Annotated in this window: 197 protein-coding genes, 6 tRNA genes, 1 other RNA gene, 4 pseudogenes and 1 riboswitch (1 of these 209 cut by a window edge); of the genes and pseudogenes, 95 read left to right on the plus strand and 113 right to left on the minus strand. The window is 63.5% G+C overall.

The features are described 5' to 3' along the window. Window positions 1–73: 73 nt before the first annotated feature. The gene (locus ACX5I4_RS12025) at window positions 74–853 is read right to left on the minus strand and encodes a trans-aconitate 2-methyltransferase (RefSeq protein WP_461836862.1); all 780 of its coding nucleotides are present in this window, start codon (window positions 851–853) and stop codon (window positions 74–76) included. A gap of 58 nt (window positions 854–911) precedes the next feature. Here ACX5I4_RS12025 and ACX5I4_RS12030 point away from each other — a divergent pair, with 58 nt between their 5' ends. From ACX5I4_RS12030 to ACX5I4_RS12040, 3 genes are read left to right on the plus strand one after another with little or no spacing between them, the layout of a single operon-like run. Then, window positions 912–3,458, plus strand: coding sequence for a DEAD/DEAH box helicase (locus tag ACX5I4_RS12030; RefSeq protein ID WP_461836863.1), 2,547 nt, complete (start codon window positions 912–914; stop codon window positions 3,456–3,458). Window positions 3,459–3,478: 20 nt separating this feature from the next. Further along, a complete protein-coding gene (locus ACX5I4_RS12035; RefSeq protein ID WP_461836864.1) occupies window positions 3,479–3,979 on the plus strand; it encodes a GNAT family N-acetyltransferase in 501 nt (166 codons plus the stop codon). Further along, complete coding sequence (locus tag ACX5I4_RS12040; protein WP_461836865.1) at window positions 3,972–5,318, plus strand: alpha/beta fold hydrolase; 1,347 nt, start codon at window positions 3,972–3,974, stop codon at window positions 5,316–5,318. The genes ACX5I4_RS12035 and ACX5I4_RS12040 overlap by 8 nt, the downstream gene beginning before the upstream one ends. A gap of 3 nt (window positions 5,319–5,321) precedes the next feature. On the opposite strand, the gene ACX5I4_RS12045 is transcribed toward ACX5I4_RS12040, so the two are convergent. The 4 genes from ACX5I4_RS12045 to coaE all read right to left on the minus strand — a co-directional run bounded on the left by ACX5I4_RS12045 (window position 5,322) and on the right by coaE (window position 11,344). After that, window positions 5,322–6,677, minus strand: coding sequence for an MFS transporter (locus ACX5I4_RS12045; RefSeq protein ID WP_461836866.1), 1,356 nt, complete (start codon window positions 6,675–6,677; stop codon window positions 5,322–5,324). A gap of 101 nt (window positions 6,678–6,778) precedes the next feature. Then, complete coding sequence (locus tag ACX5I4_RS12050; protein WP_461836867.1) at window positions 6,779–7,813, minus strand: TerC family protein; 1,035 nt, start codon at window positions 7,811–7,813, stop codon at window positions 6,779–6,781. 177 nt (window positions 7,814–7,990) lie between these two features. Next, window positions 7,991–10,078 (minus strand): excinuclease ABC subunit UvrB, encoded by a 2,088-nt coding sequence (gene uvrB, locus ACX5I4_RS12055; protein ID WP_461836868.1) that lies wholly within the window; start codon window positions 10,076–10,078, stop codon window positions 7,991–7,993. Between the two features lie 45 nt (window positions 10,079–10,123). Next, window positions 10,124–11,344 carry a dephospho-CoA kinase gene (gene coaE, locus ACX5I4_RS12060; RefSeq protein WP_461836869.1) on the minus strand — a complete coding sequence of 407 codons (1,221 nt, stop codon included), beginning with the start codon at window positions 11,342–11,344 and terminating at the stop codon, window positions 10,124–10,126. A gap of 22 nt (window positions 11,345–11,366) precedes the next feature. Here coaE and ACX5I4_RS12065 point away from each other — a divergent pair, with 22 nt between their 5' ends. Further along, complete coding sequence (locus tag ACX5I4_RS12065; RefSeq protein WP_461836870.1) at window positions 11,367–12,056, plus strand: IMPACT family protein; 690 nt, start codon at window positions 11,367–11,369, stop codon at window positions 12,054–12,056. Window positions 12,057–12,132: 76 nt separating this feature from the next. Here the strand turns inward: ACX5I4_RS12065 and rpsA are convergent, their stop codons facing one another. The 4 genes from rpsA to polA all read right to left on the minus strand — a co-directional run bounded on the left by rpsA (window position 12,133) and on the right by polA (window position 18,785). Then, entirely contained in the window at window positions 12,133–13,608 is a 1,476-nt protein-coding gene (gene rpsA / locus ACX5I4_RS12070; protein ID WP_461836871.1) for a 30S ribosomal protein S1, read from the minus strand. A 167-nt stretch (window positions 13,609–13,775) separates the two neighbouring features. Continuing rightward, window positions 13,776–14,696 (minus strand): polysaccharide deacetylase family protein, encoded by a 921-nt coding sequence (locus ACX5I4_RS12075; RefSeq protein ID WP_461836872.1) that lies wholly within the window; start codon window positions 14,694–14,696, stop codon window positions 13,776–13,778. A gap of 42 nt (window positions 14,697–14,738) precedes the next feature. Continuing rightward, complete coding sequence (locus ACX5I4_RS12080) at window positions 14,739–16,055, minus strand: GNAT family N-acetyltransferase (protein ID WP_461836873.1); 1,317 nt, start codon at window positions 16,053–16,055, stop codon at window positions 14,739–14,741. 87 nt (window positions 16,056–16,142) lie between these two features. Beyond that, window positions 16,143–18,785: a DNA polymerase I gene (polA, locus tag ACX5I4_RS12085; RefSeq protein ID WP_461838708.1), complete on the minus strand. Its 2,643-nt coding sequence runs from the start codon at window positions 18,783–18,785 to the stop codon at window positions 16,143–16,145. A 169-nt stretch (window positions 18,786–18,954) separates the two neighbouring features. Here polA and ACX5I4_RS12090 point away from each other — a divergent pair, with 169 nt between their 5' ends. After that, window positions 18,955–19,422 (plus strand): hotdog fold thioesterase, encoded by a 468-nt coding sequence (locus ACX5I4_RS12090; RefSeq protein ID WP_461836874.1) that lies wholly within the window; start codon window positions 18,955–18,957, stop codon window positions 19,420–19,422. A gap of 38 nt (window positions 19,423–19,460) precedes the next feature. Here ACX5I4_RS12090 and ACX5I4_RS12095 read toward each other — a convergent pair whose 3' ends face one another. From ACX5I4_RS12095 to ACX5I4_RS12120, 6 genes are all read right to left on the minus strand, one after another. Continuing rightward, a complete protein-coding gene (locus ACX5I4_RS12095) occupies window positions 19,461–20,006 on the minus strand; it encodes a dihydrofolate reductase family protein (RefSeq protein ID WP_461836875.1) in 546 nt (181 codons plus the stop codon). A gap of 13 nt (window positions 20,007–20,019) precedes the next feature. Beyond that, window positions 20,020–20,925, minus strand: a complete 906-nt coding sequence (locus ACX5I4_RS12100) for a hypothetical protein (protein WP_461836876.1) — start codon at window positions 20,923–20,925, stop codon at window positions 20,020–20,022. Next, complete coding sequence (locus ACX5I4_RS12105) at window positions 20,922–21,281, minus strand: hypothetical protein (RefSeq protein WP_461836877.1); 360 nt, start codon at window positions 21,279–21,281, stop codon at window positions 20,922–20,924. The genes ACX5I4_RS12100 and ACX5I4_RS12105 overlap by 4 nt, the downstream gene beginning before the upstream one ends. A 723-nt stretch (window positions 21,282–22,004) precedes the next feature. Further along, window positions 22,005–22,226 carry a hypothetical protein gene (locus ACX5I4_RS12110; RefSeq protein WP_461836878.1) on the minus strand — a complete coding sequence of 74 codons (222 nt, stop codon included), beginning with the start codon at window positions 22,224–22,226 and terminating at the stop codon, window positions 22,005–22,007. Continuing rightward, window positions 22,223–23,437 carry an inorganic phosphate transporter gene (locus ACX5I4_RS12115; protein WP_461836879.1) on the minus strand — a complete coding sequence of 405 codons (1,215 nt, stop codon included), beginning with the start codon at window positions 23,435–23,437 and terminating at the stop codon, window positions 22,223–22,225. Before ACX5I4_RS12115 ends, ACX5I4_RS12110 begins: the two co-directional genes overlap by 4 nt. A 168-nt stretch (window positions 23,438–23,605) precedes the next feature. Further along, complete coding sequence (locus tag ACX5I4_RS12120) at window positions 23,606–24,103, minus strand: HAD domain-containing protein (RefSeq protein ID WP_461836880.1); 498 nt, start codon at window positions 24,101–24,103, stop codon at window positions 23,606–23,608. 132 nt (window positions 24,104–24,235) lie between these two features. On the opposite strand from ACX5I4_RS12120, the gene kynA reads away from it, so the two are divergent. The 8 genes from kynA (at window position 24,236) to ACX5I4_RS12160 (ending at window position 31,594) form a co-directional block, all read left to right on the plus strand. Further along, the gene (kynA, locus tag ACX5I4_RS12125) at window positions 24,236–25,120 is read left to right on the plus strand and encodes a tryptophan 2,3-dioxygenase (protein ID WP_461836881.1); all 885 of its coding nucleotides are present in this window, start codon (window positions 24,236–24,238) and stop codon (window positions 25,118–25,120) included. 60 nt (window positions 25,121–25,180) lie between these two features. Further along, window positions 25,181–26,419 carry a kynureninase gene (gene kynU / locus ACX5I4_RS12130; RefSeq protein WP_461836882.1) on the plus strand — a complete coding sequence of 413 codons (1,239 nt, stop codon included), beginning with the start codon at window positions 25,181–25,183 and terminating at the stop codon, window positions 26,417–26,419. Window positions 26,420–26,436: 17 nt separating this feature from the next. Continuing rightward, entirely contained in the window at window positions 26,437–27,270 is an 834-nt protein-coding gene (locus ACX5I4_RS12135) for a PaaX family transcriptional regulator (protein WP_461836883.1), read from the plus strand. Window positions 27,271–27,329: 59 nt separating this feature from the next. After that, window positions 27,330–28,418, plus strand: a complete 1,089-nt coding sequence (locus ACX5I4_RS12140) for a LolA family protein (protein WP_461836884.1) — start codon at window positions 27,330–27,332, stop codon at window positions 28,416–28,418. Further along, window positions 28,415–29,401 (plus strand): ABC transporter ATP-binding protein, encoded by a 987-nt coding sequence (locus ACX5I4_RS12145; protein WP_461836885.1) that lies wholly within the window; start codon window positions 28,415–28,417, stop codon window positions 29,399–29,401. Before ACX5I4_RS12140 ends, ACX5I4_RS12145 begins: the two co-directional genes overlap by 4 nt. A 76-nt stretch (window positions 29,402–29,477) precedes the next feature. Further along, window positions 29,478–30,278 carry an ABC transporter permease gene (locus tag ACX5I4_RS12150; protein WP_461838709.1) on the plus strand — a complete coding sequence of 267 codons (801 nt, stop codon included), beginning with the start codon at window positions 29,478–29,480 and terminating at the stop codon, window positions 30,276–30,278. 27 nt (window positions 30,279–30,305) lie between these two features. Next, window positions 30,306–30,926, plus strand: coding sequence for an L-threonylcarbamoyladenylate synthase (locus tag ACX5I4_RS12155; RefSeq protein WP_461836886.1), 621 nt, complete (start codon window positions 30,306–30,308; stop codon window positions 30,924–30,926). A gap of 2 nt (window positions 30,927–30,928) precedes the next feature. After that, window positions 30,929–31,594 (plus strand): alpha/beta hydrolase family protein, encoded by a 666-nt coding sequence (locus ACX5I4_RS12160; protein ID WP_461836887.1) that lies wholly within the window; start codon window positions 30,929–30,931, stop codon window positions 31,592–31,594. A 23-nt stretch (window positions 31,595–31,617) separates the two neighbouring features. On the opposite strand, the gene ACX5I4_RS12165 is transcribed toward ACX5I4_RS12160, so the two are convergent. From ACX5I4_RS12165 to hrpB, 3 genes are all read right to left on the minus strand, one after another. Then, a complete protein-coding gene (locus ACX5I4_RS12165; RefSeq protein ID WP_461836888.1) occupies window positions 31,618–33,795 on the minus strand; it encodes an elongation factor G-like protein EF-G2 in 2,178 nt (725 codons plus the stop codon). Between the two features lie 122 nt (window positions 33,796–33,917). Beyond that, a complete protein-coding gene (locus ACX5I4_RS12170) occupies window positions 33,918–34,670 on the minus strand; it encodes a M50 family metallopeptidase (RefSeq protein ID WP_461836889.1) in 753 nt (250 codons plus the stop codon). 70 nt (window positions 34,671–34,740) lie between these two features. Next, window positions 34,741–37,446 (minus strand): ATP-dependent helicase HrpB, encoded by a 2,706-nt coding sequence (hrpB, locus tag ACX5I4_RS12175; protein ID WP_461836890.1) that lies wholly within the window; start codon window positions 37,444–37,446, stop codon window positions 34,741–34,743. Window positions 37,447–37,544: 98 nt separating this feature from the next. On the opposite strand from hrpB, the gene ACX5I4_RS12180 reads away from it, so the two are divergent. The 4 genes from ACX5I4_RS12180 to ACX5I4_RS12195 all read left to right on the plus strand — a co-directional run bounded on the left by ACX5I4_RS12180 (window position 37,545) and on the right by ACX5I4_RS12195 (window position 39,971). Next, entirely contained in the window at window positions 37,545–37,730 is a 186-nt protein-coding gene (locus ACX5I4_RS12180) for a hypothetical protein (RefSeq protein ID WP_461836891.1), read from the plus strand. A gap of 141 nt (window positions 37,731–37,871) precedes the next feature. After that, window positions 37,872–38,735 carry a slipin family protein gene (locus ACX5I4_RS12185; protein WP_461838710.1) on the plus strand — a complete coding sequence of 288 codons (864 nt, stop codon included), beginning with the start codon at window positions 37,872–37,874 and terminating at the stop codon, window positions 38,733–38,735. A 33-nt stretch (window positions 38,736–38,768) separates the two neighbouring features. Further along, window positions 38,769–39,230 (plus strand): hypothetical protein, encoded by a 462-nt coding sequence (locus tag ACX5I4_RS12190; RefSeq protein ID WP_461836892.1) that lies wholly within the window; start codon window positions 38,769–38,771, stop codon window positions 39,228–39,230. A gap of 135 nt (window positions 39,231–39,365) precedes the next feature. After that, on the plus strand, window positions 39,366–39,971 hold the full coding sequence (locus ACX5I4_RS12195; protein WP_461836893.1) for a DUF305 domain-containing protein: 606 nt from the start codon (window positions 39,366–39,368) through the stop codon (window positions 39,969–39,971). A gap of 75 nt (window positions 39,972–40,046) precedes the next feature. Here the strand turns inward: ACX5I4_RS12195 and ACX5I4_RS12200 are convergent, their stop codons facing one another. The 6 genes from ACX5I4_RS12200 to ACX5I4_RS12225 form a co-directional block, all read right to left on the minus strand. Next, on the minus strand, window positions 40,047–40,289 hold the full coding sequence (locus tag ACX5I4_RS12200; protein ID WP_461836894.1) for a hypothetical protein: 243 nt from the start codon (window positions 40,287–40,289) through the stop codon (window positions 40,047–40,049). A 256-nt stretch (window positions 40,290–40,545) separates the two neighbouring features. Then, complete coding sequence (locus tag ACX5I4_RS12205; RefSeq protein WP_461836895.1) at window positions 40,546–41,742, minus strand: anhydro-N-acetylmuramic acid kinase; 1,197 nt, start codon at window positions 41,740–41,742, stop codon at window positions 40,546–40,548. Between the two features lie 27 nt (window positions 41,743–41,769). Then, window positions 41,770–43,092, minus strand: a complete 1,323-nt coding sequence (locus ACX5I4_RS12210; protein WP_461836896.1) for an MFS transporter — start codon at window positions 43,090–43,092, stop codon at window positions 41,770–41,772. A 65-nt stretch (window positions 43,093–43,157) separates the two neighbouring features. Further along, window positions 43,158–43,940 (minus strand): glucosamine-6-phosphate deaminase, encoded by a 783-nt coding sequence (nagB, locus tag ACX5I4_RS12215; RefSeq protein ID WP_461836897.1) that lies wholly within the window; start codon window positions 43,938–43,940, stop codon window positions 43,158–43,160. After that, entirely contained in the window at window positions 43,940–46,786 is a 2,847-nt protein-coding gene (locus ACX5I4_RS12220; protein WP_461836898.1) for an FAD-binding and (Fe-S)-binding domain-containing protein, read from the minus strand. Before ACX5I4_RS12220 ends, nagB begins: the two co-directional genes overlap by 1 nt. Continuing rightward, window positions 46,783–47,712, minus strand: a complete 930-nt coding sequence (locus ACX5I4_RS12225; protein WP_461836899.1) for an N-acetylmuramic acid 6-phosphate etherase — start codon at window positions 47,710–47,712, stop codon at window positions 46,783–46,785. Before ACX5I4_RS12225 ends, ACX5I4_RS12220 begins: the two co-directional genes overlap by 4 nt. Before the next feature lie 173 nt (window positions 47,713–47,885). On the opposite strand from ACX5I4_RS12225, the gene ACX5I4_RS12230 reads away from it, so the two are divergent. The 4 genes from ACX5I4_RS12230 (at window position 47,886) to ACX5I4_RS12245 (ending at window position 51,532) form a co-directional block, all read left to right on the plus strand. After that, the gene (locus ACX5I4_RS12230) at window positions 47,886–48,788 is read left to right on the plus strand and encodes a MurR/RpiR family transcriptional regulator (RefSeq protein WP_461836900.1); all 903 of its coding nucleotides are present in this window, start codon (window positions 47,886–47,888) and stop codon (window positions 48,786–48,788) included. Window positions 48,789–48,969: 181 nt separating this feature from the next. Continuing rightward, the gene (locus ACX5I4_RS12235) at window positions 48,970–50,022 is read left to right on the plus strand and encodes an NAD(P)-dependent alcohol dehydrogenase (protein WP_461836901.1); all 1,053 of its coding nucleotides are present in this window, start codon (window positions 48,970–48,972) and stop codon (window positions 50,020–50,022) included. A gap of 250 nt (window positions 50,023–50,272) precedes the next feature. Next, entirely contained in the window at window positions 50,273–50,830 is a 558-nt protein-coding gene (locus ACX5I4_RS12240) for a GNAT family N-acetyltransferase (protein ID WP_461836902.1), read from the plus strand. Window positions 50,831–50,944: 114 nt separating this feature from the next. Next, window positions 50,945–51,532, plus strand: a complete 588-nt coding sequence (locus ACX5I4_RS12245) for a TMEM175 family protein (protein ID WP_461836903.1) — start codon at window positions 50,945–50,947, stop codon at window positions 51,530–51,532. 38 nt (window positions 51,533–51,570) lie between these two features. Here ACX5I4_RS12245 and ACX5I4_RS12250 read toward each other — a convergent pair whose 3' ends face one another. Next, window positions 51,571–52,329: a DeoR/GlpR family DNA-binding transcription regulator gene (locus ACX5I4_RS12250; protein ID WP_461836904.1), complete on the minus strand. Its 759-nt coding sequence runs from the start codon at window positions 52,327–52,329 to the stop codon at window positions 51,571–51,573. A 46-nt stretch (window positions 52,330–52,375) separates the two neighbouring features. On the opposite strand from ACX5I4_RS12250, the gene ACX5I4_RS12255 reads away from it, so the two are divergent. Beyond that, window positions 52,376–53,068: an NUDIX domain-containing protein gene (locus tag ACX5I4_RS12255; protein WP_461836905.1), complete on the plus strand. Its 693-nt coding sequence runs from the start codon at window positions 52,376–52,378 to the stop codon at window positions 53,066–53,068. Window positions 53,069–53,106: 38 nt separating this feature from the next. Here ACX5I4_RS12255 and ACX5I4_RS12260 read toward each other — a convergent pair whose 3' ends face one another. Then, window positions 53,107–53,625, minus strand: a complete 519-nt coding sequence (locus ACX5I4_RS12260; RefSeq protein WP_461836906.1) for a GNAT family N-acetyltransferase — start codon at window positions 53,623–53,625, stop codon at window positions 53,107–53,109. Between the two features lie 65 nt (window positions 53,626–53,690). Between ACX5I4_RS12260 and trxB the strand changes: the two genes are divergently transcribed. The 8 genes and pseudogenes from trxB (at window position 53,691) to ACX5I4_RS12300 (ending at window position 60,772) form a co-directional block, all read left to right on the plus strand. Continuing rightward, window positions 53,691–54,668, plus strand: coding sequence for a thioredoxin-disulfide reductase (gene trxB / locus ACX5I4_RS12265; protein ID WP_461836907.1), 978 nt, complete (start codon window positions 53,691–53,693; stop codon window positions 54,666–54,668). 98 nt (window positions 54,669–54,766) lie between these two features. Further along, a complete protein-coding gene (locus ACX5I4_RS12270) occupies window positions 54,767–56,017 on the plus strand; it encodes an Nramp family divalent metal transporter (RefSeq protein WP_461836908.1) in 1,251 nt (416 codons plus the stop codon). Window positions 56,018–56,102: 85 nt separating this feature from the next. Continuing rightward, window positions 56,103–57,349, plus strand: a pseudogene (locus tag ACX5I4_RS12275) (APC family permease). Between the two features lie 201 nt (window positions 57,350–57,550). Further along, window positions 57,551–57,940 carry a hypothetical protein gene (locus ACX5I4_RS12280; RefSeq protein ID WP_461836909.1) on the plus strand — a complete coding sequence of 130 codons (390 nt, stop codon included), beginning with the start codon at window positions 57,551–57,553 and terminating at the stop codon, window positions 57,938–57,940. 19 nt (window positions 57,941–57,959) lie between these two features. Further along, window positions 57,960–58,382 carry a VOC family protein gene (locus ACX5I4_RS12285; protein ID WP_461836910.1) on the plus strand — a complete coding sequence of 141 codons (423 nt, stop codon included), beginning with the start codon at window positions 57,960–57,962 and terminating at the stop codon, window positions 58,380–58,382. Between the two features lie 134 nt (window positions 58,383–58,516). Further along, on the plus strand, window positions 58,517–58,774 hold the full coding sequence (locus ACX5I4_RS12290) for a mycoredoxin (RefSeq protein WP_059389319.1): 258 nt from the start codon (window positions 58,517–58,519) through the stop codon (window positions 58,772–58,774). A 241-nt stretch (window positions 58,775–59,015) separates the two neighbouring features. Continuing rightward, window positions 59,016–60,101 (plus strand): S-(hydroxymethyl)mycothiol dehydrogenase, encoded by a 1,086-nt coding sequence (locus tag ACX5I4_RS12295; RefSeq protein WP_461836911.1) that lies wholly within the window; start codon window positions 59,016–59,018, stop codon window positions 60,099–60,101. After that, window positions 60,098–60,772 carry an MBL fold metallo-hydrolase gene (locus ACX5I4_RS12300; RefSeq protein ID WP_461836912.1) on the plus strand — a complete coding sequence of 225 codons (675 nt, stop codon included), beginning with the start codon at window positions 60,098–60,100 and terminating at the stop codon, window positions 60,770–60,772. The genes ACX5I4_RS12295 and ACX5I4_RS12300 overlap by 4 nt, the downstream gene beginning before the upstream one ends. A 20-nt stretch (window positions 60,773–60,792) precedes the next feature. Here ACX5I4_RS12300 and ACX5I4_RS12305 read toward each other — a convergent pair whose 3' ends face one another. The 5 genes from ACX5I4_RS12305 to ACX5I4_RS12325 all read right to left on the minus strand — a co-directional run bounded on the left by ACX5I4_RS12305 (window position 60,793) and on the right by ACX5I4_RS12325 (window position 65,582). Then, window positions 60,793–63,111, minus strand: coding sequence for an FdhF/YdeP family oxidoreductase (locus tag ACX5I4_RS12305; protein WP_461836913.1), 2,319 nt, complete (start codon window positions 63,109–63,111; stop codon window positions 60,793–60,795). Window positions 63,112–63,214: 103 nt separating this feature from the next. Next, window positions 63,215–63,991, minus strand: a complete 777-nt coding sequence (locus ACX5I4_RS12310) for a lipoate--protein ligase family protein (protein WP_461836914.1) — start codon at window positions 63,989–63,991, stop codon at window positions 63,215–63,217. After that, the gene (locus tag ACX5I4_RS12315) at window positions 63,991–64,794 is read right to left on the minus strand and encodes a thioesterase family protein (RefSeq protein WP_461836915.1); all 804 of its coding nucleotides are present in this window, start codon (window positions 64,792–64,794) and stop codon (window positions 63,991–63,993) included. The genes ACX5I4_RS12310 and ACX5I4_RS12315 overlap by 1 nt, the downstream gene beginning before the upstream one ends. Before the next feature lie 31 nt (window positions 64,795–64,825). Continuing rightward, window positions 64,826–65,314 carry a DedA family protein gene (locus ACX5I4_RS12320; protein ID WP_461836916.1) on the minus strand — a complete coding sequence of 163 codons (489 nt, stop codon included), beginning with the start codon at window positions 65,312–65,314 and terminating at the stop codon, window positions 64,826–64,828. Window positions 65,315–65,387: 73 nt separating this feature from the next. After that, window positions 65,388–65,582: a DUF1918 domain-containing protein gene (locus tag ACX5I4_RS12325; RefSeq protein ID WP_461836917.1), complete on the minus strand. Its 195-nt coding sequence runs from the start codon at window positions 65,580–65,582 to the stop codon at window positions 65,388–65,390. A gap of 188 nt (window positions 65,583–65,770) precedes the next feature. Here ACX5I4_RS12325 and ACX5I4_RS12330 point away from each other — a divergent pair, with 188 nt between their 5' ends. The 3 genes and pseudogenes from ACX5I4_RS12330 to ACX5I4_RS12340 all read left to right on the plus strand — a co-directional run bounded on the left by ACX5I4_RS12330 (window position 65,771) and on the right by ACX5I4_RS12340 (window position 68,491). Next, a complete protein-coding gene (locus ACX5I4_RS12330) occupies window positions 65,771–66,922 on the plus strand; it encodes a PDDEXK nuclease domain-containing protein (protein WP_461836918.1) in 1,152 nt (383 codons plus the stop codon). A 96-nt stretch (window positions 66,923–67,018) separates the two neighbouring features. Beyond that, window positions 67,019–67,528 (plus strand): annotated as a pseudogene (locus ACX5I4_RS12335) (polysaccharide deacetylase family protein); the annotation flags it as partial. Window positions 67,529–67,768: 240 nt separating this feature from the next. Next, window positions 67,769–68,491 (plus strand): S-layer homology domain-containing protein, encoded by a 723-nt coding sequence (locus tag ACX5I4_RS12340; protein ID WP_461838711.1) that lies wholly within the window; start codon window positions 67,769–67,771, stop codon window positions 68,489–68,491. Here the strand turns inward: ACX5I4_RS12340 and ACX5I4_RS12345 are convergent. Both ACX5I4_RS12345 and ACX5I4_RS12350 read right to left on the minus strand, forming a co-directional pair. Further along, window positions 68,488–69,162 carry a DNA alkylation repair protein gene (locus ACX5I4_RS12345; protein ID WP_461836919.1) on the minus strand — a complete coding sequence of 225 codons (675 nt, stop codon included), beginning with the start codon at window positions 69,160–69,162 and terminating at the stop codon, window positions 68,488–68,490. The genes ACX5I4_RS12340 and ACX5I4_RS12345 overlap by 4 nt on opposite strands. A gap of 28 nt (window positions 69,163–69,190) precedes the next feature. Then, window positions 69,191–70,180, minus strand: a complete 990-nt coding sequence (locus ACX5I4_RS12350; protein ID WP_461836920.1) for a dienelactone hydrolase family protein — start codon at window positions 70,178–70,180, stop codon at window positions 69,191–69,193. A gap of 115 nt (window positions 70,181–70,295) precedes the next feature. Between ACX5I4_RS12350 and ACX5I4_RS12355 the strand changes: the two genes are divergently transcribed. The 7 genes from ACX5I4_RS12355 to ACX5I4_RS12385 all read left to right on the plus strand — a co-directional run bounded on the left by ACX5I4_RS12355 (window position 70,296) and on the right by ACX5I4_RS12385 (window position 84,688). Next, window positions 70,296–71,186, plus strand: a complete 891-nt coding sequence (locus tag ACX5I4_RS12355; RefSeq protein WP_461836921.1) for a ribonuclease Z — start codon at window positions 70,296–70,298, stop codon at window positions 71,184–71,186. A 174-nt stretch (window positions 71,187–71,360) separates the two neighbouring features. Next, window positions 71,361–74,474, plus strand: a complete 3,114-nt coding sequence (locus tag ACX5I4_RS12360; RefSeq protein WP_461836922.1) for a PAS domain S-box protein — start codon at window positions 71,361–71,363, stop codon at window positions 74,472–74,474. 545 nt (window positions 74,475–75,019) lie between these two features. Further along, a complete protein-coding gene (locus ACX5I4_RS12365; protein WP_461836923.1) occupies window positions 75,020–75,838 on the plus strand; it encodes a hypothetical protein in 819 nt (272 codons plus the stop codon). Window positions 75,839–76,107: 269 nt separating this feature from the next. After that, window positions 76,108–79,293: an efflux RND transporter permease subunit gene (locus tag ACX5I4_RS12370; protein ID WP_461838712.1), complete on the plus strand. Its 3,186-nt coding sequence runs from the start codon at window positions 76,108–76,110 to the stop codon at window positions 79,291–79,293. Beyond that, a complete protein-coding gene (locus tag ACX5I4_RS12375) occupies window positions 79,290–79,754 on the plus strand; it encodes a hypothetical protein (protein WP_461836924.1) in 465 nt (154 codons plus the stop codon). Before ACX5I4_RS12370 ends, ACX5I4_RS12375 begins: the two co-directional genes overlap by 4 nt. Window position 79,755: 1 nt before the next feature. Next, window positions 79,756–82,944 carry an efflux RND transporter permease subunit gene (locus tag ACX5I4_RS12380; RefSeq protein WP_461836925.1) on the plus strand — a complete coding sequence of 1,063 codons (3,189 nt, stop codon included), beginning with the start codon at window positions 79,756–79,758 and terminating at the stop codon, window positions 82,942–82,944. 97 nt (window positions 82,945–83,041) lie between these two features. Beyond that, window positions 83,042–84,688, plus strand: a complete 1,647-nt coding sequence (locus tag ACX5I4_RS12385; RefSeq protein ID WP_461836926.1) for an HNH endonuclease signature motif containing protein — start codon at window positions 83,042–83,044, stop codon at window positions 84,686–84,688. Window positions 84,689–84,732: 44 nt separating this feature from the next. Here the strand turns inward: ACX5I4_RS12385 and ACX5I4_RS12390 are convergent, their stop codons facing one another. The 3 genes from ACX5I4_RS12390 to ACX5I4_RS12400 form a co-directional block, all read right to left on the minus strand. After that, window positions 84,733–86,538 carry an alpha/beta hydrolase family protein gene (locus ACX5I4_RS12390; protein WP_461836927.1) on the minus strand — a complete coding sequence of 602 codons (1,806 nt, stop codon included), beginning with the start codon at window positions 86,536–86,538 and terminating at the stop codon, window positions 84,733–84,735. Between the two features lie 156 nt (window positions 86,539–86,694). After that, a complete protein-coding gene (locus tag ACX5I4_RS12395; RefSeq protein ID WP_461836928.1) occupies window positions 86,695–87,324 on the minus strand; it encodes a DUF4352 domain-containing protein in 630 nt (209 codons plus the stop codon). A gap of 46 nt (window positions 87,325–87,370) precedes the next feature. Then, a complete protein-coding gene (locus ACX5I4_RS12400; RefSeq protein ID WP_461836929.1) occupies window positions 87,371–88,051 on the minus strand; it encodes a hypothetical protein in 681 nt (226 codons plus the stop codon). Between the two features lie 246 nt (window positions 88,052–88,297). On the opposite strand from ACX5I4_RS12400, the gene ACX5I4_RS12405 reads away from it, so the two are divergent. From ACX5I4_RS12405 to ACX5I4_RS12430, 6 genes are all read left to right on the plus strand, one after another. Then, a complete protein-coding gene (locus tag ACX5I4_RS12405; protein ID WP_461836930.1) occupies window positions 88,298–90,355 on the plus strand; it encodes a helix-turn-helix transcriptional regulator in 2,058 nt (685 codons plus the stop codon). Further along, a complete protein-coding gene (locus ACX5I4_RS12410; RefSeq protein WP_461836931.1) occupies window positions 90,355–91,983 on the plus strand; it encodes a class I SAM-dependent DNA methyltransferase in 1,629 nt (542 codons plus the stop codon). The genes ACX5I4_RS12405 and ACX5I4_RS12410 overlap by 1 nt, the downstream gene beginning before the upstream one ends. Beyond that, complete coding sequence (locus tag ACX5I4_RS12415; protein ID WP_461836932.1) at window positions 91,980–93,173, plus strand: restriction endonuclease subunit S; 1,194 nt, start codon at window positions 91,980–91,982, stop codon at window positions 93,171–93,173. The genes ACX5I4_RS12410 and ACX5I4_RS12415 overlap by 4 nt, the downstream gene beginning before the upstream one ends. Before the next feature lie 93 nt (window positions 93,174–93,266). Next, window positions 93,267–96,461: a type I restriction endonuclease subunit R gene (locus ACX5I4_RS12420; RefSeq protein WP_461836933.1), complete on the plus strand. Its 3,195-nt coding sequence runs from the start codon at window positions 93,267–93,269 to the stop codon at window positions 96,459–96,461. A gap of 54 nt (window positions 96,462–96,515) precedes the next feature. After that, window positions 96,516–97,016 carry a hypothetical protein gene (locus ACX5I4_RS12425; RefSeq protein ID WP_461836934.1) on the plus strand — a complete coding sequence of 167 codons (501 nt, stop codon included), beginning with the start codon at window positions 96,516–96,518 and terminating at the stop codon, window positions 97,014–97,016. Then, window positions 97,013–97,627 carry a DUF4230 domain-containing protein gene (locus ACX5I4_RS12430; protein WP_461836935.1) on the plus strand — a complete coding sequence of 205 codons (615 nt, stop codon included), beginning with the start codon at window positions 97,013–97,015 and terminating at the stop codon, window positions 97,625–97,627. The genes ACX5I4_RS12425 and ACX5I4_RS12430 overlap by 4 nt, the downstream gene beginning before the upstream one ends. A 178-nt stretch (window positions 97,628–97,805) precedes the next feature. On the opposite strand, the gene nrdF is transcribed toward ACX5I4_RS12430, so the two are convergent. From nrdF to nrdH, 4 genes are all read right to left on the minus strand, one after another. Then, window positions 97,806–98,780 (minus strand): class 1b ribonucleoside-diphosphate reductase subunit beta, encoded by a 975-nt coding sequence (gene nrdF / locus ACX5I4_RS12435; protein ID WP_059389329.1) that lies wholly within the window; start codon window positions 98,778–98,780, stop codon window positions 97,806–97,808. Window positions 98,781–98,897: 117 nt separating this feature from the next. Beyond that, entirely contained in the window at window positions 98,898–101,045 is a 2,148-nt protein-coding gene (gene nrdE, locus ACX5I4_RS12440) for a class 1b ribonucleoside-diphosphate reductase subunit alpha (protein WP_461838713.1), read from the minus strand. A gap of 11 nt (window positions 101,046–101,056) precedes the next feature. Continuing rightward, window positions 101,057–101,527, minus strand: a complete 471-nt coding sequence (nrdI, locus tag ACX5I4_RS12445) for a class Ib ribonucleoside-diphosphate reductase assembly flavoprotein NrdI (RefSeq protein ID WP_461836936.1) — start codon at window positions 101,525–101,527, stop codon at window positions 101,057–101,059. A 56-nt stretch (window positions 101,528–101,583) separates the two neighbouring features. Then, a complete protein-coding gene (nrdH, locus tag ACX5I4_RS12450) occupies window positions 101,584–101,826 on the minus strand; it encodes a glutaredoxin-like protein NrdH (protein WP_461836937.1) in 243 nt (80 codons plus the stop codon). A 498-nt stretch (window positions 101,827–102,324) separates the two neighbouring features. On the opposite strand from nrdH, the gene ACX5I4_RS12455 reads away from it, so the two are divergent. Next, the gene (locus tag ACX5I4_RS12455; RefSeq protein WP_461836938.1) at window positions 102,325–103,302 is read left to right on the plus strand and encodes a LysR family transcriptional regulator; all 978 of its coding nucleotides are present in this window, start codon (window positions 102,325–102,327) and stop codon (window positions 103,300–103,302) included. A 51-nt stretch (window positions 103,303–103,353) separates the two neighbouring features. Further along, window positions 103,354–103,860, plus strand: coding sequence for a DUF2004 domain-containing protein (locus tag ACX5I4_RS12460; RefSeq protein ID WP_461836939.1), 507 nt, complete (start codon window positions 103,354–103,356; stop codon window positions 103,858–103,860). Window positions 103,861–103,964: 104 nt separating this feature from the next. On the opposite strand, the gene metE is transcribed toward ACX5I4_RS12460, so the two are convergent. Then, entirely contained in the window at window positions 103,965–106,301 is a 2,337-nt protein-coding gene (metE, locus tag ACX5I4_RS12465) for a 5-methyltetrahydropteroyltriglutamate--homocysteine S-methyltransferase (protein WP_461836940.1), read from the minus strand. Window positions 106,302–106,367: 66 nt separating this feature from the next. Continuing rightward, complete coding sequence (locus tag ACX5I4_RS12470) at window positions 106,368–107,336, minus strand: methylenetetrahydrofolate reductase (protein WP_269997849.1); 969 nt, start codon at window positions 107,334–107,336, stop codon at window positions 106,368–106,370. Window positions 107,337–107,789: 453 nt separating this feature from the next. Here ACX5I4_RS12470 and ACX5I4_RS12475 point away from each other — a divergent pair, with 453 nt between their 5' ends. Then, the gene (locus tag ACX5I4_RS12475) at window positions 107,790–107,993 is read left to right on the plus strand and encodes a hypothetical protein (RefSeq protein WP_265981384.1); all 204 of its coding nucleotides are present in this window, start codon (window positions 107,790–107,792) and stop codon (window positions 107,991–107,993) included. Window positions 107,994–108,066: 73 nt separating this feature from the next. Here ACX5I4_RS12475 and ACX5I4_RS12480 read toward each other — a convergent pair whose 3' ends face one another. The 4 genes from ACX5I4_RS12480 to ACX5I4_RS12495 all read right to left on the minus strand — a co-directional run bounded on the left by ACX5I4_RS12480 (window position 108,067) and on the right by ACX5I4_RS12495 (window position 112,558). Beyond that, a complete protein-coding gene (locus ACX5I4_RS12480; RefSeq protein WP_461838714.1) occupies window positions 108,067–108,936 on the minus strand; it encodes a carbohydrate ABC transporter permease in 870 nt (289 codons plus the stop codon). 5 nt (window positions 108,937–108,941) lie between these two features. Then, entirely contained in the window at window positions 108,942–109,838 is an 897-nt protein-coding gene (locus ACX5I4_RS12485) for a carbohydrate ABC transporter permease (RefSeq protein ID WP_461836941.1), read from the minus strand. A gap of 3 nt (window positions 109,839–109,841) precedes the next feature. Then, window positions 109,842–111,197, minus strand: a complete 1,356-nt coding sequence (locus ACX5I4_RS12490; RefSeq protein WP_461836942.1) for an extracellular solute-binding protein — start codon at window positions 111,195–111,197, stop codon at window positions 109,842–109,844. A gap of 107 nt (window positions 111,198–111,304) precedes the next feature. Continuing rightward, entirely contained in the window at window positions 111,305–112,558 is a 1,254-nt protein-coding gene (locus ACX5I4_RS12495) for an ROK family protein (protein WP_461836943.1), read from the minus strand. A gap of 128 nt (window positions 112,559–112,686) precedes the next feature. On the opposite strand from ACX5I4_RS12495, the gene ACX5I4_RS12500 reads away from it, so the two are divergent. After that, window positions 112,687–113,577 carry an aminoglycoside phosphotransferase family protein gene (locus tag ACX5I4_RS12500; protein WP_461836944.1) on the plus strand — a complete coding sequence of 297 codons (891 nt, stop codon included), beginning with the start codon at window positions 112,687–112,689 and terminating at the stop codon, window positions 113,575–113,577. 4 nt (window positions 113,578–113,581) lie between these two features. Here ACX5I4_RS12500 and ACX5I4_RS12505 read toward each other — a convergent pair whose 3' ends face one another. Beyond that, on the minus strand, window positions 113,582–114,721 hold the full coding sequence (locus tag ACX5I4_RS12505) for a class I SAM-dependent methyltransferase (RefSeq protein WP_461838715.1): 1,140 nt from the start codon (window positions 114,719–114,721) through the stop codon (window positions 113,582–113,584). Between the two features lie 210 nt (window positions 114,722–114,931). Between ACX5I4_RS12505 and ACX5I4_RS12510 the strand changes: the two genes are divergently transcribed. Next, window positions 114,932–115,309 (plus strand): cupin domain-containing protein, encoded by a 378-nt coding sequence (locus ACX5I4_RS12510; RefSeq protein ID WP_461836945.1) that lies wholly within the window; start codon window positions 114,932–114,934, stop codon window positions 115,307–115,309. Between the two features lie 172 nt (window positions 115,310–115,481). Here the strand turns inward: ACX5I4_RS12510 and ACX5I4_RS12515 are convergent. Beyond that, a tRNA-Ala gene (locus ACX5I4_RS12515) sits at window positions 115,482–115,557 on the minus strand. Window positions 115,558–115,789: 232 nt separating this feature from the next. After that, window positions 115,790–116,740, minus strand: a complete 951-nt coding sequence (locus ACX5I4_RS12520; RefSeq protein WP_461836946.1) for an NAD-dependent epimerase/dehydratase family protein — start codon at window positions 116,738–116,740, stop codon at window positions 115,790–115,792. Between the two features lie 84 nt (window positions 116,741–116,824). On the opposite strand from ACX5I4_RS12520, the gene ACX5I4_RS12525 reads away from it, so the two are divergent. Beyond that, a complete protein-coding gene (locus tag ACX5I4_RS12525; protein WP_461836947.1) occupies window positions 116,825–117,430 on the plus strand; it encodes a ScbR family autoregulator-binding transcription factor in 606 nt (201 codons plus the stop codon). Window position 117,431: 1 nt separating this feature from the next. On the opposite strand, the gene ACX5I4_RS12530 is transcribed toward ACX5I4_RS12525, so the two are convergent. Further along, window positions 117,432–118,331, minus strand: coding sequence for a ScbA/BarX family gamma-butyrolactone biosynthesis protein (locus ACX5I4_RS12530; RefSeq protein WP_461836948.1), 900 nt, complete (start codon window positions 118,329–118,331; stop codon window positions 117,432–117,434). A gap of 152 nt (window positions 118,332–118,483) precedes the next feature. Between ACX5I4_RS12530 and ACX5I4_RS12535 the strand changes: the two genes are divergently transcribed. Continuing rightward, window positions 118,484–119,098, plus strand: coding sequence for a TetR family transcriptional regulator (locus ACX5I4_RS12535; protein ID WP_461836949.1), 615 nt, complete (start codon window positions 118,484–118,486; stop codon window positions 119,096–119,098). A gap of 76 nt (window positions 119,099–119,174) precedes the next feature. After that, window positions 119,175–119,954: an SDR family NAD(P)-dependent oxidoreductase gene (locus ACX5I4_RS12540; protein ID WP_461836950.1), complete on the plus strand. Its 780-nt coding sequence runs from the start codon at window positions 119,175–119,177 to the stop codon at window positions 119,952–119,954. Window positions 119,955–120,170: 216 nt separating this feature from the next. Here the strand turns inward: ACX5I4_RS12540 and ACX5I4_RS12545 are convergent, their stop codons facing one another. Further along, window positions 120,171–120,956, minus strand: coding sequence for a GntR family transcriptional regulator (locus tag ACX5I4_RS12545; RefSeq protein ID WP_461836951.1), 786 nt, complete (start codon window positions 120,954–120,956; stop codon window positions 120,171–120,173). Window positions 120,957–121,114: 158 nt separating this feature from the next. Between ACX5I4_RS12545 and ACX5I4_RS12550 the strand changes: the two genes are divergently transcribed. The 4 genes from ACX5I4_RS12550 to ACX5I4_RS12565 are packed head-to-tail and all read left to right on the plus strand — an operon-like array spanning window position 121,115 to window position 124,986. Further along, entirely contained in the window at window positions 121,115–122,548 is a 1,434-nt protein-coding gene (locus ACX5I4_RS12550; protein WP_461836952.1) for an MFS transporter, read from the plus strand. Window positions 122,549–122,585: 37 nt separating this feature from the next. After that, window positions 122,586–123,563, plus strand: coding sequence for a nucleoside hydrolase (locus ACX5I4_RS12555; RefSeq protein WP_461836953.1), 978 nt, complete (start codon window positions 122,586–122,588; stop codon window positions 123,561–123,563). Window positions 123,564–123,573: 10 nt separating this feature from the next. Continuing rightward, entirely contained in the window at window positions 123,574–124,083 is a 510-nt protein-coding gene (locus tag ACX5I4_RS12560) for a nucleoside deaminase (protein ID WP_461836954.1), read from the plus strand. A 45-nt stretch (window positions 124,084–124,128) separates the two neighbouring features. Then, a complete protein-coding gene (locus ACX5I4_RS12565) occupies window positions 124,129–124,986 on the plus strand; it encodes a ribokinase (protein ID WP_461836955.1) in 858 nt (285 codons plus the stop codon). A gap of 39 nt (window positions 124,987–125,025) precedes the next feature. Here ACX5I4_RS12565 and ACX5I4_RS12570 read toward each other — a convergent pair whose 3' ends face one another. The 3 genes from ACX5I4_RS12570 to ACX5I4_RS12580 are packed head-to-tail and all read right to left on the minus strand — an operon-like array spanning window position 125,026 to window position 128,380. Then, entirely contained in the window at window positions 125,026–126,630 is a 1,605-nt protein-coding gene (locus tag ACX5I4_RS12570) for an amidohydrolase (protein WP_461836956.1), read from the minus strand. Window positions 126,631–126,671: 41 nt separating this feature from the next. Beyond that, the gene (locus ACX5I4_RS12575; RefSeq protein ID WP_461836957.1) at window positions 126,672–128,168 is read right to left on the minus strand and encodes a sodium:solute symporter family protein; all 1,497 of its coding nucleotides are present in this window, start codon (window positions 128,166–128,168) and stop codon (window positions 126,672–126,674) included. Beyond that, entirely contained in the window at window positions 128,165–128,380 is a 216-nt protein-coding gene (locus tag ACX5I4_RS12580; RefSeq protein ID WP_461836958.1) for a hypothetical protein, read from the minus strand. The genes ACX5I4_RS12575 and ACX5I4_RS12580 overlap by 4 nt, the downstream gene beginning before the upstream one ends. A gap of 148 nt (window positions 128,381–128,528) precedes the next feature. Between ACX5I4_RS12580 and ACX5I4_RS12585 the strand changes: the two genes are divergently transcribed. Next, complete coding sequence (locus tag ACX5I4_RS12585) at window positions 128,529–129,515, plus strand: LacI family DNA-binding transcriptional regulator (protein WP_461836959.1); 987 nt, start codon at window positions 128,529–128,531, stop codon at window positions 129,513–129,515. 9 nt (window positions 129,516–129,524) lie between these two features. Here ACX5I4_RS12585 and ACX5I4_RS12590 read toward each other — a convergent pair whose 3' ends face one another. Continuing rightward, entirely contained in the window at window positions 129,525–130,160 is a 636-nt protein-coding gene (locus ACX5I4_RS12590) for a TetR/AcrR family transcriptional regulator (protein ID WP_461836960.1), read from the minus strand. Between the two features lie 133 nt (window positions 130,161–130,293). Between ACX5I4_RS12590 and ACX5I4_RS12595 the strand changes: the two genes are divergently transcribed. Both ACX5I4_RS12595 and ACX5I4_RS12600 read left to right on the plus strand, forming a co-directional pair. Next, complete coding sequence (locus tag ACX5I4_RS12595; protein WP_461836961.1) at window positions 130,294–131,340, plus strand: agmatine deiminase family protein; 1,047 nt, start codon at window positions 130,294–130,296, stop codon at window positions 131,338–131,340. Further along, entirely contained in the window at window positions 131,337–133,058 is a 1,722-nt protein-coding gene (locus tag ACX5I4_RS12600; RefSeq protein WP_461836962.1) for an amidase, read from the plus strand. The genes ACX5I4_RS12595 and ACX5I4_RS12600 overlap by 4 nt, the downstream gene beginning before the upstream one ends. A gap of 4 nt (window positions 133,059–133,062) precedes the next feature. On the opposite strand, the gene ACX5I4_RS12605 is transcribed toward ACX5I4_RS12600, so the two are convergent. Further along, window positions 133,063–133,434 carry a sec-independent translocase gene (locus ACX5I4_RS12605; RefSeq protein WP_461836963.1) on the minus strand — a complete coding sequence of 124 codons (372 nt, stop codon included), beginning with the start codon at window positions 133,432–133,434 and terminating at the stop codon, window positions 133,063–133,065. A gap of 189 nt (window positions 133,435–133,623) precedes the next feature. On the opposite strand from ACX5I4_RS12605, the gene ACX5I4_RS12610 reads away from it, so the two are divergent. Next, window positions 133,624–134,499 (plus strand): caspase family protein, encoded by an 876-nt coding sequence (locus ACX5I4_RS12610; protein ID WP_461836964.1) that lies wholly within the window; start codon window positions 133,624–133,626, stop codon window positions 134,497–134,499. A gap of 7 nt (window positions 134,500–134,506) precedes the next feature. Here ACX5I4_RS12610 and ACX5I4_RS12615 read toward each other — a convergent pair whose 3' ends face one another. Next, entirely contained in the window at window positions 134,507–135,061 is a 555-nt protein-coding gene (locus ACX5I4_RS12615; protein WP_461836965.1) for a hypothetical protein, read from the minus strand. Between the two features lie 139 nt (window positions 135,062–135,200). Between ACX5I4_RS12615 and ACX5I4_RS12620 the strand changes: the two genes are divergently transcribed. Then, window positions 135,201–136,046, plus strand: a complete 846-nt coding sequence (locus tag ACX5I4_RS12620) for a phosphotransferase (protein WP_461836966.1) — start codon at window positions 135,201–135,203, stop codon at window positions 136,044–136,046. Between the two features lie 37 nt (window positions 136,047–136,083). Here ACX5I4_RS12620 and ACX5I4_RS12625 read toward each other — a convergent pair whose 3' ends face one another. Together ACX5I4_RS12625 and ACX5I4_RS12630 are read right to left on the minus strand one after the other, a co-directional pair. Continuing rightward, complete coding sequence (locus ACX5I4_RS12625) at window positions 136,084–136,338, minus strand: alpha/beta fold hydrolase (RefSeq protein ID WP_461836967.1); 255 nt, start codon at window positions 136,336–136,338, stop codon at window positions 136,084–136,086. Beyond that, complete coding sequence (locus ACX5I4_RS12630) at window positions 136,310–136,657, minus strand: alpha/beta fold hydrolase (protein ID WP_461836968.1); 348 nt, start codon at window positions 136,655–136,657, stop codon at window positions 136,310–136,312. The genes ACX5I4_RS12625 and ACX5I4_RS12630 overlap by 29 nt, the downstream gene beginning before the upstream one ends. Before the next feature lie 136 nt (window positions 136,658–136,793). Here ACX5I4_RS12630 and ACX5I4_RS12635 point away from each other — a divergent pair, with 136 nt between their 5' ends. The 9 genes from ACX5I4_RS12635 (at window position 136,794) to ACX5I4_RS12675 (ending at window position 149,008) form a co-directional block, all read left to right on the plus strand. Further along, on the plus strand, window positions 136,794–137,576 hold the full coding sequence (locus ACX5I4_RS12635; RefSeq protein ID WP_461836969.1) for an ATP-binding cassette domain-containing protein: 783 nt from the start codon (window positions 136,794–136,796) through the stop codon (window positions 137,574–137,576). Next, window positions 137,573–138,367 (plus strand): ABC transporter ATP-binding protein, encoded by a 795-nt coding sequence (locus ACX5I4_RS12640; RefSeq protein WP_461836970.1) that lies wholly within the window; start codon window positions 137,573–137,575, stop codon window positions 138,365–138,367. Before ACX5I4_RS12635 ends, ACX5I4_RS12640 begins: the two co-directional genes overlap by 4 nt. Before the next feature lie 80 nt (window positions 138,368–138,447). After that, complete coding sequence (locus ACX5I4_RS12645) at window positions 138,448–139,974, plus strand: ABC transporter substrate-binding protein (RefSeq protein ID WP_461836971.1); 1,527 nt, start codon at window positions 138,448–138,450, stop codon at window positions 139,972–139,974. Beyond that, window positions 139,974–141,728 carry an ABC transporter permease subunit gene (locus tag ACX5I4_RS12650; protein ID WP_461836972.1) on the plus strand — a complete coding sequence of 585 codons (1,755 nt, stop codon included), beginning with the start codon at window positions 139,974–139,976 and terminating at the stop codon, window positions 141,726–141,728. Before ACX5I4_RS12645 ends, ACX5I4_RS12650 begins: the two co-directional genes overlap by 1 nt. Window positions 141,729–141,759: 31 nt before the next feature. Continuing rightward, the gene (locus tag ACX5I4_RS12655; RefSeq protein WP_461836973.1) at window positions 141,760–142,416 is read left to right on the plus strand and encodes a hypothetical protein; all 657 of its coding nucleotides are present in this window, start codon (window positions 141,760–141,762) and stop codon (window positions 142,414–142,416) included. Next, entirely contained in the window at window positions 142,413–142,943 is a 531-nt protein-coding gene (locus tag ACX5I4_RS12660) for a Y-family DNA polymerase (protein ID WP_461836974.1), read from the plus strand. Before ACX5I4_RS12655 ends, ACX5I4_RS12660 begins: the two co-directional genes overlap by 4 nt. 44 nt (window positions 142,944–142,987) lie before the next feature. Continuing rightward, the gene (locus ACX5I4_RS12665; RefSeq protein WP_461836975.1) at window positions 142,988–144,016 is read left to right on the plus strand and encodes a hypothetical protein; all 1,029 of its coding nucleotides are present in this window, start codon (window positions 142,988–142,990) and stop codon (window positions 144,014–144,016) included. Window positions 144,017–144,058: 42 nt separating this feature from the next. Then, complete coding sequence (locus ACX5I4_RS12670) at window positions 144,059–147,508, plus strand: error-prone DNA polymerase (protein WP_461836976.1); 3,450 nt, start codon at window positions 144,059–144,061, stop codon at window positions 147,506–147,508. A gap of 135 nt (window positions 147,509–147,643) precedes the next feature. Beyond that, window positions 147,644–149,008, plus strand: a complete 1,365-nt coding sequence (locus ACX5I4_RS12675) for a cation:dicarboxylate symporter family transporter (protein ID WP_461836977.1) — start codon at window positions 147,644–147,646, stop codon at window positions 149,006–149,008. A 15-nt stretch (window positions 149,009–149,023) separates the two neighbouring features. Here ACX5I4_RS12675 and glgC read toward each other — a convergent pair whose 3' ends face one another. The 15 genes and pseudogenes from glgC to ACX5I4_RS12750 all read right to left on the minus strand — a co-directional run bounded on the left by glgC (window position 149,024) and on the right by ACX5I4_RS12750 (window position 168,098). Beyond that, window positions 149,024–150,349, minus strand: a complete 1,326-nt coding sequence (gene glgC, locus ACX5I4_RS12680) for a glucose-1-phosphate adenylyltransferase (RefSeq protein ID WP_461836978.1) — start codon at window positions 150,347–150,349, stop codon at window positions 149,024–149,026. Between the two features lie 134 nt (window positions 150,350–150,483). After that, on the minus strand, window positions 150,484–153,090 hold the full coding sequence (gene glgP / locus ACX5I4_RS12685) for an alpha-glucan family phosphorylase (protein ID WP_461836979.1): 2,607 nt from the start codon (window positions 153,088–153,090) through the stop codon (window positions 150,484–150,486). 623 nt (window positions 153,091–153,713) lie between these two features. Next, the gene (locus ACX5I4_RS12690; RefSeq protein ID WP_461836980.1) at window positions 153,714–154,730 is read right to left on the minus strand and encodes a LacI family DNA-binding transcriptional regulator; all 1,017 of its coding nucleotides are present in this window, start codon (window positions 154,728–154,730) and stop codon (window positions 153,714–153,716) included. Between the two features lie 291 nt (window positions 154,731–155,021). Then, a tRNA-Ala gene (locus ACX5I4_RS12695) sits at window positions 155,022–155,094 on the minus strand. 143 nt (window positions 155,095–155,237) lie between these two features. Beyond that, a complete protein-coding gene (gene rsfS / locus ACX5I4_RS12700; RefSeq protein ID WP_461836981.1) occupies window positions 155,238–155,636 on the minus strand; it encodes a ribosome silencing factor in 399 nt (132 codons plus the stop codon). Window positions 155,637–155,702: 66 nt separating this feature from the next. Next, the gene (locus tag ACX5I4_RS12705) at window positions 155,703–156,947 is read right to left on the minus strand and encodes a hypothetical protein (RefSeq protein ID WP_461836982.1); all 1,245 of its coding nucleotides are present in this window, start codon (window positions 156,945–156,947) and stop codon (window positions 155,703–155,705) included. 7 nt (window positions 156,948–156,954) lie between these two features. After that, window positions 156,955–157,584, minus strand: coding sequence for a nicotinate-nucleotide adenylyltransferase (gene nadD / locus ACX5I4_RS12710; RefSeq protein ID WP_461838716.1), 630 nt, complete (start codon window positions 157,582–157,584; stop codon window positions 156,955–156,957). 46 nt (window positions 157,585–157,630) lie between these two features. After that, the gene (locus ACX5I4_RS12715; protein WP_184741684.1) at window positions 157,631–157,870 is read right to left on the minus strand and encodes a hypothetical protein; all 240 of its coding nucleotides are present in this window, start codon (window positions 157,868–157,870) and stop codon (window positions 157,631–157,633) included. A gap of 79 nt (window positions 157,871–157,949) precedes the next feature. Beyond that, window positions 157,950–159,320 (minus strand): glutamate-5-semialdehyde dehydrogenase, encoded by a 1,371-nt coding sequence (locus ACX5I4_RS12720; RefSeq protein WP_461836983.1) that lies wholly within the window; start codon window positions 159,318–159,320, stop codon window positions 157,950–157,952. Then, a complete protein-coding gene (proB, locus tag ACX5I4_RS12725) occupies window positions 159,317–160,507 on the minus strand; it encodes a glutamate 5-kinase (RefSeq protein ID WP_461836984.1) in 1,191 nt (396 codons plus the stop codon). The genes ACX5I4_RS12720 and proB overlap by 4 nt, the downstream gene beginning before the upstream one ends. Beyond that, window positions 160,497–162,085, minus strand: a pseudogene (gene obgE, locus ACX5I4_RS12730) (GTPase ObgE). Before obgE ends, proB begins: the two are co-directional and overlap by 11 nt. A gap of 142 nt (window positions 162,086–162,227) precedes the next feature. Further along, window positions 162,228–162,491 (minus strand): 50S ribosomal protein L27, encoded by a 264-nt coding sequence (rpmA, locus tag ACX5I4_RS12735; RefSeq protein WP_003803426.1) that lies wholly within the window; start codon window positions 162,489–162,491, stop codon window positions 162,228–162,230. A 60-nt stretch (window positions 162,492–162,551) separates the two neighbouring features. After that, window positions 162,552–162,860, minus strand: coding sequence for a 50S ribosomal protein L21 (gene rplU / locus ACX5I4_RS12740; RefSeq protein ID WP_028267456.1), 309 nt, complete (start codon window positions 162,858–162,860; stop codon window positions 162,552–162,554). A gap of 387 nt (window positions 162,861–163,247) precedes the next feature. Beyond that, window positions 163,248–164,768 carry a bifunctional hydroxymethylpyrimidine kinase/phosphomethylpyrimidine kinase gene (thiD, locus tag ACX5I4_RS12745; RefSeq protein ID WP_461836985.1) on the minus strand — a complete coding sequence of 507 codons (1,521 nt, stop codon included), beginning with the start codon at window positions 164,766–164,768 and terminating at the stop codon, window positions 163,248–163,250. Next, window positions 164,760–164,856: riboswitch (TPP riboswitch) on the minus strand. (Overlaps the previous gene by 9 nt.) Before the next feature lie 107 nt (window positions 164,857–164,963). Next, window positions 164,964–168,098 (minus strand): Rne/Rng family ribonuclease, encoded by a 3,135-nt coding sequence (locus ACX5I4_RS12750; protein WP_461836986.1) that lies wholly within the window; start codon window positions 168,096–168,098, stop codon window positions 164,964–164,966. Window positions 168,099–168,565: 467 nt separating this feature from the next. Between ACX5I4_RS12750 and ACX5I4_RS12755 the strand changes: the two genes are divergently transcribed. After that, entirely contained in the window at window positions 168,566–169,279 is a 714-nt protein-coding gene (locus ACX5I4_RS12755) for a vitamin K epoxide reductase family protein (protein ID WP_461836987.1), read from the plus strand. 85 nt (window positions 169,280–169,364) lie between these two features. On the opposite strand, the gene ndk is transcribed toward ACX5I4_RS12755, so the two are convergent. The 6 genes and pseudogenes from ndk to ACX5I4_RS12785 all read right to left on the minus strand — a co-directional run bounded on the left by ndk (window position 169,365) and on the right by ACX5I4_RS12785 (window position 176,439). Beyond that, window positions 169,365–169,784 carry a nucleoside-diphosphate kinase gene (gene ndk / locus ACX5I4_RS12760; protein ID WP_184741677.1) on the minus strand — a complete coding sequence of 140 codons (420 nt, stop codon included), beginning with the start codon at window positions 169,782–169,784 and terminating at the stop codon, window positions 169,365–169,367. Window positions 169,785–169,838: 54 nt separating this feature from the next. Then, window positions 169,839–170,291, minus strand: a complete 453-nt coding sequence (locus ACX5I4_RS12765; RefSeq protein WP_461836988.1) for a DUF4233 domain-containing protein — start codon at window positions 170,289–170,291, stop codon at window positions 169,839–169,841. Window positions 170,292–170,293: 2 nt separating this feature from the next. Then, window positions 170,294–171,654: pseudogene (locus ACX5I4_RS12770) on the minus strand (bifunctional folylpolyglutamate synthase/dihydrofolate synthase). Window positions 171,655–171,657: 3 nt separating this feature from the next. Continuing rightward, a complete protein-coding gene (gene ileS, locus ACX5I4_RS12775; RefSeq protein WP_461836989.1) occupies window positions 171,658–174,963 on the minus strand; it encodes an isoleucine--tRNA ligase in 3,306 nt (1,101 codons plus the stop codon). 332 nt (window positions 174,964–175,295) lie between these two features. Continuing rightward, window positions 175,296–176,054, minus strand: a complete 759-nt coding sequence (locus ACX5I4_RS12780; RefSeq protein ID WP_461836990.1) for an SDR family oxidoreductase — start codon at window positions 176,052–176,054, stop codon at window positions 175,296–175,298. A 19-nt stretch (window positions 176,055–176,073) separates the two neighbouring features. Next, complete coding sequence (locus tag ACX5I4_RS12785; RefSeq protein ID WP_461836991.1) at window positions 176,074–176,439, minus strand: DUF488 domain-containing protein; 366 nt, start codon at window positions 176,437–176,439, stop codon at window positions 176,074–176,076. Between the two features lie 51 nt (window positions 176,440–176,490). On the opposite strand from ACX5I4_RS12785, the gene valS reads away from it, so the two are divergent. Both valS and ACX5I4_RS12795 read left to right on the plus strand, forming a co-directional pair. Then, entirely contained in the window at window positions 176,491–179,112 is a 2,622-nt protein-coding gene (gene valS / locus ACX5I4_RS12790) for a valine--tRNA ligase (protein ID WP_461836992.1), read from the plus strand. Window positions 179,113–179,516: 404 nt separating this feature from the next. Next, complete coding sequence (locus ACX5I4_RS12795; protein ID WP_461836993.1) at window positions 179,517–180,392, plus strand: Fpg/Nei family DNA glycosylase; 876 nt, start codon at window positions 179,517–179,519, stop codon at window positions 180,390–180,392. A gap of 56 nt (window positions 180,393–180,448) precedes the next feature. Here the strand turns inward: ACX5I4_RS12795 and ACX5I4_RS12800 are convergent, their stop codons facing one another. From ACX5I4_RS12800 to ACX5I4_RS12840, 9 genes are all read right to left on the minus strand, one after another. Continuing rightward, complete coding sequence (locus ACX5I4_RS12800; protein ID WP_461836994.1) at window positions 180,449–181,063, minus strand: mycothiol-dependent nitroreductase Rv2466c family protein; 615 nt, start codon at window positions 181,061–181,063, stop codon at window positions 180,449–180,451. A gap of 79 nt (window positions 181,064–181,142) precedes the next feature. Then, complete coding sequence (clpX, locus tag ACX5I4_RS12805; RefSeq protein ID WP_461836995.1) at window positions 181,143–182,429, minus strand: ATP-dependent Clp protease ATP-binding subunit ClpX; 1,287 nt, start codon at window positions 182,427–182,429, stop codon at window positions 181,143–181,145. A 184-nt stretch (window positions 182,430–182,613) separates the two neighbouring features. Next, window positions 182,614–183,273, minus strand: coding sequence for an ATP-dependent Clp protease proteolytic subunit (locus tag ACX5I4_RS12810; protein ID WP_018777832.1), 660 nt, complete (start codon window positions 183,271–183,273; stop codon window positions 182,614–182,616). A 36-nt stretch (window positions 183,274–183,309) separates the two neighbouring features. Then, window positions 183,310–183,921 (minus strand): ATP-dependent Clp protease proteolytic subunit, encoded by a 612-nt coding sequence (locus tag ACX5I4_RS12815; protein WP_184741695.1) that lies wholly within the window; start codon window positions 183,919–183,921, stop codon window positions 183,310–183,312. A 242-nt stretch (window positions 183,922–184,163) separates the two neighbouring features. Continuing rightward, window positions 184,164–185,534 (minus strand): trigger factor, encoded by a 1,371-nt coding sequence (tig, locus tag ACX5I4_RS12820; protein ID WP_461836996.1) that lies wholly within the window; start codon window positions 185,532–185,534, stop codon window positions 184,164–184,166. A gap of 68 nt (window positions 185,535–185,602) precedes the next feature. Then, window positions 185,603–185,677, minus strand: a tRNA-Pro gene (locus ACX5I4_RS12825). Between the two features lie 303 nt (window positions 185,678–185,980). Continuing rightward, a complete protein-coding gene (locus tag ACX5I4_RS12830; RefSeq protein WP_461836997.1) occupies window positions 185,981–186,889 on the minus strand; it encodes an Fpg/Nei family DNA glycosylase in 909 nt (302 codons plus the stop codon). Next, window positions 186,889–187,371: a ribose-5-phosphate isomerase gene (locus ACX5I4_RS12835; RefSeq protein ID WP_461836998.1), complete on the minus strand. Its 483-nt coding sequence runs from the start codon at window positions 187,369–187,371 to the stop codon at window positions 186,889–186,891. Before ACX5I4_RS12835 ends, ACX5I4_RS12830 begins: the two co-directional genes overlap by 1 nt. Window positions 187,372–187,508: 137 nt before the next feature. After that, a complete protein-coding gene (locus ACX5I4_RS12840) occupies window positions 187,509–188,510 on the minus strand; it encodes a hypothetical protein (RefSeq protein WP_461836999.1) in 1,002 nt (333 codons plus the stop codon). 139 nt (window positions 188,511–188,649) lie between these two features. Here ACX5I4_RS12840 and pepN point away from each other — a divergent pair, with 139 nt between their 5' ends. Together pepN and ACX5I4_RS12850 are read left to right on the plus strand one after the other, a co-directional pair. Beyond that, entirely contained in the window at window positions 188,650–191,211 is a 2,562-nt protein-coding gene (gene pepN / locus ACX5I4_RS12845; protein ID WP_461838717.1) for an aminopeptidase N, read from the plus strand. Window positions 191,212–191,311: 100 nt separating this feature from the next. Then, complete coding sequence (locus ACX5I4_RS12850; RefSeq protein ID WP_461837000.1) at window positions 191,312–191,791, plus strand: OsmC family protein; 480 nt, start codon at window positions 191,312–191,314, stop codon at window positions 191,789–191,791. Window positions 191,792–191,817: 26 nt separating this feature from the next. On the opposite strand, the gene ACX5I4_RS12855 is transcribed toward ACX5I4_RS12850, so the two are convergent. Beyond that, a complete protein-coding gene (locus ACX5I4_RS12855; RefSeq protein WP_461837001.1) occupies window positions 191,818–192,834 on the minus strand; it encodes an NAD-dependent epimerase/dehydratase family protein in 1,017 nt (338 codons plus the stop codon). A 104-nt stretch (window positions 192,835–192,938) separates the two neighbouring features. Between ACX5I4_RS12855 and ACX5I4_RS12860 the strand changes: the two genes are divergently transcribed. After that, a complete protein-coding gene (locus ACX5I4_RS12860) occupies window positions 192,939–193,667 on the plus strand; it encodes a mechanosensitive ion channel family protein (protein ID WP_461837002.1) in 729 nt (242 codons plus the stop codon). 1 nt (window position 193,668) lies between these two features. Further along, complete coding sequence (locus ACX5I4_RS12865) at window positions 193,669–194,142, plus strand: globin (RefSeq protein WP_461838718.1); 474 nt, start codon at window positions 193,669–193,671, stop codon at window positions 194,140–194,142. A 218-nt stretch (window positions 194,143–194,360) separates the two neighbouring features. Here the strand turns inward: ACX5I4_RS12865 and ACX5I4_RS12870 are convergent, their stop codons facing one another. Continuing rightward, window positions 194,361–195,035, minus strand: coding sequence for a hypothetical protein (locus ACX5I4_RS12870; protein ID WP_461837003.1), 675 nt, complete (start codon window positions 195,033–195,035; stop codon window positions 194,361–194,363). Window positions 195,036–195,098: 63 nt separating this feature from the next. Between ACX5I4_RS12870 and tesB the strand changes: the two genes are divergently transcribed. Continuing rightward, on the plus strand, window positions 195,099–196,007 hold the full coding sequence (tesB, locus tag ACX5I4_RS12875; RefSeq protein WP_461837004.1) for an acyl-CoA thioesterase II: 909 nt from the start codon (window positions 195,099–195,101) through the stop codon (window positions 196,005–196,007). 106 nt (window positions 196,008–196,113) lie between these two features. Here tesB and ettA read toward each other — a convergent pair whose 3' ends face one another. From ettA to ACX5I4_RS12890, 3 genes are all read right to left on the minus strand, one after another. After that, a complete protein-coding gene (ettA, locus tag ACX5I4_RS12880; RefSeq protein ID WP_461837005.1) occupies window positions 196,114–197,796 on the minus strand; it encodes an energy-dependent translational throttle protein EttA in 1,683 nt (560 codons plus the stop codon). Window positions 197,797–197,843: 47 nt separating this feature from the next. Then, the gene (locus ACX5I4_RS12885) at window positions 197,844–198,377 is read right to left on the minus strand and encodes a DUF6993 domain-containing protein (protein WP_461837006.1); all 534 of its coding nucleotides are present in this window, start codon (window positions 198,375–198,377) and stop codon (window positions 197,844–197,846) included. Window positions 198,378–198,454: 77 nt separating this feature from the next. Beyond that, window positions 198,455–199,021, minus strand: coding sequence for a single-stranded DNA-binding protein (locus ACX5I4_RS12890; RefSeq protein WP_461837007.1), 567 nt, complete (start codon window positions 199,019–199,021; stop codon window positions 198,455–198,457). 218 nt (window positions 199,022–199,239) lie between these two features. Between ACX5I4_RS12890 and ACX5I4_RS12895 the strand changes: the two genes are divergently transcribed. Together ACX5I4_RS12895 and ACX5I4_RS12900 are read left to right on the plus strand one after the other, a co-directional pair. After that, window positions 199,240–199,312 (plus strand) — tRNA-Arg (locus ACX5I4_RS12895). Window positions 199,313–199,635: 323 nt separating this feature from the next. Next, window positions 199,636–200,232 carry a GNAT family N-acetyltransferase gene (locus ACX5I4_RS12900; RefSeq protein ID WP_461837008.1) on the plus strand — a complete coding sequence of 199 codons (597 nt, stop codon included), beginning with the start codon at window positions 199,636–199,638 and terminating at the stop codon, window positions 200,230–200,232. 32 nt (window positions 200,233–200,264) lie between these two features. On the opposite strand, the gene map is transcribed toward ACX5I4_RS12900, so the two are convergent. Continuing rightward, entirely contained in the window at window positions 200,265–201,032 is a 768-nt protein-coding gene (gene map, locus ACX5I4_RS12905) for a type I methionyl aminopeptidase (protein WP_461837009.1), read from the minus strand. Window positions 201,033–201,189: 157 nt separating this feature from the next. On the opposite strand from map, the gene ACX5I4_RS12910 reads away from it, so the two are divergent. Beyond that, window positions 201,190–201,867: a DNA alkylation repair protein gene (locus tag ACX5I4_RS12910; protein ID WP_461837010.1), complete on the plus strand. Its 678-nt coding sequence runs from the start codon at window positions 201,190–201,192 to the stop codon at window positions 201,865–201,867. A 7-nt stretch (window positions 201,868–201,874) separates the two neighbouring features. Here ACX5I4_RS12910 and mptB (ACX5I4_RS12915) read toward each other — a convergent pair whose 3' ends face one another. Next, window positions 201,875–203,512: a polyprenol phosphomannose-dependent alpha 1,6 mannosyltransferase MptB gene (gene mptB, locus ACX5I4_RS12915; RefSeq protein WP_461837011.1), complete on the minus strand. Its 1,638-nt coding sequence runs from the start codon at window positions 203,510–203,512 to the stop codon at window positions 201,875–201,877. A 294-nt stretch (window positions 203,513–203,806) separates the two neighbouring features. Here mptB (ACX5I4_RS12915) and ACX5I4_RS12920 point away from each other — a divergent pair, with 294 nt between their 5' ends. After that, window positions 203,807–205,120 carry a glycosyltransferase family 87 protein gene (locus ACX5I4_RS12920; protein ID WP_461838719.1) on the plus strand — a complete coding sequence of 438 codons (1,314 nt, stop codon included), beginning with the start codon at window positions 203,807–203,809 and terminating at the stop codon, window positions 205,118–205,120. A 34-nt stretch (window positions 205,121–205,154) separates the two neighbouring features. After that, window positions 205,155–206,408, plus strand: a complete 1,254-nt coding sequence (locus ACX5I4_RS12925; protein WP_461837012.1) for a glycosyltransferase 87 family protein — start codon at window positions 205,155–205,157, stop codon at window positions 206,406–206,408. Here ACX5I4_RS12925 and mptB (ACX5I4_RS12930) read toward each other — a convergent pair. After that, window positions 206,392–207,954 (minus strand): polyprenol phosphomannose-dependent alpha 1,6 mannosyltransferase MptB, encoded by a 1,563-nt coding sequence (gene mptB, locus ACX5I4_RS12930; protein WP_461837013.1) that lies wholly within the window; start codon window positions 207,952–207,954, stop codon window positions 206,392–206,394. The genes ACX5I4_RS12925 and mptB (ACX5I4_RS12930) overlap by 17 nt on opposite strands. Before the next feature lie 214 nt (window positions 207,955–208,168). On the opposite strand from mptB (ACX5I4_RS12930), the gene orn reads away from it, so the two are divergent. The 4 genes from orn (at window position 208,169) to ACX5I4_RS12950 (ending at window position 210,570) form a co-directional block, all read left to right on the plus strand. Further along, entirely contained in the window at window positions 208,169–208,795 is a 627-nt protein-coding gene (orn, locus tag ACX5I4_RS12935) for an oligoribonuclease (protein WP_461837014.1), read from the plus strand. A gap of 131 nt (window positions 208,796–208,926) precedes the next feature. Further along, window positions 208,927–208,999, plus strand: a tRNA-His gene (locus ACX5I4_RS12940). A 131-nt stretch (window positions 209,000–209,130) separates the two neighbouring features. Then, a complete protein-coding gene (def, locus tag ACX5I4_RS12945) occupies window positions 209,131–209,703 on the plus strand; it encodes a peptide deformylase (RefSeq protein WP_461837015.1) in 573 nt (190 codons plus the stop codon). A gap of 3 nt (window positions 209,704–209,706) precedes the next feature. Next, complete coding sequence (locus ACX5I4_RS12950) at window positions 209,707–210,570, plus strand: acyltransferase domain-containing protein (RefSeq protein WP_461837016.1); 864 nt, start codon at window positions 209,707–209,709, stop codon at window positions 210,568–210,570. Here ACX5I4_RS12950 and ACX5I4_RS12955 read toward each other — a convergent pair. The 4 genes from ACX5I4_RS12955 to rnpB all read right to left on the minus strand — a co-directional run bounded on the left by ACX5I4_RS12955 (window position 210,557) and on the right by rnpB (window position 213,910). Next, complete coding sequence (locus tag ACX5I4_RS12955; RefSeq protein ID WP_461837017.1) at window positions 210,557–211,354, minus strand: HNH endonuclease family protein; 798 nt, start codon at window positions 211,352–211,354, stop codon at window positions 210,557–210,559. The genes ACX5I4_RS12950 and ACX5I4_RS12955 overlap by 14 nt on opposite strands. Before the next feature lie 124 nt (window positions 211,355–211,478). Beyond that, window positions 211,479–211,688 (minus strand): hypothetical protein, encoded by a 210-nt coding sequence (locus ACX5I4_RS12960; RefSeq protein WP_461837018.1) that lies wholly within the window; start codon window positions 211,686–211,688, stop codon window positions 211,479–211,481. 87 nt (window positions 211,689–211,775) lie between these two features. After that, window positions 211,776–213,272 (minus strand): glyceraldehyde-3-phosphate dehydrogenase, encoded by a 1,497-nt coding sequence (locus tag ACX5I4_RS12965; protein ID WP_461837019.1) that lies wholly within the window; start codon window positions 213,270–213,272, stop codon window positions 211,776–211,778. 246 nt (window positions 213,273–213,518) lie between these two features. Then, window positions 213,519–213,910: RNase P RNA component class A (gene rnpB, locus ACX5I4_RS12970), an RNA gene on the minus strand. A gap of 106 nt (window positions 213,911–214,016) precedes the next feature. Here rnpB and ACX5I4_RS12975 point away from each other — a divergent pair. Further along, a complete protein-coding gene (locus ACX5I4_RS12975; RefSeq protein WP_461837020.1) occupies window positions 214,017–214,781 on the plus strand; it encodes a YaaA family protein in 765 nt (254 codons plus the stop codon). Window positions 214,782–214,865: 84 nt separating this feature from the next. Here ACX5I4_RS12975 and ACX5I4_RS12980 read toward each other — a convergent pair whose 3' ends face one another. Both ACX5I4_RS12980 and ACX5I4_RS12985 read right to left on the minus strand, forming a co-directional pair. Next, a complete protein-coding gene (locus ACX5I4_RS12980; RefSeq protein ID WP_461837021.1) occupies window positions 214,866–215,603 on the minus strand; it encodes a zinc ribbon domain-containing protein in 738 nt (245 codons plus the stop codon). A 111-nt stretch (window positions 215,604–215,714) separates the two neighbouring features. Further along, window positions 215,715–216,632, minus strand: coding sequence for a Nif3-like dinuclear metal center hexameric protein (locus ACX5I4_RS12985; protein WP_461837022.1), 918 nt, complete (start codon window positions 216,630–216,632; stop codon window positions 215,715–215,717). Between the two features lie 145 nt (window positions 216,633–216,777). Here ACX5I4_RS12985 and msrA point away from each other — a divergent pair, with 145 nt between their 5' ends. The 3 genes from msrA to epsC all read left to right on the plus strand — a co-directional run bounded on the left by msrA (window position 216,778) and on the right by epsC (window position 218,947). Further along, complete coding sequence (gene msrA, locus ACX5I4_RS12990; protein ID WP_461837023.1) at window positions 216,778–217,302, plus strand: peptide-methionine (S)-S-oxide reductase MsrA; 525 nt, start codon at window positions 216,778–216,780, stop codon at window positions 217,300–217,302. Between the two features lie 75 nt (window positions 217,303–217,377). Continuing rightward, window positions 217,378–218,313: a cysteine synthase A gene (cysK, locus tag ACX5I4_RS12995; RefSeq protein ID WP_461837024.1), complete on the plus strand. Its 936-nt coding sequence runs from the start codon at window positions 217,378–217,380 to the stop codon at window positions 218,311–218,313. Between the two features lie 49 nt (window positions 218,314–218,362). Beyond that, window positions 218,363–218,947 (plus strand): serine O-acetyltransferase EpsC, encoded by a 585-nt coding sequence (epsC, locus tag ACX5I4_RS13000; protein ID WP_461837025.1) that lies wholly within the window; start codon window positions 218,363–218,365, stop codon window positions 218,945–218,947. On the opposite strand, the gene ACX5I4_RS13005 is transcribed toward epsC, so the two are convergent. Both ACX5I4_RS13005 and gndA read right to left on the minus strand, forming a co-directional pair. Beyond that, entirely contained in the window at window positions 218,944–219,777 is an 834-nt protein-coding gene (locus ACX5I4_RS13005) for an oxidoreductase (protein ID WP_461838720.1), read from the minus strand. The two genes, epsC and ACX5I4_RS13005, sit on opposite strands and share 4 nt — an antisense overlap. Window positions 219,778–219,966: 189 nt before the next feature. Then, a complete protein-coding gene (gndA, locus tag ACX5I4_RS13010) occupies window positions 219,967–221,403 on the minus strand; it encodes an NADP-dependent phosphogluconate dehydrogenase (protein WP_461837026.1) in 1,437 nt (478 codons plus the stop codon). Between the two features lie 233 nt (window positions 221,404–221,636). On the opposite strand from gndA, the gene ACX5I4_RS13015 reads away from it, so the two are divergent. Beyond that, complete coding sequence (locus tag ACX5I4_RS13015) at window positions 221,637–222,365, plus strand: FadR/GntR family transcriptional regulator (protein WP_461837027.1); 729 nt, start codon at window positions 221,637–221,639, stop codon at window positions 222,363–222,365. Window positions 222,366–222,405: 40 nt separating this feature from the next. On the opposite strand, the gene ACX5I4_RS13020 is transcribed toward ACX5I4_RS13015, so the two are convergent. From ACX5I4_RS13020 to ACX5I4_RS13030, 3 genes are read right to left on the minus strand one after another with little or no spacing between them, the layout of a single operon-like run. Further along, the gene (locus tag ACX5I4_RS13020; protein ID WP_461837028.1) at window positions 222,406–223,464 is read right to left on the minus strand and encodes an L-idonate 5-dehydrogenase; all 1,059 of its coding nucleotides are present in this window, start codon (window positions 223,462–223,464) and stop codon (window positions 222,406–222,408) included. Next, entirely contained in the window at window positions 223,464–224,234 is a 771-nt protein-coding gene (locus tag ACX5I4_RS13025; protein ID WP_461837029.1) for an SDR family oxidoreductase, read from the minus strand. The genes ACX5I4_RS13020 and ACX5I4_RS13025 overlap by 1 nt, the downstream gene beginning before the upstream one ends. A 14-nt stretch (window positions 224,235–224,248) precedes the next feature. Further along, window positions 224,249–225,160 carry an NAD(P)-dependent oxidoreductase gene (locus ACX5I4_RS13030; RefSeq protein ID WP_461837030.1) on the minus strand — a complete coding sequence of 304 codons (912 nt, stop codon included), beginning with the start codon at window positions 225,158–225,160 and terminating at the stop codon, window positions 224,249–224,251. 71 nt (window positions 225,161–225,231) lie between these two features. Here ACX5I4_RS13030 and ACX5I4_RS13035 point away from each other — a divergent pair, with 71 nt between their 5' ends. Beyond that, a complete protein-coding gene (locus ACX5I4_RS13035; RefSeq protein ID WP_461837031.1) occupies window positions 225,232–226,299 on the plus strand; it encodes a D-2-hydroxyacid dehydrogenase in 1,068 nt (355 codons plus the stop codon). Window positions 226,300–226,470: 171 nt separating this feature from the next. Here ACX5I4_RS13035 and ACX5I4_RS13040 read toward each other — a convergent pair whose 3' ends face one another. From ACX5I4_RS13040 to ACX5I4_RS13060, 5 genes are all read right to left on the minus strand, one after another. Continuing rightward, window positions 226,471–227,826 carry an MFS transporter gene (locus ACX5I4_RS13040; RefSeq protein ID WP_461837032.1) on the minus strand — a complete coding sequence of 452 codons (1,356 nt, stop codon included), beginning with the start codon at window positions 227,824–227,826 and terminating at the stop codon, window positions 226,471–226,473. A gap of 165 nt (window positions 227,827–227,991) precedes the next feature. After that, entirely contained in the window at window positions 227,992–228,789 is a 798-nt protein-coding gene (locus ACX5I4_RS13045; RefSeq protein WP_461837033.1) for an IclR family transcriptional regulator, read from the minus strand. 286 nt (window positions 228,790–229,075) lie between these two features. Further along, a complete protein-coding gene (locus ACX5I4_RS13050; protein ID WP_461837034.1) occupies window positions 229,076–229,600 on the minus strand; it encodes a methyltransferase family protein in 525 nt (174 codons plus the stop codon). A gap of 154 nt (window positions 229,601–229,754) precedes the next feature. Then, window positions 229,755–229,830 (minus strand) — tRNA-Val (locus ACX5I4_RS13055). Between the two features lie 56 nt (window positions 229,831–229,886). Continuing rightward, window positions 229,887–230,686, minus strand: partial view of an NAD-dependent protein deacetylase gene (locus tag ACX5I4_RS13060; RefSeq protein ID WP_461837035.1) — the 3' portion only. 157 nt of this gene lie beyond the right edge of the window; the window shows 800 of its 957 coding nt (coding positions 158–957); its start codon lies beyond the right edge, outside the window; the stop codon is at window positions 229,887–229,889.

Here is a 230,686-nt window from a genome sequence, read left to right on the forward strand (position 1 = left end):
TTGCCATTGTAGTTCAGATCACACTGTGATTCGGTGCAATTCCAGCACTTCCGGAGCCAAGAATCGTTCCTTCCTAGCCACGTTTTTGGGCCACGGCGAAAATCCTGCGGAAGGGAAACACGGTCCCGTGCCGGTCTGTCGGATAGGCCTCGCGCAGCATGGCTGCGTACTGGCTTTCGAAAACGGCCGCTTCGCCCTCGGGAAGGGCGGCGAGCACAGGACGGAGACCAGTGCCCCGCACCCAGTGCAGTACGGGGTCGGGTCCCGGCAGAAGTTGCTGGTAGGTGGTTTCCCAAGCGTCGGCGTCGCATCCGGCCTCGAGCATGATCCGGAGATAGTCGGCTGGTTCCCCGACGGCGGCGTCGTGACGCAGCACACCGGACAATCGTCCGGACCATTCCGGCGAACCGGCCAGCTCGCGCATGAGTGCGTGGGAAGGAGCCCCGAAGTTTCCCGGAACCTGCAGGGCAAACCACCCACCGGGTTTCAGCGCTTCCAACCACCCGGCGAGCATGGTCAAGTGCCCGGGCACCCATTGCAGGGCTGCGTTGCTGACCACGACGTCGGTATCCGCTTCCGGTGTCCACTCGGCGATGTCGGCGAATTTGAACCGAAGACCCGGTCGGGCGGCAGTGAGGAGTCCGGCTTTCGCCAGCATCTCGGCAGAAGAGTCCAGCCCGACGACGGCGGCACCGGGCCAGCGCGTCGCGAGGTTGACCGTCAGGTGCCCCGGACCGCAACCCAGATCGACGACGTGCCGTGGATCCTCCGCCAGGATTCTCGAGGTCAGGTCAAAGAACGGACGGTCGCGCTGGTTGCCGAACTCGATGTACTTGGCTGGATCCCATTTCACTGCTGTCTCCATCGTCTGTCTCCGTGGCCTGCTCTTCTCCACACTAAGCTGGAAGGCAATGAAACTTCTTGAGCAGCTTCCCGGATCCTCCAACGCCGGATCGAACAACGGACGCGTTGACCCGGACGAAATCTACACACGCTTTGTTGAGTGGACGGAGAGCCGCGGGCTGCAGCTGTACCCTGCCCAGGATGAAGCCATCATGGAACTCGCGTCCGGCTCCAATGTCATCCTGGCCACCCCCACGGGCTCCGGTAAGTCGCTGGTAGCCATCGCGGCGCACTTCGAGGCCATGTCCCGGGGAATGCGCAGCTACTACACCGCCCCCATCAAGGCCTTGGTCTCCGAGAAGTTCTTCGCCCTCTGCGAGATCTTCGGAGCGGAGAACGTCGGCATGATCACGGGCGACTCAGGCGTCAACCAGGACGCGCCCATCATCTGCTGCACCGCCGAAATCCTCGCCAACATCGCCCTGCGCGAAGGCAAGGGAGCCGAACTCGGCACTGTCATCATGGACGAGTTCCACTTCTACTCCGATCCCCAGCGCGGTTGGGCCTGGCAGGTGCCGCTCCTGGAACTCCCCCAGGCCCAGTTCCTCCTGATGTCTGCCACGCTGGGAGACGTCAGCCGCTTCGAAACCGGCCTGACCGAACTCACCGGGCGGTCCACCACCACGGTCAGCTCAGCCGAACGCCCCATCCCCCTGCACTACTACTTCCAGGAAACTCCGGTCCATGAAACCCTTGAGGAACTCCTGAGCACCAAGCAGGTTCCCGTTTATGTAGTGCACTTCAGCCAGGTCGAAGCGATCGAACGAGCCCAAAACCTCATGAGCATCAACATGTGCACTCGTGAGGAGAAGGACAGGATCGCCGAGCTGATCGCCGGCTTCAGGTTCGCGGCCGGCTTCGGCAAGACACTGAACCGGCTGGTCCGCCACGGCATCGGCGTCCATCACGCGGGCATGCTGCCCAAGTACCGCCGCCTCGTGGAGCAATTGGCACAGGCGGGACTCCTGAAGGTCATTTGCGGCACCGACACGCTCGGCGTGGGAATCAACGTGCCCATCCGCACCGTCCTCTTGACGGCCCTGAGCAAGTACGACGGCGTCCGCACCCGTTTGCTGAACTCCCGCGAGTTCCACCAGATCGCAGGCCGCGCAGGCCGGGCAGGCTATGACACTGCCGGAACGGTTGTAGTGCAAGCTCCCGAACACGTAGTGGAGAACGCGAAGGCGATGGCCAAGGCCACCGCGAAATTCGGTGACGACCAGAAGAAGCTGCGGCAAGTGGTGCGAAAGAAGCCGCCGGAGGGCTTCGTCTCCTGGGGGCAACCCACGTTCACGCGTTTGGTGGAGTCCGTGCCGGATCCGTTGACGTCGAGTTTCACCGTGACGCATGCAATGCTGCTCAACTTGATGGAGCGTCCTGGCGACCCGTTTGCCGCGACGCGCCGCCTCCTCACCGAAAACCACGAGGCCCGGCCCGCCCAGCTGCAGCTCATGAAGAAAGCCCTTGGTATCTACCGCGAGCTGTTGGCCGCAGGAGTGGTGGAACGCATTCCCGAATCCGAGCAGGAGAAGGAAGGCCGTTCCGTTCGCCTGACCGTCCACCTGCAAGCCAACTTCGCCCTGAACCAACCGCTTTCGCCGTTTGCGCTTGCTGCGCTGGAGCTCCTGGATCCGGAGTCGCCGTCGTACGCTTTGGACGTTGTGTCCGTGATCGAAGCAACCCTTGAGAAGCCCCGCCAGATCCTCTCTGCGCAGCAGAAGAAGGCACGCGGCGAAGCCGTCGCCGCGATGAAGGCCGATGGCATTGACTATGACCAGCGTATGGCGATGCTCGAAGAGGTCAGCTACCCGCAGCCCCTCGCGGAGATCCTGGGCGAAGCCTTCGAGGTCTACCGCAAGGCCGCTCCATGGGTGGGCGACTTTGAACTCGCGCCAAAGTCGGTGGTACGCGATATGTATGAGCGTGCCATGAACTTCGGTGAGTTCGTCCAGTTCTATGGATTGGCCCGTTCGGAGGGCATCGTGTTGCGGTATCTGGCAGACGGCTTCAAGGCGTTGCGCCAAACGGTGCCGCAAGACGCGCTCCGCGAAGACCTCGAGGACCTCATCGCCTGGCTGGGCGAACTGGTCCGCCAAGTCGACTCCAGCCTGCTGGACGAATGGGAGGAACTCACCTCCGGTGCTGCTCCCACGCCGCACGACGCCCCGCCTCCCCCGCCGCCGTCGCTCACGTCCAACATCCGCGCCTTCCGGGTCATGGTCCGCAACGAAATGTTCCGACGCGTTGAGCTGTTCGCGGACGAGGATGCCGCCGCTTTGGGCGAGCTCGACGCCGGCAGCGGCTGGGACGCGGAACACTGGGAAGACGCCCTGGACGATTATTTCGACGAACACGACGACATCGGGACGGGCCCCGATGCCCGCGGGCCGGGGCTCCTCATGATCACTGAGGAACCTGCCATCTGGCGTGTGCGGCAGATTTTCGACGACCCTGCCCGCAACCATGATTGGGGCATTTCCGCCGAAGTGGACCTGGAAGCCTCCGACGAGAGCGGCACCGCCGTGGTCAGGGTGACCGCAGTCAACCGCCTCTAGGCTCCTAGTAAGCTCGGATCATGAGTGTTATCCGCCCTGCCACCGTGTCCGATGTCCCCGCGATCCTGCAGATGATCCACGAGCTTGCGGTCCACGAAAAAGAACCCGACGCCGTGAAGAACACGCCGGAAATGCTGACCGCCGCCTTGTTCGGTGAGAATCCGCGGGTGTATGCGCACATGGCGGAAAACGCGGCAGGGGATGTCCAGGGCTTCGCCTTGTGGTTCCTGAACTACTCCACCTGGGAAGGTGTCCACGGCATCTACCTCGAGGACCTTTACGTCACGCCCGATGCGCGGGGCGAGGGCCACGGCAAGGCGCTCCTGCAGCATCTGGCCGCCACCGCCGTCGAACGCGGTTACGCAAGGGTGGAATGGAGCGTCCTGGACTGGAACGAACCGTCCATTAACTTCTACCGCAGCCTGGGCGCGGTGCCCATGGACGGCTGGTCCACCTTCCGGCTGACCGGAGAAGCCTTGGGTGCCTTTGGCAGCGATCAGAAAGTCTTGACGCGTGGCTGAACGGGTTGCTGAGCAAGCGGCACACACCATCCGGGCACGTCACGAATTCCGGGGTGTCCGGGCCACCGAGCATTTCTTCGCAGTGCCCCTCGACCATTGGGCGTCCCCGGGTGTGGAGGCTACCGGCACCGCGGAGATGCTCACCGTCTTCGGCCGGGAGTTCGTCTCCGCCGAGCACTCGGAGGATGACGCGGCCCGGCTGCCGTGGTTGCTCTACCTCCAGGGCGGACCGGGCGGACGCGGCACGCGGACCACGTCCTTGTCCGGCTGGATGAAGGCTGCCGCAAGAAGCTTCCGCATCCTGATGCTCGACCAACGCGGCACGGGCCTGTCCACGCCAGCGGACCGGAACACGCTGCCGCTTCGGGGCGATGCCGCGGCCCAAGCGGACTACCTCGCGCATTTCCGGGCGGACTCGATCGTGGCCGACGCCGAACTCATCCGGAAAACCTTGAGCTCGGATCCGTGGACCGTTCTTGGCCAGAGCTTCGGCGGTTTCTGCGCACTGACATACCTTTCCTTCGCTCCGGAAGGCCTGCGCGAAGTGCTCATCACGGGAGGGCTTGCGCCGTTGCAAGGCCCGGCCGAGCGCGTCTACCGGGCCACGTTCCAGCGGGTCGCGGAACGGAACGCGGAGTACTTCGCCTGGTATCCGGAGGACCGTGAGGTGGTTACCCGGATCGCGCGGCATCTGGACGCCACAAAGGAGAGGCTGCCCAGTGGAGAACGACTGACGGCGGAGCGCTTCCAAATGGTGGGATCGTTCCTGGGCGGAAACACCCGCGTGGACGCCCTGCACACCCTCCTGGAGGACGCCTTTGTGCCCTCCGCGGATGGAGAGCGGCTTTCCGACGCCTTCCTGGAACAGGTCCATGGCCTCGTATCCCGGGCAGCGAATCCCCTGTACGCGGTGCTGCACGAGGCCATCTACGGCCAAGGGCAGGCCACGGACTGGGCCGCGTGGCGCGTGCTCGCGGAATTCCCGGAGTTCCAGCCCGAGGCCGCGGAGCCGCTCCTGACAGGTGAAATGGTCTACCCCTGGTATTTCGAACAGGATCCGGCCCTGGTACCCCTTCAGGAAGTGGCCGCCCTCTTGGCCGGAAAGCAGGACTGGAAACCCCTCTACGATGTGGCCCGGCTGGCCGCGAACACGGTACCCGTGGCGGCGGCGGTGTATCGCGACGACATCTATGTGGACTTCCAGCTATCCATGGAGACCGCGGCGGCTGTGCACGGACTGCAGGCCTGGACCACCGGGGACTTCCACCACGATGGGATCGGCGAAGACGGGGAAGGAATCTTCAACCGTCTTTTGGGGATGGTGCGCGGCAAGGGCTGAGGTTCAGCCCGCCGGCTGAACCCCGGCCCGCAAGACCGCCGAAGCCGCGACGACGGCCAGTACTACGACGGCCACGGCTCCGGAGGCCATGTTCAGCCCCTGGTAACCCACCCAGCTCAGCACGAGCCCGGAGAACCCTCCGCCGAGGGCACCGGCAGCCCCCATGAAGGTGTCCGAGACTCCCTGGACCATAACGCGTTGCCGCTGCTCGACGCTCTCGGCCAGGAGTGTTGAACCTGAAATCGTCGCGGCCGACCACCCGAGTCCGAGCAGGACGAGTCCTACCGTGACCAACACCGGGTCCTGCTGCCCGAAGCCTGCCACCCCGACAGCCACCGCCAGCAGCAGGAAGCCCAGGACGATCGTCTGGATCCTGCCCACCCTGTCTGTCAGCCACCCCATTACCGGGGACAAGGCGAACATGCCGGCGATGTGCAGGGAAATCGTGAATCCAATGATCACCAGGGCGTCGGTACCCATCGCGTGGCCGCCGTCGTGACCCATATGGCCCCCAACCGGCCCGCCTGAGACGAGCTCCTGCAAGTGCAACGGCGTCATCGACATGACGGCCACCATGATTCCATGCGCCGCAACAACCGCAGTCAAGGCCAGCTTGGCCTGCGGAGACGCCAGCACGGCCTGGAATCCGGCAGTCAGCGAACGACGCCGGGGCCCTCCTGGTACGGCACGGGCGCCAGCGCTTCCGCCGTCGAGCGTCCCCTCGGCCAGGCGCCGTGCCAACAACAACGGGTCGGGGCGCAGTCCAGCCATCAGCAACACCGCGGCCAGCAACAGACCGGCAACCGAGAAAACGAATGGCCCGGCGATCGCAGGCAGGCCAAGAGCCTCGCCCACCGCAGCGCCAGGCTGGATGAGGTTCGGACCGGCCACCGCACCAATGGTGATCGCCCAGACCACGGTGGCAAGCGATCGTCCGCGGTGTTCCGGTGCAGCGAGATCGACGGCGGCAAATCGCGCCTGGAGGTTCGACGCCGTGCCTAGACCCAGCAGGGCTGCACCAAGCAGGAGCACCGCGAAAATCCCCGTAGCTGCGGAGACGATCATGAAAATTGCCCCAAGCATAGCGGCCAGGAGACCGGTGACGAGTCCGGCACGACGCCCCCTGCGCTCGGCAAGACCGGCAAGCGGCAAAGCAGAGACGGCACCGGCGAGCGTGAGGATAGTGGTGACCGATCCCGCCCAGGCGCTCGATCCACTGAGCTGGACAGCAAGCAACGATCCGATGGACAGCGTGGCGCCGTTGCCTACACCGCTCAGCAGCTGTGCGGTGCTGAGCAATCGGACGGTGCGTCGCTGTACTGCTGCCGGATCGAGGGTTGCAGGAGAAATCATCGCCATGTCAAGAGCTTATCCTCGCCGGGCGCGGAACCCCGGCCACGGTGGTGACCGGGGTTCCGTGCTTTTCCGAGGTGCTCCGCCGCGCTCCGCGGCGACGGGGATTAGTGGCCGCTGACCTTGTTCATGCTCTTGCGGGAGTCTTCCTCGAGCCGTGCGTCCAGCTTGGACTTGTTGGCGGCGGGGCTCAGGAGGCTCGCAACAACCGCCACCACGATGGTGCCGATGATGACTGCCAGGGACACATAGGTTGGGATCTCGGGAGCCCATTCAACGTGGTGGCCGCCGTTGATGAAGGGCAGTTCGTTGACGTGCATGGCGTGCAGCACCAGTTTGACGCCGATAAACGCAAGGATGACCGACAGTGCGTGCTTGAGGTAGATCAAGCGGCTCATGAGGCCGCCCAGTAGGAAGTAGAGCTGGCGCAGGCCCATGAGGGCGAAGATGTTGGCAGTGAAGACGATGAACGCGCTCTGGGTCAACCCGAAGATCGCCGGAATGGAGTCCACGGCGAACAGGAGGTCCGTCATGCCGATGGTCACGAAGACGATCAGCATAGGGGTGAAGAGCTTCTTGCCGTCAACCGTGGTCCTCAGCTTGCCGCCGTCGAACTTCTCCGACATCGGGACAACCTTGCGGAGGCGGGCAATGAGGGGATTCTCGGACGTTTCCTCTTCGTCTTCGCCATCGTCCGTGGCCTGCTTCCAGGCAGTCCACAGGAGGAACGCACCGAAGATGTAGAAGACCCAGCTGAACTGCTCAATCACCACCGCGCCAAGGGCAATGAAGATTCCGCGCAGGACCAGGGCAATAATGATGCCTACCATAAGTACCTCTTGCTGGTACTTACGGGGCACCGAGAAGCGCGCCATGATGATGATGAAGACAAAGAGGTTGTCGATACTCAAGCTGTATTCAGTCACCCAGCCGGCGATGAACTGGCTGCCATGCTCGGGGCCTGCAAAGGCGAACATCGCTCCGGCGAACACCAAAGCGAGCGTGACGTAGAAGGCGACCCACAAACCGGCCTCCTTCATGGAGGGTTCGTGCGGGCGCTTGACGACCAAGAGGAGGTCTACAAGGAGGATGATTCCGAGAACGACGAATGAGCCGATCTCAAACCAGGCGGGGAGTTGCATCAATGTGCCTTTCGCAGGTACGCCAAAACGGCGTAAGTCTCTCCGACCTGCCTGCGTTGCGTGCCTGACGGCAACAACGCATAAACGGCGATCCGCTAGGCCCGGCGAGGCGTCTGTGCCTTGCGTGTTGACGGACTTAGCGCTTGGGATACTCCCCTACGTAGGCTCAACTTTACCCTAGGCGTGCCCGGCAGACTGCATCTGGCGGAGTTCGCGCTTGAGTTCACCAACTTCGTCACGGATCCGGGCAGCGATCTCAAATTGCAGTTCGGCGGCGGCCGCGTGCATCTGCTCGGTCAACTGTTCGATCAGTCCCACCAGATCTTCCGCCGGGGCCGCGGCCAGGCCATCCTGCCGGACCTTCGTGGCGCCCTTGCCCTTTCCGGTCCTGCCGCCCTTGCTGGTCGCTGCAAGAAGCTCACGGGTATCGGCGTCTTCGCGGGCAAGTTGGTCAGTGATGTCAGCGATCTTCTTGCGCAGCGGCTGGGGATCCACACCGTTGTCGGCGTTGTACTTGACCTGGATTTCACGGCGGCGGTTGGTTTCCTCGATCGCTTTGGCCATCGAGTCAGTGATCCGGTCGGCGTACATGTGGACCTGTCCCGAGACGTTTCGGGCGGCGCGGCCGATGGTCTGGATCAGGGACGTGGCAGAACGCAGGAAGCCTTCCTTGTCCGCGTCGAGGATGCTGACAAGTGACACCTCAGGGAGATCGAGGCCCTCGCGGAGCAGGTTGATGCCCACCAGGACGTCGAAGCTGCCCATGCGCAGTTCGCGCAGCAGCTCGACGCGCCGAAGGGTGTCGACGTCCGAGTGGAGGTATTGAACCTTGACCCCGTGGCCCAGGAGGTAGTCAGTGAGGTCCTCGGCCATGCGCTTGGTCAGCGTGGTGACCAAGACGCGCTCGTCACGCTCCACGCGGCTCCGGATCTCACCGAGGAGATCGTCGATCTGCCCCTTGGTCGGCTTTACGATGACTTCGGGGTCGATCAGGCCGGTGGGGCGGATGATCTGCTGGACGAAGCCGTCCGCCTTGCCGAGCTCGTACTTGCCGGGGGTGGCGGAGAGATAGACGGTCTGGCCGACGCGCTCCAGGAATTCGTCCCATTTGAGCGGCCTGTTGTCCATGGCGGATGGAAGCCGGAAGCCGTGGTCCACGAGGGTGCGCTTGCGCGACATGTCACCCTCGTACATGGCGCCGATTTGCGGAACCGTGACGTGGGATTCGTCAATGACGAGCAGGAAGTCGTCCGGGAAGTAGTCGATAAGGCAATGCGGAGCAGTGCCGGAACCGCGCCCGTCGATGTGACGGGAGTAGTTCTCGATCCCGTTACAGAAACCCATTTGCTGCATCATCTCGAGGTCGTAGGTGGTGCGCATCCGCAACCGCTGGGCCTCCACCAGTTTGTTCTGGCCTTCGAGGACCTTGAGCCTCTCCGCGAGCTCCTCTTCGATGGCGGTGATGGCGCGGGACATGCGCTCCGGGCCGGTAACATAGTGCGAAGCCGGGAAGATGTACATCTCGGTTTCCTCGCGGATGACGTCGCCGGTCACCGGGTGCAAGGTGTAGATGTTCTCGATCTCGTCACCGAAGAACTCGATGCGCAGGGCCAGCTCCTCGTACATCGGGATGATTTCCACGGTGTCTCCGCGGACACGGAAAGTGCCTCGGTGGAAGTCCATGTCGTTGCGGGTGTACTGCATCGAGACGAATTTGCGCAGGAGATCGTCCCGGTTCATCTCGGCGCCCTTGCTGAGCGTGACCATCCCGGCGATGTACTCCTCCGGGGTGCCCAGGCCGTAGATGCAGGACACGGTAGCCACAACGATCACATCCCTGCGGGTCAGCAGCGCGTTGGTGGCCGAGTGCCGCAGCCGCTCGACTTCCTCATTCACGGAGGAGTCCTTTTCGATGAAGGTATCCGTCTGTGGAACGTAGGCTTCGGGCTGGTAGTAGTCGTAGTACGAAACGAAGTACTCGACCGCGTTGTTGGGCAGCAGCTCCCGGAACTCGTTCGCGAGCTGCGCGGCGAGGGTTTTGTTCTGGACCATTACCAAGGTGGGCCGCTGGACCTGTTCGATCAACCATGCGGTGGTGGCACTCTTGCCCGTACCGGTGGCGCCGAGCAGCACGACGTCTTTTTCGCCATTGTTGATCCGTTCGGTCAGCTCCGCGATGGCGACCGGCTGGTCACCTGCCGGCTTGAATTCGCTGATGACCTCAAAGGGCGCGACAACACGGTTGATCTCCTGGGCAAGGCTCATGAATCCAATGTACCCCCGCCCGCGGACAGGTACTGTCCGCGTTTTCTAGCTTCGCGCTACGGAGTACGACGGCGGCTGCCACCCGCTGCTCTCTGCCCAGGCATCCATGAGCGGCCAGGCGACCTCGGTAAACCATGGCTCCTTGGACTCCGCGTACGCCAGCGTCCGGCGATCGCCGGCGTGCATCTCGGCAAGCTCCTGTTTCATGTCCGCATACAGCTTCATGGCAGCGGGGTTTGCGCGGAGCCAATCCCGGAACAACAATGCATAGCGCCAGCCCGGGCTTCCAAGGACCCGGACATGGACGTTGGCGGGCCTTCCAGGGTCCGCGTTGCAATGGAAGCGTTTTTGCCAATCCGAGGGATCCAGGTGTGGCGGCTTGGGTGCGTCACGCGCGGACGCCTCCCGCAAGGGGAAACCGGCCGCGCCCAGCGCCGGAGCTATCCGATCCGCCACTTCCAGGGAGGCCACGGTGACTTGCAGATCGACGATGTCCTTAGCGGACAGCCCGGGTACGGCGGTTGAACCGATGTGGTCCGCGCCCAGCACTTCCGGGGATGCTTTCCGGATCCTGGCAAGCAACCGTTCTGCCTGCCGCGGCCAGCCGGGGTCAGGGTGGGACAAGACGGGCCCGCCGAATCGTGGTGCCGGGCGACCGGCCGCAAGATTGCGGGCAAACGGGGCCAAACGATCCAGCCACAAGGTGTCCACGAGCGCCGTGACGTCTTCGACCCGTGCCGAGTTGTCCAGCACAATGTCCGCCGCCGCCAGCCGTTCATCCCTGCTGGCTTGGGCAGCCATCCGCGACGCGGCGTCCTCGACTGTCATGCCACGGATCTCCGTCATGCGCCGGATACGCTCATCGTCCGGTGCGTCAACCACCAGCACCAGATGGAAGTTGCTCCCCTGCCCGGTTTCAACCAGCAGCGGAATATCCTGGACCACGACGTCGCCGGGTCTTGCCGCGGCGAGCATCTCGCCTGCCCGTTCCCGGACGAGGGGATGGATGATCGCGTTGAGCGCCTCCCGGCGATCCGGCTGGGCGAAGACAATCGCACCGAGGCGCGGACGGTCCAAGCGGCCTTCGGCGTCGACGATGTCCTCGCCAAATTCGGCCACGACGCGGGCAAGGCCGGGGGTACCCGGCTCAACGACCTCGCGAGCCAACGCGTCGGCGTCGATCAAGACGGCGCCCAACTCGCTGAGCCGGGCAGACACGAGTGATTTGCCGGAAGCGATCCCGCCTGTAAGTCCAATCTTCAACACCCCTCCACACTAGACTGGGTCGGTGGCAAATCAGGACGAAAGCCGGGCGACGGCGTACACAACGTTGGCGCTCGGTGACGATTTCCGCCACGAACTCGAGATCAAGCGTTCGCGCTTCATCACGGTGCTGCGCCGCGCCTCCGACGAAAAGGCCGCGCGCGCCTTGGTGGCAGAGCTGCGGAAGGAATTCCACGATGCCCGGCACCATTGCTCGGCTTTTGTCCTCGGCCCGGATCGCGCCATCCAGCGTTCCAACGACGACGGCGAGCCCGCCGGAACAGCCGGCATCCCGATGCTCGAAGCACTCATCAAACGGGAGACACTGCGCGGGGTGACCGACCTCAGCGACGTGAGTGCCGTCGTCGTACGCTATTTCGGCGGGATCCTCCTGGGCGCCGGCGGGCTGGTCCGGGCCTACTCCGAGTCGGTCTCGGCCGCGCTTGACTCCGCTCCCCTGGTTCAACGGCGGCGCCTGCGGATTTGCGCCGTGGCCGTGCCCCACCATGCTGCGGGGCGGTTGGAGAACGATCTGCGCTCCGCGGGCTACATCATGGCTGAAACGAGCTATGAACCCACGGAGACAATCCTGCGCTTGGCGCTGCCCGACGATGCTTCAGCAATCGCCGACGCCGGCGAACGGCTGGCCGCCATGACCGGCGGCGCATCGAGGCTCCAAATGCAGGGAACGGAATGGGTCGACGTCCAGGGTTAAGAAAGCGGCTCCTGCGATTCGTACTGAATCGCAGGAGCCGCTTTCATTCCGGCCCGGAAATCCGGGCCAGGGGCAATTAGTTGCCGGTCAGCTTCTCGCGCAGAGCGGCGAGGGCCTCGTCGGATGCCAGCGTGCCCGCGGTGGACTCGGTAGCAGCCGGCTCCGAGGAGTAGCTGGTGGTGCCGGAGTCGCTCTCGCCGGAAGCGGCAGCAGCAGCGTCGTCTGCAGCGTGCTGGGAAACCTGCTTCTTGTGAGCTTCCCAACGTGCCTGGGCATCAGCGTACTGCTGCTCCCACGCGGCGCGCTGCGTCTCGTAGCCTTCGAGCCATTCGTTCGACTCGGGGTCGAAGCCCTCGGGGTACTTGTAGTTGCCCTCTTCGTCGTACTCAGCGGCCATGCCGTACAGAGCCGGGTCGAACTCGGTGCTGTCAGCGTCAACGCCCTCGTTAGCCTGCTTGAGGGAGAGGGAGATGCGGCGGCGCTCGAGGTCGATGTCGATGACCTTGACGAAGAGCTCGTCGCCAACGGAGACGACCTGCTCAGCAAGCTCAACGTGGCGGACAGCCAGCTCGGAGATGTGAACCAGACCCTCGATGCCGTCCTCAACGCGGACGAAGGCACCGAACGGAACCAGCTTGGTGACCTTACCCGGAACAACCTGGCCGAGGGCGTGGGTGCGGGCGAAGGTCTGCCACGGGTCTTCCTGCGTGGCCTTGAGGGACAGGGACACGCGCTCGCGGTCCAGATCCACTTCGAGAACCTCGACGGTGACTTCCTGGCCAACCTCGACGACCTCGGACGGGTGGTCGATGTGCTTCCAAGACAGCTCGGAAACGTGAACCAGACCGTCTACGCCGCCAAGGTCCACGAATGCACCGAAGTTGACGATGGAGGAAACGACGCCGGGACGGACCTGGCCCTTTTCCAGCTTGTTGAGGAACGTGGAGCGGACCTCGGACTGGGTCTGCTCGAGCCATGCACGGCGGGAAAGAACAACGTTGTTGCGGTTCTTGTCCAGCTCGATGATCTTGGCTTCGATCTGCTGACCGATGTACGGAGCGAGGTCGCGGACGCGGCGCATCTCGACGAGGGATGCGGGCAGGAAGCCACGCAGGCCGATGTCGAGGATAAGACCACCCTTGACAACCTCGATGACGGTACCGGTGACAACACCGTCTTCTTCCTTGACCTTCTCGATGTCGCCCCAGGCACGCTCGTACTGAGCACGCTTCTTGGAGAGGATCAGACGGCCTTCTTTGTCTTCCTTGGTGAGCACCAGGGCTTCGACCTGATCGCCAACGGAGACGACGTCCCCGGGGTCAACGTCGTGCTTGATGGAAAGCTCGCGGGAAGGGATGACACCTTCGGTCTTGTAACCGATGTCGAGCAGAACTTCGTCGCGGTCGACCTTGACGACGATACCTTCGACGAGGTCTCCGTCGTTGAAGTACTTGATGGTGGCGTCGACAGCTGCGAGGAAGTCCTCAGCGGTACCAATGTCGTTGATCGCGACTACGGGGGTACCGGGCTTCTCGGTGGAGGTGATGGTCATGTAGTAGGGGCTCCGTTGTGGATAGAGTATCGGTCAGGCAAACCGCCCGCTTTCCGTTCCCGGTCTGCAGGACACGGCAAAACGCCGGGTCATCCTGAATTGTGGATTGTAAATTTGCGCGCACGTAGTATGCGCCCGTTCATTCTAGTCGTTCGCCACAAGGAGGGTCAAAGCGGCAGCGTGTCACCTAGCCGCGCAAACGTCATACCGCGGTCCAGCAAGCGAGGCAAAGCACGTTCATAGCCCTCCGCGGTGCCGCCGGCAGGTTGGTTGAAGTGTGAGATGACGATCTGCCCCGCGCCGATCTTGCCCACCTCCGCCGCCACGGTGGGGGCAGGGAAGGTCGCGCCGCCGTCGCCGTTCACCGTGAAGTTCACAGGAACCAGCCCGAGGGCGTGGGTGATCGCCGCGGCGACGTCGTCATAGTAGGCCGTCCCTGCCCGGAAGAAGCGGGGGGCTTTACCGAAAAGCTGCTCCATGACTTCCTGGTTGCCCATGATCTCGTCGTACACCTCGCCCACGTTGGACGTACCCGCAATGCCGTAGGCGGAACGCCCGCTGACGGACAGTGGCTGGTGCCGGAAGCCGTGGTTGCCCAACTCGAACAGGGGGTCGGCCGCGAGTTCGGCGGCCAGTCCGGGGTTGGCCTTGATCCAGCGCCCGTTGACGAACAAGGTGGCGGGAACGTTGAGCCTGCGCAGTGTCTTGAGCAGGCGTTGATCGCATTCTGTTCCCCGGGGTCCGCCGCAGGCATCAAAGGTCAAGACCGCGTGTGCGGACGCCGTCTTCGTGACCACTCCCGTGACGCCGAGCCCCCATTCGATAGGCTTACGCCCTGAGAATTCGGCAACGATCTGTGACTTCGACGGCGGCGCCGGCCGCGTTTCGGGCACCACCGGGTGGTGGCCGGCCGCCTCCACTACCGGCGTTGAAACCTGGGCCGGGCGGGGAGCCGGCGTGGCATCGGACTGTTGGGCGCACGCCGCGAGGCTGGCCGCGGCTAGTCCGGCGGCGGCCAGCAACAATGACCGCCTGCCGGGCAGCATTGATTGGCCGGTGGGGTCGCCACCAGGTTGGAATTCCCCCATGGAATCCTTCTTCTGTTGTAGATCCTGCGGGTGAGGTTTTGCCTAGAAATGCGTCAGGCAGTGGGCGGGGCGTTCGACGGCGAACATCTGCTGGGCAGCCAATATTGCGCCCGGCGCGTGCTCGCGGATCCGGCCTGCCGAAGCCAAGGTTACCGGACTGACAGCACCCAAATAGACAGACCCCAGATCCGTGACGTCCATGCTCAGGTCCGGACTCAAGTCCCGGCTCCCGCCGCTGGCATCGCTGACGGTGACGACGCCGGCGTCGGACGTCAATTCCCACGTGCCGTCCGCAAAACCGAGCGCGTCGCGGATCTCCAACACCAAGCGGCCATCGGCGCCGTAGCGGCGGGCGGACAAGGCAGCAGGTGCATCCAGGACGCGCAACCACAACATGTCCCGATAGTCGGACGCCGTAACGCAGCGTCCGTCCACGAGCGCCCATGCCAGGGGGTCTTCCACCGGTGCATCGGCCCAGGAGACCTGCTCGACGAGGTCGATGCTGCCCAGGAATTGCCATAGTTCCAGGTACCCGGAGTCGGTTGCGGCAACGAGGTCCACGATTTCCACGGTGTACGGCTTCGTCTCCCAGCCGGCGAACTTGTAGGAGACGTAGCCGTCAATGGTGCCGTCCGGGCCGTAGTGGAGGGCGCACTTGATGGCTTTGTCCTCGGTGCCGTCGCGTTTCATGGCTCCGGAGACGTGATGGCGATAGGAGTCCTGCCGCACGATGGACCCCGGCGTCCGGTGGTGGACGCGCTCGAAAACCTCGGGCGCGAGGTCAAGAAGGACCCTGGGATCGGCGATTTCGACTAGGCCAACGGGCTCGTGACGGACGCGGAACTTTGGACCAGTGTCCACCTTGATGCTCCGCTCAAAGGTTGCGACGCCAAACCCGAAGCGGCCGTAAATGGATGCCTCGGAAGCCGTCAGGGCGGCCATGGCGAAGCCATCCTCCTTGGCCGCGGCAAGATCGGCGGTCATCATCCCCCGCAGGATGCCATGGCGCCGATGCGTTCCGCGGACGGTGACAGCGGTGATCTGGCGCGTCCGCAGTTCCTGCCCAAACCCAATATTCAGCTTGTTTTCCAGCGTTCCGAACGTTGCCACCGGAAACCCTGGGTTGAGCGCGTGCGACGGGGGCTCATCGTTGACGTAGACGCCCGTCAGCTCACGATTGTCCGCCTGGTACATCGCGAGGATTCTGTCAATAAGCTCATCGCTTCGTTGCTCGTCATGGAATCCGAAGCCAACGGCCTGGAGCCAATCACGTGCTTGTCCGTAGTCCGGGTTCTCCTTGCCGACGGAACGAAAGCGCTTGATCTTGTATTTTTCGTTTGTTTCCTTGGGATCAGCCACGTCCCGAGCCTAGCCAGAGAGCACGGGGCACGCCACCATAGCGGCGGCGTGCCCCGTGCGGGGCCTGAATAACCCGCGGACCCCCTGCTAGTGCCCGGCGTCGTACCAGCTGGAGCCGACGCCGACCTGAACGTCCAGCGGCACCGTGAGCTGGGCTGCCGTCCCCATTTGTTCAGTCACGAGCTTTTCGACAGCTTCGCGTTCGCCGTGGGCTACCTCGAGCACGAGTTCGTCATGGACCTGCAGCAGCATCCGGGACTTTAGCCCCTGGCTGGTCAATTCGGCCGAAACGCCGAGCATGGCCCGCTTCATGAGGTCCGCCGCCGAACCCTGGATCGGCGAGTTCAATGCAATGCGTTCGGCGATCTCCCGGTGCTGGCGATCAGTGCTGGTCAGGTCCGGAAGATAGCGCCGGCGGCCTTCGATCGTGGAAGTGAAGCCGTCGATCCTGGCTTGCTCCACCACGCCACGCAGGTAGTCGCGCACGGCGCCGAATCGGTCGAAGTAGTCCTTCATGAGGGTCCTGGCTTCGTCCACCGAGATTTCAAGTTGCTTGGACAGGCCGAACGAGGTCAGCCCGTAGGCCAAGCCATAGGACATGGCCTTGACCTTGGAGCGCATGGCACTGGTGACGTCTTCGGGTGCCACGTTGAAGATGTGCGAGCCCACATAGCGGTGCAGGTCCTCACCCTCCTTGTAGGCCTGGATGAGCCCCTCATCTCCGGACAGGTGCGCCATGATACGCATTTCGATCTGTGAATAGTCGGCGGACAACAGGCACTCGTAGCCCTCGCTGACGACGAAGATTCCGCGGACGCGCCTGCCTTCCTCACTGCGCACCGGGATGTTCTGCAGATTGGGGTTGTTCGAGGAGATACGTCCCGTGGCCGCGACGTTTTGCGCGTACGTCGTGTGGATACGGCCGTCTTCCGCCACCGACTTCTTGAGCGTCTCCAGCATCTGGGCCAGCTTGGAGGACTCCCGGTGGGCCATGAGTTGCACCAGGAACTCGTGGCCGGTCTTCTCCAGGAGGGCCTTCAACGAGGCTGCGTCCGTGGTGTAGCCGGACTTGATCTTCTTGGTCTTGGGCAAGCCGAGTTCTTCGAAGAGCACCGTCTGAAGCTGCTTCGGCGAGCCGAGATTGACCTCGTGGCCGATGGCGGCGAACGCCTGCTCCTGTGCGTTGTCGATCACTTTGGCGAGGTCGGCGAGCTGTTCGTTCAGGCGGTCCATCGAGATGGAAATGCCGGATAGTTCCATCTGGGCCAGCACCCGTGCGACCGGGAGCTCAAGCGTGGTCAGGAGCGCTTCAGCCTTGCGCTCGGCCAACTCGCTTTCGAAGTGCTTGCTCAGAGTGTGCACGACGGCGGCCTGCTGGACGAGCGCGGTGGCTGCGGCCCCATCCGGCCCGTCACCGAGTTCGAGTTCCAGCTGGCCTGTTTGTGCCGCGGCCGTGGTGAGCGTGATTTTCAGGTGGTGCTGGGCGAGCTCGGAGAGTTCGTAGCTGCGGCGGTCCGGCTGGATCAGGTAACCCGAAATGGCGGTGTCGTCCACCACGCCCTCAAGGCCCAGTCCGCGGTTGTGCAGGGCCTTCAACGCGTCCTTGAACTCGTGCATGACCTTGGCTTCTTCGGGGTCTCGAAGCCACCTGGCCAGGACCGTCTCGGCCGCGGCATCCAGCGACGGCAGTTCGATGTAGGCGGCACCGTTGGAGCGCACAATGGCGAGGGCATCGGCGTCGTCACCGATGCGTCCGGGGACCAACCGTACGGCGACTGCGGCACGACTACCCGCACCGGCAGCGAAGAACGCCTCCAGGGCGGCGGCGTCTTCCAGGACCTTGTAGTCAGGGGCGTCGATGGTCTCCGGCGCCGCTCCGGCAGTGTCGTCTCCATAGAGCGCGAAGAGCCTGGTGCGGAGCGTCCTGAATTCAAGGGTGTCGAACAGCGTCTCAACCTCTTGGCGATTGGGACGGGGCTCCTCAAGGTCGGCGAGTGTCACCGGGAGCTGGAGATCGCCCAGGAGTTGGTTGAGGCGGCGGTTGCGCTTGACGGCGTCGATGTTTTCCCGGAGGGCTCCGCCCACCTTGCCGCCGATCGAATCCAGGTTCTCGAGGATCCCGTCGAGGCCGCCGTAAAGGTTGATCCACTTGGCAGCCGTCTTGGGGCCGACACCTGGAACGCCCGCGAGGTTGTCTGCGGACTCCCCCACCAGTGCGGCGAGATCGGAGTAGCGGGAAGGGGACACGAAATACTTTTCTTCGATCGCCGCCGCATCCATGCGGGGGATGTTGGAAACTCCCTGTTTCGGGTACAGGACGAACACATTGTCCGTGATGAGCTGGAACGCGTCCCGGTCGCCCGATACGAGGAGGACTTCGAAGCCGGCGGCGTCACCCTGGGCCGCGAGTGTGGCGAGGATGTCGTCGGCCTCGTAGCCGGGCATCTTGATGGTCTTGATGCCCCAGGCCTGCATTACCTGGTCGATGAGATCGATTTGCCCGCGGAATTCCGGCGGCGTTTCGTTGCGGCCGCCTTTGTACTCGCTGTACTCCGCCTTGCGGAACGTGGTGTCGTCCGAGACATCGAAGGCAACTGCCACATGGGTGGGCTTCTGGTCCTTGATGAGGTTGATCAGCATCGAGGTGAAGCCATGCACCGCGTTGGTGTGTTGGCCCGAGGAGGTGGCGAAGTTCTCTGCCGGCAATGCATAGAACGCCCGGAATGCCATGGAGTGACCATCCAGGACCAGAAGCCGGGGCCGGCCACCAGCCACCGTGCCGGTAGGGGTTGCTGAAGGGTCTGGTGCCGTTGCAATGACAGTAGCCATAGGCGCTGACGTTTCGGTTGGAACTGAGTCCGGTTTGGTTGTTTCGCTCACAGGTGCCAGCCTAGTTGCCATGATGGACAATTTCACGCCGGGCCGGTTCACTGACGAACTCAATGCAGCTGGCGTTCCGCAGGAGCTCCATGGTTGGCTTTCCCGTTATGGCGTGGGATCGCTCGTGGCGAAGATGGGCATCACGTTCCTTGAACTGGGCCCAGAACGGACCGTCGCCACCATGCCCGTGGAAGGGAACACCCAAGTTGCCGGCATCCTTCACGGCGGAGCCCACGTGGTTCTCGCCGAGACCTTGGGCTCCTTCTCGGCGGCCTTGCATGCTGGAGCCGGACGCCATGTGGTGGGAATCGAGGTGGGTGCGACCCATCACCGCTCAGTAGCAAGCGGCCTGGTCACCGGCACATGCACGGCCATCCACCTTGGCGGCACACTCGCCACACACGAAATCGTCATGACCGACGACCACGGACGCCGGCTGTCAACGGCCCGGATCACCAACATGATCCGGGACAACAGGCACCCCTGAAAGGCGCGCCCCGTGTCAGCGCGGCGGGAAGCTCCGTGTCAGCGCGCCGGGAACCGGTAACGCAACTCCACTGCCGCTCCACCAAGGGTGCGGGAAGAGACCAGCTCAAGCGGCGCCGTCGCACTCTCCACGGGAAGCAAGCGCTTACCGGAGCCCAAAGCGACCGGGATCAGCGTGACAATCATCTCGTCCAACAATCCCTCCTTGGCGAATTGGGCAACCAGGTTTCCACCGCCGACCAGCCACACGTTCTTGTCGCCGGCGTCGGCAATAAGGTCCGGCGCGAACTCCTGGACCTCGCCACGCACAAACGTGACGTCCGCCCCAGCCGGCGCGGAGTATTCACGGTGGGTGAAGATCCAACACGGTATACCGGCGTAAGGCCACTTGCCCGGTTCGTGTTCCATGAGCCAGCGATACGTCTGGCCGCCCATCACAATGCAGCCGATGCCCGCCATGAAGTCTTCGTAGCTTTCGGTGACGCCTTCGGCCTCTTCGAACTGGAGCAGCCAGCCGAGATCGTCTTCATTGGTGGCGATGTATCCGTCTAGTGAGGACGCCACGTAATACTGGAAATCCGACATGGCCTTACCCTACTCATTCGGCCGATGGGTTCCCATACTCCACGCGCACGCTCGCATCATCGCGCAGCACGACGACGCGGCCTTCCTTCAGCGTCCAGCCGTCGTTGAGCAGGAAGATCCGCCCGCCGCTCACAACAAGCAGTCGGAGCCCCGTGTACCGGTACAACGGCTCGGCCGCCGTTCCGGCGGTTTCCTCGTGGACATTGGGGGCGGTAACGGCGAGCCTTTCCTTGCTGTATACGACGGCGGTCGGCAGGAGCTGGGAGCGTTCCTGGTAGTCGACGGCGGCTCCGCGCCCCAGTGCCTGGGCGTAGTCCGACGTGCCCCAGAACAGGAGGAGCGTGACAAGCACGAAGATGAAAGAACGTTCCAGCGCACGGGGTGTCACGGTGAGGCTGCGCCCCGATCCCGCAGCGGCCCGGCGGCGCAAGCTCATTCCCCAGGCTCCCAGCAGCAGCCCCCCGGCGATCATGTACGGCACATAGAGGAGGATCCGCTCCGGCTGCGAAATGGTCAGGACCCACATGGCGGCGGCAAAAAGGAAGCCCAGCACCAGCAGCGCCGTCGCTGCCCTTCGAATGGCGGGCCGGAAGCGCTGGTCCCCGAGCAGCTTGTCCACTCCCCGGTCTGCCATGAGCCATAGGAACCCGATAAGGGCCAGCCAGGCAAGGGGCCGGAACAGGGACTGGATGCTGCGCAGGATGAAGTCCTGGACAGTGTAGCCAAAGAGGCTCACGTCCAGGCCCATCGATTTTGCCTGCGCATCCGTGCGAGCCCACCCGAAGTAGACAAGTAACGCCGTCGCTACGGTCAACGGCGGGCCGATCACCGAGAGGACGTCGAGGGTTCGCTGCCAGCGGGACTCGACCAGGACCATTTCCTGGTTGTTGGATTCCTTCGTGGCGGATTCTTCGCTCACGGCGAGACCGTGCCGCTTGGCGATGGCCAGGATGGACCGACTGTCGGCGACGGCCCGGCAGTTGCGCCCCCCGGCGATCCGCCGGCGTCGTCGTAGAAGAACTGCACCGCGCCGTCGACGTCCAGCGTGTCAGTGATGGTGACGGTGAAGGAATTCTTGGCAGTGGCCGCAGGAGTCTTGAAATAGACCGGTGAGTAGTCGCCGACGCTGCGGGTCTCGACTCCGGAATCGACGCCGTCGATCTTCAACGAACCCACCCGGACGTAGTAGCCGTCCAAGCGCACCCAGGTTCCGCCCGCGCGAGGTCCGCCCGGTCGTTCCAGGCCGGGAACAGGATTGAGGTTTTCATCAACCACCGTGAGGCCACTCAGATGGCGGGGGCACGATTCCCGGCCCCTGGCTGAAGGGGAACGGCCGTTGTGGGGTTGCTCGCGTGGTACTCCACCACGCCCCGCATGACGGCGACGATGGCCAACTCGAGGCAGCGGTTCGGGGAACCTCCGGCACTGCGGCCGTCGCAGCTGCCGCGCTTTGCCAGGACTGGCCTGTGTTGGCACGCAGGGCGTCACAGACCGCGGCAGCGGCCAACCACACGTCTTTGAAAGTGGTGCCATCGACGCCGGCGCGCAGCTTGTCGCAATCCTTTCCTTGGGCGTAGAGATACATCCGCCCTTCTTGGGGATCGTTGGGACCGATCGGCCCGATCGGAACCCACCGCACCACGGGAGCCGCCGCTGGTGGCGGAACGTCCGGTCCCGCAGGACCCCCAGGAGGCGCAACGGTGGGTTCGACGACGGCGGTCGATGCGGGCGCCGGGCCACCGGATCGGGCGGAGGCAGAGCCTTGTGCGGGTGCCGAATCTTGTGAAGGACCGGCGCAAGCGCCCAGCATGGCGAAAAGAGCAGGAAGGAGCAGGAGTCCGAGGATTCGGTTCCGGGTCCGGTAGTTCATTTCAGCCCCCACCTGCCGAAGGCGGCCTATTGGCCCCTCCCAGGGGACCAATCAGCGTGCGCAGCTACACAGCCGATTATTCTCCCGAATGGACTTGGCTGCCAGAGCTTGCGTTGCGGCGGATGAAGCTATTTGGTGAAATACGGGACGATCAGGTAAATCCCGAAAAGCACGGCGATTCCGCAGGCCGCGAAACACAAATATGCAAGGGACCGGACCATCGCCGGCGACTTCTGCCGGGCGTCGCCCGCGATGGCCGTGAGGCGAACGCCGAGCGAATACAGCACTACCAAGAGCACGGCCGCAACCAAGGTTGCCCCGGCTACCTGAACCAGATCCAACCACTTCATGCCTGGATGTCCTTACTCATGCTCTTGCTCAGACTTTGTTTTCTGGCGTTCTTCTTGCGGAAGCGGACTGCGGTGCCGGCTTCCTCGACTTCGACGGCGTTGTGGTGGCCCACGTGCGACTTCCTCGAGTAAATGAACATGTAGACCACGACGGCGGTGCCCACGACTGCCGCGATAACCACGCCGGCGGTGCCGGTGCCGACGAGCAATGCCGTCAGGGCGCCCACGATGGCAGCGGCCGGGAGGGTGAAGAGCCAGCCGGTGGCGATACGCCCCACGGTTCCCCAACGCACAGTGGTCCCTTTACGTCCGAGCCCCGAGCCGATGACCGAGCCGGAGGCAACCTGGGTGGTGGACAGCGCGAAGCCGAGATGGGAGGAAGCGAGGATCGCAGAAGCTGTACTGGCTTCCGCAGCAAAGCCCTGGGCGGGTTTGACTTCGGTGAGGCCCGAGCCCATGGTCCGGATGATGCGCCAGCCGCCGGCGTAGGTTCCGATGGCGATCGCAAGTGCGCAGGCCCCGATGACCCAGAACTGCGGGCCGCTGCCGGCCGGCTGGGTTCCGGCGGCAATCAGGACCAGGGTGATGATGCCCATGGTCTTCTGGGCGTCGTTGGTGCCGTGGGCCAGCGCGACAAGGCTGGAGGTGAAGATCTGGCCAGTACGGAATCCCCCGCGCTTCTGGGTCAGCTTGTCACCGGTTTCGGGGTCGTGCCGGGATGTCAGGGCGTAGGCGAGCCTGGTGCAGAGATAGGCCACGCCGCCGGCAAGCAGGGGCGAGAAGATGGCCGGAAGAATGACCTTCTGCAGCACGGTATCGAAGTTGACCGCGTGGAATCCGATTCCGACGATCGCCGCCCCGATGAGTCCGCCGAAGAGGGCATGGGAAGAGCTTGACGGCAAACCCTTGAGCCACGTGAACATGTTCCACAGAATGGCCCCCATCAGCCCGGCGAAAATGATCTCCGGCGTGATGTGGATGCCGTCCGTGCCCTCGCGGATGAGGCCCCCGGAAATGGTCTTCGCCACTTCGGTCGAGAGGAACGCGCCCACGAGGTTAAGCACAGCGGCAAGGGCAACCGCCGTCTTGGGCTTGATAGCGCCGGTAGCGATCGGGGTGGCCATTGCGTTCGCGGTGTCGTGGAACCCGTTGGTGAAGTCAAAAAATAAGGCCAGCGCTATGACAAGCGCGACCATGAAGGTGATTTCCACCTGGTGCCCAATCTGCAGAGTCGACGATGCGCAGTTCCACTTCCCCGGGCCTGCCTTGCACAGCACAGTTCAGCAACCGTTCATCTGACTGTACTGGCGGAGTTAACTATGGCGGGCGTGAAACCTTAAGAATCCTACGTGCCATTGCCAGCATGGCCAAACATCGATTCAGCCGAGGAATTGCCGAACAGCCGCGATATCGCTCCGTGACAGGCCACGCCGCGGGTCGGGTGAGATCCAAAGCACACGGTCACCAAGGAATTCCGCCCAAGAGCGGGCCGCTGCCTCATGGGCCAACTGGTCATCCATCCACACGAAGCGGTCGGCTCCGGACTCTTGGACGTCCTTTTGCAAAACGTCCAGCTTCCACCAGTCGGCAGTCTGGTCCCAGCCGTCACTGGTCAAGACGGGCCAATGTTCACCGTGGAGACCGATTGCCGGACACAGGAACTCCGGGGCGAGCCGCTGCCACGTGGTCAGCCAGACAAACCTCGCTGCGGGATGTGCTGCCAGCTCATTGAGCGCCTCGACCAACTCGGCGGCATAAACGACGTCCAATATCCCGGCGTCGGCGATTTTCCACTCAGTACCCCAATCAGTGAAGCCCATGGGGCCAAAGGGGTTCACGACGCCGTCGACGTCCAGATACAGCGTAACGATGCTCACAGGCCCCCTCCCGGACTTGGCAATAAGCCCAGCGTAGGGCACAAGGGCGCTGACTGGGCGGTCCGGAATCGAGGGACCTTTCCGGGAAATTCACTATCTTGACGTCCGTCACAAGAGTGATACTCTCAGTGTATGGAAAACCGCACCGGCCACTCCGAAGACAGCATCAGGGCCCAAAGCATCAGGCACCTTGAGGACTCGGTCCGCACCGACTTCAGCCAGGCCATGTCCTACGGCGGGTACCTGGACCTTGATCGCCTGCTCACAGCCCAGCACCCGTTGAGCACCCCGGAACACCATGACGAAATGTTGTTCATCATCCAGCATCAAACCAGCGAACTGTGGCTCAAGCTCATCCTCCATGAACTCCTTGAAGCGCGCCGGCTCCTCGATGCGGACAACCTTGCCAAGGCCCTCAAATGCATCGCACGCGTCAAGGCCATCCAGCGGACCATGACCGAGCAGTGGTCGGTCCTGGGTACGCTCACTCCGCGTGAGTACTCGGAATTCCGTCGCTTCCTGGGCAGTTCCTCGGGCTTCCAGTCCCACCAGTACCGCGGCGTTGAGTTCCTCCTGGGCAACAAGAACCGCGACATGCTCCGGGTCTTCGAAAGTGATCCGGCAGCTCATAGCCAGCTCAGCGCCCTCCTCGAGCAGCCGACTCTTTACGATGCCTTCCTCTCGGTATTGGCGCGGGCCGGCTACGCCGTTCCCGCCGAAATCCTGGAGCGCGACACCAGCGAACCGTGGACGTTCCACAAGGACCTTGTCCCGGTCTTCCAGGAGATCTACGAATCGGAGGCAACCCCGTGGGGCTTCTACGAAGCGTGCGAAGACCTCGTGGACATCGAAGACAATTTCCATGCGTGGCGATTCCGCCACCTGCGCACAGTGCAACGCACCATCGGGTTCAAGGTGGGTACGGGCGGCTCCTCGGGCGTCGACTTCCTCAAACGGGCACTTGACCTGACATTCTTCCCGGAGCTCTACGCCGTCCGCACCGAAATCGGCAACTGAGCCCCCCGAAACAAGACAAAACCGACCCGTCCAGCAACCCCATCAATCTTCAGGAGAGACATGAACAGCGTGCAGCAAACGCAACGGCCGACGTCGGGCGAACTCGACGCCGCCGATCCCCTCGCCGAGCAGCGTGAGGCTTTCTACGCCCCCGAGGACGGGCAACTCGCCGCCTATCTCGACGGGAACTCGCTCGGGCGCCCGCTCAAAGCCACGTCGGCGAAGCTGGCTTCATTCGTCCAAGACGCGTGGGGCAGCCGCCTGATCCGAGGCTGGGACGAACAGTGGATGGACGAGCCCACGCGGGTCGGCGACCGGATAGGCGCAGTCACGCTGGGCGCGGCAGCGGGCCAGGTCACCGTGGGAGACTCCACGTCCGTCATGCTCTACAAGCTCATCCGCGCCGCGGTGGACGCACAGCCGGGCCGCGATGAGATCGTGGTTGATCGCGACAATTTCCCTACCGACCGTTTCATCATCGAAGGCATCGCGGCGGAAAAGGGCGCCACCATCAAGTGGGTCGCTTCCAACCCGGCCAGCGGCGTCCGGACCACAGACCTTGAGGGACTGCTCGGCGAGCGGACCGCCGTCGTCGTCCTCAGCCACGTGGCGTACCGTTCCGGCTTCCTTGCGGATGCGGAGGCGATCACAGCGCTGGTGAAGGACGCTGGTGCGCTCATGCTCTGGGACCTGTGCCACTCAGTAGGCTCGGTGCCCCTCGAACTGGACGCTTGGGGCGTCGATCTTGCGGTGGGTTGCACGTACAAGTACCTCAACGGCGGCCCGGGCTCCCCCGCGTTCGCGTATGTCAACGCGGCGCAGCAGGACCGCTTGCAGCAGCCCATTTGGGGGTGGATGGGCGCCGACAACCCTTTCGGCATGACAGAGAGCTACAAGCCGGCAAAAGGTATCCGAAGCTTCATCACCGGCACTCCCCCCGTGCTGGCCATGCAGCCGCTCAAGGACATGGTGGAGCTCATTGCGTCCGTCGGGATGGACGCCGTGCGGGAGAAATCCATCAAGCTCACCGAATACGCAGTTGCCTTGGCCGAGGACATGCTGGTCCCCCTGGGCGCCGAGATTGTCAGCCCGCGCAACATCGCAGAGCGCGGCTCCCACATCACGGTGGACCATCCCCTCTTCGGCGAGGTGACCCAGAAACTCTGGGAGCGGGGCGTCATCCCGGACTTCCGTCCGCCGCACGGACTACGCATCGGCCTCTCGCCACTCAGCACCAGCTATGCCGAGGTTGAGCTGGGCGTGACTGCCATCCGGGACGCCCTCGCCGAGCTCTTGTGAGTGGTGTCCTTGACGACATGGACTCCCGGCCCGGGAGCACCACGTCGTTGCTGCGTACGGTCATCGGCCTGTATCTGCGCGATGCCGGCGGATGGATGTCCACCAGGCACATCATCGCCCTCATGGAGGCCCTCGGGGTCTCCGCGGCTGTGACCCGGACGGCCTTGTCACGGTTGAAGAAGAAGGAAATCGTCCTCCCCCGGCAGCGTCAGGGTGTTCCGGGCTTCGCCATCACCGACGGCGCCGCAGCGATGCTTGCCCGCGGCGACCGGCGGATCTTCAACCCACGCCTTATGTCGGCCGGCAACCGTTGGTGCCTCGTGTCCTTTTCCATCCCGGAAACTGAGCGGGAAAAGCGGCACCAACTACGGCGCAGGCTGCACTGGATTGGGTGCGGCACCGTGGCAGCGGGGCTGTGGATCTGCCCGGATTCCCTGCGCGAAGAGGTGGAGGAGATCCTGGAGGACCTCGAGTTGCGCAGCATGGCCACAGTGTTCGTCACGGATGCTCCCCTGGTCGGCGGCAGCCTCCGCGATGCCGCCTCCTCGTGGTGGGATCTGGACGCAGTGGCTGAACTGCATCGGGACTTCATCCGGCATCATGGTTCCGCGGCCGACGGCGGCGGGCCGGGTGGCGGTTCCGACGGCGCCGCGGCGTCGGCCGAAACCTTCGCAAGCTATGTCCGGTGCATCGACCGCTGGCGGATCATTCCGTATCTGGATCCGGGGCTGCCTGCGGAATTCCTGCCCGAGGATTGGCCCGGCATGGCGGGAATCGCCTTGTTCGAGCGGCTCGGGGCCGCTTATTCACGGCCGAGCGCGGACTTCGTGAGGAGGACGCTGGAGGCGTAGAGCCAGGAGTAGTCTGGAAGCATGAACTTCCCCGATGGTGGCTGGTTCGCGAGGTTGCCATGACTAGCCCTTGGTTGCGTTGGTTGCCGGCCGCTATGGTCCCGGTAGCCCTTGCTGCGGCAGCCCTGGCTGGTTCCTACCAGGCCGGAGCTGCGACTAGCCTGCCGCACAAGACGGCCGCGGAAGTCATCGCCATGATCGGGCGCTCCGACGTCCGTGCTTTGTCCGGTACGCTTCAGCAAAATTCCGAACTGGGACTCCCCCAGCTCCCTTCCACCGGACCTGCCGCCACCCAGGGTCCAGCTTCCGTGATCGAACTTTTGAGCGGTTCGCACACGGCCCGGGTCTACGTGGACGGCCCCTCCAAGGCCCGGTTCCAGGTGATGGACATGCTCGCCGAGCGCGATCTGGTCCGCAACGGCAACGATCTCTGGCTCTACAACTCGGCCGACAACAGCGCGGCGCATATGACGCTACCTGCGCACACCACGACCGGCAGCCTTGCCCCGCGTGCGACTCCAACTCCCGGAATGGCCACACCTGACGTCCTCGCGCAGCGCTTCCTCGCCGCCGTCGAGCCCAGCACGGAAGTGACGGTGGGTGACGGAACCACAGTAGCCGGGCGCACGGCCTACCAGTTGGTGATCAAGCCACGCAGCACCGGAACGCTCGTCGATTCCGTGACGATCGCCGTCGATTCCGCGTCCGGCTTGCCGCTCGGCGTCGATGTGCGGGCACGGGGCCAGGCCGCAGCGGCATTTTCGCTCGCGTTCACTGACTTGAGCTTGTCGGCGCCCGACGCCGCCCTGTTCAGTTTCACTCCGCCCCGCGGTGCCGCCGTTGAAGAGAAGGCAACCCCGCAGCTGCGCACCCTCCCCGGTAAGACCGGGCAGGCACCGCAGGCAAAAGCAACAGCAAGCCGGCCAACGATCACGGGCACCGGCTGGGACGCCGTGATGGGCCTGCCCGCGGGCACGGTGCCCGATGATGTCCGGACTGCTCCGATGTTGGCCCAGCTCACCCAGGCAGTGCCGGGCGGCCGCGCGCTGACTACCAGCCTGGTGTCTGTCCTGATGCTCGACGACGGCCGCGTCTTCGCGGGAATGGTGCCACTTGAGCGGCTGCAAGCTGCAGCCGCCCCGCAATGACGGAGGCATCCCCGCCAGCTGAACTGGCGATAGAAACGCGGGGCCTCAGCAAACGCTTCGGCCACCGTGCCGCCGTCGACGGAATCGACCTGGCCGTTCCCCGCGGATCCGTCTTTGGCTTCCTTGGCCCCAATGGTTCCGGCAAGACCACCACCATCCGTTTGCTGCTTGGCCTGGCGGCCGCCACAAGCGGTAACATCCGGGTCCTTGGCGGGGAAATGCCACGCCAGCTGGCAACCGTCCTGCCCCACGTCGGCTCCTTGGTGGAGGGACCTGCTTTCTACCCCTTCCTGTCCGGAACTGCGAACCTTAGACGGCTGGACAGCGCGGACCTGCACGCTTCCCCACGTACCCGTACTGCCCGGGTTGACGAAGCACTCGAGCGCGTCGGGTTGTCACACGCTGCAGGCAAGAAAGTCCGCGCCTACTCCCTCGGGATGAAGCAGCGACTGGGGATTGCACATGCCCTGCTGCGGCCGAGGGAACTCCTTGTCCTCGATGAACCCACCAACGGCCTGGATCCACAAGGCACCAGGGAGGTGCGTAGCCTGGTCCGCTCCCTTGCGGCGGGAGGCACCACCGTGTTCGTTTCCAGCCATCTCCTCGCGGAGGTGGAACAGATGTGCACGCATGTGGGCGTCATGAGCGTGGGCAAGCTCGTGGCCCAAGGAACCCTGCATGAACTCCGGGCCGCAGGAACGGCGACCATCCGGCTCCACACGCCTGATGTTGAGGCGGCGGTGCGTGTCCTGTCCCGGCTGGGCTTGCGGTCGGAACTGTCAGCCGCTTCGGCCGGCTGGTCCGGTCCCGATGGACGGAGCCTTGTCAGTACCGGTACACCGGGGCACGATGTGGCTCCTGAGGCAATCGTCGCGGCCCTCGTCGCGGACGGCGTCCGGGTCCGGGGCTTTGGCGTGGAGAACGCCAGCCTGGAAGAGCGCTTCGTTTCCCTCACCGGAGAGGGCTTCGACATTGCTGGCTGACCACGAAACCGGACCTTTGACTGGCCCGCCCAGCGTCTCACCGGCGAGCGCCCGGCCGTCAAGCTCGTGGTCCCTCATGGCCTCGGAGCTCTCGGTACTGTTCAGGCGGTTGCGGACGTGGGCCATGCTGCTGGCGCTCGCAGCCATCCCCATTCTCATTGCCGCGGCGGTCAAACTGAGCGCACATCCCGTCACTCCGGGCCGCGGTCCACCTTTCCTGGACCGCATCACCCAAAACGGCCTTTTCGTTGGCGTGACAGCGCTGATCGTTTCCGTACCCTTGTTCCTGCCCCTCACCATAGGCGTCGTGGCGGGCGACACGATTGCGGGAGAAGCGAACCTGGGCACGCTCAGGTACTTGCTTGTCGCCCCCGCGGGGCGCGTTCGCCTCTTGCTGGTCAAGTACACGGCCGCCGCCGTGTTCTGCCTGGCAGCGACCCTGACGGTGGCCGCCGCCGGTGCGCTGGCCGGCGTCGTACTGTTCCCGGTGGGCCCCGTCACGCTGCTCTCGGGCGACACGATCGGCGTCGGCGAATCCGTGGTGCGTTCCCTGCTCATTGCTGCGTACATTGCTGTGTCGCTGCTGGGGCTGTCCGCGATCGGGCTGGCCATTTCCACCTTTACGGATATTCCCGTCGGTGCAATGGCGGCCACGATCGTGTTGTCCGTGGTGTCGCAAGTAGCGGACAACCTGCCGCAATTGGAGTGGCTGCACCCGTGGCTGTTCAGTCATTACTGGTTGGGCTTCGCGGATCTCCTGCGCCAACCCATCTCGTGGACGAGCTTCGCCGACAATGCCTTGCTGCAGGCGGGTTACATCGTGGCGGCCGGCGCGCTGGCTTATGGCAAGTTCACGAGCAAGGATGTCCTGTCCTGAAGTAGGGCCTGCCCGTAAGCTCTTGGCATGGCAAGATTCTTCGATGTTCACCCGCAGGACCCTCAACCACGCGCAATTGCCCAGGTGGTGAATATCCTGAAGTCGGGTGGGCTGATCGCCTACCCCACCGATTCCTGCTACGCACTCGGCGCGCAAATCGGCAACAGGGAAGCCCTCGATCGGATCCGCTCGATCCGCCAGTTGGACGGCAAACACCATTTCACCCTGGTCTGCAAGGACTTCGCACAGCTGGGGCAGTTCGTCATGATCGACAACGATGTGTTCCGAAGCATCAAAGCCGTCACGCCGGGAAGCTACACGTTCATCCTGCCTGCCACCAAGGAAGTGCCGCGCCGGCTCCTGCACCCCAAGAAAAAGACCGTCGGGGTGCGTATTCCACACCACAATTTCGTCCAGGCGCTGCTGGCCGAACTGGGCGAACCCCTTCTTTCCAGCACTTTGTTGCTCCCCGACGAGGAAGAACCCATGACCCAGGGTTGGGAAATCAAGGAACGCTTGGACAACCTGGTGGAAGCCGTGATCGATTCCGGGGACACCGGCGCAGAGCCCACCACCGTGGTGGATTTCTCGAGCGGCACAGCGGAAGTGGTCAGGCGAGGCACCGGCGATCCCTCCCGTTTCGAGTGAGCATGCACATCGCCGAATCCCGTATCACGATCGACGTCGATGGCGCACCGATCTCCGGTATCTACGCCCGGCCTGACAAACCGTTCGCGACCCTCGCGCTCGCCCACGGAGCCGGAGCGGGCATGGAGCACCCCTTCCTTGGCGGCCTCGCGCGGGCATTGAACGACGACGGCGTCGCCACCTTGCGCTTCAACTTCCCCTACCGGGAAGCCGGCAAGAAATTCCCCGACCGGCCGCCTGCTGCGATCGCGGCGTGGCGGGCCGTCATGGCGGAAGCGGCGTCCCGTTCTGAGGGCGAACCGCTGTGGGCAGCCGGTAAGTCCTTCGGTGGTCGCATGGCATCGATGGCTGTGGCCGAAGGCATGCCCGCAGCCGGGCTCGTGTACCTCGGCTACCCCCTGCACCCGCCGGGGAAACCGGAGAAGCTCCGTGACGAGCACCTCTACGGGCTCACCCTGCCGATGCTCTTCCTGCAAGGCACCCGGGACACCTTCGCGACGCCCGAGTTGCTCGAAGGCGTCGTGTCCCGGATTGGCCCGACGGCCACCATCGAGTGGTGGGACGGCGGCGACCATTCCTTCGCCCGCGTCGGGGTCAAGAAGAGTGCGGCGGAGGTAGGGGCCTCATTGGCGGGCCCGGTGTCAGCGTTCCTTCGTAAGAACGGCTGAGCCCGACCGGCGGACGCGAGGGGTCAAGCCTTCGCGGCAGCAACGGCAATGCCCGGAGGCAGCGGCTCATGCCGCAGGTACTCCCGACGGAATCGGCCACTGCCCGCGGTCAGTCCCCGCAGCACGATCGCGTACCGCAGCAATTCCTGTTCCGGAACTTCGGCGCTGATTTCAGTACTTTCCCCACCCACGGACGTCGTACCGGTGACACGCCCGCGGCGGGAAGACAGATCACTCATAACGGCGCCCACGTGATCGTCTGCCACGAGGACGGTGACGGCCGAAATCGGCTCCAGGAGCTGAATACTGCTTGCCGCGGCCGCCTCGCGCAAAGCCAACGCGCCAGCGGCCTGGAAAGCCGCGTCCGAGGAATCGACACTGTGCGTCTTGCCCCCCACCAGGGTCACCCTGATGTCGACTACCGGGAAGCCTGCCCGCACCCCTTTATTCATCTGGGCCCGGACACCCTTCTCGACTGAAACAACATAGGTGCCGGGGATGACTCCGCCGACAATCCTGTCTACGAATTCGAAACCTGCCCCGCGTTCAAGGGGTTCCACTTCGATATCGCAGATCGCGTATTGTCCGTGGCCACCCGACTGCTTGACATACCGCCCGTGTCCGGCTGCTTGGGCGGCGAAGGTCTCCCGGAGCGGCGTGATGACGTCGACCGTTTGCAGCTTCACCCCTTGCTCGCGCAACCTGTCCAGGACCGCCTCCGAGTGTGCCTCTCCCATGCACCACAAGACCAGCTGATGGGTTTCGGCGTTGCGCTCCACCCTCAGGGTCGGATCGCCTGCCGCGACTTTGGCCAAGCTCTTGGACAGTGCATCCTCATCGCCGTGGGAGGCCGCTTCGATCGCGACAGGCATCAGTGGCTCGGGCATGTCCCAGGTTTCCACGAGCAACGGCGCCTCGCGGGCGGAAACGGTGTCTCCCGTCTCGGCGCTCGCCACCTTCGCCAGCGCACAAATGTCCCCGGCCACGGCGAAAGGCACCGGCCGAAGGCTGGACCCCAATGGGGAGTAGAGGTGAGTGACCCGCTCGTCGCTGTCGTGGTCGGGATGGCCCCGTTCGGCCAGGCCGTGCCCGCCCACGTGCACGGCAGAGTCCTCGCGAAGCGTCCCCGAGAAAAGCCGCACAAGGCAAACGCGCCCGAGGAACGAGTCAACGGTAGTCCGCACCACTTCGCCAAGGAGCGGACCGTCCGGATCGCACGTGAGCGGGTCGACGGGTGTCCCACCCAAGTCAGTTACCGTGGGCAGGGTCCGCTCAGTCGGCGGCGGAAATGCCCGGGTCAGCACCTCCAGCAGCTCGGCCGTGCCGACGCCGGTCACGGAGGACGTTGCCAGGACCGGGAAGAACGTCCCCCGAACGATTGCAGTCTCCAAGTCCTCCACGAGGGTGTCGACGGGGACGTCTTCGCCGGCAAGGTACCTGTCCATCAACGTCTCATCCTCGCTCTCCGAGATGATGCCCTCGATGAGCTCACCCCGGGAACCGTCTGAGCCGGCCAGTTCCTCCGCAGTCGCAGGACGTACCGCGGGATGCGGATCCCCGGCTGTGTACTCCGACACCGAGCCCGAAAGGAGCCCGAGCAATCCCGTGACAGTGTCACCTTGGCGGACCGGCAAGTGAAGTGGCAGGACCGAATCCCCGAAGGATCTGCGGCATTCGGTGAGGACGGCATCGTAGTTCGCTCGTGGATGGTCAAGCCGGCTGATGACTACGGCCCGGGGCATACCGACGCGCTCGCATTCGCTCCACAGCGCCGTGGTCCCTGCGTCGACGCCGTCAACTGCCGACACGACGAACAACGCCGCGTCCGCCGCACGCAGCCCCGCGCGCAACTCGCCCATGAAATCGGCGTAGCCCGGAGTGTCGAGAAGGTTCACTTTGACGTCGTCGAACACCAGGGGCGCTGCCGACAGTCCAATGGATCGCTGTTGGTGGATGGCCGTCGCTTCCGAGTCACTCACGGTGGTGCCTTCGACGATCGAACCCATGCGGGTTACGACGCCGGCGGCGTAGAGGAGGGACTCGAGCAGCATCGTTTTCCCGGCACCCGAGCGGCCAATCAAGACAACGTTTCGGATATTCTCGGGCCGATCGGCTGACGTTGCCGAAGCGTCCGCGCGCCGAAGATCAGGGTTGGTCCGATTCGACCCCTTCGTCGCACTGCCTGAGCCTTTCACCGACATGAGCACCTCCTGGAGTAGAAGCCGAATCCCCCGCGTCCCTTTGCTAACCGATTCCACACCCTCCACCGGCGCACGGCAAGAGGAAAAGCCCACTCGCGGTGCCGAAACCGAGAGTGCAAAGGCTAGGAGAGCATGTCCCACACCAAGCGAACCGAAAAGGCGGAGCTTGCGGCAATGACTACCGCGAATGCCACGAGCCACAGCAGCGACGGCACCCCGGTGGAACGGGCCAGGATGTAGGCGTCGGATGACGCCAGCCGATCCCGACGCCGGGTGTGGACCGAAGCAACCTTGAACCAATCCCGCACAGCGCCTACTTCCAGGGCTATTCCAAGCCCCAACACCACATGGCTGACCGTCGAGGCACCGGCGAACATGACAAGCAGTTGGGCAATCGCCGCGCTGAGGAGCGCAACGAAGATTCCGGTGAAATTGCGCAGAAAGATGAGCGCGACCAGCAGCACCAACGCCCCAACGGACATGGCCGCTCCCGACCGCCCGGCGAACACCGACCAGATGAGCGCTACGCCCACCACGGCCGGACTCGGATATCCCCAGAACCCGGACCAGGCGGCTCCGAACTTGCCACGCCCGCTGCTGAGGAGTTGTCCTGAGTGGTCGAGCCCGATCTTGAGCCCGTGAACAATCCGGCCTGTCATGAGGGCAGCGAACGCGTGTCCCAGTTCATGTACGAACGTCACATAGAGGCCAAACCAGCGCCACGTGACGCGCGGGATACTCAGCACGACGGCCGCCGCCAGGATGCCCAGGACAACAGGCATCGAAAGGCTGGGGACCTCCGTCGTGGTGAATCCCCGCACCACGGCTTGCCACCAGTCATTGGCCAGGTCAGCGGGGCGCAATTCCATGTTCATCACCGTGGCATCCTAAGGAAGAAGCCTGTGAATGCCTCCCAGCCAGCTCAGCGAGGCCATCTCACCCGAGTCACATCCTGCGCTTGGTCTTGGCCGTGGCGGGCGCCGTCCAGGGGTCCTCGGGCCAGGGGTGCTTCGGATAGCGGCCCCGCATCTCCGCACGGACCTGGGCATAGGGGCCGGACCAAAAGGAAGCCAGGTCATCCGTCACGGCCAGCGGTCGCCTGGCCGGGGAAAGCAGATGGAAAAGCACCGGCACCCGCCCGCCTACCAGGCGGGGCGTCTCAGTCCAGCCGAAGCACTCCTGCAGCTTGACGGCCACCACCGGCCGGCCGCGATCGTCCGCGGCGTCCGGATAGTCGATTCTCACCCGCGAACCGCTAGGCACATCAAGCGATTCCGGTGCCAGGTCACCGAGGCGGGCCGCCTCGGGCCACGGCAACAGCCGCTGCAACGGCTCGGCCAGGTTGATCCCGCTCGTGGCGGTTCCTCCAGCCAACGCTTCGAGCTCCGGCGCCAGCCACGTGTCCAGCCGGGCCAACAACGCCTGCTCGGAAACATCCGGCCAGGGATCACCCAATTCCCGGTGCAGCAAAGCCAGCCGACGGCGTAGCGCATCCGCCGCGGTCGACCATCCGATCGTCCCCAGGCCGTCCTTCGCCAGGGCGCGGGCAACGGCAGCGCGTCCCTCTTCCACGGAAGGCCGCACCGGCGTCGACGAAAGCACGATTGCTCCCAATCGCCGTTCCTGCCGGGCGGTGACGCGGCCCTGCGTGAATTCTGCTTCCACAGTGTCGCTCAGGAGCTGGCTGGCGGCAGCCTCCGCGGAGTCCGCCGCGAGGGGCGCGGCGGAACGGATGACGGCGCCGGTCCCTGCCGCATCCCGGCCCTCCGCGCGGGACACTTCGGCCACCGCCAGCCATTCATGGCCGGCCAGCGGACTGCCTGCCGGCAGCCCGGCGCGTGTCCCGGAAGCCAGCAGGTAGCGCTCGGGTCCGGAGCCTGGAACGCGGCGCGCTACACGGTCCGGGAACGCCAGGGCGACGACGAACCCCAGCCCTCCCGCGGGGCCCGCCGGAGAAGACAGCCTCGCCTGGGAGGGCAGGGAAAGTACGACGCCGGAGCTCTCCTGGCGTGCAATCGCCTCCATGCGCCGGACATCCTCTGCCCAACGCCCGGCCACGGGATCCCTGCCTGACCGGAGCGAGCCCAGGAGACGAGTCAGGTCAGCTCCAGGAGGGCGCTGGTCCCCCGCGACGAGGGCAACGGCCTCAGCCGCCGCGCGGCGCCCGACCACAGCGGCGCCATCGAGCAGTGCGCGGGCCAGTCGCGGATCGGCGGGAATCCTTGCCAGGATTCTTCCCACTTCCGTGGCGAGTCCGTCCGGGGAAATCGCGCCGAGTTCCCGGAGCACTTCCACCGCATCATCCATCGCTGCTTGGGGCGGCGCGTCTGGAAGGGCCAGTCCCCGGCCACGTGGCGATCCCCAACAGGCCAGGACCAAGGCGGCGCCCGTCAGGTCCGCGGCCGAAATTTCCGGTGTGGGGTGGGCTGGTGCCGCGCCAAACGCCTTTTGCTCGTAGCAGCGGACCACTCGTCCGGGCCCTTGACGCGCCGCGCGTCCGGCACGCTGCTCGGCGGACGCGCGGGAGCAAGAGACCGTGACCAAGCCGGACATGCCGCGGTTGGAGTCGCGCCGCAACTCGCGGGAAAGCCCCGCGTCGATGACCAGCCGGACTCCCGGAACCGTCAGGGAGGATTCGGCCAGTGCTGTGGACACGATGATCCGGGGAGGTCCGCCACGTTCCCGCCCGGAAACTGCCCGGTCTTGTTCTGCCGGGCTTGCCTGTCCGTGAAGCTCCAACACCTCTGCGACCGGTATCCCCGCCGCGAGTCGGGCGCGCAACCGGGAGGCGACGTAGGACACCTCCCACGCACCGGGGACGAAGACGAGCGCGTCAATGCCGGGGTCGGCCGCGAGCGTTTCGGAGTACGACGCCGCTGCTGTGTCCGCTACATGGTCCAGGAAAGCCCGGGCCACGCCGCGCACATCCAATCGCGGCACGGCCGCAGGGACCCAGTCCACTTTCAAGGGGTGCAGCGCGGAGGGGCAGTCGACGACGGGAGCCGGCCCGCCGCCGTCGTGCTTTCCGGTCGGGTTTTCCCCGACGGCGGCACCGCCCATCAGCGCGGCGAACCGTGGCGCGTCCAGGGTTGCCGACATCGCCACCAGGGCCAGGTCTTCGCGCAACCCGTGGACCTCGATGAGCATTCCGAACAGCAGGTCTGTCTCCAGGCCGCGTTCGTGAACCTCGTCGAGGATCACGGCATTGACGCTCTCAATCCCTGGATCCGCAAGCAGTCGCCGCAAGAGGATTCCCGGGGTGACGAACTCGATGAGGGTTCCCGGACCCGTCTTGCTTTCTCCCCGGACCGTGTACCCGACGCGATCACCCAGACGGCTACCGTCGAGGGCGGCGAGGCGTCGTGCGGCCGAGCGCGCAGCAACCCGGCGTGGCTGGGTCACCACCACTCGGGGGCGTTCCTCCGCTTTGACGGAGCGGGCCGCGATGTTGGCTAACAGGGGCGGGACGAGCGTCGTCTTGCCGGTTCCCGGAGGCGCTTGCACGACGGCGGTTCCAGCCGCTCCTCCTGCGCTGAGCACTTCGCCGAGTTCCTCCAAAGAGTCCGCGAAAACGAGTCCTGCCCCGATCGCGCCAAGGTCGAAGAGTCTGTAGGCAGGCGCGGCGTTCCGCGGGACGGATGGGGAATTCACTCCTCCATTGTGCCTACATGCGGAACCCGCCCCGAAAGGTGGACTGCTTGCCGAATCGGGAGGACGATTAAAGGGCAGTCGCTAGAAGGAGGTCAGTGATGTGCTACGGGTACTACAAGGATTTCCAGCGGGACACCAGGAAAGATGCCTCACGGGAATCCGAGGAACGTCCTGAACCCAAGGTGGACGCGAAGGACTTCTCGTTCTGGGCCTTCCCACGCCGCCACCGTGAGTTCACGAACGATCCGGAACCGGTAATCGACCGGACCCGCGAAAGGGTCTAGCCCAAGAAGTGAAAGGAATGTCCTGGATAGGGCGTTCCTTTCATTACGGCGGCACTCGGCTCCTGTTTCAGCTGCACTGCGACTCCCCGAAGTCTCACCGCCATCAATACAAAGCTCCTAGGAACGGAGCCTGGGGTGGCCATGACGGCGGACTCCATCACCCTTCTCATTGTGCTCATTGTCGTAGCGGTCATTTGGTTCGCGTTGGCCGTCCACATCGTCACGCAATACGAACGCGGCGTCCTGTTCAGGCTGGGAAGGGTCCAGCGCGTCAGGTCACCTGGCCTGGTCGTCATCATCCCGTTCGTCGACCGGCTGAGGAAGGTCTCCCTGCGGATCGTCACCGTGCCTATCCAGTCCCAGGGCATCATCACACGGGACAACGTCAGCGTGGACATTTCCGCCGTCGCCTACTTCCGGGTAGTAGACGCCATCAAGTCCGTTATCGCAATTGAAAACATCCACGCGGCCATAGACCAAATCGCCCAAACCACCCTTCGAAAGGTGGTGGGGCAACACACCCTGGACGAAACGCTCGCTGAAACGGACGTGATCAACGCCAATATTCGCCAGATCCTGGACGGGCTGACCTTGGAATGGGGCGTAGAGGTGACATTGGTGGAGTTGAAGGACATCCAACTGCCGGACAGCATGAAGCGCGCCATGGCCCGCCAGGCGGAAGCTGAGCGCGAAAAGCGCGCCAAGATCATCGCTGCCGAAGGCGAATCACTCGCCGCAGCCGCACTGGGCAGGGCCTCCGACACCATGATGGCCCACCCGTTGGCGCTGCAGTTGCGCAACCTCCAGACCATGGTGGAACTCGGCGTAGACAAGAACACCACGGTGGTCTTCCCGGCTCCGTTGATGAGCACCATCAACGAACTCGGAGCGTTCCTCGCCCGGGAAGCAGCCTCGGCGAAAGCAGCCGTTCAGCCTCCCCCGGAGGGTGACGTAGTAGCACCGCCACTCAGAACTGACATAGCAGCGCCTGGTCTGGGCCGGTAACCTTACAAGCACAACTTCGGAAGGAGGAAGACCATGACCGACCCCCTACGGGGCCGCGCCACCGCCTTCCTCCGCCATATTGGCCTGCTGGCCGCGCTCCTGTCGATCATCGCCGGAATCCTCGGAATGCACATCATGGGCGCCAGCCACGGCATGCACAACCCCATCGCGACCGGGATCAACGCCGCAGAACACCAGGCCCATGGTGGCCATATCGTGCTGCCGGGCGATCCGTTGCAACCGGCTGGCGCGTCCGTCCTGCCATCGGCTCAGCTGCCGGCATCGCATTGCACAAGCTCGGGCACCTGTACCGCGATGTCGGCCATGAGCGCCGTCTGCGTGCCTGCCCCGAGCCATAACTCGCTCACGGCACCTTTGCCTGGCGTCCCGCCATATGCAGATGAGGGCACCCCGGAGCCGGGCTTACAGATCGCCGGTTATTCGCACCGTCCGGGCAGTCCTTCCCCGGGCGATCTCTGCATCAGCCGCACGTAAAATACGCGGACGCACCGAGCCGTTCGGCCCGCTGCACAAGACTTCACCCTGACGCGTCTCCCCTTGGTGGGTTTGCTGTGCGCGTCCCACGCAGCCGCGCCTCTGCCGGCTGATTGATTGAAGGACCCCAAAAACATGAAGAAAACCTTGACCATGACCTCTTTCGCCCTTGCCACGGCCATCGCGCTGGCCGGCTGCTCAGCCGGAACCGGGGGCAACAACATGCCCGGCATGAACCACGGAGCCATTTCCGCACCCTCATCTGGTGCGGCGGTGGGCAGTGCCGGAGAGCACAACGCTGCCGACGCATCGTTTGCCCGGATGATGATCCCCCACCATGCCCAGGCCGTCCAGATGAGCGACGTGGTGCTCGCCAAGAGGGATATCCCCGCTCCCGTGACCGCACTCGCCGGGAGGATCAAAGAAGCCCAAGGTCCCGAGATCGAGAAAATGAGGGGCTGGCTCAAGGCATGGAACGAGCCCGCCGAGATGTCCGGCGACCACATCATGAACGGAATGATGGGCGACGAGGACATGAAGAAGCTCGCCGCCTCCCAAGGCCTTGAAGCAGCCAGGCTATTCCTCACCCAGATGATCGCCCACCACCAAGGGGCGGTGGCCATGGCGCAGAAGGAAAGTGCTGACGGCAAGAACGCTGACGCACTCAAGCTGGGCAAGGACATCGTGTCGGCACAGGAAGCCGAGATCAAGGAAATGAAGGAGCTGTTGGAAACCCTCTAGCCCAAGAGCACCGGCCCCCCTGGGCTTCCCAGCGTGGGCCGGTGCCTGGGGCCTAAGTAACGGTATCCGCGCTGATCAGGCTGTGACGTTTACAGAAGAGTCGTCCGCTGCGAAGACGGCATCCGCCACATCTTGCCGGAGGTGGTAGTCCCTGGCTTCGACCGGATACAGGGAACCGCTGACCACGTAATAGCCACGGCCTTCCCCTGGCCCACCAGCCGCTGAGTCAATGGCCGCTATCAGCTGAGGTCCCAAGGGCTGTTCGCTGCCGAGCTCCCGCAATCTAGCGAGGTCCTGGGCCTCCAAACGACTGATCAAACCCGGAATGTCGCACATCTAAAACACCGTCCTGTTCGGTCCGTAGGAAAGGTTCGCGCCGTCGCCCCAGCCGTAGGTGCATCCAAGAACAGTAAGCCCCGGCATAGTGCGTGGCAAGGGTCAACCCGATTGAGGTGCCCGACCCGATCTTCCTCGGCGCCGGCTTACGCCGGATAAGCCCCAAACGACGCGCAAGGGGCCCGCAGAAACGGCGGGCCCCTTGCGTCCGGGCGATTTAGTCGGGTGCCGGGACCTCTTAGTCGGGTGCCGGGACCTGGCCGGCGACACGTTCCATCCGGAGCGACTTTGGCGGAGTCGTGGGAAGAGGCGGCATGTTCAGCCCGCCGGATCCCGGTGTGATGGAGCCGAGGATGCTGGCATGCCGTGCCCCGGTACAACTTGCCACCGTTGCCGGGAGGTTGTGAAGGGACAAGTAGCCGAGCACGGCAAAAGCACACGCCTCTTTCATCGCGGACGGCAGACCCAAGTGATCCGAGCTGAGCAACTCGATGGTGCCCAGTTCCTTGTCCAGGGCGCGCATGAGCGTGGGGTTCCGGGTTCCGCCTCCCGACGCTATGACGGACGTTCCTCCTGCGGCACGGACGGCATCGGCGACTGTCCGGGCTGTCAGGCTGACGAGGGTGGCGATCACGTCTTCAGGGGCGAGATTCTGGGTACCACTGTCAGACATGGCCCTCTCGAGGTAAGGCAAGTGGAATAGTTCCTTGCCCGTGGATTTGGGTGCCGGCTGGGAATAATACGGCTCTGAAAGGAGCCGGCTGAACAGCTCGACGTTGACGGTACCACGGGCGCCGAGCTCGCCGTCGTGGTCGTAATGCTTTTCACCATCGGTCATGGAGGTGACCGCGGCATCGATGAGGGCGTTTGCGGGCCCCGTGTCGAAGGCGATCGGCTCACCGGAGGCCACCGTGATGTTGGCGATCCCGCCCAGGTTCAACGCGATGGGCGTGCCGGGCAATCCCCTGAGCCACAGGGCGTCGAACAGGCTTACCAAGGGGGCTCCTTGGCCGCCCGCTGCCACGTCCCGTGAACGGAAGTTGGACACCACCGTGCAGCCGGTTTCCTCGGCGATCCAGGCCGGCTCCCCGATCTGGAGTGTTCCGTGGACCTTGCCGGACTCGACCCAGTGGAAAACGGTCTGGCCGTGTGATGCCACGAGCTCGGCCTGGCCGTCGCACAGTTCCCGGTTGGCCCTGGCCGCGAGCCGGGCGAATGCTTGTCCGATCCCCGTGTCAAGTTTGCAGATCTGCTCCATGGAGGTCGCTGCGGGCGGCATTTGCGCCGCCAATGCCGCCCGCAGCTCCTCCGGGTAGGATTCGCTCAAAGCACCCAAGGGTGTAACAACCAGGGCATCTCCGTCCCTGCTGATGTCGACCGCGACGGCGTCGATCGCATCGTAGGACGTTCCGGACATCATGCCGATGACACGCATGGCAGTACTCCCTATCTCTTCGTTCGGTTAGTCGCGGAGGGCGGTCTTGTGGGCTGAGCCCCGCAGCGTAGCCAACGCGAAGACGCTGATGATGCAGGTGGCCATCACGTAATAGGCGGGGATGTCCTTGTTGCCCGTGGAAGCGATGAGTCCGGTGATAATGAGTCCGGCAGATCCGGAGAACACCGCATTTGAAAGCGAGTACGCGAGGCCCAGCCCGGTGTAGCGGACGGTGGTCGGGAACATTTCCGAGAGCATGGCGGGCCCGGGCCCGGCCATCATGCCAACTACAGCGCCGGCGATGAAGACGCCGGCCCCCATCAGCCACGGCGAGCTCGTGGGGTCCTGGAGGATCTTCAACAGGGGAATTGCCAGGACCGTGATGAGGATGGCGCCCGCCAGCATGATGGGCCGTCGCCCCCAACGGTCACTGAGGATGCCGCTGGGGATGATCGACGCGGCAAAGCCAGCGTTCGCCAGCACTGTGGCGATGAGCGCCGCCTGGAAGGTGGCGTGAAGGCTGGTCTGCAGGTAGGACGGGAGCACCACGAGGAAGGTGTATCCCGCTGCCGACCAGCCCATGAGCCGGCCGATGCCAAGCAGAATGGCCCGGGCAGTCTCAGCCTTGCTGGGGTGCTGAACGACGACGGCGGGAGTCTTGCTTGCTTCGGCGGTCACCGTGCGCTGGAAGTTGGGAGTCTCTTCGAGTTTCAGCCGCAGGTACAGCGCCACCAAACCGAGCGGAAGCGCGAGGAGGAAGGGGATGCGCCAACCCCAGTCATTGAGGTCTTTTGCGGTCAGGATCGAGGACATCAAAGCCCCGACGCCCGCACCAGCCAGAAGGCCCAGCGCAACGGTGAACGATTGCCAGGAACCGTAGCTTCCACGTTTCCCGGTGGGCGCGAATTCAGTCATGATCGAGACGGCACCGCCGAACTCACCCCCGGCCGACAGTCCCTGGAGGATACGAACCAGGGTCAGGAGGATAGGAGCCATCACCCCCAGCGTGGTGTAGTTGGGAAGAACGCCGATGAGCGTTGTTGCTCCGGTCATCAGCAGCAGGACGATGATCAGCGTGGGGCGGCGGCCGATCCGGTCGCCGATTCGTCCGAAGATCGCGGCGCCGACCGGGCGGAAGAAGAAGGCGATCGCGAACGAGGCATACGTCTTGATGAGGGCTTCGAAGTCTGATGCCCCCGCGGTGGTGAAGAAGTTAGCGGAGATGATGGTGGCGAAAGAGCCGTAGATTCCGAATTCGTACCATTCAATGAAGTTGCCGACCGAACCGGCGACAAGCGCTCGCCTTGCCTCCTTGGCTGGTGGTCGGTCGAGAACTGTTGGGGTGCTCATGGTGATTCCTTAGGGCTGTGGTGGCTTGGTGGATGGTGCTTTGCTGCGGTGCAGTTTTGTGCTTCTTAGAGTCCTTGCCAGTGGGGTTTGTGCTGGAAGGAATGACGGTAGTAGTCGGCCAGGGAGAGCTGTGATGCCGCGGCTTCATCGAGGAATACGGTGACGTGCGGGTGAAGCTGGAGCACAGATGCCGGGCAGATGGCTGTCACGGCGCCTTCGGCCAGTTCGCGCACTGCCTGGGCTTTGTTCGCGCCCGTGGCGGCCAGGATGATGTGCCGGGCTTCCATGATGGTGCCCAGTCCCTGGGTGACCACGTGCCGAGGAACGGAGTCCAGCGAGTCGAAGAACCGGGCATTGTCGCGCCGGGTTTGCTCAGTGAGGGTTTTGATCCTGGTGCGCGAAGCCAGGGAAGATCCCGGTTCGTTGAAACCGATATGGCCGTCCGTTCCAATGCCCAGGATCTGCACGTCTACTCCCCCTGCGGCCCGGATCTGGTCCTCGTAGCTGTTGCAGGCCTCGGGAAGATCAACTCCGAAGCCGTCAGGACCATGGACCCTGCCTTCGGCGAAATCCACGTGGCCGGTGAATTCCCTGCGAATGACCTCGCTGTAGAGCTCCGGATGTTTGCCCGGGAGCCCGATGTATTCGTCAAGCGTGAAGGCTTCGGCCTGGGCGAAGCTCAGGCTTCCGGAGCGGTGGCGACGTATCAGCTGCTGATAGATGGGGAGCGGAGAAGAACCGGTTGCGAGCCCCAGGACCGCGTCAGGTTTGCGCTCAAGCAGGGATTCGATGACGTCCGCGGCCATACGGCCGATCTCATGGCTGTCCGGGAGTATGACAATCTCCATCAGGGGGTTCCCTTCTTTTGACTCGTAGCTTCATCCAGCAGTTCGAGGATGTGGCGGTATTCATGGCCGGTGGCCTGGGTCATGCCCAATTCACACGTCCTGTTCGTTGACGCATACGCCGAATGGCGACGCTCATTGACTTCCGCGGCTTGGGCAGCCGTAGCCGATTCGGTCAATTCGGGGTGGAGGAGGCCTCGATCGCCTGCATAGGCGCAGCACCCCCAGCTGGTAGGCACCACGACGTTTTCAGCCAGTGCGGCCGCGATAGCCGTGAAGTCCTCATTGATGCCCAGACGGGTAGATGAGCATGTCGGGTGCAGCGCGAGCGATTCAATGCGGTGCGAGACTGCAAGGTGAGGCATCAGCCGCTCCCGGGCGAATTGCACGGAGTCGACGAATTCGAGCCGCGAATACTCCGGAGGGGAATCCGGGGACGATGCGGTGTCCCGCAGGGTCTCCAGCCCTTCGGTGCAGGAGGAAGCATCACAGATCACGGGGAGGCGCCCGTGATCGCTCGCCTCCCACAGGGCCGGAAGGACCTTTGCCCGCATGACGTCGTATCCGTCGGTGAAACCTTTGGACTTCCACGGTGTACCGCAGCACAGATTCCCGATGCCCGCGGGAACAAGCAGCTCGACGCCGGCTCGGCCGGCGAGGTTCAGGAAGGCCTCCGTGACCCCGGTCCCGATGCGGCCGCGGCCGTCGTCGGCCGGGCCGAACATGGCTCCGATACACGCCGGGAAATACACGGCATCAGCTGTGGTTCCGGCAGGATCTCCCGTTCCGATGGCTTCGGTGGCGATTCGCTTGCGGCCTCCCCGGGGAAGCACATCGCTGTAGAGCGGGACATTCTCGGCACCGAGAAGCAGCCTCGCCGTCGCGGTAGCGGCCTTCACGGCAGGTGCCGGCATCGCTTTGGCCGCACTGAGGCCGAGGGAGCCGACGGCGGTCACCGCACCCCAGTGCTTGGCGGCGGCCATCCAGCCTTTGCCTGCCACGGCGTTGTGGTTCTCCGCGCGGAGACGGCGCACCAGGTCGCCGGTATTGATCAAGACCGGACAAGCGCTCTGGCACATGCCATCCGCCGCACACGTCTGGACGCCGTCGTAGTCGTAGTCCTTGCGCAACCGTTCCGCAAGAAGGTGGTTACCCTCCTCTTCGGCGGCGGCGATTTCCCGGCGGATGACGATCCTTTGCCGGGGCGTCATGGTCAGGTCCTTGCTGGGACACACCGGCTCGCAATAGCCGCACTCGACGCAGCGGTCCACTTCTTCTTCCACGACGGGCGCCGTCTTCAAGTGGCCAAGATATGACCTGGGCTCCTCGGACAGGACAACCCCGGGGTTCAGCATCCCCTTGGGGTCCACGAGCCGTTTGATGGCCTCCATGACGCCGTAAAGCTCCGTCCCGTACTGGCGCACAACAAATGGGGCCATAATCCGCCCGGTGCCGTGTTCGGCCTTGAGGGTCCCCTGATTGCCAAGGACAAGATCCACCATGTCTTCGGTGAATGCCTCATACCGGTTGAGTTGAGATGGGTCGTCAAACCGCTCAGTGAGCATGAAATGGATGTTGCCGTCCTTGGCGTGGCCAAAAATGACACTGTCCTGATACCCGTGGCGATCAAAGAGGCCCAACAGTTGCTCGCAGGTTTCGGCCAATGCGGGCACCGGAACGGCTATGTCTTCCAGGAGGGCGTTTGTTCCAGCAGGCCGGCTCCCAGCAACGGTGGTGTAGAGGCCCTTGCGGATATGCCAGAGGGCCGAGCGTTTCCTGGCATCCGTGGAAAGCTCGAACGGGGCCGCCAAGTCCAGGGACTCGAACAGAACCTGGCTCTGTTGCTGCTTGTGGGCCAACTCTTCCGCAGTTGAGGCCTGGTGCTCCACAAGAAGTGCGGCGTGGCGGCCGATCTCGAGGCTGGCCAGCGATGCCGGTGTTCCTGCTTGGCGCTGGGCAACAGCCAACGCGGCAGCGTCCATCAACTCCACAGTGGCAAGGCCTGACGCCACCAGCTCGGGCAAGGCAGAGGCGGCATCGTTGAGCGAGCTGAAGGTCATCAGCCCGGTGGCAGCGAAAGGCCGGGATTCGATGGTACGGAACGTGGCCTGGGCAATGAAGCCCAGGGTACCTTCGGATCCGATCATGAGGTGTTCCAGGATTTTGACGGGCTCTTCAAAGTCGAGGAAGGAATTGAGCCCGTAACCCATGGTGTTCTTCATGGCAAACATCCGCTCAATGGTTCGCACAGAGTCTGGATTGGAAATGATTCTGCGCCGCAACTGCAGCAATCCTTCGTGCAGCCCAGGCTCCTGTTCGTGGAGCTGATTGTCTGCGCCGGGGCTAGCCGTATCGATGACGGTGCCCGAGGGCAGGACGACCACCAGGGATTCCAAGGTGCGGTAGGTGTTGAATTCGGTGCCGCAGGCCATTCCGGAGGAGTTGTTGGCCACGACTCCCCCTATGGTGCACGCACCCTCGCTGGCAGGATCAGGACCCAGCTTGCGCCCGTATCCGGCCAACCGTGCATTGACGCTCCGCACGGTGGCGCCGGGTCCAACGCGGACCCGGGCACCGCCGTCGAGCACGTCAACAGAGCGGAAGTGCTTCCGCACGTCCACCAGGAGGCCGTCCGTGACGGCCTGTCCGCTCAGCGACGTACCGCCGGAACGGAAAACAACGGGCATGTCCAGGGACGCGGCGGAAGCCAAGATCCGCCCGACCTCGGCGGCATCCGCCGGCGCGACGACGGCCTGCGGGTTCAACAGGTAGTGCGAGGCGTCATGCGCCATGGCGAGGCGGTCCAGCTCCCGGGTGGTGAACCCCGAGAAACTGCGGAGATCGATCATCGGGCGAGGGCAGTTGTCGCATCGCGCACGTTACCGCCCGCCAGTTCGACGGCGTTGCGCGCGTTGGCAGGGGAAGCGCCGGTAAGCATGACGACGAGAGCCACTTTCAGCTCGCCGTCCGCGGACTCCAGTGCGCTCCGACAGCTCTCTTCCGCGGCGCCGGTGCCTTCCATCAGGATCCTGAGCGTGCGTGCCCGCAGCTTTTCGTTGCTGGCAACCATGGAGACCATGAGGTTTGACCAGGTCCGGCCGAGCCGGATCATCAAGGCCGTGGAGAATCCGTTGAGCATGAGCTTTTGGGCGGTGCCGGCCTTGAGCCGGGTTGATCCCGCCAACGCCTCGGGCCCGGTGTCCGCGGCAAGGACGAAGTCCGCAAGTGGTCCGAGTTGCGGCTCGCTGGCGCAGGCAATGAGCGCTGTTGTGGCGCCGCGTTCACGGCCGGCCGTCAGCGCACCGCCCACGTACGGCGTCCGTCCAGAGGCCGCAATACCGACGACGACGTCGCCCGGGCGGACGTCCGCCGCGGCCTCCGCTCCTGCTTCCCAGGAGTCTTCGACGTTTTCCACCGCCTGGGTCAGGGCCGCAGAACCGCCGGCGTGGTGTGCGATGACAACGCCGTCAGGAAGATTAAAAGTGGGCCTCAGTTCAGCGGCGTCAAGGACAGCGAGGCGCCCGGACGTTCCTGCACCAAAGTAATGGACGCGACCCCCGTTCCGCACGGATTCGGCAGCGGTCTCCACCAACTCGGCCATCTGCGGCAAGGTGGCCCGAACTGCGGTCGGCGCCAGCTGGTCTTCATCGTTGAGGGCTTCGAGAATCTCGACCGTGGTGCGCTGGTCCAGATCCAGGGTTCTGGCATTGCGTACTTCCGTGCTGATGTCGAGCCACGCCGAACCGTTCTGCCCGGAGTGTGGTTGCGTTCCCATCGGTGTTCCTGTCTGTCATTGCTGTGACTTGCCTGACATCGAAGATATTGGCCAGACGGGCTCATGTCAATGAGTTACACAAATTCGAGTGAATTGGTAACATATATACATGGCACCGAACCGTGAGGCTTAGCCGGTACCTTGTCTAAGGAAGCCGAGAGAAGGAGGACGCTGTGGATGAGGCAGGAAACGGGGAGTCGTCAAGATCCGTGCTGGTCAGGATCCGTTCCGCCCTTCCGTCACTCCGGCCTTCCGAACGCGCCATCGCCGAAGTCGTCCTGGCAGACCCCGCACGCGTGGCGACCATGCCGATCGGCGACCTCGCTGAACGATGCGGGACGTCAACTACATCCGTAGTCCGCTTCTACAAGAAGGTGGGCTACGGCGGATACTCGGATCTTCGCCTCGACCTGGCCAGGGAGACCACCCGCGAGAGCCTCGTCAACAACGTTCCGGCGGAGTTCTACGAAGACATCGACAAGTCCGACTCCCTCCAGGAAATAGTCTCAAAGATCGCATTCAATGAGACAGCCTCGATCGCCGACACCGCCCAACTGCTCGACATAGAAAAGCTGGACCAAGCTGTTACGGCCATCGCTGCGGCGCGAAAAACGGACATCTTCGGCGTGGGCGCCGGCGCATTGGTTGGCCAGGATATGAACCAAAAGCTTCACCGGATCGGCAAAATGTCGTTCAGCTGGACGGAGGCACATGCTGCGTGGACTTCCGCGGCACTGCTCGATCCCACTTGCGTGGCCGTCGCCATTTCGCACTCGGGAACCACCATGGACACCGTCGAATTCGCGAAGATCGCCAAGGAGTCCGGAGCAACCATCATCGCCGTCACCAACCATGCCGATTCTCCCTTGGGCCGGGTAGCCGACATCGTGCTCAGCACCGCAGCCCGGGAGACGCCATTCCGTCCAGGCGCTTTGGGCAGTCGCATCGCCCAAATGATGCTGATCGATTGCCTCTTCGTGGGCGTCGCACAGCGTTCGTACGATGCCTCGATTTCAGCTTTGCGCAAGACGCATGCCGCCATCCAGGTCCGGAGACTGTCCAGCAGCGACAAGTAGCTTCGCCGAGCCGATCCTGCTGAGGGGCTCTGCTGATACGGGTACCAGCAGGGACTCCCTCACATCGGAAATTTCCTGTTTGATGGGTGGTGTCGCCCTGAAACCCAGAGCTTCCGGGGTCCCGTGGGCCACCGAGACTGACACCGCGAACACCAATCCTCCGTCCACACACAGGAGAAACATGCTTACCGTGAATGCTTACGCCGCCCCGTCCGCGAGCGAGGCCCTTATCCCGACCGCCATTGATCGCCGCGACGTCGGCTCCCATGACGTGCTGATCGAGATCAAGTACGCAGGCATCTGCCATTCAGACATCCACACCGTCCGCGGCGACTGGGGGCCGCAGTCCTACCCCCTTGCTCCCGGTCACGAAATCGCCGGTATTGTCACTGAAATCGGCCCCGAGGTCACCCGCCACAAGGTCGGCGATCGGGTAGGCGTGGGCTGCATGGTCAACTCCTGCCGCGAATGCGACAACTGCCGCAAGGGCGAGGAGCAGTACTGCCTCAAGGGCATGACCGGCACCTATGGCGCCGTCGACCGCGACGGGACGATAACCCAGGGCGGCTACTCCACCCACGTGGTGGTGACCGAGGATTTCGTCGTACGGATCCCTGAAGGAATAGAGCTCGACGTCGCCGCTCCCCTGTTGTGCGCAGGCATCACCACCTATTCGCCGCTTCGGCACTGGGGTGCCGGTCCCGGGAAGAAGGTCGCCGTCGTCGGACTCGGGGGGCTGGGGCACATGGCCGTCAAGCTCGCACACGCCATGGGCGCCGACGTCACGGTGTTGTCCCAGTCATTGAAGAAGATGGAGGACGGCCTGCGCCTGGGCGCAGACCAGTACTTTGCCACGAGCAACCCGGCAACGTTTGAGTCGCTCGCCGGCACTTTTGACCTGATTATCAACACCGTCAGCGCCCCGATCGACATCAGCTCCTATCTGCGGTTGCTGACCCTCGATGGCGCCTTGGTGAACGTGGGCGCACCCGCGGAACCGCTGCCGGTCAATGTGTTCTCGCTCATCACGGGTCGGCGCTCGTTCGCCGGATCGGCGATCGGTGGCATCCGCGAGACCCAGGAAATGCTCGACTTCTGCGCCGAACATGGACTTGGTGCCGAGATCGAGGTCATCCCGGCGGACAAGATCAACGATGCCTACGAGCGCGTGCTCGCCTCCGATGTGCGGTACCGCTTCGTCATTGACGCGTCCACGCTGTCCACACTGGGCTAACGGAAAGCGTTCAATACACGGCCCACGAAGACGCTCGGCCGGAATATCCCGGCCGAGCGTCTTCGTGTTTTAGCTACCCCTAGAATCCACCTCCCACCTCGCGGACCGTCTGGTTTTCGTGGCCGATGTTGTTAGAGGACGGTGGCTCCGAGGACGCAGGTAGTCTGGGTGGCTGTTTTAAGCCAATCAGAACCGCAAGGAACAGCACGGGCACCTGGGGCGAAGCCATCCGCGCTGATAGCGTTCCCGCATGGACGGAATGACGTGGCGACTTTGCTGGGAAGCAGACATTTCCCAGAAGGAACACGCCCGACTGAGTGGCCTCCTCGCTCGAATTTATCCTGACCACCAAGCGACTTTCAGCAACGGGCGCAGCTGGTCCGGTGCCCGCCCGGAAGGACGCCTTATCGGATACGACGGCCGCAAGCCCGTAGCACATCTAGGCTTCCTGAGGCGGATGCTCCGCGTCGAATCCCAGACATCGGCTGTCCATGTGGCGGACGTAGGACTAGTCGGCACAGACCCCGACTACCGGGGAACCGGCGTCGGAATTCGGCTGCTCAACGAAGCCTCTGCCAGCTTCCACCAGTTCCACATGCCCTTTGGCTTCCTCACATGCCGGCCAGCCGTCGTCTCTTTTTATGAGAGGGCAGGCTGGCTGCGCTTACCGGGGCAGATTACCCGGATGATCACCAACGACGGCGAACCCGAAAAATACAACGGACCAGCCCTCGTGCTGCCCCTCCTAGCCGAGCTATCGGACTGGCCCATGGGCCACATTGTCATTCGAGACGGCCTCGAAGTCTGAGCTACTGGCTGAGCCGCGAAGATCATCAGCTTTGGAATTCACTGCTGCTGTCAGAGGGTATGGTTTGGCGACAGCAGTTCGCACCAACGATGATGTCCCCATGAAGGCAACCCGATGAACAAGAACCGGCTCGAGGCATTCAGTGACGGCGTCCTCGCCATCGTCATCACCATCATGGTGCTTGAACTGCGGGTACCCCCGGAACCGACGTGGACCGGCTTGCTGAGTGTTCTCCCGACGTTCCTTAGCTACCTGCTCAGCTTCGTCTACGTGGGGATCTATTGGAACAACCACCACCACCTGATCCACTTGGCCGATCGGGTCAACGGCGCAATACTCTGGGCGAATCTGCACCTGTTGTTCTGGTTGTCGCTCTTCCCGTTCAGCACACGTTGGATGGACGAGTCGGGCTTCGCGGAGGTCCCTGTGCTGGCCTACGGGTTCAACCTACTTTGTGCGGCGGTTGCCTACTTCGTGCTCCAGCAGTCGCTGGTCCGGCAGCAAGGGCGTCAAGGGGCGCTCGCTCAGGCGCTTGGCCGGGACTGGAAAGGTAAGACGTCGCCCCTCATCTACTTGGCCGGCCTTGCCCTCTGCTTCTTGCATCCATTGCTCGCCGTCGCCGCCTACACGGTAGTGGCACTGATCTGGTTGGTTCCAGACCGGCGGGTCGAACACTTCGTCATCCGCGCGCAACAAGAGTGACTGGAGTAGTGTTCGCCCGGCGATACTGGCGAAAATAGTCAATCCGCGCCAATGAGGGCGACCCCAAGGTGCGTGAGCTCCCTCATGGTCGGATCGTTGGCCGGCGCATCGGTGATGATGCCGGCGATGCCGGTAAAGGGCAGTACCGAATAGCGCGAAGCGGCGCCGATCTTCTCGGTACTGGCGAGGACGTAGGTGTCTGCCGCACGGGCGGCCAGAGCGCGTTTCATCGCGGCTTCGTCGGCGTCGCCGGTTGTCAGTCCGTGGACGGGGTGGACTCCGGTGACACCGAGGAAGAACAGCTCGGCGGAAATTGCTTGGGTAGCCTCGACGGCCGCAGCCCCGCAGGTCACGGCAGAGTGTTTGAACAAGCGACCACCGAGGAGGTACACCTCAATGAGGGGGTGGTCGACAAGCGCCGAGGCGATGGTTGGGCTGTGGGTAATCACAGTACAGTCGAGCTCCGCGGGCAGCGCGTGAACCACCGCGAGGGTGCTGGTGCCGCCGTCGAGGATCACGGCGCAGCCCGGCTGGACGAGCGAAGCGGCGCGGGTAGCAATGCGGGCCTTGCTCTCCGGCTCAACGGTAGCGCGGGTGGCATAGTCGGCGATGGCAGGAGAAACCGGCAGGGCACCGCCGTACACACGTTGGCAGAGCCCGGCTGCGGCAAGCTCGCGGAGGTCGCGGCGCACGCTATCTTCGGACAAACCAAGTTCGTGGGCGATGTCTTTGGCGATCACCTTGCCATCCGTGGCAAGGCGCGTGAGGAGGTATTCGAGTCGTTCGGCAGCAAGCATGCACGCTTCTTCCTGATGTTGCACGTTTATGCACTATTCTAGCGGAATGACTCCGAGAGACGATGCCCCTCCCACCACGTTGCGTCCTGGAATTGATGTACCCGACCAGCGCGGCCGCACCGGTCTCGACCAAGCCGGCCGCGGCCTCGACCGCAATCCCGCCGTGGTCGTGCGCGACGTCGAAGTGACCTCCGACGGTTGGCACGTGCTGCGTCGCACCACCTTCGAGTACCGCCGCAGGGATGGCCGATGGGTCACGGAGCAGCGCGAAAGTTACGATCGGGGCAATGGCGCGACGATTCTGTTGTACGACGCCGGCCGGGGCACGGTCCTCCTCACCCGGCAGTTCCGCTTCCCGGCCTATGTCAACGATCATCCGGACGGGATGCTGATCGAGACTGCTGCCGGTTTGCTGGACGACGACGATCCCGAAACGGCTATCCGTCGCGAGGCAAGCGAGGAACTCGGCGTCCAGGTCGGAGCGCTGCGGCATGTGTTCGACGCATACATGAGCCCCGGATCGGTCACCGAACGGCTGCACTTTTACGTCGCGCCCTACACCCCGGCAGACCAGACGGGCCCGGGCGGTGGAGTAGTCGCGGAGGGCGAGGACATCGAAACCATCGAGATTGCGTTCGCCGATGCTCTCGCCATGATCGACGACGGTCGCATCGTGGACGGAAAGTCGATCATGCTCCTCCAATGGGCGGCCCTCAACAGCCTCTTCCACATGGCGTGAGCCGTGCCGCGGCCGGCCCCCGGCTCGCGGAAGGCACCTCAGACACGGCGGGAGCGGCGTTCAAGCAGCAGCGTATCCCGCCACTGGCCGGCCAAGGGCCCCGCATTCATGCGGGCGATGCGTTCCCGCCGGCCAACGATGGTGAAGCCATTCGCTTGGTGAAGGCGGATGCTGGCTTGGTTTTCGGGGAAGATGCTGGATTGGATGGTCCAGATGCCATGCTCTTCGGTCGACGCAGCCAGCGCCTGCAGGAGCAGGCCTCCGACGCCCCGTCCGCGCGCAGACCCGGCGACATAGACGGAGTGTTCGACCACGCCGGCATAAGCCTGGCGCGACGACACCGCGGAAACGGCCGTCCACCCCAACACCTGACCGGATGCTTCGGCAACGAAGCGGTGATCCGGGAGGCGGCTCGCGTTGAACTGCTCCCACCCCGGAGCAGCTGCTTCGAAGGTGGCCTGCCCGGTCTCGATGCCCTCGGTAAAAATCGCACGGACCGCGGGCCAATCTTCAGGACTCATGGGCCGGATCAGGACGGCTCCGGCTTCGCTAGACATTCACCCATTATGCACTTTGATCGACGAGAGCTTGATTGACGTCCCCGTCCTTGTTGCACTTGTCTATGAGCAAAGAACAGTTGATCATCATCGGATCCGGCCCTGCCGGCTACACGGCGGCAATCTACGCAGCCCGGGCGGGCCTGTATCCCCTGGTCCTTGCCGGTTCAGTCACCGCCGGCGGCGCGCTGATGAACACCACGGAAGTGGAGAATTTCCCCGGCTTTCCCTCCGGCATCCAGGGCCCCGACCTCATGGAGGGCCTGCAGGAGCAGGCCGAGCGGTTCGGCGCCAAGATAGTGTTCGACGACGTCACTGAAGTCCAGCTGGCCGGGCACCTGAAGCGGGTGGTCACCGGGTCAGGCGATACCCACAAGACACTGGCCGTGATCCTCGCGACCGGCTCCGCGTACAAGGAGCTCGGCTTGCCGGAGGAGAAGAAGCTCAGCGGGCACGGCGTCTCTTGGTGTGCTACGTGCGATGGCTTCTTCTTCCGCGAGCAGGACATTGTTGTGGTGGGCGGCGGCGACTCGGCCATGGAGGAAGCAACGTTCCTGACCCGGTTTGCGAAGACCGTCACGGTGGTGGTCCGCAGGGAAGAGCTCCGAGCCTCCCGAATCATGGCCCAGCGCGCCAAGGACAATCCGAAAATCCGCTTCGCCTGGAACTCCGCCATCACCGCCATCCATGGCGACGCCAAGGTCACCGGCGTGACCCTGGCTGACACCCGCACCGGCGTCACGCGCGAACATGCGGCTACGGGCATATTCGTCGCCATTGGACATGTCCCTAGGACGGACCTTGTGGACGGCCAGGTGGATCTCGACGCCGAGGGCTACATCAAGGTTGACTCCCCCACCACCGTGACCAGTCTTTCCGGGGTCTTCGCCTGCGGTGACGCGGTGGACCACCGCTACCGCCAAGCCATTACGGCCGCCGGCACAGGCTGTGCCGCCGCGTTGGATGCCGAGCGGTACCTCGCCGCACTTGAGGATGCCGACAGCATCGCCACCGCCCTCGTCGAAGAACCCACCCACGCGTGAACTAGCGCATTTCGCAAGCCTCACCTAAAAACTACTTTTCGGTATGCCTAACTTAACGGTATCCTCATCATGTTCGTATCCCCGATGTTGAGGAAATCATGGCTACCACTCTTGCGGTGCAACCGGTGAGCAAGCCCCGGTGGCGGTCCAGGCTACTCTTGTTGGGGCCAGCTTTCGTGGCCGCGATCGCGTACGTGGATCCGGGAAACGTCGCGGCAAATCTGACTGCCGGTGCGAACTACGGCTATTTGCTCGTGTGGGTCTTGGTTGCAGCAAACATCATGGCGGTCCTGGTGCAGTACCAGTCTGCGAAACTCGGTTTGGCCACGGGCCACAGCCTTCCAGAACTCCTCGGCAAGCGACTGGGCACACACCGTCGCAGGCTGTATTGGGTCCAGGCAGAAGTCGTTGCCGGGGCTACCGACATGGCTGAAGTCATCGGCGGAGCCGTCGCGCTCAACCTCCTCTTCGGACTGCCGCTTCTCATGGGTGGCGTCATCATCGGGCTGGCATCCATGATGCTCCTGGCGCTCCAGTCGTCACGGGGCCAAAAATCCTTCGAATACGCCATCATGATGCTTTTGGCGGTGATCGCCGTCGGTTTCGTTTCGGGGCTCTTCGTCAGTCCGCCGGAGACCGGAGGCGTGTTGGCAGGCTTGGTGCCGCGCTTCGAAGGAACGGACACAGTCCTCCTCGCTGCCAGCATGCTCGGCGCCACGGTCATGCCGCACGCCATCTACCTACATTCGGCCCTGGCCCGCGACAGGCATGGCTTCTCCCACGATCCGGCGGTGCGCACAAAACTCATCAGGGCAACCCGGATGGATGTCGCCGGGGCGTTGATGCTGGCAGGGGTTGTGAACATTGCCATGCTCCTTTTGGCCGCCTCCAGCCTGCGCGGAGTCGAAGGAACTGACACCATCGCGGGAGCCCACGCCGCAGTCACTTCGGCGCTTGGTCCAATCATCGGCGTAGCTTTCGGCGTCGGCTTGTTGGCCTCGGGCTTGGCCTCGACGTCCGTTGGATGCTACGCCGGAGCAACAGTGATGGGTGGCCTCCTCAAGATCCGTGTGCCGCTCCTGATCCGCCGGGTAGTCACGTTAATCCCGGCGTTGATCATTCTCGGAGCGGGAATTGAACCCACCCTCGCACTCGTCCTGAGCCAGGTCCTGCTCAGCTTCGGCATTCCTTTCGCCTTGATTCCGCTGATTCGGCTCACAGGCAAGCGTGAGGTCATGGGCATCCACACTGATTCAACAGCGTTGAAGATCGCCGGGTGGACCAGTGCGGCACTCATTGTCGGCCTCAACTGTGTTCTCATCGTCCTGACAATCACGGGGAAGTCCTAGGCGCTCCTGGCGGCGCCGAATAGACCGCGAACTTCGGGGAGGGCTCCAGGACTTAGGCTGGGTCTGAGCGCCGAAGGAGAACCCCATGAGCAACCCCCAGGCCCTGGCCCGTCGGCTGGGTACCTTTGACGCGGTCGTGATCGGCTTGGGCTCCATGATTGGAGCGGGTGTGTTCGCGGCCTTCACCCCAGCCGCTTCCGCCGCAGGATCAGGACTCCTGATTGGACTCGTCGTCGCCGCCGCGGTGGCATTCTGCAACGCGACGTCTTCCGCCCAACTCGCCGCCGCATACCCGACGTCGGGCGGAACCTACATTTACGGGCGCGAGCGGCTGGGACCGTGGTCCGGGTACGTAGCCGGGTGGGGTTTCGTGATCGGTAAGACCGCCAGCGCCGCTGCCATGGCCATGACTTTCGCTGCCTATGCCGCCCCCGCAGGGTGGGAGCGTCCCGTGGCCATCGCCGCCGTCGTCGTCCTCGCCGCTGTGAACTATCACGGGGTGACGCGCACGGCTGGCCTGACCCGAATTCTGGTGCTCGTCGTACTGGCGGCTCTCGCCATTGCCGTGGCAGCCTGCTGGGGCGGGTCTGCTTCCGCGCCGGCCAACATTCTTGGGGGCGGGCTGCTTGCACATGGCTGGTACGGGATCCTCCAATCCGCGGGGCTGCTGTTCTTCGCCTTCGCCGGCTATGCGAGGATCGCGACCATGGGAGAGGAAGTCCGTGACCCCCGGCGCTCAATCCCGCGCGCCATCGGGATCGCATTGGGCATGACGGTCATCCTCTACGCCATCATTGCAGTGACCCTTCTCGCAGCCCTCGGCCCGGACGGCTTGGCGGGTACAGCAACACCGCTCGCCGCCGCCGTCGGAAGCGGGACCTTGTCATGGGCCGTCCCCGTGGTCCGCGTGGGAGCCGCCGTCGCCGCCCTGGGCGCCTTGCTGGCGCTCATCGCCGGCTTGGGCCGGACCACGCTGGCCATGGCCCGGCACCACGATCTACCGCATTGGCTCGCTGCCGTCCATCCGCGCTATCGAGTCCCGCACAGGGCCGAAGTCGCGCTGGCCGCAGTGATCTGCGTAATCGTCGCCGTCGCCGATGTGCGCGGTGCGATCGGTTTCTCCTCATTCGGCGTACTCATCTACTATCTGGTCGCCAACGTTGCCGCGTTCACCCAGCCGGCCGCAGACCGGCGATACCCCAAAGCACTCCAGGTGTTCGGAGCCGTGGCCTGCGTGTTCCTGGTAGCCACGCTCCCCCGCTATCGGCGGGCCTGGGCCTCCTCATGTTCGCGGTAGGCATCGCCCTGAGAGCCATCAGGCTCCATCGATAGCGTCGAGAACGAGCGCCCCGGGCGCCGTGGCAGCAAGCCGTTCCGTCGGAGGCACACGCCCGGGCCCCTGTATCGGCAAGTCTCCCGGCTGGTCAGGGCCGATTTTGGCAACATGCCCGATCAGATCCGCACGGTGCAACGGCTCCGACAAAACCCGATTCAGGGGTGGACGGCGGGAGGCGCACAGAGCAGGATTGAGCCATGAGCATCCATGAGGCACTTCTGAAGCAGGCCAGCATTACCGCCACGGAAGCCACGCTCGTGGCGAAGTTCGAGATCGAGGGCAACATCCCCGGTTCCGGCGCCTATGTTGTGGGCCTGGTCGCGGCGACTCCGGACTATTCCTCCCAACGAAGACTGGGCATCGAGTTCATGAACGGGGAGGCGATCGCTTTCTTCTCCTTTAACCACGACCAAAGCGCCGAAGAGAACTACGACCTCAAGGGCGTTGAGCATTCCGGGAATACCATCACGGGCCATTTCCCCCTCTCTGCGATCAATGGCCTCGGCAAGGGACACGTCATGACCGCCTTCAGTGAAGCTGACGGGCGCGAGTTCCAGTCCGGCGTCGCCGTCGAAGAATCGCTCTAGGACCGATACCTACGGTCCTATGGAACCGCGCGTCGATTTCATCTCTTTGGGCGTGCGCGACGTCGATGCGTCGCGCCGTTTCTATGTCGACGGCCTTGGCTGGCCGGTCCACGCCGAGTTTCCCGGAGACGTCCTCTTTCTCCAAGTCAACCACGGGCTGATGTTGTCCCTCTGGAACGTAGAACAGATGCAGGGCGAGGCTGCCGTCGATCCGCCGTCGGGCGTCCCATGCATCACGCTGAGCCACAACGTCTCCAGCCCCGAGGATGTGGACCGGACCATGTCCGAAGCGCGAGCCGCGGGCGCCGTCGTCGTCGCTCCCCCGAAGGCCCAACCCTGGGGAGGCTATACGGGGTACTTCGCGGACCCTGACGGGTTCCGCTGGGAAGTTGCCTACAACCCGACGTGGACGGTCGACGACGGCGGCAAGGTCACTGTCTGAGCCGGCGCCCCGGTACCTCGGGTCCGCCCGCCTCCCTCCCTGGCGTGTCATGTGACACATGCGCGCGGAGGAATAGTGCCCGCCGGGTTACCGTTGACGCGAGTAGTTCATAACAAAAACGACAGGAGAAATCCGTGGACTTCACCCCCGAATCCGGCACCATCACTATGTTCTCGACCACTTGGTGCGGCTACTGCAACCGCCTCAAGAAGCAGCTGGACGCCAAGGGCATCGGCTACAACGAGATCAACATCGAAGAGGTTGAGGGCACTGCCGAACTCGTGGAGAAGCTGAACGGCGGTAACCAGACGGTTCCCACGGTCCTCTTTCCAGATGGAACCGCGGCCACCAACCCCTCGGCAGCCGAGGTCGAGGCCAGGCTCGCCGCCTGAGTTGCCACGTCTTCGCGCGAACTGGCACTAGATACCCTAAGAAACGACGGGGACGGTCATCTGCTGCCAGTTCGCGGAGAGCTCACCCTCCGCCTTTCCGAGTTCGCGGCGTAGCGCAGTGCGCAACATGCCGCGCAAAGCGCAACAACCCTAGCCACCGAACCTGACCCTGTGATAGACAGTTTGAGATCAGACCCGGACACGACGTCCGCGGTCCACGAACCTCACAGGGGAGTTTTCCATGGTCCACGCAGTCAAAGGGGCAATTGTCCGCTCGAAGGGCGCGCCCGTAACCCTCGAAACAATCCTCGTCCCGGACCCGGGCCCGGGTGAAGCGTTGGTGGACATCCTGACCAGCGGTGTGTGCCACACAGACCTGCATTACAAGTTGGGCGGCATCAGTGACGATTTCCCCTTCCTCCTCGGCCATGAGGCAACCGGTGTTGTGAGCGCCGTGGGTCCGGACGTCACGGACATCGCTCCCGGCGACCGCGTGATCCTGAACTGGCGCGCAGTCTGCGGCAATTGCCGTGCCTGCAACCGCGGCCAGGCCCAGTACTGCTTCAACACGCACAACGCCACCCAGAAAATGACGCTCGAGGACGGCACCGTCCTCTCCCCGGCGCTCGGCATCGGCGCCTTTGCCGAAAAGACGCTCGTCGCCGCCGGGCAATGTACAAAAGTCGACCCCGACGCCGATGCTGCCGCCGTCGGGCTGCTCGGCTGCGGAGTGATGGCCGGGCTGGGCGCTGCGATCAACACCGGAGGCGTCAAGCGCGGCGATTCGGTGGCCGTTATCGGCTGTGGCGGCGTGGGCGTGGCCGCGATCGCAGGGGCCGCCCTGGCAGGCGCCACCACCATCATCGCCGTGGACATCGATGCCAAGAAGCTCGACCGTGCACGCGAGCTCGGCGCCACGCACGTGGTGGACTCCTCGCAGGGAGATCCCGTTGAACAGATCCGCGAACTCACCGGCGGTTTTGGGGCGGACGTGGTGATCGACGCCGTCGGCCGCCCCGAGACGTATAAGCAAGCTTTCTATGCCCGCGACCTCGCCGGCACCGTGGTGCTGGTGGGTGTCCCGACGCCGGAAATGACGCTGGAACTCCCGCTGCTGGACGTCTTCGGCCGGGGCGGTTCCCTGAAGTCCTCGTGGTACGGCGACTGCTTGCCTTCCCGCGATTTCCCCATGCTCGTCAGCCTCTACCGTCAGGGCAAGCTCGATCTCGATGCCTTCGTCACGGAACGGATCGGCATCGCCGATATCGAGGACGCTTTCGCCAAGATGCATTCAGGATCCGTCCTTCGATCGGTGGTTGAACTGTGACGAATGAATCGCTGACCAACGAAACCACGACTGTCCGCGTTGAGCGCGTCGTCACGTCCGGCACCTTCTCGCTGGACGGCGGCACGTGGGATGTGGACAACAATGTGTGGATCGTCGGAGACGACGCCGAGTGCATCGTGATCGATCCCGCGCACAAGCCGGCCGCCATCACAGAGGCAATCGGTGATCGCACGGTCAAAGCCATCCTCCTCACACATGGCCACGACGACCACATCCGTTCCGCGGGAGCCTTCCGGGACATCGTCCGAGCGCCCATCCACTTGCACCGGGACGACTGGATGCTATGGGAGGCGGTTTACCCTCATGCCAATCCCGACGCCGACATCGCCGACGGCGAGATCTTTGAGGTCGCGGGGACCCGCCTAAGGGCCATCCACACACCGGGTCACTCCCCCGGTTCCGTGTCCTTCCATCTGGAGAGCGAAGGGACCGATCGTCCGGGAACACTGTTCAGCGGCGACACGCTGTTCCAGGGCGGCCCCGGAGCCACCGGGCGCTCCTACAGCGATTTCCCCACGATCATCGACTCCATCCGCTCCCGGATCCTGACGTTGCCGGAAGATACCCTGGTCTTGACCGGCCACGGTGACTCCACCACCGTTGGAGCTGAGGCACCCCAGCTTGAGGAATGGATTGCCCGGGGACACTAGGCGCTCCCTTTTGGGGAACGCTAGTGGACACTGGCGCTGAAGTCCGGTGGTGCGGCTGGTTCCAGGCGCACCACCACAGACTTGGATGCTGGCGTGTTGCTGCCTTCCGCGGTTGAATCCAGCGGGACCAGGACATTCGCCTCCGGGTAGTAGGCCGTCACGCATCCGCGGGCTGTGGGGTATGCGATCAACCGCAACTGGCGCAGGACCCTGTCCACGCCGTCGTCGGCTTCGCTGTGCACGTCCACATAGCCGCCGTCGGCAAGGCCCAGATCGGCCAGGTCGTCGCTGTGCGCAAAAAGCACCAGGCGGCCCTTCTTCACGCCCCGGTAACGGTCGTTCATGCTGTACGTGGTCGTATTGAATTGGTCGTGGGATCGGACGGTCTGGAGCAGCAGGCGCCCCGGCGGTACTTGGATGGTCTCAAGGTCATTGACGGTGAACATCGCTTTCCCGGAGGCGGTGGGGAACTTTCGCTCGTCCCTCGGACCATGCGGCAGGACGAATCCGTCGCGGCTCCGGGCTTTCTGGTTGAAGTTCTCGAAGCCCGGCACCACATGGGAAATGTGCTCCCGAACGGAATCGTAGTTTCCTTCAAAGCCTGACCAATCAACGGGAACTCTGTCGCCGAGTACCTCGCGGGCCATGCGGCACACGATCGCCACTTCGGACAGAACCTTGTCGGAGATCGGCTCCAGCCTGCCTGCCGAACGGTGAACGGCGCAGACTGTGTCTTCCACCGTGACAAACTGCTCGCCGCTGGCCTGGCGGTCTATTTCCGTGCGGCCCATCGTCGGCAGGATCATCGCCTGTTCCCCCACCACGGCATGGGAACGGTTGAGCTTCGTGGAAATCTGGACGGACAACCGGGTCTTGCGGACGGCTGCCTCAGCCGCGGTGGTGTCCGACATTGCATGCACGAGGTTTCCGCCGAGTGCGACCAGCACCTTGATCCGCCCGTCCCGCATGCCTCTGATGCTGTCGACGGAATCAGCGCCGGGCAGCCGCGGTGGGTCGAATCCGAATTCCCGCTGGAGGGCATCAAGGAACGGTTCGGGCATCTTCTCCCAAATGCCCATGGTGCGGTCGCCTTGGACGTTGCTGTGGCCACGGATCGGTGACGGGCCTGCGCCCGGTTTGCCGATGTTTCCCCGGAGCAAGAGGAGATTGACGATCTCCTTGATGGTTGCCACGGCCTTCTTGTGCTGCGTCAAGCCCATGGCCCAGGTAACGATAACCTTTTCGGCACGCAGGTAGCGGGACGCGAGCTCGTCGATTTCCGCGGTCTTCAGGCCCGTTGCGGCGAGGACGTCCTGTTCGTCCAGGTTTTCGATATGGACTTGGAACTCTCCGAGGCCTTGGCAGTGCTCCTCGATGAACGCATGGTCCAGTACTGCCCCCGGGGCCGCCGATTCTGCTTCCAGGACGCGCTTGGACACAGCCTGCAGCAACGCCATGTCCCCGGCGAGGCGGATCTGCAGGAACTGGTCCGCCAGATCCGTTCCTTTGCCTGCCAGGCCGCGGGGACGTTGCGGGTTCTTGAAGTTGATCAGCCCGGCCTCTGGAAGCGGGTTCACGGCGACAATGCTGGCCCCTGCGAGCTTTGCCTCTTCCAAGGCCGTGAGCATCCTGGGATGGCACGTCCCGGGGTTCTGGCCCATGATGATGATCAAATCCGCCTTGGCGAAGTCGGTATAGGTGACGGCGGACTTGCCCACGCCAAGGGTCTCTCCAAGGGCCACCCCGGTGGACTCGTGGCACATGTTGGAGCAATCGGGCAGGTTGTTGGTCCCGAAGGCACGCACGAAGAGCTGGTAGACAAACGCGGCTTCGTTGCTGGTCCGTCCGCTCGTGTAGAACGTGGCTTCGTCCGGCGAATCCAGGGTATTCAGTTCTCGGGCCACAATCCGGAACGCGTTGTCCCAGCTGATGGGACGGTAGTGGCTCGCACCGGCGGGTTTGTAGACAGGTTCCACCAGCCGGCCCTGTTGTCCCAGCCAGTATTCCGAGCGCTGGGCGAGGGATTCGACGTCGTTCTCGTCCCAGAAAGTGGACGGAACTTTGAGCGGATCCGCCTCCCACCCGACTGCCTTCGCACCGTTTTCGCAGAACTCGGCCAGTTTCCGCTCCGGAGGATCCGGCCAGGCGCAGCTCATGCAGTCGAAGCCGTCTTTCTGGTTCAAGGCGCGCAGGGACTTCCACATGCGGGACGGACCCATTTGGCTCAACGAATGCGGTAACGATTCAACCAGGCTGGGCAAGCCCGCGGCCGATCGTTTGGGCGGGCCGACTGCGAGGTCCGCGTCGGAATCGTGGACAACGGGCGGCTTCTTGTCCATTGCTCTACCTCGCTTCAGGAGGGCGGCACATCCCGGGTCCGGGCGGAAGGCACCGCCCGGACCACGTGGTTGTGGCCTCAAGCGTAGTCCTGGCCGTATCCGTCTACAACGGCGTACTGGTGCTCGTCACGGGGAGCAGGCTCTGGAAATCGCCGTCGATGAGTTCGGCGTATTCTGCGTAAGCCGCGACGACGGCGTCTTCCACCGTGGGTACGTCCAGCTGCGGCAAGAGGTCGTTCGCGGCGCCGGCTGTGGCCGGGTCCCATTCCAAGCCGAGGGCTTCATAGCTGGCCGTCAGGACCTCGCGGATGGGAGCCGAGTTCTCGACGACGATCACCGAGCTGAACAGCCATCCCCCGGAGACCACCCTCTGGGCAGTGCCGATCAGCTTGATCTGGTGTGCTGGAAAATCCGGGTCCAAGCCGTGGACGCTGAACTCACCCGGGCAGTACTCTCCGGGAATCTCCCCGACGGCGGCTCGCACGCCTACGCGACGGAGTGCACCCGCGAGAAGCTCGCCAAAGAATGAAAAACGGGCCTTGGCTCCGGCGATGGCGTCGGCGTGCGGCTCGACGTGGTCGATCACCAAGGTGCCCCGATGATAGGCCGCAGCCCTGCCCCCGGCTTTGCGGATCAGTGGTTCGAACCCCAGGTCCCGGCAGGCCTCGGATGCGGCTTGGAATCCCGGCAGCTTGGCATCGCGTTGCCCGAACGCAACCGTAGGACGGGGTCGGTACAACCGCAGCGTTGGCGGCAGCAGTCCCCTGCGGGCCCGGTTCAGGAGCTCAATCCCGAAATCCAGGTCATCAGCGACGCCGAGCGATTCTTCCTGTCGCACCACCGTCAGTGTGCGCTGCGCTCCGCTGGGCTCCTCAGCCATCAGCCCTTCCTCAGCGTGAGGATCTGCTCTGCGCGGCCGAAGGGGCCGCTGATGTCGTGAAGCACCGTGGACGTCAGGCCGATGCCGTCGTTGCCAAAGGAGACCATGTTGTCCAAGCCGAGCCATTCGCCCGCGGGTTCACGGTACATGTGGATTTGCAGGTCAAGGTTGGGGAAGATGTAGCTGTTCTTGCCGGGTGAAACGCGGGCGGCGATGCCGTTGGCAGTGTCCACGAGTCCAACAAGCCGCGCGAGGTCGCGGCTGTCGGCAGCATCAGTCAACGGATGCTCTGTGCGGATCCAGACTTTGCCCGAGCCTGCCCGGTGTCCTTCGGCAATCCGCAATTCCAAGGACCGGATGTATCCGCCGGGCCATACGTTCGAACCGTCCCAGGGCTTGCATTCGTCCGGGGCCGGCATCGCCAGGTCTTCTATCGCGGCCACGGCGCTCGTGTCGCTGGTCGCCATCCGCCAGGCGGTGGCCCGGATAGCCACACGGCCTGCCGCCGAGAGTTCCGCCTGGATCAGTTCAATCGTCCTGCCCGGGCGGAGCGTGCTGGTGGTGATGTCGAACTCGCCGCCCGGGATCAGTCCCAGGATTTCGTAGCTGAGGCGCGCCATGCGGACGTCGTCACGCGGCTCATGGCGGAGCAAAGCATCTGCCAGGATTCCCGAGGCCGGCGCCATGTGCTGCTCATGCGGATTCCACGCGCCCTGGGCATGAATGGTGGAGCGAAACCGCCCGTCGCCGAGCGATTCGTAATAGAAGTCGCCTTCCGCGAGGTCCGGAAGTTCAATACTCAACGCCTGCCCTTTCGCCGTCCGGTAGTGGAACTCAGACCACTGTATCTTCTGGCGCCACGGCCGCCCGACGTCGACGCCAGATGACCATGCAGACACCAAGCCCGGCAAGGGCGAGGACCAAGAGAACCGCCGCCAAAGGGGAAGCTGCCACGACGGCAAGCCAAGCATCTATCGCGGCCAGCCCAATGGTCGCGTAGACGAAGGCCCAGATCGCAGAACCGGCCATTGCCGCAGGGAGATACCGACGGAGCGGCATTCTCGCGGCCCCGGCGGCCAGGTTGACGGCAGTCTGGAGTCCGATCGTCAGGAAAGTCAGTACGACGGCGTAGGGCCCGAAGCGCTGTATCAAAACCTGTGCTTTGGCTGCTTTGGGGCGATGCAAGGCCCCAGCGAAACGCGTGCGTTCCACTCCCGCCGCGGCGCCGCGCCCGACCCAATAGGTGGCGTTGACCCGGACCATCACCACGGCGAAAAGCGAGCCCAGCGCCACTTCAAAGGGCAGCTCAAGGATCTGGTCCACGCGTTGCCCTCCCCCGGTCTTCTCAGCAGGTAAGTCTTACCTTATCCCACCTGCGAAGACGGCCGATCCGGGGTCAGGTCGCCCTTCTTGTGTGGTCGACGGTGAAGTCGCCACCCGGATACAGGATGGTCTCGTGTCCGTCGTCAAAACGCACGAAGTACGGCGGCGCACCATTGGCACCGCGGACTTCGATGATCTCGCCATGCCGGTCGGACGCCCCGACGGTTCTGCCATGAATGATGATCCGATCTCCCTGGGCTGCTTCCACAGGAACCACCTCCCAGGATCAGATTACGAGTGTTGGGCTGCCGTGGGAACAGCTTGCAGGTGGCCCATCCAACTGGCCGAGCGGTGGCACGCCGCAGCTCCTAAATTGTCAGCCCCCTCCCATACGTTCGACGAAATGGTCGCCGGACCGCGTCGCCGTACATAGTCGCCTAAATTGAGGGATCGCCAGTGCAAAGTCAAGAACTAAAACCGGAACAGACCGCGACGGCGGCAGCAGAGGCGTCGTTCACGGCTCCCCCGGCGCGCACCTCCATGCCGGACTGGTACCCCGAGCTGCTCGCCAAGGTCTCCAAGGAAGTCAGCGCAGGACGTTCACGGGCCATTTCCGCAGCGAATAGGGCGCTGCTCGCGTCCTACTGGTCCATCGGCCTGCAGCTGGCACAGCGGGAATCCGAGCAAGGCTGGGGCTCGAAAGTCGTCATCCGCCTATCAGCGGACATACAAACCCGGTTCCCTGGTTCCAAGGGATTCTCCCCAAGGAACCTCCGCTATATGAAGGCTTTCGCGCAAGCTTGGCCGGAGTTCCCAATGTTGCAAGCGCCGCTTGCAACATTGCCCTGGTACCACCAGATCGCACTGCTTGAGAAGCTCGACGACGCCGCGACCCGCCTCTGGTACGCAGCGGCCGCCGTCGAACACGGCTGGTCCCGCAACGTTCTTGCCCATCAGATCGAAACCCGTCTCCATGAGCGCTCCGGGCAAGCGATTACCAACTTCAAAACCACCATGATGCCGGCGGACTCGGACCTTGCCCAACAAGCCACCAGGGACCCCTATGTTTTCGACTTCGTCGCCATGACTGACCGCCGCAATGAGCGGGAACTGGAGCTTCAACTCGTCCAGCATGTGGAGAAGTTCCTCCTGGAACTGGGTCAAGGCTTCGCATTTGTCGGCGAGCAGGTCCGATTGGAGATCAACGGCGATGAGTTCTTCGCCGATCTCCTCTTCTATCATTTGAAGCTCCGCTGCTATGTTGTGATCGAGCTCAAGGCGGTGAAGTTCGAGCCCGGATTTGTCGGCCAGCTGGGCATGTACATGTCAGCTGTGGACGATCTTCTGGCGCATCCGGATGACAAGCCAACCATCGGTCTCCTGCTCTGCAAGGAGAAGAACAACGTGGTGGCCGAGTACGCGCTGCGGGGAATCAACCTGCCCATCGGTGTCTCGGAATGGCAGAGCAAAATCATCGAATCGCTGCCGGAGGAACTCGCGTCAAGCCTGCCAAGCATCGAGCTCCTTGAGGCAGAACTGGCCGACGAACCGGCAAACGTCGCAGCCACGGGACGTACCCCTGCCACGGAACCTGAATGCAAGCTGTGAATTCGGCCCTTGCCCGTCTTTTGTGTTCAACCTGCGGGATTCAGGGCGTACCCTACATTCATACGCGCCTGGGGGCCCTCGTCTCTTGGAGGAGCCATGCGCTGGTTACAACGGCATTTCAAGAAGCAGGGCCGGCCGACTGGCGGGTCCCGCCGCGTACACAACCCAGGCAAGAACAAGCAGTTGACGTCCATCTTGGGCGTCCTGTTGCTCACCGTGGGGGCCCTCGGCGGAATCGCCGTTCCCGCGCGTGCCGCAGCCCTGACTGTCGTAAGCCTGACCTTCGATGACGGCAACGACAATCAACTCGCTGCCGAACAGGTACTCAAGGCCCACGGGCTGGTGGGAACCTTCTTCATCACCACCAGCTGGATAGGCACCCCCAGCTACCTGACCCAGGCAAATCTCCAAACCATAGCTGGCGACGGCAATGAGATCGGTGGCCATACCGTTACCCACCCGGATCTGACCACCCTCGCACCTGCGGCCGCCAGCGCGGAAATCTGCAATGGCAAGTCGACGCTGGAAAGCTGGGGATTCCAGGTGAACAACTTCGCCTATCCGTTTGCCGCGGAAAACGCGGCCGTCCAGACTGAGGTCAAGAACTGCGGGTTTGCGAGCGGACGGGGCCTGGGCGACATCCGTTCACCCGCCAGCTGCCCAAGCTGCCCGTTCGCCGAGACGCTCCCTCCGGCTAACCCACTGGTCACCAAGGCTCCGGACGAAGTAGACAGCACCTGGACCCTGCAGAACCTGGAGGATCTGGTCACCAATGCCGAAAGCACCGGCGGATGGCTTGAGCTGACCTTCCACCACATCGCGGTCGGAACGGATCCCACGCTGACCATCAGCCCGACGCTCTTTGACACTTTCATCACGTGGCTGGCTGCGCGGACCGCAAACGGAACGACTTCGGTCAAGACAGTGGCCCAGGCGCTGGGGCAATCGACGCCGCCACCGCCGCCACCACCGCCACCGGCGTCGAGTCCGTTCATTGACGTCCCTACCAATTACCCGTTCTTCACCGAGATCAATTGGCTGGCTTCCCAGGGCATCTCCACCGGCTGGGACGAAGGAAACGGAACCAAGACGTACCGCCCGCAGCAGGCCGTGAACCGGGACGCCATGGCCGCCTTCATGTACCGCCTCGCCGGCAGTCCCGCCTTCACGCCCCCGGCCGTTTCGCCCTTCAGCGACATGACGCCTCAAACTGCGTTCTACAAAGAGATCTCATGGCTGGCGTCCCAAGGGATCTCCACCGGCTGGGACGAAGGAAACGGGACCAAGACGTACCGCCCGTTGCAGGCCGTGAACCGCGATGCCATGGCTGCCTTCATGTACCGCTTCGCACACAGTCCTGCCTTCACACCTCCGGCCGTTTCCCCCTTCACCGATGTTTCCCCACAAGGTCCGTTCTACAAGGAAATCACCTGGCTCTCCTCCACGGGAATCTCCACGGGGTGGACGGAAACCAACGGCACCAGGACATATCGGCCGGTCACAGCGGTCAACCGGGACGCGATGGCGGCCTTCATGTACCGCTACAACACCAGCTTCCCGAGGAGCTAATGACGGAATAATTCGTGTTCAGGCGACGAGGGGAATTGCAGCTCAGGCCGTCTCTTGGCAACCTCATTCAGCACGGCGTAAACCGCTTCTCTGACCACCTCCGCCTCTCTGCCCATTTCCCGAGCGGCGTCCAGCCCCGCCGTGGCGTGGCGTACAAACGCCTCCCAGTCGCCTCCCCCGGCACGGAGCGCCCTCAGCGGTGACATCAGGGCGGCGCGGCACAGCCACTCGTCACGCTCCAGCACCCACCGATCCATAACGCTTTCAGCCCGCGTCTTGGCCTGCCCTTCCAGTCCGGTAATCAACGGCCCGATCACATCAACCGCTAGCGGGTCGACCAGTTCGCGGAGCCTTCCTTCACGGACAAAGCCCTCAAGGCGCGTTAGATCGGTATTCGTCAGCAGATGGACGTTGGACTGCAGCAGGACGACTGCCGCGAACCGACGCTCGAAAACAGGAGCCTCCCACAATTCCGAGCTCAACGCAGTGACCTCGTCATGCTTGAGTTGCGGGTAGCGGCGGAGGGTGTCGCGGACCGTTCCACGGATAGCCCCGATCGAGGACCCGTAATGGCGGAGCCCGTTTCCCAGTCGCGCCTGTGCGTCCCCTGCACGGATCCAAGAGCTCTCACGGCGTAGTGCCTCATCGATGAACTCGGCGGCGTCACTCATGCGAACATTCTTTCGCAATAGTGTCTGGTCAGACGTACTCACCGAACCACGAAAGCGTGTCCTGCCAGGCGGCAGTGGCCTGCGCTTTGTTGTAGCGCTCGCTCGTGTCGTTGTGGAAGGCGTGGTCGACGCCGGGATAGACAGTGAGCTTGTGGCGGACGTCGGTGGCTGCGAGCGCATCCCGAAGTGCGGGCATTGCGCCGGTGATGCGCTGGTCGAGTTCTGCATAGACGCCATAGACGGCCGGTTTGATGGATGGAACCTTGTCCAGTTCGGGCGCTGGGCCATAGAAGGCCGCTGTGGCTTTCAGTCGGGGTATTTCGGTCGCCGCCTGCCAGGTGATGCCGCCGCCAAAGCAGTAGCCGGTCATCGCGATCCGCTCGTCGTCCACGAAATCCAGTGACCGGAGGTAATCGAAACCGGCGGAGAAGTCGGAAACATGGCGCTCAGCTCCTGCCCGTGCCAGCGCTCCCGGGACGGCATCAGGGTCTACGCTTCGCGTGCCTCCCTCCCGGCTCAAGAGATCCGGTGCCAAGGCGACGTATCCGGCCTTGGCAAAACGACGCGCCACGTCCTGGATATGCGGGGTAAGTCCGCGGTTCTCATGGCAGACGAGCACCGCCGGTCCCGCGTCAGCCCCCGCGGGCCTGGCAAGGTAGGCGCCGATCTCGGTTCCGCCGGAGGGGAACCTGACGGTGGCCGTCACAAGGCCGGACGTGCCCTCAGGTACGGACAGCGGACTCTTCGCCCCCGGTACCGGCCCTGCGCTCGCTGCGCCTAAGGCCGCGCCCCCTGGCGGCTGGGCCGAGGAAGCCGCGGGGCTTGGCATGGGGTCGGTGCTGCGCGGGACTTCATCCGGCGCACAGCCGAGCTGCAGCATCGCTGACGAAGCCCCGGCCATGCTCCCGGTAATGAATGCCACCCGACGAATAAACGCACTGTGGGACATTTCTCCGGCACGGTAGTCGTCAAAGAATTCCTCGACCAGGTACTTCTCGAATTTGCCAAGCTGGGTCACGAAAGGCCTCCTGGGTTTGCCGCATATCTTCCTCCCAAGGCCGTCACCGGGCAAGGGCACTACGGGGCGCCCAAGATGATGGGTGTAGCCGCCAAGTAGTGAGACACTCGGTTCCATGCGTGAATTCGTGGTTCTCGGCACCGCCTCCCAGGTCCCCACCAGGACCCGCAACCACAACGGATACGTGCTCCATTGGGATGGCGAGGGCCTGCTCTTCGATCCCGGAGAAGGCACCCAGCGGCAGATGATCCAAGCCAGTGTCTCGGCCAGCCAGATCACGCGTATCTGTATTACCCATGTCCACGGCGACCACTGTTTCGGGCTGCCGGGCGTGCTTTCGCGCATGGCTCTGGACCGAGTGGAGCATCCAATCCACTTGCACTATCCCGCGTCCGGCGAGGACATGATCCGAGCCCTCGTGGCTGTTGCGTCTCCCGGGATCGACCTTCGGCTTCATCCGCATGCGAGCGCCGGTCCTGTCGCCGCAGGAGTAGAGGTGCGCCCGCTGCTCCATCGAATCGAGACATACGGCTATAGGGTTGTCGAACCCGAGGGCCGCAGCCTCCTGCCGGAGCGGCTTGCGGCGGCCGGGATAACCGGACCGGATGTCAGCGTCCTCCAGAGGGACGGGAGTCTGGGCGGCGTGCGCTTGGAAGACGTGAGCGTGCCGAGGCCCGGACAGAGCTTTGCCTTCGTGATGGACACGGCGCCGTGCGCCGGTGCTGAGGAACTCGCCGAGGGGGTGGACCTTCTCGTGGCTGAGTCCACTTTCAGCGACGACGACGGCGACCTCGCAGCGCAGTACCGCCACCTCACCGCTGGGCAGGCGGGGGCCTTGGCTGCCACCGCCGAAGCGGGCATGCTCATCCTTACCCACTTCTCGTCACGTTACACAGACGTCAGCCTGCTCGAGGAGCAGGCCCGCGCGCGGTCCGGCAGGGCCGCCGTCGTGGCCGCGAACGACCTGGACCGGATCCCGTTCCCGAAGCGGCAACGGTGGTTGTAGACGCCCCGAGCTCCGACGCACGCCGACTCACGACGGCGCCGTAAGTACATGGCAATTTTGTGATGCTTTCGGGCCGGTTCCCGGATAATCTGTCCGTGGGGAAAGCCACACCGGCACACCCAGGCGCCCGCGGATGTGGGCGGGCTTGTCATCTATTCAGCTCTGGGGGCCGAAATGACAAACGAAATGCGGCCGCTGGATCGCGTCGGATCTTATAGGGGCCTCGTTGAGGCCGTGCCGGATGCTTTGCTCTTGATCGACGAGGACGGCCAGATCACGTTCGGCAATGCCTACACAGAGCAACTCTTCGGCTACTCACGCAGCCAGCTGCTGGGCAGGCACTATGAGATGCTGCTTCCGGCGCGGTTCAAGGGCCACGGTGGCGCCATCCGAGACCTCTTTGCAAGTGATCCGGGAATACGCCGTGCGGGATCTGACCTGAAACTGTTCGGCCGTCACCGTGACGGCACCGAGTTTCCCATTGAGGTCAGCTTCGCTCCCCTCGGCGACGGACCCGGCATGCAGCTCGTCGCCTCCATCCGCGAAGTAAGTGACCGCAGCCGCGTTGACGCGGAACTCCGTGATGCCCTCTCCCTGCTCAGTGCCACCCTGGAGTCGACAGCGGACGGCATTCTGGTTGTCGCGGCAGACGGGACAATTGCGGGGGCGAACGAGCGCTTTGCCGAGTTGTGGGGCATCCCGGCGGATCTTCTGGAGTCCCACGACGACGGCCGGCTGCTGGGTTTCGTCCTGGATCAGCTCACGGATCCCGACGGCTTCATAGGCAAGGTCCAGGAACTGTACGCCGATCCGGGGGCGGAGAGCCTGGATATGTTGGAATTCCGTGACGGGCGGACGTTTGAGCGGTATTCCCGGCCCCAACTGGTCGGGGATGAAATCGTGGGACGGGTCTGGAGTTTCCGTGACGTCACTTCCCGGCAGCGCGCACAGGACCAGGCACGGGAGGCGCTCGCCCAAGTGGAGGGCCTGGCCGCCATCGTCGAGTCCTCGGCCGACGCGATTATCGGTATGACGCCCGAGGGCCTCATCACCAGCTGGAACCCCGGGGCCGAGAAACTGTTCGGATACACTGCCGCTGAAGCGATTGGGCACAACGTCCGGCTCCTCATACCGGACCACCTCCAGGCCGAGGACGAGGTGCTGGCCGCTGTCCAGAATGGCGGACAGGCCCGTAGCTTCGAGACAGACCGGGTGCGTAAGGATGGGTCCATCGTGCCCGTGTCCTTGACGGTCTCCCCGATCCGCGGAGAACACGGGGTTATCGGAATTGCGACCATCGGGCAGGACATTACCGCTCGTCGTGCCGCCGAAGCGGAACTGTTGGCAGCCCGGGAAGCAGCCTTGGAATCGAGCAGGTTGAAGTCCGAGTTCCTCGCGACGATGAGCCATGAGATCCGTACACCCATGAACGGAGTCCTCGGCCTGACAACGCTCTTGTTGGACACACCGCTCGATGAAGCACAGCGCAAATACGCCGAAGGGGTTCAGACTGCTGCCGGAGCTTTGTTGACCCTCATAAACGACATCCTGGATTTCTCGAAGCTGGAAGCGGGGAAAATCGACCTGGACATCACATCCTTCGATCCGCAATACCTGATGGAGGAAGTTGCCGCGCTCCTGGCCGAAGCGGCTCAAGGCAAGGGCCTGGAACTCATCGCGTACTGCCACCCCGATGTTCCCGCGCAGCTGGCCGGTGATGCAGGCCGGATCCGGCAGATCCTGTTGAACCTGGCTTCGAACGCCGTAAAGTTCACCGCGTCCGGTGAGGTAGCCATTCGGGTGAACGTCGAGGACCAGGACGCAAGAAGCGCGCTCGTGCGGTTCGAAGTCAGTGATACCGGTATCGGTATCGATCCCGCGGATCATCTGCGCTTGTTCGATTCGTTCTCCCAAGCGGATGCTTCAACCACCCGCCGGTACGGTGGAACCGGGCTGGGGCTGGCCATATGCCGGCGTCTGACGGAAGTGATGGGCGGAGAAATCGGTTTGACCAGTACCCCGGGTGAGGGAAGCACGTTCTGGTTCTCTCTCCGATTGCCGCTGGCTCATGAACCCGGGAGGCTTCCCGACCCTCCGGCCGCGGGCCTGCTGACCGGTCTGCGTGTGCTGGTGGTTGACGATAACGCCACCAACAGGTTCGTGTTGGAATCGCAATTGAACACGTGGGGGCTGCGGCTGGACGCGGTGGCCGACGCGCGCACGGCCCTCGACCGGTCGCGGACGGCAGCCGCCGCTGGGCAACCTTTCGACATTGCCGTGCTCGACATGTGCATGCCGGACATGGACGGCCTCGAGCTTGCCCACGAGCTTTCGAGCGACCCTGCCCTGCGGGGCATCCGGCTCATGATGCTGACGTCCGCGTCCCAGGTATCCAAGACCGATATGACTGATGCGGGAATCAGCGAATGGCTCACGAAACCCGTACGCGGCTCTGAACTCTACGACCGCCTGATGCGGCTGGTGGCTGGCAACCCAGCGACCGAACCAGCGTCCGCAGTTGCACGGCCGCCGAGGCCGGACAGACCTTCCCGTGGCCGGATTCTTGTGGTGGAGGACAATGAGGTGAACCAGCTCGTCGCCTGCGAAATGGTTGCCAAACTGGGCTACGAAGCCGAGGTAGCCGCCGATGGCGCCGAGGCTGTCTCCGCCATCGCCGCCCGCTCTTATGGGGCTGTGCTCATGGATTGCCACATGCCCGTCATGGACGGCTTCGAAGCCACCAGGAGCATTCGGGCACGGGAGAATCGCTCCGTGCGCCTGCCCATCATCGCCATGACCGCCGGAGCCCAGGACGAAGACCGCGAGCGCTGCCTCTCGGCCGGCATGGATGATTACCTCAGCAAACCAGTCGATCTGGCTGCCCTGGATGAAGCCCTGAAGCGGTGGGTTCCCCGCGGAGGCACTCCCGAGGCTGAAACGCCGGCGGTTGATCCGGGACGTCTCGCCGTTCTTCGTGAACTAGGTCCGGCGGACGGGCGTGGGCTCTTGCCCGCAGCTGCGGAAGCCTTCCGGCGGGGTGCCCCCTCCAGCGTAGCTGCCCTTCATCAGGCATTGGATGATGGCGGCGGGGTCGCACTCGAACAGGCAGCCCACACACTCAAGGGCGCAGCGGCCAATATCGGGGCCACCGGTGCTGCATCCCTGTGCCAGGAACTAGAGGATCTGGGGCGCAAGGACGGTGGTCAATCCGGTATCGGGCTGCTGACCCGGCTTCTTGCCGAGCTGGCACGGGTGGACGCGGAATTGGAGAACGCGCTGCTTACGTAGGGCTGTCCGTGTGTTTGGCCGCCTGTGCCAGGAAAACGAGTAGGCGGCACTCGTGCCTCAGGGCCGGGAAAGATGTTGAATTAACACAGGAACACATCCGCGGCTTGAGACAGACCAGCCGGCCCTCCGGGACCGGCATTGGACGGGGCCGACGGCGGGAGGGCCCCTGGAGCCCGGGGCTCGGGGCTCTCTACCCCAGACGCCGCCGGCCCCCCGGCTTGCCTAGGGAACCTCGCTAGCGCTAACCCTTCTGGGCCCTGGGCCCGCGGTAGGCAACGCCCGCCGATTAGACGGTAAGGGCGGTCTGTTCTTTTTCTGCGCCTGCCGGAGCACAATTACCTCATCGCCGGGTCACGTGAAAGGACACCGAGATGTTCCAGCCAAGTAAACGACTAGCAGCGTTGGGTTCCGCACTGGCGCTGTTTCTGGCAATGTCCGCCGTGGCGTCGTGTTCCGGGCCAAACGGTACGCCTTCCACGGCCACGTCAAAGGGGACGCCCACAGGGCCGACGTCGGCGTCAGCTTCGTCAACTGCTATCCCGACCATGACCTCGGACGCCGCAGAGCTCTGCGGAGCGGGGTCCGCCATCCACTTTGACCGCTCCGCCTTCCAATCGACGCCCAAGATAGACAACAAGTGGTTTCCGCTGAAGCCCGGCATGCAGTTCACGACGAAGGGCACGGTCAAGAGTGCCGATGGCACCTCCGAGCGCACGGTCGTCCACTCCGTGACCGGACTGACAAAGGTCATAGACGGCGTGAAGACCCTCGTGATGTGGGACCGGGACTACTTCGACGGGCAGCTGGTGGAGTCGGAGCTAGCCTTCTTTGCCCAGACGGAGAAGGGAGCGGTCTGGCTCTTCGGGGAGTACCCGGAAGAGTACGAAAACGGCACTTTCACCGGCGCGCCCCGCACTTTCATTCACGGCATTTCCAATGCCCAGGCAGGGATCGCCATGCAGGATCAGCCCCTGACCGGTACGCCCGGGTACGTGCAGGCCCATGCACCCGACGTGGGGTTCCTGGATTGTGGAACTGTCTTCAAGCAGCACGAGAGGGTATGCGTCCCCGCCGCGTGCTACGACGATGTGCTGGTCGTTGATGAGTACAACCCGCTGGAACCGTCTGTGGGCCACCAGCAAAAACTCTATTCAGCGGGCACGGGGCTGGTGAAAGTCGCAGCGGTTGGTGGTGTGGACCAGGAATCGTTGGACCTCGTCAAAGCGGAAGCGCTCGCAGACTCCAAGCTGAGTGAGATCAATCAGCAGGCACTGGAATTGGACGGGCACGCTTACCAGATCAGCGCGAGCGTTTATGGAACAACGCCCCGCGCGGAAGTTGCGACGCTGAGCTCCGGCGGCTAGAGAGCGCGCCTACCACTATCACTTATGAAAAGACGGAAAATTCCCTGTCATTATCCTGAGAATCCTTGCATGGAGCGTTGACCCGGGGTTTGCCCGAGGCTCATTATTGACGTACACGTCTGGGGGCGCTTTGGCACTGCTCCAAGGAGCCGCGTGGTGGACAGGTACCGGGGATCTAACGTTTCCAACGGGCACTTACCGGAAATTGATTCTGGAGTGTCTCCTCCCCGACGTGGTTTCTCCATCACTCCGGCGAGGTACCGGCCGTGATGGGCACGATCCTCCGGTGGGTACTCCAGTTCCGGCTGTTGGTCCTGGCATTGGCGGTGGGGATCCTGGGCTTCGGCTTCACGAGCCTGCCGGCCATGGCAGTGGATGCCTTCCCGGAATTCGCCCCTCCACAGGTTGAGATCCAAACTGAGGCCCTGGGGCTCTCCGCCGCGGAAGTCGAACAGCTGGTCACCTCCCCCATGGAAGCGGACCTGTTGAACGGCGTGGCCTGGGTGGAGTCCATTCATTCCAAATCCGTTCCGGGCCTTTCGTCCATCGAGATGGTGTTTAAACCGGGGACCGACCTTTTCCGGGCCCGCCAGCTTGTGTCTGAGCGTCTCACCCAGGCACGCGCGCTGCCAAACGTGTCTGCGGCGCCCGTCCTGATGCAGCCGCTCTCATCGACGAGCCGGGTCATGATGATTCGGCTGACTTCCAAAGGGATGTCGGCCATCGACATGTCTGTCCTGGCCCGCTGGACCATGAAACCCGGCATCCTGGCGGTGCCCGGCGTAGCGAACGTCGCTATTTGGGGCCTCCGCGACCAGCAACTTCAGGTTCTGGTGGATCCTGAGCAACTTGAGGCCAAGGGCGTAACGCTTGACGAGGTCATCGCTACCACGGGCAACGCCGTGTGGGTGTCCCCCTTGAGCTACCTCGAGGCGTCCACCCCCGGCACCGGCGGCTTCCTGGAGACCGCCCACCAGCGCCTCGGAGTTCAGCACGTCCTGCCGATCACCACGCCCCAGGATCTGGGCCAAGTCAGCCTTGAGGGGCCGGCCGGAAAGCTGGTGTTGGGCGATGTCGCCCGCGTCGTGACCGATCACCAGCCGCTGATCGGGGACGCACTTTCCGGCAAGGACGCCGAATTGCTGCTGGTCATCGAGAAGTTCCCGGAGACGAACACGAGTGATGTGACCCGAGGCATCGATGAGGCGCTCCATGCCCTCCAGCCGGGATTGTCCGGCGTCACGGTCGATACCACGGTCTACCGACAGGCTGCGTTCATCCAAGAAGAGGTCGGCACGCTCGGCGTAGCACTGCTTGTCTCCCTGCTGCTGATAGCCACCCTGTTTGGCGCGTTCTTCCGCTCCTGGCGGACCGCGGTCATCAGCCTGATTACCATTCCAGTCTCACTGACGGCGGCGGCATTGGTGCTTTATCTGAGAGGCACCGGGATGAACACCATGGTCCTGGCCGGTATGGTCCTGGCCTTGGCGGTCATCGTTGGCGACGTTGCCGAAGACCTCTACGGTGCAGTCCGCGCTAGAAGGGCTGGCGACGCGTCCGGCGTCGCGGAGTCGAGCGACACCTTGGTGACAGGATCCCTGCGGGCAGTGCGAACACCGATTCTCTACGCTCTCCTGATCATGGCGTTGTCTGTGCTGCCCGTATTCTTCGTCCCGGGCGAGGACGGAGCGCTTTTCGGCCCGCTGCTCCTTTCCTACCTGCTCGCGCTGGCTGTCTCGATGATCGTGGCGCTGACTGTAACCACTGCGCTGGTGTTCGTCCTGCCCGCCGGTCGGGCGACCCGACGGCAAGGACGCGCCCTGAACCGGGTTCAGAGGGGATACGGCCGCGCCCTGAGCCGGGTTCACAGCGGATACCGCCGGGCTCTGAGCCGTGTGGCGGGAAAAGCCCGCTGGGTGTTCGCGGGTGCCGCGGCCATCGCCCTCGCCGGACTCGCCCTCGCCCCCCAGCTGGCCACCGGTCACCCGACAGTGCCCGTTCTGCCGGACAAGACCCTCGTGGTGCAGTGGAGCACTATCGCTGGCACCTCGGATCAGGAAATGAGCAGGATCACTGATGCGGCCGCCCAAGAGCTCCGGGCACTGCCAGGTGTGACCAACGTGGGGGGACATGTCGGGCGCGCCATCACCTCGGACCAGGTGGGTGACATCAGTGCCGGGGAGCTCTGGGTAACAGTTTCTCCGGAGGCCTCCTACCGCGACACAGCAGCGGCCGTCCAGCGCGTAGTGGACGGGTACCCGGGGTTCACCAGCAAAGTCTCCACCTACGCGCAGCAGAAAATCGACCAGATCCGCGACGCCGCCGACGCCGGATTCACGGTGCGGGTTTACGGCCTGGACATGGCCACGCTCCGCCAGAAGGCAGACGAGGTGCGGCAGATCCTGGCCCAGACCAACGGCGTCCTCAACCCTCGTGTCGACGCGCCCGCCCAACAACCGATCGCCGAGGTCCAGGTTGATCTAGCCGCGGCCCAGAAGGCAGGGGTCATCCCGGGCGATGTCAGGCGCGCGGCCGCTGCCCTGTTGCAGGGAATCGAAGTCGGTAACATCTACCAGCAACAAAAAGTCTTCTCGGTGATCGTCAAAGGAACCCCGTCGACCAGGAGCAGCCTTACCAGCGTCCGCGAGCTTCTGATCGATACCCCCAGCGGTGGGCATGTACGCCTCGGCGACGTCGCCCACGTCAACATGGTCGGGAACGAGGCGGTCATCCTGCACGATGACACCTCGCGCCGCATCGATGTGAAGGCCGAAATTCAGGGGCGCCCACTCAACGACGTGCAACAGGACATCGAGAAGGGCCTCCAGCAGCTCCAGTTCCCGCTCTCGTACCATGCGGAAATCCTCACCCAGTACGCAGAGCAGCAGAATAGCGCCCGGTGGCTGTGGCTGCTGGCGGCGGTTTCTGCGGCCGGCATCCTTGTGCTTCTCCAGACGGCGCTGGGAAGCTGGCGGCTGGGCGCAGCGGTCTTCCTGGGCCTGATTCCGGCACTGTCCGGCGGGGTGCTCGCCGCCCAAATGACGGGCGGGATCAACTCCCTGGTCTCGCTGCCTGCTTTCTCCGCCGTCCTGGGCATCGCCGTGCGTGGTTCCATCCTGCTGATACGGCACGCCCGAAGCTTGCGGTCCGGGGACGGCGCGGCCTACGGACCCGCGCCCGTGGTTCGAGCCGCGCGGGACCGGTTGAACCCCGTGCTGATGTCGGCCCTGATGACGGCCCTTGCCTTGCTGCCGCTTGTGCTCTTGGGCGGCGTGGTCGGAACGGAAATCATCCAACCGCTCGCTGTCATCATCTGGGGCGGGCTGCTGACCACGACTCTTTTCCTGCTGTTTGTCTTGCCCGCGCTATTGCTTCGATTCGGCCCGGAACGGGCGCCTTGGCCCCCAACCCGGAACGATTCGCTGCTGCGGGCACAGAGCGAGGATGCACGATGAAAAAGCTAGCTTCCCAGCGGGGCCACGGCACCAAGGTCCTGATCGCTCTGGTGGTCGCCGCGTTCCTGACGCTGTCGCTGCCGGGCTGCTCCCAGCCGCAAGCCGAAGCCGTGCCTGCCGCAGACGCCCCGGCGACCCTGGAAGAAGTCCCGGGGACGGACCTGCACCGCATCACCCTGACGGAACGCGCCGTCGAACGGCTTGGGCTAAAAACCGGGGTGGCGGCGTCGGGTCCGCAGGGGAAGCTGACCGTCCCCTATGGGGCGATCCTGTACGACAGCCAGGGCAGAACCTGGGTCTACACAAACCCCGAGCTCCGTGTCTATGTCCGCCATGCAGTCAACATCGAGCGCATCGCCGGCGAGGCCGCCTTGCTGCGAGAGGGGCCGCCGGTCGGCACCGTGGTGGTAACACTGGGGGCCGAGGAACTGTTCGGCGAGGAATTCGATACGGCCCACTGAGATGCGTTGGATCATAGGCATCAGCCTCAAATTCAGGACGGTGGTTGTTGCGCTGGCCTGCGCGGTGATGCTGTTGGGCTCCGTACAGTTGAGCTCGGCGTCCATCGATGTCTTTCCGGAATTCGCGCCCCCACGCGTGGAAATCCAGACGGCCTGCCTGGGCCTGACCGCGCAGGAAGTGGAAGAGCTGGTCAGCGTCCCGATCGAGGCTTCACTGAGCGGCATGCCCGGCCTGGATGAGCTGCGTTCCAAGTCCGTCCCCCAGCTGTCCTCGATCGTGCTTGTCTTCAAACAGGGTACCGATCTGCTGAACGCACGCCAGCTGGTCTCGGAACGGATGGCGGCAGTGACCTCTGCGCTGCCCACCTGGGCGGCTCCGCCGGTCATGCTGCAGCCCTTGTCCTCGACGAGCCGCGTGATGAAGATCGGCATGACCTCCTCCAACCGGTCCCTGATCGAGATGTCCATGCTCTCCTACTGGACGATCCGCGCCCGGTTGCTCCGGGTGCCGGGGGTGGCCAACGTCGCAATTTGGGGTGAACGGCTCCAGATGCTGCAGGTCCAGGTGCAGCCGGACCGGCTCAAGGCGGAAAACGTATCGCTCAACGAGGTCATGGAAGTCACCGCCGGAGCCGTGGACGCCGGCCTGCTGAAGTACTCCCCCGGCCGGTTCATCGGCACAGGCGGCTTCATCGACAGTCCGAACCAGAGAATGGGCGTCCAGCATGTCCAGGCGGTTTCGAGCCCCGCGGACTTGGCGCAGGTCACTATCAGGGAAAAGGACGGCGTCGCGCTGCACCTTGGCGACGTTGCCAAGGTCGTGGAGGACCACCAGCCGCTCATCGGTGACGCGGTCATCAACAACGGGCACGGGCTCATGCTCATCGTCGAAAAGCTTCCCTGGGGAAACACCCTCGATGTGACCAAGGGAGTTGAGGATGCCCTCCGCCAACTCCAGCCAGGGTTGAGTGGAATCACCTTTGACACCACCATCTTCCGTCCGGCGAGCTTCATCGAGGAGGCGATTTCCAACCTCAGCCTCGCACTGCTCCTGGGCTGCCTGCTGGTCGTCATGATCCTCGGTGCGTTCCTCTTTCAGTGGCGCACAGCGCTGATCAGTCTCGTAGCCATTCCGCTCTCCCTCCTGACGGCGGCGCTCGTGCTGTACTTCACGGCGAGCTCCATCAACACCATGGTCCTGGCGGGGCTGGTCATCGCGGTGGGTGTGGTCGTCGACGACGCGATCATCGACGTCGAAAACATCATGCGCCGGCTCAGGCAACACCGGGCCCTGGGCGGAGAGGAATCAACGGCCTCGGTGGTGCTCAGGGCCTCCTTGGAAATGCGAAGTCCCATTGTCTACGCGACGTTGATCATCGTCGTCGCAGCCCTTCCCATTTTCTTCCTCGACGGACTGACCGGTGTCTTTTTCCGGCCACTGGCTGTGTCCTATACCTTGGCCGTCCTCGCCTCAATGCTGGTCGCACTGACGGTGACACCGGCGCTGGCCCTGATTCTGCTGGGCAATGCGAAACTGGAGCAGCGCGATCCTCCCCTGGTCCGGGTGCTCAAACGCGGATACCACGCCGCCTTGTCCCGGACCATGAATCGGCCCCGCTACGGCTACGCCGGCTTCGGGGCTGTCGCACTGGCGGGCCTTGCGATCGCTCCCCTGCTGGGCCAATCCTTGTTTCCCACCTTCAAGGAACGGGACTTCCTGATGCACTGGGTCTCAGAGCCCGGCACATCGGCAGCAGAGGAATACCGCATCTCACAGAGGGGCTGCGAGGAGCTCCTCAAGGTGCCCGGCGTCCTGAACTGCGGAACACACATCGGGCAGGCCTTCACCGCAGACGAGATCGTCGGTGTCAACGCCGGCGAAAACTGGATCAGCATCGACCGCCACGCCGACTACGAAAAAACAGTGGCAGCTGTCCAGACGGTTGTCGACGGCTACCCGGGCCTGCACCGCGACGTCCAGACCTATCTGAAGGAGAGAATCGAAGAGGTCCTGACCGGCGCCAGCGAACCGATCCTGGTCAGGGTCTACGGGGATGACCTGAACGTGCTGCGGGACCAGGCCCAAAGGGTCAAGACAATTCTTGACCACATCCCGGGTACCGATGAACCCCACGTGTCCCTCGAGGTCGAGGTGCCGCAGATTACAGTCAAGGTGGATCTTGCCGCGGCGCAAAAGTACGGGCTGAAACCCGGCGACGTCAGGCGGGCAGCCGCGACACTCGTGGCCGGGGAAGAGGTCGGCGACGTCTTCCGGGACGGACGTGCCTATGACGTGCAGGTCTGGAGCACACCGGAGACCCGCGCCAGCGTCACCAGCATCGAAGAATTGCCGCTTGACACCCCCAGCGGACAGCGTGTCCGGCTGGCCGACGTCGCCGCTGTCAGTGTGCAGCCGACACCCAACCTCATTGACCGCACCAACGGATCCCGCCGCGTCGAGGTCGGTTCCTTTATCGACAAGGGGGCGGACCTCGGGACCGTTGTCCGCAAGCTACAGGAACGCCTCGAAGATTTGGACCTGCCGCCCGGCTACAGCGTCCAGCTCCTCGGTGAGTACACGGAACGCGAGGCGGCCACCGAACGCCTGACGATCTTCGCCACCGCGGCGCTTGCCCTGATCTTCCTGTTCCTGCAGGCATCGTTCCGGAGCTGGCGGCTGGCCCTACTCGCGCTGCTGACACTGCCGATAGCCCTGGTCGGCGGGGTGTTCGCCGCCTATATCACTGGCGGGGTCCTCTCCCTCGGCTCACTCGTCGGGTTCCTCACTGTCATGGGCATCGCAGCCCGCAACGGCATCCTGCTCATCAGCCACTGCCAACACTTGGAAAGGAACGAGAACGAAGCCTTCAGCCGCGCCCTCGTTCTGCGCGGAGCAGCGGAACGGCTTTCCCCGATCCTCATGACCACCTTGGCTACCGGACTTGCCCTCGTGCCCTTGGTGGTGATGGGCAATATCCCGGGCCATGAAATCGAACACCCCATGGCCGTGGTCATTCTGGGCGGACTCGTCACGTCCACCCTGCTCAATTTGTTCATTGTTCCCTCGCTCTACCTCCGCTTCGCAAAAGCAGCGTCCCGGGGCGCGGCTTCGGGTCGGGCGCGGAGGGGACTCACGGTCCTTTTCCGGGGATTCAGGCGTATGGTTCCTAACCGGGCGGACGGAACCTAGTCGGCTCGGCGCCTTCTGGTTGAGGCGCGCTGGTTCAGTCGCGCACCAACCCCGGCAGCGGCACTATATTGTCGGTGCCTCCTGCGATGCTGTGGGTATGGATGGAAGGACAGCGTGGAGCGCGGACAGCAGGGCGGCCGCGGAGGCCGTTACCGCGTCCGCTGCCGCGCTGGCCGCCTTCACCGGGGACGCTGTTTCCTCCGAAAGCACCGACCCGCTGCGGGATCTGGCGGATGATTGCCTGGACGGCCTCGCCGAAGTCGCCCGGCTGGAAGCCCGGACCGCCGCGCTGAAGGCGAAGCTCGCCGCGGAATATGTCCAGGCAGCCACGGCCCTGGCGGCACCGGCCACCTCACCGCAGGAGTCCACCGCCCAGGAGCTAGCCCTGATCGCCGAGGTGGCCTGCGTCCTGACCGTCAGCGAACGGACCGCCGCGGCCTTCCTCTCCGAAAGCCAGGCCCTGACAACCTGGCTGCCGCTGACACTGGCCGCCCTTCAGTCCGGGACGATCTCCTGGCAGCACGCCCGGATCATCGTCGACGAAACCGGCGGCCTGGATCCCGCCGGAGCAGCCGGCCTGGAAGCGCACTTCCTGGACCCCGACGCACCCAGCCCCGCCCGGGGCTGCCCGGCCGGGGACCTCGTCCCGTCCCGGTTCCGCACCAAGGCACGCATCTGGCGCGAACGCCACCACCCCGTCAGCATCGAAGAACGCCACACCACCAAAGCCCGGGACCGGCGCGTCGAATACCACCCCGACCGCGACGGCATGGCCTGGCTCTCCGCCCACCTCCCGGCAGACACCGCCGCCGGGATCTGGGAACGGACCACCGCCGCCGCCCGCGCGCTCCAGGGCCCCCACGAGACCCGGACCCTCGCCCAGCTCCGCGCCGACATCACCGCCACCTGGCTCCTCACCAACCACACCGGCACCAACAACACCGACGGAATGCCCGACGGCGGCACGGGAGCCAGCGGGGCGGGGCTGAGCGGTGCGGGAGCCGACGGCGGTGCGGGAACCGGCGGCGTGGAACCGGGGCGCGTTCCGTCCCCGAGGGCGCAGGTCCTGGTCACCGTCCCCGTCCTGTCCCTGCTGGGCGCCACCGAGGAACCGGCCGTGCTGGACGGGCACGGGCCGATCCCGGCCTCCATGGCCCGCCGGCTCATCGCCGACGGCGCCGACTCCTTCCACCGCGTCCTGACCGCCCCCCGCGACGGCGCCCCGCTGGAAATCGGACGCACCAGCTACCGTCTCACGAAAGCCCAGCGTCAATGGCTCCGGCTCCGCGACGGCAAATGCCCCTTCCCCGGCTGCAACAACCACTCCCTGGACAACGAAGCAGACCACCTCCTGGCCTGGGCCGACGGCGGCACCACCGGCATCTCCAACCTCGGCCAACCCTGCCCCAAACACCACCGCCTCAAACACCACTCCGGATGGAGCCCCACCCAGGCCAGCAAAGACCACCCACCGGGCTGGACCTCACCCTCACAACGGCACTACCCCAGCGAACACCAGGACTGGGAACCACCCCACTGGCCACACCACCTACAGGTCACCGACACACAACCGGACCAAAACCCGCCCGGGAATCCCGAACCCGTACTGCCCCCGGACCCCTTCCCCGACTGGCACGCCTTCGCGGCCGCACACCCATGGCCCGGCACCGATCCGGACGATCCAGGCCGGCCCGCGCCCCCGAACGGCCCGGCAACGGAATACGGCGCGTTGCAGGGCGCATGACTCACGGAACAAACATTCAACCAAAGGACACGGGGCCCGCCGCTTCAGTCCGTCTCGTCGGCAGTATTGGGAGAGACGCCTGGCTCGAGGCCGTTGTCTCTCAAATACTTCAGTGCACGCTCGATGGCTTCGATCTTCCGCTTCAACTCCTTGATTGCCGGTGCTGATTCGTCGGAAAACTCGTCGAGCCTCTCATGTTCACGCCGTACCTCGATCTCAGTCTCAACCAGGTTTTTCCATACGGCACGATCCTGCTCGAGGTGTTGCCGTTGCTGCAGAATTGCCACCGTCAGTTGGCGAGTAACGACGGCTTCCAGAGTTTCAGCGCTGGTTCCGGGGCTGGCAAGACTGAAGGCGATGCCCCCGCCACCAGCCGTGATGAGGGTTCCCGCTGTCAGAAGGCCCCCGATCATACCGCCGGGCCCAAAGGCGGCCAGTGCGCTGGTGATCGCTGCGGCTCCGGCAAGACCGGCGCCAGCCGCAAGCGCAAGGCCGCCCGTCGCTACGACAATCGCAGCCGCGCCCACACCCAGTGCACCCCACTTTTTCCAGTTCACTCCGAGGCCGCTACTCAGTGCATCCTGCGCACTCTTGGCGGCCGCGAAAACATCAGCGCCGTACTGACTCCCCAGCCCCATCTCGGCGGTGAGATCCTCCATGGCTCCCTGCAGCTTGTCCTTCGAGACCGAGATTTCGAATGGTCGAATGACGTTCTCGGCCGCGAGAATCGTCAAGGGGACCACAGCCTCATCCTTCGTCATATGACGCGCCGGGAGCGGCTCGGGCACAGTCGCTTGCGGATCGGAGAGATCGAATGCGAGGCGTGCGATCGCCGAGGGCGTCGCTCGACCCTCGTTTGCGTTCCGTCTCCTGATACCTTCGACGGCGGTCGCTTGCACCTGTCGGAGCGCGCCTGCGTAGCGATCCTGTTGGTCACCCTCCAGCCTCAGCTTGGTGAGGTGCGCGTACCGCAGCGCCAGGAGAGTGAGCGTTTCTGCGCTATCCAAGGGGATGTCGAGACCCTCGTCGATAACCGCGATCTCCTGTGATCTGGACCCGAACAGCGCGAAGCCGATGGCCGCTGCCACGGCGTCATTGGCGAGGTAGTCCACCGCGTAATGGGCGTAGAGGCCCACAGCTTTTGTCCGAATCCGAAAGTCGAGTATCCAGGGGAAGACAGATGACACGCCGCGTTGGGCCGCGACGGGGTCAAAGCTATTCCAGACGTTCACCCACCATGCAAGGTTTGTCGGCGGCTCCTTCAAAGTCTCTCGGAGTTTGTCGACGTCGAAGTTGCCGTTCGCCAGAGGGCTCCCGATGGTCACCATGCCGGTGACATCGAGGCCGATCGGCAATCGACGCACGAGGTCGGCGGCGATGACGGAGCCGAGGCTGTGGCCAACAATCACGAGCCGCCCCGACTCGGGAAGCGTCTTGAGGATGCGGGTTAGGACTTGAGCGCGAATCTGAGGTTTGTTCATGTAGTTCCGCGCTTGCGTGAATGCGGGCAGTCCGACGGCAAGATTGATGACGGCGTCACCACCCAGCAGACCATTACCCCGATCATGCCGTCCCAGTCTGAACTCGATGGCTCCGATGCGTCGCTCGAAGTCTCGGCGGTTCTTCTTGGCCGCCTCGCGAGGAGGCTGTTTGATCGTCAAGCCTGGCAGCGGCTCCTTGGCGTCCGAACCCCTTAGCGCGTGCGCATACTTGGGCGCGATCACTCGCACGGTGTCGAGATCGGGATAGCCAAGGCGTACCAGGATCTCTGTGAGCTGGACCCTCCAGTTGTCATCTTGGTCGCCGTCTCCAACGCCATGCAAGAACAACAAGATCGGTTCGTTCGACAAGAAAACTCCATTCGTCGCCACTTGGGCATCGAGGGCTGGACGCCCAAGGCTTCCTGGTAAGGATAGCCATTCAACTCGGAACTGCTTGCGACGGACTCCGTCCGTTACCCGCAACGTCAAGCTGCGGGTACAGGAGGACATCGCTCCCCAGCCGACCTAGCCCGGAATCTGAATCCGTGCCGCTTCCTGCATGAGCGGGTTGGAGATCATCACGGTCGAAGCACCCGGCGCAATATCGAAGGCGATGAATCCGCGAGTCTTGTCACCTGACAGGATGTCTCCGGAGGCCAATTGGTTGTCAGCGAAGAGGTTGAGATCGGCCTTGCGCCCGTTGGCGTCCTTGGCTGAGAAGTAGAACGGATTCGAGCTGGTCTTGCCAGCCTCCGTTTCCCACAGAACATCGAGGAGCAGGTAGCTTCCGCTCTTTGCCGGGGTAGCGAACGCCGTGGTGCTCACACTCTGCGTCCGGACGGCCGAAACAATCGTGATCTTCGCGACGTTGCCGTTGCCCATCTTGACACTGAACGGGACGCCGACGGCGGGCACTGCGGCCGCCGCGGGTGGAGCGATCGGTGAGGCAGCTGCCTGAGCCGGCGCTGCCGAAGACGCCGCTGCGGACGAGGCCGGGCTTGCGTCTCCGGCTTGCTTGGCTGCGCCGGAGCAGGAGCCGAGCGCAATGCCGACTACCAGAACACCTGCGGGGATCAGGAAACGCTTCCTCTTGAAGAACGGGCGGGGCGCGGTGGCCGGGGTCTCGACGACGGGCGCCTGAGGAATCTGGTTCATTTGGGTAATGCCTTTCTAGGGTTAGCGAATGATGTGCAAGGGAGTGCTACTGCTTTTCCCATTTGCCGCATCGGGTTGAGTTGAAGTCTTGACCGGCGGACAGGTTCACCACAGGGCGGCCTCCGCCGGGAATGTCGTTCTCGATGATCTGGCTGCCGTTCGTTCCTGACTGGTAAATGCCCCAATAGCAGGTGGATCCCACGACCGCCGCTGCACGGTAGGTGCCAGGCTCGATGTCCTTGCCTACCGTCCAGGTGCCATCGCCGACCGTGTTGGCCGCCTTGGTCTTCTCAGCGGCCGTCACCGCGTCTTCCCGCTGCTTGACGGCGACTTCGTGTGCCTTGGCCGCCGCTTCGGCCTTGCCGACTTCGGTTTCGCGCGACGTGACTTTGGCCTCACGGGCTGTGATCCCGTTCTGGAGTACGTCGTACTTGGATTTCATCGAGTCGTAACTGGACTTGGCCGAATCACGCTCGCCTTCCATCGTGGACTTTTCCCGTGCGAGCGCACCATAGGCGTCGCTCGTTTTGGGATCCGGCAGTGTGGTTCCGAAGGCGACGCCCCCCGCCAAGAGCGCGACGGTGGCAACCGCGAGCCAAATCCGCTTCTTGCGTGCGGGTCTGGGCTTCTCGGGAGTCTGACCCTCGGGGTTCCCTCCGTCATTGCCTTCAAGGTCAGCGCCTTCGAGCTGCGGCCCTTCGTCCTTGCTGGAGTCGTTGTTCTTCATGTCTTCTTCCTTTGCTGGAGTGAGCAGTGGGGTGGCTGCTGGACGGCGGCGGGATGCCAGTCCCCCAATGCGTGGTTCCCCGCCGCCGTCGCAGCCCCGGAAGATCCCTTCGTAGCTGCAGAACGAAACTATGTCTCCCAGTCACTCGTCGGGCACAAGGACGCTGATAACCCCCGTTATCAGCACTTCACGGGATAAATCGCCCAATCCCGCTAGGCTGAGGGTCGACGTCGTAAGGAGGCGGAAGTGAACGAATCAGCAGCCCTGCTCATGAACCTTTCGGATGTCGCCTCCTTGGCGCAGGTGCAGCGGCCGGTCGTTTCCATGTGGCGCAAGAGGAGCGCTGGATCGGCTCTGCCATTTCCGGACCCTGTAGCGCTTGAAGGCGGCCGTGAGGTGTTCGACGCCGACCAGGTCGCCGCTTGGCTTGCCGCCACCGGACGGGGCAACAACCCTGAGGCCCTCAACGACGTCGCGGCCTTCGCGAAGATGCCCCTAAGCTTCGGCGCCCACGGAAGCACGCTCGACGCTCTCACCGCCCTGCTAACCCTGAAGGCAATGACTGGCACAGCGCTGGGGCAGCTGACCCCTGATGAACTGCTGGACGTGGCGGATGAGTGCGACCCCGATGACATGTTCCTGTACTCGGAGCTGGAGGCCATGGGCCCTTCACTTGCTTCCACGGCGGCGTTTGCGGACCGGTTGGTGGATAGTGCCTACAACGCGCCGGCGGCCTTCGAGCAACTGCTGGAGGCTCGTTTCCGGGCGGGGCTTCGGGAACATTCGGAGACGGCCCTCACCGACCCTGCCCTCGCACTGGTTGCCAATGCTGCGGTCGAACTGGCTGCCACGCTTGATGGGAACACGGTGTTTGCGGACACCACGCGCGGTAGCAGCGACCTCCTAATCGGCGTCGTGCAAGCGTCCGGCGAGGATGCTCCTGTTACCTTTCTGACAGCGGACGACGACGGCGGTGCAGGCCGCCTGGCGCGTCGCCGCCTGCGGGTGCACGGCGTGGACCGGGAGCAGATCCGTGTCGACGCCAGCGGCGAGTTTGCCGTCGATGGAGCTGTGGTCCATGTGGCTCAGTACCCGTCCCCTGGCCAACCGGGCATGGACGACTCGCAGATTCTCTCGGCGGTGGAACACCTTGCCTTGCAGATGGACGATCAGCAGCGGGCGGTCATCATCGCGCCGGCACGGGTTCTCTGTGATGTGCCGCTGTCCGCCGCTGCCGCGGGCGTCCGTTCCGGGATTCTGCGAACCGGCCGTGTGCGCGCCATCGTGCGGCTACCGCAGGGACTGTTGCGATCCAAACCCCGCGAAGCCCAGGCGTTGTGGGTGCTGGGGCCTTCGTTCGCTGAAGTGCCGATTGCCGAGCGCTGGACCATGGTGGCGGACCTCAGCACCCGGGATCTGACAGAAGACGTCGGTCAGGACCTCATCAGCGATATCGTCGCATCGATGGGCGACCGTTCAACCATCCGCGCCCACTCGTTCCGCTTCGCCCGACTGGTACAGACACGTCTCCTGCTGGCCAACAAGAAGTCTTTGGTGGGAGCCCCAACGCGCAGTTCGACGCCGAGCCCAAGCAGCGCGGAGGCTGCTCTTCGTGCGGAGGAACTCGCGCGCCTGCTGTGGTCCAGCAGACCTGAACTATCGGACCACTTGACAGTGCTTCCAGGAAATCCGAACGCGACGGCTCAGCCCGCCTCCGTCCAGGAACTCATCACCGGCGGCAACCTCAAATACATCAAAGGGAGCCGACTGGAGGATGCGGACCTGAGGGCAAGTGGCGGGACGCGAGTCCTGCGCCCCGACGATCTCCTCAACCCGCATACCGCAACACCCCGTTACCTCAACCTCTTGGACTTCGCCGCCAACTACCCTTCAGCCCGGCTCACCGAGCCCGGCGACGTCGTCTTCTGCACCAGCCCCCGGCCCGCGGCGATAGTCGACACCCAAGGCGGCTCCGCCGTCGTATTCCCTGCCCGAGTGCTCCGAATCGACCCGGCTGACCCGGGTGGGCTACTAGCCCACGTCGTCGCCGCGGACATTAACAGACTCCCCGCAGCTGACAAGTCCTGGCGCCAGTGGCGCCTGCGCCGCGTCCCCGACGCCCAGCGCAAGAGGCTGTCCGATTCCCTCGCCGAGCTGCAACACGAACAGCAGCAAGCCCGCGAACGCCTCAAGCGCCTGGAAGAACTCGCTACCCTGATTACGGACGGCGTAGCGGGCGGAAGCCTCACCCTGACAGACCCCAGCACCAAGCTCGCCGGACCACAAACCGAAGGAACCCGATAATGCCCCCGAAATTGAAGGTGGACCTCGCCCCGTCCACCATGAAGGAACTCAAGGACACACTCTGGAAGGCCGCGGACAAACTGCGCGGCTCCATGGATGCCTCCCAGTACAAGGACGTGATCCTCGGCCTGGTGTTCCTCAAGTACGTTTCGGACGCTTTCGAAGAGCGCCGCGGGCAGATCCAAGCCGAACTAGAAGCGGAGGGGCTCAACGAAGAGCAAATCGCCCAGCTCATCGACGACGTGGACGAGTACACAGGCCGCGGCGTGTTCTGGGTTTCGCCGAGGGCACGCTGGAGCTATCTTGCCGAGAACGCCAAGGGCCTCGCTGCCGCTATGGGGGAAGCACCGAAGTCCGTCGGACAACTTATCGATGAAGCCATGGATCTGATCATGGGAAGCAACCCCAGCCTCGCCGCCACTCTCCCCCGCATCTACAACCGGGACAACGTGGACCAGCGCCGCCTCGGCGAGCTGCTGGATCTGTTCAACTCAGCCCGCTTCACCGGCCAGGGCGCCAGCAAGGCCCGCGACCTGCTCGGCGAGGTCTACGAGTACTTCCTGGAGAAGTTCGCCAAGGCCGAGGGCAAGCGTGGCGGCGAGTTCTACACCCCCGCCGGTGTTGTCCGCGTGCTCGTGGAGGTCCTCGAACCGCACCGCGGCCGCGTCTACGATCCCTGCTGCGGTTCGGGCGGCATGTTCGTCCAGGCCGAGAAGTTCCTGGCAGCCCACAACATGGAAGGCTCGGACATTTCCGTCTACGGCCAGGAGCTCAACGAGCGCACCTGGCGGATGGCCAAGATGAACCTCGCCATCCACGGCCTCAACGCCAACCTCGCCTCCCGCTGGGGCGACACCTTCGCCCGAGACCAGCACCCCGAACTCAGCGGCAACAACGGTGCAGATTTCATCATGGCCAACCCTCCCTTCAACATCAAGGATTGGGCCCGCTCCGAATCCGATCCCCGCTGGAAATACGGCGTGCCCCCGGCCGGCAACGCCAACTACGCCTGGATCCAGCACATCATCTCCAAGCTCGCCCCCGGCGGTAGCGCGGGCGTGGTCATGGCCAACGGCTCCTTGTCTTCCAACTCCGGCGGCGAGGGCGAGATCCGCGCCCAGCTCGTCGAGGCCGATCTTGTGTCCTGCATGGTCGCGCTTCCCACCCAGCTGTTCCGCAGCACAGGCATCCCGGTCTGCACCTGGTTCTTCGCCAAAGACAAGACGGCTGGTAAGAACGGCTCAGTGGACCGCACCGGGCAAGTGCTGTTCATCGACGCGAGGAACCTCGGCTACATGGTGGACCGCGCCGAACGCGCCCTGTCCGATGAAGACATCGCCAAGATCGCCAACACCTACCACGCCTGGCGCGGAACGGCTTCGGCTGTTGAGGCTGGCCTGACGTACGACGACGAAGCCGGCTTCTGCTACTCGGCCAGCCTTGAGGAGGTCAAGTCTGCTGACTATGCCCTGACGCCCGGACGGTATGTCGGCGCGGCTGAAATTGAGGACGACGGCGAGCCGATCGAGGAGAAGATTGCGCGGCTGACCAAGGAGCTGTTCGAACAGTTCGAGGAGTCTGAGCGGTTGGCTCAGGTTGTGCGGGAGCAGTTGGGGAGGGTCTCGTGACTAAGACTGAAACTCTTGGACAGATCATCCAGGAACACGGTGGCTCAATAAAGACCGGTCCTTTCGGTACGACGCTAAAGGCTAACGAGTATTCCGAAACGGGCGTTCCGATCATTTCAGTTGGTGAAGTCGGTTACGGTTCGCTGAGCCTGAGAAAGGAAACTCCGTGCGCGCCCGTCGAAGTGACGAAGCGCCTGCCCGAATATCTACTCGAGCCCGGCGATATCGTATTCGGTCGAAAGGGCGCAGTCGACCGAAGCGCTTGGGTAAAGGAATCAGAGAGTGGCTGGTTTTTAGGATCAGATGGTATTCGGCTGCGACTGCCGTCCTCGGTGGACTCCCGCTTTGTCGCCTACCAACTTCAAAGTGAGACGACAAAGACTTGGCTCCTACAGCATGCTTCGGGGTCGACCATGCTTTCCCTTAACCAGAAAATACTGGAAAGAGTCCCACTGACTCTTCCAGAATTTGATGAACAGCGGGCGATTGCGGACGTCCTTGCGGCCCTCGACGCTAAAATCGCAGCCAACGCCAAACTGGCGGATGTCTCGGAGCACTTGGCGGTCACCCTGCTATCGCAGTTGAAGTCCACGGTTGCACTCTCTGGAGTTGTCAGGCACCACAAGAAGTCCAGGAATCCCGAGCTGATCGGAACGGCAAAGGTCGCTCACTTTAGCCTCCCCGCATTCGATGCGGTTCGCCAGCCAGAACTCACGCCCCCCACCGTCATCAAAAGTTCAAAATTTACGATTGACCAACCGTCGGTGCTCGTATCGAAGCTCAACCCCCGGTTCCCAAGGGTTTGGGACGTTCCGAAGGTTCTGAGCATTCCAGCCCTCGCATCCACGGAATTTCTGGTCCTCGAACCGCTCTTCTCATCCACTACTTTCTTGTGGGCAACGCTTTCTCAACCGGCCTTCGGGATGGCATTGGAATCAAAGGTGGCAGGCACCTCAGGGAGCCACCAAAGGGTGAAGCCGACAGACCTCTTGGATACCCCGGTGCTAGATCCGAGGGGCGTACCGGCAAGCCTGCGCGATCAGGTCACAGACCTCGGGGGTCGAGGGGCTCAGGCTCGCACCGAAAGCAGCTTCCTCACGGCAATTCGTGACGCGCTCCTCCCCCAGCTCATGTCCGGCAAACTTCGCGTCAAGCACGCTGAGAAGATGCTGGAGGAAGCGGGAGTATGAGGTCGGACGGGTTGATCTGAACCAACGCTTCCGACGAAGCAGAACTTGCCGAACATTTCAGAATGACATCCGGTCAACCAAGGGGGAATAACCGTGAAAGCAGCACCCGCAGTAGCCTTTTCCGAAGCCGATTGGGAGGGTATGGCCCTTGAGCTCTTGGCCGAGCCACTCGGCTGGCGACCCATGGCCGGGCAGGACATCGCTCCTGGCACCGGCGAGCGGGATTCCTGGGACGAGCTGCTGATCCGGCCCAGGCTGCTCTCGGCCCTGCAACGGTTCAACCCGGCTGTTCCTGCCCAGTACCTGCAGCAGGCCCTCGCCGAGATCGCCGCACCCAAGTCCAACGACGCCATCACCGAGAACCATCGCATCCACAGCTATATGGTTGACGGCTACCGGCTGAGCTACATCGACTCGGATGGTAACGAGGCCAACCCGACCATCCACCTGCTCAGCTCGGACCCGGACCAGAACGACTGGCTCGCCGTCAACCAAGTCACTCTGGTGCAGGGCGACTTCAAACGCCGCTTCGACGTCGTGCTCTATTGCAACGGAATGCCCGTGAGCGTCATCGAGCTGAAAAAGGCCGGAAGCGCCACGGCCGACGTTGCCGCCGCCCACGCCCAGCTGCAGACGTACCTGCGCGAGTTCCCCGTGGCGTTCCGCTTCTGCGTGTTCACGCTCGCCTCGGATGGGATCCAGGCAAAGTACGGGACTCCGTTCACTCCCCTCAATCACTTCTCGCCGTGGAACGTTAACGACGATGGTGTACCCGTCGCGCCGGGGTTCATGGAAGACGGGGAGGCCGTGACCGCTCTGGAAACTGCGCTCCACGGCCTATACAACCAGGAGCGCTTCCTGCAGCTTGTCCGCAACTTCACCGCGTTCGATGAAGGCTCGGACGGGCTGACAAAGCGCATAGCGAAGCCGCACCAGTATTTCGCGGTGACCAAAGCCGTGGGCAGCACCGTGCAAGCGGTGGAGAGCAACGGCAAGGCCGGGGTCGTCTGGCACACCCAGGGCTCCGGCAAGTCCATGGAAATGGAGCTCTACGCCAACCTCGTGGCCCGGCACCCCAAGCTCAAGAACCCGACCGTCGTCGTCATCACCGACCGCAATGAACTCGACGGGCAGCTGTTCGAGGGCTTCGACCGCAGCCTGCTGCTCGCGGAATCCCCCAAGCAGATCAAGAAGCGCTCCGAGCTCCGGGATGAACTGAGCAACCGCACAACTGGCGGCATCTACTTCACCACCCTCCAGAAGTTCGGCCGCAGCAAGTCGGAAAAGGACGCGGGCGCCGATCACCCGTTGCTTTCCGACCGCCGGAACATCATCGTGGTGGTGGACGAGGCGCACCGCTCACACTACGACGATCTGGATGGTTACGCCCGGCACCTGCGCGATGCGCTGCCCCACGCAACTCTGATCGCGTTCACCGGGACGCCAATCTCCTTCGACGACCGGAACACGCGGGACGTTTTCGGCGACTACATCGACATCTATGACCTCTCCCGCGCGGTGGAGGACGGCGCCACGGTGCCCGTGTACTTCGAACCCCGGCTCATCAAAGTGGGGCTGGCCGACGAAGTCACCGAGGAGATCCTCGACCAGGCAGCAGACGAGGTTACCCTGGGCCTGGACGACACCGAGCGGGCGCGCATTGAGGCGAGCGTCGCCGTCGTAAACGCCGTCTACGGCGCGCCGCAGCGCATCGCGGCGCTGGCCGCCGACCTGGTGGCGCACTGGGAGAATCGTAGCGGGCAGATGGTCAAGTTCATTGAGGCGCCGGGCAAGGGCATGATCGTCGGCGGGACACGGGAGATCTGCGCGAAGCTGTACGCGGCGATCATTGAGCTTCGGCCCGATTGGCATTCCGATGACCTCACCAAGGGCAAGATCAAGGTGGTCTATTCAGGCACTGCATCCGATGTTCCGCCGGTTTCCGATCACGTGCGTCGCGACTCCGCGAACGCAGTGGTCAAGGAACGGCTCAAGGACGTGGACGATGAGCTGGAACTGGTGATCGTTAAGGACATGATGCTCACCGGCTACGACTCCCCGCCGCTGCACACGCTGTACCTGGATCGGCCGCTCAAGGGTGCGTTGCTGATGCAGACCCTGGCGCGTGTGAACCGGACCTTCCGCGGCAAGGAGGACGGGCTGCTGGTGGCGTACGCACCGCTGGCGGAAAACCTGGCCAAGGCCCTCGGCGAATACACGAAGGACGACCAGGCGAACAAGCCGGTGGGCAAGAACATTGATGAGGCCGTTGGTCTGGCCGTTTCCCTCGTGGACTCGCTGAGGGAGCTACTGGCGGGATACAACTGGAAAGCCGTGCTGATGAAGGGCGGACCGAAGGCGTTTCTGAATGCCGTCACCGGCGCGGTCAGCTACTTGCGGAGCCCTGGCACTCCCGGCAACCAGCCAGCCGAGGGCGAAGAATCACTTGCCGCCAAATACCGCAGGTTCTCCGGCCAGCTCTCCCGTGCGTGGGCTTTGTGCTCCGGCTCCGAGACGCTTGCTGAGCTGCGGCCTGAGATTCAGGTGTACGAGGAGATTCGCGTTTGGATGGCGAAGTATGACGCCGCCGACCGACAGGCCAGCGGCGAGCCGGTACCGGAAGAGATCCAGCGGCTGCTTGGCAATCTGATCGCCTCCGCGACGTCCTCCGGCGAAGTCCTGGACATCTACGATGCTGCCGGCATGCCCAAGCCGTCGCTGGATGACCTGACCCCGGAGTTCATCGCCAAGACGCAGCAGGCACGGAATCCGCAGCTGGCCATCGAAGCCTTGCGGAAACTCATCGCCGACGAATCGGCCAAGGCGACTCGCAACAACGTCATCCGGCAGCGCGCGTTCTCCGAGCGCATCACAGAGCTGATGAAGAAATACACCAACGAGCAACTGACGTCCGCGGAAGTCATAGCGGAATTGGTGGAACTTGCCCGCGAGGTAGCCGCCGAGGGGAATCGTGGAGCCAAGTTCACTCCCCCGCTGAATTCGGACGAGCTGGCTTTCTACGACGCGGTGGCTCAGAACGAATCTGCTGTGGAGGTCCAGGGCGAAGGAGTGCTGGCGGATATCGCCCGCGAACTGGTCACCGTGATGCGCCGCGACGTGCGCACTGACTGGACTGTCCGCGACGACGTTCGTGCCAAGCTGCGGTCTTCAATCAAGCGGCTGTTGGTCAAGTTTGGTTATCCGCCGGACAAGCAGCCCGAGGCCATCAAGCTGGTCATGGAGCAGATGGAATCCATGGCACCTCGGTTTGCCGAGGCCCGAGGCTAACCGGCACAAGGCTCCGCCATCAGGCGGTTGCAACAACAATATGAAAATGGGGACATGACTAGTTACGAAACATCGAGTGGGAGCACGCCCTTGGAGCTGCCTCCGACGCCCGGCCACGCGCCCAAGTTGAGGGCCAAGCGGCTGAGACTGGCGGAGCTTCGCTCGGCCAACGGCGCCCGGACCATCCTAGGCACCGTGCTGGGGATCCTACTGATCATCACGTGGGTGGCCAACAATCCGGCCTTCCAGAGTGGCAGCAACCCTTCCGACTGGAAGCAACAACTCAGCGCAGCCGGTTTAAAGAACACGATGAACAACAGCGATACGAAGGGTGCACCGCAGCAGGCGGTAGTCAACGGTTGGTACGCAAACGACATTGCCGTCATTCAGGCGTCCCAGAACTCCTACATCGCCGACAGCTCGGAGCGTAACGGTAATTTGCTGGTGCTTATCGGCTTCGGGATTGCCGGTGAGTTGGTCATCCGCGGTCTCGCGGCGGCAGGCTTTGGGGGAACCAAATCCAAGCCAATTCAAGCGCCCGGAGGAATCCGATGATCAAACGCCTCGCGCTCTTCGCGCTTGGCGCGGTAGTGGCGCTAGGCGGAGTCAGTGCAGCGAACACGTTTGGGTTCAGTCCGTTCCAGTCACGCCAGATTGACAGGAGTCAGCCCGCACTGCTGAGGTCGGTCCAGGACATGAGCCAGTACCGCGCGGCACTCGGCAACTTTGAGGTGGTGCTCGACATCGAGGATGAGGTCGCAGGGATGCCCTCCATCATCGCCGGACGGCGAACGCTCTTTGTAGCCGCGGGCACCGTCAACACCTATGTCGACCTGTCCGGCCTCGCCGACAAAGACCTGACGCTGTCCCCGGACGGCAAGTCGGTGACAGTGCGGTTGCCCGAGCCGCAGCTCGAAAAGCCCAATCTGGACCATGATCGGTCCTACATATTCAGTCAGGACCGCGGCCTGGTCGACAGGGTCGCCGACGCGATTGAGGCCCCTCAGCAGGCGAAATTCTTCAAGCTCGCCGAAACGAAGATGGCTACCGCCGCGGAAGGGTCTGAGCTGCAGAAGCGGGCTACAGAGAACACCAAGTCCATGCTGACCGGATTGTTTGGAGCGCTCGGGATCAAAGCCACATTCCGTGACAACGCGGCTGGCTAGGCCTTACCGATCAAGTCGGTCCGAATCCAAACCCTCACCGCGACGTTAGATTGAAGCCGTCGTTCCGGCCAGCATCCGTAGTTTTGGCCAGAGAAACGACCCCGCAAGCGGACGCGTGCGGGGTCGTTTGAGGTTCGACGACCGTTTCAGGTTTCTACAAGGTCAGCGAGGAGCGCGCTTAAAACTCCCAGTCCTCATCCTCAGTATTAACAGCCTTCCCAATCACATAAGACGACCCCGACCCCGAGAAGAAGTCGTGGTTCTCGTCAGCATTGGGTGACAGTGCCGACAGGATGGCCGGGTTCACGTCGGTGACGGAAGCCGGGAACATGGCTTCGTAGCCGAGGTTCATGAGGGCCTTGTTGGCGTTGTAGTGCAGGAACTTCTTGACGTCCTCAGCCAGGCCGACGCCGTCGTAGAGATCGTGCGTGTACTGGACTTCGTTTTCGTACAGCTCGAAGAGCAGCTCGAACGTGTAGTCCTTGATTTCCTGGCGCTTCTCCTCGGAGACCTTTTCCAGGCCCTTCTGGAACTTGTAGCCGATGTAGTAGCCGTGCACGGCCTCATCACGGATGATCAGGCGAATGAGGTCTGCCGTGTTCGTGAGCTTGGCACGGGAAGACCAGTACATCGGAAGGTAGAACCCGGAGTAGAACAGGAACGATTCCAGCAGCGTGGACGCCACCTTGCGCTTGAGGGGATCGTCGCCTTGGTAGTAGTCCATGACGATCTGCGCCTTCTTCTGCAGGTTCTCGTTCTCGAGGGACCAGCGGAAGGCGTCGTCGATCTCCTTGGTGGAGCAAAGGGTGGAGAAAATCGACGAATACGACTTCGCGTGCACCGACTCCATGAAGGCGATGTTCGTGTACACGGCTTCTTCATGCGGGGTGATGGCATCCGGGATCAGGGACACGGCGCCCACGGTTCCCTGGATGGTGTCCAGCAGGGTCAGGCCCGTGAAGACGCGCATGGTGAGCTGCTGCTCGTCCGGGGTCAGGGTGTGCCAGGACTGGACGTCGTTGGACAGCGGCACCTTCTCCGGCAGCCAGAAGTTGTTGACCAGGCGGTTCCAGACCTCCACGTCCTTGTCATCCTGGATGCGGTTCCAGTTGATCGCTTCGACGTGGCTAAGCAGCTTGACCTTCTCGGTCATTTCGTCCCCTTAACGTATGTGTTCTTTAAGGTAAGCGTACGACGCCGGGCGCTCACCCGGCGTCGCACTCTTCAGTTGTGAGGCGCGGCGGCTGCCGCAATAATCAACCGTTATCGGTTACAGCATGCAGCTAACGCAACCCTCTACCTCGGTTCCTTCCAGCGCGAGCTGGCGGAGGCGGATGTAGTAGAGCGTCTTGATGCCCTTGCGCCATGCGTAGATCTGCGCCTTGTTGATGTCACGCGTGGTGGCGGTGTCCTTGAAGAACAGCGTCAGGGACAGGCCCTGGTCCACGTGCTGCGTGGCAGCGGCGTAGGTGTCGATGATCTTCTCGTAACCGATCTCGTACGCATCCTGGTAGTACTCCAGGTTGTCGTTGTCGAGGTACGGAGCCGGGTAGTAGACGCGGCCGATCTTGCCTTCCTTGCGGATTTCGATCTTGGCGGCCACCGGGTGGATCGACGACGTCGAGTTGTTGATGTAGCTGATGGAACCCGTGGGCGGTACGGCCTGCAGGTTCTGGTTGTAGATGCCGTGCTCCATGACCGAGGCCTTCAGCTCGCGCCAGTCGTCCTGGGTGGGGATGTGGATGCCGGCGAAGAGCTCGCGGACGCGCTCAGTCCCAGGAGCCCACTCCTGCTCGGTGTACTTGTTGAAGAACTCGCCGCTGGCGTACGTGGAGTTCTCGAAGCCACCGAAGGGCTGGCCGGTCTCGATGGCCAGCTTGTTCGAGGCACGGAGGGCGTGGAACAGCACCGTGTAGAAGTAGATGTTGGTGAAGTCCAGGCCCTCTTCGGAACCGTAGTGGACGTGCTCACGTGCAAGGTAGCCATGCAGGTTCATCTGGCCAAGGCCGATCGCGTGGCTCTGGGCGTTGCCCTGCGCAATGGACGGCACCGAGTTGATGTAGGACATGTCCGACACCGCACTGAGGGCACGGATGGACGTCTCGATCGACAGGCCGAAGTCCGGGGAATCCATGGTCTTGGCGATGTTCATCGAACCAAGGTTGCAGGAGATGTCCTTGCCGACCGTCTCGTAGCTGAGGTCCTCGGCGTAGATGGACGGCGTGGAAACCTGCAGGATCTCGGAGCACAGGTTGCTCATGGTGATCTTGCCGGCGATCGGGTTGGCCCGGTTCACGGTGTCCTCGAACATGATGTACGGGTAGCCGGACTCGAACTGGATCTCCGCGAGGGTCTGGAAGAACTCGCGGGCGCTGATCTTGGTCTTCTTGATCCGGGAGTCGTCCACCATCTCGTAGTACTTTTCAGTGACCGAGATGTCGGAGAACGGGACGCCGTAGACGCGCTCGACGTCGTACGGGGAGAAGAGGTACATGTCCTCGTTCTTCTTGGCCAGCTCGAACGTGATGTCCGGGACCACGACGCCGAGGGACAGCGTCTTGATGCGGATCTTCTCGTCGGCGTTCTCGCGCTTGGTGTCCAGGAAGCGGTAGATGTCCGGGTGGTGGGCGTGCAGGTACACGGCACCTGCACCCTGGCGGGCACCGAGCTGGTTGGCGTAGGAGAAGCTGTCTTCAAGGAGCTTCATGACCGGGATGACGCCCGAGGACTGGTTCTCGATCTGCTTGATCGGAGCGCCGTGCTCACGGATGTTGGTCAGCGAAAGGGCCACGCCCCCGCCGCGCTTGGACAGCTGCAGCGCCGAGTTGATGCCGCGGGCGATCGACTCCATGTTGTCTTCGATGCGCAACAGGAAGCAGGAGACCAGCTCGCCGCGCTGGGCCTTGCCGGCGTTGAGGAACGTGGGCGTGGCGGGCTGGAAGCGGCCGTCGATGATTTCATCGACGAGGCGGCTGGCCAGTTCTTCGTTGCCGCGGGCAAGGTGCAAGGCAACCATGCAGACACGGTCCTCGTAGCGCTCCAGGAAACGCTTGCCGTCGAAGGTCTTGAGCGTGTAGGAGGTGTAGAACTTGAAGGCGCCCAGGAAGGTCTCGAAGCGGAACTTCTTCTTGTAGGCGCGGTTGAAGAGGTCACGGATGAAGTTCATCGTGTACTGATCGAGCGTCTCGCGTTCGTAGTACTGGTTCTTGACCAGGTAGTCCAGCTTCTCTTCCAGGTCGTGGAAGAAAACGGTGTTGTTGTTCACGTGCTGCAGGAAGTACTGGTGCGCGGCCTCGCGGTCGGCTTCGAATTGGATTTCTCCGTTCGGACCGTAGAGGTTCAACATGGCGTTGAGCTCATGGTAGCCGAGGCCCTTATAGGCCTCCGGCAATGGCTTCTTGACCTTGGCGGTGTCCACAGCGCCCTTGGTTACTTCTGTATCTGCGACAGTCGTGTCCAAAACTTTTCCAGCCCTTCGTTGACCCTTTGGACGTCTTCAGGCGTCCCCATGAGTTCAAATTTGTAGAGATGCGGGACTTTGCATTTGGCGGCGACGATGTCTCCCGCCGCGCAATAGTTGTCCGCGAAGTTGGTGTTTCCTGCTCCGATCACACCGCGGATCAGTTCCCTGTTCTGCGGGTTGTTCAGAAACCTGATGACTTGCTTGGGCACCGATCCTTCGCCATTTGTGCCGCCATACGTGGGCAGCACAAGGACGAAGGGTTCCAGTGCGAGCAGCGGCGCGTCCTTGGCATGGAGCGGGATGCGTGCCGCGTCGACGCCGAGCTTCTGGACGAAGCGCTTGGTGTTCTCAGATGTGGAGGAAAAGTAGATGAGGTGACTCCGCGTACTGACAGCCTCAGTCATTGCTTGAGCAGGTGCTGTTGCCAGCGCTGCCATGGGAGTCACCTCGACTACATCGGAATACTTTGTTGTTGTGGCGGATGTCCTGAAAACTAGGCCACGGAAGCGGCAACCAGTGCCAGCTCTTCGATCTTGTCCGGACGGAATCCTGACCAGTGGTCCTGCTCGGTCACCACGACGGGAGCCTGCATGTATCCAAGGGCCTTCAGGCGCTCAAGGGCCTCGGCATCCTGGGAGATGTCAACGCTCTGGTAGGCGATGCCCTTCTTGTCGAGTGCACGGTAGGTTGCGTTGCACTGAACACAGGCCGGCTTCGTGTAAACCGTTACAGTCATGGTCCCTGTCCCCTTTGTTGAAGTCTTTGCTCTTCGTTATTGGCAGGCCCCGACCGGAACTGGTTCTGACTCCGATGCTGGCCCGCTGGCCGCCAAGGCAGCCAAACGCTCTATTCATGTCTTGTGCTGGTTTCCCGCTCAATCCGTAAATCGATACTACATGTAGTGCAAGCGCCTCAGCGGGACCCCAAGATGATGTATTACAAGTATGTCATTTTACGCACCGGTAGTCCACAGGCAAAGGGGCTAAAAATGTCCGTGAATCCGCCAAATCCGGAGACTTAATCCACACCCTGTGGACTACTTAGCCACATTTAATCGCCAGCGTGTCGCGTGGATCCCGGCGTGTCGCGGCATCCTGCAAACCGTGTTTCGTGAGTCGCCCGCCACATTCCACGGGGTCAGGGAGGCACGGAAACGCCGGGAGCGGAGACGGAATTCACACAGCTATGCTGGCTGGGCACGGATTTAGACCGGCACCGAGCCAAAGGATCACTGATGGTCAACCTTCTCCACCTGCGGACGCTCCTCGAGGTCACGCGACTCGGCTCCTTCGCGGCGGCCGCCATGCGGCTCGGCTATACCGCGTCGGCCGTATCGCAACAGATGGCAGCACTGGAACGGGACACCGGCGTCGAACTCTTCCACCGCTCCGCGCGCAGTGTGGTTCCCACCGAAGCCGCCGTCACCATGGTGCGCCATGCGGCCAAGGTGCTCACCGACGTCGAGACCTTGCTTGCGGCCGCCTCGAGGAGCACCGAGTCCTCCGCCCAGGAACTGCGGCTTGGCATCTTCCCGAGCCTGGCAACCTACGTCCTGCCGGACATCCTGCGGAACCCGCGCTGGAAAAAACTGGGGATTGAACTCCGCGTGTGGGTGGCCGAGCCTTCCCAAACCATCCAAGGACTGCGCAGCGGTGGCGAACTGGATCTGGCGCTGGTGTACCAGGTGGGCCAATCCGGGCTCGCGTGGCCGCACACCTTGGAACGGCAGTGGATCGGCGACGACGACTTCCGCGTGGTGCTCCCCGCGTCCTGGGGTATCCGGGAAGACGCTGAAATGCAGGCCTCGCAGCTCTCCGACATGCCATGGATCATCCACCACCCGGGCACCAGCGACGCCGTCGTCATCGAACGGCTGTTTGCCAGCTGCAATCTGCACCCGCGCGTCGTCGCCTACAGCGACGACTTCCACGCCAGCCTCGAGATGGCTGCCGCGGGGCTCGGCGCCGCGTTGGTACCGGAACTGGCGCTACGCCACCGACCGGCCGGCGTCGTGGTTCTGGACGTCCCGGACATCCGGTTGGCCCGGAACGTGTTCGCCCTGCTCATCAACGAAAAGCGCACCGCGCAAGTGCAGCTCTTCACGGAACTGCTGGCCGACACGCTTCGCGGGAGCACTGCAGCAGTCCGGGCCGGCGGCGCCGCGACCATGCCCAAAGTGACTCAAAAGTCAACGCCCAAACCACGCGCCTGAAATCTTCCAGGATGCTGGAACACGCCGCTTGTTTGGGACTATCTTGAAGACATGAGCAAGGTAGCGAGCAAACATTTTGGGGAAATCGAGCTCAACCACGGGCGGGAACACTGCTACGTGGCTTCTCACGAGCTCGCAGGAAATCCCCTCGAACTGGACCTGAACGTCGCGGCGCAAGACCACTTCGACGAGAAGGCCCTTCACAAGGTGGACTACCGCCTGGGCTACCTCCCCGAGTTAGTGGACCAGGTCCGGGACATGATTGCCGAGGAGCTGGACCAGGACGGCACCAACTCCCAGCAGTTCCTCCACTTCCACTCCACGCAGCTCAAGGATGAGCAGCTGGAGGCAGTGTTCGGCGTCCGTGACAAGGCGCAGCTCACCAAGGACGTCTTCCTCAAGGCCCTCAAGCTTGGCCACGTGGCGATCTACCCGGGCCAGCCGGAGCGCTACTTCGTCCTCGATTTCACCTTGGGCTCACACTTCACCGACGAGCTCCTGGTGGTCGCGGCGGACGAGGACGGCGTGGTTGACGACGAGATCCTCTGGGAGTCCTGACAAGTCACTTCCAACCAACGCTGGGCCCAGTAACCGATTAAAGTACGACGGCGGCCGGTCACCTTTCGAGGTGACCGGCCGCCAGCGTTTGTCCTACTTGGGCTTTACTTGGCTGCAGCTTCCAGCAGTCCTGCGCGGACCGTCTTGGTGGCCTTGACCAGGTTGCGCAAGGACTCTTCGGTCTCGGCGTAGCCACGGGTCTTCAGGCCGCAGTCCGGGTTGACCCAGAGCTGGCGGGACGGAACGTGCTTGACGGCGGTGGACAGCAGCTCGGTGACCTCGGCTTCGCCCGGAACACGGGGCGAGTGGATGTCGTAGACGCCCGGACCGACGCCACGGCCGAAGTGGTGCGCCTCGAGGTCGTGGACAACCTCCATGCGGGAGCGGGCAGCTTCGATGGAGGTGACATCGGCGTCGAGGCCGTCGATCGCGTCGATGATCACGCCGAACTCCGAGTAGCACAGGTGGGTGTGGATCTGGGTTGCGTCGGCGGCACCGGCGGTGGCCAGGCGGAAGGAGTCAACAGACCACTTCAGGTAGGCGGCGTGGTCGGCCTTGCGCAGCGGCAGGAGTTCGCGCAGTGCGGGCTCGTCCACCTGGATGACCTTGATGCCTGCAGCTTCGAGGTCGGCGATCTCGTCACGCAGGGCCAGGCCCACCTGGTTGGCGGTCTCGCCGAGCGGCTGGTCGTCGCGGACGAAGGACCAGGCCAGGATGGTGACCGGACCGGTGAGCATGCCCTTCATCGGCTTGCTGGTCAGGGACTGGGCGTACTCGGCCCAGGCAACCGTGATGGGAGCCGAGCGGGTGACATCGCCCCAAAGGATGGACGGACGGGTGCAGCGGGAGCCGTAGGACTGGACCCAGCCGTGGACCGTGACGTCGAAGCCTTCCAGGTTCTCAGCGAAGTACTGGACCATGTCGTTGCGCTCGGGCTCGCCGTGGACCAGGACGTCGTAGCCGAGCTCTTCCTGCAGGTCGACAACGCGCTTGATCTCGTCCTTCATGAGCTGCTCGTACTGCTCGTTGGTGAGGTCACCCTTGTTGTTGCGGGCGCGGGCCGAGCGGATTTCCGAGGTCTGCGGGAAAGATCCGATGGTGGTGGTGGGCAGCGGCGGCAGGTGCAGGGCTGCTTCCTGTGCGGCTTCGCGGACCGAGTACTCGGAGCGGTTGAAGTCGGCCTCGGTGAGGGCTGCGGTGCGGGCGCGGACGTCGGCACGCTGGACGCCTTCGGCGGTGGCGCGGGAAGCGATCACGGCGGAGGCTTCGTCGATGGCGGCCTTCGCGGAAGCCGGGTCAGCCAAGTAGTCCGCAAGGGTCTTGACCTCGACGGCCTTCTGGTCAGCGAACGCGAGCCAGCTGCGCAGCTGCTCGGAGAGCTGGGTCTCCTCGGCGGTGTCGTGCGGAACGTGCTGGGTGGAGGTGGAGGTGCTCACGGCAAGCTTGCCGGCAGCGGCCTTCAGTTCGTCCAGCTTTGCGGCCGAGACGGCGAGGTCGTTGCGCCAGATGTTGTGGCCATCGACGACGCCGGCAACCAGGGTCTTGTTGCCCAGGCCGGCGAGGGCCGCTGCGGACGGGACCGCGCCCTTGAAGACGTCGACGTGCAGGGCATCGATGTTAGTGGCCGCAAGGGTGCCTAGCTGGCCATCGAGGGAGCCGTACGGGGTGGAAACGAAGAGCTGGGGGCGCGCTGCGGCACCGGAGAGAACCTCGTAGGCACGGGCGACTGCTGCCTGGATTTCCGAGGCCGGGGTGTCCTGGTCGACAACCAGGGCGGGCTCGTCCAGCTGGATCCAGCTGGCGCCGGCGGCGGCCAGCTTGCCGAGCAGTTCAACGTAGACCGGGAGAATGTCCTCGAGGCGGGACAGCGGAGCGAAGCCCGCGGGGGCGTCATCCGAAGCCTTGGACAGGAGCAGGTAGGTCACCGGACCGACGATGTACGGACGGGTCTCGATGCCGTTGGCCAGGGCGAACTCGAATTCCTCGACGATGCGGTTGGAAGCGAGCTTGAAGTCAGTCTCCGGGCCGATTTCCGGAACGAGGTAGTGGTAGTTGGTGTCGAACCACTTGGTCATTTCCAGCGGCTGCTGTTCCTTGTTGCCACGGGCCAGGGTGAAGTAGCCATCGATGTCCAGCTGGCCTTCGGCGTTGAGCAGCTGGCCGAAACGGGCAGGGACTGCACCCAGGTGTGCGGTGGCGTCGAGCACCTGGTCGTAGAAGGAGAAGGTGCCCGGAACGGCGGCGGCTTCGTTCAGGCCGAGTTCCTGGAGTCGCTTGGCGGTGGTCAGCTGGATGTCCTTGGCAGCGGCGTCAAGGGCGGCGGCGTCGATCTTGCCGGCCCAGTAGGCTTCGACGGCCTTCTTGAGTTCGCGACGACGGCCGATGCGCGGGTAGCCGAGGAGGGAGGCTGCGGGGAATGGGGTGTTGTTCTGTTCAGTCATGGGAGTTTCCTTGGGGCAGTAGGTGCAAATCGATGTGTCTAGGGGTTGCGGACCAGCATTGGCTGATCAGCTGACGAGTTCCTGGCGGCGGGCGATGGCGCTGAGCCGGCTCGCGGGGCGGGCCGGCCGGGGCAGGGCAAGCTTGTCCAGCACATCCAGGGCGCAGGTGTGCTCGTTGAACGTGTAGAGGTGGATGCCCGGAGCGCCGGCTTGGAGTGCTGCGTTGGCCAGGTCCACCGTGGCGCGGACGCCGATCTTGCGCCGTTCGGCGTCAGTGTCCGCGGCAGCAAGGCGTTCGATGAGTTCCGGTGCCGGTTCGACGCCGGTGAGCTCGCCGAGGCGCTTGAGCCGGCGAAGGCTCGTCAGCGGCATGACGCCCGGAATGATCGGGATGGTGACGCCTGCGCGCCGGGCCCGGGAGATCAGGTCAGCATATTGCTCGGTGTGGAAGAAGACCTGCGTGATGGCGAAGTCGGCACCTGAGCGCTGCTTCGCGAGCAGTACCTCGACGTCGTGTTCCACGCTCGGGGACTCCGGGTGGCGGGTGGGGTACGCAGCCACGCCCACGGCGATCTTGCCTGCGCACAGCAGGGCCGAACGTCGCTGTTCCACACGGCGGATCAGTTCGATCAGGTCCTGGGCATAGCGCAGCGAACCGTTGACCGGTTGGCCGCTGTCCTTGGGGAGGTCGCCCCGCAGGGCAAGGATGCCGCGCACGCCGTTGTCGAGGAGCTCGCCAATGATCTCGGCCAGCTCCTGCGGGGTGTTTCCAACGCAGGTCAGGTGGGCCAGCGGACGGAGGGTGGTTTCCAGCAGCAGCCGGTTGATGAGCTCGACGGCGGTGTCGCGGTTGGAGCCGCTGGCGCCATAGGTGACGGAGACGAAGTCGGGATCCGTGGCCTCAAGCTCGCCGATGGTGGTCCAGAGCGATTCCGCAGCCGCTGGAGAGCGGGGTGGGAAGAGTTCGTAGGACAACGCGACGGGGGCTGCGCCGGTCAAGTTTGGATGTGTGTCGATGAGGCTTGGTGGTGACATTTGCGTCCTTGGCTGTGTGTCAGCGGGCCTGCGTTCGCGGACTTGAAAACCAGGTCCTTGGACTGCAGAATCGGTGAATTGAGTTTGGGGATACACGCAACGAACTCCAGCAGGGCGCAGCCGCGACTGTTACGCCTGGAATGAAGTTGTCCGTGTGCAAATGTCAGGCCCACATGGGGGCACCCACACCCTCCTGCCTGCCTTCGAGAGGCAGATCCGACGGAGGATCGCTGACACGTTACCGCGGTAACTTGACTACGACTCTAGATCGGGGCGCCGGGCGCCACAAATCGTCCACCGAATTAAGACGCAGTTTTACGCTGCGTTTCGGCTGATTTCTGAAGATTGTTCGTTTGGCTTTTCAGCGAGGCTTAACCGGCAAGGAGTACGCCACGGAGAACCCCGCGATCGGGAACCCTCCCCATGACGGTCCGGCAGGACTATTCTTTTGCCATGATTCAGCTTCCAGCCAGTTATCAGGAGTACCTCGATGGCAAGGATGAGCGGTTCATCCAGACCATCCGCCCCATCTTGATGCAATCCGCCGCGGACAAGCTCCACGGTGTCCGCGTCCTCTATAACCCGGGGCTCACGGGCCACCAGGCCCACCTTGATGATTCCATTCCGTACGGCACCATCGTGGAGGACATCGACTAGGACGCTCCGACGCGGACTATGCGGTCCAGCGCCTGGCCTGGGCCTTTGCTGTGGGCTGTGGGCTGTGGGCTGTTCAGCCCTTCATCGCGCCGGAGAGTGCAAACTCGCTGCCTGAGCCCCTGGCCACCACGGTGTAAAGGACGAGCACCGGGACCGAATACAGGATGGAGAACGCGGCGAGCTCCCCGTAGGCGATGGCTCCATGCTGGCCGAAGAAGCTGAAGACGGACACCGCGGCCGGCTGCTTGGCGGTAGACAGCAACAGGATGAACGGGACGAAGAAGTTCCCCCAGGCCTGGATGAAGACGAAGATGAACACCACGCCCAGCCCTTGCCGCATCAGGGGCAGGACGATCCTCCGCAGAGTGGCCAGTCCCGAGGCACCGTCCGTCCAGGCAGCTTCCTCCAATTCCAGCGGGACGGAGTCCATGAAGTTCTTGGTCATCCAGATGGCCATGGGCAAGGTGGTGGTTGCCATGAAGAAGATAGTCGCCGGCATGGAGTCCAGCAATTGCAACTGCACGAACAGGCCGTAGACCGGCACCATGATTGCCGTGACCGGGAGCGACGTGCCGAGGAGAACCGTATACAGGAACGGCTTGTTGAATCGCGACTGGTAGCGGGACAGCGGATAGGCCGCGAGCACGGCGGCCGCCAGGTTCACGACGGCCGTTCCGGCGGACAGCAGGAAGCTGTTCACGAGCGGCAGGAACAACAGCTCAGGAGTCAGCACAGCGGCAAAGTTGGCGAACGACGGCGATTGCGGCCATCGCGTCTGGTAGCCGGCGTGCGGATCAAGGGAGGCAAGTAGCAGCCACGCAAGGGGCAGCACAAAGCAGACGCCAATCACGGCCAAAGCTGCATTCGCAGCCAACCGGACACGTGGCCGTCCCTGGGCCACCGCCGTCGGGCGCCTTTCGGTAAACCGCGGCTCGCGGCGCAGGGAGGTCACGGGTTCGCCCTGCGGAGGAGCCTGACGTACACCATTCCGAAAACCAAGCCGATCAGGATCAACACCGAAGCGATCGCGGTGCCATAACCGATATCTCCGAGCTTGAAGGCTTCCTGGTACGCGAGTACCGGCAAGGTGGTGCTCTCGTTGGAAGGGCCACCTGCTGTCATCACCCAAATGAGGGTGAAGACCGCGAGCGTCTGGAGGGTGACCAGCATGAGATTGGTGGCAATGCTCCCACGAATGATCGGCAGGGTGATGAAGGCGAGCCGCTGCCACCCCCGGGCGCCGTCCATGAGGGCGGCTTCGGAAATGTCGCGCGGGACCTGGAAGAGCGCCGCCCTGTAGACCAGCATGGAAAACGCGGTACCCCGCCAGACATTGGCCAGGATGATCGCTGCCATGGGGAAGGCATACAGCCAGTTGGCGCCGTGAACACCGAGGATTCCCAGAAGCTGGTTGAGCGTGCCGTCCTGGCTGAAGTACGCATACGCCGCGAAGGCAGCCACGATCTCCGGCAGCACCCATGAGGCGACCACCGCGGTGCCCACTAGCGACGCCGTGGCTCCCCCGGATTTGGTCATCAGCAAGGCGATGACCAGGCCAAGGGCGTTCTGTCCGAGGATCGCAGACACGGCCACGAAGACCACCGTCAGCCAGGCGGAGAGCGGGAAGACGGAATCCGTCAGCATCCGTGCGTAGTTGTCCAGGCCGACCCACTGAGGGTTCAGGGCGGCCTTGCCGGACAACGCGGCGTTGGTGAAGGAGGCATAAAAGGACCACGCCACGGGCGCCAGCATGAAGATTGCCAGCAGCAGGATTGACGGCACTACCGGCAGCAAGCGGAACCTGCGACGCAGGGAACCGCGAGGTGGGGACTCAGGGACCGGCATGCGTCATTTCTGCATGACCTTGGCGTCGCCGACCAGCTTCTTGACCGAAGCGTCGTATTCGGCTGCCGCCTCCGCCGGGCTCTGTTTGCCGGTGATGACGGCCTCGGTGGCCTGCTGGACTGCCAGGGAAATCTTCGGGTAGTCTGCGGTCGCCGGGCGATAGTGTGTCACAGCCACAAGATCGGAAACGTCCTTCACAAACGGGTTGGCCGCTTGGTAGCCGGGATCCGAAGCTACATCGGTGCGGACAGCGATCTGCGAATTATTGACGTCGAAGGCCAGGGCGTTCTTCTTGTTCACGGCAGTGGTCAAGAACTTGAATGCCAGGTCCGGACTCTTGGTCTTCGCACCAACGGCGAGCGTCCATCCGCCGGACATGCTCACGCCACCCGGGTCCTGTCCGAACTGGGTGGGGAACTTGGCTACGGCCATGTCCTGCGCGTAGCCGGCCCACTCGTAGGAACCGCCTTTCTGCCAGAACGACGGCGTGTACGAGCCTTCCACGGTGGCGCCCATTTTTCCCTGCGGCAGCCACTCGCCAAAGACTTTCTTCCACACGTTCGAATCGAGCGCTTCCGCCGGCGTTACGGCGAGCTTCTCGTCGTAGAGGGTCTTCAGGAACTGGAGTGAGTCGGTGAATCCTTTGGATCCCAGCACCCACTTCTTATCGTTTTCCGAATACAGGGAGCTTCCTGTTCCATAGAGCAGCTCGTAGAAGCCCTGCATGACTGTTCCTTCACCGGTGGCTTTCCCGGCGTACATGTTGAAAGGCACCACGCTCGGATCCGCAGCCTTCATCTTGCGGGCCGCAGTCAGGATGTCATCCCAGGTTTTCGGCTGCCACGGCAAGGGGATGCCGGCCTTCTGAAGGACCGTCTTGTTGTACCAGATCGCCCTGGTGTCGGTGCCAAGCGGAACGGCGTAAATACCGCCGTCGTCACCGCGTCCGGCGGCCTTGGCGCCCTCGTTGAAGGTGGACCAGTCGTCCCAGGTGGCCAGCTTTCCGTCGAGTTTCAGCAGGTATCCGGCATCGACGTCCGACCGGACCTTGAAGGTGTCCTCGTAGAAGACGTCCGGCGCTGTGTCCGGAGACCGCTGGGCCAGCGCGAGCTTGGTGCCGTAGTCGTCGTCGTTGGCTTGGATAGGCTGCAGGTCCACGGTGACACCTGCGTTGGCGGCCTCGAATTCCTGTTTGGCGTCCTTGAAGACTTTGTCCAGGGCGGTGAAAGAGTCCGTCTTTTGATAGACGATCTTGATCGTCTGTTTTTCATTGGCCTGCGGTTGGGTGGAACAGGCGGCCGAGGCCAAAAGGCCCACTACGCCGAGCAGTGCTGCTCCGATCCGGGCTGGGCGACGCATGACGCTCCGATCTTTCAAGCGGCTGCAGCCCCCACACTTCAGCTGGCCCAGCCTGTTGCCGATATTAATCGACGCTGCCCTGCGACGCAGGGCGACGTGAAAAGGCCTCAGCCTTCCAACAGGAGCCGTTGGGCGCGCGGCGCGAGGGTGTGTTCCAGTACCAGGCAGGCCGCCCCGATGGCGCCGACGTCTTCGCCCACGCCGGTCCCGACAACTTCAATGCCGTGGATGCTGTTCGCGGCGCTGTTGGCGGCGAGCAGGGCGGGAATGCGATCCAGATATCGCTCGGACATGCGGCCCCAGAAGGGACCTCCAAAGACGACGCGTTCGACGTCGAGGGTGTTGGTCACTACCGCGACCGCCCGGGCAACCAGCACCGCGGACTTGTCGATGATCGCGATGGCGCGCTCGTCGCCTGAGTCGGCGGCATCGCAGAGCCTGGCAAAGCCTTCCTGGACTTCCGGCCCCTCCGTACCCTTGCGGCCACCGTTCAGGACACCTTGCTCTTCGGCCTCGGCAACGAGGACCTGCGGGATGCAGGAGGACTTGACGCACCCACGCAGACCGCAATCGCAAGGAGGGCCGTCCGGGTCGACGATGATGTGGCCGATTTCACCGGCGTTGCCGGACGTTCCGCGGACCACTTCGTCATTGAGCACGATGCCGCAGCCGATGCCGGTACCCATGTACATGAAGATGAAGCTGCCCGTGCCGCTCGGTCCGCCCGCCCAGGTTTCGGCGACGGCCGCACTTGTCACGTCCTTGTCCACCAGGGTCTCCAGCCCGGTGGCTTCGGCGAGGACGTCCCTCAAGTGCACCCGGTCCCAACCCACCATCAGGGGCGGGTCCACCACGGTACCTTCATCCAGGTCTATGGGTCCCGGCGCCGCGACACCAAGTCCCGCGATCTTTCCCGGATCAACACCGGAGTCTTCGATCAGCGCCTTGATTTCCTCCGCGATGGCGGCGATGACGCGCTGCGGATTGCCGCCGGCAGGAGTGGGAATCCGGGAATGCTTCACAACGTCGCCCACCAGGTCCAGGACGACGGACGTAATGACTGCAGGATCGAGGTGGACGCCCAACGCATACATTCCGGCGGGGTTGAGTCTCAAGATGGTGCGAGGCTTGCCCGGACCGCTGCCTTCCTTGCCTGCCTCGACAATGAGCCGTTGATCCAGCAGGCGGCGCGAGATATTCGAGATTGTCTGCGGTGAAAGGCCGACGATCTGGGCTAGTTCCACGCGGCTGAGGCCACCCGACGATCGCCTGATGGCGTCGAGAATGACGGTCAGGTTGAAGTCCCCCATGCGGGGCAGATTGGTTCCGCGCCTCGGAGTCGGCTGGCGGATCTCAGTCACGGATTCCCCTAAAATCATTCGAATAATGCTGTTGCATTTGCATCGTACGGCACGTGTGCTTGTCCCGGTATGCCCACACGCTACTCAGGCGTAACGGACGCCGATATTGCTGATGGGAGGCCTGGAATATGGCATTGATGCCGCAGGCCGAGCTGGATGTCACAGCGGGACTGGTGAGGAGCTTGCTCAAGGAGCAGCTGCCCGCTTTCTCGGACCTTCCCTTGAAGCTGGTGGCCAACGGTTGGGACAACGTCATCTACCGCCTTGGCGAGGATTGGGCCGTTCGCTTGCCCCGACGCGAAGCGGCAGCGCAGTTGGTACTCCATGAACAGCAGTACGTCCAGACGTATGCCCGGCGTTCCCCCGTTCCCCTCCCCAGCCCTGTCCATTCGGGACGCCCATCCGCCGACTATCCGTGGCACTGGAGCGTGACCCCTTGGTTGCCTGGGATCTCCGCGGCGCTTGTGCCCCAGGCAACGCGGAATGCGGCGGCCGAGGACATGGCCGCGTTCCTCACGGCGATACATGTGCCCGCACCGCCTGACGCGCCAGTCAACCCCTTCCGCGGGGTGCCCTTGGAAACAAGGTCAGGCGCGGTACTGGACCGGCTCAACGCGTCCGGCCGCTATCTGGAAGCCCCGCGCTTGCGGGAGCTCTGGTCCGGAGCCTGCTCGGTACCGCCGTGGGACGGGCCCAGGCTGTGGCTGCACGGAGACCTTCACCCTGCGAACGTCCTCCTGCGCCCAGACGGGCGGCTCGCGGCTGTCCTCGACTTCGGCGACCTCGGTGCCGGAGACCCCGCGGTGGATCTCGCCGTCGCCTGGTTGATGTTCGACGCCGATGCGCGGCACCGTTTCATGGCGGCCTTCGGGCCCGCCGTTCACGCCGCTACGTGGAGCCGAGCCCGCGGCTGGGCGGTCTTGTTCGCGACGGCCATGCTCAGTTTTTCGGATGACAACCCGCAGATGTCGGGGATCGGACACTTCGCGGTGGAGCAGTTGCTGACGGAACTGCCCTGACGGGTTAACGCTTGATACTTCGCGTCACAGTGAATTTCGGGTTCCGGCCGATTTCGGTGGTGGGACCGATCAGCCTTTCCAGCGCCGCGCGGTACTGCAAGTGGCTGTTGTAGACAGTCCAGAGTTCACCGCCGGAATCCAGGACCCGTGCTGCGGCCTCAAACATCTTCGTGGCCGCACCGGCATGGACGCTGGCACCAAGGTGAAACGGCGGGTTGAGCAAGATGAGATCTGCACTGCCTGGTTCGAAGGCGGACATGGCGTCGTCCTGAACTACCGCGATTCGGTCTCCCAACCCATTCGCTGCCGCAGTGGCCCGCGCGGATGCGACGGCGGCGGCTGATTGGTCCGTTGCAGTAACGCGGGCATTGGGCCGGTTCCGTGCGTACATCGTGGCGAGGATTCCCGTCCCGCAGCCGAGGTCCACCGCGTGGCGGGCATCGGGAATCTTGTCCAGGAAGCCCAAAAGGAAGCGGGTGCCGATGTCCAGCTTCGTCCCCGAGAAGGCAGCTCCGTGGGCACAGATGGTGATCCCCAGTTCGGTGTTTTGCTCCGAGACCGGGAAGGGCTCCGAAGTGTCCGGCCGCGTGGGACCGGTGGCAAGCAGGACACGTGACTTCCGCTGCGCAAGCTGCGGCTGCAAGGATTCGAAGCTGCGTTCAAGGATGGCGTTCATGCCCAAGGTCATGTGCTTGACGCGTCCTCCGGCCAGCAGGACGGCTCCCGGCGCTGCAAAGCGCGCAACGGCGTCGACCGTTTCTTCCAGTTCCGCGAGGGCCTTGGGCAGCTGCATGATCACCAGTTCGGCGCCGTCGAGCAACCCGGCACCCAACTCGAACTGGTCGAAGCGGCCGGACAACCCTGACGCCTCGGCGTTCCGTTGGAGTGCAAGCCTGCTCACGTAGAGGTCCTGAGTCACCCGGATGTGCCCGACGCCGAGAGCCGCCAAAGCGCCCAGGGTCAAGGCTCCGTAGCGGTCGCCGATCACCGCGACGCGGGTCTCCGGACTACGCACGTACCCTGCCGCGGTCTCGAGAAGGAGCCGGTCGGTGGCGTCGTGCGCCTGCAGGTTCTCGGCTTCCACGTCGGGGAACCGGCGCAGGGTGCCGAACAGTGTCTCAAGGTGTGCATCCAGCTCGGTCAAGGTCACGGTGCACCAATCTATCCCCCACGGGAACCCTCGACAACACGGGGGCTGCAGAGGATGGTAGAGATTGCAAGTAATCGACCGTCTGACCGCTGCCGAAAGGCACGGCACGCGCCGCACGCAGCTCAGACACCAGGGTCCGCTGCGAAGGGCGAGCCACGTTGCGGACCTGGAAGATCAGGCTCCCACTCCCCTTGTGAGCAGACCATGACTGTCAACCTCGTCACGCAGCTTGAAGTGAAGTCGCACAATTCCCCCGATGAAACCCGCCGCCCGGACAAAACCGTAGTGGAAGTCGTCACTGTCGGTGACTACACCATCGGCCGCCTCAGCTTCGAGCCGGGCTGGACCTGGGCGGATTGCATCAAGCCAGTAGTACAAACCGATTCCTGCCAGCTCAACCACGTGGGGTACTGCGTTGCTGGCTCCCTTGAAGTCGAGACAGAGGACGGAAAGAAGATCAGCATTTCCAAAGGAGATTCCTACACCATCCCGCCAGGACACAACGCCTGGGTGGTAGGCGACGAGACGTTCTCGGCCATCGAGTTTGTCAGCGCAGCCGAATATGGGGTCAAGCCCGGGTAGCAGCCAGCCCTCCCTCGCAACAACGCCTGCCGGTGTCCCGAGTCCTTGACCGGGGACACCCGCAGCAGCACACTCGCACCCGGCGGGCCGGACGCAAAAAGGGAATCACCCCTCGGGTGATTCCCTTCCGTGACTGCTGCGGACATACTCGATGGTTCGAATACGTCGAATGTGGTGGAGCTGAGGGGACTCGAACCCCTGACCCCCTGCATGCCATGCAGGTGCGCTACCAGCTGCGCCACAGCCCCAAACTTTGCTTGCCGGGAACTTCCATCCCCGCCGGAGCAACTCGTCAATACTAAACCACAACGATGTGAGATAGGAAATCGAACGCAGTCAGCTTCGGACAGATAAGGTGCGGTCGATGACTCGGCCGCACCTCCCCCATTTCTGCCCTTCGGCTGGTTGCCACACAACACAACGAGCCACTGCCTTGAAGTGTAGAGTGAGGACCGCCATTAAACAAACCGTTCAACCGGTTTACGAGATGCCGGGTACCGGGGAGACTTGGCAGGAAGCAGAAAATTCAGCAAGAGCGCTGCGGAAAGTCTCGGGCTTTTGCCCCGCGCTGCGCCAAAGATGTTCAGAGGAGTACCAGTGATCCGTCGTAACCAGGTCAATCTGGTGGCCGGTGAATCCCGCAGCCCGCAATGCCGCGCCGGTACGTTCGTCATCCCCCAGAAGCCTCGGGTACTCCATACCGATTGCCCGGGCGATGCTTCGCAAGAGGAGGGACACCGGAACGGGTTCCGGATACGCAGCATGGAAGGCCTGTCCGGGTTGTCGAGGTGCCAGCGCAAGCCCGGAAACCAATCTTCCCAGCGCCTCCACACTGATAAGCGAGAGCAGCGCCGAACCATCACCGGGCCACCCGCCGGCCACTTTCACGACTTTGAGCAGGCCCGGAACGAACCACCGATCTCCCGCACCGAACACGAGGTTTGGACGGACAACTTCGCCGTCGTAGCCGAGGACCATTTGCTCTGCGATGGCGCGGCTGGCGCTGGCCACCGAGGCCGGGTGATAGCCGGCTTCGGATTCAAGGAGGCCGCGGTGGGGGCCGGTACCGTAAACGCTGCAGGTACTGACGTAGATCAGCCGGTCAACCCCGGCTTGCCGGCACTGCTCAATGACGTTGCCAGTACCAAGCTCGTTGACCTCATGGGCAAGACGAGGGTCGGAGCCCACATATGATGCGGCGTGGACTACAACATCCGCGCCGGACAGGAATGGGATCAGGCTCCCAGGTACCGAAATATCGGCGGTCGCAATGGTAGCGTTATGGTTTCGTAGCCCGGTGCCGGGTTTCCGCGAGAGGGCCACAACGTGCGCCCCTCCAGTTCCGGCAAGCGAGGCTGCGACCCGACTTCCAATGAAGCCGGATGAACCCAGGACCAGAATCCGGGGCGCATGGTCAACGGACGTTGGCATCGCTCTCACCGGTCCCCGGGGTCACTCGGATTCATGTACTCAAGTATCCCGGATGCAGAAACCGGAGAGGTCTCCAGGCTAATCATGCAACAACGTGCCAAAGCCACCCGAACAGCGGTGATTGAGGGAGCAGCGTCGATCTTTGAAGAGGTCGGTTACGGTAATGCGAGCCTCAGCGACGTCACGGAGCGCGCCTCCGTCACCAAAGGCGCGCTGTACTTCCATTTCAAGTCGAAGGAAGACTTGGCGCTGGCTGTCATCGCCGAACAACACAACATTGTGCGTGTTGCCGGAGATAAGATTGCCGAGGCCGGGTTGCCTGCGCTGGAAACAATGATCGCCATGTGCAGAACATTCGGGCAGCAACTGCTTGATGAGCCAATTGTGCGGGCCGGTATCCGGCTGACCTTTGAGGCCTCGGCATTCAACGGAGATGTCAAAGGCCCCTACCATGACTGGGTCACAACCATGGAGATACTGACCCGCCAGGCTCAGCAGGAAGGTGACGTGCGGCCCGATATTGATGCCGCGGATTTCGCCCGGTACCTGGTTGCGTCCTTCACGGGCGTGCAAATGGTTTCCAACGTGCTGACCGAACGACGCGACGTTCTCAAGCGGATTGACGACATGTGGCGTTTCATGATGCCGGCCATCGCACCGACTCCCCCGCAGGATCTAGGGAATCCCTGAACTATCGCTGGACTTTGACCCGGGCCACCAAGGACATCAGGGTCTCCTCGTTGTGCAGTATCCGAACCCTCACGGGACCGCGGGCATTATTTGCCTCGACCGGGGTCACAGCAACATCCACGGGAAAGCTGAACTCGACCAACTTCACGAACTCCGCCTCAAACAGGGCAAAATCGGCATCCGGCCGGGAACAGGCTGCACGCACAGCCTGCCGTGCAGCCTCCACGAGAAGCATTCCCGGGACGTGGTCGAGGGGATGGTCAAAGAAGATGGGGTGGGTTGGATCAACTCGCAGCGGCCAGACGAACGGCCGTCGGCTTTGGCCGAGCATGACGTTCCGCTGGGTGGCATGCCCGACGTCGGCGCACGCCAGCAAGTCCTCGCCTATTGCGGGCGGCCCTGTGAGGACTTCTCCGCGAAATCGCTCATACGTTGCCGGATTCACAATGCGGGCGCCTGCCGTCCCCTCCCCTATGGGAGCGCCGTCAAGAAGAAACCGCGCAGACACTGTAAGAGCCGACAATTGCCCGGCGCTGAGTTTCATGTCCTTGACGTCAAGTTCGACGGCAACTTGCGCGGGCACCAAAGGATCCAGGGTCGCGGCTTCCACGGAGATACCCATGTGCGGCATGAGGAATTTATGCGTCAAGGGAACTCCGCACAAATGGGACAGGAAGATGACCGCCTGCCTCAATGTCTCAGCCATGAGCGCGGAATCCGGCGAACCGTCCTGCGATCCGTAGAAAACGTGCCATCGCGGCCATTGCGCTCCCGCAACGAACCGTCGGGAACTTGATTGAACAAAGTCAGTCAAGAAGACCTCGGAAACGGAGCGCTTATGAACGAGCTCCCGCTTGACGGAAGCTTCAAAGAGCGCCACGTCGCTCATCCGGTCCCCCATTCCTCCGAGAATCTCCCAGACCAGCCATAGCTGCTGTTTCGCTCACCATTAAACGAACAAATCTTATCGGCAAGAGGGCCCGCGGAGTTATCGAGGAGCGAACTGCGGCGAAAAATTGACATACCTACCAGTCGGTTTGTAGTTTTGTATTTATGGAGATTGGCGACACCGGCAGCACGCCCAAAGGCGCGGCCACACGCAGTGAGATCCTACGGGTTGCCGCGGATGTCTTTGCGCATAAGGGTTTCGAGCAGACCCGGATGGACGACATCATCCGCGAAGTCGGGCTCACCAAGGGAGCCATCTACTTTCATTTCTCTTCGAAAGCGCTGTTGGCCCAGGCGGTCATAGACGAGCAAAAGGCACGTTGGCTACGCCGCGTCCAAGAGGAAGTTCTCAGCAAGGACAATCCGCCTGAGGAATTGCGCAATCTCGGGAAGTTCATGGTCAGAACGGTCCTGAGCGACTCTTCCGCGTGGGGCGTGGTGCACCTTGCCAATCAACTCGCCTCGGTAAAGGGGCACCCCGGCAGCACCTCCCCCCTCGCCGCGTGGGTGGACCTCGTGGCGGGCATCCTTCAACGAGGCCGCGCAAGTGGCGTCTTGACGTTTTCAGGAGATCCAAGTGATGCCGCGACGGTCGTTGTAGCAGCGTTCGATGGCCTGAAGTCAGTCACCGACGCCCTCGATCCCCGGGATCTCGACGCCTTCGAACGACGTGCCGAGCTTCTCCTGCAGCTCCTCGAACGGCAGTTCATTTCGGGCTAGCACGGCACCCACCCCAACAGAGCCCCCAATTTTTACCCAAAAAACAAACCGCACAGTCAGTTTATTAGGAGAAGACATGAATATTCCAACCAAAACAGCCCTTATCACGGGAGCATCCACAGGCATCGGTTCAGTCTTTGCCCGAAGACTGGCCGCCGAGGGCGCACGCCTGATACTGGTTGCCCGCAGCCAGGACAAACTTGACGAGCTTGCTCGTGAACTCCGCGAAGACGGCACCGAAGTGACTGTCCTGGCCATGGACCTGAGCCTGCCGGACTCCGCGAAGGAACTCCAGCTCGCCACCGAAGCCCTGGGACTCACAGTGGACATCCTGGTCAACAACGCAGGCTTTGGAACACATGGACAAGTTCTCGATGCCGACGCCGATCGCTTCAGCGAACAGATCCAGCTGAACTGCTCCACCTTGGTTGGAACAACCACCCGATACCTGCCCGGCATGGTCGAGCGCGGCACGGGCGCCGTCATCAATATCGCGAGTACGGCCGCATTCCAGCCGATACCCCACATGGCCGTCTACGGCGCTACAAAGGCCTTCGTGCTCTCGTTCACGCAGGCTCTGTGGGCCGAGACACAAGGCACCGGCGTGAAAGTCCTTGCGGTATGCCCGGGCGCTACGGACACGCCCTTCTTCGAAATCGCCGGAGAGGCCGCAGCCGCTGGATCCATGCGGACTCCCGGGCAAGTGGTGGACACTGCCCTGTCCGCGATCCGCGCCAACAAGCCGAGCGTCGTGGACGGCCGGCTCAACTCCTTTGTTGCCCGGGTGGCCGTCAAGCTACTCCCGGAGAAGCTGGTGATTGCGGCCGCGGGACGGGCCGTGCGCCCGGCCAACTAGTCCCCACCGCCAACTAATCCCCACCGCCACCCTCGCCTCGCAAGTCCCCACCGGCTCCCAGCCTTCGCAAGCTCAGGCAGGGACCCTCGCCGGTGTGGCCCCACGGCCAGGGAACCCGGGCGGCGTGGGCCCAGCAGTAGGTGTCGTTATAGGCCCTCAAAACGGCACCTACTGCCAGTCACTTGGGCTGCCACACGATAATGGGCAGCCGTGCACTCAGGCTCCTTGGATGATTCCTATCTGAACCACCCCTGTGTTGACCAGCGTCTTCGCCAGGTACACAACCTGGCCGGAATATTCCACGGTCTGGGTCAAAATCAGCACAGGGTCCTTGGCATCAAGCTCAAGCAGCTCGCCGCGCGCCACGCCTGGAGTGCCGGCAGCGATGTCCGTCTCGCCGGGACCAAAGACAGGGCCAGCGGCTGAGATCAGGTTGGCGAGCAGCGTCGCTTCTTGCCCGATGTCGTCCGCGATGGCCCGTGCCGCTTGAGGGTCATTGTCAATGAGTGCACCTGTCCTTGCCACATGCTCCTGGACCAGGGCGATGGGTGAGCCGTCGCGCTTGAGGACGCTCTCGAAGAACCAGGAGGGCTCGTCTTCGCGGATGCCGAGCGGTTCTGCGGTGAACACCGACGACGACGGGTGCAGCACATGCTGCGTGCGGCAGACCTGGACCCCGGAACCGGCCTCGGCCAAGATCTGTTCCAAGGGCCTGATCCGCTCGAGGCCAACACGCGGCAGCCTAGTGGCCACAAAACGGCCAATGCCTCGGCGGGAGCGCACATAGCCGTCTTCTTCCAGAAGCATGAGGGCCTCCCGGACCACGGTCCGGCTGACCTTCATTGCAGAACCAAGATCCGTTTCCGAAGGCAACAGCGACGACACGGGGAAGAGCCCCGCGCGGATCGCGCTCATGATTCGCGAATACACCGCAACGCGCAACGGGATGTTGGCCGAGGCATCCAAAGGTTCCGAAAGAACGGCTTCAGCACTGCGGTCCAAGATGGCTCCCTTCGTCGATAGTGAGAGTTTACGCGATGGGTATTCCAAGCTTGTATAACAAGCATGTATGATTCACATATAAGCCATCTTGTGCTCTGCGCCACACCTGCATCGAGCCGCCCCCGAAGCCGTTTTGTTTCAAACAAGGAAGTTTGTCCATGACAACCCAAGCCACCAACACCGCAGGGCTCCCTGTCCGGCGAAAAGTAGCCCGAGTCCCTGTCCTCATCGCCACGCTCATCATTTCGATCCTCAGCTACCAGCTCAACGCCAGCTTGTTCTCCGCGGCCCTGCCTGCCATGGCCGCCCATTTCCAGGAATCCACGGAAAACGTTGCCAAAGTCCAGTCGCTGTTCTTCCTGACCGGAGCGGTCCTGGGCATGGCGTTTTCTCGATGGAGCGACTTCCTGGGACGCAGGCGCACGCTGCTGATCGTCCTCACCCTCATGCTGTGCGGTACGGTCTTATGCCTGTGGGCGCCGAACCTGACCGTCCTTCTCGTGGGCAGGGTTCTGCAAAGCGCAACCAGCGCAACGTTTACCATTTCCTTCCTGCTCCTGTCCGAGCGCTTCAGCAAACGCCTCTTCGGGATTTCCGTCGGCGTCATCTCGGCGGTCAACGGCGGGATCGGTGGACTCGACGGCTTCCTGGGCGGTTTCATCACCGACACCGTCGGCTGGCAGTTCCTCTTCGTCTTGGTCCTCGGCGTGGGCGTGGTCGCACTGGTACTGGTCGCCGTCGTGGTCCCGAAAAGCTCGGCGCGCAAGAGTGAAGGGCGCATGGACTGGTGGGGTGCAGGCACCTTGGGCACTTTCCTGGTTCTCCTGAGCAACCTGATCGGACAGGCTTCCACGTCCGGATGGGGCGATGTCTGGACACTCGGCTACCTCGCCGGCGCACTGATTGCCGGGCTGGCGTTCGTGGCCGTGGAAAAGCGGGTGGCGCGTCCGCTGATCGCCATCGAACAATTGCGGTCCCGCCAGGTATGGCCTGTTTTGGCAAGTACTGTGCTGACGCTTGCCGGAATCTTCTCGGCGCTGAACTTCACCGTGATCCTCCTCAGCCAGGACGCAAAAGCCGGGTACGGGCTGTCAGCCTCAATGTCCGCCCTCCTGTACCTGACGCCCACAGCCTTCGTGGGTGTACTCACCGCCGTGTTCTCCGGCTGGTTCGCACAGCGCATCGGCTGGTTCAAGGCGCTGAGGATCAGCAGTGGTCTGATCGTCGTGGCGGCGGTCGCGGTCGCCATCTTCGCCGCGGACCGTTGGATGGTTTTTGCCCTGCTGATCGTCATGGGAGTCCTGTACCTCGGGCAGTTCCAGAGCACCGTCAGCGGCATCGCCGTCCTCAACTCGCCCAAATCGGCACCGGGCTCCGTGCCCGGCCTGAACGGGGCTTGTTTCGGGATCGGAGCCAGCGTCGGAATCGCCGTCGTCGCGCCGTCCGTCGCCGCCGGAACCATCGCCGGCTACCAAACCGCCCTGTGGATCTCCGCGGGCTTTGCCCTCGCAGCCTTTGCCGCCTCCCTGATCCTGCGCCCCGTCCCTGCGAGCGCCGCCGCGGTTCCCGCCGTCGTCGTCGCCCATGCTTAAGCCCGAACCCAAGTCGCCAAATCTACGAAGGAGCACCATGACCACCACCACACCGCAGCCGTTCTACCTCGATTGCGATACCGGCATCGACGATTCCTTGGCGATCGCCTATCTGTTGGCGAGTCCCGAGGTGGAGCTGGCGGGGATCGGAACCGTCAGCGGAAACGTGAGCGCCGCGGTTGGCGCCACCAACACCCTGAACCTGCTCCATGCTGCAGGTCGGGCCGGGATCCCCGTCGCCGTGGGTGCCCACGATCCCCTCATGGGAACGTTCGACGGCGGTGCGCCCCACGTTCACGGCCATAACGGCATCGGCGGGGTCACCTTGGACGACTCCGGACTGGCGTCCGAATCAGAGACTGCCGCGGAAATGCTAGTGCGGCTCGCCAACGAGTACCCGGGTGAATTGCGCGTCATCGCCGTCGGTCCGCTCACCAATCTGGCCCTCGCGCTGGAATTGGACCCGAAGCTCCCTGCGCTCGTCCGCGATGTCACGATCATGGGCGGAGCCGCGTTTGTGCCGGGTAACATCAGCCCCGTCGCCGAGGCCAACATCTTCAACGACGCCGACGCAGCGGCGGTGGTGATGGAGGCCGATTGGCCGGTCACCTTGGTTCCCTTGGACGTCACCATGAACCACCGCTTCGATGAGACCCATCGCGCGGCGCTTGCGACGGCCGGACATCCAGTGGCCAGCGCATTGTCCGGCATGCTGGTCCAGTACTTCGCCTTCTACAACTCGATTTTCGGCGAGCAGTGCGCTGCCCTCCACGATCCTCTCGCAGCGGCCATCGCCATCGGCGCCCTTGAGCTCGACGACGCCCCGCACGTCGAAATCACGGTGGACACGAGCACAGGTGCGGGTCGTGGCAAGACCCACTGTGAGCGGCTCGACGGCGGAGCCGACGGCGGGCGGGAACTGCCTGAGCGTGCGTCCCGGGTTGTGTTGTCCGTCAAGGGCGACGCCGCTGCGCACCTTTTGGAAAGAATCCTGTCCCTGCCGACGGCCGGCTGAAAGGCTTTTGATGAACACTTCCGAAAACGCTGCTTCTTCCCTTGCTGACGCCAGCCAGGCCGACCTTGCGCTGCTGCGCCGTGCCGTGTCCCTCGCGCGGGCAGCCCGGGACCGCGGCGACCATCCGTTCGGCGCGGTCCTGGTGGCCCCGGACGGAACCATTGTGGAAGCCATGAACACCGTCAACACGGAACACGATCCCACCGGGCATGCTGAGACCAATCTTGTCCGCCTAGGCGCCAGGAAGCTCGATGCCGGGGCATTGGCCGGCAGCACCTTGTACACGAGCACCGAACCGTGTGCCATGTGCACGGGCGCGATCTACTGGGCAGGAATCGGACGCGTGGTCTATGCCTTGTCCGAGAAGGATCTTGCCTCGATCGTCACCGAACAGTCCGGTGTGCCCACCCTTGACCTCCCCTGCCGCGAAGTCTTTGCCCGCGGCGGGAACAAGGTCACGGTTACAGGTCCGGTCCCCCTTCCTGAAGCAACCGAAGTCCATGTGGGCTTCTGGCACTAGACCGGAAACCCCTACCGCCATCCAGCACCACCAGAAGGAAAACTCATGCCCATCCCAACCACGCTCACCGTTGTTGGCAGCCTCAACGTCGATCTCACGTGCCGCGTCCACCGTCTGCCCTCCCCTGGTGAAACCATCGGTGGAGGCACCCTTACCCGTCAGCCCGGCGGAAAAGGCGGCAACCAAGCCGCGGCAGCCGCGAGGCTCGCAGGTGCGGCCCGCATGGTGGGCGCCGTGGGCCAGGACCCGGATGGTCGGCTTCTCACGGAGGCCTTGAACCAGGCAGGGGTTGATACTTCGGCAGTGGAGCAAGTCTCCTCGCCGACGGGTACAGCGTTGATCGTGATCGACAGCGACGGCGAAAACCAGATCGCCGTCGCGCCTGGCGCCAACACGCTGGTCTCGCTGGATCGCGCCAAACTCTCCGACGGCGGTCCGGTGCTTGCGCAGCTGGAGATCGCCGTCGAAACCGTGCTGGAAGCCGCGCGCCGCACCACCGGGTTCTTCGCCCTCAACGCGGCCCCGGCACAGGCACTTCCGGCCGAGCTTCTGGATCGGTGTGACCTGGTGATCGTCAACGAGTCCGAGTATCAGTTGATCCCGGAGCTCAGGAACGCCAAACGGGTGGCCGTGACCTACGGTGCAGCCGGGGCGTCCATGTACTCGCAAGGGATCAAGACCGCCCATGCGCCCGCGACGAAGACGAACGTCGTGAACAGCGTGGGCGCCGGCGACGCATTCTGCGCGGCACTGGTGCTGGCACTGACCTCAGGCCTGGATGAGGAAAGCAGCCTCGCGGCAGCCTGCGCGGTGGGTGCCGCCGCCGTCGCGAGCGAGCTTTCCCAGCCGGAGTTCGAGCGGCTGGAACACTACCTGGGTGGGCGATCCGTCCAGCGCGCCTAACCGGGCCGCGGGGACCCGAAGTCCCCGCGGCGCCGGAGGCTAGCGCGTCGGAATACCGTCCAGGAGCGTCGTGATCACGCGTGTTCGCGCCAAATCCTCCGGTGCCAGGGCAAGGGGGTCGCGCTCGAAGACGGTGAGGTCGGCGCGTTTGCCGACGGAAATCGAACCTGAATCGGTTCCCAGCCCTGCCGCTGCCGCCGCGTGGGTCGTATATCCTTCCAGGGCCATGAGCGGGGTGAGGGCCTGTTCGGGCTGCACGGGCTTCGTTTCCGGGTGTTCAACCGGCCTGCGCAGGATGGAATCGGCCATCATGGCTCGGGGATCGTAGGGGGTGATCGGCCAGTCGGACCCCAGGGCCACCGTCACTCCGGCTTCCCGGAGATCGCGGCAACGCCAGCCTCGGGATGCCCGTTCTTCGCCAAGCCGCACCGACCAGTTATCGCTGCGGTCGGCCCGCGTGTGGTGGGTGCCGTGGACGGGCTGCATGCTCGCTGCCACGCCGAGTTCGGCGAAGCGTTCGACGACGTCGTCCGGGATGGTCTCGATGTGCTCTATCCGGTGCGCCGCACGGTGCCGATCCTCGCCGGCGGCGGCGAGGGCATCGAGGACGTAGCGAACCCCTTGGTCCCCGATAGCGTGCGTGGCGGTGGGAATTCCGCGCTCCACGAAGAACCTCAGGGCCTTCTGGAAGTCCTCCGGATCGGTCCACACCGATTCGTTGTTCTCACCGTAGCTGTCGGGCTGCTCCAGCCAGGCTGAGCCGTTGTCGATGGTTCCGTCGATAAAGAACTTGACCCCTTCCACCCTCCAGCGCCGGCCGCCAGTGCCCTGCAATGCGGCAATCTCATCCAGTTCAGTCCGAGACACACCGGCGTTGACCATGGGTGAGAATCGCAGGCGCACCGGCAGCTCCCCCTGCGATTCAAGGTGGGCGGCCAGTTCGGCCGAACCTTCGACGAAGTCCATGACATGGGTTGAAGCGATCCCGACGTCGGCCATCTCGCGCAGAAGCGTCCCGAGCCGTTCCGCCCGGCGTTCGAAGCTCTCCTGTGGAATGGCCTTGGTCACGAGGTCCAGGGCGCTGAATTCCACAATGTAGCCAGTCGGTTTGCCGTCGTCGTCGACGCCGATCCATGACTCGTCGGCAAACTCCACCGCACCAGTGACGCCGGCCGCCGCGAGCGCAGCGGAGTTGACGATGGCCGAGTGGCCATCGCGCATGCGCAGGAATATCGGCACGTCGCCGGTGACGTCGTCGAACACCTTGCCGTTGAACCCGGTCTCGGTGAAAAGGTTGGGGTCCAGGCCCCAAGCGATGACCCATTGGCCTGCACCTGCCGCGCGGGCGGCGTCACCAATGATCCTCTTGACGTCGCCAAGCGGCCCGAGGTCCGTCAACTGCACGCCGCGGGCGAACTCGAGGCCGTAGACCACGTGGGTGTGGCTGTCGTTCAGGCCGGGGACGATGGTGGCATCCCCGTAGTCCAGTGAGGCGGTTCCCGGGCCCCGGTAAGCTTCGATCTCCCTGCTGCTGCCGATGGCGAGGAAGCGACCTTCCTTGATGGCGATCGCTGTTGCGCCTTCCGTTTGGGGGTCGAGCGTGTGGATGCGGCCAGCGAGGATGATCGTTTCGGCTGCTGTCATGGCGTTCTCCTTGGTATTTCCTGTTGTTGGTGTGCAGCGCCCTAGCGGCTGGCGGTGACGGGTTCGCGCAACAGGCCCGCGAAGAGTGAATCGACGCGTTCCTGTTCGGCCTGTGGCGCAGGCTTGGCCAGGGAAACCGCAAGGTAGACGGCGAGGTTGACGATCAGCCCGGCGACACCGGAGGTCAGTCCGCCCAGCCAGGGAATGGACAACGGGCTGGGGTACATGAGTTCGAGCACAGCGGCCACCACGATGCCGGAGACCATGGCGGCGTTGGCTGCGGCGGCGGTTCCGCGTCGCCAGAAGATGCCCAAGAGGAGGGCGGGCGCGAGCTGGCAGATGGCCTGGTAGGACACGAAGGCGATGACCACCAGCCCGGAGACTTGGTTCGCTGTTGCGAGCGCTATAGCTGCGGAGACAACCGTGACCGCGGCGACCGCGATCTTGGCGCCTTTGGAGGATTCAATGCGTTCCTCACTCCTTGCCCCCACCACGTCGTTGGCGATCTGGGTGCCGAGCGCCTGGAGGTTGGCACCCACGTTTCCCATGGTGGCTGCGACAACGCATATCCCCGCCACCGACACAAGGCCCACGCCGCCGATTCCGGCCATGATGAACCAGACAGTGTCCGGGGCATCGGATACCCCCGGGACACTCGAGGCGAGCAGGGACATGGTGGTGAGCGCTGCGGAGAAGATGAACAGGAGGGGCGCGGCCTGCAAAGCGGACTTCTGGACCGTGCGCGGGGTCCGGACGCTGAACATGCGGACGAACAAGTCCGGCCAGCACCAGGCACCCATCATTCCGGTGAAGATCAGGGAGAACAGATAGAGCGGTCCGGCCGGGCTGTCCGGGCCTGGCAACTGAAGCAATTGGGGTGCGATCGCTCCGAAGCCATGTCCATTGGCGAAGAGCCAGGCCAGCATGCCCAGAATCACCAGGAATCCGATGCCGTAGGCGAAGAGGCCCTGGACCATGTCGCTGATGATGATTCCGCGGGTGCCGAGCCTGACGGTCCAGATCTGGCGGGCGACAATGAAGAGGACGCCGATCATCACGGCCACGTAGGGAGAGACTTGGCCGAAAGAAAGCGTGGAGAAGACAAGGCCCAGCGATTGCATGCCGAGGACCACCCAGGGCACGGAGGCCAGGACGCCGATGACCGCCGCGATGACACGCACGGAACGGGAGTTATACCGCAGCCCCAGGAGGTCCGCCTGCGTACGGAGGTCATGGATGCGACCCCATTTGTTCACTGGTGTGCCGAGGAAGAACATCAACACCACGCTGAGCAGCGAATAGGACAGCGAGTACATACCCAGGACGCCCGCGCTGGCGCTCAGGCCGGCGAAGGCGATGAACACCGTGCCGGCGAGCCATGTGTTGAGGAAGGACATCGTTCCGAACCAGGAGTTGAAGGAGCGCCCGCCGGTGGCATAGTCGCTCATCGAGGAGTCTCCGCGCCGGCCACGGCTCATGACGAACACCACGAGCACGGTGAAGAGGAGGATGGCCCCGTAGCCGATCACCATGTTCATTTCGTTTCCTCTCCTTCGTTGCCGCTGGCCTTCCACAGTGCGAAGAGGGACAGGGTCACCAGCGCATTGGCCACCAGGAAGTACCAGATGGAGGACTGCCCGTTGCTGAACAGCCAGTGCACGGGCGGAGCGAGCAGAAGGAGGAGATCGATCACGAAGATCGTCCTGCGGACTTCACTTCGGCGGTCCGAAATGAGGGCGGGTGTGGACATTGGGCTTCCATTCTTCCGGGACATCATTGGCCGGATACGGAGATTTTCAAGGGCTGGGGATGATTTGCGGGAACGTTCCCGCAAATAGAGTCTGGGACGGGTATCGCCCAATGTCAAGAGGTCGAGCCCGTCGGCCTAGGATGAGGACATGGCGAGAAGCAGAGCAACGATTGTGGACATCGCGCGCGAACTTGGCCTTTCGAAAACCACAGTCTCAAGCGCCCTGGGTGGCACAGGCCGGATCTCCGATCAAAAGCGCGAGCTGATCCGCGAGACGGCCAACCGCCTCGGCTACGTCACCAATCGCGCGGCCCGCAGCCTCCGGGTAAGCCGCATTGGCACCATCGGCTTGTACATCCCACCCGTTGCCCGCAGCCTGGCCTTCTACATGGACTTCTCCTTCGGAGTCACTGAGGGCGCCGCCTCCGCCGACTACGATGTCATGCTCTTTGCGCGCGAGTTCTCTCCGGAACGGGCGTTCCAAGTGGACGGCGTGATCGCCATCGATCCGGCCCCTGGTGAATCACTTGTGGCAGCACTCCTCGAGGAGGGCGTACCCACGGTAACCGTCGGCAAATACTCCGGCCCCGGCGAGGAGCGCGTGCGGGGCACACTCGAGGCCCATCATGCCGAATTGCAGACCGCCATCCTGGACCACCTGCTGTCCCGCGGAAGACGGCGCCCGGCGCTGATCGCCGTCGACGACGCTTTCTCGTCATCATGGGCCGTCGAAACCCGCGTAACCTACCTCACGTGGTGCCATGCCCACGGAATCGAACCCAACGTCCTGGAGGTCGACGCCAATGGAGGTCCGCGCAGTATGGTCGCCGCCGTAACAGCCGCAGTGGACAAAGGAGGGGCCGACGCCTTGGTTTGTGGCGCCCAAGGACATGCCGCGCAATGCCAGATCGTGCTCGAAGGCCGCGGCCTCACGCTCGGCAAGCAGCTCGACCTCGTATCCTTCGCAGGCATTCCCTCCCTCGAAGCCGGGAACCCCCACATCACGTCGATCGACCTCGCGGCACGGAAGTACGGAGCGTCCGCAACAGAGCTCCTCGACGTCGTCATCCGGGAAGCGGGCGGGGAGCCCATCCACCGATGGTTCGACGGCGCCAGCGTGCGTTTCGCCCAATGAGCGGACGGGCTATCCAGCTGGAGGCGGAAGCAGTGAACCGCGGGCCGCGCCCACCATGCCTTCAACAGCGCGGGCGAGGTGCGTACCGCGGTCGCTGACGCCGTCCCAACGCACCAACGCCTGGGCATTCAGGCCGTCCACCATGCCCAGGATCTGCCAGGCAACGGATGGAGCGTCGAAAGTCTCGAACTCACCGGACGCGATCCCCGCTTCGACAACACTCTGCACCACCGCCTGCCAAGCATCCATCTGCTCACGGACGCAGGCCGCAAGCGCTTCGTTCCGGCGCCCCAGGGTCCATGCCTCCACCCAGATGGCAGTGACGTCTAGACGGCTGCCGTCCATGAGCGTCTCAAGGAGCATCCCGAGCCGTTCCAACGGCGTCGGCAGCCGATCCAGAAGGCCCGAGACCTCATCGGTTTCCGCCGCCACAATGGTCGTAAAGATGCCCGCCACCAGCGCGTCCACATTTGGCTGGTAGTGCGCAACGAGGCCTGAGGCCACCCCCACCCGCGCTGCCACATTGCGCAGGGTGATGGCGGAAAGCCCCTGCTCAAGCGCTATTTCCTTGGCAGCCTCGGCTATTTCGGCCGCGCGTTCGGCTGGCGTCTTCCGCCCGGTGCGTTTCTGTATGGTGCTTGACATCACTCAACAGTCTAAAGTAAATTTTCTTCTTATTGATCGAGTGATCAATAAGAATCGTAAATCCACAGCCACAAGCCACGGCAAGGACGCCCTGGCCCGCGCGGCTTCCACCTCAAATACAGAGGAGTCTTCCATGGCCTGGAGAATGCCAGCCGAAACCGCACCGCACGAGCGCACCTGGATGGCGTTCCCCCGCACCGGACTGACATTGGGCGAGGACCCGGCGTCGGCGGAAGAGGCCTACGCCGCCTGGACCGCCGTCGCGCACGCCGTGTCCGAATTCGAACCGGTCACCATGGTGGTCGACCCCAGCGAACGGGACCGGGCCCGCCGCATGCTCGGCTCCGGGATCGAACAGCTTGAGGCACCGCTCGACGAATTCTGGATGCGCGACGTCGGACCCACCTTCGTCGTCGACGACGAACGTCCCGGCGTGCTCGGCGCAGTGGATTGGATCTTCAACGGCTGGGGTGCACCGGCTTGGTCCGAGTGGCAAAAGAGCGCCGGGATGGCACGTTTTGTTGCCGAAAAGGCCGGCGCGGAAGTGGTCGATTCGTTGCTGGTCAACGAAGGTGGAGCCATCCACGTCGACGGCGAGGGCACCGTTCTCGTTACCGAAACCGTTCAACTCGATCCGGCCCGGAACCCCTATGCTGACAAGGCCCGCGTCGAGGCGGAACTGACCCGGACACTGGGCACTACGCACACCGTGTGGGTGCCGCGAGGCCTCACGCGTGACTACGAGGACCTCGGGACGCGCGGCCACATCGACATGGTGGCCACCCTGCCCTCCCCCGGCCGGGTTTTGTTGCACTCACAGACCAACCCCGAACATCCCGATTTCGAGGTCAGCCGCACCCTGCAAGGCTTCTTCGAGACCCAGAGGGATGCCGCGGGAAAGCCGTTCGAGATCATTCCGCTGCCTGCGCCCCAGACCCTGCGCGACGAAGAAGGCTTCGTCGACTGGAGCTACGTCAACCACCTCGTGGTCAACGGCGGCGTGATCGCGTGCGGCTATGGCGAAGAACGAGCCGACGCCTTGGCCGCGGAGATCCTGGCGGAGGCCTACCCGGGCCGTCGCGTCGTGACTCTTGACGCCAGGCCGATCCTTGCCCGGGGTGGAGGCATCCACTGCATCACGCAGCAGCAGCCCAAACTCAACGGGCCGGTGGCACGGTGAGCCGCTTCGACGTCGTCGAGGCCTCCATCGCGCAACTGCGGACCGCCCTGGACACCGGGAAAGTCACCAGCGAGGAACTCACCCAGGCCTACCTGGACCGCATCGACGCCTACGACCGCAACGGCATCAAACTCAACGCCCTCGTCGTCATGAACCCCGACGCACTCACCGATGCCCGCGCCTCCGACGAACGCCGGGCGCGCGGGGAGGGCAGGGGCCCGCTGGACGGCATCCCCTACACCGCCAAGGACAGCTACCTCGCCAAAGGCCTCACCGCAGCCGCCGGCTCCCCCGCCTTCGAACACCTCACCGCCCAGCGGGACGCCTTCACCATCGAACGCCTCCGCGCCGCCGGCGCCGTGCTCATCGGCCTGACCAACATGCCCCCCATGGCCAACGGCGGGATGCAACGCGGAGTCTATGGCCGCGCCGAAAGCCCGTACAACGCCCGCTACCTCACCGCGGCCTTCGGCTCCGGATCTTCCAACGGCTCCGGCACCGCCACCGCGGCAAGCTTCGGAGCCTTCGGGCTGGGCGAGGAAACCTGGTCCAGCGGCCGCGCACCGGCGTCGAACAACGCCCTCTGCGCGTACACCCCCTCCCGCGGGGTCATCTCTGTGCGTGGCAATTGGCCGCTCGTGCCCACCATGGACGTCGTGGTACCCCACACCCGGACCATGGCCGACCTCCTGGAACTACTCGACGTCATCGTCGCCGACGACGCCGAAACCCGCGGCGACTTCTGGCGCACCCAGCCCTGGGTGGAAATCCCCGCCGCGTCCAAAGTCCGCCCGGCCTCCTACCCGGCACTGGCACCAAGCGACGTCGACGGCGCGCGCTCGGCGCTGAGTGGCAAGCGCTTCGGCGTCCCGGCCATGTACATCAACGCGGACGCCGACGCCGGCACCAGCGAAACCCCCGGCATCGGCGGACCCACCGGCCAACGAATCCAGACGCGCGAAACGGTCATCGAACTCTGGGAAGCCGCCAGGCGGGACCTCGAAGCAGCCGGCGCCGAAGTGGTACTCGTGGACTTCCCCGTGGTCTCCAACTACGAAGGCGACCGTCCCGGCGCACCCACCATCGCCAGCCGCGGACTCGTCAGCCCCGAATACCTCAAAAGCGAGATCACCGACCTCTCCGCCTGGGCCTGGGACGACTTCCTCGCAGCCAACGCCGACCCCGCCCTCAACACCCTGGCCGACGTCGACGGCACCGCCATCTTCCCGCACCCCGACGGCGCGCTCCCGGACCGCTACCACGGGTTCGACGACGACATCGCCGACTACCCCGCACACCTCCGCGCGCACCTGGTTGCTTCCGTCACGGACATCCCGCACCTCGAAGAAGGCCTCCACGGACTCGAACAAACCCGCCGGCTCGACCTCGAGGAATGGATGGACCACCACAAGCTGGACGCCGTCCTCTTCCCCGCCGCTGCCGACGTCGGGCCCGCCGACATGGACGTCAACGAAACCTCAGCCGATCTCGGCTGGCGCAACGGCGTCTGGGTCGCCAACGGCAACCTCGTCCCCCGCCACTTGGGCATCCCCACCGTCACCGTCCCCATGGGCACCATGACCGATACCGGCATGCCTGTAGGACTCACCTTCGCCGGCCGCGCCTACGACGACACCACACTGCTCGCCTTGGCCGCGGCCTTCGAAGCAACCGGCGCCCGCCGCACCACACCCCCGCGCACACCGCGCCTCGACTGACAGATCAGGTGGACTCGTCGTCGAAAGGAGCCTTCTGCCCGGCCGCCAACCTTACTGCAGGCCGGGCAGGGGGCGACGCCGGAGGTGACGTTGGCATGGAGGCGGCGGGCTGCGGAAGAGGTTCTTCCTCCAAGAGGGCTTCGCGGATGATCCGGCGGGGATCGTATTGGCGCGGATCCATCTTGCGCCAATCGATGTCCTCGAATTCCGGGCCGAGCTCCTGACGGAGCTTTTCTTGCGCGCCGGACGCCATGCGCCGCAATTCACGGATGAGCCTTCCAAGCTTCCTCGCATACTCGGGAAGTTTCGTTGGTCCAAGAACCAGCACCGCGATGATCAGGAGAAGGGCCACCTTCTCGACCGAAATGTCGATCATGGCTCCATTCTAAAACCGCCGCCGAGCCGTTCTCCCGAGCGCTTGGGCACCTGCGTTGGGCCTGGCCAAAGTCCGGAAACTTGTCCGGGATTTCCAGGGCGCAAGAGGGTCCAACAGGACTACGATGGTGGCGCCGGGTACTCGGCAGCCGTGGTTCCTTGGGGCTATCCCGAATGAGGATGTGGGTTCATGAGCGAAGCAGCCGTCAACAAGACAAATCTCACGCGCGCGGCATTGTGTGTGGGAATCAACAACTTCAAGAATCTGCCGCAAAGCAGTTGGCTCCACGGGTGCGTCAACGATGCAAACGACCTCGCTGCCTTGTTGCGGGAGCAGTACGGTTTCGCACCTGGCGACGTCACAGTCCTGGTGGATGCCGAAGCGTCAAAGACCGCGGTCTTGGGAGCGTTGAACGGGCTGGTGGAACGCGCGGAACGCGGTGACCTCGGCCAGATCGTGTTCACCTTCTCCAGCCATGGCACGCAGATCCCGGACACGAATGGTGACGAGGCCGACGGCTTGGACGAGTGTTTCGCGTGCTATGACATCGACAGCGCCGGCGATTCCTGGAACAAAGACACCGTGATAGTCGACGACGAGTTGCACGAACTGCTGCTTCGCTTGCCCGCGTCGGCGCGCATGGACGTTGTCCTGGACACGTGCCACAGCGGCACAGGCCTACGCGCACTGGACCTGATTCCCGGGCGGCGCCCACGATTCCTGCCGCCGCCCACGCCCGAGGGACTCAGGAGCGTGGAGACCCTCGGGACCACCAAGAAGTCGTCCTTGAAGGAACTGTCCCAAGGCACCAACGGCGCCGACGGCGTGCAGGCAGTGCTCATGGCCGCGTGCCGGGACGACCAGACGGCCACTGATGCGTTCATTGATGGCAGATACAACGGCGCATTCACCTACCATTTCGTCAGGACCCTCAAGTCCGACGGCGCCTTGTCCAGGGCTGAGCTACTGCAGGCCGTCTCGAAAGCGCTCAAAGAGGGCCGGTTCGATCAAGTGGTGCAGTTGGAGGCCACCGCCGCCCAAAAGAAGGCCAGCTGGGGATCCTGACGCCGGCCTAGGAGATGGCGTAGAACGCGACAGCGAGTCCAGCAGCCATCAGGGCCTCGCGGACCCCTGTCAATCGAGGCACGGCGTGCGATTTGCTCTCGGCAGGCATCGCGAACGTGCCCAACAGCCACCCGGTGGCCGCGAACAGCATGAGCAGCGCGCCCATAATGTCCACAAGGATGATGCCTAGTTGGTGTCCTGGATGATCCGACGCGGATCCAGTCCCACTCGAAGCGGAAAACAGCACCCAGCCTGAAAGGGCCGTCACCAGTGCGCCATAAATCGCCGGCCATCGTCCGGTCTCCCCAGGCCCTTTTCCTCGATACACGATCCTTGTGGCGAATGCAATGAAGACAACGCCAATCACTGCCCCTAACGGCACGACGGCGAGCGGCGCCCATCCGAATCCAACTACCACCATGGCCGCAGCCAAGACCCCTGCGGCGGCCGCCTCAATCCTGGCCGCCACGCCTTTGGCCCGGAAGATGGCCCCGAAACCCAATACAGCGGCCACCCCGAAAAGCAGCACCAGGGCGCCCACAACAAACCAGCTTCGGAACATACCCTGTCAATCCTCCTGAGTGCTTCCGGTTCAATCCCATCCGAAGTCATATCACTTCCGAATGGGAGAACCCTGCGTGCCGTGCAGCTTCCGGACTTCCGGGCTGGTGTCACCAACCCAACCATGGCAGCATCGAACGATGGCCACAGAGACCCGTCCGTACGTCGAACCCGACCAGCCGGAGCCTCCAGTTCCACTACTCGGAGGAGAGGTGACGGAGGGGCTCATCCGGGTTGGCGGCACAGTGCGGCGCCCGGCGAGCGATGTTTCGCCGCGAGTCCGACGCCTCTTGGATTTCCTTCAATCGGCCGGATTCCAGGGAGCGCCCCGTTTCCTGGGCATCGACGAAAACGGCCGGGATGCCTTGAGCTTCGTCCCCGGCGACACCGCAAGCCGCCCCTGGCCACGTTGGGTCGCCGACGAATCGAGCGCCATCAGCGTCGCGCGCTTGGTGCGGGCCTACGATGACGCTGTGCAGCCGCTTGGTGTACCCGACTGGGCACGCACTGGCAGCCTTGCCGATCCCGATGGATGCCCGTCCCCGATTGCGGGGCCAGCAACATTCCTCGCTCACATGGACATCACCCCGGAGAACGTCGTTTTCCGGGAAGGTGCCGCCGTCGCCCTGATCGACTTCGACTTGGTGCGCCCCGCAACCCGAGCGGAAGAAGTCGCGAACCTGCTCCTCTGGTGGGGCGCCTGGATGCCCGTCACCGACCGCGATCCGGTGATGCGCAAGGTAGACGCCGCCTCCCGGGGCGCCGCACTGGTCGACGGCTATGGCTTGGCTCCGGCCGATCGCGCGAAGGTGGTTGACGTAGCCCGGAACGGCGCCGACCGCTCTTGGCATTTGATGCGCCGCAACGCGCTCACCAAGGGTGGAGGCTGGAAGAGGATGTGGGACGAAGGCGTCGGCGAAAAGATTCTTCGCCGCCAAGCGTGGCTGGCGGACAACGCCGCAGCTCTCCACGCCGCGATAACGTGATGGAGGCAGCCCTCCGGCAGCTCTCCTGGACCGCCCGTTAATCTTCGTCGAGGTGGCGCAGGAGGAAAGGAAGGGTCGCGCCCATGGTCCGGAGATCGCCGTCGCTGGCGGCCTGCTCCCCAAGGTAGTCCCCATGGTTTCCCGGCACGATCATCAGACGGCTCCCCGGAATGGCCCGGACCATCCGCACCGCATGCTCGGGCTTGATCACGTCGCGATCCGCGAGCAACACGAGAGTCGAAGCCGTGATGGTGCCCAACTGATCATCGGACCATCCCGGAAAAGTCAGCATTATGCCCGCCAGCGCTGAAGCCGAGCACATCGACCAAGGGAACGTCCAGCTGACGAAGTACAGCCGCAACATCTGCGGCTGAGTTTTCGGCGGTGAGTGGGCGGTCGATCGGCGCCGTGTGACCATGGCCTTCCTCTTCGACGGCGATGACCTGCCTCGTCTCCGTCAGCAGCGGGATGAGCTCCCGGAAGTTCGATTCGATCGTGGACCCGCCGCCGTGGATCAATAGCAGCGGCACGCGGCCCGGCCGAGGTTCGCCATGAACCTCGTAATACATCAGGAGGGAGCCGTTGTCGGCGTAGCCGTGCTCGAAATCCACGTCCCCACCCTAACCGCCGACCGTAGCTACTTGGCAAGAGCACGGGGAATCTCAGTGCGTCTCAAAAATTCTACTAATGAGAATGAGTATTGATAGCATCAATACTCCATCATCGCTCCTACCCGAAAGTTTCCCCATGCAACCTGCCCTCCTGGTTCAAGACTTGAGGGTGTCCCTGCGGGGGCGCGCCCTGGTTGACGGAGTCAGTTTCACCATTGAGCCCGGCGTCAGGACGGCTCTTCTCGGCGCCTCGGGTTCAGGCAAGTCGCTGACCGCAGCTGCCCTGCTGGGGCAGCTTCCAGCCGGAATGAGTGCTTCCGGGCGGATGCAGATCAACGGAGTGGAGGTGCCGTTGTCCACCAGGCGAAGCAATCGCGCGGGGATCACCGCAATCCATCAGGACCCGATGTCAGCACTCAATCCCTTGGTGCGCCTTGGCAAACAGCTTGAGATCCCGCTGCGAAAGGCCGGACTCCCGGCCCCCATGGCACGGCAACGGGCACTTGAGCTGCTCGCGTCGGTGGGAATAGAGGAAGCCGAACGGACTATGGAAAGCTTCAGCGGCGAATTGTCGGGCGGACAACTGCAACGGGTCTGCATCGCGCTCGCCCTGGCCTGCCGTAGCTCCGTCTTGGTGGCGGATGAACCCACCACTGCACTGGACGTGGTCAGCCAGGCAAAGGTCCTCGATGCCCTGGCGCAGAATTCCACATCATCCGGCGCAATCCTGTTCATCACGCACGACTTGGCTGTCGCTGCGGCCTTTTGCCATCAGGCCCTTGTCTTGAAGTCCGGCCGGATCGTCGAGGAGGGGTCGATGGAGTCCCTTGTGGACCGGCCCGCCCACTATTACACGCGGCAACTGGTGGAAGCTGCCCATGTCGGCTTTGATTCCCTCTGCTGGGAAGCTACGGCATGAGCGCAACTTTGAGCGCCGACAATCTAGGTCTCAGCTACCCGGACGGGGGCCTCATCCGACGACGGCCAGCCCGGCACGCGTTGCAGGATGTTTCCCTCAGCGTTGCCTCCGGGGACAGCATCGGACTGGTGGGCGGCTCAGGCGCCGGAAAATCAACGCTCCTGCGGATCTTGCTTGCTTTGGAGAAGCCGAATGCCGGAGCCGTCTCATTCAACGGCACCCCGGTTGTGCCCGGCCCGACCCCGTCCTTGAGGTGGTACCGCCGTGCGGTGCAATACATCCCGCAGAATCCGGCGGCGAGCCTCGACCCACGCATGAACGTGGAACGCCTTCTCCTGGAACCCCTGAGGCAATTGCGCATCGGCGGAGACCACCGCGGGATGATCCTGAATGCCTTGCAACGGGTCGATCTCGATCCGGGCATGCTTACGCGCCGGCCCCGCGAACTTTCCGGTGGGCAAAACCAACGCGTGGCCATTGCACGGGCCCTGGTCCCCGCGCCGAGCATCCTCCTGGCTGATGAGCCGGTCAGCGGGCTCGATCTTCCCCTCAGGAACACGGTCTTGGACCTCATGGAACAACTGATCCATCGTGACGGGCTTGGGCTGCTTTTTGTGTCGCACGATCTGGCCGCCGTCGCCCGGCTGTGTTCGCAAACGCTGGTTCTCTCCGGAGGACGCATCGTGGAACAGGGACCTACCCCGTCCGTGTACACCGACCCGCAGACCCCGGAAACCCTGGAACTCGTAGCTTCCATTCCCCGGCTAAGCAGGTTCAAGGATGACCCGTGAAGGCACCCATCCCGGTGCAGCGACCGCAACAAATTAAACCGGCCTAATCACTCACACCCACGAAAGACAGGCACCAATCCATGGCTATTCCACGTCCAAAAGCAGTTGCCGCGATACTCCTCTCCTCCTCGCTGGCCGCCGCCCTCAGCGGCTGCTTCGCCCAAGGCAACGCTTCACCGTCCAGCAGTGCTGACTCCCGGATCAAAGTGGCCATGTTGCAGCCACCCCGTTCAGGACTCACTCCACTGAGCGATGACGCCTTCAAACTCTCGCGTTGGAAGACCGCGGAGACCCTGGTTGTCCTGGACTCCCTCGGCGACGCCCAGCCATCGCTTTCAACGGCGTGGAAGCAGCTGGACAGTAAGAACTGGCGCTTTGAGCTGCGTGCGGGCGTGAAATTCCATGACGGGACGCTCCTGACGGCGGAGCAGGCGGCCGCATCGTTGACGGCGGCGGCCAACGCAAAGCCCAAGCCGCGGATCCTCGACGGCGTCCAGCTGAGCGTCCGCACGGACGGCGGGAACGCCGTCGTCGTCACTACCCAGACGGATGATCCGTTGGTGCCGCAGCGGCTTTCGAGTCCCCAGCTTTCCATCCTTGCCGCCTCCGCCTACAAGGCCGGCGGCGTCGTCAGCCCTATCAACGCCGGCACCGGCCCCTACGTCCTTACGGCGGCAGACGGTACCAGCTCTGCAACCCTCAACCGTTTCGCCGGGTACTGGGGCGAGAAGGCCGTAAGCAGTGGCGTCGACGTCCAGTATGTCCCCGACGGCACGGCGCGCGCCGCCGCACTTCGGACCGGAACGGCCGACGTCGTAGAGGCCATTCCGGTAGGCCAGGTCGCCCAGATCAAGGCGGACTTGATCCATGAAGTCCCGATGCCCCGCACCAACACTCTCTACCTGAACACCAAGGCCGGGCCCTTCGCCGATCCTGCGGTCCGGGCAGCGGCACGGATGTCAGTCGAACGGGCCACCATTGTCGATCGCGTCTACGAAGGACGGGCGGACACCGCCGAAGGCCTGCTGGGCCCGGCGCTCCCCTGGGCGGCCAAGGAACGGCAAAACGCTTCATACATCGAGGCGTTGAAGAAAAGGGCAGAAGCAGCCCCCGTCAACGGCCGCCGCATCAAACTCGGCACGTTCACGGATCGGGCCGAACTTCCCGAGGTCGCCGTGCAGCTTGAACAGCAGCTCGAGGCCGCCGGTTTCATCGTGGAGCAGGAAGTCCGCGAGTACCAGCACATCGAGGCGGACGCCCTGGCAGGCAAGTTCGATGCCTTCATCCTGTCCCGGGCCACGGTCCTGGACTCCGGCGACCCCGTCGCCTACATGTTCAGCGACTTCTCCTGCAAGGGTTCCTTCAACATCTCCCAGTTCTGCGATCCGGAGGTGGACGCGGCACTGAGCAAGGCCGCAGCCATCCCCGCAGGACCGGAGCGCCGGGCAGCAATCGCCGCAGCCGAGGCACTGATCCTCTCAAGGGACGCGGCCGTGCCGCTGCTGCACGAACGCGTCATCCAAGGCGAATCGGCCAGGATCCGCAATGTGGAACGTGATCCCCGCGAGCGCGCCCTGATCACCGGCAAGACAGGAATCGCTGGCTGATGCGGCGCCCGGCGTTCATCAAAGCCGCGGCGTCCCGAACCGCGGCCCTCCTCTCGATTGTTGTGTTGATCGGACTCCTGCCTTGGCTTTCGGGACAGAGTCCGGAGTACACCATCCTGCGTGCCCGCTACGCCGACAGGGAGGCGACTGATGAAACGCTGGGCATGATCCGCGCGGAGCTCGGGCTCGATCAGGGACCTTTGCGCATCTTCCTCAACTGGGCCGGAGGGCTATTGCGGGGAGATATGGGAAATTCCTGGATCACCAACACGCCTGTTGGTCCCGGCACTCTGGAAACCTTGGGAGTCTCCGTCACCCTGATGCTTTGCGCGGTGGCCGTCGCAACGGCTGTGGCGACCGCGCTGTGCGTCCCGTCCGTAGTGCGGGGGCTGGCCGGGAAGCCAGGGCGGGGCTCCGGCGTCGTGGCTGCGGCCATGACCGCCCTCCCTGAGTTCCTTTTGGCGGCGATGCTCCTTGTGATCGGCGCGGTGTGGCTTGGCTGGTTCCCGCCATACGGCTGGCAGGGACTAAATCACGCGGTGTTGCCGTCGCTCGCCTTGGGCCTGCCCGCTGGTGGCCTGATCGGGCGCCTGCTTTCCGATGCGATCAGCTTGGCGTTTGCCGAAAAATGGGTGGGTACCTGGGCCATGGCCGGAGCAAGCCGCGTCAAGCTCACTGCGGCGGTGCTCCGCCGGGCCTTGCCGTCGGTGATGAGCCAGATCGGGCTTGTCCTCATCGGCCTCACCGGCGGAGCGGTTGCCGTGGAGAAGGTTTTTGCGATTCCCGGATTGGGCCGGGCAGTCCTGGGCGCGGCGAGCGCCCAGGACATACCCGCGCTGCAGGCAGGAGTGTTGGCCCTGCTGCTGCTGGCCGTTGGGGCAGGTTCCCTCAGCGCGGCGGCACGCTACCTCCTGCTGGGAGCAGCGCTGCGATCGGGGACGGTTCCTGTTCCGGACTCGCAGGGAAGATCACGACGGCGGGATGCCGCCGTTCCGCTCGTCGCGGCGGGAGCGTTGCTGCTCATCGTCGTCGCGGGCTTGCTTCGCGATCCATTCACATCGAGCCACGCCCGGCTTGCCAGCCCGGGCTTCGAGCTGCCTTTCGGGGCGGATGCGAGCGGACGGGATCTCCTTGCCCGGGTGGGACATGGAGCCGTGTCCACCTTGGGAACAGCCTTGCTCGTGGTTCTGGCCTGCCTGGTGATCGGGATCGTCGTCGGGCTCTTCCCGCTCGCGGCGACCGGTCCTCTTGAAATAGCCAACGCTGCTCCGCCCATCCTGGCCGGGATGATCGTTGCGGTGATGACCGGGCCCTCGGCCGAAGGAGCGGCGATAGCCGTCACGCTGGTCAGCTGGGCGCCCCTCGCCGCCCACACAGCATCCTTGGCGCAGGAGGCCAGGGCGCAACCCCACGTGAAAATCCTTCCCGTCCTGGGTGTGGGGCGGTTCCGCGTCCTCTGGCGCTACATTCTTCCGGCGATCCTCGGCCCCGTTTTCAGGCATTCGATGCTCCGGGTACCGGGAATCGCGTTGGCCCTGGCCGCCTTGGGGTTCCTCGGTCTCGGCCCCCATCAGCCGTCGCCCGAATGGGGCCTCATCCTGGCTGAGGGCATCAACTACGTGGAGCGGGCACCATGGGCCGTTGCCGCCCCGGCCTCGGCGTTGATCCTCGCCTCGATTCTGGCAGTGTCGATGTCGAGCGTGACGTGGTGGCGGGAACCAGCGAAGGGAAACCCGGCGAGCTGCCCCGATTGACTCATTCGAATATATGTTCGAAAATTGGAGCATGCCTTCTCGCCTGAATTCCGCCTCGCCAGCTTTGCTGCGCGATGACTTACAGGCGAAAATCCACCTCATGCAGGGCAAGCGCGGCAGCGAACGCTCGCTGCCCGTACTCCCCTCACTCAGCCGACTCCTACCGGGCGGGCTTCGCCCGGGTGCGGCGTATTCCGTACAGGGATCCATGTCACTGGCAATGGCCTTGTTGGCTGGCCCCTCACGCAATGGCTCGTGGTGCGGAGTGGCAGGGCTTCCTGACTTCGGGGTCGAGGCGGCGGCAGGTTTCGGCATTGCTCTTGATCGGCTGGTGCTGGTGCCTGACCCTGGGCCCAGTTGGACGCCGGTGATCGCCGCCATGGCGGACGTGCTCTCGGTGGTGCTTGCCTGCGCCCCGGAAAGAGTCGCACCGGCCGAGGCTGCCCGCTTGGGAGCCAGGCTCCGGGAACGGAGTTCCGTCCTGCTTGTCCTGGGACCATGGCCACAGAGTGAAGCCGTCTTGCAGGTGAATGGATATGAGTGGGCCGGGCTCGGGCAGGGTCATGGACATTTCGCCAAGCAGGAGCTCGAGCTCGAAGTCGCCCTGCGGGGCAGTTCCCGCAGGGCATCCGTGGATCTTGCGGACAGCGGCCCGGTAGATCTCTCCAGTCATCGGATTGGAGCATGATGCCGGTACGGGTTGAAACACCGGCACGCGCGCTGGTGACATGGTTCCCGGATTGGCCACTTGTCGCCGCCCGCCTGGCCGATGCCCTGCCCCCGGACGTACCGGCGGCAGTCATCGGCCAAGGTGTCATAGCTGCCTGCTCCGCGGAAGCACGGGCAGAAGGAGTGGTCCGGGGCTTGCGGCTGCGGGAAGCGCAGACCCGCTGTCCCCGCCTGGTGGTATGCGCCGTTGATCCGGTGCGGGATGCGCGGGAATTCGAACCTGTGCTCTCGTCGCTCGAGGAACGGACTCCTGGCGTGGAAGTACTCCGCCCTGGCCTATGCGCTATCCGGGCCCGGGGCGCCGCCAGGTATTACGGCGGTGAGGAAACGGCCGCCGGCGCCGTCCTAGAATCGGCCGACCGCCTCGGCGTGGAGGCCCGGGTGGGGATCGCCGATTCCGTGTTTGCCGCCGAGCAGGCAGCCCGGAGCACCAGCGAACTCTCCCCTTTCTTGTGCTGCCGCCGGGTTCCTCCCGGGATTTCCTGAGTCCATTTCCGGTGGAGGTACTGGGACAGCCGAAACTGGCTTCCTTGCTCAAACGCCTTGGCATTCTTACCTTGGGGAATTTCGCGAACCTTCCCGTTGCAGATGTCCGTGCCCGTTTCGGTGCTGCGGGAATCACTGCGCATGCTTTGGCAAGCGGCCAGGATCCTCGCAGGGTGATCCCCCGGACGCCCCCACGGAAACTGGATCAACGGGCGGAGTTCGAGCCGGGCCTGGACCGGGTTGACCAACTCGCGTTCCAACTCCGTTCCACGGCAGACACCTTCGTGGCTGGACTCCAAACGGAAGGTTTGGTCTGTACGGAGCTCAGGGTCCTGATCACCGACGAGGCGGGGAGCCGCTCCGAACGTACGTGGGGGCACCCCCGCCACTTCACCGCCAGCGACGTCGTGGACAGGGTGCGTTGGCAACTTCAGTCGCAGCCTCCTGTAGCCAACGGTGGAATGCCCGACGGCGGTGTGTCCGGCGCCGGTCTGTCCTCACCGGTCATCCGGGTAGAGTTCGTCCCCGTCCGGGTGGATTCCATCGCCCATCATGGGCGCGCGCTCTTCGGAGATGGAGCCGAGGAACAGATCCACCATGGACTCAGCCGGATCCAAAGCATGCTCGGACATGAAGCCGTGGTGGTGCCGGCGATCTCGGGAGGTCGGTTGTTGGCCGAGCGGCGCAGCTTGGTTCCTTGGGGAGATGCTTTGCCCCCGGGAACGGCTGCCTTGGCCTCCAGGCCGTGGCCCGGCAGGATTCCAGACCCACAGCCCGCCACGGTGTTCGCTTCCCTTATCCCGGTCCTGCTGCTTGATGCGAACAAGGAAAAAGTCCGGACAGACCATCGCGGCGGATTGATTGCCCCACCAACGTGGTTCTGTCCCACCGGGGACCCCGCACGACGACGACTGGTGGCTCAGTGGGCGGGCCCCTGGCCGCTGCGGCAGAGATGGTGGGACGCCGACCACCGCCTTGAAGCGGACCGGTTCCAGCTTGTGGACGGAAATGGAGAGGCCTGGCTCCTTCTCCTGGACGAGCAGAACTGGTGGGCAGAGGCCCGCTACGACTGAACAGCCAGAGTGGAACACTGAACTTTAGGCAGGAAGACAAAGATGGCTTGGAACAACCCGTCAATCCCATGGTCGGAGTTCGAACGCACGCTGTCAGACCGGCGCCGGCCGGAGACCCACAAGACCCCGGACACCCACAAAACCAAGGGGGACGGCGGTGACAGCCCCGCATGGTCAAGGAAACGCGGACCGTACCGCCCGGTCCCCCTCGATCCCGCAAGGACCGCATCGCGGGCGGGTGCCGCCGTCGTGCCTTATGCCGAACTGCACGCGCACTCGCATTACAGCTTCCTGGACGGCGCCTCCTCACCCGAGAAATTGGTTGAGGAAGCAGTCCGGCTAGGCCTCCATGCCCTCGCGCTGACCGATCATGACGGTTTCTACGGGATCGTGCGAATGGCAGAGGCCGCCGAAGCCTACGAGCTGAAGACAGTGTTCGGCGCTGAGCTGTCACTCGGACTCAGCAAACCCCAGCAAGGCGAAGCCGATCCTGAAGGTGACCATTTGCTCGTCCTCGCACGCCAGGAAGAGGGCTACCACCGGCTGGCAGGGGCGATGACCGCCGCTCATCTGGCTGCTGATGCGGAAAAGGGCCACCCCATCTACGATCTCGACACCTTGGCGCACACCCTCAAAGACCATTGCCTGGTGCTGACCGGATGCCGCAAAGGCTCAGTCCGGAGAGCCCTCCTCCGCGATGGCGAGCACGCCGCTGCACGGGAAGTGGATGCGTTGATCGAAAGATTCGGGCGGGGAAATGTGGTTGTGGAGCTCTTCGACCACGGGAATCCCCTCGACAGCAGCCATAACGACGCCCTCGTCCGTATTGCCGAGCGTGCGGGCATACCTTTCATCGCGAGCAACGCCGTGCATTATGCCGCCCCGGAGGGGTACCCGCTGGCCACAGCCATGGCGGCTGTCCGGGCACGCCGCAGCCTGGAGGATCTGGACGGGTGGCTACCGGCAAACAGCGGCGCCCATCTGCGGAGCGGCTCCGAGATGGCAGCGCGGTTCGCCCGATACCCCGGCGCGGTGGAACGGACTGTCGGGATCGCCGACGAGCTTGCGTTCCAGTTACGGGCCGCCCGCCCGAAGCTCCCAAAGCTCGATGTTCCTGCAGGGCACAGTCTTATCACCTGGCTCCGGCAACTCGTCGACGAAGGTATCAGGGAAAAATACCCGGACGCCGGCCAACGGGTCCATAGCCGGATCGAGCAGGAACTCGCAGTGATCGAGGCGAAGGACTTCCCCGGCTATTTCCTGATTGTGCACGACATCGTGCAGTTTGCCCGTTCCCGCGGCATCCTCTGCCAAGGCCGGGGTTCCGCGGCGAACTCGGCCGTCTGTTATGCACTGGGGATCACCGCCGTCGACAGTATCTTCTACAACCTTCCGTTTGAGCGTTTCCTGTCCAGCCTCCGCGAGGAAGAGCCGGACATCGACGTCGATTTCGACTCCGACCGGCGGGAAGAAGTCATCCAATACGTCTATCGCAAGTACGGACGGTTCAACGCGGCCCAGGTAGCGAATGTCATCAGTTACCGCCCTAAGAACGCTGTCCGCGACATAGCCAAGGCGCTCGGCTACAGCCAGGGCCAGCAGGACGCCTGGTCGAAACGGCTCGATCACTGGGGCGATCTCAGCGAGGGCAAGACGAACAACATCCCCGCCCCGGTCCTGGAACTGGCTGACCAGATACTGGGCTTTCCCCGCCACCTGGGCATCCATTCCGGCGGGATGGTCCTCACCGAACGGCCTGTTGGCGAGGTGGTTCCCATCGAGCGTGCCCGGATGGAAAACCGCACGGTCCTGCAATGGGACAAGGACGATTGCGAATGGATGGGCCTGGTCAAGTTCGACCTTCTCGGCTTGGGCATGCTTGCTGCCCTGCAGTACTCCTTTGATTTGATCGACAAACATTTCGGCGAGCGCTGGACCATCGAGAGTATTCCGCGTGAAGAACCGGCTGTCTACGACATGCTCTGCCGGGCCGACTCGATCGGGGTGTTCCAAGTGGAATCACGGGCCCAGATCAGCACGCTGCCACGGCTGAAACCGAGGGAATTCTACGATCTCGTGGTCGAAATCGCGCTGATCCGCCCAGGTCCCGTCCAAGGCGGCGCCGTCCACCCGTACATCCGGCGCCGCGCAGGCACGGAAAAAGTCACGTATCTTCATCCATTGCTGGAGCCCGTGCTTAAGCGGACCTTGGGTGTGCCCTTGTTCCAGGAGCAATTGATGCAGATGGCAGTCGCCGTGGGCGGCTGCACTGCCGAGGACGCGGACCTGCTCCGCCGCGCGATGGGCTCCAAACGTGGCCGGGAGAAGATCGAGTCGCTTGAGGCCAAACTCTATGCGGGGATGGCAGCCAACGGGATCAGCAAGGACGACGCCGATGCCATCTATGCCAAGATCCAGGCCTTTGCGAATTTCGGCTTCGCGGAATCCCACTCCTTGAGCTTCGCGGTGTTGGTCTATGCAAGCTCGTGGCTGAAGCTGCACTATCCTGGCGCATTCCTCGCGGCCTTGCTCCGGGCACAACCCATGGGCTTTTACTCTCCTCAAACCCTGGTGGCGGATGCCCGCAGGCACGGGGTCCAGGTGTTGCGCCCTGATGTACTGCATTCCCTTGCCGAGGCGACCCTCGAAGTGCTCGACGACGCTACAAGGACAGAGGCGGGCCAGGTGGGTGGCATGGATTCCTGCCTGGACTTCCACCAGCCGAAGATCGGCCTCTTCCAGCAGGATCGACCATGCGAGGACCACCTGCACCGGCGGGATGGCTCACATGCAGTGCGGCTGGGACTCGACGGCGTCACGTCCATCGGAACTGAAGTGGCGAAACGGATCGTCGCCGAGCGTGAGGAGCGTGGCCCCTACCGGGACATGGCGGATCTTTCCCGCCGCGCGAATCTCAGCGCGGACCAGCTGGAGGCACTCGCGTCGGCCGGCGCACTCGATTCGCTGGGGATGAACCGCCGCGAAGCGCTGTGGCAGGCCGGCGATGCTGCACTTGAGCGGGAGGGACAGTTGCCAGGGACGCACGTCGCCATCCAACCGCCATTGCTGCCCGAGCTCTCGCCCCAGGAGAATGTTGCCTACGACATGTGGGCGACAGGCATCAGCACCGATGACCACCCGATGCGGCACGCACGCAATGGGCTGGATTCCAGGGGGGTGCTGCGGGTGGACCGGCTCTCCCAGGTCGAGTCCGGCACGCGCGTTGAAGTGGCCGGCGTCGTGACCCACCGCCAACGCCCCCAGACCGCGCAAGGGATCACCTTCGTCAATCTGGAGGACGAGAGCGGCATCCTCAACGTCATCTGCAGCGTTGGCCTCTGGAAGAGGCATCGCCGTGTTGCGCGGGAATCATCCGCACTGATCATCCGGGGTTTCCTCGAACGCTCGCCGGAAGGAGTCACGAACCTCGTGGCGGACAAGCTGGAACCCTTGGTCCTGGTAGCGAAGTCCAGTTCCCGTGACTTCAGGTAGCTTGAAACAAGTGTTTTACGTTAACCAAAATCGTAATCCATTCGTTTCAGTCCTGAAACAGTGTTCCCCTACGTTGGAGGGGTCCCCTGAACTTCGGCCGCGGACTTCCGGTTCCGCATGAGGATTGGCTTCGCCATGAAACTCGACATCAATGCTGCTGCACAGGCAGCCGCCATCAAGAAACCGCTGTACAAGTCCCTGTTCTTTCAGATCTTCGTCGCCGTCGTGGCCGGCATCCTGATCGGGTACCTCTGGCCGACGATCGGGGCAGGACTACGACCCCTCGGTGACGGTTTCATCCAGCTCATCAAGATGATCATCGCGCCGCTGATCTTCCTGGTGATCGTCACCGGCATCGCCGCCGTTGGCGACGTCAACGCTGTAGGCCGCGTGGGCGTCAAAGCCCTCTTGTACTTCACCGGGGCCACGTTGTTTGCCCTTGCCTTCGGTCTCGTGGTCGCCAACATCGTCCAGCCGGGTGCCGGGCTGAACATCGACCCGGCCACACTGAGCCAGGACGCCCTCAAAGCGAAGACCGGCACCGCACCGCCCAGCGACGCCGGACAATTCATCCTGGGCATCATCCCGACAAGCGTGATCGGCGCATTCGCCAGCAACAACCTCCTCCAGGTCCTGTGCTTCTCGGTCTTCTTCGGCGCCGCAATTGTGGTGATCGGCAAGGACCGCTGCGCTCCTGTCATGAACGTCCTGGAGACCATCCTGGACGTCTTCTTCAAGATCATGGGCTGGGTCATGCGGCTGGCCCCGATCGGCGCCTTCGGTGCCATGGCGTTCATCATCGGCCAGTACGGACTAAGCACGCTGGGCACCTATGCCCTGCTCATCGCGGCCTGCTATGGTGCGGCGATCGTGTTCATTGCCCTGCTGTTCCTGATCGCCTGGGGCCTGGTCCGGGTACCGCTCTGGCAGTTCATCAAGTACACACGCGAGGAATTCCTCCTCGCCCTGGGCACCGCCTCCACGGAATCGGTGCTGCCGCGGATCATGACCAAGCTGACCGACGCCGGCTGTTCCCGTTCCACCGCCGGACTCGTCATCCCCACCGGATACTCCTTCAACCTGGACGGCGCGGCCATCTACCTGTCGATCTCGCTGTTGTTCCTGGCCCAGGCCTTCGGCCATCACCTGGACCTCGGGCAGCAACTGGCCGCCCTGGGCATCCTGATGCTCACTTCGAAAGGAATGGCAGGCGTCCCCGGTTCGGCCTTCCTGGCACTCTCCGCGACGGCAGGCGCCCTCGGGATCTTCCCCGTGGCCGGCGTCGCGCTCCTGCTGGGAGCCGACCGCCTCATGGACTCCATGCGCGTCGTCGTGAACCTGCTCGGCAACTGTGTGGCGACCTTTGTCGTCGCCAAATGGGAAGGACAGTTCGACCGCGAAGCCATGCTCCTCGCCTTCAACGGAGAGAAGGCCGCAACCGAAGCCGGTCCGGCTGATGCCGGGAACGTTGAAGTTCTGGCCGCAGGGGCGCGAAGCTAGCGGCAGGTACTGCCCTCAGGGGACGCCAGCGGCCGCGGTTGCCTCGCGGAGGAGTTCGTGGTCGTGTCGATCGGCCGCAGGGACTACGTCGCCCTTCCTCACGACTGTTAAGCCGGAATCGGTGACTGTGTAGCCGCGCCTCCGGTCGTGCTCAGGGTCAAGTCCGATGGTTGCTCCCGGCGGAACGGCGATGTTCTTGTCAAGAATGGCCCTCCGGACTACCGCTCCTTTTCCGATGGTGACATTGTCCAGCAGCACCGAGTCCGTGACCCTGGCACCGGTGGAAACAAACACATCATGCGAGAGCACGGAGTTCTCCACGAAACCTCCGGAGATGATGACCCCGTTGGAAATAATGGAGTCGACGGCCGTTCCATCCGTACCGCCCTCTCCGCGGACCAGCTTGGCCGGCGGAGACACGCTCTGGCGGGTGTAGATTGGCCAATCCGAGTTGTAGAGGTTGAATACCGGCGTTGGCGAGATGAGATCCAAATGGGCCTCGTAGTAGGAGTCGATGGTGCCGACGTCGCGCCAGTAGTCGCGGTCACGCTCCGTGCCTCCGGGGACATCGTTATCCGAAAAGTCATAGACGAACGCTTCGCCACGGGAAACGAAATACGGGATGATGTCGCCGCCCATGTCGTGCTTCGTGTCTTGCCGCGTGGCGTCGTACTCAAGGGCTTCTATCAAGGCCTCCGTATCGAAGACGTAGTTGCCCATGGATGCCAGGAACTGGGAAGGGTCGGCGGCGAGCCCGGAGGTCGACGACGGTTTCTCGACGAAGGCGGCGATCTTTCTTGAGGTGCCGGACGCCAAGCCCTCGGCGGGTTCAGGAGATTCCACTTCGATCACGCCGAACTGGTGGGCCAGGGATAGCGGCTGGCGCACGCCTGCCACCGTGGCTTTGGCGCCCGAGGCGATGTGGCTTCGGACCATCTGTTCGAAGTCCATTCGGTAAACATGGTCCGCGCCGACCACCACTACTATGTCCGGTTGGGCGTCATGGATGAGGTTCATGGACTGGTAGATCGCGTTGGCGCTGCCCAGGAACCAGCTCTTGCTGAGGCGCTGCTGGGCTGGCACCGAGGCGATGTAGTTGCCCAGCTGTGTAGACATCCGCCAAGTTTCGGAAATGTGGCGGTCCAAGCTGTGCGACTTGTATTGGGTCAGCACCACGATCTTGAAATAGCCGGAGTTTGTCAGGTTGGACAATGCAAAATCGATCAGACGGTAGCTGCCCGCGAACGGAACCGCTGGTTTGGCACGGTCCTCCGTCAGGGGCATGAGCCGCTTACCCTCTCCGCCAGCCAGCACTATCGCCAAGACCTTCTTCTCAGCCATTTCTTACTCCCTTGTATCGGCTTTGACACGTTTGTTGCATGACGCATTTCCATCGCCCACCGACCCGGCGCGTGAGGCAAGGTCAGTGGAAGCCACCCCCGCCGGGTTCATCCATCGGCGGGGGTGGCAGACTGTCAGGCGTTGGAGATCAGCCCCAGTTCGGCCTTCGAGGCCAGTGAGGGATGCTTCGGGAACACGCGGACGGTGTAGCCGAAGGATCCGGAGCGGTTGATCAGGATGGAGCCCGTGAACAGGTGGCGCCCGTTGCCGAGGTCCTCTGATTCAGTCAGCTCGACCAAGGCCACGTCTTCGAGCGCGTCTCCGTCCTGGGCCCGGCCATAAGCTACTTCGACTGACACGTCGTCGGGAGTCAGGGCGTGAAGGGCGATGTAGGCGTTGACCTGGAGGGTGTCGCCGATCTGCGGCTCTTCCGAGACGCCCACGGAATCGACGTGTTCCACGATCAGCTGTGGCCAGGCGTTGCGGGTCTTGGTGATCCAGGCCGCCAGTTCCTTCGCTTCCTTGAAGGAGGCCGTTCCGGCCTGCCTGCCGGCGAGAGCCGCCGGGCGGTACAGGTTGTTCACGTAGTCCTGGAGCATGCGTTCGGCCGAGACCGCGGGGCCGAGGTGGGCCAGGGTGTGTTTGATCATGGAGACCCAGTGCGTCGGGATGGTTTCCGGGCCGGACTGGGAGGGACCCGCGGCGCCGGCGTGCTCGGAGACCGTGGAACCGTAGAAGCGCGGGGCCACCTGGGTTTCCAGGAGTTCGTAGAGGGCCGCGGCTTCGATGTCGTCGCGTTCGGAGGGGGACGCGTCGTTGTTGGCCGTCGGGATCGCCCAGCCGTTCTCGCCGTCGTACATTTCGTCCCACCAGCCATCCAGCACGGACAGGTTCAGGGATCCGTTGATGGCCGCCTTCATCCCGGAGGTGCCGCAGGCCTCCAGGGGCCGGAGCGGGTTGTTCAGCCACACGTCGCAGCCCGGGAACAGGGTGCGGGCCATGGCGATGTCGTAGTTGGGCAGGAACACGATCCGGTGCCGGACGGCGGGGTCGTCGGTGAACTTCACCAGGTCCTGGATCATCTTCTTGCCGGCGTCGTCCGCCGGGTGGGACTTGCCGGCGATGACCAGCTGGATGGGGTGTTTCTCGTCCAGCAGAAGCGCCTTCAGCCGTGCGGGGTCCCGGAGCATGAGGGTGAGCCGCTTGTAGGTGGGCACGCGGCGGGCGAAGCCGATCGTCAGCACGTCCGGGTCCAGCACGGTGTCCGTCCAGCCCAGTTCGGCATCGGCCGCGCCGCGCTTCTTCCACGAAGCCCGCAGACGCATCCGCACGTCCTCCACCAAAGCGGAGCGAAGCTCACGCCGGAGAGCCCACAGCTCGGCGTCGCTCACGTCGTAGATCTTGTCCCATCCGGTGGCATCCACGTCAGTGCTGCCAAAGTACTTTGCAGCCAGCCTGCTCATCTTCGGGTCGATCCACGTGGGCACGTGGACGCCGTTGGTGACCGAGGTGATGGGGACTTCGGAGTGGTCGAAGCCTGGCCAGAGCCCGGAGAACATCTCGCGGGAGACCACCCCGTGCAGCTTGGCCACCCCGTTGGCCCGCTGCGCCAGGCGCAGGCCCATGACGGCCATGTTGAACACCGCGGGATTGCCGCCCTCGTAGTTCTCCCGGCCCAGTTCCAGGACCTTGTCCACCGGAACATCCGGGGCCAGGCCGGCCTCGAAGAAATGCCTGATCTGCACGGCCTCGAAGCGGTCGATCCCGGCCGGCACCGGGGTGTGCGTGGTGAACACCGTGGACGCCCGCCCGGCCGCCAGGGCCTCGGACCAGCTCAGCGGCGCCTCCGAGGACATCAGCTCCTGGATCCGTTCGACGCCCAGGAACCCGGCGTGCCCCTCGTTGGTGTGGAACACCTCCGGAGCCGGGGTGCCCGTGAGGCGCTGGTGGACGCGCAGCGCCTTCACCCCGCCCATGCCCAACAGCAGTTCCTGCTGCAGCCGGTGGTCACCGCCGCCGCCGTACAGGCGGTCCGTGATCCCCCGGGCGGCGTCGTCGTTCGCCGGAACGTTCGAATCCAGCAGCAGCAGCGGAACGCGCCCGACGTCGGCACGCCAGATGTGCGCCCGCAGCTTGCGGTCACCTGGCAGCGGAAGTGTGATCAGGGCCGGCGTACCGTCTTCCTCGCGAAGCAGTGTCAGCGGCAGTCCGTCAGGGTCCAGCACCGGGTACGTTTCCTGCTGCCAGGCGTCCCGGGAAAGGGACTGCTTGAAATAGCCGGCCTGGTACAGCAGCCCGACACCGATCAGCGGCACACCCAGGTCCGAAGCGGCCTTCAAGTGGTCCCCGGCCAGGATGCCCAGGCCCCCGGAATACTGCGGAAGCACCTCCGTGATGCCGAACTCAGGCGAGAAATAGGCAATGCACGCCGGAGCGTCCGGACCCAGGCCCTGATACCAGCGCGGCTCACTCAGGTACCGGTCAAGATCCGCCGCGGCATGCTGGACACGCTCAACGACCGCGTGATCGGCCGCGAGCTCGTGCAGTTCCTCGCGGCTGACCAGGCCCAAGAAGGTCATCGGGTCATGTTTGCTCTGCTCCCACGCCTCGCTGTTCAGGGCGGAAAACAGTTCGCGTGTCGGCAAATGCCACGACCAGCGCAGGTTCTTCGCCAGCCGTGCCAGCGGGGCAATTGCTTCCGGCAGAACCGTCCGGACCGTGAACCTTCGAATAGCTTTCACTTCCGGCCACCTTCGAACGCGGCCAGGGCCGATGTGGTCAACTTTTCCATGTTGTGCCTCCATGAGGTCGTTGTAATCGTTGGGGATATGTTGGGACAGGTGCGGGAGCGCCATGTGCCGTCAGGTGGGGAGGCTTCCACGGCTCCACCTGGGTAGGGCAAGCGCTTACATGATTTGGGCGAGCACCTTTGGCCTCGCGGGCAGTCCGGTCTTGAAGCTCAGGCGCAGGTGGCTGTCTCCAGGTGCCGTCCTCGCGCTATTCCAGGGCCTCTTCGGCCCGGGAACAAGGGGACGCGGTTGCTCATGGACCCGCTGCGAGAGCCTGGGAATTCCCGTTCGGGGCTGCCGGCCATCGACTGCATCGTCAACAGCCGGGACTGGTACCGAATGATTCCAAGCACGACTTACTTCCTTCGTCTCTGGGAACACTGATCGGAGACCATCCGCCATGTTGTACCAGGAGGAATCTCATCGCCGTTTCGTCGACGCGTCTTGTCGACGCGGGTCGATGGCTCGACAGTAGTTGGCGGCAAAGCGGTGTGTCAAATATCACAATCACGTGTGATGGGACCGCGTCATGAATGCGTCGAATTGGCGGACTGCACCCGAACGGCGCAGAAATTCTACGGCTGGGTGGCGCGTGCCACGGCGGTGCTTCCGCGCAACGTCAGCACCGGTTCTGCAAGCCACTGCTGGGCATCCGCGCCTTCACTCTTGAGGCGCCGGGAAAGGAATTGTGCCGCCTCACGCCCCATGACCCTCGGTTCGGCGGACGCCGTCGTCAGTGCGGGCATGAAGCGCTCCGCGGAGCCGGCACTGGTGTTGATCGCGACAATGGAGAGAGACTCTGGGACTCGCCAACCATGGTTCGCCGCCGCACCCAGAAGGCCCGCGGTTGCCGCTTCATTGATCATGACGAGTCCCGTTGTTTCCGGAGCCTCTTCCAGAATCTGTTCGAACACATCGCGACCACCTGTAAGTGAGCTCGCGGCCGGGAACAGCCGCGCGTTGATACCGTGCCGCGATGCGGATGCTGCCACGGCATCCCACGAGCGGACCATCGGGCCGTAACCGGTGTCCAGGGACTCCCGCGAATGGGTCACAAGACCGATCTCCGTGTGTCCCAAACCCGCCAGATGCGCTACAGCGAGCTCTCCCATGGCTTCGAAATCCGCATCGACAAATGCCAGGCCGTCGGCATCGGTCGGCCGTCCGATCGAGACGAACGGAACACCGGTTTCGATTAGGACTGGAATCCGCTCGTCGAATGACCTGACTTCCATCAGGAGAATTCCATCCACCAGGCCTTGGGCCACGATCCGCTGCATCTCGCCCAGATCCTCAGGGTCCATGGGCCACAGAAGAAGATGGTATCCGTCCGCACGCGCTTGCTCCGCCGCGCCTTGGACATACTCGAATTCCGTGGTGTTCATGCCTTGCTCCCCAACAGGGAAAATCAAGGAGACAATGCCTGTCCGCTTCCCGGCCAAACCCTGGGCCAGTAAGTTCGGCGTATAGCCAAGTTCGGACATGGCCCGCAAGATGCGCTCACGCGTTTCGGGCGCGATCGGCCGGACACCACTGAGGGCATAGGACACGGTGCTCCTGGAAACGCCAGCAATCCGTGCGACATCGGCCATGGTTACCAAGGACTATCCCCCTGCAGTGTCGGTGGCCGGCTGGCGGCGGGCCCGGGAATGACGCAATCCGCCCGACGGCGACGCCCACCCATAGTAAACCGTAATCGGTTGGCAAAGTGGTACAGCCATGCCGAGTTTACTGTTGCATACACTCAACAGCTAGGCGAGCGTGCGGTCCGCGATGTTTGTCTGGCCCACGACACGAAAAAGGGAACCACCCGCCAGGTGGTTCCCTTTTCCAAAAAATTGAGGCCTTACTCGAAACATGAGTTTCGGGTAAGGCCTCCAGGGTGGAGCTGAGGGGACTCGAACCCCTGACCCCCTGCATGCCATGCAGGTGCGCTACCAGCTGCGCCACAGCCCCATATTCTTGCTGCTTCATGAACCGTCCAAGGGCTTCAAATCCCTTGCCCGGTTTCGGATTCCTCCGAAGCAACTCAAATATCTTAGAACAGCATTTCCGAAAATTCCAAATCGGGCATATTCGGCTGGTTTACCCCTCGGCGCCTAGGATTCCTCGACGGCGGGAGCCTTCGCCGAGGCGTCGTCACCCAGATCCAGATCCACTACCGGGCAGTCTTTCCACAGTCGTTCCAGGGCGTAGAAGACCCGGTCCTCGGTGTGCTGGACGTGCACCACGATGTCAGCGTAGTCCAGAAGGACCCACCGGCCTTCGGAACGGCCTTCACGGCGGACCGGGCGAAGATCCTGCTTGAGCAGCTCTTCCTCGATGCCGTCAACGATGGCGTTGACCTGGCGTTCCGTCGGAGCGGACGCGATCAGGAAGACATCGGTCAGGGCCAGGCGTTCGCTGACGTCCAAGGCGATGATGTCCTCAGCCAGCTTGTCCGCTGCCGCGCGGGCGGCATGGCGGGCTAAGAGGACGGATTGTTCATGTGCAGTCACGGGACTCCTTGTATGCGGCTTTCGAAGATAGATCGAAGCCTGTTTGGTGGCCTAAAGCCTTTGTTGTCAGCGGGAAAGTCCGCTGGTGATCATGATGATGCCCGCAATCAGGGCGACCGCTCCGATACCAACGAGCCCAAGGACCAGGATCCGGGCACGCTGGGCGCGTCCGAGTCCCGCCGTCGCGGCGTCGAGGGGTTCAAGGCCGTAAGCCGAACTTGCCGAAATGGGCGGATGTTCGGCCACTTCGCCAAACGCGTCGCCACCTGATGCGGAGTCCGACGCCGGGCGCCGGCCCGCCGCTTTTGCGGCGGCTTCAGCACGCGCCAAGACGCCGGCCCGGCCGCGCAGGCTGCGTGGTTTGCCCGACGCCGACTGCCCGGGCTTCAATTTCGGTGCGGGGGAAGTCACAAGAGGGACAAAGGTAGTGCTGGGCGGCTTCATGACTGGACGGTCCAGTCCCGGAACCTTGACGAATTCCAAGGGCGTGACCATGGCGAGGTTGCTGGCCGCAGAAGGCTCAACCCGGTCCTGCGCAGGAGGACGGCTGTTCTGCTCTGCAAGCTTCTGCTTGGCCATGGCCCTCTTGTTGAGGATCGCCTCGCGTTCAGCCTGGGCGATTTGTTCCGCCAAAGCCTCAGGATCGGCAGGCTCAACGTCGGTCCCGGAAACCCCGGGTCCGGGGACCGCGACCTTTTGCACCGCCGATTCCATTGCTGCGATGTGTTCGAGCTTGTTGGACTGGTTGTTCGCCTGGGCCGCCAGGAGCTCGCGCGCCATCAAGGCCTGCTCCACGGTCATTTCCGGGGCACCTGGAGGCGGGCCTGCCGTAACCCGGACACCACCGTCAGGCAATGTGCCGATGGGAACGCCGCCGGCTTGCTGCTTGCCGGAAGCCTGGGCCGGGTTGCCGGTTGTCCTGGGTCCGGATCCGGGTGCAGCGACGATCGGGATCGCCGAGGTACCGGGGGCAACTTCCTCCTGCAGCTGCTGCAAGCGCAGCTGACGGCGTGTAGGCGGACCGCCCCGGGAAAGTTGCTGCTCCTTGCCCGCGAGCTCCTTGATGGCGCGGAGGGCAGCGCGGTCGCGCGCACGGGCCTGGGATGAACGTTCCGCTGCTGGCTTCGCGTCCACCGGGGCATCGGCTACGCGGCGCACCCGGTTGACCGAAGCGCCCCCGGGCGCGTGGTTGGCGTCGTCTGAGGCAGCGTTCTCCGCCGCTTCCGGGCTTCCGCCGGCTTGTTCCAGGCGTGCGTCCCGGGCTCGTCGAAGGTCACGCCGGCTACGGATGGGGGGCTGTTCCTGGCTCATTCAAAACTCACTCAGTACGTGCTTGGTGGTCTGATCCGGTCATAGCATGCAGGGGCTCCCCCATGCCGGGCTTGCCCGAGTACAGCTTGTATTTGGCGATGTACTGCACCACGCCATCGGGCACGAGGTACCAGACCGGATTGCCTGCACCCACACGCGCGCGGCAATCCGTCGAGGAAATCGCCATGGCAGGCACTTCCAGGAGGCTGACGTCCTCCCTGCCCATGCCATCAAGAACATGGCCAGGCCTGGTGACACCCACAAAGTGCGCCAAGGACCAGAGCTCGTCGACATCCTTCCACGACAGGATCTGCGCCAAGGCGTCCGCACCCGTGATGAAGAACAGATCGGCGTCCGGCCGCTGGGTCCGGAGGTCGCGCAGGGTATCGATAGTGAACGTGGGACCGGGGCGGTCCACATCCACACGGCTTACCGTGAAATTGGGATTGGAAGCCGTAGCAATGACGGTCATCAAGTAACGGTGCTCAGGTTCGCTGACCTGCTTGTTCGACTTTTGCCAGGGCTGGCCGGTGGGCACGAAGACCACCTCGTCCAGCCGAAACTTGGCTGCAACCTCACTGGCAGCAACCAAGTGGCCGTGGTGAATGGGATCGAATGTCCCACCCATCACGCCCAGGCGAAGTCGGCGCCCCGTTTCCTCGAAGGGTTTTGCGGCGGAAATGTTAGTGACCCAGCCCTGGGTGCTTGGCCGGGTGCTGGCGGTGCGGATCCGAGTGCTCGTCGACGGCGTCGTGACGGTTGCCGAGGTTGGTGTAGGAGACTGCCACAAACATCAGGACCAGCAGGATGCTGAACATGGACACACCGAAAACCCACGGTTCAGCCCACAGCGGCGCAGGTGCCTCGTGTCCGGTTTCGCCCCCTTGAGCGAGAATGGAAATGGCGATCTGCTGAAACTGCATTTTCTCCCCTAGCGGTTCAAAGGATTTCGACGGCGGATCCTCCCACCGTTCAGGACTTCTGTTCTATGTTACAGCGTTGTTAGCCGCGGATCTGGCCTTCACCCTGGACGATCCACTTGGTGGTGGTCAGTTCAGTGAGGCCCATGGGACCGCGGGCATGCAGTTTCTGCGTGGAGATTCCCACCTCGGCGCCCAAGCCGAGCTCGCCGCCGTCGGTGAAACGCGTGGACGCGTTCACAATGACAGCCGCAGAGTCGATATCCGCGATGAACTTCTCGGCGTTGGCCAAGTTGTTCGTCAGGATGGCTTCCGTGTGTCCCGTGGACCACTTGCGGATGTGGGCGACCGCCTCGTCGAGGTTGTCTACCATGGCAACCGCGAGATCAAGGTCCATGTATTCCGTAGCCCAATCGACGTCGTCGGCGGGAACCGTTTCCACGGCGCCGGACAGCGCTGCCTGGATCCGGGAATCGACGTGGAGGGTGACGCCGGCAGAACGCAGTGCAGCAGCGACCGCCGGCAGCACAGTCGATTTCGAGTGCACGAGGAGCGTCTCCACGGTGTTGCAAACGCTGGGGCGCTGGGTCTTGGCGTTGAGCAGGATATCAACGGCCATGTCTTCGCTGGCTGACTCGTCGATGAAGATATGGACGTTGCCTTCGCCGGTCTCGATGACGGGCACGGAGGAGTTGTTCACCACAGTCTGGATCAGCTCGCGTCCGCCGCGGGGAATCAGCACGTCCACCCGGCCCCGGGCACGCATGAGCACATTGGCGCCCTCGCGGCCGAACTGGTCAACGGTCTGCACGGCGTCGGCCGGTAGACCAACGGATTCCAGCGCGTCGCGGAGGATGGTCACCAGGGCCGCGTTGGTGAGGGCCGCAGCCGATCCGCCGCGCAGGATCACGGCGTTGCCGCTCTTCAGGGCAAGTCCGGCGATGTCAACGGTGACGTTGGGACGGGCCTCGTAAATCGCTGCGACGACGCCCATGGGCACGTTGATCTGGCGCAAGCGCAGCCCGTTGGGCAGAGTCTGGCCGCGGACGACGTTGCCGACGGGGTCCGGCAAGCCTGCCAGGTTTTCAAGGGCGGCAACAAGGCCGTCGATGCGAGCGGGAGTGAGGGTCAGACGGTCCAGCAAGGCAGCAGAGGTTCCGTTGCCGCGGCCCGACTCAACGTCTTTGGCGTTGGCAGCGAGGATTGACTCCTGCTGCTCCTTGAGGGCCGCGCCGATCGCGTGCAGCGCACGGTCCTTCCAGGCACGGTTCGCCTGGCCCATGCGCCGTGCGGCCTGCCGTGAGCGGTCCGCGATCGCGTGCACGGCCGCCTCGACGTGCTCGGGGGCGAGCGGCACGGTTCCCGGCTCCGTAGTTTCCGGCACCTGGGCGGCATTGCCGGAACTCAGGGCGTCGGTCATCACGGGAGAATCAGGGGTTAGGGCCTCAGTCATTCTCCAAGTTTAGTGGAGCGGGACGGCTGGACCAGTACGAGGTCGTCAACATGAACAATTACGCGGTCATATCCGCGGCCAAGGTTCTTGGCGAGCTCCTTGGTGGAGCGCCCGAGCATGCGGGGAAGCTCTTCGGCGGAGTAGTTGACCAGCCCCCTGGCAATGACGGTGCCCTCGGCGGAAACCATCTCCACGGGATCGCCCGGCTCGAAGTCTCCCTGCACCGACGATATTCCTGCGGGCAGCAGCGAAGTGTGACGGTCGCGCACGGCTTTGACGGCGCCGTCGTCGAGCACCAAACGGCCGCGAACGGATGCGAGGTGGGCCAACCACAAGAGGCGGACGGGCTTGCGGTTGCCGTTGATGGCAAACCACGTACCCACGTCCTCGCCAGCGAGGGCGGCGGCGGCATTGGCCGTGGACGTCACAAGGGCGTGGATGCCGGAGCCGGCCGCGATGGAAGCAGCTTCCACCTTGGTGGTCATGCCACCGGTGCCGACGCCCGCTTTGCCGGCCTTGCCGATAGTCACCCCGACGAGGTCCTGCGGACCGGTGACGAGTGGAATGCGCTTGGCACCCAGCGACGGCGGACCGTCGTAGAGGGCGTCGACGTCGGAAAGCAGGACCAGCGCGTCGGCCCGGACCAGGTGCGCCACCAAAGCGGCGAGCCGGTCGTTGTCACCAAAACGGATTTCATGCGTGGCAACGGTGTCGTTTTCGTTGACAACAGGCACGACGCCGAGGTTCAGCAGGCGGTCCAGAGCCCGGTATGCATTGCTGTGCTGCGTGCGCCGCATCAGGTCATCGGCAGTCAGCAGCACCTGGCTGACAGTGACTCCGTGCGCGGCAAAAGCCTGCGAGTAACGCGCCATCAACAGCCCTTGCCCCACGCTGGCCGCGGCCTGCTGCGTGGCGAGGTCCTTGGGACGCTTGGCGAGGCCAAGCGGCGCGAGACCTGCCGCGATGGCCCCGGAAGAGACCAGGATGATCTCCGTCCCGGAGTTGCGCTTCTCGGCCAATGCGTGGACGAGGGCCGTCAGCGCTTTCTCCGAGATGCCGCCCTTGATGCTGGTCAGCGAGGAGGAACCCACCTTCACCACGATCCGCTTGGCGCCAGCCAAGGCCTGGCGCTCGGCGGCGTCGGCGGCTTCAGTCACGTCGGGGAAGCGGGCCGTACTAGTCGTCATTTTCGGCTTCCAGGCCGCTTTCCTTCAGGGGCTGGGGTGCACGACGGCGGCTGACGGACTCAGTCCAGATGCCCGCCTTGCGCTCGGCTTCGAGCTCAGCGCGCGCAGCAGCCTTTGCTTCGCGGCGCTCGATCTGCTCGTCTCGCTTCTGGGAACGGGTGGGGCGGTCGCCGATGTCGGCAACGCGGATGTCGGTGCCTCGAGGCGTCGCAAGGAGTTCCGCACCGGCCATCATGGTGGGCTCCCAGTCGAAGACAACGCCGTCCTCTTCGCCGATCACCACGGTGTCACCCGGAACGGCACCCATCTTGAACAACTCGTTTTCGATGCCGAGCTTGGCCAGGCGATCGGCAAGATATCCAATGGCTTCTTCGTTGGTGAAGTCGGTCTGCTTGACCCAGCGGACCGGCTTCTCCCCAGCACGCGGAAGAGTGGTTCGAGGTTCTTTTCCTCGCGGCGGATCTTGAAGCCGGTTTCGTTGACGGCCCGGGGGCGGAGCACAGGCGCCGCAACCTTGGGAGGCGCGATGGCAATTGCCTTGCGGGCGGCCATGACGATCTCGCCCATCGCGAAACTCAGTTGGCGCAGGCCCTCATGGCTCGTGGCAGAGACTTCGAAAACGCGGTAGCCGCGCCCCTCCAGCTCCGGACGGACAAACTCGGCCATGTCCCGCCCATCAGGCAAGTCCACTTTGTTCAGCACGACGAGCTTGGGGCGCTCGTTCAGGGGAACCACTTCGCCGTCCACGCCGGCGTAGCTCATGTCCACCGCGTACTTATCCAGCTCCTGCTCGATGATCGCGAGATCCGAGAGGGGGTCCCTGTCCGATTCCAAGGTTCCGCAGTCCAGGACATGCACCAGCGCGGCGCAACGTTCTACGTGGCGAAGGAAGTTGTGGCCCAGGCCCTTGCCCTCGCTCGCGCCTTCAATCAGCCCGGGAACATCGGCAATGGTGAACCGGACGTCACCGGCCTGGACAACGCCAAGGTTGGGGATCAGGGTGGTGAACGGGTAGTCGGCGATCTTGGGACGCGCCGCAGACATCGCCGCGATGAGGCTGGACTTGCCCGCGGAAGGGAAGCCAACCAGCGCGATATCAGCAATGGACTTCAGTTCCAGGACGATGTCGCTGGAGTCGCCTTCAATGCCCAGGAGGGCGAAACCGGGCGCGCGGCGCTTCTGCGAAGAAAGTGAGGCATTGCCAAGGCCGCCTTGGCCGCCAGCCGCTGCGATGAACTCAGTGCCTTCACCTACGAGGTCAGCCAGGACCACGCCGTCCTTGGTCTTGACCACAGTGCCGTCCGGGACGGGAAGCACCAGGGTTTCACCGTTCTTGCCGCCGCGCCAATCACCCATGCCCGGGCCACCGTTGGTCGCGTGGCGGTGGGGTGCGTGGTGGTAATCAAGCAGCGTGGTGGTCTGGGAGTCAACCCGCAGGATGACGTCGCCGCCGTTGCCGCCGTTGCCGCCGTCGGGTCCGCCGAGGGGCTTGAACTTCTCGCGCTTAACAGAGACACAGCCGTGGCCGCCTGTTCCGCCGGATACGTGAAGTACTACCCGGTCTACGAAGGTCGCCACGTGTTTCTCCTCTTTGTGGAATTACTGCTTGCAATACCTGATGCCGGCTGATGTGCCGACGCGCGCCCTAGTAAATTCTAGTGCGGTTAAAAGACAGGTGGAGCGGGCCATACGGCCCGCTCCACCCATTCAGAACGTGTTATTACTCTGCAGCTGCAGCAGCAACGATGTTCACTACGCGACGGCCACGGCGAGTACCGAACTCAACCGCACCTGCCTGCAGGGCGAACAGGGTGTCGTCGCCACCGCGGCCGACACCGGCGCCCGGGTGGAAGTGGGTGCCACGCTGGCGGACGATGATCTCGCCTGCGGAAACGACCTGGCCACCGAAGCGCTTTACGCCGAGGTACTGGGCGTTGGAGTCACGACCGTTGCGAGTGGAGCTCGCGCCTTTTTTATGTGCCATTTGAAATGCCTGCCTTTAAATTCTGGGGAATCTGTTGAAAACCTGAAAAGCAACCAGTGGTTACTTGATACCGGTGATCTTGATCTTGGTCAGTTCTTGACGGTGACCCTGGCGCTTCTTGTAGCCGGTCTTGTTCTTGAACTTCTGGATGACGATCTTCGGACCACGGAGGTCTTCGAGGATCTCAGCCGTAACCTTGACCTTGGCCAGATCCGCAGCGGCGGACGTGACCTTGTCACCGTCCACCAGGAGCAGTGCGGGCAGCTCAAGGGTGCTGCCGGCTCCACCGGGGACGCGGTTCAGGGTTACGTAGTCTCCAACGGAAACCTTTTCTTGGCGGCCGCCTGCGCGGACAATCGCGTACACCACTTGGGCACTCACTTCTCTCGACGTTTATTACTAAATTTGCGTGCGGAACCCCGAACCGAAAACGGGCCTGGTTCACGCTGTGCCTCAACGCCGTGGATTCCGTTACGGAATCCATGAGTTATCCCTCAAACAGTTCCACGCGAAAATTAGTTCCACGTGAAAGGTCTCTAGGGGCATAACCCAAGTGTTGGCGTAAGCACCGAAGATCTAGATTACGCTAGTTTCGCCTTCGGCTGCAAATGAGGCCAAGGTCCGGAGGCTGCCACGTGATGACTGCCACAGACTGGCTATGCCGCCATCCGGTACCGTGCCCGTCCACCTTACCCTGCCGGCCGGGAAAAGTACGGATCGCCGGCCCGACACGCTGCAGCGCCCGCCGAAACGGCCTCAGCCATGCAGCCTTGGAGCATCGAAGAACGCGGTTTCGTAGCGGCAGGATTGGGAAAACGCCTCCATCATTGCCACGCGCTCCGCGGGCGATGCGGCCTGCGCAGCAGCATCTGTGATGTCGATCGCTGTGCGGGTTGCCTCGGCGAACGCCTCGTCCGCATAGGTGCGCAGCCAGTCCGCATAAGGGTGCTCGTCCGACGCGCCCCCCTGTATGTAGCCAAGGTGGAGCTGCTGTCCCACCTCGGCGTACAACCAGTAGCAGGGCAGCACGGCAGCCAGCAGCACGGCATAACTGCCCGAGGCAGATGCCGCCAGCAAGTGGTCCACGTAGGCCTTGGTGACTGGGCCCAGCTCTCCGCTTACCTGGCGTCCGCTGAGCCAATTCCGGTGCAGCTCAGACTCGACTTCGAGGCACATCTGCGAGCCGCGGGCCCAGAACAGCTGTTCGGTTTCGCTTGGGGCGAGGGCGCTTGCCCGCGCCAGGACCCTCGAATAGCCGTTGAGATAGATGGCATCCTGCGATAAGTAATAGCTGAACTGCGATTCGCTGAGCCCACCGGATTGCAAGTCTTGGATGAAGTCCAGACCATAGATCGCTTCGAGTTCCGAGTTCGCGGCGTCCCACATCCGGGCCGCGAAAGCACCCGGCTGGAGGGCGTGCTGGTGCGCGTGGAAGTGATGGATCGGGCCGCTGCCTTTCCCCACTTCCAATACCTCGGACTGGGTCAGCGCCTCCTGGAGCCAAAGCTTGACAACGCGCAGTGCCGACTCCCAGTCGCCAAGCCGCGCCTTGGCCGTCGCCATCGCCGAGGACAGGGAACACCCAGTGCCATGGCTGTTCCGGGTCTCCACTCGCTGGCCGGCGAACTCGACGACGTCCTGGCTCAGGAGTCCCCCGGTGTTGACGAGGGCGTCCGGGCAGTCGGCTCCCTCCAGATGACCGCCCTTCACCAAAACGGTGTTTCCGCAGGCGGCCGCCAAACGCTTGCCCTGCTCCAGCGCCGATGACCAGTCCGTGGCCTCGGGTTCGCCAAGCAGCATTGCCAATTCGGGAAGGTTGGGGGTCACCAGGTCAGCAAGGGGCAGGAGTTCCCGCAGCGCGGTTTCTGCAGACTCTGCCAGGAGCCGGTCGCCGCTGGTGGCGATCATCACCGGATCCAAAACCACGACGGCGGGGCGAACCTCGCCGAGCCAGCGGCGGACCTCGTCGATGACCGCTGCGTCACCGAGCATGCCGATTTTGACGGCGTCCACCGTGATGTCATCGCTGATGGCGTCCAACTGCTGGCGCAGGAACTCTACGGGAGGCACATGAACGCCCTTGACTCCCTGCGTATTCTGCACCGTGAGCGCCGTGATGACCGCCATGCCATAGCCCCCATTGGCTGCGATGCTCTTGAGGTCGGCTTGGATCCCGGCACCACCCGATGGATCGGAACCGGCAATGCTCAGGACCCTGGGAACGGTGCGCCGGGCGGCCTTGAGCGGATAGACGGCTGAATGCGCTGAAACAGTCATGCGAGACATCCCTTCGCCGGTGCTAACCGGACAGGTTCAACGGGTCTGGTCTCAGCCGGCTTGGTGCGCGGCACCCCGTGTCAGTCCCCTAGCTTAACCCGGATCACGCGGCGCCCGCTGAAATCGCCGACAACGCGGAAGCCCCGGCAGCTTCCACAGGAGCGGAAACGGCCGGGGCTTCGGACAGGTACTGCTTTAGAGCTCGGACTTGGGCACGCCGACACCGAGGATGATCGGCTCAGCTGCCGCAGCCGGTTTGGCCGGAGCCGCGGCAGGCGCCTTGGCCTCGTGTGCGGCGCCACCTGAAGCGGACGCAGCGACCTCGTGGTGCTCCACGTTGGTGGCGTTGGCGGCACCCTGCGGCCTGCTGGCACTACGGTTGCGGCGCCCCCGGCGTCCACGGGATCCAGACTCCAGGGATTCCCCGGCTGGACCGGCCGCGGAGGCCCCTGCGGGCGCTTCCTCGGCTACGGCTGCCTTCGCTTCGATGTCAGGAGCCTCACCAAGGCCCGCAAACGCTTGTGCCAACAGATCCAGGCTCATGGCAGGCGCCCCGTTGGCCGGCTCTTCGTGGTGAACGAAGGGCAACGCGACCTCCTCACCGCCAAACCGCAGCACCGGCTTCGAGCGTTCCTCGGCGCTTGACGCAGCGGCAGGAGCCTGGATTGGGGCCGCAGGGGCCTGAACCGGGGTTGCTTCCGCTACGTGCGCACCAGCCAGCGATTCCGCGGCGTGGTGCAACTCGTCGTCGTGCAGGTGGGCGGCGTGGGCCGCAGCAGCGATGGTGGCGAGGGCAGCGCGGGTGGCTGCCTGGCGATTGGGATCCGCCGTTTCGACGTGGACCGGGGCCGGAGGGCTCATCGGGAGCTCAGTGGTCCCCTGCCCTGTGCCCCTGCCGCGGCGGCGCTTGCGCTGCTCCGTGCGGGCGGCGGGCTGCGATTCGGTACGCGGGTGGTGGTGCTCGGCGGCCACTACGTTGGCGCGACGGTGCTCCACCGGCTCGTCGTGGGTGACGATTCCCCGTCCTGCACACGTTTCACACTGCTCGCCGAACACCTCAAGCAGGCCAGTGCCCATGCGCTTGCGGGTCATCTGGACCAGGCCAAGCGAGGTCACTTCGGCAACCTGGTGCTTGGTGCGGTCCCGGCCGAGGCACTCGACCAGGCGGCGCAACACGAGGTCACGGTTGGATTCCAGGACCATGTCGATGAAGTCGATGACGATGATTCCGCCGATATCGCGCAAGCGCAGTTGACGGACCACTTCTTCGGCGGCTTCAAGGTTGTTCTTGGTGACGGTTTCCTCAAGGTTGCCACCGCTGCCGGTGAACTTGCCTGTGTTGACGTCGACAACCGTCATGGCCTCGGTGCGGTCGATGACGAGGGAACCGCCGGAGGGCAGGAAGACCTTGCGCTCCAATGCCTTGTGGATCTGTTCGTCCACGCGCCATGCCGAGAAGATGTCCTGATCTGAGGTCCACTTTTCGAGGCGGCCCACCAGATCCGGAGCCACGTAGGTCACGTAGGCCTCGATAGTGTCCCAAGCTTCATCACCGGAGACGATGAGCTTGGAGAAGTCCTCGTTGAAGACGTCACGGACAACCTTGATGGTGAGGTCCGGTTCGCCGTACAACAATTCGGGCGCGAGAATCTTGGTGGAGGTGGACTGGCTTTCGATGCCTTCCCACTGGGCACGCAGGCGGTTGATATCGTGCGTCAGCTCTTCCTCGGAAGCACCCTCGGCTGCGGTCCGGACGATGACGCCCGCGTTGTCCGGGAGGCGATCCTTCAAGATCCGCTTCAGGCGGTTGCGCTCGACGTCGGGCAGTTTGCGGGAGATACCGGTCATGGAACCACCGGGCACGTACACGAGGTAGCGGCCCGGAAGCGAAATCTGGCTCGTCAGGCGCGCACCCTTGTGGCCCACAGGGTCCTTGGTGACCTGTACCAGCACGGAGTCGCCGGACTTCAGGGCGTTTTCAATGCGACGCGGCTTGCCTTCCAGGGTGACGGCATCCCAGTTGACTTCACCGGCGTACAGCACGGCGTTGCGGCCACGTCCGATATCGACGAATGCGGCTTCCATCGACGGGAGCACGTTCTGGACCTTGCCCAGGTAGACGTTCCCGATCAGGGAATCCTGCTGCGTCTTGGACACGAAGTGCTCGGCGAGCACGCCGTCTTCCAGGACACCGATCTGGATCCTGTCGTCGCGCTGGCGAACGATCATCTGGCGGTCCACGGACTCGCGGCGTGCCAGGAATTCGGCTTCGGTGATGACCTGGCGGCGGCGGCCGGTTTCGCGGGACTCCCGGCGGCGCTGCTTCTTGGCCTCAAGGCGCGTGGAGCCCTTGACGTTCGTGACGCGATCGGAGCTGGTGGTGGACTCCATGTGCGCGCGGGGGGCACGGACACGGGTCACAGTGTTGGGGGGATCGTCGTCTCCGCCGCCTGTGAGTTCCAGGTCCTGGTCTCCGCGACGACGGCGCCGACGACGGCGGGAGGTCACGCCTTCCTCAAGGACTTCTTCAGTGCCGGCCTCGGCCTCGTCTTCGGACTCGGCAGAAGCTTCTTCTCCCGAGGCATCTTCGGTGCCGCGACGCCCCCGGCGCCCGCGGCTACGACGGCGACGACGGCTACCGGCTTCTTCGAGTTCGCCTTCCTCGGCGGTTTCCTCAAGACCGGCAACAGGTTCAGCTTCGACCACGACCGGCCGTGCCACAGTGCTCAGGTCCGGTGCCTGGAAAATCATTGAGGTGATGGAAGCAGGTTCGAGGAACAGCGAGGCGACCGGGCTTGCAGCTGCGGTCTCAGCGGCCGGCTCTTCAGCAACCGTTTCTTCCGTGGCTGGCTCATCAGCGACCGCGGTCCCAGGGCCTTCTTCGGCGGGTGCGGGCTGGGCGGCCGGCGCTTCCGCGACTGTATCCGCGGCAGCAGGCTCGGTGGTCTTCGCCTTCGTAGTACGACGACGGCGGACCGGCTTTTCCGGGGCCGCTTCAGTTTCTGCTGCAATTTCAGGTTCCACGACGGCAGGAGCCTCTGCTACCTCGCCACCGGCGGAAGCTTCTTCAGCGAATCCCGGCAACGGCTCGGGAGTGTCGACCTTCTTGCGTGCCCGGCTGCGCCGGACAGGAGCCTTGGATGCTTCGGCACCTGCGTCTTCGGCAAGCGGCTCCGCAGCGGAGGCGGTAGCTCCGGCGTCGGGGGCTTCTTCCGCGACGACCGCCTTCGGCACTGCCTTGCGGCGGGTGCGAGTGACTTTCTTGGGTGTTTCAGCGGTTTCGGTGGACGCCGCATCTTCGGCGGCGGCTACAACTTGCTCGTTATCCATATGTGGTGACACTCCTGCCCTTGCGCAACCGCCACATCCGGCGCCCAGAGGGGCAAATATTGTCAAAACCCGCAGGCGTCGACAGAAGTCAGTAGTGGTCTTTCCGGTTCGCACCAGCTTGGGGGTGCGGCATTCACGGAAAGCCGGCCTTGCTCCAAACCCGTTGTTCTAGTGCCACAACCAGGTGCCGTCCATAGCCACCGCGGGCCTACCGGGGATCAACGGATCCTGGGCATGCCCTGCACGTGAATGGCGGTCTTGCGAACAAGATACCGGACCGGATTCCGCATGTGGATCGGCTTCCGGCCATGTTCATTCTCTCACACGCCCGCGCCCCCGGCAGGAATCACCTCGCGAAAGCTTCCGTGCCGCGACCCGCTGGACGCCGTATCCAGCCACCGAGACTAGAATCCTCCCAAGAGCACCCCCGGCCCTGAGCCGGGCCTTCCAGAAAAGGACCGCCAACCATGCCGAGCCCCGCCAGCCCGAACCTGGCCAATAACGATGCCCGCCCCCTGCGGAAGGACAACACAGGGAAGGACAACAAGCGAAAAACCCCCGATGGGAAAAACACCGCCGAAGCGGCCGTGCCGCGCTTGCTCCGCGACCGGCCCATTGCGTGGCTGCTGCTCGTCACCGGCGCCATCGCATGGCTGGCATCCGGGGCGCTCGTGCTGGAAAAGCTGCAGGTTCTCATCGACCCGAACCACGCAACGGTCTGCGACGTCAATCCGTGGGTGTCCTGCGGAAGCGTCATGAAGACACCGCAGAGTTCGGTCTTCGGCTTCCCCAACATGTTCATCGGCATCGTGGCGTTTGCCGTGATCATCACCACTGCCATGGCGATCTTTGCGGGGGCCAAGTTCGCCCGCTGGTACTGGATCGGGCTGCAGACCGGCGTGACTCTGGGCTTCATCTTCATCGTGTGGCTGTGGTCGCAGGCTTTGTATGTCATTCACGTCCTGTGCCCGTTCTGCATGGTGGTGTGGGCATGCATGATCCCGCTGTTCGTGTTCGTGACCATCAGGAACGTAGTGCACGGGGTCATTCCGGCGCCCGCCCGCTTGGCCAAGATCCTGGGCGAATCCGGTTGGATCATTTCCGCGCTGCTCTACGTCGCCGTCATCGCGAGCATCTTCTTTGCCTTCATCAACGTCTTCATCGGCACGTCGGGCTACTGAGCGCTTCCCCTTAACTGAGCTATTAACAGCAGAAGGGGCCCTTGTTCACCTGAACAAGGGCCCCTTCTGCTGAATTGGCGGGAAACTACGCGCCGAACCAGATCTTGATCTCACGCTCAGCGGAGTCCACCGAGTCGGAACCGTGCACCAGGTTCTGCTGGACGGCCAGGCCCCAGTCGCGGCCGAAGTCACCGCGGATGGTGCCGGGTGCCGCCGTCGTCGGGTCCGTGGTTCCGGCAAGGGAGCGGAAGCCTTCGATCACGCGGTGGCCCTCGAAGATGGCAGCGACAACCGGGCCGCTGAGCATGAACTCAACCAGCGGCTCGTAAAACGGCTTGCCGAGGTGCTCTTCGTAGTGCTGCTCCAGCAGTTCGCGGGTGGCATTGACCTTCTTCAATTCGGCCAAGGAGTATCCCTTGGACTCAATGCGGGCGAGGATGCTGCCGCTCAGGTTGCGGGCGACGCCGTCGGGCTTGATCAGTACAAGGGTGCGCTCAATGCTCACGGTTGCTCCAATGTGGTGGTGTGTGGGTTTCCCAGCCAGTTTACGGGGTTTGGCTCAAGCGGACTGACCCGCGGCGTCTTCCCCGTGCGAAGCGTTCCACTCGGCCTGCTCGCGATCGCGCTTGGCGTTGTCTCGGTCGATCCTCATGCCGGCGCGGATGCCGTACCACCAGCACGCCGCAAACAGGATCCCCACGACGAACATCGTGGGCTCGGCGAACCCAGTAAGGATCAGGACCAGCTGCAATGCCCAGCCAACGCCGACGCCCCACGGCTTGCCGAGGACAGCACAGGCCAAGATCAGCACCACGCTCAACGTAATGCCGAAAGTAAGGATCAATGCCGGCGACATCTCTCCACGCTTCAGGCCGAAAACAGCCAAGGTGGCGAAGAACGCGACAAAAGCTTCCAGGAGCAGCACGGTCGAGGCGAACATCACCTTGGTGGAACGGCGCTTCTTGGGCATCCCCGGGCGCCATTCGCGCTGGGCCTTCGTGAGTTTGGCCATGCTCAGGCACCGGCCTTTCCAAGGAGCATGCGGGCTTCGGCCACCACAGTGATGGAACCGGTGACAAGTACCCCGCCGGCCAGGTCATCGTTGGCTTCAGCGCGTTCCACGGCCCATTCGATCGCGTCGTCGAGCTTCTCGGCAATGTGGACGTTATCCGCACCGAATCCAAGGTCGACGGCGAGGTCGGCCAGTTGCGCAGCCGGAATGGCCCGCGGTGAATTGGACTGGGTGAAGCAGAACTCCTCTGCCAGTCCCCCAGGGATTCCTTGAGCTGCCTCAGGATTTCCTCCGCGTCCTTCTCTTTCAGGACCCCCAGGACCACCACCAGCTTGCTGAAGCTGAAGGCTTCCTGGATTGCTTCGGCCGAGACGCGGATGCCATCAGGGTTGTGCGCGGCATCCACAATGATCGTGGGAGCGGTGCGCACCACTTCAAGCCGGCCCGGAGAGCTGACGTTACCGAAGGCTTCGCGCAGGACGTCGCCGTCGAGTTCCTTCTCGCCGCCGCCGAGGAACGCTTCCAGTGCCGCGACGGCGACTGCGGCGTTCTCGGCCTGGTGGGCGCCGTGCAAGGGAAGCAGCAGGTCTTCGTAGCGACCGGCGAGGCCCTGGATGGTCAGCACCTGGCCACCAACCGCCACACTCCGGGATTCCACGCCGAATTCGACGCCTTCGAAGCGGAACGGCACGCCCACTTCGCGTGCCTTTTCCAGCAGCACCTGCGCAGCGTCCACGGGCTGGGCTGCGCTGATTAGGAAGCCGCCAGGCTTGATGATTCCGGCCTTCTCGTGAGCGATGTCCTCAGTGGTGTCGCCCAGGAGGTCCGTGTGGTCGAGCGAAATCGGAGTAACCACGGAAACCTGGCCGTCGCCCACGTTGGTGGCGTCGGTGATGCCACCCAGGCCAACCTCAATCACGGCGACATTGACGGGCTGGTCAGCGAAGATCGCGAAACCCAGGATGGTCAGGCACTCGAAGTACGTGAGCCTGGGTTGGCCGTCGGCTTCGAGTTCCTTGTCCACGATCTCGAGGTACGGACGGATCTCGTCCCAGATCCGGACAAAGGCCTCATCCGAGACCGGCTCGCCGTCGATGCTGATTCGCTCGGTGACCTTCGACAGGTGCGGGCTCGTGTAGCGGCCCGTGCTCAAGCCATGGGCGCGAAGCCCCGCCTCGATCATGCGGGCGGTCGAAGTCTTGCCATTCGTACCCGTGATGTGGATGATCGGGAACGCCTTGTTGGGCTCCCCCAGCACGTCCATTGCCCGGTACAGCGGCGCGAGCCGCGGCTCCATCTTGTTTTCCGGGGCGCGGCCCAGGAGTTCGGCGTAGACGCTTTCTACGGAGAATTCATCGCTCATGTACTAGGCCTCGATCTTTGCAACGGTGATCTGCGGCTCGACGGCGTCGCCGGAGACGACGGGGTCGAGCTTGAGGGACAGGGTTTCGGTCTTGACCAGCTCTTCGTTGGCGCGAAGGGCGTCAACAACATCGTGGACAGCCAGCACGGTGGTGTGGATGCGGTCGCTGACGTTGAGTCCGGCGTCCTTGCGGGCCTGCTGGATGGCACGGACCATGTCGCGCGCCAGGCCCTCGGCAGCCAGTTCCGGGGTGACCTCGGTGTTCAGGACCACGAAGCCGCCGCCCGGGAGGACAGCCACAGCCGCGGAGGATCCGTCAGCCGATTCCGCGACGACAGTCTCCAACGTGTACTCCTGTGGTTCCAGTTCGAGGCCGCCTGCCGTGACCACCCCTGCATCGGAAACCGACCAGTCGCCGGACTTGGAGCCCTTGATGGCCTGCTGGACGTTCTTGCCCAGGCGCGGACCTGCCGCGCGGGCATTGACCACGAGTTTCTGCTCGATGCCGAATTCTTCCGGCGACGCGGTGGCGGCGTCCAGGAGCCGGACGGAACGCAGGTTCAGTTCATCCGCGACGACGGCGGCGAAGCCTTCCAGCGCATCAGCACCGGGTGCCACTACCGTGAGCTCCTGCAGCGGCAGGCGAACGCGGAGGTTGGCGGCCTTGCGCAGGCTGGAGCCGGCGGAGCAGATCTGCTGGACCCGGTCCATGGCTTCCACGAGATCCGGGTTTGCCGGGAACAGCGATGCCTCGGGCCAGTCGGCCAGGTGTACCGAGCGGCCACCGGTCAAGCCGCGCCAGATCTCCTCGGAAACCAGGGGAAGCAGCGACGCCGAGACACGGCAGACGGCTTCGAGCGCGGTGTAGAGGGCGTCGAAAGCGTCGGCGCTCTCGTCGAAGAAGCGCTGCCGGCTGCGGCGTACGTACCAGTTGGTGAGCATATCCAAGTAGCTGCGCAATTCATCGCAAGCGCCGGAAATGTCGTATTCGTCCAGGCTGGACGTGATGTTGCGGACCAGGTCCCCAGTGTTTGCCAGCAGGTACTGGTCCAGGGTGTCCGTGTAGCCGTCGTAACGCAGTTTGGCGTCATATCCAGAACCGCCGTTGGAGGCGTTGGTGTACAGAGTGAAGAAGCTGTACACGTTCCACAGCGGCAAGATGACCTGGCGGACGCCGTCGCGGATTCCTTGCTCGGTGACCACCAGGTTGCCGCCGCGCAGGATGGGGCTGGACATCAGGAACCAGCGCATGGCGTCGGAGCCGTCACGGTCCAGGACCTCGGAGACGTCGGGGTAGTTGCGCAGGCTCTTGGACATCTTCTGCCCGTCCGAGCCCAGCACGATGCCGTGGCTGATCACGTTGCGGAAGGCCGGCCGGTCGAAGAGTGCCGTGGACAGGATGTGCAGCATGTAGAACCAGCCGCGGGTCTGCCCGATGTACTCGACAATGAAGTCTGCCGGGTTGTGGGTATCGAACCATTCCTCGTTCTGGAACGGATAGTGCACCTGGCCGTAGGGCATTGAACCGGAGTCGAACCAGACGTCCAGGACGTCCTCAACGCGGCGCATGGTGGACTGGCCCTCTTCCGGGGAGCGGGGGTCGTCCGGGTTCGCCCTGGTCAGTTCGTCGATGAACGGGCGGTGCAGGTCAACCTGTCCGTCGTTGTTCATCGGAAGGCGGCCGAAATCGGCTTCCATCTCAGCGAGGGAGCCGTAGACGTCGGTGCGCGGGTATTCGGGGTCGTCGGACTGCCACACCGGGATGGGCGAACCCCAGTAACGGTTGCGGCTGATGGACCAGTCGCGGGCGTTGGCCAACCATTTGCCGAACTGTCCGTCCTTGACGTTGCCCGGGATCCAGTTGATTTCCTGGTTCAGTTCGGACATGCGGTCCTTGAACTTGGTGACCTCCACGTACCAGGAAGACACGGCACGGTAGATCAAGGGGTTGCGGCAGCGCCAGCAATGCGGGTAGCTGTGCTCATAGCTGGCCTGACGGACCAAGCGTCCACCGGAGCGGAGTGCCTGCGTGATCGGCTTGTTGGCGTCGAAAACCTGCAATCCGGAGATTTCGGCAAGGGGTCCGTGCGCGAACAGGTGGAGGAACTTGGCGCCTTCGTCAACCGAGAGCACCACGGGGATACCGGCGTCCTCACAGACTTTCTGGTCGTCTTCACCGTAGGCCGGGGCCTGGTGGACGATGCCCGTGCCGTCCGTGGTGGTGACGTAGTCTGCCACGAGGAAGCGCCAACCGTTCTGGGTGCCGTACTTTTCGGTGTCCGTGAAGTAGTCCCACAGCGGTTCGTATTCCAGTCCGGCCAACTCGGCGCCGGTGTAACTGGCCGTGACAGCGGCGGTGGCGGCAGCGCCGTCGTCGTACCCAAGATCCTTCGCGTAGGTGCCGAGGAGATCGGCAGCCAGCAGGAAGCTGCCCGTCACTGGAGCCTCCGCAGATGCGGCTTTGATGCCGTTCGGGCCCGCCGGAACCACCGCATAGGAGATGTCAGGCCCGACGGCGAGCGCCAGGTTGGTGGGCAGTGTCCAGGGGGTCGTGGTCCAGGCGAGCGCCTGCACACCCTCGAGGGACTTCGAGAGGTCCGACTCCCCCGCCTTGATGGGGAAGGTCACTGTGACGGTCTGGTCCTGGCGGTTCTTGTAGACATCGTCGTCCATGCGCAGCTCGTGGTTGGACAGCGGGGTCTCGTCCTTCCAGCAGTACGGCAGGACCCGGTAGCCGTTGTAGGTCAGGCCCTTCTCGTGGAGCTGCTTGAAGGCCCAAAGGACAGACTCCATGTACTCGACGTTGAGGGTCTTGTAGTCGTTGTCGAAGTCCACCCAGCGTGCCTGGCGCGTGACGTAGCTCTTCCATTCGTCCGCGTACTTCATGACCGAGGCACGGCACGCGTCGTTGAACTTGTCGATGCCCATCGCTTCGATCTGGGTCTTGTCCGTCATCCCCAGTTGCTTCATGGCCTCGAGTTCAGCAGGCAGGCCGTGGGTATCCCAGCCGAAGCGCCGCTCGACGCGCTTGCCGCGCTGGGTCTGGTAACGGCCTACCAGGTCCTTGGCATAGCCGGTCAGGAGGTGGCCGTAGTGGGGCAGCCCGTTGGCGAAGGGAGGGCCGTCGTAGAAGACGAACTCGTTGCTGCCGTCGTGGCCTGCGTCGCGATTGTCGATGCTGGCCTGGAACGTGCCGTCTTCATCCCAGTACTTGAGGATGCGCTCTTCGATCTCCGGGAACTTCACGGAGGCGGAGACCCCTGAAGCAGCGCCGGACGGAGTGGTGGAGGCCTTGGGGTAATACGTCATCTCTTCATCCTGGGTTGAGCCGGTGAACACAAAGTTTCATTCAGGATGCGAGGACGGCGCCAGCTGCGTTGTTTCCAACAGCGCCGGTACCGCGGTACCACCTCACTTACCGCCGCCGGCACTGCTCCTTGTGAAAGGGAGCTGTTCCGGCGTCGGCCGCTCATTGCTGCTGTGACGGGCTTACCCGTCCGGTTCTACTGACTCCTGTGGTGCCAGGGGCGTTCTTCCGGAAGCTCACCGGTGATGTCCGGGTCAAAGCTTGTGCCACAAGTCTAGCGGCAGCGGCGCCGCGAGCTCCACTTGGGGTGTGGAGTACGCGGCGCCGTCGCGCCCTAGCCCTTGCGGATCAACTTGTGGGTGGCAGCCTGCGCCACCGGGCGGACGATGATCTCGTCGAGGTTGATGTGGTGCGGCACTGAGACCGCGTACTTGACGACGTCGGCGACGTCCTCCGGCGTGAGTGGCTTCTCGACGCCGGCGTACACCTTGGCTGCAGCCGTGGCATCACCGAGGCGGTTGAGCGCGAATTCCTCTGTATGAACGAGTCCGGGCGCCACCTCGATCACGCGGATGTTGTTCTCGGCTTCCTCCAGACGCAGGGCGCCGGTCATGGCGTGCTGGGCAAACTTGGCCGCGTTGTATCCGCCGCCGCCCTCGTAGGCCGTGAATCCGGCGGTGGACGTCAGGTTCAGGACAGTGCCTTCGCCGTTGGCCCGCAGCATCGGGAGGAAGGCCCTTGTCAGCTTCAGGGTGCCGAGCACGTTGACTTGGTACATCCAGTCCCAATCTTCGGTCTGCGCATTGGCCAGGGTGTCCGCGCCTCGCGCACCGCCGGCAATGTTGATGAGCGTGTCCGCTCCCCCTGCCTCGGTGACGGCGGAGAGCAAGGCCGCGACGTCGTCGTCGTTGGTGATGTCCGCTGCGAACGGCACTGCGCCGGTCTCTGCGGCGAGTGCCTTGAGCCGTTCCGCACGGCGGGCGACGGCGAACACCTTCCATCCGTCTGCGGTGAGGGCCCGCACTGTGGCCTCGCCGATTCCCGTGCTGGCACCGGTCACTACTGCAGTCTTGGTCTGTACTTCCTCAGTCATGGCACCACCCTAACGTGGTTCAGCGGGCACCCAGCAAGAACTCCAGCAGCACACGGGCGTGGTTTACTTCAGGATCCCTGGCGCCGTAGAGCAGCGTCACACGCTTCTTCCCGGCGGCCAGTTCAAGCAACTGGCCCACGGCAGGATTCTGTTCCAGCTCCGCCTCATACTGCTCCTTGAAGTCCGCGAAGCGCTCCTGCATGTGGGCAAATTCCGTCCGCAGCGGCGGTGAGGGCGCGATTTCCTTCAGCCAGAGATCCAAACGGGCGCGTTCCTTGGAGACCCCTCGCGGCCAGAGCCGGTCCACCAGGACCCGGTAGCCGTCGTCGTCGGCTGCATCGTCATAGATGCGCTTGATCACCAAAACGTCCCTGAGTTCCGCCATGGAGTGCATGCTAGTGCAAGAACCGGGGCAGGAAGATGAAACAATTGGCCCATGGCTGAATCAACGCAGGGTACAGACACGCCCGCCACCGCCCCCATCAACGTTCCCGACAAGCCGGCCCTTGAAGGCCTTGAGGCTGCCTTGACGCAGCGCTGGCTGGACGAAGGAACCTACAAGTTCAACCCGGACACCACCCGGGAGCAGGTCTACTCGATCGACACTCCCCCGCCCACCGCATCCGGTTCGCTCCACGTGGGCCACATGTTCTCGTTCACGCAGACGGATGTCCAGGCCCGCTACATGCGCATGACCGGCAAGAACGTGTTCTACCCGATGGGTTGGGACGACAACGGCCTGCCCACTGAGCGCCGCGTCCAGAACTACTACGGCGTCCGCTGCGATCCCGCCATTCCTTACAACGCCGACTACCGCCCGCCGGCACAGCCTGCAAAGAACCAGCGGGACTTCGACGTCGTCTCCCGGCAGAACTTCATCGAACTCTGCGAGGAACTCGCCGTGGAGGACGAGAAGGTCTTCGAGAACCTGTTCCAGACCCTCGGCCTCTCCGTTGACTGGGACCTGACGTACCGCACCATCGACGACACCTCCCGTGCGGTGTCCCAACGCGCCTTCCTCGCCAATCTGAACGCCGGGGACGCCTACATGGCCGAAGCCCCCACCCTGTGGGACGTGACGTTCCGTACCGCCGTCGCGCAGGCCGAGCTGGAGGACCGCGAAGTTGCCGGCGCGTACTACCGTTATCCCTTCTTCACCGCCGACGGCGAGAAGATCTACATCGAGACGACGCGTCCGGAACTGCTCGCCGCTTGCGCAGCGCTGGTGGCAAACCCCGACGACGAGCGCTACCAGCCGCTGTTCGGCAAGACCGTGACATCTCCCCTGTTCGACGTCGAGCTGGAAGTCAAGGCGCACCCGCTCGCCAAGGCGGACAAAGGCTCCGGCATCGCCATGGTCTGCACCTTCGGTGACCTGACTGACGTCACCTGGTGGCGCGAGCTGCAGTTGCCCACCCGCGCCATCATGGGCCGCGACGGCCGCATCATCGCCGAGACTCCTGAGTGGATCACCACCGACGCCGGCAAGGAAGCCTACGCGGCGATTGCCGGCAAGACGGCGTTCTCTGCCAAGGAGACCGTGGTTGAGCTTCTCATTGCCGCCGACCTCCTGGATGGCGAGCCCAAGAAGATCACGCACCCCGTGAACTTCTTCGAGAAGGGTGACAAGCCCCTTGAAGTTGTCACGTCGCGCCAGTGGTACATCCGCAATGGCGGAAGGGACGAGGATCGCCGCGAACGATTGATCGCGCGTGGACACGAAATCGAGTTCCACCCGTCCTTCATGCGCTCCCGCTACGAGAACTGGATCTCCGGCCTGAACGGTGACTGGCTCGTTTCACGCCAGCGCTTCTTCGGCGTGCCGATCCCCGTCTGGTACCCACTGGACGCCCAGGGCAACCCGGACTACGCGAACCCGATCCTCCCGTCGGACGAGTCCCTGCCCGTAGACCCTGCGGCAGACGCGGCTCCCGGCTTCAACGAGTCCCAGCGCGAGCAGCCCAACGGCTTCATCGGTGACGCGGATGTCCTGGACACCTGGGCCACGTCTTCGCTGACTCCGCAGATCGTGGGCGGCTGGAGCCGTGACGAGGAACTGTTCGGCAAGGTCTACCCCTTCGACCTCCGCCCGCAGGGACACGACATCATCCGCACCTGGCTCTTCTCCTCGGCTGTGCGGGCAGACGCCCTGCAGGACAGCGCGCCATGGAAGCACGCCGCCATCTCGGGCTGGATCCTGGACCCGGACCGCAAAAAGATGTCCAAGTCCAAGGGCAACGTGGTTGTTCCCACCGACGTCCTGAACGAATTCGGTTCCGACGCCGTCCGTTACTGGGCCGCTTCGGCAAAGCTCGGCGCGGACACCGCCTACGAGATCGCCCAGATGAAGATCGGCCGCCGCCTGGCCATCAAGCTTCTCAACGCCTCCAAGTTCGTGTTGAACCTGGGCGCTACCGAGAACTCGGTTGTCGGCGCGGACCTGTCCGTCCTGAGCAACCCCTTGGATCGGGCGCTGCTCGCCCAGCTGGCCGACGTCGTGGCACAGTCCACCAAGGCGTTCGATAACTACGACTATGCCCGGGCACTGCAGATCACGGAATCGTTCTTCTGGCAGTTCACGGACGACTACGTGGAGCTCATCAAGGACCGCGCTTACGGTGCCGCTGGCCAAACGGAGCAGGCTTCGGTGCTTGCGGCCCTCGCCACCACGCTGGATTCGCTGTTGCGCCTGTTCGCGCCGTTCCTGCCCTTCGCCACCGAAGAGGTCTGGAGCTGGTGGCGGACGGGTTCAGTACACCGCGCGGCATGGCCAGCGGCCCTGGAAATCGTCGACGGCGACACCACCATGCTGGGCACCGTGGGCATTGCGCTGAGCGGCATCCGCAAGGCCAAGTCCGAAGCCAAGGTCAAGCAGCGCACCGAAGTTCTCTCGGCCACCATCACTGCGGGAGAATCCTTTGTTGCGCAGCTGGAAGCCGGGCTGGGCGATTTGAAGGCCGCAGCCAACGCACAGGAGATCTCGCTGGTAGCCGCTGACGGCGAACTGACGGTGAGCGACGTGGTCCTGGCACCTGCCGAGGAGCCCGCGCAGGCCTAGTTTCGAAGAGCCCGGGAGAGTATCCGGGCCTGTCCGGAGTTTCCAGGCCCTGTCCGGAGTTTCCGGGCAAAGGGGAAGCCCCATCAGCGTTTAGCCGTTGGTGGGGCTTCGACTTTTCGGCTGTCTGGTGACGTCTTGACAGTCTGGCGGAATCCTCAGACTTTCAGGTCTTCCTACCTCGTCACTGGTAGCTTGTATCCAACTTTGCCGAAGGCTGCGTCAGATACATATCACTGAATCTTTGGTTTCCGTGTCCCTCTTCTCTCGAAGTGGGTAAGTTCTATTCTTGACCTGCGCACCGGTCAGCACAACCCCTCTTCCGGAACTACTGGCATGTAATTCTTGGCCTTCGTGGCTGGGCTCCGGGGTTCTGGCGGCTGGGTGCTTTGTGGCACAGTGTTGCTATGCCAGAACTTCCCGAAGTGGCCGGATTAGCCGCCTTCCTCGGCAGGAATCTTCTCGGTGCCGAATTGACGAAGATCCAAATCACCTCTTTTGCGGTGCTCAAGACCGCCGATCCACCGTATTCGTCCCTGGAGGGTCGGAAAATCCTCGGGGTGGAGCGTTTCGGCAAGTTCGTCAGTCTCGACGCCCAAGGGATCCATTTCATTTTCCACCTCGCCAAGGCCGGATGGCTGCGCTACACCGAGCAACCGTCGCAGACCCAGCTACGGATGGGCGGCAGCAATATCGCCGCCAGGCTCAGCTTCACCAAGAGCGATGGTTCAACACAAGTCGGCGTGGATCTGACAGAGGCAGGCACGAAGAAGAGCCTGGCCGTGTACGTGGTGCGAAGCCCCCTGGACGTTCCGGGCATCGCAACCCTGGGTCCGGACCCGCTGAGCCCGGAATTCACCGCGGAAACCTTGGCCGGGATCCTCGCCACGAGCCCACACCAAATCAAGGGGCTGCTCCGGAGCCAGAGCGTCATCGCGGGCATCGGGAACGCCTATAGCGACGAGATCCTCCACGCCGCCCGAATTTCACCGTTCGCGATCGCAAAGTCGCTGGACAGGAATACCACCCAGGTCCTTTATGAGGCCATTGAAAGCGTCCTGGGTGCGGCTGTTGCGGCCGCAACCGGTAAAGCCTCCAACGAGCTCAAGGACGCGAAGCGCAGCACCATGAGGGTGCATGGCAGGGCGGGCCAGCCATGCCCGGTGTGCGGGTCCACGATCCGCGAGGTCTCCTTTGCCGACACCGCGTTGCAGTATTGCCCGGGTTGCCAAACAAACGGAAAGATCCTCGCGGACCGCAGAACGTCGCGCTTCCTGAAGTAACTGTGCCAACCATTCGCTCAACAGCCGGTAGGCTCAACCGCGAGCAGGAATCCGGCCTAGTTGAATTCGGGGTTTTCCGTCCGGCTGCGCTTCAGCTCGAAGAAATGCGGGTAGCCGGCCAACGTGACTGTGGCATCCCAGATTCGGCCGGCTTCTTCGCCGCGGGGAATACGGGTCAGGACGGGGCCGAAGAACGCAGTGCCGTTGACTGCGACCACCGGGGTCCCCACGTCCTGGCCCACCAAGGAAATACCGGATTCGTGGCTGGCACACAGCTGGGCATCGTACTCCCCGGAATCGGCGAAGCGGGCCAACTCGGCGGGCAAACCGGTTTCAGCCAGGGCTTTGGAGATGACCTCGGCGAAATCCGTGATGCCTTCGTGGTGGATGAGGGAGCCCATAGCGTCGTACAGCGGCTTGATGTACTCGTTTCCGTGCAGCTCGCAGGCGGCAATGATGACACGGACCGGTCCCCAGCCAAGCTCCATCTTCTCGGCGTACTCGGCCGGAAGTTCGCGGCCCTCATTGAGCACGGAAAGGCTCATGACGTTCCAGGTGGTCTCGATGCCGCGGACGTCTTCCACTTCGCCAATCCAGCGGGATGTCACCCACGCGAAAGGGCACATGGGGTCGAACCAGAAATCAACCTTGTTTGCGGTCTGCTCGGGCACAGGGAACTCCTTGGATGGGACGTACAGGGGTGCAGTCAACCGGAAGAACGTGTCCGGCATCAGCTATGCCAACCTCCGGCTAGGCGGACTTATTCCGCCGCTTCGCCACGACCTCGTGCGCGATCATGGTGGGCTGGCCCTTCTTGTTGACGGCGTCCGCGGTAATGACAACGCTGGCAATGTCGTCACGGCTGGGCAGGTCGAACATGACCGGAAGCAGCACTTCTTCCATGATTGCACGCAAGCCGCGGGCTCCAGTCCCGCGTTCCAGGGCTTGGTCAGCAATCGAGTCCAGTGCGTCGTCGTCGAACAAGAGCTCCACGCCGTCCAGTTGGAACATCTTCTGGTACTGCTTGATCAGGGCGTTCTTGGGCTTGGACAGAATCTGGATGAGCGCGGAACGGTCAAGGTTGGACACAGTGGTGATCACAGGCAAGCGTCCAATGAATTCAGGAATCAGCCCAAACTTGAGCAGATCCTCCGGCATCACCTCGCCGTAGCTGTCCGCGTTGTCCTTGACCTCATTGAGCGGGGACCCGAATCCAATGCCCTTGCGGCCGGACCGCGATCCGATGATGTCCTCGAGCCCGGCAAAGGCGCCAGCCACAATGAACAGCACGTTAGTGGTGTCGATCTGGATGAATTCCTGATGCGGGTGCTTACGACCACCCTGCGGCGGAACCGAAGCCACCGTTCCTTCGAGGATCTTCAGGAGTGCCTGCTGAACCCCTTCGCCGGAGACATCGCGTGTGATGGACGGGTTCTCGCTCTTGCGCGAAATCTTGTCGATCTCGTCGATGTAGATGATGCCTTGCTCAGCCTTCTTGACGTCGTAGTCAGCGGCTTGGATGAGCTTCAGCAAGATGTTTTCGACGTCTTCGCCCACGTATCCGGCTTCAGTCAAGGCGGTGGCGTCAGCGACGGCGAACGGGACATTCAAGCGGCGGGCGAGCGTCTGTGCCAGGTAGGTCTTGCCGCAACCGGTGGGGCCAATCAGCAGGATATTGGACTTGGCGATCTCCACGTCCTCGTGGTGTCCGCCTTCGCCCAAGCCGGTCTTTGGTGCATGGCCTGCCTGGATTCGCTTGTAGTGGTTGTAGACCGCGACGGCGAGGGAGCGTTTCGCAGGTTCCTGGCCAATGACGTATTCCTGGAGGAAATCGAAGATTTCGCGCGGCTTGGGCAACTCGAAGCTGCCCAGATCCGATACTTCAGCGAGTTCTTCTTCGATGATCTCATTGCAGAGTTCGATGCACTCGTCGCAGATGTACACGCCGGGCCCGGCAATCAGCTTCCGAACCTGCTTCTGGCTCTTTCCGCAGAAAGAACACTTCAGCAGATCCGTGCTCTCGCCAATCCGAGCCATGTGGGAATCCCTTCGTTTCATGCGGGTGGTGCAGCCCCGTACCTATCTGCCGGAATCGCAAGATCGCAGCGGGGGCGCCACCATGACAACTTCCACTGTAGGACACAATGGGCTGCTTGGGTTGAAACAGAACGCCGATGCGGTCCATATTTCCTGAACCGCACCGGCGTCGAGTTTTGGCCAGTTACCTGGCGATCGCCTGGGGCTTGATCTTGCGGGAATCGAGCACCTGGTCGATCAATCCGTAGTTCATCGCTTCGGCGGCGGTGAGGATCTTGTCACGCTCAATGTCATTGTTGACCTGCTCCGAGGTGCGGCCCGAGTGGTGGGCCAGCGTGTCCTCAAGCCAGGTACGCATGCGCATGACTTCGGCCGCCTGGATTTCGAGGTCCGAGGCTTGTCCGCCCTGGCCGCCGGACAACGCCGGCTGGTGGATCAGGACGCGGGCGTTCGGCAGTGCGAGTCGCTTGCCGGGGGTACCAGCGGCGAGCAGCACGGCTGCGGCGCTTGCGGCCTGACCCAGGCAAACAGTCTGGATCTCGGGGCGAATGTACTGCATGGTGTCGTAGATGGCCGTCATGGCCGTGAACGAGCCGCCCGGGGAGTTGATGTACAGGGTAATGTCGCGATCCGGGTCCGTGGACTCGAGTACCAGCAGCTGGGCCATGATGTCGTCAGCGGAAGCGTCGTCAACCTGGACACCGAGGAAGATGATGCGGTCCTCGAAGAGCTTCGTGTACGGGTCCTGGCGCTTGAAGCCGTAGGGCGTGCGCTCCTCGAACTGCGGGAGGACATAGCGGCTGGACGGGAGATTACCGGCAGACCATCCAAAGTTGTAATTCATGTTCGTTGCTCCTGATCTGAATGTTTCTTGTGCCGGTTACTTCTCGGAATTCGAGGAGTTCGCCGTTCCGCCGCCGCCAGCGACCGATCCAGCGTGGGCGGAGATCTTGTCGAAGAAGCCGTATGCAAGGGCCTCGGTGGCGGTGAACCACTTGTCGCGGTCGTTGTCCTTGAGGATGGTCTCGACAGTCTGTCCGGTCTGTTCTGCGGTCAGCTCGGCCATGACCTTCTTCATGTGAAGGATCAGCTCGGCCTGGATCTTGATATCCGATGCCGTGCCACCGATGCCACCGGAAGGCTGGTGCATCAGGATGCGGGCGTTCGGCGTGGCGTAGCGCTTGCCCTTGGTGCCCGAGGAAAGGAGGAACTGGCCCATGGAGGCCGCCAGTCCGGTGGCTACCGTCACGACGTCGTTCGGGATGAACTGCATGGTGTCGTAAATGGCCATGCCGGCAGTCACCGAGCCACCAGGCGAGTTGATGTACAGGTAGATGTCCTTCTCCGGGTCTTCAGCCGAGAGGAGGAGGAGCTGGGAGCAGATCGCGTTGGCGTTCTCGTCACGGACTTCGGATCCGAGCCAGATGATGCGCTCTTTCAGCAGGCGGTTGTAGATGTAGTTGTCCTGGGCCGCTGGATCGACGGTGGCCATCCTGGGTGCCTCTGCATGCTGTGACATAAGTACTTACCTCTCGCTGGTGACAGGGCCATTGCTGAACTTGCCATCCCTGATCTTCACTACTTGGACACTAACCGTTTTCGATGGCGATTTGTTCTCCCAAATCGCGCTGTTCGCTGACGGCGCACGATTGCGGGCGTGCGGCTTTTCGGCGCCGGCGCGGCTTAAACCAGTCCGCCCCGGATCAGGCGATCCGGGGGCGGCGAGAGGTGAAACTAGAACTTCACTGCGGCTGGGTCATCGCTCGGGACGACAGCTGCTTCTTCGGCTTCTTCGACGTTCGCGGTCTCTTCGCCAGCGGGGCGCACGAAGTCGCTCAGGTCAACCTTGTTGCCTTCGGAGTCGACAACCTCGGCCTGGCCGAGGACAACTGCGAGGGCCTTGCGGCGGCGGACCTCGGAAACCATCATGGGAACCTGGCCGCTCTGATCGATGATCTGGGCGAACTGGTTCGGGTCCATGCCGTACTGGCTTGCCGTGCTCACGATGTAGTCGATCAGCTCGCTCTGGGTGACGCTGACTTCTTCCTTGTCCGCAATGGCGTCAAGGATGATTTCGTTCTGGAAGGCCCGGGCGGTGTTGGCCTTGACCTCGGCGCGGTGCTCCTCGGTGTCGTGGTCGCCTTCGCCGTGGGCGTTCTCCGGGTTGAAGTGGGCCTCGAGCTGCTCTTCAACAACAGAGTCCGGAACCGGAACCTCGATGAGCTCGACGAGCTTGTCGAGGACCTTGTCGCGGGCCTCGACGCCCTGGCCGACCACCTTGGACTCAGCGGCCTGCTTGGCGAGGTCTTCGCGCAGTTCTGCCAGGGTGTCGAACTCGGATGCCAGCTGGGCAAAGTCGTCGTTTGCCTCGGGAAGCTCGCGCTCCTTGACGGTCTTGACAACAACCTTGACTTGGGCAGCCTCGCCGGCGTGCTCGCCACCAACCAGCGTGGTGTCGAAGATTGCTTCTTCATCGGCAGACAGGCCGGTGACAGCCTCGTCCAGGCCTTCGAGCATGGTGCCGGCGCCAACCTGGTAGGACAGCCCGGTGGCGGAGTCGATCTCGGCGCCGTCGATCGTGGCGGTGATGTCGATGGTCAGGAAGTCGCCATCGGCAGCCGGGCGGTCAACCGACTTCAGGGTGCCGAAGCGGCCACGGAGTTCATCCAGGGCCTTGTCGACATCCGCGTCGGACGAGTCTGCAGCAGCAACCTCGATCTTGATGCCGGCGTAGTCCGGCAGTTCAACCTCGGGCCGGACATCGATCTCAACCTGGAACTTCAGCTCACCGTCAGTTGCGGACGGGTCCGGAACCTCGGTGATCTCAACCTCGGGACGGCTCAGCGGGCGGAGGCCGGCTTCCTGGACGGCAGCCTGGTACCAGCCATTGAGGCCATCGTTGATGGCAGTCTCCAGGACGTAGCCACGGCCAACGCGCTGGTCAACCAGCTTGGAGGGAACCTTGCCCTTGCGGAACCCGGGAACCTGGATCTGCGAAGCAACGGTCTTGTAAGCGGCATCGATGCTCGGCTTCAGTTCCTCAAAGGGAACCTCAACGTTGAGCTTGACCCGCGTGGCGGTGAGGTTCTCGACAGCGCTCTTCACAGTCTAAGTACTCCTGGTTTTGTGGGATGGGGTTCTGCCGCATCCCGGATCGGGACAGGCACACAGAGTTGGGGTGACAGGATTTGAACCTGCGACTTCCTGCTCCCAAAGCAGGCGCTCTAGCCAAGCTGAGCTACACCCCGTGAATGCACAGGACAGTCTACGGGCATAGCGCCGGAGAATGCACATTTGACACTTGGCCCCTGAATTAGGTTTAGTTATATCCGGCTTCAACAGCCACCGGAAAGATGCGCGGAACACCTACGAAGGTGCATGCTGTCTTGCCCGGGACGTAGCTTAATGGTAAAGCCTCAGTCTTCCAAACTGATTACGCGGGTTCGATTCCCGTCGTCCCCTCCAAAAGAAATGAAGGGCCCCTCGCCGAGGGGCCCTTCGCGTTTCCGCCTGTTTCGTTTCCGCCTGTTTTCACCCGCTGGCGCCGGACTCTAGTCCTGGCAGCCAGGACACCAATAGAGCTTGCGCGCACCGATTTCAGCCATTCCCACTGCTTCATCGCATCGCCGGCACGGCTGGCCCTGGCGCTTGTAGACAAAGTGGGCGTCGCCGTCGAGCGCTCCTGCGTCCCCGCCGCTCCACAAAGCCGGAGGTGTCGTAACAATCCGCCCGTCGCGGACGCCGTCGTTCATGGCCGCCACAGTGTCATCCCACAGAAGTCCGGCGGTTTCGAGGTCCAAGGCGCCGCCGGCAGTCCACGGATCAACGCCTTGCCGGAACAGCACCTCCGCGCGATAAATGTTCCCGATCCCGGCTACCACGGATTGGTCCATCAGGAGGAGCCCTACGGCCGTCTTGCGACGCCGGATCCGTCGAATGAACTCTTCACGGTCTCCTGGAAGGTTATGAAGCGGATCGGGACCAAGCCGCGCAAGGACAGCAGCCGCCTCCGGCTCGATGATCGCCGCGCACGTGGTGGCGCCGCGCAGGTCTGCCCAGCCGTTCCCTGACACGAGGCGCACCCGCACAGCTCCCACCGGCTCGGGCGGTCCCGTATAGCCACTTTCTACATCTTCTGCGCCCAATCCGGCATCCTGCGGGAAAGTCTCACGCTCGCCGATTCGCCGAGGCGCCCCGATGCTCGAGGCCCCTCGGAAGGATTCGTCGCCGCCGAAGTTCCAGGCACCATAGAGACCCAAATGGACGTGCAGGATCACCCCATGGTCAAAACGGAGGAAGAGCTGCTTACCGTGCGCTCTCGCTTCCTGCAGCTCGTGGCCGTCCAGAAGCGCGGCACCCGCGGTGAAACGGCCCTGCGGGCTCGACACGGCCAACGTTTGCCCCGCAAAGACATCCTGGAACTGCCGCGCCAGGCGATGGATCGAATGCCCTTCAGGCACTATTCGACGATTTCGCCAGTGGTCTCATAGGTGGCGATTTTACCGATGCGTCGGACGTGTCGTTCGTCGTTGCTGAACGGTTCCTGCAAGAAGGCCTCGATCAGTTCGGTGGCTTCCTCGACGGTGTGCTGGCGGCCGCCCACGGCGATCACGTTGGCATCGTTGTGCTCGCGGGCAAGTTTCGCCGTGGAGAGATTCCAAGCCAGCGCGGCCCTGACGCCCTTGACCTTGTTGGCGGCAATTTGTTCACCGTTACCGGATCCGCCCAGGACAATGCCCAACGCGTGGACGCCGGCAGTCTGGTCGGCGACCACAGCGGCGGCCGCGTTGATGCAGAACGAAGGGTAGTCATCAAGGGCGTCGTACACCTTGGGGCCGTGGTCAACCACGTCGTAGCCTTTGGCAGTCAAGTGGCTTACCAGGTGGGCACTGAGCTCCATGCCGGCGTGGTCCGTAGCGATGTGGACGCGGGGTGTGGTCACAGGAAGTCCATTCAGTCTGGCGCGCGAACGCGGCAAGGCCGGGCGCGGCGGTGAGGGATGCGGTTCCTAGGTTACTAGGATCGGGCCGTTGCTCACCTCTTAAGACGAAGCCGGCAGACGCGGCGAACCTCGGGCGCTCAGGGAGCAGGAGGCTGCTCCCCGCGCTGTGCACGGGCCGCGACGCGGTTCAGGATTCCCGCGAGCCGGTCCGCCGTCGCTGAGGTCCCGGCGCTGAAAGCCACCCTTCGGCCACTGACCTGGCGGACGACGACGGCGGGTCCGCTGCTCACGAGGATGGCCGTGGCTCCTCCGTGGTGCCGGAGTCCCCAGCCGCCAAAGTCGGCGGCCCTGACCTCTTGTGCGGCAGCCCCGGCGATGTCCACGGCGGGCACGGTCAAGACTTTCAGGACGCCGGCGACGAAGACTTGCACTCCTCCCCGATCGGCGCGCACCCGGACGAAGAGGAAACACGCTCCGATGACGGCGGTTGCCGCGAGCAATGCGCCAAGCCACGGGAGCGCAATCGCGATCAACATGGCAGGAAACAGGGTGGCCACGCAGATCATCACGAACACTGAGCTTCTCGCGTGAACCCATAGCAGCATTGAATCCTCTGCCAGCCCGGGGTCCTCCTTCAGGGTTACTTCGGCTTCGAGGGCGGCGTCATCCTCCGGCGTCCAGCGCGGGTCAGGCTTGAAAGCCATCATCATGACCACGCCGAGCGGCAAGGCCGCACCGGCGCCGAGCGCGAGGACCGTGGCATCAACATGCGAGTTGCGGGCATCGGCGAGGCCCGTTTGTCCCACGAGTCCAGCGGCCAGCACTGAGGTGATGAAGAGGGTGACCATGAGGCCCAAGCCCATCATGAACCGGCGCATGATCACGGGCCGGGCAAGGGGTACGGCTTGGATGAAGACCAACCATCCGGTCAGGACCATGAGGCCGGTTCCGCCGAACACGTAGGCGGCGAACGGGGCAAAGCTGCTTCCGCCGTTGGCGTTCCACGCAATGGCGACCGGCTCAGGAAGGTTGTTGCGCAACATGAGTGCGCACACAGCGAATGCGGCGGCGAGCAGCAGCGGAAATGCCACCGCAAAGCGGAGTGCCCGGAGGTCCAACGAGTCGCGCATCTTTCCCATGATCCAACGCTACCCCCGGCCGGCGACACTGTGATCCAGCGTCCTTGCCAAGCCGGGATCAAATGAAAGAATGACTTCACAGCGCCGGCGTTGGCTGAAGTCAGCCGGCTTCCTGCAACCCATTCTTGGAGGCACCACCTTGCCAGGCCTGAACCTGACGCGCGAAGAAGCGGCACAGCGCGCAGAATTGCTCACCGTGACCTCGTACGACGTCACCCTCGACTTGACCAAGGGCGCCACGGTCTTCGGCTCCACCACGGTGGTGAGGTTCTCCGCCGTCGAGGGTTCCTCAAGCTTTATCGACGCGATCACGGAAACCGTGCACAGCGTGACGCTGAACGGCACCGAGCTGGATCCCGCAGCCGTGTCCGACGGCGTCCGCATTCACCTGCACGGGCTCGCCGCGGAGAACGAGCTCACAGTAGTTGCCGATGCCCCCTACATGAACACGGGTGAAGGCCTGCATCGATTCGTGGACCCGGTAGACAACGAGGCCTACCTGTACACCCAGTTCGAGGTACCCGATTCCCGCCGCATGTTCGCTGTATTCGAGCAGCCGGACCTGAAGGCGGCATTCACGTTCACTGTCACTGCGCCTTCCCACTGGGACCTCGTCTCCAACTCCCCCACTCCCGTACCGGTGGAAACGACCCCAGGGGACGACGGCGGCGCGCGCTCAGTCTGGCATTTCGCTCCGACCCCCCGGATCTCTTCCTACGTCACTGCGCTGATCGCGGGCCCGTACCAAGCGGTCCGCAGCAAGGTCACCAGCTCCGACGGCCGGGTCATCCCTTTGGGTGTCTTTGCCCGCAAGTCCCTCATGCAGTACTTGGACGCCGACAACATCTTCGAACTGACCCGCCAGGGTTTTGAATTCTTCGAGGCCCAGTTCGGATTCCCGTACCCCTTCGAGAAGTACGACCAGCTGTTCGTCCCGGAGTTCAACGCCGGCGCCATGGAAAACGCAGGCGCGGTAACCATCCTCGAGGGCTACGTGTTCCGGAGCAAGGTCACCGACGCCCAGATCGAACGCCGGGCCATCACCGTGCTGCACGAGCTGGCCCACATGTGGTTCGGTGACCTCGTCACGATGCGCTGGTGGAACGACCTCTGGCTCAACGAGTCCTTTGCCGAGTACATGTCCCACCTCGCCGCTGTCGAAAACACCGAATTTGACCGGGCCTGGACCACCTTCGCCTCCGTGGAGAAGTCGTGGGCCTACCGCCAGGACCAACTGCCCACCACGCACCCGATTTTCGCCGAGATCAATGATCTCCAGGATGTCGAGGTCAACTTCGATGGCATCACGTATGCCAAGGGAGCATCCGTTCTGCGGCAGTTGGTCGCATGGGTGGGACCGGAACAATTCATGGCTGGCGTCCGCGAGTATTTCCAAAAGCATGCTTGGCAGAACACCGAGCTGGTAGACCTCATGAAGGAACTCGAGGCTGCCAGTGGCCGTGACTTGGACCAGTGGGGCAAGCTCTGGCTCGAGACCGCCGGCGTCAACACGCTCGCCCCCGAGCTCGAGGTCGACCCGGACGGCACCATCACGTCATTTTCGATCCTGCAGACAGCCATCGACGAACAGCCCACCCTCCGCCCACACCGGCTCGCGGTGGGCTTCTATAACCTCTCAGCCGCCGGCAAGCTCGAACGCACCCACAGGGAAGAGCTCGACGTCGACGGGGCCCGGACCGACGTCCCCGCCCTTGCCGGCCTGGAACGTCCTGACCTGGTCCTGCTCAACGACGACGACCTCGCTTACGCGAAGGTCCGCCTCGACACAGCATCCTGGGCCACCGCGAAGGCCCACCTCAAGGACTTTTCCGGCAGCCTGCCCCGCACCCTCGTGTGGGGCTCCGCGTGGGATTCAGCCCGCGACGGCGAAACGCCCGCCCGCGGCTACGTCGAACTGATTCTGGCGAACATCGCGTCCGAGACCGATTCCTCCGTGATCCTTACCCAACTCCGCCAGTTGGCCACCACACTGACCTACTACGTCGCGGCGGAGCACAAGGATGCCGCCACGGTGGCCGCCGCGGACAAGCTGTGGGAACTCTCCTCCACCGTGGCTGCCGGATCGGACGCCCAGCTCCAATTCGTCAAGTCCTTCGCGCTGCTTGCCGCCAGCAGCTCCCAGCTGGACACGGCCCAGGCGCTCCTGGACGGCAGCAGCGTCCTGGATGGACTGACCGTTGACCAGGACTTGCGGTGGGAACTCCTCACCTCACTGGTTGTCGGTGGCCGCCAGGGCCAGGACGCGATCGACGCCGAACTCGAGCGTGACAACACGGCCAATGGCCAGAACGCGGCCGCCCTGGCGACGGCAGCCCTTCCCACACCCGAGGCCAAGGCCGCAGCGTGGAAGAGGATCGTTGTAACCGGCGAGCTTTCCAACGCCATCCAAAGCTCCGCCGTCGCGGGTTTCACACGGGTGCTGGACACCTCCCTGCTGGAACCGTACGCCGAGAAGTACTTTGAGGCCGTCCCGGAGATTGTCGCCAACCGCACCCATGCGCTGGCCCAGCAGATCGTCGTCGGGCTCTACCCGGCCCAGCTGACCACGCAGGCCACGGTGGACCGCACTGACAAGTTCCTGGCAGAGCTGCCGGCGGACAGCAACGCCCTGCGGCGCATGATGCTCGAAAACCGCGATGGCGTCGCCCGTGCCCTCAGGGCCCGCGCAGCAGACGCCTAAAGCACCCTCTGGAAAGCACCGTTAGGCCCCGGTTCCGCATCGCGCGGGACCGGGGCTTCCTGTGTGCGGTTCGCGAAAGCATCGCCGTTAGACTTTCCGCATGAGCCTGGACGAACACCGCTACTCCCTCACCGTGCGCTGGACCGGAAACCTGGGGAGCGGGACCTCAACCTACCGCGGCTATTCCCGGGACCACGACGTCGAGATCCCGGGGCTGCCCCTCCTCAAGGGATCCTCGGACCCGACGTTCCATGGCGACCGTAGCCGGTACAACCCCGAACAGTTGCTGCTCACCGCCCTGTCCCAGTGCCACATGCTGTCCTTCCTGCATGTCGCGGTCAAACATGGGGTAGTGGTCACGGACTATGTGGACCACGCCGAGGGGATGATGCGCCTCAACCGCGATGGCAGCGGACAGTTCGAGAACGTCACTTTGAAGCCGCAGGTTACCGTTGCCGATCCCGCACATCTTTCCCTCATGGATGAATTGCACCATGAGGCCAACCAAGTGTGCTTCATCGCCCGGAGCGTCAACTTTCCCGTTCTGCATGAGCCGAGCACGACGGCGGGCGTCAGTTAATTCGTGCCGCCCGACTTCGCGGGGGATTATGTTGGTTCGCTGAGCTCCCGCAGTTCTTCGACGAGCCGCTGTTCCTTCGCTCGAGTCAGGCCGGCCTTGCGCTCCCGGCCCAGGCCGCGGACACGTTCGTCCGCCAAGGTATCCCGCAGGGTTTCCTGCCACGGACGCAGAGCCAGGCCCCGGGCAAGCGCCGCGGCATTGGAACGCGCCGAAAAACCTTCGTAGCCCGGCGGCAGCCAGAGCGGAAGGGACTCGGGGCCGGACCAATACCGGACCTCACGCTCCACCAGCCATTCCTCGTCGGCAATCGCGGTCTCCCCCAGCACACCTGCCGCCCCCACCACACCGGCGCGGCGTGACTCATCGATGTATTCACCAAAAGGGACTACCGTGCCCGTGGCATTGAAAACGCCGGTAAGTTCTTGTTCGGCCGCGGAGAGCATCCATGCGGCGAGATCCCGCACGTCGATGACCTGGGTGCTGTTGTCCGGGATGTCCGGCAAGAGAACAGGTTCCTGGGAGCCAGCAAAGCGGGCCGGCCAGTAGCCGTAGCGGTCGGACGCGTCGCCCGGCCCGCCGATAAGTCCGGCCCGGACAATGAACGCTTTCGGCCCGGCCAGTTCCGCGGTCAATTGCTCGATGGCGGATTTCGACTCACCGTAGTTTTCGGGAGTCGCGGAGGCGCCGTCGGGCAACCGCGGCAGGAGCCCGGCGTCCTCGTCCGCTCCGAGCGTCGAATGGTCGGCGTAGACCGAGCAACTGGAAACAAAGCTCCAGTGGGCTGCGCTCTGAGCCAGCGCGTCCAAGGCATGCCGGGCTTGCTCCGGATCCCGCGCCACGTCCACCACTGCGTCCCAGGCGCCGCCCAATGCGGCATAAGCCGAGACGCCTTCGGACCGGTCGGCACGGATCCAGGTGGCGCCGTCGGGCGGCTGGACGGTAGTGCCGCGCGCAAGGCACGTGACCTCATGCCCGGAGGCAACGGCCTGCCGTGCAATTTCAGATGACAAGAACGCTGTTCCGCCAAGAATCAGGATGCGCATGCCGCCACGCTACGGCGATAGGGTTGGCTGTGGACAGAGTGTTCAGCGCCCGGCGAAAAAGGGGCCCGGCGAACAATTGGATCCAGTGAGGAGCATTCCCGCACATGAACGTCGCCTCGTCGACCGATAACATCGTGGCCGATGCCGCCAAGATCGATTACGCGTCAATCTTTGTGACGCTTGGCATTGGATTGGTGATCTGGGTTGTGGCCCGGTTCGTCATTCTGCGTATTACCCGCCGCGTGGCCGAGGGCACCAGTTTCTTCAAGAAACCGCATTTCAAGTGGGTCCAGCCGGCTTTCCGGGCGCTAGACCATGAACGGCGATCCCAGCGCGCGCACACCATTGGTTCACTGCTGACGAGTGTCCTCAGCGTGGTGGTGGTGGTCATCGTCATCATTTACGTGCTCAAATTCCTCAATGTGGACATCGCGCCGCTGCTGACGAGCGTCGGCATTCTGGGTGTGGCCATTGGCTTTGGCGCCCAACAACTCATCCGCGATTTCTTGTCCGGGATCTTCATCACCATCGAGGACCAGTTCGGGATCGGCGATGTAATCGTGACCACCGAAGTGATTGGTACCGTTGAATCGGTGGGACTCCGAATCACCCGGCTCAAGGCTGAAGACGGCGCCATCTGGTATCTGCGCAACGGAGAGATCCTGAGGGTAGGCAACCGCTCCCAAGGCGATTACGTGCCGGAGGAACCAGCCGCTTCAGACGACGTTCCGCCTGCACCTCCGGGTACTGCGCCTGCCGAATCCCCTGCACCCGGTGCGCCGAAAGCCCCAAAGGACGCCGTCAAGATCCAAGAGCAGAAAGCCAGTGAGTGACATGAGCAGCCAGCAGGAATCCGCAGCACCGCAGCCGGCCCAACGGCGGCAGTTGATGCAAAACGATCCCTTTAGCCAGCCTGCCTACACCGACAGCTTCTATGAGGCCGTCGGGGGCCACGATACGTTCGTGAAACTCATCGACGTCTTTTACGACGGCGTCGCGAGAGATCCATTGCTCCGGCCCATGTACCCGGAGGAAGACCTCGCCCCGGCAAAGCGCCGGTTCCTCATGTTTCTCGAGCAGTACTGGGGCGGTCCCGGCACCTACAGCGAAGAGCGTGGGCACCCTCGGCTGCGGATGCGGCACATGCCATTCCAGGTGACGCCCGAAGCGAAGGATCGGTGGCTCTTCCACATGCGTACAGCAGTGGATTCCCTCGCCTTGTCCCCGCTGCACGAAGGCACGCTATGGGATTACATGGAGCGGGCCGCACTCACCATGGTGAACAGCCCGTCGGTCCAGCAGCCCTGAGCTTGTAGGGGCGGGGTTGTGTTGGCCCGGAGTCGGCCTGCCTAGAGTGGGGCAGCAGGGTCCTACGTGGCGCGGAACGCGACACGAAAGGGCCTGCCTAGAGTGGGGCAGCAGGGTCCCTACGTGGCGCGGAACGCGACACGAAAGGGCCTGCCTAGAGTGGGGCAGCAGGGTCCCTACGTGGCGCGGAACGCGACACGAAAGGGCCTGCCCAAATCTCAGCGAGCCTGGAGGCCCAGGCCCGATCCGGATCGTGCCAGGATGTGGCCGCGGCTTCCGCTGAGCCGGAACCAACGGCCGTTGCGGAAGAGGCGGTGTTCCCCGTCGCCAAGGAAACCGAGCGCCAGGGCCGCGAACGCCGCGCCTGCGGGCACGCCGTCGAGTCCGGGAATCTCCCGTCCCCACACTGTTGCCCTGGCATTGTTGACGATCAATGCGCCAGGCTGATCCGGAACAATCCCGGCCACCTCGGCAATGCCGGCATTCGCTTGCGCCCTGAGTTCGGCGTCGGGCACTGAACCGAGCGGCTGCCAGCCGCTGCGGGGCGCGCCGACTCCCGCCCACGATTCTGAAACGCTCGACGGCGGAATCGGCAACTCGACGTCGTCGGCACCGGACCGCGCAAGGCGGTCCAGGACCGAGGACAGGGTCACTGTGACGTCCACGTGGGCATCATCAGCGAGGGCGATGGTGCGCAGCCCGAGGATGGTGGGGGTCGATTCGCCTAGGAGACGCGGCCTGAGGACGCACACGTATGCGGCCAGGACGCGGCCGGATGCCTGAAGCCGAATCGCGCCGTCGTCGATGCTCTTGGCACGCGTGGCATAGGTGCGGAGATCCGCCAGATCACGGGGATCGACGAAACGGAAGGACTGGGTCAATACATCGGACACATCTTCGACTCTACCGGCATGTCCGCGGTTGAGAGGGGTCGGGGCGGCGTCTAGAGTCGAACCATGACTGACGCGCACGCCGGCCTGGAACATCAGGTTGCCATTGAGGACCCTACCTCCACCCTCATCGAACTGTTGTCCCTTGCCGATTTCGACGGCGCAAGGACCGCCGAGGACATCTTCCTCGGACCGTCCCAGAAACAGCCGCGACATCGGGTGTTCGGCGGGCAAGTGCTGGCGCAATCACTCATGGCCGGCATGCGCACCGTGGATGACGATCGAACTGTCCATTCCATGCACGGCTATTTCCTTCGTCCGGGGGACGCCAACCAACCCATCACTTTCAGCGTCGAAAGGCTCCGTGACGGACGCTCGTTCTCCGCGCGTCGGGTACACGCATACCAGGAAGGGCAACCGATCCTGTCGATGATCGCGTCCTTCCAGACCGAAGCAGATGGCGTGGAGCACCAGTCGTCCATGCCAGCGGGAATTCCGGACCCCGAATCCTTGCCGAGTACCGCGGAACTCCTGCAGAAGTACGACCATCCGTTGGCCCGCCACATGTCCTTCGAGCGGCCTTTCGATGTGCGCCACGTCGATCCCGCACTGTATGTGGAGGCGCCCAAGGACCGGATCGCCAGCAATGCCGTCTGGATGAAGACCTTCGGTCCGATGCCGGACGACCCCAACCTTCACCTGGCAGCCCTGGCCTACGCGAGCGACTACACCATCTTGGAGTCTGTACTGCGCAAGAACGGATTGAGCTGGATGACGCCGGGCATGAGTGTAGCCAGCCTTGACCACGCCATGTGGTGGCACCGCCCCGTCCGCGTGGACGAATGGCTGCTCTACGTCCAGGAGTCCCCCAGTGCCCAGGGCGCCCGCGGACTGGCCACCGGCAAGATCTTTAGCCGTGATGGCCAGCATGTCGCCACCGTGGCGCAGGAGGGCATGCTCCGGATCCCGTCATAGTTGCCTGCGTCGCTGCCACAAGGGCGGCCAAGATCATTGCAGCAAAGAAGGCCGGCGCCCCCGGAAGAAATTATCCAGGAGCACCGGCCTTCTGTGGTTGATCCGCTTAGTCGCGGGTCAACTTACGGTGCGTCACACGGTGCGGCTTGGCGGCGTCCGGGCCGAGGCGCTCCACCTTGTTTTCCTCGTAGGACTCGAAGTTGCCCTCGAACCAGTACCACTTCGAGGGGTTTTCCTCGTCGCCTTCATAAGCCAGGATGTGGGTGGCCACACGGTCGAGGAACCACCGGTCGTGAGAGACCACTACAGCACAGCCGGGGAACTCCAGCAGGGCGTTCTCGAGGCTGCTGAGGGTTTCGACATCGAGGTCGTTGGTGGGCTCGTCAAGCAGCAGCAGGTTTCCGCCCTGCTTGAGGGTCAAGGCCAGGTTCAGCCTGTTACGCTCACCACCGGAGAGCACTCCGGCCTTCTTCTGCTGGTCCGGACCCTTGAAACCAAAGGCCGCGACGTAGGCGCGGGACGGCATTTCAACGTGGCCGACCTGGATGAAGTCGAGACCGTCGGAGACGACCTCCCAGAGCGTCTTGTTGGGGTCGATGCCGCCGCGACTCTGGTCAGCGTAGGAGATCTTTACGGAGTCACCGACCTTGAGGTCGCCGCCGTCGAGCGGTTCCAGCCCGACGATGGTCTTGAACAAGGTGGTCTTGCCGACACCGTTGGGGCCGATGACGCCAACAATGCCGTTGCGGGGAAGCGAGAACGATAGCCCGTCGATCAGGGTCCGGTCTTCGAAGCCCTTCTGCAGGTTCTTCGCTTCCAGGACCAGTCCACCCAGACGGGGTCCCGGCGGAATCTGGATTTCCTCGAAGTCGAGCTTCCTGGTGCGGTCAGCCTCGGCTGCCATTTCCTCGTACCGGGCCAGACGGGCCTTCGACTTGGTCTGGCGGCCCTTGGCGTTGGAGCGGACCCATTCGAGTTCTTCCGTGAGCCGCTTGGCCTGCTTGGCGTCCTTCTTGCCCTGGATTTCAAGACGGGCGCGCTTCTTCTCCAAGTACGTGGAGTAGTTGCCTTCATAGGGGTACAGACGGCCGCGGTCTACTTCACAGATCCACTCGGCGACGTGGTCCAGGAAGTAGCGATCGTGAGTGATCGCGAGGACTGCGCCGGGGTAGGAAGACAGGTGCTGCTCCAACCACAGGACACTTTCGGCGTCCAAGTGGTTGGTGGGCTCGTCAAGGAGCAGGAGGTCAGGCTTCTGGAGCAGGAGTTTGCAGAGTGCCACGCGGCGGCGCTCACCGCCGGACAGGACAGTCACGTCGGCGTCGCCCGGCGGGCAACGGAGTGCGTCCATGGCCTGTTCGAGCTGGGAATCGATGTCCCAGGCATCTGCAGCGTCGATAGCTTCCTGGAGGTGGCCCATCTCCTCCAGCAGGGTGTCGTAGTCGGCATCCGGGTTGGCCATTTCCTCGGAGATCTCGTTAAAGCGCTGGATCTTCGAGTAGATCTCGCCCACACCTTCCTGGACGTTACCCAGGACGGTCTTTTCCTCGTTCAGGGGCGGCTCCTGCAGGAGGATGCCCACGGAGTAGCCGGGGCTCAGGCGGGCTTCGCCGTTCGACGGTGTGTCGATGCCAGCCATGATCTTCAGGATCGTGGATTTACCGGCTCCGTTCGGGCCAACGACGCCGATCTTCGCGCCAGGGAAGAACGACATGCTGACATCGTCCAGGATAAGTTTTTCGCCAACGGCCTTGCGAGCCTTGGTCATCGTATAAATGAATTCCGCCATGCCGTTAAATCTAATGGGTGGCACGGCATAACTCACATTCGGCCCCGCTAGCGGGAATCCCCGACGAAGCATTTGCCGCTGGCCAGCACGGGAAGGACGGACACTGAAACCTGGCCGTCCCTGATCTCGCCCATGACGCAGTCCTTGTCCAGTTTGGCCGCCGCCTCGATGGCATCGACATCCAGTCCTGTGGGGGTCTTGCTCGCGGATACCTCCACAGCGGAGGCTGGGATGCCGGCCGAAACGAGCTGCGATCGCAGTGCATCTTGTGCCGGTTTGGGGGTTGCCGCGGCAATGGTTTTGAGTACGGTCTCCATGGTCTGCTTCAGGATCGCCGTGCTCGGGCTGAGCGAGGCCGAAGCCGATGCGATTCCAGCGCCGGAACTGACGGTAGCTGGGCCCGCCGTGGCTGGACTCGACGGGGAAGGCGATGAAACCGGATTGCTTCCGGACACCACAGGAGCGGGTGCGGAGCAACCTGCCACCAGCCCGGCCACGAGTAGCGGCACCGCAAGCAGCAAACGTCGACTTCCAGCCCCATGGCCATGTCCCGATGGTTTTCGCGGCGTTCCCCTGCTCATCACCCGGCCATTCTGCCATGCGGCGCACTGTCTACTGCGCCGCATGGCAATCGGCGGCCGTCCACGGCATCCTTGTTTCAAACCGCTGCGTCCACAAGTTCCCCGGTATCGGCATCAACAAGAACCGGTTCGTCGCCTTCTCCGGCCGGAAGAATGACTCCCCGCTCGGCTGCCGCATCCGCGTCCTCGTCGTCGTGCGCGCCGCCCTCACCGTCGTCATCCGCCGCGGGCCACTGATTCTCCGGCTCCGCGTCCGCGGCAACGGGCGTGCTCTGGGGGCTCGTGGCGCTTGTGGTCCTAATGAAGTTCGCCGAGCCCCACATGAGGTCGTGCCCCACTGACTCGGCAATGATCTCGGCAACGTGATAAATCTTGCCGTCGCGTTCCCATTGCCTCAACTTGAGTTTGCCGACAACGATGATCCGCTGGCCCTTCTTGACGCTGCACCCGATATTTCCCGCGAGATGCCTGAAGGCTTGGACCGTGAACCAGTTTGTGTTGCCATCGATCCAGACATCGTTGGCGCGGTCGAACCTACGCTCCGTGGAGCCCAACCGGAACGAGGCAGTCCCTGTTCCACCCGGCGTCGTGGAGCTTCTGATTTCCGAGGCCACGAATCCCCGGACGGTGATGATGTCGTTCATGGTCTTGTCCTAACGTGAGTTGAAATGCCTGTGTGGCTCTTTCAGCATCACGCGCCGCCCAGATCGACGGCAGTACCCAATTCCCGTATGTGCATAGCCACACCGAATAGGCGCCTGTGGAGGAAGAGTCACGGCCTTGGCCGATCTGACAACACAGGATGCCGGCGCAATGTAAACTCTTGATGGCGCCTCAGCCACGTGCTGTGCAAGCGCCGCCAGCCTCGGTAGCTCAGAGGATAGAGCAGGAGCCTTCTAATCTCTTGGTCGGGGGTTCGATTCCCTCCCGGGGCACGCATGTGATGAGTCGAGACATCCTTCACGGATGAGTCGGGTCATCGGTTACACCCCGGTCTTCGGACCGGGGTGCTCTTCTTTGTCTGGGCTGGTAGCCGCGGGCTTTCGTGTTGTCCGGGCGGAAGGTTCGACGCGGAAAATCGTCTGCGACGCGCAGATGTACTCTCGACGCCCGAATTCCCTGTGGGTCAGGGATGTCGGGTGTCGGCTGCGGATTTCTGTGTCGCTGACTTTCGTCAACGTGTCCGCTTCCAGTCCCCGGCCCCCCTGCCCCCGCACCAACCCGTGCCGTAGCCCAGGCCACGATCTACGCTGTTCCCATGGTCCCGAACGTCCCCGGCTCCGCCGCCATCACCACGTGCCCCGCAACCTGGCCCGACGTCGAAAAGCTCTTTGGCATCCGCGGCGAGCCCTCGCGCTGTTGGTGCCGGTGGTTCGCCCTCCCCGGTCAGGATTGGAAAGCCACACCCCCTGAGGCGCGGAAGGAACAGCTCAAAGCCAAGTTTGACGACGGCGGCCCGGAACCCGGGGTTCTAGCGTTCCGAGGCGGCGAAACAGTGGGCTGGTGCGCCGTCGAGCCGCGCCAGTGCTATCCGCGCATCGAAAAGTCCAAAGTCCTCAAGGCCGCAGGAGAAGGCGCGCACGAAAGCGCTGGAGTTTGGTCGGTCACTTGTTTTGTGGTTTCTCCGGGCCACCGCCGGAGCGGTGTGGCCGCAGCATTGCTGGCCGCCGCCGTCGGGCACGCTTTCGACCATGGGGCCGAAATAGTCGAAGGCTACCCCGTGGATCCCTCGCTCCGACCGAAGGCCGGTTCGGCCGATCTCTACCAGGGGACCGTCAAGTTGTTCACAGCGGCCGGCTTCACAACAGTTTCCACCGCGGTGCCCGGACGGGCGGTCATGCGCCTACGACGCTGATTTCTTGCAGACCAGCGTCGAAGCAAACCCATTCAGGGCAGTGTCAAGATCACGGGCCCGTCTGCGGTGATCGCGACGGTGTGTTCGCTGTGCGCAGCCCGGCGGCCGTTGGCAGAGCGCAGGGTCCATTGATCGTCGTCGTGGTAATAGTCGTCGCTGCCACCCAGAATCAGCATCGGCTCAATGGCGATCACCAGACCCTCCACGAGCTTCACCCCGCGGCCCGGCCGGCCGATGTTCGGTACGTTCGGCTCCGCGTGCATGGTCCGGCCAATGCCATGTCCCCCATGATCGGCAAGGATCCCATAGCCGCTGCGTTTGGCTTCCCCGCCAATGGCGTACGCAAGATCGCCCATCTTGTTTCCGATCCGGGCGGCCTCGATTCCACGGGCAAGGGCGGCATCTGTGGCATCGATCAACGCCTGGTCCACAGGATCCGGAGTGCCCACAATGAAACTTATGGCGGCATCTCCGCACCATCCCTCCACGAATGCCCCACAGTCGACGCTCAAGAGATCGCCGTCCTGCAGCACGTATCCGTCCGGGATGCCGTGCACCACGGCATCGTTGACACTCGTGCAAATGACACCGGAGAAGGGCGTGGATGCCCACCGCGGCCGGTAATTCAGGAACGCTGGCTTGGCTCCCGCCGATTCAATGAAAGCGGCAGCAACGGCGTCCAGTTCCTTGAGCGACACCCCAACTTCGGCTTGCGAACGAACCGCGGAAAGCGTGTTGGCAACCACCCTTCCGGCTTCGCGCATGAGTGCAATCTCGTCGGGCGTCTTCACCATGGACAAACCGGGCCTCCAAAAGCACTAGGAACAAGGGGGCCCGAACCGGCCACCGGATGAACTCTTCCACCCACTCTAGGGGTGCCCCGGTGACAGTCAACCGCGGCACCGGTCGCGCCCGCCGCAGGAGCGGCCCGCCGCAGGACTGCCCTAGAGTCGCAGTATGGAACACGGAAGAATCGCCATCATCCGGGAACGCCTGCGCGCAGAAGCAGATCCGGATCGCGCGAAGGCGGCACAGGCGTATATGAAATCATCCATGCCATCCCTGGGCGTCCGGGTTCCCGTGGTCCGTCGCATGGTTCTCACCACCGCAAAAGAGCTTCCTTTCGGGTCCCCGGCCGAACTGCGCAACGATGTCAGGCTGCTGTGGCGGGAGGCCACGTGGAGGGAAGAACGCTATGCCGCCATCGATCTGACCTCGCTCAAGTCCGTGGCCAAGGACCTGGAGATGTTGCCGCTCTACGAAGAAATCATCCGGACAGGTGCGTGGTGGGATTTCGTGGACGGCGTCTCCGACCGCATTTGCGCCCTTCTGCAGCACCACCGGAGTACGCTGACCCCGTTGCTGCAGAAGTGGGCAAGCGACGAGGATTTCTGGATCCGGCGCTCCGCCATCACCTCCCAGCTCAAGGCAAAGTCGGCCACCGACAAGGAACTTCTCTCCACCGTGCTCGACGCAAATCTGGCCGACAAAGAGTTCTTCATCAGAAAGGCAATCGGCTGGACGCTGCGGGAGTACGCCAAAACGGATCCCCAATGGGTACGGGACTACGTGGAAACCCGACGGGCAGGCCTGAGCCAGCTGTCGCTGCGCGAGGCGATCAAACACCTCGGCTGAACCCGGTTCAGGACCTGGGCTTGGGCCTGAGCCTCAAGATGCCGCGACGCGGGCGGAACAGCACGTGCGTCTTCTTGTCATAGAACACCAGATAGGCGATGAAGGAGACGGCGATAGCGATCGCCACTCCTCGCACCACCGCAAGCGGAATCCACTGGAAGACACTCAATTGGTCCGTCAGGGCGATAAGGGTGAAGAACGCGGTCAAATAGAAGACCGTCCGAAGCTGGGGACCGTCCGCGATGCCCGTCACGGTATAGAACACCAGCAACCAGACCATGTACCAAGGCTGAATCACCGGCGCCAGGACTACAACGGCGGCGAAGGCCCAGGCCATCCTGCGGAGCACAGTCTTGTTGAAAACAGGTTCAATGTCGATCGGCGCGGGCATACCGATTCCGCGACCCGGCGTGCGCACGGCAAGCCAGACGATAGCGAGCGCCGAGACCGCCGTTCCGATGGTCTGGATGACATCCGTGACAGGGACCCCGGGACCGCCGAAGAGTCCGACGACGAAGCCCACCATGTGTGCCAGCAGGCCCACTGGTGCGTACCAGATCCAGACGGCGCCCGGAGTCTGCAGGGCACCAAGCCAACCGAATCCGAGTCCGTTCACGAACCCCGCGGCGGCCAGTAGCCCTAGCGACAAGCCCAACGTCGCCGTCCAACAAAGCATCCTCCGGCCCCATCCGGCGCGGGACCCGGCCCATAGCAGGCCAGCAAACGGCAGGGCAATCAAAGTAATTGGCTTGATGGCAATCGAAGCGGTAATCAACACGATTCCAAGCACGGGCCGTTTGACAGAGGCGAAGTACACCCCGGCAACAACCAGCCCCAACATCAACGAGTCGTTGTGAGCGCTTGCGATGAAGTTGATCAGGAGAACCGGGTTGAGGACCCCAAGCCAAAGCGCCCTGTCCGGGTTCACTCCGTGCAGTGCGGCCAATCGCGGAACGTAGACACTGAGCAGTAAGACCCCGCCGAGTGCGGCCAACCGGAAGGGAATCAGGGCAAGTTCGGGGATGCCTGTATCGAAGAGGCCGGTGCTTACCCACACCGCACCCTGTTCGATCCACAGCCACAACGGCCCGTAAGGCGTGGGGGCTTCGGTCCACAAAGTGTCGGGTCCGAGGGAAAAGTAGTTGCTCAGGGCGGAGATACCGTTGGTATATGGATTCAGGCCCTGAAGCATAAGCCGCCCCTGGCCGATGTAGGCATATGCATCCCTGCTGAACAGGGGCAGCGCGAACATCAACGGCATTGTCCACATCCACAATGCACGCCGGAGCACAGGACGTGAGGAAGAGTTCCACCCGCCGATCCGCTGGGCAATACGTAGCCATGAGCGCAGGAGCAGCAGTGCACCGAGGCAGAGCATCACAGTGCACAGGATCACCCCTACCGGAGATGTCCGAGCCATGATGAAGAGGGGCATGCGGATCAGGGCGCCGCTGGTTGTTGCAAGCCAGCCGACTCCAATCGAGCCGGCCACCATGAGCAAGGACCCAATGAATCCTTGAAGGATCGCCGTCCTTGCCGCTTTGGCGATAGCAGTTCCGCGTCCCGGGGCGTGGGAGCCGTCAAGCGCCTCTGGATGAGCCAACGAACCCCTCACCTCACGCTCACGAAACTTCGACGTCACCATCAAACAAAATCCTGTCCGGTTCCCTGCTGCATCCAGCCAAAGTGGTAGTGCCGGCTGCCATGGATTATTGCAACTGTAGCATCGCAGCCCGCGGCATCCCGGGGCCCTCCGGACCACGGGTCGGACTGCGAAAGTGGCCTGAGATAGGATGAACAGGGCTCTGGTTTGATGCCGAAGGCCCACAGCCACGCCGGTTCCGGATGAATTTCAACGGAACCGCTGTTCTCTGGAGCGGCTCCCGCCGCGACGGTTCGCGGCACCCTGTGACGATAACTACCTGACAAGGATCCTCCCATTTCCACGGACTCATTCTTCAGCGCGCTCACACGGTTCCGCCATCGTGTTCTTCCGTCTTCGTTGGAAGCAAGGCTCAACTCCTCCAGGGGTCTGCTGGCAGGTTTCTGCGTTGTGCACTTGGTGTTCCTCGTGTTCGCTTTGATCGTCTCCCTGCGTGGCGAAGCCTTCAGCGACACCTTCATCTATCGGGACTGGACCACCGCGGGGTTCCGGGATGAGAACCTCAGTGGCGGGCCCAGTCCGTGGGTTTACCCGGTGCTCGCCCTGATACCGATGGCCATCGCAGGCTTGGCCGGTCCCGGCCCGTTCTTCTTCCTGTGGGTGCTCATGATCACCGTGCTCGACGGCGTAGCTCTCGCCAAACTCACGGGGTGGGGACGTCGTCGGGAGGCCATCCCGGCGGCATGGTGGTGGCTGGTCTTCGTCTTCATCATGGGATGGTTGGGATTCGCCCGTGTGGATGGATTTACCGCGCCCATCGTACTGATCGCCCTGGCATACGGAGTGTCGCACCCTTTCATCGCCTCGGCCCTTCTGAGTGTTGCCACCTGGATGAAAGTCTGGCCAGCCGCCGTCATGCTTTCCTTGTTCACCGTGGTCAAGCAGAGAACCCGCGTGGTGGCTGCCGGGATTCTTACCAGCGCCGTGGTGGTCGCCCTGACGGCTGCCGTGGGCGCGCTGCCCAAGCTCTTCAACTTCCTGACCCAGCAGGGCGATCGTGGCATGCAACTGGAAGCCACCTTCACTACTCCGTGGTTGTGGCTCTCGGTCCTCCATGTGGGTGACTCCAGGATGTACATGAACACGGACATCAACTCGATGCAGGTGGACGGGCCAGGCACCCCCTTCATGTCACAACTGATGCAGCCCCTCCTTGTCCTGGCTGCACTCCTGGTCGCTGCCCTGACTTTCTGGGCTCTTCACAACGGCAAGCGAAGCGGTGGGGCTGACCGCACGGAACTGCTGCTGGCCGGCTCCCTGACCATGGCTACGGCCTTCGTGGTCTTCAACAAGGTCGGATCCCCGCAGTTCATGGTCTGGCTGGCGCCGGCCGTCGCCGTCGGGCTCGCGCATAGCTGGAAGGAATGGCGGGTCCCAGCGGCCATGCTCATTGCAATCGCGGTGGCCACGTACTTCATCTACCCCCTCTTCTACGACGCCCTCAGCCACAACAACCCGTGGATGGCCTTGGTTTTGACCGTCCGCAACGTCCTGCTGGTTGTGCTCTTCTGCTGGTCCGTCCGCCGCCTGTACCTTTTGGGCAAGAAGATCCCGGCCAACGAACCGGCCGCCGCTGCCAAGGAGTCCTGAGATTTCCGTTCGATTCTTTGACGGGCTGGCCCGCGTGCGCAACGCTGCCCTGCCGCCTGCCGCCGTCGCATGGTTCAGCCGTCCTTCCAGCGTGTGGTGGGGGTTTGCCGCCGTCCATGTGTACTTCCTCGGTTGGATGGCGAGCTTTTTCATCTCAGGGAACACCTTCAGCGACACTGAGCAGTACCGCCAGTGGGCAATGAACGGTTACAACCCTGCGGATCTGAACGGCATGATCAGCCCTTGGGTCTACCCGGTGCTCGCACAGATTCCGATCTTCCTGGCCAACATCGCGGGCCCGGGCCCGTACTTGCTGGTCTGGACGCTGATCATCACCGTGCTCAACGCCGCCGGCTTGTTCATCTTGACCCGCGGGCCGCGCCGGACAAGCGGGATTGCCCCCGCTTGGTGGTGGCTGTTCTTCACCGCCTTCATGGGCTACCTGAGCTTTGCCCGGGTGGAGGGCATCACCGCGCCCATCGTGCTGGTTGCCCTGCTGTATGCGGCCACGCGTCCCGTAGCAGCGGGCATCCTCCTCAGCATTGCCACCTGGATCAAGGTCTGGCCGGCCGCCGTCCTGGTGCCTATCGTCATCGCGAGTAGCCGCAGGCTGCAGATCATCGCCTGCGGTGCCGCCGTAACAGCGGTCGTCGCGTTGGGTACCTACCTTTCAGGCGGGCTTCCACACATCCTTGACTTCCTCACCAACCAAGGCGAGCGCGGCATGCAATTGGAAGCCACGTTCTCAACTCCGTGGGTGTGGCTGAGCGTGCTCAACATCGGCGGCTCCAAAATCGCTGACAACGTCGCCATCAATTCCACGGAAGTGTATGGTCCGGGCGCCAGCGTAGCGGCATTCATGATGCAGCCGCTCCTGGTGCTGGCCGCCGTCGCGGGCTCAGCTCTGTTGGTCTGGGCGCTTCGGCGCGGAGCCGAACCGGAAGAGCTGTTTCTTGAGGGGGCCCTCATGATGACCACCGCGTTCATCGTGTTCAACAAGGTGGGTTCGCCGCAATTCATCATCTGGTTGGCCCCGGTGGTTGTAGCCGGCCTGACCCACGACTGGAACCGGTGGCGTGTTCCCGCCGCCCTTCTCATGGGCATCGCCATGACGACTTTTGTGATCTACCCGCTGTTCTACACGCCGCTCATCCACGCCAACCCCGTCATGGCGGCCGTACTGACCACGCGTAATGTGCTTCTGGTTGTCCTGCTGTGGTGGTCCGTACAGCGATCCATCGAGCTAGGGCGCAAGTCCGGCGCAGCAACCGCTATTCGGGGCGCCTGAGCCTTCGCTCGAGCCTGCGGAGCAGTTCCATAGGAGTGGACCGGATCAGCAATCTGCGGGTGTGGACGTCCAGGACCATCAGGTAGATCGTGAATCCCACCGCCACGACGAAGGCCAGGGAAGACACCTTGACGTTCATCTCCACAAAGGACAGCACCGAAATCTGGTCCTGCGCGCCGAACGCCACGAAAAAGGTGATCGCGACATAGAGGGACTTGATCTGCCAGTCGTCCCTGATGCCTGTGACCGCGAGCAGCGGGATGAACCACAGGATGTACCACGGCTGGATGATGGGGGAAAGCATGACGACGGCGGCAAACGCCAGGGCCGCGCGCCGCACCAGCCGCGAATAGTCGCCCCGGAACATCAGTACCACCACCAGGGCCATTCCTACCCATTTCATGAGGGTACGGAGCCCGGTTGCAACGGCCGGCCCGGGCAGGCCCAAAAGGTTCGCGATCACCTCGACCTGCTGGCCCAGGAAACCGGAAGGCGAATATCCGGTGTAGCCGGGGGTGGGATCAAGGATGGCCCAGACCCACCCAAGACCAAGGTTGTAGGGGATTCCACTTACGGCCAACACCCCGAAGCTGATGGCCGCCGTCGCGCCCCAGAACAGGAACTTGCGGGTCCAGCTCGCGGCCGGACCGGCCCACATGAGGCCGATGAAAGGCAGGAGAAGCACCGTGATCGGCTTGATTCCGATCGAAGCCGTGACAAGCAAAAGACCGGCGATATGGCGGCCGGTGGCGGCAAAGTACATTCCTGCCACTGCCAGGCCGACCATCAAGGCATCGTTATGGGCACTGGCCACGAAGCTGATGAGGAAGAGCGGATTAGCCACGGCAATCCAGAGCGCACGGCCCGGATTAATCCCGTGCAGCTCGGCTAGCTTGGGAACGTACACCACGCAGAGCAGCACTCCCGCCATCGCCAAAACGCGAAAGAGCAAGACGGAGAAATCGGGCTGGGCGTCGGTGATGCCCACCACCCACCTCGCAAGCCACAGGAAATATGGACCGTAGGGGGTCTTGGCTTCGGCCCAAGCCGGGTCGGCACCGAGGGAAAACCAGTTGCTGAGCGTGGAAATACCTGCGGTGTAAGGGTTTTGGCCCTCCAAAACCAACCTGCCTTGGCCGGTGTAGGCGTACACGTCCCGCGAATAGATGGGGACGGCGAACATCAGGGGCGCGGCCCAGGCCGCGACCGCCACGACCACCGATCTGAGCGAGCCTGGCCCCCAGTCCCTGAGCCTTTGCCCGAGCCGCAACCAGGACCTGACCAAAAGCATGGCCCCGGCCGTCAGCAAGATAGTGGACGTCGTAACGCCCCAGCCCTCCGTGCGCAGCGCGATCACTATCGGGTGCCTGAACATCGGCGATCCGTTGGCGATCCAGCCGGCGCCGATAGAACCGACGAAGATCATGAGGGATCCAAAAAAACCTTGCCAGATTGCCACATAGGCCTTGACGTGGCTGGAGCTGCCAGCTCCGGTAAGCGCACTATTCGGAGAGTAGGGGCCCGCGGCGATCGCCTCAGACGGCATGGCGGGTTCCTTTGCCTCATCCCGGCTGTTTGAGGTGCCCACGCCCGATCCGCCTGCCGTCATGATATTCCAGTCCCTACGTACATTGGTCCAGCTCATCGAGGCAGGCAACAACCGCTCGACAACGGCCCAGTTTACCAGCCGGAGCATGCCTCAAACGCGGAATCGAGCGCCCCGCCACGCTTCCAATGCGACCGAACGGTAGGCTGGGCGCGTGCCTATTACTAATGAACGCATCGTCTGGATCGACTGTGAGATGACCGGCCTGGACCTTGAAAACGACGCCCTGATCGAGGTAGCGGCCTTGGTCACAGATTCGGACCTCAACATCCTGGGTGATGGCGTGGACGTCGTCATCAAACCCGATGACGCCGCTCTCGAGCAGATGAACGACTTTGTCCGCGACATGCATACCCGTTCGAAGCTCCTGGACGAGCTCCCCCACGGCAAGACGATGGCCGAAGCCGAAGCAATCGTCCTTGAGTACATCGAGAAGTGGGTACCCGACCCCAAGAAGGCACCGCTCGGCGGCAACTCGGTCGGAACAGACCGCATGTTCCTCGCACGCGATATGCCCAACATCGTCGAACACCTTCACTATCGGGTCATCGACGTCAGCACCATTAAGGAACTCTCGCGCCGCTGGTTCCCCCGCGCCTATTTCCAGTCCCCCGCCAAACATGGTGGCCACCGGGCGCTCGGAGATATCAGGGACTCCATCGACGAACTGCGTTACTACCGCGACGCAGTCTTCGTCCCGGCGCCTGGACCTGATACAGCAACGGCACAGCGGATTTCCAAGCAGATCACTGACGGTCCGGAGACTCCGACAAGCACGTGATCTACGGCACCTTTCGGGGAAATTTCACCCAAACGGTCAAAAGTGGCAAAACCATCCCCGAAGACGGGGTATAGTTTTTGTCGTTGCCTTCGCAGCTGACGGGTCATTCCGAAAGTGGTCAAAGGCACATGGTGGGCGTAGCTCAGTTGGCAGAGCGCCTGGTTGTGGTCCAGGAGGTCGCGGGTTCAACCCCCGTCGCTCACCCTCACGAGATCGGTTACAGTTTGCCGATCGCAGCCAAAGGCCGTACTGGTTATCCAGTGCGGCCTTTGCTTTGTCCGGGCCGATTCCGGCCGTCCAGTCTTCCAGACCCGAGAACCAGAGGAACACCTGACATGACCATCCTGCCAGTCACCATCTGGGGCGAGCCCGTGCTTCACCGCCGGGCGAGTGAGGTCGAAGTGTTCGACGACGAACTGCGCACCTTGATTGCCGACATGTTCGAGACGAACGAAGCCGCCAACGGCGTCGGACTGGCCGCACCCCAGGTCGGAGTCGGCAAACGGATCTTCATCTTCAAATACGCCAATGACGACGACGCACCGGACGAAGGCGTCCTGGTGAACCCGGTTCTCACCCTCTCCAAGATCCCCGGTGCCCTTCCTGATCCCGAGGAAGACGTGGAAGGCTGCTTGTCTTTCCCCGGGGAGCACTACCCCCTGCAGAGGGCCGAGTGGGCCCGTGTCCAAGGGTTCGACGGCTACGGCAAACCGGTGGATTTCGTGGCCACAGCTTGGTTTGCCAGGGTCATGCAGCACGAATTCGACCATCTCGACGGCAAGCTCTATGTGAATCGCCTCGTGGACCGCTACGCGAAGAAGGCCATGAAGCAAGCCAAGAAGAACGGCTGGGGAGTCCCCGGCTTGAGCTGGATGCCGGGCGTCGACCCGGATCCCTTCGGGCACTGACCGGTGAGCGGCATCGCGCAGGACGAATTGTTCAGGCTCCTCGACATCCACGGCGAGGACGCCTTGGCGTGCGCCGCGCTGCTGGCGTCGCCGCCCGGAGACGGAACGCGACGGGCCCTTGCCGTCCTGGATGCCCGTCTCGGCACCTTTCCCACCGAGTCTGCCTCCGCGGAGGGGTCCACCGAAACGGACTGGATCGAGGCGCTCCTGCGCTTCGCGCCTGTGGTCGCCAGCCATCATCATTCCCTCGGCATTCCGCAAGAATCTTCCGCCGCGATCCTGGCCGACGTCGGACTGAACCTTCGCATCAACCGACGGGTTCATGGGCGCTTCGGCTTGGACACGTGGGCCTGGCTGACGCTCCATATGGCCGGAAACATCTTCCGGATCGGCCGTTTGCAGTTCCACCTTGTCCGCGGCAACACAGCAGATCACCCCGGTGCAGACGATCAGTGGGTGCTAGGCGTACATATCCCCGAGGACGGAGGGCTCTCCCCTGCCCTCGTGGACACGAGTTTCAGCCAGGCCAGGGCGTTCTTTGACCGCTTCTTCCCGGACAAAGCAGTTGCCGTTGCTAGCTGCGATTCCTGGATGCTGGATCCCTATCTTGCCCGCAAGCTGCCGGACAGCAACATCGCCGCATTTGCCCGCCGGTTCACCCTGGACCGTCTTTCCGACGCTCCGAGCGACGCTGTCTACTTCACCTTCCGGCACCGGGACATGGAAAACCTAGACGGGCTCCCCCGCGAGACGTCGCTTCAGCGGGTGGTCCTGGAAAGGATCGACGACGGCGGGGTCTGGCAACTTGGACACGGCCACTTGGTGCTTCCTCCGTCGCCCGGGAACCATACCGCTACTTCGCCCTGATGGCCTGCTGGCCCGGGCACGAGTCCAGGACGCGCTTCATGGCGTCTTTCTCGGGCTGGGTGACCCAGAGCCGGTAACCAGCCTTGACGGAGATTTGCCGGGCCACGTAATGGCAACGAAAGCCCTTGTTCGCGGGTAGCCAGCTTGCGGCGTCACTGGCACTTTTCTTCACGTTGGCGGGGCCGTCGACGGCGATGAGGTTGAGGGGATCATTGGCGAGGCTTTGACGTTGTTTCGCGGTGAGCTGCTGGGCACCCTTCTGCCAGGCATCGCCAAGAGCAACCACGTGGTCAATCTGCACGGCCCCGCTGCTTTCGGATCCCCTGCGGAAATGGACGTCCTGCCCGGTGTAGGGCTCGCGGAGCTCTCCCGACGCAATCCTGCATTTGGAGCCTGTAGCGAATTCAATGGACGTAAGATCCCGCCTCAGGATGTCGTTCCGGGTATCGCAACCGTTCCGGTCAACGTCAAGCCAGGCCTGGCCGAATTCGTTGCGGTCGTAGTTGTCTTTGGCCGCACGCCCCTTCACGGGCAGCGCCTCCAGGGCATCAACGGCCGAACCGACGGGGACTCGCTGTACGGGCTCCACCGGCTTCATCCAAGCGGGGTCGAAGACGGGTGCTTCCGTGGGTCCGTTGCCGGGGGCTTCAGCGACGGCGAACTGGCCATCAGCGAAGAACCATGCAAGGCCGCCAAGGGCACCCGCGACAAAGAGAATCAGCAGCACCCAGGCCTGGCGGGACTGGCGGCGGGCGCGTTGATATGCAGCCCAAGTGGTGCTCAAGGGATTGGATCCTTTCGAGGAGGAATACGTCCCTTGAGACTAGGTCAGGGCACCGACAACCAGTGCCGATATCCACAGTGTGGAGGACTAGTCACTGTGTCGGACAGCATCACCAAGCAGCCGGTTATTGCTCCCTGGTGACCCGTTTCAAATCTTCGGCTGCGAGCTGAAGGAGTGACTCCAGTTGGACCACGCGGTCCTCGGCGACATCCCCCGCTGCGTGTGCCGCCTTGGCGTCGTCGAGCAGGCGTTGGGCTTCTTTAAGGTTGGCGCGCGCGACGTCCAATGCGTGTTCCAGGGTTGTTTCATGTTCCAGAATCTTTTCGCGTTCCATGCGTCCATTCTGGTCAGGTTTCCCGGCTGATACCAGCGCATCAGCCGGGAATCCCCTGTGAGTCTTTCTGGCCTTGGCCGGAACCGGCTAGACGGCAGCGGGCTCCAACGAAGTGTTGGGCTCCACCTCAACAGCGACGCCGCGTGCCGGGAACGATGGCGGGTTCACACCGGCCATTTCTTCCATGACACGGACTACCTGGCAGCTATAACCGAATTCGTTGTCGTACCAGACGTACACCACGAGGTTCTTGCCGTTGGCGATGGTGGCCAGGCCGTCCACGATGCCGGCACGGCGCGAGCCGACGAAGTCGGTGGAAACAACCTCGGGCGAGTCGATGAAGTCGATCTGCTTCCGCAGCTCCGAGTGCAGCGACATCTCGCGAAGGTAGTTGTTGACCTCGTCCTTCGTGGTTCCCTTTTCGAGGTTGAGGTTCAGGATGGCCATCGACACGTCCGGGGTGGGAACGCGGATCGCGTTGCCGGTCAGCTTGCCCTGCAGTTCCGGAAGGGCCTTTGCCACTGCCTTGGCCGCGCCGGTTTCGGTGATGACCATGTTGAGTGCGGCCGAGCGTCCGCGACGATCGCCCTTGTGGAAGTTGTCGATCAGGTTCTGGTCGTTCGTGAACGAGTGCACGGTTTCCACGTGGCCGTGGATGACGCCGAACTTGTCGTTGAGTGCCTTGAGCACCGGGGTGATGGCGTTGGTGGTGCAGGAGGCTGCGGTGACGATCGTGTCCGTGTCCTCGATGGAGGAGTGGTTGATGCCATGGACGATGTTCTTGAGATCGCCCTTGCCCGGGGCCGTGAGCAGGACGCGAGCGACGCCCTTGCTCTGCAGGTGCTGGGACAGGCCTTCGGCGTCGCGCCAACGGCCCGTGTTGTCAACAACGAGGGCATTGTTGATGCCGTAGGCCGTGTAGTCAACGGTGGAGGGGTTGTCTGAGTAGATGACCTGGATCTGGACGCCGTTGGCCGTGATCGTGTTGCATTCCTCGTCCACGCGGATGGTGCCTTCGAAGGAACCGTGCACGGAGTCGCGCCGCAAGAGGCTGGCGCGCTTGACGAGGTCATTCTCGGCTCCCTTGCGGACGACGATGGCGCGCAGGCGCAGTCCGTGGCCGCCGCCGGCCTTTTCGATCAGGAGGCGGGCCAGGAGCCGGCCAATACGGCCGAATCCGTAGAGGACGACGTCGGTGCTGGTGCGGTCGTCCGCGCCGCGGCGTCCAACGATCTCGGCGAGTTCGGCGCGGAGGAAGTCCTCCAGGGGCGTACCCGCGGCCTCAGCCTTGTACTTCTCGTTGAGGCGGGCGATGTCGATCGCTGCCGCGCCAAGGTCAAGTTCGGCCAGGGTGTTGAGCAATGGCGCGGTTTCTTCGAGCCGGAGTTCGTCCTTGCTCATACGGCGCGCAAAACGGTGGGCTTTCAGGATGTTCATTGACGACTTGTTGATGAGGCTGCGCCCGTGGATGCTCGTCACCACGTTGTTCTCACGGTACAGCCGGCCGATCACCGGAATCATGGCCTCGGCCAGCGCTTCGCGGCCCATCCACGTATCAAGACAAGAATCTGATGACTGGCTCACAGAACTACCTTCCTAGGGTCAGCTACATACGTCCTCGTACGTAGATGGCGGCCGCCCGGAGTAATCCTGCGGCACTGGCATCGGCGGGACTTCGGTCTGCCCGGACACCTCGAACGTTGCAAAGCAAAACCGCCGGCTGCGAACGCAGAACCCGGCGGTGGAACTTCTACGTTCAGTGTCCATTCTAAGGTCTGGCACCGGACCTCCTGGCCGCCGGAATGCGTGAAATCACTCACATAGGGCTGAGGGATGGGTTGACCGATACGCCGGGTTCTGTCCTCCCGCGCCGTTGCCGGCGAGAGAGTGGCGGCCATCCATCTACGAACGCCGTTGCCGACGCCCTCCAGCGGCCTACCCGGACACTCGGGCGAGCAGCCCTCGATCGTGCCCTGTCTGGCCTTGCTCCGGGTGGGGTTTACCTAGCCTCCCTGGTCACCCAAGGAGCTGGTGGTCTCTTACACCACCGTTTCACCCTTACCTGCTAGCTGCTTGTGCAGGCACAAACAGCTACCGGCGGTCTGTTCTCTGTGGCACTGGCCTGCGGGTTACCCCGAGTGGGCGTTACCCACCACCCTGCCCTGTGGAGCCCGGACGTTCCTCGAGCCACTCACGTGGCGCGCGGCCGCCTGGTCAACCCATCCGCCCTACAGTCTACCGGCGTCGGGCCCTCCGCATTTTCCAGACGGCACTGCCGGACTGCACTGCCCCAACAGATGGCATCGGCAATACCGCTACTATCGACAGGTGCTGATTCTGTTGCCGCCTTCCGAAGGCAAGACCCCCGCTGTCAAGGGCCCCGCCGTCGAATGGGAGTCGTTGAGCTTTCCAGAACTCAACAGTTACAGGGCCAAGGTGCTCGACGCCCTGGGCCTGGTCAGCGCGCACGAGGACGCCCTCGCCCTGTTAGGGGTGGGCGCATCGTTGAAGGACGACGTCGAACGCAATACCCGGCTCCACGCAGAACCGGCGGCCCCGGCCCACCAGGTGTATTCCGGGGTTCTCTACGACGCTCTTGGGTACAAGACCCTGACGCCTGCGCAGCGCCGCAAGGCGGCGGAGTCGATCCTCGTGGTGTCCGCCCTGTGGGGTGCCATTGGCTTCGGCGACCGCGTGCCCGCCTACCGGCTGTCCATGGGAACCGCATTGCCCGACGTCGGACGCCTCGCCTCATTCTGGAAGCCGCAGCTCACGCAGGCCCTCGCTTCGAGGGTGGAGGGTGAACTGCTGGTCGACTGCCGCTCCAGCACCTACGCTGCGGCTTGGGCTCCGCCCGCTGCGCAAACCGTCTCCGTCAACGTCTTTTCAGAGTCCAACGGCAAGCGCACCGTTGTCAGCCACTTCGCCAAGCACACACGCGGCGAACTTACCCGTCATCTGCTGACCCGTCGAGGGAAGGCTCCGGCAACCCCCGAACAACTGCTCAAGGCAGCCTCGGAAGTCTGGCCGGCCGAGCTGACCGAGGGCACGGCCCGCAAACCGCATATCCTCAGCATCATCCTGCCCAACTGACTGGCAGTAGGTGTCGTTTTGACGCCTGAAAACGACATTAACTGCGAGTTAGTTGGGTGGGGACCAGTTGGGCGGGAGAAACAGCTAGTTCCACTCGGCGGAGCGCACCAGGATGCAGCCGGAATCGGGGCAGAAGACAATTTCATCCTCGGCGGCGGCCTTGACTTCGGCAAGATCGCCGGGGCTGAGCATCATCCCTGAGCCTTCCGACTTGCCATGGAACAGCCTGGCGGCCCCCACTCCGCGCTTGGCAAGGGTCTTTTCGTAGATAGCCAGCATCCCGGCGTCGAGCCCTTCGGCAAAGCCGGACCGCTGCGCGCGCACGTCCGCCTCTTCGGAGACGATCTCTGCAATCGCGGCGTCCAACTCGGCACGGATCCCGGAGAAGGAACCCTGGATGTCGTCGACGATCTGCTGTTGCGCGGCTTGGCGCTCCCTCAGCCCGTCCAGGCGTTCGAGGATTTCCAGCTCGACGTCCTCAAGGTCGGAGCGGCGCTTGTTGAGTGATGCGATATCGCTCTGCAACGCAACAAGATCCTTGGAGAGGCCGGTGCCGCTGTTCAGCCGGGCTTCGTCCCGCTCAATGCGGCCAACAACTTGCTCGACGTCGGTCTCTGACCTGCGCAGCTCTGCTTCGGCGTCGTGGACGGTGAGCTTCGCGGTCCCGAGTGCTCCGTTGGCCACGCTGAGGGCGTCCTGGAGATCGGTGATGCGGGGGTCGCTCTCCAAAGTGCGGCGGCGGTTGGCCAAGGATTTAAGCTTCGCGTCCAACCCCTGCAGTTCGAGCAATTTCAACTGTTCCGCCGGTGCTGCCTTGGCCACGCTTACCTCCGCTTGATCGTGCCGGGGAAGATATCCGCTCCCGGCCAGGCTCTCGGGCCTGTTTGTCTCGACTCTAGCGCCTAGGGCGCTCCCCTGCCTCGCACGGCAGGCTTAGCCGGGAGTCAGAATGAAGTCCCAAGGATCGCTATTGGTGGAAGCCACCCGGATCTCGACATCGTGCCCTTGGTCCGCGAGCACGTTGCCGAGAGCCTCTGCCGCGGCAGGCAGCCAAAGCCACTCGCTCGCGAAGTGGGATACATCGATAAGGTACGGCCTGCCGTCAACAGCAGCTTCGCGTGCTTCCGACGCCGGGTGGTGGCGCATATCCGCAGTGACGTAAATGTCCGCTTGGCTCGCCCGGACGGCGTCGAACAGGCTGTCGCCGGCGCCGCCACACACGGCTACACGCCGCACGAGTCCGTCTTTGTCCCCCGCTACGCGCACTCCCCCGGCTACCGAAGGCAGAATCTCGAACACGCGCGCCGCGAAATCGCCGAGGGTCATGAGTTCCGGAAGATCCCCGACCCGGCCGATGCCCTCTTCCGGCAGGCCGTGTGCAGCAGGGGCCAGCGGGACAACATTGTCCAGTCCGAACGCGTCGGCGAGAACATCCGAAACACCCCCGACGGCGGAATCTCCGTTGGTGTGCACGGTCAGCAGGCCGGTGCCTGACTCGATGAGCCGGTGGACAGCGAGGCCCTTTGCGCTCGTAGCGGCCACGGAGGTGACGCCCTTGAGCAGCAAAGGATGGTGCGTGACGAGGAGCTCGGCACCCCATTCAATGGCTTCGTCAATGGCCGCGAGCGTGGGATCCACGGCGAACAAGACCTTGGTGACGGTCGCAGTCGGTCGCCCGACCACCAGGCCAACCTCGTCCCAGTCCTCGGCGAGGGACTCAGGCCAAAGCTCCTCGACAGCCAGCAAGACCTGACCGAGCGTGGGAGCACTGGTTCCTGAAGTTCCGGCTGCACCGTCTTCCGGCTCTTCCCCGGATCCTGTATCTGCAACCGCGGTGTTCACAGCTTCCATGCACTACATTCTTGCGCATTCGGTGCCCATGGCGCGCTTGCGGCAACCGAACTATCTGAGATTGCTGCCGGGCGCGGGGCTACGCCGTCACACTCCCGTAAGGTTGTGCGGGAATCATCCAGGACTCCCGGCCATTGAAGAGATCATGAAAACTTTTGTACTTGGCGGAGGTTGCTTCTGGTGCCTTGATGCTGTCTACCAGAAGACCAAGGGCGTCAGCTCCGTAGTTTCCGGATACACGGGAGGGCACATCCGCAACCCTGACTATTACGATGTCTGCTCCGGCATGACGGGCCACGCAGAGGTTGTCGCCGTGACTTTCGATGAGGACGTTATCCCGCCGGAGGTCATCCTGGACATGTTCTTTGCCCTGCACGACCCCACTACGCTCAACCGCCAGGGCTACGACGTCGGGACCCAGTACCGTTCTTCGATGTTCTACACCACCACGGAAGAGAAAATCCTCTTCGAAGAAGCAATCCTTCGGAACCAGGAACTGTGGTCCAAGCCGATTGTGACCGAGGTCAGCAGGCTGCCGGACTTCTATGAGGCCGAGTCCATCCACCAGAACTACTACGCCAAATTCCCGGAGCAGGGCTATTGCCAAGTGATCATCAACCCCAAGCTCGCCAAGGCCCGGAAATATTACTCTTCGTGGCTCCGCGCGTAGCAGCGTGTAGCACTGCTCGTTAGGCTGACCTCAGCAGTAGCTATTTCAGCGAATCCAGAGAATAGGCATGATTACATGGCACGGATCTACGACGACGTTACCCAGCTGATCGGCGGAACCCCCTTGGTCCGCTTGAACCGGCTTACCGAAGGCTTGGACGCCACGGTTGCCGTGAAGCTGGAGTTCTACAACCCCGCCAACAGCGTCAAGGACCGTATCGGCGTCGCCATCATCGACGCTGCCGAGAAATCCGGTGCTCTGAAGCCGGGCGGGACCATCGTCGAGGGAACCTCGGGCAACACGGGCATCGCCCTGGCTTTGGTCGGCGCGGCACGCGGTTACAAGGTCATCCTCACCATGCCGGAAACCATGTCCACTGAGCGCCGCGTCATGCTACGTGCCTATGGTGCCGAGATTGTCCTGACCCCGGGCTCGGAAGGTATGCGCGGCGCCGTCGAAAAGGCCCAGGAGATCGTGGCCAACACGGAGAACTCCATTTGGGCCCAGCAGTTCGCCAACGAGGCAAACCCCGCGATCCACCGCGCCACCACGGCCGAGGAAATCTGGGCAGACACCGAAGGTGGAGTGGACATCTTCGTCGGCGGCGTCGGCACCGGCGGTACCATCACCGGCGTCGGGCAGGTCCTGAAGGAGCGCAAGCCGGAGATCCAGATCGTCGCCGTCGAGCCCAAGGACTCCCCCATCCTTAACGGCGGTGCCCCCGGCCCGCACAAGATCCAGGGACTTGGCGCGAACTTCATTCCGGAAATCCTGGACACCAACGTCTACGACGAGGTTCTCGACGCAACCCTGGAGGACTCCGTGGCCACCGCCCGCGCCCTCGGCACCAAGGAAGGCATCCTCGGCGGCATCTCTGCCGGCGCGGCCGTCTGGGGCGCCCTGGAGCTGGCCAAGCGCCCGGAGAACAAGGACAAGCTCATCGTGGCAATCGTCCCCGACTTCGGCGAACGTTACATCTCCACCGTGCTTTTTGACGACATTCGCGGCTGATTGCGGACTTCCGCAACCGCCTTCTTTCATTTCCTGTAGAAAGGTCTTTGTGAGCTTCTTCGCAAGACTTATGGAGGACCTCGAGGCCGCCCGGTCACATGACCCGGCGGCCCGAGGCTCCTTTGAGAACTTTTTTGCGTACTCCGGGCTGCATGCCATCTGGGCACACCGCTTGACGCACAAACTGTGGCAGAACCCTGGGCTGCGCTTTCCGGCACGGCTCATTTCGCAGCTTGCCCGGTTCCTGACCGGGATCGAGATCCACCCCGGCGCGACCATCGGCCGAAGGTTCTTCATTGACCACGGCATGGGCGTGGTCATCGGTGAGACCGCCGAGATCGGCGAAGACGTCATGATCTACCACGGTGTGACGCTGGGCGGCCGGTCACTGGCCAAAGTCAAGCGCCATCCCACCATCGGAGATCGGGTCACCATCGGAGCCGGCGCGAAAGTCCTTGGCCCCATCACCATCGGCGCGGACAGTGCCGTAGGCGCCAACGCCGTCGTGGTCAAAGACGCACCGCCCGAGTCGATCATCACCGGTGTTCCCGCAACCTGGCGGCACCGCGATGCCAAGAGCGAAACCAAACCGGCCGTCGACCCGGCCGAGTACTACATCGAATACCGGATCTAGGCAGCGAAGCGCTTGTAGGCGTTCCAAAAAACCGTGTCGAAGGCCCGGTCCGGAAGAATCCTCCGCAAAGCCAGGATGGTCCAGGCTCCCCTGCCCACCGGGTAGCGGGTCCTGGGCCTTCGCGCGGTGGCAGCATGCGCAATAGCGCCCGCCACGGTGCGCGGGTGCGTCGACAGTGCCGTCCCTGACGTTGACGCCAAGGCAGCCGCGACAACGCGTGCCTGGTCCCGATAGGGTCCATGTCCGGACACTGTCAGCAGGCTCTCTCCGGCGATGGTGCCCCATTCCGTGTCGGTTCCGGCCGGCTCAATGATTGCGACGTCGATGCCATGCGGCTTCAGCTCGAGCCGCAGCGAGTCACTGAGTCCCTCGACGGCGAACTTGGTTGCGTGATACCAGGCGCCCAAGGGTTCGTACATTTTGCCGCCGATCGAGGACACATTGATGATCCTGCCTGAACCCTCGGCCCGCATGGCGGGAATCACCAGCTGGGACATACGGGCGAGACCGAAGACGTTGACCTCGAACTGGCGCCTGCCCTCATCCAGCAGTACCTCTTCCAACGAGCCGTAGGACCCGTATCCTGCGTTGTTCACAAGTACGTCGATCCGTCCCTGCTCGGCCAGGACAAGGTCCACAGCGGCCTTCATCGATTCTTCGACGGTGACATCCAGGGACAACACCTTGATCCCCTGGGCTTTGAGGGGCTCCATCTTCTCGACCCGCCGCGCCCCGGCGTACACCACCATCCCGGCTTTGCTGAGCTTGATGGCGGCTTCGAAGCCGATTCCGGTTGACGCACCTGTGACAAATGCGACGCGCTGCGGCATGGACTGCTCCTCGTTCGGCGGCTTGTATTCGTGCACGCCGTACCTACGGCAAAGGCCGGCACCTCCCACAGTATCGGGGAAGTACCGGCCTTTGTCTTGAACGGAGTGGGGCAGCAGGGTCAGTCTTTACCTACGTGGCTTGGAGTCGACACGAAAGGGCCTGCCCCAATCTGTGGGGCAGTGGGGTTCTCAGTGTGTGTCGACTGCCGAGATCTCGGACTTGTCTTCGCCCCACAGGGTGTGGAACGTACCTTCAGCGTCAACGCGACCGTAGGTGTGTGCACCGAAGAGGTCGCGCTGTCCCTGGATGACCGCTGCGGCGAGGCGCTTGCGGCGCAGCCCGTCGTAGTAGGCCAGCGAGGAGGAGAACACGGGAACCGGGATGCCCAGCTGGACAGCCGTTGCCACCACGCGGCGCCACGCCGGCAGCGCGCCGGCAATCGCCTTGGTGAAGGCCGGGGCGAACAGCAGGTTGGCCGGCTTCTCAACGGCAGCGTAGGCGTTGGTGATTTCCTTCAGCAGCTCGGCCCGGATGATGCAGCCGCCGCGCCACAGCGAAGCGATTTCATCAAGCTTGAGGTCCCAGCCGTACTCCTTGGCAGCGGATGTCAGCATGTCCAGGCCCTGCGCGTACGAAACCAGTTTGGAGGCGTACAGCGCCTGGCGGACGTCCTCGACGAAGTTCTCGGGAACGTCGACGGCGATTTCCTCGCCGGCGAGAAGCTCCTGGCCGAGCTTGCGCTGTTCTGCCTGGGAAGACAGGGCGCGTGCGAAGACGGACTCGGCGATACCCGAAACCGGGGAACCGAGCTCAAGGGCGGAGATGACCGTCCAGCGGCCGGTGCCCTTCTGGCCGGCCGCGTCAACGACGACGTCGACGAACGGCTTGCCCGTCTTGGCGTCAACGTGGCCCAGGACCTCGGCGGAGATTTCGATCAGGAAGGAAGCGAGTTCGCCCTTGTTCCATTCGGCGAAGATCTCGGACTGTTCGGCGGGCTCGATGCCGGCGCCGGAGCGGAGCAGGTCGAAGGCTTCACCGATGACCTGCATGTCGGCGTACTCGATGCCGTTGTGGACCATCTTGACGAAGTGTCCGGCGCCGTCGGTGCCGATCCAGGCGCAGCACGGCTGGCCGTCAACCTTGGCGGAAATCTTTTCGAGCAGCGGGCCCAAGGCGTCGTAGGACTCCTTGGAACCACCGGGCATGATGGAGGGGCCGTTGAGGGCGCCCTCTTCGCCGCCGGAAACACCGACGCCCACGAAGTGGAGGTCCTTCTCGGCAAGGGCTGCTTCCCGGCGGCGGGTGTCCTCGTAGTGGGAGTTGCCGGCGTCGATCACGATGTCGCCGGGCTCCAGCAAGGGAACGAGCTGGTCGATGACGGCGTCAACCGGCTTGCCGGCCTTCACCATGATCAGGACGCGACGGGGCTTCTCGAGGGAGTCCACGAGTTCCTGGAGGGTTTCCGTGCGGATGAAGTCGCCGTCCGTGCCGTGCTTGGCCAGCAGGGCGTCGGTCTTCTCGACGGAGCGGTTGTGGAGGGCAACGGTGAAGCCGTTGCGGGCCAGGTTGCGGGCCAGATTGGCGCCCATCACCGCGAGGCCGGTGACACCGATGTGTGCTGACATCAAAACTCCAATTCGTTCTTGTGCATTGAGTCCTGCTGGAAGCGAGGAAACGCTTTCCAAAGCAGTAGCTGGAATAAACCATACGTATTCGGACCGTGTCTGGGAAAGTTTCGCCCACGTTTCGGAAGCGTCCGCGTCACAAAAGAGTCTATGTTGCGAGCCCGCGCTGTGGGGAGTTGCCCGGCGGCCGGGCTGCCGATCGTGGTGCTCCCAACGCCACTATGCTTACGACTATGTCAACCAGCCTCCACTTCCGCGCTGTCGAGCATCTGGGTACCCGGATCGTCGGCGGCAAGCTCCCCACAGGCCATGTCATGTTGGCCGAGCACCTCGAAGAGGAGCTCAAGGTGTCCCGCTCGGTGGTACGCGAGGCCGTTAGGGTGCTGCAGTCTTTGGGACTGGTGGAAACCATCAAGCGCGTTGGCATCCGGGTACTCCCCGCGCATCGCTGGAATCCTTTCGATCCGCTGGTCATCCGCTGGCGATTGGCCGGAGAAGGCCGCGGCGCACAGCTGCGCTCCCTCGCCGAACTCCGCTCCGCCGTCGAGCCCGTAGCCGCAGAACTGGCTGCGGAGAACGCTCCGGAGTCACTGCGCAGCGAGCTGCTGGAAATCTCGTTGGCCATGCGTGAAGCAGGCCGTGCGGGCGACATGCCCACGTTCCTGGACTTGGACATCCGCTTTCACGCGCTGGTGCTGTCCGGTTCCGGCAATGAAATGTTCGCGAACTTGATCGGTCAGGTCACGGAGACACTCACCGGCCGGACGGTCCACGGACTCATGCCCGAACATCCGAAGGAAGCTGCCTTGCAGTGGCACGTGGACGTAGCACAGGGCATCAGCGACGGGGACGGTGACAAAGCCCGCGAGGCCTCGTCCAACATCATGCGTGAGACCATCGCGGACTTGTCGTCCAGCTGGGAAGGCCAGCCAAGGGTATTTGTTCCAGTCGAGCGGCGCTGACGGCTGACCGCTGGCGCCGCCCGACTGATTGCCTGAAAAGCTAGGCTACGGGCTGGAAGTTCAGGAGAACCTTTCCCGATTCTGCCGAGTTCCTGGCCACTTCGAAGGCCTCCAGGCCACGGTCCAGCGTGAATTCGTGCGTCACCACCGGATCCACATAGAGCGAGCCATCCGCGAGGGCTGCAATGACGTCGTCGATCTCGTCGTTGAAACGGAATGAGCCGAGCAGTTCGAGCTCACGGGTGATGGCGAGCGAAATGAAGACCGGCTGCGGGCCCGACGGCAGCAGCCCGACCATGACTACCTTGCCGCCGCGTACGGCGCCCTTGATGGCCGATGCCAGTCCGTGGTGGCTGCCGGAAGACTCGATGACGACGTCGGCCTCCACCGCTGCGATTGCCTCGGAATCATCGCCCTTCAGGACCTCGTCCGCACCCACTGCGCGGGCGATCTCGAGAGGCTTGTCGTGCATGTCGACAGCAACAATCCGGGATGCCCCGGCTCGCTTGAGGACCGCAACTGCCAGAGCGCCGATCGGGCCGCTTCCGATCACGAGCGCAGTCTTTCCGGCCACGTCCCCTGCGCGGGCAACGGCATGCCACGCAACACTTGCAGGTTCCGCAAGCGCCGCCGTGCGCAAGTCCAGCGCGGCAGGAAGTGCCCGGAGCATGCGGGACGGGAGGGTGGCGTAGCGGCTGAACGCGCCGTCGGTGTGCGGGAACCGTGCGGCACTGCCGAGGTAGGTGCAGCCGGGAGAAAGGTTGGGCCGGTCTTCCGGATATTTAGCCGTGCCCGGGGCTGGGCTTGCCGGGTGGACGGCGACGGCAGTGCCGGCTTCCGGTCCGCTGCCGTCAGCCGCCTGTTGGACTACAGTGCCGACGATTTCGTGGCCGAGTACCAAAGGCGCCTTGAGGATGGATTCACCAGCCGCGCCGTGGAGCCAGTAGTGCAGGTCCGAGCCGCAGATGCCACCATAGGCGATCTCCACGACGGCCTGGTCGGGAGCCGGCGCGGTGAGGGTGATGTCCTCGATGCGAAGGTCGCCAGCCGCGTGTGCGACGACAGCGGGCGAAGTCCGGGGAAGCTGAAAAGGGCTCATTAGACGACCACCGTCATTCCGCCGTCGACGAAGATCGTCTGGCCGTTGACGAAATTGGAAGCCTCCGAGGCGAGCCACACCGCAGGACCGGCAAGATCCTCCACGGTGCCCCACCGGTGGGCCGGCGTCCGGCCGAGGATCCAGGAGTTGAAGTCGGGATCGTCCACAAGGTTTTGGGTCATCTCGGTGTGGATGTAACCCGGGGCGATGCCGTTGATCTGCAGGCCCGAGGCCGCCCATTCAGCGGTCATGGCGCGTGTGAGGTTGCGCAGGCCGCCCTTGGCAGCAACGTAGGGGGCGATCGTGGGACGCGCCAGGTCCGTCTGCACCGAGCAGATGTTGATGATCTTGCCGCGGCCTCGCGGGATCATGTGGCGGGCAGCTTCCCGGCCTACAAGGAAAGCGCTTGTGAGGTCGGTGGTGATGACCCGATCCCAGTCCTTCACATCGAGGTCCAGCATGGGGACGCGGTGCTGGATGCCCGCATTGTTGACCAGGATGTCGAGGGGGCCGACGTTTTCCTCGACCCAGGCAACGCCACGGGCTGCCTCGGTATCGCTGGTGACGTCAAACGCGCAGCTGTGGATTCGGCCGGGTCCGAAGTCCGCCGCCATAGCGGCTTCTGCATCCTTGAGCCGTTCCGCGTTGATGCCGTTGAGAACTACTGTGGCACCGGCATCGGCCAATCCACGGGCCAGCGCGTTGCCGATGCCGCGGCTGGATCCCGTAACGAGCGCAACGCGCCCGGTGAGATCGAATAGTCCACTCATGATTGTTTCCTTACTTAGTTCAGGGGGCTTACGGAAGAGTCACTGAGGTTGGCGATGGCCTGGCGGACGACGGCGAGGTCCTGGTCGCCAAGGCCTTGATCGATCAGTTCGCGGTAAAGTTCAACGCCGGCAGTTGCCATCGGGACGGCGGCACCGGCCGCTTCGGCGCTTTCGAGGACGAACTTGAGATCCTTGTGCATGAATTTCGCGGGACCCGTGGGCGCGTAGTCCTTGGCTGCAAGCCGAGGACCGACGATCTCCAAGACACGGCTTCCAGCAAGTCCGCCTGCCAGGACGTCGAACAGGGCAGAAGCGTCCATGCCCGAGCGCTCGGCGAGCTCGGCAGCTTCCGCAAGTGCCGCCGTCGTGGTCCCGACGATCAGCTGGTTGCAGGCCTTGGCCAGCGAACCGGCACCCAGGGCACCCATGCGGCGGACGGTGGTACCCATGGCCTCAAGCACAGGGAGCGTCCGCTGGAAGTCTTCTTCGTTGGCTCCCACCATGATGGCCAGCGTGCCGTCCTGCGCACCTTTGGTTCCGCCGCTGACAGGGGCATCGACGACGACGGCGTTCCCGCCACTCGCGTCATGGACGGTCCGGCCGAATTCCTGGACGGCTGTCGGCGACACGCTGCTCATCACGACCAACGTGGTTCCCGGGAGCGGCGCGGCCGAACGCCAGGAGTCGAGCAGCGGGGCGGCGGCGTTCTGGATGTAGGACAGATCCGGAAGCATGAAAATGATGACGGGTTGGTCACGCAGTCCGGCTACCGATTCCGAACGTTTTCCGCCGAGCTTCTCCAACTCGGCCAGCGCCTCGTCCGAACGGTTCCACGCCGTCACCTCCCGGCCGCCGGCAAGGAGATTGGCAGCCATGGGGAAGCCCATGAGTCCGAGTCCCACAAAACCTACAGTCTTGGCTGTCATGTCCCGTTTGCACCTCACTTCTTTGTGGTTCATATTTCAAAAACTGTTCAATATCCTAGCCGCAATTCAGTATGATGAACACTATGACGACTGATGAACTTACCATCGCGATCGCAGTCCCGCTCGAAGCTGAGCATGTGGAGCGTATCCGCGCCGTAGATCCGAGCATTACGGTGCTCTACGAACCCGAGCTGCTCCCTCCGGAACGCTTCCCGGCCGACCACTCCGGAGATCCGGACTTCAAGCGGACTCCCGAACAAGAGGAACGCTACTGGTCAATGCTGAACAAGGCTCAGATCCTCTACGGCTTCCCCAACGAGAACCCGGCCGGCCTGGCCCGCATCGCCCAGAGCAACCCGCACCTGCAGTGGATCCACGCCATGGCCGCTGGCGCCGGTGGGGCCGTGAAGGCGTCCGGCCTCGACAGTAAAACCCTGCAGAAGTTCAAGGTCACCACTTCCGCAGGCGTACACGCCCTCCCGCTGGCCGAGTTTGCCGCCCTGGGCATCCTCAACGGCTTCAAGCGCAGCGCGGAACTCGCACAGGACCAGGCTGCCAAGGTCTGGCCCGAGCTGCGTACCCCCACCAAACTTGTGAACGGCTCCAAGCTGGTCATCACGGGCCTCGGCGAGATCGGCCTTGAGACCGCCCGCATCGCCCGCGCTCTGGGCATGAAGGTCAGCGGAACCAAGCGGAACGTCGAAGTGATCGAAGGAATCGACGAAGTCGCGGACAACGATGGCTTGGCGGGACTCCTGGCTACGGCAGACGCCGTCGTCAACACCCTCCCCGGCACGCCGTACACGGAGAAGCTCTTCAACCGCGAGGTCTTCTCGGCAATGAAGCCCGGCGCGGTTTTTGTCAACGTTGGCCGTGGAACCGTGGTTGACGAAGAATCACTCCTCGAAGCCTTGGACAACGGCCAGGTGTCCTACGCCTGCCTGGACGTTTTCGCCGTCGAGCCCCTGCCCCAGGACAGCCCGCTGTGGAACCACCCGAAGGTCATGGTCTCTCCCCACACCTCGGCACTCAGTGCCGCGGAGAACCGCCTCATCGCCGAGCGCTTCGCCAGCAACCTGCGTACATTCCTCGACGGCGGGGAACTCCCCCACCTCGTGGACACGGTGCACTTCTACTAAACCGCCCGCTACCAGCGCATCGCCCTAGCGGCCCCTCCGGTATTCCGGAGGGGCCGCTTTGCTGTGTGGGGCGGCTTTGCTGTGCAGGGTGGCGCGCGTATCAAAGCGGCGGCCCCCTCCTGGTTCGGAGGGGGCCGCCGCTGCTTGCGTACGTCGGGGTACGGGACTCGCCTACTTGGCGTCCTCCAACGACAGGAGGTCACGGCCGGCTGTTTCCGGTGTGAAGAACGTCGTGACGAACGAGATCAGTGCAAGGACCAGCGAGTAGACCGCCAGGACCACCCAGGAGTTGCCCGTCGCGGCAAGGAGCGCGACACCGACGAGCGGTACGAGTCCGCCAGCCAGGACAGCCGACAGTTCGCGGCTCAATGCCACACCCGTGAAACGGTACTGCGAGCCGAAGAGCTCAGGCAGCAGGGGGCACTGGGGGCCAAGCATGGACTGCACGCCAAGGGCGATGCCCACAACCATGACGGCCCACACGAGGGTCACGTTGCCGAGGGTCACCAGGTAGAAGGCGGGAATCGCGAAGATTGCCTGGAAGAGGGCCCCGTAGCGGTACACCTTGACGCGGCCAATACGGTCAGACAGGGCCCCGAAGGTAACCACCATGACAGCAGCGAAGCCCGCGGCGATCAGCAGGCCGACCGGGCCGATGAACTTGTCGCCGGGGAAGACGCCTTCCTTGACGGACATGAAGGAGATGAGCAGTGCCGAGTAGATCGAGGAGTTGCCGTTCTCGCCCATGCGGAGACCGATGCCCACCAGCACATTCTTCTTGGAGTGCTTCCACAGCTCACCAACGGGATTCTTCACCACGTTCTTGTGCTTCTCCAACTCCTGGAACACAGGAGTTTCCTTCAGCCGGAGGCGGATGAAGACTGCCACGATGATCAGGATGAAGCTGGCGAGGAACGGCACGCGCCACAACCAGCCTTCGAGCACGCTCTTGTTGGCCATGCCAATCAGCGCGAAGGTGCCGGCGCCGAGGAGGGTTCCGAGCTGGATACCGACGAACGGCAGCGAAGCGAAGTAACCGCGGCGCTTTGGCGGCGAAACTTCGGAGATCAGCGTTGTTGCGCCTGCCTGTTCCGCTCCAGCTCCGAGCCCCTGGATGATACGAAGTGTCACCAGCAGGACCGCGCCGAGCATGCCCGCCTGTTCGAACGTCGGCAACAAGCCGATGGCGAAACTCGCGAGGCCCATCATTCCGATGGTCAGCAGGAGGACCATCTTGCGGCCGAAGCGGTCTCCGATGAATCCGAAGAAGATACCCCCGAAGGGCCGCGCCGCGAATCCAACGCCATAGGTTGCGAACGACGCGATCAATGCGCCACTTTCACCCAAGGGCTTGAAGAACAGCGGTCCGAAGATCAGGGCCGAAGCCAGACCATAAATGTAGAAGTCGTAGTACTCCAGGGCGGATCCTACGGAGCTGGCAAGAGTTGCCCTTCGCAGCTGTTCCGGCTCAACTACTGCGCCGTCCATATCAGCAAGCTTTGTCTTAGTACGAGTTGTCACAAGCACTCCCTCAAGAACACTCCAGACCCCCGTTGGTCTGGCGAGATAGCGTCAGCCGCCATGGCGTGAATCACTATAGTGAACAGAGTACAACACATTGGACAGGTTTCAAGTGGTGTAATCAGATTTATTCGCCGCCGCCGTTTTGTGACGCACGGCACATAAAATCTATTAACCCATGGGATTGCCCAGCGAGTGGGCGAGCTCCTTGAGCTCCTTCACCATCAGGGCCCCCTGCTCTTCGGAATAGGTGGCCTTCAGGGCAGTCACGGAGAGGCCGAGGCTGGGACCGTGGGCCCCATGGGTCGGAACGGGCACGGCAAGGCAAACCACGCCAAGGGTGGATTCCTCGTCCTCCAGGGCATAGCCCTGCTTGCGGATCGCGGCCACCTGGGCCTTGAGCTCCGCGGCACTGCGGAGGGACTTCGGGGTCATGACAGGGAGCTCAACGTCGTCCGGGAACATCGCCTCGATGTCATGGTCGTGAAGCTGTGCCAAGAGCACCTTTCCGACGGCGCTCAGGGAAAGCGGCATCTTGTCGCCGATGTTTGAGGTAAGCCGGACGGCCGGGTGCCCTTCATACCGCGCCAGGTAGATGATGTGATCGCCGTCGATCATCGCGATCCGCACCGTTTCGCCGGACAATGTTGGCGCCTGCTCGCAGAACTTGTAGAACTCCTGGACTTCATCGAGGCGGCTGAGGTAGGCGGCGCCAAGTTCAACCAGTTTCCGGCCAAGCGAAAAATCGGCACCTTCGCGGGTAATGAGCCGGGCTTCCTCGAGGGCAAGCAGCAGGTTTGACGTGGAGGATTTCGGAATCCCCAGCTCCCTCGCAAGGTCACTGAGTGTCAGCCGACCCGAAGGAGCCTCAGCCAAGGCGTCCAGTACCGCAGCTGCGCGCGTCACGGCCGGCGCTGGCGAGGAGCTGCCCAATCCATCGGCGGAACGGGGGGTGCGGGAATCGGCCATGATTCTCCTTCGCAATAGTGCGTCTAGCGCAGAGCGGGCGCGTGCCGGCCCGAAATGCTGCGTAGGCAGCGGAACTCCGACCACGGCATTCACGCTTGTTCAATCCACTGAACAAATACCATCATAGTGGCTCTGTACTGGAAGGATCCGTCCTGGGCGTCGAACGTGTTTCCTTTCCATATCCAGAAATTCTCTGTATATTCATCTTTGAGCTCTCCACCGCGGCATCCCCCAATAGTCGCGGTGGAGAGCTCTTCCAATTCCCCGCACCGGATCAGGTCCGACGCTAGCCCTGCCGCCACGGAGTAAGCCGCGGCAGCCAGCCCGGGACGTTGGCGCGGTAGTCCTCATACTCGGCGCCGAACCTACGTGCCAGCGTCGGCTCCTCATACAACCTGACAAAGGCCACCACGGGAATTGCGCCCAGTGCCGCCAGGCCGAACAGCTTCGGTTGTCCCAGCAGGAGGCCCTGTCCGGTGATCGCTGCGCCAATGCCCACATATATAGGGTTCCGCACGAACCTATAGAAACCGCTGACAACGAGGTTCTTCGGTGGCGCAAAGGGTGCTGGCGTGCCTATTCCCTCAAGGGCGAACCGCGCAAACGAATTGGTGATCACCGCCGCGCCGGCGCCGATCAGCAGAACACCTGCGCACTGGGCCGCCAGTCCGCCCGGCACTGGCCGCCGCACTTTCCAACGGGTCACCACCCACGGCAGCAGACCAGCAACGGTTGCCGGAGCGGCGGCGAACACCGCCGTGCCGATGGCCGCCACCTTCCTCTCACGCGCTGCGTCTCCGGATGCTGTCATGCAGTCATTCTGGACCGCCGATCGATGGGCGGCAACCACCACCCGAACGCTTCTGGGGGGGACTTTTGGAGCACGGATGGGAGGACGGACAGCGCTCGGTCAAAAGAAAAGAGCCCCCGAGATGCGTTTTTCGCAGCTCAGGGTCTCTTCTGTTTGGTGGGTCCTACCGGGATCGAACCGATGACATCCACGGTGTAAACGTGGCGCTCTACCAGCTGAGCTAAAGACCCAAACACTGATTTCAACGCCTTCGGCGCTTCAACCAACGAACATGTACTCTACCGGATCATTCGCCCGGAACACTAATCGGCGAATCCGGGGACAACAGATCGGGAAGTTCGGCAGCAAGCCACGCTAGAGCGCCGCTGACTCCGGCTTCCACTTTGAGGCTCGCGAACTCGTCGCCGCGGGTCGGTCCCCGGTTGATGATCACTACGGGCTTGCCGAACTTGGCTGCGTGGCGCACGAACCTCAGCCCGCTCATGACCGCCAATGAAGAACCAGCCACCAACAGCGCCCCGGCTTCGTCCACCATGGAATAGGCGCGCTGCACCCGGTCCTTGGGCACATTTTCGCCGAAATACACGAAGTCGGGCTTGAGCGTTCCCCCGCATACGGGACAAACTGCGACGACGAACGATCGGATGAGCTCAGGATCCTCGACCAAGGCATCGGCGTCGGGCGCCATTTCCACGACGCCGGAAGCTCGGGCGGCCTCCAGAAATCCCGGATTGATTTCCTCAAGGATGGACGCCACCAGCCGTCGCGTGAAGACGTGGCCCCCGTCAAGGCAAACCACGCGGTCGTAGCGGCCGTGCAAGTCCACCACGTTGACGCTGCCTGCATCTTCATGCAGACGGTCCACGTTTTGTGTGATGAGTCCGGTGATCAGCCCGCGGCGCTCTAGGAGTGCGACGGCGGCGTGCCCGGCATTGGGGTCCGCATGCCGGAGATGGGACCATCCAAGGTGGTTCCTCGCCCAGTACCTGCGACGGTTGGCGGCGCTTCCGATGAACTCCTGGAAGGTCATGGGATTCCGTGGCGCAGCTCCCGGGCCCCGGTAGTCAGGGATTCCGGAATCCGTAC

It is taken from the genome of Arthrobacter sp. MMS24-S77, assembly GCF_054888235.1.

What these genes read in the sequence shown, in the direction of transcription:
- ACX5I4_RS12280 (WP_461836909.1), top strand. Translation starts at nt 57,551, where the DNA reads ATGAGCATCCATGAGGCACTTCTGAAGCAGGCCAGCATTACCGCCACG.
- ACX5I4_RS12535 (WP_461836949.1), top strand. Translation starts at nt 118,484, where the DNA reads ATGGAGATTGGCGACACCGGCAGCACGCCCAAAGGCGCGGCCACACGC.
- ACX5I4_RS12150 (WP_461838709.1), top strand. Translation starts at nt 29,478, where the DNA reads ATGGCCTCGGAGCTCTCGGTACTGTTCAGGCGGTTGCGGACGTGGGCC.
- ACX5I4_RS12890 (WP_461837007.1), bottom strand. Translation starts at nt 199,021, where the DNA reads ATGAACGACATCATCACCGTCCGGGGATTCGTGGCCTCGGAAATCAGA.
- ACX5I4_RS12380 (WP_461836925.1), top strand. Translation starts at nt 79,756, where the DNA reads ATGCGTTGGATCATAGGCATCAGCCTCAAATTCAGGACGGTGGTTGTT.
- nagB (WP_461836897.1), bottom strand. Translation starts at nt 43,940, where the DNA reads ATGGAGATTGTCATACTCCCGGACAGCCATGAGATCGGCCGTATGGCC.
- cysK (WP_461837024.1), top strand. Translation starts at nt 217,378, where the DNA reads ATGGCACGGATCTACGACGACGTTACCCAGCTGATCGGCGGAACCCCC.
- ACX5I4_RS12220 (WP_461836898.1), bottom strand. Translation starts at nt 46,786, where the DNA reads ATGATCGATCTCCGCAGTTTCTCGGGGTTCACCACCCGGGAGCTGGAC.
- ACX5I4_RS12305 (WP_461836913.1), bottom strand. Translation starts at nt 63,111, where the DNA reads ATGGACAAGAAGCCGCCCGTTGTCCACGATTCCGACGCGGACCTCGCA.
- ACX5I4_RS12510 (WP_461836945.1), top strand. Translation starts at nt 114,932, where the DNA reads ATGACTGTCAACCTCGTCACGCAGCTTGAAGTGAAGTCGCACAATTCC.
- ACX5I4_RS12285 (WP_461836910.1), top strand. Translation starts at nt 57,960, where the DNA reads ATGGAACCGCGCGTCGATTTCATCTCTTTGGGCGTGCGCGACGTCGAT.
- mptB (WP_461837011.1), bottom strand. Translation starts at nt 203,512, where the DNA reads ATGGTGACGTCGAAGTTTCGTGAGCGTGAGGTGAGGGGTTCGTTGGCT.
- ACX5I4_RS12865 (WP_461838718.1), top strand. Translation starts at nt 193,669, where the DNA reads ATGAGCAGCCAGCAGGAATCCGCAGCACCGCAGCCGGCCCAACGGCGG.
- ACX5I4_RS12260 (WP_461836906.1), bottom strand. Translation starts at nt 53,625, where the DNA reads ATGTCTAGCGAAGCCGGAGCCGTCCTGATCCGGCCCATGAGTCCTGAA.
- msrA (WP_461837023.1), top strand. Translation starts at nt 216,778, where the DNA reads ATGAAAACTTTTGTACTTGGCGGAGGTTGCTTCTGGTGCCTTGATGCT.
- ACX5I4_RS12645 (WP_461836971.1), top strand. Translation starts at nt 138,448, where the DNA reads ATGGCTATTCCACGTCCAAAAGCAGTTGCCGCGATACTCCTCTCCTCC.
- ACX5I4_RS12475 (WP_265981384.1), top strand. Translation starts at nt 107,790, where the DNA reads ATGATTCAGCTTCCAGCCAGTTATCAGGAGTACCTCGATGGCAAGGAT.
- ACX5I4_RS12400 (WP_461836929.1), bottom strand. Translation starts at nt 88,051, where the DNA reads ATGAAGAACAACGACTCCAGCAAGGACGAAGGGCCGCAGCTCGAAGGC.
- ACX5I4_RS12185 (WP_461838710.1), top strand. Translation starts at nt 37,872, where the DNA reads ATGACGGCGGACTCCATCACCCTTCTCATTGTGCTCATTGTCGTAGCG.
- ACX5I4_RS12755 (WP_461836987.1), top strand. Translation starts at nt 168,566, where the DNA reads ATGCCGAGCCCCGCCAGCCCGAACCTGGCCAATAACGATGCCCGCCCC.
- ACX5I4_RS12485 (WP_461836941.1), bottom strand. Translation starts at nt 109,838, where the DNA reads ATGCCGGTCCCTGAGTCCCCACCTCGCGGTTCCCTGCGTCGCAGGTTC.
- ACX5I4_RS12270 (WP_461836908.1), top strand. Translation starts at nt 54,767, where the DNA reads ATGGCTACCACTCTTGCGGTGCAACCGGTGAGCAAGCCCCGGTGGCGG.
- ACX5I4_RS13030 (WP_461837030.1), bottom strand. Translation starts at nt 225,160, where the DNA reads ATGACAGCCAAGACTGTAGGTTTTGTGGGACTCGGACTCATGGGCTTC.
- ACX5I4_RS12075 (WP_461836872.1), bottom strand. Translation starts at nt 14,696, where the DNA reads ATGGGGGAATTCCAACCTGGTGGCGACCCCACCGGCCAATCAATGCTG.
- ACX5I4_RS12960 (WP_461837018.1), bottom strand. Translation starts at nt 211,688, where the DNA reads ATGGAACGCGAAAAGATTCTGGAACATGAAACAACCCTGGAACACGCA.
- metE (WP_461836940.1), bottom strand. Translation starts at nt 106,301, where the DNA reads ATGACTGAACAGAACAACACCCCATTCCCCGCAGCCTCCCTCCTCGGC.
- ACX5I4_RS12410 (WP_461836931.1), top strand. Translation starts at nt 90,355, where the DNA reads ATGCCCCCGAAATTGAAGGTGGACCTCGCCCCGTCCACCATGAAGGAA.
- ACX5I4_RS12455 (WP_461836938.1), top strand. Translation starts at nt 102,325, where the DNA reads ATGGTCAACCTTCTCCACCTGCGGACGCTCCTCGAGGTCACGCGACTC.
- ACX5I4_RS12245 (WP_461836903.1), top strand. Translation starts at nt 50,945, where the DNA reads ATGAACAAGAACCGGCTCGAGGCATTCAGTGACGGCGTCCTCGCCATC.
- ACX5I4_RS12195 (WP_461836893.1), top strand. Translation starts at nt 39,366, where the DNA reads ATGAAGAAAACCTTGACCATGACCTCTTTCGCCCTTGCCACGGCCATC.
- clpX (WP_461836995.1), bottom strand. Translation starts at nt 182,429, where the DNA reads ATGGCTCGGATTGGCGAGAGCACGGATCTGCTGAAGTGTTCTTTCTGC.
- ACX5I4_RS12780 (WP_461836990.1), bottom strand. Translation starts at nt 176,054, where the DNA reads ATGACTGAGGAAGTACAGACCAAGACTGCAGTAGTGACCGGTGCCAGC.
- ACX5I4_RS12250 (WP_461836904.1), bottom strand. Translation starts at nt 52,329, where the DNA reads ATGCTTGCTGCCGAACGACTCGAATACCTCCTCACGCGCCTTGCCACG.
- ACX5I4_RS12840 (WP_461836999.1), bottom strand. Translation starts at nt 188,510, where the DNA reads ATGGGAAAGATGCGCGACTCGTTGGACCTCCGGGCACTCCGCTTTGCG.
- ACX5I4_RS12765 (WP_461836988.1), bottom strand. Translation starts at nt 170,291, where the DNA reads ATGGCCAAACTCACGAAGGCCCAGCGCGAATGGCGCCCGGGGATGCCC.
- rpsA (WP_461836871.1), bottom strand. Translation starts at nt 13,608, where the DNA reads ATGACCATCACCTCCACCGAGAAGCCCGGTACCCCCGTAGTCGCGATC.
- ACX5I4_RS12295 (WP_461836911.1), top strand. Translation starts at nt 59,016, where the DNA reads ATGGTCCACGCAGTCAAAGGGGCAATTGTCCGCTCGAAGGGCGCGCCC.
- ACX5I4_RS12860 (WP_461837002.1), top strand. Translation starts at nt 192,939, where the DNA reads ATGAACGTCGCCTCGTCGACCGATAACATCGTGGCCGATGCCGCCAAG.
- ACX5I4_RS12705 (WP_461836982.1), bottom strand. Translation starts at nt 156,947, where the DNA reads ATGAGCCAGGAACAGCCCCCCATCCGTAGCCGGCGTGACCTTCGACGA.
- ACX5I4_RS12345 (WP_461836919.1), bottom strand. Translation starts at nt 69,162, where the DNA reads ATGAGTGACGCCGCCGAGTTCATCGATGAGGCACTACGCCGTGAGAGC.
- ACX5I4_RS12165 (WP_461836888.1), bottom strand. Translation starts at nt 33,795, where the DNA reads ATGTCGGTGAAAGGCTCAGGCAGTGCGACGAAGGGGTCGAATCGGACC.
- ACX5I4_RS12525 (WP_461836947.1), top strand. Translation starts at nt 116,825, where the DNA reads ATGCAACAACGTGCCAAAGCCACCCGAACAGCGGTGATTGAGGGAGCA.
- ACX5I4_RS12855 (WP_461837001.1), bottom strand. Translation starts at nt 192,834, where the DNA reads ATGCGCATCCTGATTCTTGGCGGAACAGCGTTCTTGTCATCTGAAATT.
- ACX5I4_RS12235 (WP_461836901.1), top strand. Translation starts at nt 48,970, where the DNA reads ATGCTTACCGTGAATGCTTACGCCGCCCCGTCCGCGAGCGAGGCCCTT.
- kynA (WP_461836881.1), top strand. Translation starts at nt 24,236, where the DNA reads ATGGAAAACCGCACCGGCCACTCCGAAGACAGCATCAGGGCCCAAAGC.
- ACX5I4_RS12595 (WP_461836961.1), top strand. Translation starts at nt 130,294, where the DNA reads ATGGCCTGGAGAATGCCAGCCGAAACCGCACCGCACGAGCGCACCTGG.
- ACX5I4_RS12675 (WP_461836977.1), top strand. Translation starts at nt 147,644, where the DNA reads ATGAAACTCGACATCAATGCTGCTGCACAGGCAGCCGCCATCAAGAAA.
- ACX5I4_RS12180 (WP_461836891.1), top strand. Translation starts at nt 37,545, where the DNA reads ATGTGCTACGGGTACTACAAGGATTTCCAGCGGGACACCAGGAAAGAT.
- ACX5I4_RS12635 (WP_461836969.1), top strand. Translation starts at nt 136,794, where the DNA reads ATGCAACCTGCCCTCCTGGTTCAAGACTTGAGGGTGTCCCTGCGGGGG.
- ACX5I4_RS13020 (WP_461837028.1), bottom strand. Translation starts at nt 223,464, where the DNA reads ATGAGCCCTTTTCAGCTTCCCCGGACTTCGCCCGCTGTCGTCGCACAC.
- ACX5I4_RS12090 (WP_461836874.1), top strand. Translation starts at nt 18,955, where the DNA reads ATGATGGACAATTTCACGCCGGGCCGGTTCACTGACGAACTCAATGCA.
- ACX5I4_RS12140 (WP_461836884.1), top strand. Translation starts at nt 27,330, where the DNA reads ATGACTAGCCCTTGGTTGCGTTGGTTGCCGGCCGCTATGGTCCCGGTA.
- thiD (WP_461836985.1), bottom strand. Translation starts at nt 164,768, where the DNA reads ATGACTGTTTCAGCGCATTCAGCCGTCTATCCGCTCAAGGCCGCCCGG.
- ACX5I4_RS12210 (WP_461836896.1), bottom strand. Translation starts at nt 43,092, where the DNA reads ATGAGCACCCCAACAGTTCTCGACCGACCACCAGCCAAGGAGGCAAGG.
- ACX5I4_RS12205 (WP_461836895.1), bottom strand. Translation starts at nt 41,742, where the DNA reads ATGCGTGTCATCGGCATGATGTCCGGAACGTCCTACGATGCGATCGAC.
- ACX5I4_RS12565 (WP_461836955.1), top strand. Translation starts at nt 124,129, where the DNA reads ATGCCCATCCCAACCACGCTCACCGTTGTTGGCAGCCTCAACGTCGAT.
- ACX5I4_RS12160 (WP_461836887.1), top strand. Translation starts at nt 30,929, where the DNA reads ATGCACATCGCCGAATCCCGTATCACGATCGACGTCGATGGCGCACCG.
- ACX5I4_RS12590 (WP_461836960.1), bottom strand. Translation starts at nt 130,160, where the DNA reads ATGTCAAGCACCATACAGAAACGCACCGGGCGGAAGACGCCAGCCGAA.
- ACX5I4_RS12555 (WP_461836953.1), top strand. Translation starts at nt 122,586, where the DNA reads ATGACCACCACCACACCGCAGCCGTTCTACCTCGATTGCGATACCGGC.
- ACX5I4_RS12500 (WP_461836944.1), top strand. Translation starts at nt 112,687, where the DNA reads ATGGCATTGATGCCGCAGGCCGAGCTGGATGTCACAGCGGGACTGGTG.
- ACX5I4_RS12035 (WP_461836864.1), top strand. Translation starts at nt 3,479, where the DNA reads ATGAGTGTTATCCGCCCTGCCACCGTGTCCGATGTCCCCGCGATCCTG.
- ACX5I4_RS12640 (WP_461836970.1), top strand. Translation starts at nt 137,573, where the DNA reads ATGAGCGCAACTTTGAGCGCCGACAATCTAGGTCTCAGCTACCCGGAC.
- ACX5I4_RS13015 (WP_461837027.1), top strand. Translation starts at nt 221,637, where the DNA reads ATGTCAACCAGCCTCCACTTCCGCGCTGTCGAGCATCTGGGTACCCGG.
- ACX5I4_RS13050 (WP_461837034.1), bottom strand. Translation starts at nt 229,600, where the DNA reads ATGACAGCATCCGGAGACGCAGCGCGTGAGAGGAAGGTGGCGGCCATC.
- ACX5I4_RS12715 (WP_184741684.1), bottom strand. Translation starts at nt 157,870, where the DNA reads ATGCAGTTTCAGCAGATCGCCATTTCCATTCTCGCTCAAGGGGGCGAA.
- ACX5I4_RS12585 (WP_461836959.1), top strand. Translation starts at nt 128,529, where the DNA reads ATGGCGAGAAGCAGAGCAACGATTGTGGACATCGCGCGCGAACTTGGC.
- ACX5I4_RS12690 (WP_461836980.1), bottom strand. Translation starts at nt 154,730, where the DNA reads ATGGCCGATGTCGCACGGATTGCTGGCGTTTCCAGGAGCACCGTGTCC.
- ACX5I4_RS12365 (WP_461836923.1), top strand. Translation starts at nt 75,020, where the DNA reads ATGACCTCGGACGCCGCAGAGCTCTGCGGAGCGGGGTCCGCCATCCAC.
- valS (WP_461836992.1), top strand. Translation starts at nt 176,491, where the DNA reads ATGGCTGAATCAACGCAGGGTACAGACACGCCCGCCACCGCCCCCATC.
- nrdH (WP_461836937.1), bottom strand. Translation starts at nt 101,826, where the DNA reads ATGACTGTAACGGTTTACACGAAGCCGGCCTGTGTTCAGTGCAACGCA.
- ACX5I4_RS12570 (WP_461836956.1), bottom strand. Translation starts at nt 126,630, where the DNA reads ATGACAGCAGCCGAAACGATCATCCTCGCTGGCCGCATCCACACGCTC.
- ACX5I4_RS12155 (WP_461836886.1), top strand. Translation starts at nt 30,306, where the DNA reads ATGGCAAGATTCTTCGATGTTCACCCGCAGGACCCTCAACCACGCGCA.
- proB (WP_461836984.1), bottom strand. Translation starts at nt 160,507, where the DNA reads ATGACGACTAGTACGGCCCGCTTCCCCGACGTGACTGAAGCCGCCGAC.
- ACX5I4_RS12045 (WP_461836866.1), bottom strand. Translation starts at nt 6,677, where the DNA reads ATGGCGATGATTTCTCCTGCAACCCTCGATCCGGCAGCAGTACAGCGA.
- ACX5I4_RS12615 (WP_461836965.1), bottom strand. Translation starts at nt 135,061, where the DNA reads ATGTTCCGAAGCTGGTTTGTTGTGGGCGCCCTGGTGCTGCTTTTCGGG.
- ACX5I4_RS12850 (WP_461837000.1), top strand. Translation starts at nt 191,312, where the DNA reads ATGAGCCTGGACGAACACCGCTACTCCCTCACCGTGCGCTGGACCGGA.
- ACX5I4_RS12900 (WP_461837008.1), top strand. Translation starts at nt 199,636, where the DNA reads ATGGTCCCGAACGTCCCCGGCTCCGCCGCCATCACCACGTGCCCCGCA.
- tesB (WP_461837004.1), top strand. Translation starts at nt 195,099, where the DNA reads ATGACTGACGCGCACGCCGGCCTGGAACATCAGGTTGCCATTGAGGAC.
- ACX5I4_RS13025 (WP_461837029.1), bottom strand. Translation starts at nt 224,234, where the DNA reads ATGAGTGGACTATTCGATCTCACCGGGCGCGTTGCGCTCGTTACGGGA.
- ACX5I4_RS12795 (WP_461836993.1), top strand. Translation starts at nt 179,517, where the DNA reads ATGCCAGAACTTCCCGAAGTGGCCGGATTAGCCGCCTTCCTCGGCAGG.
- ileS (WP_461836989.1), bottom strand. Translation starts at nt 174,963, where the DNA reads ATGACGTATTACCCCAAGGCCTCCACCACTCCGTCCGGCGCTGCTTCA.
- ACX5I4_RS12310 (WP_461836914.1), bottom strand. Translation starts at nt 63,991, where the DNA reads ATGGCTGAGGAGCCCAGCGGAGCGCAGCGCACACTGACGGTGGTGCGA.
- ACX5I4_RS12190 (WP_461836892.1), top strand. Translation starts at nt 38,769, where the DNA reads ATGACCGACCCCCTACGGGGCCGCGCCACCGCCTTCCTCCGCCATATT.
- ACX5I4_RS12810 (WP_018777832.1), bottom strand. Translation starts at nt 183,273, where the DNA reads ATGAATTACAACTTTGGATGGTCTGCCGGTAATCTCCCGTCCAGCCGC.
- ACX5I4_RS12815 (WP_184741695.1), bottom strand. Translation starts at nt 183,921, where the DNA reads ATGGCCACCGTCGATCCAGCGGCCCAGGACAACTACATCTACAACCGC.
- ACX5I4_RS12655 (WP_461836973.1), top strand. Translation starts at nt 141,760, where the DNA reads ATGCCTTCTCGCCTGAATTCCGCCTCGCCAGCTTTGCTGCGCGATGAC.
- rpmA (WP_003803426.1), bottom strand. Translation starts at nt 162,491, where the DNA reads ATGGCACATAAAAAAGGCGCGAGCTCCACTCGCAACGGTCGTGACTCC.
- mptB (WP_461837013.1), bottom strand. Translation starts at nt 207,954, where the DNA reads ATGCCGTCTGAGGCGATCGCCGCGGGCCCCTACTCTCCGAATAGTGCG.
- ACX5I4_RS12530 (WP_461836948.1), bottom strand. Translation starts at nt 118,331, where the DNA reads ATGGGGGACCGGATGAGCGACGTGGCGCTCTTTGAAGCTTCCGTCAAG.
- glgC (WP_461836978.1), bottom strand. Translation starts at nt 150,349, where the DNA reads ATGGCTGAGAAGAAGGTCTTGGCGATAGTGCTGGCTGGCGGAGAGGGT.
- ACX5I4_RS12650 (WP_461836972.1), top strand. Translation starts at nt 139,974, where the DNA reads ATGCGGCGCCCGGCGTTCATCAAAGCCGCGGCGTCCCGAACCGCGGCC.
- ACX5I4_RS12720 (WP_461836983.1), bottom strand. Translation starts at nt 159,320, where the DNA reads ATGACTGAGGCCCTAACCCCTGATTCTCCCGTGATGACCGACGCCCTG.
- ACX5I4_RS12370 (WP_461838712.1), top strand. Translation starts at nt 76,108, where the DNA reads ATGGGCACGATCCTCCGGTGGGTACTCCAGTTCCGGCTGTTGGTCCTG.
- ACX5I4_RS12750 (WP_461836986.1), bottom strand. Translation starts at nt 168,098, where the DNA reads ATGGATAACGAGCAAGTTGTAGCCGCCGCCGAAGATGCGGCGTCCACC.
- ACX5I4_RS12360 (WP_461836922.1), top strand. Translation starts at nt 71,361, where the DNA reads ATGACAAACGAAATGCGGCCGCTGGATCGCGTCGGATCTTATAGGGGC.
- ACX5I4_RS12255 (WP_461836905.1), top strand. Translation starts at nt 52,376, where the DNA reads ATGACTCCGAGAGACGATGCCCCTCCCACCACGTTGCGTCCTGGAATT.
- nrdF (WP_059389329.1), bottom strand. Translation starts at nt 98,780, where the DNA reads ATGACCGAGAAGGTCAAGCTGCTTAGCCACGTCGAAGCGATCAACTGG.
- ACX5I4_RS12170 (WP_461836889.1), bottom strand. Translation starts at nt 34,670, where the DNA reads ATGAACATGGAATTGCGCCCCGCTGACCTGGCCAATGACTGGTGGCAA.
- ACX5I4_RS12375 (WP_461836924.1), top strand. Translation starts at nt 79,290, where the DNA reads ATGAAAAAGCTAGCTTCCCAGCGGGGCCACGGCACCAAGGTCCTGATC.
- uvrB (WP_461836868.1), bottom strand. Translation starts at nt 10,078, where the DNA reads ATGAGCCTTGCCCAGGAGATCAACCGTGTTGTCGCGCCCTTTGAGGTC.
- kynU (WP_461836882.1), top strand. Translation starts at nt 25,181, where the DNA reads ATGAACAGCGTGCAGCAAACGCAACGGCCGACGTCGGGCGAACTCGAC.
- ACX5I4_RS12575 (WP_461836957.1), bottom strand. Translation starts at nt 128,168, where the DNA reads ATGAACATGGTGATCGGCTACGGGGCCATCCTCCTCTTCACCGTGCTC.
- gndA (WP_461837026.1), bottom strand. Translation starts at nt 221,403, where the DNA reads ATGTCAGCACACATCGGTGTCACCGGCCTCGCGGTGATGGGCGCCAAT.
- ettA (WP_461837005.1), bottom strand. Translation starts at nt 197,796, where the DNA reads ATGGCGGAATTCATTTATACGATGACCAAGGCTCGCAAGGCCGTTGGC.
- ACX5I4_RS13045 (WP_461837033.1), bottom strand. Translation starts at nt 228,789, where the DNA reads ATGGCCGATTCCCGCACCCCCCGTTCCGCCGATGGATTGGGCAGCTCC.
- ACX5I4_RS12425 (WP_461836934.1), top strand. Translation starts at nt 96,516, where the DNA reads ATGACTAGTTACGAAACATCGAGTGGGAGCACGCCCTTGGAGCTGCCT.
- ACX5I4_RS12985 (WP_461837022.1), bottom strand. Translation starts at nt 216,632, where the DNA reads ATGGAAGCTGTGAACACCGCGGTTGCAGATACAGGATCCGGGGAAGAG.
- ACX5I4_RS12605 (WP_461836963.1), bottom strand. Translation starts at nt 133,434, where the DNA reads ATGATCGACATTTCGGTCGAGAAGGTGGCCCTTCTCCTGATCATCGCG.
- ACX5I4_RS12460 (WP_461836939.1), top strand. Translation starts at nt 103,354, where the DNA reads ATGAGCAAGGTAGCGAGCAAACATTTTGGGGAAATCGAGCTCAACCAC.
- polA (WP_461838708.1), bottom strand. Translation starts at nt 18,785, where the DNA reads ATGGCATTCCGGGCGTTCTATGCATTGCCGGCAGAGAACTTCGCCACC.
- ACX5I4_RS12910 (WP_461837010.1), top strand. Translation starts at nt 201,190, where the DNA reads ATGGAACACGGAAGAATCGCCATCATCCGGGAACGCCTGCGCGCAGAA.
- ACX5I4_RS13035 (WP_461837031.1), top strand. Translation starts at nt 225,232, where the DNA reads ATGATGAACACTATGACGACTGATGAACTTACCATCGCGATCGCAGTC.
- ACX5I4_RS12625 (WP_461836967.1), bottom strand. Translation starts at nt 136,338, where the DNA reads ATGCTGACTTTTCCGGGATGGTCCGATGATCAGTTGGGCACCATCACG.
- ACX5I4_RS12610 (WP_461836964.1), top strand. Translation starts at nt 133,624, where the DNA reads ATGAGCGAAGCAGCCGTCAACAAGACAAATCTCACGCGCGCGGCATTG.
- ACX5I4_RS12095 (WP_461836875.1), bottom strand. Translation starts at nt 20,006, where the DNA reads ATGTCGGATTTCCAGTATTACGTGGCGTCCTCACTAGACGGATACATC.
- ACX5I4_RS12785 (WP_461836991.1), bottom strand. Translation starts at nt 176,439, where the DNA reads ATGGCGGAACTCAGGGACGTTTTGGTGATCAAGCGCATCTATGACGAT.
- ACX5I4_RS12355 (WP_461836921.1), top strand. Translation starts at nt 70,296, where the DNA reads ATGCGTGAATTCGTGGTTCTCGGCACCGCCTCCCAGGTCCCCACCAGG.
- ACX5I4_RS12135 (WP_461836883.1), top strand. Translation starts at nt 26,437, where the DNA reads ATGGACTCCCGGCCCGGGAGCACCACGTCGTTGCTGCGTACGGTCATC.
- ACX5I4_RS12490 (WP_461836942.1), bottom strand. Translation starts at nt 111,197, where the DNA reads ATGCGTCGCCCAGCCCGGATCGGAGCAGCACTGCTCGGCGTAGTGGGC.
- ACX5I4_RS12885 (WP_461837006.1), bottom strand. Translation starts at nt 198,377, where the DNA reads ATGAGCAGGGGAACGCCGCGAAAACCATCGGGACATGGCCATGGGGCT.
- ACX5I4_RS12580 (WP_461836958.1), bottom strand. Translation starts at nt 128,380, where the DNA reads ATGTCCACACCCGCCCTCATTTCGGACCGCCGAAGTGAAGTCCGCAGG.
- nrdI (WP_461836936.1), bottom strand. Translation starts at nt 101,527, where the DNA reads ATGGCAGCGCTGGCAACAGCACCTGCTCAAGCAATGACTGAGGCTGTC.
- ACX5I4_RS12670 (WP_461836976.1), top strand. Translation starts at nt 144,059, where the DNA reads ATGGCTTGGAACAACCCGTCAATCCCATGGTCGGAGTTCGAACGCACG.
- ACX5I4_RS12110 (WP_461836878.1), bottom strand. Translation starts at nt 22,226, where the DNA reads ATGAAGTGGTTGGATCTGGTTCAGGTAGCCGGGGCAACCTTGGTTGCG.
- ACX5I4_RS12470 (WP_269997849.1), bottom strand. Translation starts at nt 107,336, where the DNA reads ATGTCACCACCAAGCCTCATCGACACACATCCAAACTTGACCGGCGCA.
- def (WP_461837015.1), top strand. Translation starts at nt 209,131, where the DNA reads ATGACCATCCTGCCAGTCACCATCTGGGGCGAGCCCGTGCTTCACCGC.
- ACX5I4_RS12540 (WP_461836950.1), top strand. Translation starts at nt 119,175, where the DNA reads ATGAATATTCCAACCAAAACAGCCCTTATCACGGGAGCATCCACAGGC.
- ACX5I4_RS12145 (WP_461836885.1), top strand. Translation starts at nt 28,415, where the DNA reads ATGACGGAGGCATCCCCGCCAGCTGAACTGGCGATAGAAACGCGGGGC.
- ACX5I4_RS12550 (WP_461836952.1), top strand. Translation starts at nt 121,115, where the DNA reads ATGACAACCCAAGCCACCAACACCGCAGGGCTCCCTGTCCGGCGAAAA.
- ACX5I4_RS12050 (WP_461836867.1), bottom strand. Translation starts at nt 7,813, where the DNA reads ATGCAACTCCCCGCCTGGTTTGAGATCGGCTCATTCGTCGTTCTCGGA.
- trxB (WP_461836907.1), top strand. Translation starts at nt 53,691, where the DNA reads ATGAGCAAAGAACAGTTGATCATCATCGGATCCGGCCCTGCCGGCTAC.
- ACX5I4_RS12240 (WP_461836902.1), top strand. Translation starts at nt 50,273, where the DNA reads ATGGACGGAATGACGTGGCGACTTTGCTGGGAAGCAGACATTTCCCAG.
- ACX5I4_RS12385 (WP_461836926.1), top strand. Translation starts at nt 83,042, where the DNA reads ATGGATGGAAGGACAGCGTGGAGCGCGGACAGCAGGGCGGCCGCGGAG.
- ACX5I4_RS12030 (WP_461836863.1), top strand. Translation starts at nt 912, where the DNA reads ATGAAACTTCTTGAGCAGCTTCCCGGATCCTCCAACGCCGGATCGAAC.
- ACX5I4_RS12225 (WP_461836899.1), bottom strand. Translation starts at nt 47,712, where the DNA reads ATGGGAACGCAACCACACTCCGGGCAGAACGGTTCGGCGTGGCTCGAC.
- ACX5I4_RS12430 (WP_461836935.1), top strand. Translation starts at nt 97,013, where the DNA reads ATGATCAAACGCCTCGCGCTCTTCGCGCTTGGCGCGGTAGTGGCGCTA.
- ACX5I4_RS12520 (WP_461836946.1), bottom strand. Translation starts at nt 116,740, where the DNA reads ATGCCAACGTCCGTTGACCATGCGCCCCGGATTCTGGTCCTGGGTTCA.
- ACX5I4_RS13005 (WP_461838720.1), bottom strand. Translation starts at nt 219,777, where the DNA reads ATGCCGCAGCGCGTCGCATTTGTCACAGGTGCGTCAACCGGAATCGGC.
- ACX5I4_RS12660 (WP_461836974.1), top strand. Translation starts at nt 142,413, where the DNA reads ATGATGCCGGTACGGGTTGAAACACCGGCACGCGCGCTGGTGACATGG.
- ACX5I4_RS12620 (WP_461836966.1), top strand. Translation starts at nt 135,201, where the DNA reads ATGGCCACAGAGACCCGTCCGTACGTCGAACCCGACCAGCCGGAGCCT.
- ACX5I4_RS12395 (WP_461836928.1), bottom strand. Translation starts at nt 87,324, where the DNA reads ATGAACCAGATTCCTCAGGCGCCCGTCGTCGAGACCCCGGCCACCGCG.
- ACX5I4_RS12560 (WP_461836954.1), top strand. Translation starts at nt 123,574, where the DNA reads ATGAACACTTCCGAAAACGCTGCTTCTTCCCTTGCTGACGCCAGCCAG.